Annotated in this window: 192 protein-coding genes; 92 read left to right on the forward strand and 100 right to left on the reverse strand. The window is 70.4% G+C overall.

Annotated features, from left to right (window positions below):
* Nucleotides 1–130 precede the first annotated feature (130 nt).
* The 16 genes from E9232_RS29415 to E9232_RS29495 form a co-directional block, all read right to left on the reverse strand.
* Nucleotides 131–625: a hypothetical protein gene (locus tag E9232_RS29415; RefSeq protein ID WP_309800311.1), complete on the reverse strand. Its 495-nt coding sequence runs from the start codon at nt 623–625 to the stop codon at nt 131–133.
* Nucleotides 622–798 carry a hypothetical protein gene (locus E9232_RS29420; protein ID WP_309800313.1) on the reverse strand — a complete coding sequence of 59 codons (177 nt, stop codon included), beginning with the start codon at nt 796–798 and terminating at the stop codon, nt 622–624. Before E9232_RS29420 ends, E9232_RS29415 begins: the two co-directional genes overlap by 4 nt.
* Nucleotides 799–1,005: 207 nt before the next feature.
* A complete protein-coding gene (locus E9232_RS35870) occupies nt 1,006–9,411 on the reverse strand; it encodes a hypothetical protein (protein ID WP_374710666.1) in 8,406 nt (2,801 codons plus the stop codon).
* Nucleotides 9,412–9,747: 336 nt separating this feature from the next.
* Nucleotides 9,748–11,061 (reverse strand): PQQ-dependent sugar dehydrogenase, encoded by a 1,314-nt coding sequence (locus E9232_RS29435; RefSeq protein WP_309800314.1) that lies wholly within the window; start codon nt 11,059–11,061, stop codon nt 9,748–9,750.
* A 101-nt stretch (nt 11,062–11,162) separates the two neighbouring features.
* Nucleotides 11,163–12,959, reverse strand: coding sequence for a gamma-glutamyltransferase family protein (locus E9232_RS29440; RefSeq protein ID WP_309800316.1), 1,797 nt, complete (start codon nt 12,957–12,959; stop codon nt 11,163–11,165).
* A 10-nt stretch (nt 12,960–12,969) separates the two neighbouring features.
* Nucleotides 12,970–13,842 carry an ABC transporter permease gene (locus tag E9232_RS29445; RefSeq protein ID WP_309800318.1) on the reverse strand — a complete coding sequence of 291 codons (873 nt, stop codon included), beginning with the start codon at nt 13,840–13,842 and terminating at the stop codon, nt 12,970–12,972.
* Nucleotides 13,839–14,786 carry an ABC transporter permease gene (locus tag E9232_RS29450; protein ID WP_309800320.1) on the reverse strand — a complete coding sequence of 316 codons (948 nt, stop codon included), beginning with the start codon at nt 14,784–14,786 and terminating at the stop codon, nt 13,839–13,841. Before E9232_RS29450 ends, E9232_RS29445 begins: the two co-directional genes overlap by 4 nt.
* 205 nt (nt 14,787–14,991) lie before the next feature.
* Entirely contained in the window at nt 14,992–16,494 is a 1,503-nt protein-coding gene (locus E9232_RS29455) for an ABC transporter substrate-binding protein (protein ID WP_309800322.1), read from the reverse strand.
* Nucleotides 16,495–16,518: 24 nt separating this feature from the next.
* Nucleotides 16,519–17,616: an ABC transporter ATP-binding protein gene (locus tag E9232_RS29460; protein WP_309800324.1), complete on the reverse strand. Its 1,098-nt coding sequence runs from the start codon at nt 17,614–17,616 to the stop codon at nt 16,519–16,521.
* Nucleotides 17,613–18,665: an ABC transporter ATP-binding protein gene (locus tag E9232_RS29465; RefSeq protein ID WP_309800326.1), complete on the reverse strand. Its 1,053-nt coding sequence runs from the start codon at nt 18,663–18,665 to the stop codon at nt 17,613–17,615. The genes E9232_RS29460 and E9232_RS29465 overlap by 4 nt, the downstream gene beginning before the upstream one ends.
* Nucleotides 18,655–19,464: a FadR/GntR family transcriptional regulator gene (locus E9232_RS29470; protein ID WP_309800328.1), complete on the reverse strand. Its 810-nt coding sequence runs from the start codon at nt 19,462–19,464 to the stop codon at nt 18,655–18,657. Before E9232_RS29470 ends, E9232_RS29465 begins: the two co-directional genes overlap by 11 nt.
* Nucleotides 19,465–19,818: 354 nt before the next feature.
* Nucleotides 19,819–20,742 carry an aldo/keto reductase gene (locus tag E9232_RS29475; RefSeq protein ID WP_309800330.1) on the reverse strand — a complete coding sequence of 308 codons (924 nt, stop codon included), beginning with the start codon at nt 20,740–20,742 and terminating at the stop codon, nt 19,819–19,821.
* Nucleotides 20,743–20,761: 19 nt separating this feature from the next.
* Nucleotides 20,762–22,702: a beta-galactosidase gene (locus tag E9232_RS29480; RefSeq protein WP_309800332.1), complete on the reverse strand. Its 1,941-nt coding sequence runs from the start codon at nt 22,700–22,702 to the stop codon at nt 20,762–20,764.
* Between the two features lie 33 nt (nt 22,703–22,735).
* Nucleotides 22,736–23,578 (reverse strand): carbohydrate ABC transporter permease, encoded by an 843-nt coding sequence (locus tag E9232_RS29485; protein ID WP_309800333.1) that lies wholly within the window; start codon nt 23,576–23,578, stop codon nt 22,736–22,738.
* Nucleotides 23,579–23,588: 10 nt separating this feature from the next.
* Entirely contained in the window at nt 23,589–24,542 is a 954-nt protein-coding gene (locus E9232_RS29490; RefSeq protein ID WP_309800335.1) for a carbohydrate ABC transporter permease, read from the reverse strand.
* A 4-nt stretch (nt 24,543–24,546) separates the two neighbouring features.
* Nucleotides 24,547–25,854, reverse strand: a complete 1,308-nt coding sequence (locus E9232_RS29495) for an ABC transporter substrate-binding protein (protein WP_309800337.1) — start codon at nt 25,852–25,854, stop codon at nt 24,547–24,549.
* 161 nt (nt 25,855–26,015) lie between these two features.
* Here E9232_RS29495 and E9232_RS29500 point away from each other — a divergent pair, with 161 nt between their 5' ends.
* Nucleotides 26,016–26,876 carry a helix-turn-helix domain-containing protein gene (locus E9232_RS29500; protein ID WP_309800339.1) on the forward strand — a complete coding sequence of 287 codons (861 nt, stop codon included), beginning with the start codon at nt 26,016–26,018 and terminating at the stop codon, nt 26,874–26,876.
* 43 nt (nt 26,877–26,919) lie between these two features.
* Here the strand turns inward: E9232_RS29500 and E9232_RS29505 are convergent, their stop codons facing one another.
* Nucleotides 26,920–27,684, reverse strand: coding sequence for an SDR family oxidoreductase (locus tag E9232_RS29505; RefSeq protein ID WP_309800342.1), 765 nt, complete (start codon nt 27,682–27,684; stop codon nt 26,920–26,922).
* 128 nt (nt 27,685–27,812) lie between these two features.
* Here E9232_RS29505 and E9232_RS29510 point away from each other — a divergent pair, with 128 nt between their 5' ends.
* Nucleotides 27,813–28,721: a LysR family transcriptional regulator gene (locus tag E9232_RS29510; protein WP_309800343.1), complete on the forward strand. Its 909-nt coding sequence runs from the start codon at nt 27,813–27,815 to the stop codon at nt 28,719–28,721.
* On the opposite strand, the gene E9232_RS29515 is transcribed toward E9232_RS29510, so the two are convergent.
* Both E9232_RS29515 and E9232_RS29520 read right to left on the reverse strand, forming a co-directional pair.
* Nucleotides 28,722–29,636 carry a phytanoyl-CoA dioxygenase family protein gene (locus tag E9232_RS29515; protein ID WP_309800346.1) on the reverse strand — a complete coding sequence of 305 codons (915 nt, stop codon included), beginning with the start codon at nt 29,634–29,636 and terminating at the stop codon, nt 28,722–28,724.
* Between the two features lie 108 nt (nt 29,637–29,744).
* Nucleotides 29,745–30,536 carry a 2-keto-4-pentenoate hydratase gene (locus E9232_RS29520; RefSeq protein WP_309800347.1) on the reverse strand — a complete coding sequence of 264 codons (792 nt, stop codon included), beginning with the start codon at nt 30,534–30,536 and terminating at the stop codon, nt 29,745–29,747.
* A gap of 92 nt (nt 30,537–30,628) precedes the next feature.
* Here E9232_RS29520 and E9232_RS29525 point away from each other — a divergent pair, with 92 nt between their 5' ends.
* The 5 genes from E9232_RS29525 (at nt 30,629) to E9232_RS29545 (ending at nt 34,072) form a co-directional block, all read left to right on the forward strand.
* Nucleotides 30,629–31,330: a GntR family transcriptional regulator gene (locus E9232_RS29525; protein ID WP_309800349.1), complete on the forward strand. Its 702-nt coding sequence runs from the start codon at nt 30,629–30,631 to the stop codon at nt 31,328–31,330.
* Between the two features lie 24 nt (nt 31,331–31,354).
* A complete protein-coding gene (gene kduI / locus E9232_RS29530; RefSeq protein WP_309800350.1) occupies nt 31,355–32,209 on the forward strand; it encodes a 5-dehydro-4-deoxy-D-glucuronate isomerase in 855 nt (284 codons plus the stop codon).
* Nucleotides 32,206–32,967, forward strand: a complete 762-nt coding sequence (kduD, locus tag E9232_RS29535) for a 2-dehydro-3-deoxy-D-gluconate 5-dehydrogenase KduD (protein ID WP_309800351.1) — start codon at nt 32,206–32,208, stop codon at nt 32,965–32,967. Before kduI ends, kduD begins: the two co-directional genes overlap by 4 nt.
* Nucleotides 32,968–33,148: 181 nt before the next feature.
* Nucleotides 33,149–33,739 (forward strand): phage tail protein, encoded by a 591-nt coding sequence (locus E9232_RS29540; RefSeq protein ID WP_309800352.1) that lies wholly within the window; start codon nt 33,149–33,151, stop codon nt 33,737–33,739.
* 12 nt (nt 33,740–33,751) lie between these two features.
* Nucleotides 33,752–34,072 (forward strand): DUF6916 family protein, encoded by a 321-nt coding sequence (locus E9232_RS29545; protein ID WP_309800353.1) that lies wholly within the window; start codon nt 33,752–33,754, stop codon nt 34,070–34,072.
* Here the strand turns inward: E9232_RS29545 and E9232_RS29550 are convergent.
* Together E9232_RS29550 and E9232_RS29555 are read right to left on the reverse strand one after the other, a co-directional pair.
* The gene (locus tag E9232_RS29550; RefSeq protein ID WP_309800354.1) at nt 34,069–34,581 is read right to left on the reverse strand and encodes a hypothetical protein; all 513 of its coding nucleotides are present in this window, start codon (nt 34,579–34,581) and stop codon (nt 34,069–34,071) included. The two genes, E9232_RS29545 and E9232_RS29550, sit on opposite strands and share 4 nt — an antisense overlap.
* Nucleotides 34,578–35,384, reverse strand: a complete 807-nt coding sequence (locus E9232_RS29555) for a 6-phosphogluconolactonase (protein WP_309800355.1) — start codon at nt 35,382–35,384, stop codon at nt 34,578–34,580. Before E9232_RS29555 ends, E9232_RS29550 begins: the two co-directional genes overlap by 4 nt.
* Before the next feature lie 230 nt (nt 35,385–35,614).
* Here E9232_RS29555 and E9232_RS29560 point away from each other — a divergent pair, with 230 nt between their 5' ends.
* Nucleotides 35,615–36,664, forward strand: coding sequence for an aldo/keto reductase (locus E9232_RS29560; RefSeq protein WP_309800356.1), 1,050 nt, complete (start codon nt 35,615–35,617; stop codon nt 36,662–36,664).
* A gap of 111 nt (nt 36,665–36,775) precedes the next feature.
* Here E9232_RS29560 and E9232_RS29565 read toward each other — a convergent pair whose 3' ends face one another.
* Nucleotides 36,776–37,987, reverse strand: coding sequence for an MFS transporter (locus E9232_RS29565; protein ID WP_309800357.1), 1,212 nt, complete (start codon nt 37,985–37,987; stop codon nt 36,776–36,778).
* A gap of 112 nt (nt 37,988–38,099) precedes the next feature.
* Between E9232_RS29565 and E9232_RS29570 the strand changes: the two genes are divergently transcribed.
* Both E9232_RS29570 and E9232_RS29575 read left to right on the forward strand, forming a co-directional pair.
* Nucleotides 38,100–38,705: a TetR/AcrR family transcriptional regulator gene (locus tag E9232_RS29570; protein ID WP_309800358.1), complete on the forward strand. Its 606-nt coding sequence runs from the start codon at nt 38,100–38,102 to the stop codon at nt 38,703–38,705.
* Between the two features lie 299 nt (nt 38,706–39,004).
* Nucleotides 39,005–40,714: a calcium-binding protein gene (locus E9232_RS29575; protein ID WP_309800359.1), complete on the forward strand. Its 1,710-nt coding sequence runs from the start codon at nt 39,005–39,007 to the stop codon at nt 40,712–40,714.
* Nucleotides 40,715–40,769: 55 nt separating this feature from the next.
* Here the strand turns inward: E9232_RS29575 and E9232_RS29580 are convergent, their stop codons facing one another.
* From E9232_RS29580 to E9232_RS29590, 3 genes are all read right to left on the reverse strand, one after another.
* A complete protein-coding gene (locus E9232_RS29580) occupies nt 40,770–43,253 on the reverse strand; it encodes a beta strand repeat-containing protein (protein WP_309800360.1) in 2,484 nt (827 codons plus the stop codon).
* A 230-nt stretch (nt 43,254–43,483) separates the two neighbouring features.
* On the reverse strand, nt 43,484–44,449 hold the full coding sequence (locus E9232_RS29585) for a helix-turn-helix transcriptional regulator (RefSeq protein ID WP_309800361.1): 966 nt from the start codon (nt 44,447–44,449) through the stop codon (nt 43,484–43,486).
* A 155-nt stretch (nt 44,450–44,604) separates the two neighbouring features.
* Nucleotides 44,605–44,958 carry a DUF1428 domain-containing protein gene (locus E9232_RS29590; protein WP_309800362.1) on the reverse strand — a complete coding sequence of 118 codons (354 nt, stop codon included), beginning with the start codon at nt 44,956–44,958 and terminating at the stop codon, nt 44,605–44,607.
* Nucleotides 44,959–45,338: 380 nt separating this feature from the next.
* On the opposite strand from E9232_RS29590, the gene E9232_RS29595 reads away from it, so the two are divergent.
* Entirely contained in the window at nt 45,339–46,607 is a 1,269-nt protein-coding gene (locus E9232_RS29595; protein WP_309800363.1) for a VTT domain-containing protein, read from the forward strand.
* Here E9232_RS29595 and E9232_RS29600 read toward each other — a convergent pair.
* Nucleotides 46,576–47,208 carry a TetR/AcrR family transcriptional regulator gene (locus tag E9232_RS29600; RefSeq protein ID WP_309800364.1) on the reverse strand — a complete coding sequence of 211 codons (633 nt, stop codon included), beginning with the start codon at nt 47,206–47,208 and terminating at the stop codon, nt 46,576–46,578. The genes E9232_RS29595 and E9232_RS29600 overlap by 32 nt on opposite strands.
* A 101-nt stretch (nt 47,209–47,309) precedes the next feature.
* Between E9232_RS29600 and E9232_RS29605 the strand changes: the two genes are divergently transcribed.
* Complete coding sequence (locus tag E9232_RS29605) at nt 47,310–48,050, forward strand: SDR family oxidoreductase (RefSeq protein WP_309800365.1); 741 nt, start codon at nt 47,310–47,312, stop codon at nt 48,048–48,050.
* A gap of 168 nt (nt 48,051–48,218) precedes the next feature.
* Complete coding sequence (locus tag E9232_RS29610) at nt 48,219–49,754, forward strand: MFS transporter (RefSeq protein WP_309800366.1); 1,536 nt, start codon at nt 48,219–48,221, stop codon at nt 49,752–49,754.
* Nucleotides 49,755–49,803: 49 nt separating this feature from the next.
* Here E9232_RS29610 and E9232_RS29615 read toward each other — a convergent pair whose 3' ends face one another.
* Entirely contained in the window at nt 49,804–50,364 is a 561-nt protein-coding gene (locus E9232_RS29615; protein ID WP_309800368.1) for a hypothetical protein, read from the reverse strand.
* A 261-nt stretch (nt 50,365–50,625) separates the two neighbouring features.
* Here E9232_RS29615 and E9232_RS29620 point away from each other — a divergent pair, with 261 nt between their 5' ends.
* The 5 genes from E9232_RS29620 to E9232_RS29640 all read left to right on the forward strand — a co-directional run bounded on the left by E9232_RS29620 (nt 50,626) and on the right by E9232_RS29640 (nt 54,363).
* Entirely contained in the window at nt 50,626–51,399 is a 774-nt protein-coding gene (locus E9232_RS29620; RefSeq protein WP_374710668.1) for a GntR family transcriptional regulator, read from the forward strand.
* Nucleotides 51,400–51,450: 51 nt separating this feature from the next.
* A complete protein-coding gene (locus tag E9232_RS29625; protein WP_309800369.1) occupies nt 51,451–52,134 on the forward strand; it encodes an amino acid ABC transporter permease in 684 nt (227 codons plus the stop codon).
* 10 nt (nt 52,135–52,144) lie between these two features.
* Nucleotides 52,145–52,807, forward strand: a complete 663-nt coding sequence (locus tag E9232_RS29630) for an amino acid ABC transporter permease (protein ID WP_309800370.1) — start codon at nt 52,145–52,147, stop codon at nt 52,805–52,807.
* A complete protein-coding gene (locus E9232_RS29635; protein ID WP_309800372.1) occupies nt 52,782–53,510 on the forward strand; it encodes an amino acid ABC transporter ATP-binding protein in 729 nt (242 codons plus the stop codon). The genes E9232_RS29630 and E9232_RS29635 overlap by 26 nt, the downstream gene beginning before the upstream one ends.
* A gap of 61 nt (nt 53,511–53,571) precedes the next feature.
* Complete coding sequence (locus E9232_RS29640) at nt 53,572–54,363, forward strand: transporter substrate-binding domain-containing protein (RefSeq protein WP_309800374.1); 792 nt, start codon at nt 53,572–53,574, stop codon at nt 54,361–54,363.
* 59 nt (nt 54,364–54,422) lie between these two features.
* On the opposite strand, the gene E9232_RS29645 is transcribed toward E9232_RS29640, so the two are convergent.
* Nucleotides 54,423–55,268, reverse strand: coding sequence for a YihY/virulence factor BrkB family protein (locus E9232_RS29645; RefSeq protein ID WP_309800376.1), 846 nt, complete (start codon nt 55,266–55,268; stop codon nt 54,423–54,425).
* A 237-nt stretch (nt 55,269–55,505) separates the two neighbouring features.
* Between E9232_RS29645 and E9232_RS29650 the strand changes: the two genes are divergently transcribed.
* Nucleotides 55,506–57,833, forward strand: a complete 2,328-nt coding sequence (locus tag E9232_RS29650; protein ID WP_309800377.1) for a molybdopterin guanine dinucleotide-containing S/N-oxide reductase — start codon at nt 55,506–55,508, stop codon at nt 57,831–57,833.
* Nucleotides 57,834–58,167: 334 nt separating this feature from the next.
* The gene (locus E9232_RS29655; protein ID WP_309800379.1) at nt 58,168–59,478 is read left to right on the forward strand and encodes an O-acetylhomoserine aminocarboxypropyltransferase/cysteine synthase family protein; all 1,311 of its coding nucleotides are present in this window, start codon (nt 58,168–58,170) and stop codon (nt 59,476–59,478) included.
* 23 nt (nt 59,479–59,501) lie between these two features.
* On the opposite strand, the gene E9232_RS29660 is transcribed toward E9232_RS29655, so the two are convergent.
* From E9232_RS29660 to E9232_RS29685, 6 genes are all read right to left on the reverse strand, one after another.
* Nucleotides 59,502–60,410 carry a lysozyme inhibitor LprI family protein gene (locus E9232_RS29660; RefSeq protein ID WP_309800380.1) on the reverse strand — a complete coding sequence of 303 codons (909 nt, stop codon included), beginning with the start codon at nt 60,408–60,410 and terminating at the stop codon, nt 59,502–59,504.
* Between the two features lie 289 nt (nt 60,411–60,699).
* Entirely contained in the window at nt 60,700–61,674 is a 975-nt protein-coding gene (locus E9232_RS29665) for a substrate-binding domain-containing protein (RefSeq protein ID WP_309800382.1), read from the reverse strand.
* The gene (locus tag E9232_RS29670) at nt 61,671–62,987 is read right to left on the reverse strand and encodes an ABC transporter permease (RefSeq protein ID WP_309800383.1); all 1,317 of its coding nucleotides are present in this window, start codon (nt 62,985–62,987) and stop codon (nt 61,671–61,673) included. The genes E9232_RS29665 and E9232_RS29670 overlap by 4 nt, the downstream gene beginning before the upstream one ends.
* Nucleotides 62,984–64,555 carry a sugar ABC transporter ATP-binding protein gene (locus E9232_RS29675; protein WP_309800385.1) on the reverse strand — a complete coding sequence of 524 codons (1,572 nt, stop codon included), beginning with the start codon at nt 64,553–64,555 and terminating at the stop codon, nt 62,984–62,986. Before E9232_RS29675 ends, E9232_RS29670 begins: the two co-directional genes overlap by 4 nt.
* A 76-nt stretch (nt 64,556–64,631) precedes the next feature.
* Nucleotides 64,632–65,699 carry a LacI family DNA-binding transcriptional regulator gene (locus E9232_RS29680; protein ID WP_309800386.1) on the reverse strand — a complete coding sequence of 356 codons (1,068 nt, stop codon included), beginning with the start codon at nt 65,697–65,699 and terminating at the stop codon, nt 64,632–64,634.
* A 58-nt stretch (nt 65,700–65,757) separates the two neighbouring features.
* Entirely contained in the window at nt 65,758–67,323 is a 1,566-nt protein-coding gene (locus E9232_RS29685) for an MFS transporter (RefSeq protein ID WP_309800388.1), read from the reverse strand.
* Nucleotides 67,324–67,508: 185 nt separating this feature from the next.
* On the opposite strand from E9232_RS29685, the gene E9232_RS29690 reads away from it, so the two are divergent.
* From E9232_RS29690 to E9232_RS29710, 5 genes are all read left to right on the forward strand, one after another.
* Complete coding sequence (locus tag E9232_RS29690; RefSeq protein ID WP_309800390.1) at nt 67,509–68,621, forward strand: MBL fold metallo-hydrolase; 1,113 nt, start codon at nt 67,509–67,511, stop codon at nt 68,619–68,621.
* Between the two features lie 3 nt (nt 68,622–68,624).
* Nucleotides 68,625–69,206 (forward strand): histidine phosphatase family protein, encoded by a 582-nt coding sequence (locus E9232_RS29695; RefSeq protein ID WP_309800392.1) that lies wholly within the window; start codon nt 68,625–68,627, stop codon nt 69,204–69,206.
* A 20-nt stretch (nt 69,207–69,226) separates the two neighbouring features.
* Complete coding sequence (locus tag E9232_RS29700) at nt 69,227–70,219, forward strand: ABC transporter substrate-binding protein (RefSeq protein ID WP_309800394.1); 993 nt, start codon at nt 69,227–69,229, stop codon at nt 70,217–70,219.
* 195 nt (nt 70,220–70,414) lie between these two features.
* On the forward strand, nt 70,415–72,121 hold the full coding sequence (locus tag E9232_RS29705) for an ABC transporter permease (RefSeq protein ID WP_309800396.1): 1,707 nt from the start codon (nt 70,415–70,417) through the stop codon (nt 72,119–72,121).
* Nucleotides 72,109–73,194: an ABC transporter ATP-binding protein gene (locus tag E9232_RS29710; protein ID WP_309800398.1), complete on the forward strand. Its 1,086-nt coding sequence runs from the start codon at nt 72,109–72,111 to the stop codon at nt 73,192–73,194. The genes E9232_RS29705 and E9232_RS29710 overlap by 13 nt, the downstream gene beginning before the upstream one ends.
* Nucleotides 73,195–73,230: 36 nt before the next feature.
* Here the strand turns inward: E9232_RS29710 and E9232_RS29715 are convergent, their stop codons facing one another.
* Complete coding sequence (locus E9232_RS29715) at nt 73,231–73,578, reverse strand: BP74-related protein (protein ID WP_309800399.1); 348 nt, start codon at nt 73,576–73,578, stop codon at nt 73,231–73,233.
* Nucleotides 73,579–73,929: 351 nt separating this feature from the next.
* Here E9232_RS29715 and nhaA point away from each other — a divergent pair, with 351 nt between their 5' ends.
* Nucleotides 73,930–75,150 (forward strand): Na+/H+ antiporter NhaA, encoded by a 1,221-nt coding sequence (gene nhaA / locus E9232_RS29720; protein WP_309800401.1) that lies wholly within the window; start codon nt 73,930–73,932, stop codon nt 75,148–75,150.
* Here nhaA and E9232_RS29725 read toward each other — a convergent pair.
* From E9232_RS29725 to E9232_RS29745, 5 genes are all read right to left on the reverse strand, one after another.
* Nucleotides 75,116–76,027 carry a lipid kinase gene (locus tag E9232_RS29725; RefSeq protein WP_309800405.1) on the reverse strand — a complete coding sequence of 304 codons (912 nt, stop codon included), beginning with the start codon at nt 76,025–76,027 and terminating at the stop codon, nt 75,116–75,118. The genes nhaA and E9232_RS29725 overlap by 35 nt on opposite strands.
* Nucleotides 76,024–76,443 (reverse strand): Cu(I)-responsive transcriptional regulator, encoded by a 420-nt coding sequence (gene cueR / locus E9232_RS29730; RefSeq protein ID WP_309800407.1) that lies wholly within the window; start codon nt 76,441–76,443, stop codon nt 76,024–76,026. Before cueR ends, E9232_RS29725 begins: the two co-directional genes overlap by 4 nt.
* A gap of 76 nt (nt 76,444–76,519) precedes the next feature.
* Nucleotides 76,520–78,691: a heavy metal translocating P-type ATPase gene (locus E9232_RS29735; RefSeq protein WP_309800409.1), complete on the reverse strand. Its 2,172-nt coding sequence runs from the start codon at nt 78,689–78,691 to the stop codon at nt 76,520–76,522.
* 78 nt (nt 78,692–78,769) lie between these two features.
* Nucleotides 78,770–80,275 (reverse strand): amino acid permease, encoded by a 1,506-nt coding sequence (locus tag E9232_RS29740; protein WP_445351995.1) that lies wholly within the window; start codon nt 80,273–80,275, stop codon nt 78,770–78,772.
* Nucleotides 80,276–80,420: 145 nt separating this feature from the next.
* Entirely contained in the window at nt 80,421–81,233 is an 813-nt protein-coding gene (locus E9232_RS29745) for an SDR family NAD(P)-dependent oxidoreductase (RefSeq protein WP_309800411.1), read from the reverse strand.
* Between the two features lie 123 nt (nt 81,234–81,356).
* Between E9232_RS29745 and E9232_RS29750 the strand changes: the two genes are divergently transcribed.
* Nucleotides 81,357–82,295 (forward strand): GlxA family transcriptional regulator, encoded by a 939-nt coding sequence (locus tag E9232_RS29750; protein WP_309800414.1) that lies wholly within the window; start codon nt 81,357–81,359, stop codon nt 82,293–82,295.
* Here the strand turns inward: E9232_RS29750 and E9232_RS29755 are convergent.
* A complete protein-coding gene (locus tag E9232_RS29755) occupies nt 82,292–83,170 on the reverse strand; it encodes a LysR substrate-binding domain-containing protein (protein WP_309800415.1) in 879 nt (292 codons plus the stop codon). The genes E9232_RS29750 and E9232_RS29755 overlap by 4 nt on opposite strands.
* Nucleotides 83,171–83,279: 109 nt before the next feature.
* On the opposite strand from E9232_RS29755, the gene E9232_RS29760 reads away from it, so the two are divergent.
* Nucleotides 83,280–84,176 carry a PhzF family protein gene (locus E9232_RS29760; protein WP_309800417.1) on the forward strand — a complete coding sequence of 299 codons (897 nt, stop codon included), beginning with the start codon at nt 83,280–83,282 and terminating at the stop codon, nt 84,174–84,176.
* Between the two features lie 31 nt (nt 84,177–84,207).
* Complete coding sequence (locus E9232_RS29765; protein ID WP_309800419.1) at nt 84,208–84,603, forward strand: RidA family protein; 396 nt, start codon at nt 84,208–84,210, stop codon at nt 84,601–84,603.
* Nucleotides 84,604–84,625: 22 nt separating this feature from the next.
* Here the strand turns inward: E9232_RS29765 and E9232_RS29770 are convergent, their stop codons facing one another.
* Together E9232_RS29770 and E9232_RS29775 are read right to left on the reverse strand one after the other, a co-directional pair.
* Nucleotides 84,626–85,213: an ActR/PrrA/RegA family redox response regulator transcription factor gene (locus E9232_RS29770; protein WP_309800422.1), complete on the reverse strand. Its 588-nt coding sequence runs from the start codon at nt 85,211–85,213 to the stop codon at nt 84,626–84,628.
* The gene (locus E9232_RS29775) at nt 85,210–86,589 is read right to left on the reverse strand and encodes an ActS/PrrB/RegB family redox-sensitive histidine kinase (protein ID WP_309800424.1); all 1,380 of its coding nucleotides are present in this window, start codon (nt 86,587–86,589) and stop codon (nt 85,210–85,212) included. Before E9232_RS29775 ends, E9232_RS29770 begins: the two co-directional genes overlap by 4 nt.
* Nucleotides 86,590–86,598: 9 nt before the next feature.
* Between E9232_RS29775 and E9232_RS29780 the strand changes: the two genes are divergently transcribed.
* The 3 genes from E9232_RS29780 (at nt 86,599) to E9232_RS29790 (ending at nt 88,712) form a co-directional block, all read left to right on the forward strand.
* Nucleotides 86,599–87,363, forward strand: coding sequence for an ABC transporter ATP-binding protein (locus E9232_RS29780; RefSeq protein ID WP_309800426.1), 765 nt, complete (start codon nt 86,599–86,601; stop codon nt 87,361–87,363).
* On the forward strand, nt 87,360–88,187 hold the full coding sequence (locus tag E9232_RS29785; RefSeq protein ID WP_309800428.1) for an ABC transporter permease: 828 nt from the start codon (nt 87,360–87,362) through the stop codon (nt 88,185–88,187). Before E9232_RS29780 ends, E9232_RS29785 begins: the two co-directional genes overlap by 4 nt.
* 132 nt (nt 88,188–88,319) lie before the next feature.
* Complete coding sequence (locus E9232_RS29790) at nt 88,320–88,712, forward strand: hypothetical protein (protein WP_309800429.1); 393 nt, start codon at nt 88,320–88,322, stop codon at nt 88,710–88,712.
* A 24-nt stretch (nt 88,713–88,736) separates the two neighbouring features.
* Here the strand turns inward: E9232_RS29790 and E9232_RS29795 are convergent, their stop codons facing one another.
* Nucleotides 88,737–89,633 (reverse strand): LysR family transcriptional regulator, encoded by an 897-nt coding sequence (locus E9232_RS29795; protein WP_309800430.1) that lies wholly within the window; start codon nt 89,631–89,633, stop codon nt 88,737–88,739.
* Nucleotides 89,634–89,727: 94 nt separating this feature from the next.
* Here E9232_RS29795 and E9232_RS29800 point away from each other — a divergent pair, with 94 nt between their 5' ends.
* Nucleotides 89,728–91,125, forward strand: a complete 1,398-nt coding sequence (locus E9232_RS29800; protein WP_309800432.1) for a mercuric reductase — start codon at nt 89,728–89,730, stop codon at nt 91,123–91,125.
* Between the two features lie 20 nt (nt 91,126–91,145).
* Here E9232_RS29800 and E9232_RS29805 read toward each other — a convergent pair whose 3' ends face one another.
* A complete protein-coding gene (locus E9232_RS29805; RefSeq protein WP_309800434.1) occupies nt 91,146–92,102 on the reverse strand; it encodes a threonine dehydratase in 957 nt (318 codons plus the stop codon).
* A gap of 107 nt (nt 92,103–92,209) precedes the next feature.
* On the opposite strand from E9232_RS29805, the gene E9232_RS29810 reads away from it, so the two are divergent.
* Nucleotides 92,210–93,559, forward strand: coding sequence for an aminotransferase-like domain-containing protein (locus tag E9232_RS29810; protein ID WP_309800437.1), 1,350 nt, complete (start codon nt 92,210–92,212; stop codon nt 93,557–93,559).
* Here E9232_RS29810 and E9232_RS29815 read toward each other — a convergent pair.
* Nucleotides 93,556–94,038 (reverse strand): LEA/WHy family protein, encoded by a 483-nt coding sequence (locus E9232_RS29815; protein WP_309800439.1) that lies wholly within the window; start codon nt 94,036–94,038, stop codon nt 93,556–93,558. The two genes, E9232_RS29810 and E9232_RS29815, sit on opposite strands and share 4 nt — an antisense overlap.
* Before the next feature lie 96 nt (nt 94,039–94,134).
* On the opposite strand from E9232_RS29815, the gene E9232_RS29820 reads away from it, so the two are divergent.
* Nucleotides 94,135–94,656, forward strand: coding sequence for a cupin domain-containing protein (locus tag E9232_RS29820; RefSeq protein WP_309800441.1), 522 nt, complete (start codon nt 94,135–94,137; stop codon nt 94,654–94,656).
* 170 nt (nt 94,657–94,826) lie between these two features.
* Nucleotides 94,827–95,444, forward strand: coding sequence for a hypothetical protein (locus tag E9232_RS29825; protein WP_309800443.1), 618 nt, complete (start codon nt 94,827–94,829; stop codon nt 95,442–95,444).
* A 36-nt stretch (nt 95,445–95,480) separates the two neighbouring features.
* Here E9232_RS29825 and E9232_RS29830 read toward each other — a convergent pair whose 3' ends face one another.
* The 4 genes from E9232_RS29830 to E9232_RS29845 all read right to left on the reverse strand — a co-directional run bounded on the left by E9232_RS29830 (nt 95,481) and on the right by E9232_RS29845 (nt 99,453).
* Entirely contained in the window at nt 95,481–97,247 is a 1,767-nt protein-coding gene (locus E9232_RS29830) for a tetratricopeptide repeat protein (RefSeq protein ID WP_309800446.1), read from the reverse strand.
* A 68-nt stretch (nt 97,248–97,315) separates the two neighbouring features.
* Nucleotides 97,316–97,771, reverse strand: coding sequence for a PaaI family thioesterase (locus tag E9232_RS29835; RefSeq protein WP_309800448.1), 456 nt, complete (start codon nt 97,769–97,771; stop codon nt 97,316–97,318).
* Nucleotides 97,772–97,775: 4 nt separating this feature from the next.
* Complete coding sequence (cobT, locus tag E9232_RS29840; protein ID WP_309800450.1) at nt 97,776–98,804, reverse strand: nicotinate-nucleotide--dimethylbenzimidazole phosphoribosyltransferase; 1,029 nt, start codon at nt 98,802–98,804, stop codon at nt 97,776–97,778.
* Between the two features lie 196 nt (nt 98,805–99,000).
* Entirely contained in the window at nt 99,001–99,453 is a 453-nt protein-coding gene (locus E9232_RS29845; RefSeq protein WP_309800452.1) for an NUDIX hydrolase, read from the reverse strand.
* A gap of 153 nt (nt 99,454–99,606) precedes the next feature.
* Here E9232_RS29845 and E9232_RS29850 point away from each other — a divergent pair, with 153 nt between their 5' ends.
* The gene (locus E9232_RS29850) at nt 99,607–101,271 is read left to right on the forward strand and encodes a Na/Pi cotransporter family protein (protein WP_309800454.1); all 1,665 of its coding nucleotides are present in this window, start codon (nt 99,607–99,609) and stop codon (nt 101,269–101,271) included.
* Here E9232_RS29850 and E9232_RS29855 read toward each other — a convergent pair.
* Nucleotides 101,268–101,714 carry a response regulator transcription factor gene (locus tag E9232_RS29855; RefSeq protein WP_309800457.1) on the reverse strand — a complete coding sequence of 149 codons (447 nt, stop codon included), beginning with the start codon at nt 101,712–101,714 and terminating at the stop codon, nt 101,268–101,270. The two genes, E9232_RS29850 and E9232_RS29855, sit on opposite strands and share 4 nt — an antisense overlap.
* A 480-nt stretch (nt 101,715–102,194) precedes the next feature.
* A complete protein-coding gene (locus E9232_RS29860; RefSeq protein ID WP_309800461.1) occupies nt 102,195–104,543 on the reverse strand; it encodes a calcium-binding protein in 2,349 nt (782 codons plus the stop codon).
* 615 nt (nt 104,544–105,158) lie between these two features.
* On the opposite strand from E9232_RS29860, the gene E9232_RS29865 reads away from it, so the two are divergent.
* From E9232_RS29865 to E9232_RS29885, 5 genes are all read left to right on the forward strand, one after another.
* On the forward strand, nt 105,159–105,761 hold the full coding sequence (locus E9232_RS29865; protein ID WP_309800462.1) for a DUF2239 family protein: 603 nt from the start codon (nt 105,159–105,161) through the stop codon (nt 105,759–105,761).
* Between the two features lie 15 nt (nt 105,762–105,776).
* On the forward strand, nt 105,777–107,168 hold the full coding sequence (locus E9232_RS29870; protein WP_309800464.1) for an MATE family efflux transporter: 1,392 nt from the start codon (nt 105,777–105,779) through the stop codon (nt 107,166–107,168).
* 229 nt (nt 107,169–107,397) lie between these two features.
* Nucleotides 107,398–108,147 carry an adenosylcobinamide-GDP ribazoletransferase gene (cobS, locus tag E9232_RS29875; protein ID WP_309800466.1) on the forward strand — a complete coding sequence of 250 codons (750 nt, stop codon included), beginning with the start codon at nt 107,398–107,400 and terminating at the stop codon, nt 108,145–108,147.
* Nucleotides 108,144–108,773 carry a histidine phosphatase family protein gene (locus tag E9232_RS29880; RefSeq protein ID WP_309800468.1) on the forward strand — a complete coding sequence of 210 codons (630 nt, stop codon included), beginning with the start codon at nt 108,144–108,146 and terminating at the stop codon, nt 108,771–108,773. The genes cobS and E9232_RS29880 overlap by 4 nt, the downstream gene beginning before the upstream one ends.
* 51 nt (nt 108,774–108,824) lie before the next feature.
* Nucleotides 108,825–109,520, forward strand: a complete 696-nt coding sequence (locus E9232_RS29885; protein WP_309800470.1) for a lipid-binding SYLF domain-containing protein — start codon at nt 108,825–108,827, stop codon at nt 109,518–109,520.
* An 83-nt stretch (nt 109,521–109,603) separates the two neighbouring features.
* Here the strand turns inward: E9232_RS29885 and E9232_RS29890 are convergent, their stop codons facing one another.
* The 3 genes from E9232_RS29890 to E9232_RS29900 form a co-directional block, all read right to left on the reverse strand.
* Nucleotides 109,604–110,422, reverse strand: coding sequence for a MetQ/NlpA family ABC transporter substrate-binding protein (locus tag E9232_RS29890; RefSeq protein WP_309800472.1), 819 nt, complete (start codon nt 110,420–110,422; stop codon nt 109,604–109,606).
* Between the two features lie 32 nt (nt 110,423–110,454).
* Nucleotides 110,455–111,489: an isopenicillin N synthase family dioxygenase gene (locus E9232_RS29895; protein ID WP_309800474.1), complete on the reverse strand. Its 1,035-nt coding sequence runs from the start codon at nt 111,487–111,489 to the stop codon at nt 110,455–110,457.
* A 229-nt stretch (nt 111,490–111,718) separates the two neighbouring features.
* Entirely contained in the window at nt 111,719–112,552 is an 834-nt protein-coding gene (locus tag E9232_RS29900; protein ID WP_309800475.1) for an EcsC family protein, read from the reverse strand.
* Nucleotides 112,553–112,635: 83 nt separating this feature from the next.
* On the opposite strand from E9232_RS29900, the gene E9232_RS29905 reads away from it, so the two are divergent.
* Nucleotides 112,636–113,370, forward strand: coding sequence for an NAD-dependent deacylase (locus tag E9232_RS29905; RefSeq protein WP_309800477.1), 735 nt, complete (start codon nt 112,636–112,638; stop codon nt 113,368–113,370).
* Nucleotides 113,371–113,472: 102 nt separating this feature from the next.
* A complete protein-coding gene (locus E9232_RS29910; RefSeq protein WP_309800479.1) occupies nt 113,473–115,440 on the forward strand; it encodes a PhoX family protein in 1,968 nt (655 codons plus the stop codon).
* A 20-nt stretch (nt 115,441–115,460) separates the two neighbouring features.
* Here the strand turns inward: E9232_RS29910 and E9232_RS29915 are convergent, their stop codons facing one another.
* Nucleotides 115,461–116,057 (reverse strand): TetR/AcrR family transcriptional regulator, encoded by a 597-nt coding sequence (locus tag E9232_RS29915; RefSeq protein ID WP_309800481.1) that lies wholly within the window; start codon nt 116,055–116,057, stop codon nt 115,461–115,463.
* A gap of 180 nt (nt 116,058–116,237) precedes the next feature.
* Between E9232_RS29915 and E9232_RS29920 the strand changes: the two genes are divergently transcribed.
* The gene (locus tag E9232_RS29920; protein WP_309800483.1) at nt 116,238–116,816 is read left to right on the forward strand and encodes a uracil-DNA glycosylase family protein; all 579 of its coding nucleotides are present in this window, start codon (nt 116,238–116,240) and stop codon (nt 116,814–116,816) included.
* Between the two features lie 39 nt (nt 116,817–116,855).
* On the forward strand, nt 116,856–117,971 hold the full coding sequence (locus E9232_RS29925) for an AI-2E family transporter (protein WP_309800485.1): 1,116 nt from the start codon (nt 116,856–116,858) through the stop codon (nt 117,969–117,971).
* A gap of 87 nt (nt 117,972–118,058) precedes the next feature.
* Here E9232_RS29925 and E9232_RS29930 read toward each other — a convergent pair whose 3' ends face one another.
* Together E9232_RS29930 and E9232_RS29935 are read right to left on the reverse strand one after the other, a co-directional pair.
* On the reverse strand, nt 118,059–118,496 hold the full coding sequence (locus tag E9232_RS29930) for a metallopeptidase family protein (RefSeq protein ID WP_309800486.1): 438 nt from the start codon (nt 118,494–118,496) through the stop codon (nt 118,059–118,061).
* Nucleotides 118,493–119,269, reverse strand: a complete 777-nt coding sequence (locus E9232_RS29935; protein ID WP_309800488.1) for an SDR family NAD(P)-dependent oxidoreductase — start codon at nt 119,267–119,269, stop codon at nt 118,493–118,495. Before E9232_RS29935 ends, E9232_RS29930 begins: the two co-directional genes overlap by 4 nt.
* A gap of 104 nt (nt 119,270–119,373) precedes the next feature.
* Between E9232_RS29935 and E9232_RS29940 the strand changes: the two genes are divergently transcribed.
* A complete protein-coding gene (locus tag E9232_RS29940) occupies nt 119,374–119,670 on the forward strand; it encodes a YciI family protein (RefSeq protein ID WP_309800490.1) in 297 nt (98 codons plus the stop codon).
* On the opposite strand, the gene E9232_RS29945 is transcribed toward E9232_RS29940, so the two are convergent.
* Nucleotides 119,633–120,883, reverse strand: coding sequence for a multidrug effflux MFS transporter (locus E9232_RS29945; RefSeq protein ID WP_309800492.1), 1,251 nt, complete (start codon nt 120,881–120,883; stop codon nt 119,633–119,635). The two genes, E9232_RS29940 and E9232_RS29945, sit on opposite strands and share 38 nt — an antisense overlap.
* A complete protein-coding gene (locus tag E9232_RS29950; protein ID WP_309800494.1) occupies nt 120,876–121,592 on the reverse strand; it encodes a M48 family metallopeptidase in 717 nt (238 codons plus the stop codon). Before E9232_RS29950 ends, E9232_RS29945 begins: the two co-directional genes overlap by 8 nt.
* Nucleotides 121,593–122,024: 432 nt before the next feature.
* Between E9232_RS29950 and tauA the strand changes: the two genes are divergently transcribed.
* The 5 genes from tauA to E9232_RS29975 all read left to right on the forward strand — a co-directional run bounded on the left by tauA (nt 122,025) and on the right by E9232_RS29975 (nt 126,468).
* Complete coding sequence (tauA, locus tag E9232_RS29955; protein ID WP_309800496.1) at nt 122,025–123,029, forward strand: taurine ABC transporter substrate-binding protein; 1,005 nt, start codon at nt 122,025–122,027, stop codon at nt 123,027–123,029.
* Between the two features lie 24 nt (nt 123,030–123,053).
* On the forward strand, nt 123,054–123,833 hold the full coding sequence (gene tauB / locus E9232_RS29960) for a taurine ABC transporter ATP-binding subunit (RefSeq protein ID WP_309800498.1): 780 nt from the start codon (nt 123,054–123,056) through the stop codon (nt 123,831–123,833).
* A 12-nt stretch (nt 123,834–123,845) separates the two neighbouring features.
* Nucleotides 123,846–124,676 carry a taurine ABC transporter permease TauC gene (tauC, locus tag E9232_RS29965; protein ID WP_309800649.1) on the forward strand — a complete coding sequence of 277 codons (831 nt, stop codon included), beginning with the start codon at nt 123,846–123,848 and terminating at the stop codon, nt 124,674–124,676.
* Between the two features lie 28 nt (nt 124,677–124,704).
* Nucleotides 124,705–125,553, forward strand: a complete 849-nt coding sequence (gene tauD, locus E9232_RS29970; RefSeq protein ID WP_309800499.1) for a taurine dioxygenase — start codon at nt 124,705–124,707, stop codon at nt 125,551–125,553.
* 111 nt (nt 125,554–125,664) lie between these two features.
* Complete coding sequence (locus E9232_RS29975) at nt 125,665–126,468, forward strand: GNAT family N-acetyltransferase (RefSeq protein ID WP_309800500.1); 804 nt, start codon at nt 125,665–125,667, stop codon at nt 126,466–126,468.
* 20 nt (nt 126,469–126,488) lie between these two features.
* Here the strand turns inward: E9232_RS29975 and E9232_RS29980 are convergent, their stop codons facing one another.
* The 4 genes from E9232_RS29980 to E9232_RS29995 all read right to left on the reverse strand — a co-directional run bounded on the left by E9232_RS29980 (nt 126,489) and on the right by E9232_RS29995 (nt 131,952).
* Nucleotides 126,489–127,322 (reverse strand): carbohydrate ABC transporter permease, encoded by an 834-nt coding sequence (locus tag E9232_RS29980; protein ID WP_309800502.1) that lies wholly within the window; start codon nt 127,320–127,322, stop codon nt 126,489–126,491.
* Between the two features lie 8 nt (nt 127,323–127,330).
* Nucleotides 127,331–128,248, reverse strand: a complete 918-nt coding sequence (locus E9232_RS29985) for a carbohydrate ABC transporter permease (RefSeq protein ID WP_309800503.1) — start codon at nt 128,246–128,248, stop codon at nt 127,331–127,333.
* 388 nt (nt 128,249–128,636) lie between these two features.
* Nucleotides 128,637–129,896 (reverse strand): ABC transporter substrate-binding protein, encoded by a 1,260-nt coding sequence (locus E9232_RS29990; RefSeq protein WP_309800505.1) that lies wholly within the window; start codon nt 129,894–129,896, stop codon nt 128,637–128,639.
* 67 nt (nt 129,897–129,963) lie between these two features.
* Nucleotides 129,964–131,952, reverse strand: a complete 1,989-nt coding sequence (locus tag E9232_RS29995) for an aldo/keto reductase (RefSeq protein WP_309800507.1) — start codon at nt 131,950–131,952, stop codon at nt 129,964–129,966.
* A 455-nt stretch (nt 131,953–132,407) separates the two neighbouring features.
* Between E9232_RS29995 and E9232_RS30000 the strand changes: the two genes are divergently transcribed.
* From E9232_RS30000 to E9232_RS30015, 4 genes are all read left to right on the forward strand, one after another.
* Nucleotides 132,408–133,628, forward strand: a complete 1,221-nt coding sequence (locus tag E9232_RS30000; protein WP_309800510.1) for an ROK family protein — start codon at nt 132,408–132,410, stop codon at nt 133,626–133,628.
* Between the two features lie 16 nt (nt 133,629–133,644).
* The gene (locus tag E9232_RS30005) at nt 133,645–134,763 is read left to right on the forward strand and encodes a Gfo/Idh/MocA family protein (protein WP_309800512.1); all 1,119 of its coding nucleotides are present in this window, start codon (nt 133,645–133,647) and stop codon (nt 134,761–134,763) included.
* Nucleotides 134,764–134,789: 26 nt separating this feature from the next.
* Nucleotides 134,790–135,440 carry a ThuA domain-containing protein gene (locus tag E9232_RS30010; RefSeq protein ID WP_309800514.1) on the forward strand — a complete coding sequence of 217 codons (651 nt, stop codon included), beginning with the start codon at nt 134,790–134,792 and terminating at the stop codon, nt 135,438–135,440.
* 262 nt (nt 135,441–135,702) lie between these two features.
* Nucleotides 135,703–136,368: an exopolysaccharide biosynthesis protein gene (locus E9232_RS30015; RefSeq protein ID WP_309800516.1), complete on the forward strand. Its 666-nt coding sequence runs from the start codon at nt 135,703–135,705 to the stop codon at nt 136,366–136,368.
* A gap of 141 nt (nt 136,369–136,509) precedes the next feature.
* Here E9232_RS30015 and E9232_RS30020 read toward each other — a convergent pair whose 3' ends face one another.
* From E9232_RS30020 to E9232_RS30030, 3 genes are read right to left on the reverse strand one after another with little or no spacing between them, the layout of a single operon-like run.
* Entirely contained in the window at nt 136,510–138,150 is a 1,641-nt protein-coding gene (locus E9232_RS30020) for an adenylate/guanylate cyclase domain-containing protein (RefSeq protein ID WP_309800518.1), read from the reverse strand.
* A 56-nt stretch (nt 138,151–138,206) separates the two neighbouring features.
* Entirely contained in the window at nt 138,207–138,452 is a 246-nt protein-coding gene (locus E9232_RS30025; RefSeq protein WP_309800520.1) for a hypothetical protein, read from the reverse strand.
* Nucleotides 138,430–138,831 (reverse strand): Fur family transcriptional regulator, encoded by a 402-nt coding sequence (locus tag E9232_RS30030; RefSeq protein WP_309800523.1) that lies wholly within the window; start codon nt 138,829–138,831, stop codon nt 138,430–138,432. The genes E9232_RS30025 and E9232_RS30030 overlap by 23 nt, the downstream gene beginning before the upstream one ends.
* Before the next feature lie 110 nt (nt 138,832–138,941).
* Here E9232_RS30030 and E9232_RS30035 point away from each other — a divergent pair, with 110 nt between their 5' ends.
* The gene (locus E9232_RS30035; RefSeq protein ID WP_309800525.1) at nt 138,942–139,094 is read left to right on the forward strand and encodes a hypothetical protein; all 153 of its coding nucleotides are present in this window, start codon (nt 138,942–138,944) and stop codon (nt 139,092–139,094) included.
* Here E9232_RS30035 and E9232_RS30040 read toward each other — a convergent pair.
* Nucleotides 139,076–141,310, reverse strand: coding sequence for a mechanosensitive ion channel domain-containing protein (locus E9232_RS30040; protein WP_309800526.1), 2,235 nt, complete (start codon nt 141,308–141,310; stop codon nt 139,076–139,078). The genes E9232_RS30035 and E9232_RS30040 overlap by 19 nt on opposite strands.
* A gap of 212 nt (nt 141,311–141,522) precedes the next feature.
* Between E9232_RS30040 and E9232_RS30045 the strand changes: the two genes are divergently transcribed.
* Complete coding sequence (locus E9232_RS30045; protein WP_309800528.1) at nt 141,523–142,185, forward strand: sulfite oxidase-like oxidoreductase; 663 nt, start codon at nt 141,523–141,525, stop codon at nt 142,183–142,185.
* Between the two features lie 181 nt (nt 142,186–142,366).
* Here E9232_RS30045 and E9232_RS30050 read toward each other — a convergent pair whose 3' ends face one another.
* Nucleotides 142,367–143,278 carry a LysR family transcriptional regulator gene (locus E9232_RS30050; protein ID WP_309800529.1) on the reverse strand — a complete coding sequence of 304 codons (912 nt, stop codon included), beginning with the start codon at nt 143,276–143,278 and terminating at the stop codon, nt 142,367–142,369.
* 126 nt (nt 143,279–143,404) lie between these two features.
* On the opposite strand from E9232_RS30050, the gene E9232_RS30055 reads away from it, so the two are divergent.
* Nucleotides 143,405–144,394 carry an aldo/keto reductase gene (locus E9232_RS30055; RefSeq protein ID WP_309800531.1) on the forward strand — a complete coding sequence of 330 codons (990 nt, stop codon included), beginning with the start codon at nt 143,405–143,407 and terminating at the stop codon, nt 144,392–144,394.
* A gap of 47 nt (nt 144,395–144,441) precedes the next feature.
* Nucleotides 144,442–144,906: a low molecular weight protein-tyrosine-phosphatase gene (locus tag E9232_RS30060; RefSeq protein WP_309800533.1), complete on the forward strand. Its 465-nt coding sequence runs from the start codon at nt 144,442–144,444 to the stop codon at nt 144,904–144,906.
* On the opposite strand, the gene E9232_RS30065 is transcribed toward E9232_RS30060, so the two are convergent.
* The 5 genes from E9232_RS30065 to E9232_RS30085 all read right to left on the reverse strand — a co-directional run bounded on the left by E9232_RS30065 (nt 144,903) and on the right by E9232_RS30085 (nt 150,543).
* Nucleotides 144,903–145,766, reverse strand: coding sequence for a carbohydrate ABC transporter permease (locus tag E9232_RS30065; RefSeq protein WP_309800534.1), 864 nt, complete (start codon nt 145,764–145,766; stop codon nt 144,903–144,905). The genes E9232_RS30060 and E9232_RS30065 overlap by 4 nt on opposite strands.
* Complete coding sequence (locus E9232_RS30070) at nt 145,763–146,569, reverse strand: carbohydrate ABC transporter permease (RefSeq protein WP_309800536.1); 807 nt, start codon at nt 146,567–146,569, stop codon at nt 145,763–145,765. The genes E9232_RS30065 and E9232_RS30070 overlap by 4 nt, the downstream gene beginning before the upstream one ends.
* A gap of 326 nt (nt 146,570–146,895) precedes the next feature.
* Nucleotides 146,896–148,158 carry an ABC transporter substrate-binding protein gene (locus tag E9232_RS30075; RefSeq protein ID WP_309800538.1) on the reverse strand — a complete coding sequence of 421 codons (1,263 nt, stop codon included), beginning with the start codon at nt 148,156–148,158 and terminating at the stop codon, nt 146,896–146,898.
* 67 nt (nt 148,159–148,225) lie between these two features.
* A complete protein-coding gene (locus E9232_RS30080) occupies nt 148,226–149,161 on the reverse strand; it encodes a carbohydrate kinase family protein (RefSeq protein ID WP_309800540.1) in 936 nt (311 codons plus the stop codon).
* On the reverse strand, nt 149,158–150,543 hold the full coding sequence (locus tag E9232_RS30085; protein WP_309800542.1) for a family 4 glycosyl hydrolase: 1,386 nt from the start codon (nt 150,541–150,543) through the stop codon (nt 149,158–149,160). Before E9232_RS30085 ends, E9232_RS30080 begins: the two co-directional genes overlap by 4 nt.
* Nucleotides 150,544–150,681: 138 nt before the next feature.
* Between E9232_RS30085 and E9232_RS30090 the strand changes: the two genes are divergently transcribed.
* The 11 genes from E9232_RS30090 to E9232_RS30140 all read left to right on the forward strand — a co-directional run bounded on the left by E9232_RS30090 (nt 150,682) and on the right by E9232_RS30140 (nt 163,260).
* On the forward strand, nt 150,682–151,458 hold the full coding sequence (locus E9232_RS30090; protein WP_309800544.1) for a GntR family transcriptional regulator: 777 nt from the start codon (nt 150,682–150,684) through the stop codon (nt 151,456–151,458).
* The gene (locus E9232_RS30095) at nt 151,451–152,314 is read left to right on the forward strand and encodes a fructosamine kinase family protein (RefSeq protein ID WP_309800546.1); all 864 of its coding nucleotides are present in this window, start codon (nt 151,451–151,453) and stop codon (nt 152,312–152,314) included. The genes E9232_RS30090 and E9232_RS30095 overlap by 8 nt, the downstream gene beginning before the upstream one ends.
* 214 nt (nt 152,315–152,528) lie before the next feature.
* On the forward strand, nt 152,529–153,449 hold the full coding sequence (locus E9232_RS30100) for an ABC transporter permease subunit (protein WP_309800548.1): 921 nt from the start codon (nt 152,529–152,531) through the stop codon (nt 153,447–153,449).
* A 4-nt stretch (nt 153,450–153,453) separates the two neighbouring features.
* Nucleotides 153,454–154,995 carry a high-affinity branched-chain amino acid ABC transporter permease LivM gene (livM, locus tag E9232_RS30105; protein WP_309800551.1) on the forward strand — a complete coding sequence of 514 codons (1,542 nt, stop codon included), beginning with the start codon at nt 153,454–153,456 and terminating at the stop codon, nt 154,993–154,995.
* Nucleotides 154,992–155,861: an ABC transporter ATP-binding protein gene (locus E9232_RS30110; protein ID WP_309800553.1), complete on the forward strand. Its 870-nt coding sequence runs from the start codon at nt 154,992–154,994 to the stop codon at nt 155,859–155,861. The genes livM and E9232_RS30110 overlap by 4 nt, the downstream gene beginning before the upstream one ends.
* Entirely contained in the window at nt 155,861–156,571 is a 711-nt protein-coding gene (locus tag E9232_RS30115) for an ABC transporter ATP-binding protein (protein WP_309800651.1), read from the forward strand. The genes E9232_RS30110 and E9232_RS30115 overlap by 1 nt, the downstream gene beginning before the upstream one ends.
* Nucleotides 156,572–156,581: 10 nt before the next feature.
* Nucleotides 156,582–156,935: a DUF6867 family protein gene (locus tag E9232_RS30120; protein WP_309800555.1), complete on the forward strand. Its 354-nt coding sequence runs from the start codon at nt 156,582–156,584 to the stop codon at nt 156,933–156,935.
* 80 nt (nt 156,936–157,015) lie between these two features.
* Entirely contained in the window at nt 157,016–158,152 is a 1,137-nt protein-coding gene (locus E9232_RS30125) for a branched-chain amino acid ABC transporter substrate-binding protein (protein WP_309800557.1), read from the forward strand.
* A 139-nt stretch (nt 158,153–158,291) separates the two neighbouring features.
* Nucleotides 158,292–160,772 (forward strand): glycogen/starch/alpha-glucan phosphorylase, encoded by a 2,481-nt coding sequence (locus E9232_RS30130; protein WP_309800559.1) that lies wholly within the window; start codon nt 158,292–158,294, stop codon nt 160,770–160,772.
* A gap of 210 nt (nt 160,773–160,982) precedes the next feature.
* A complete protein-coding gene (locus E9232_RS30135) occupies nt 160,983–162,812 on the forward strand; it encodes an extracellular solute-binding protein (RefSeq protein ID WP_309800561.1) in 1,830 nt (609 codons plus the stop codon).
* Nucleotides 162,813–162,948: 136 nt separating this feature from the next.
* Nucleotides 162,949–163,260, forward strand: coding sequence for a hypothetical protein (locus E9232_RS30140; RefSeq protein ID WP_309800563.1), 312 nt, complete (start codon nt 162,949–162,951; stop codon nt 163,258–163,260).
* A 54-nt stretch (nt 163,261–163,314) separates the two neighbouring features.
* Here E9232_RS30140 and E9232_RS30145 read toward each other — a convergent pair whose 3' ends face one another.
* On the reverse strand, nt 163,315–163,536 hold the full coding sequence (locus E9232_RS30145; RefSeq protein WP_309800565.1) for a ribbon-helix-helix domain-containing protein: 222 nt from the start codon (nt 163,534–163,536) through the stop codon (nt 163,315–163,317).
* A 16-nt stretch (nt 163,537–163,552) separates the two neighbouring features.
* Nucleotides 163,553–164,956, reverse strand: coding sequence for a class II fumarate hydratase (gene fumC, locus E9232_RS30150; RefSeq protein ID WP_309800567.1), 1,404 nt, complete (start codon nt 164,954–164,956; stop codon nt 163,553–163,555).
* A gap of 144 nt (nt 164,957–165,100) precedes the next feature.
* Between fumC and nthA the strand changes: the two genes are divergently transcribed.
* Genes nthA through E9232_RS30170 form a run of 4 tightly spaced genes read left to right on the forward strand, consistent with a single transcriptional unit; the run spans nt 165,101 to nt 167,170 of the window.
* A complete protein-coding gene (gene nthA, locus E9232_RS30155) occupies nt 165,101–165,730 on the forward strand; it encodes a nitrile hydratase subunit alpha (RefSeq protein WP_309800570.1) in 630 nt (209 codons plus the stop codon).
* Nucleotides 165,727–166,386 carry a nitrile hydratase subunit beta gene (gene nthB, locus E9232_RS30160; RefSeq protein ID WP_309800571.1) on the forward strand — a complete coding sequence of 220 codons (660 nt, stop codon included), beginning with the start codon at nt 165,727–165,729 and terminating at the stop codon, nt 166,384–166,386. Before nthA ends, nthB begins: the two co-directional genes overlap by 4 nt.
* A complete protein-coding gene (locus tag E9232_RS30165) occupies nt 166,373–166,762 on the forward strand; it encodes a nitrile hydratase accessory protein (protein ID WP_309800573.1) in 390 nt (129 codons plus the stop codon). Before nthB ends, E9232_RS30165 begins: the two co-directional genes overlap by 14 nt.
* Before the next feature lie 21 nt (nt 166,763–166,783).
* Nucleotides 166,784–167,170, forward strand: coding sequence for a RidA family protein (locus E9232_RS30170; protein ID WP_309800575.1), 387 nt, complete (start codon nt 166,784–166,786; stop codon nt 167,168–167,170).
* A gap of 152 nt (nt 167,171–167,322) precedes the next feature.
* Here the strand turns inward: E9232_RS30170 and E9232_RS30175 are convergent, their stop codons facing one another.
* Entirely contained in the window at nt 167,323–167,871 is a 549-nt protein-coding gene (locus E9232_RS30175) for an HD domain-containing protein (protein WP_309800576.1), read from the reverse strand.
* Nucleotides 167,868–169,037, reverse strand: a complete 1,170-nt coding sequence (tmpA, locus tag E9232_RS30180; protein ID WP_309800578.1) for a 2-trimethylaminoethylphosphonate dioxygenase — start codon at nt 169,035–169,037, stop codon at nt 167,868–167,870. The genes E9232_RS30175 and tmpA overlap by 4 nt, the downstream gene beginning before the upstream one ends.
* A gap of 109 nt (nt 169,038–169,146) precedes the next feature.
* Here tmpA and E9232_RS30185 point away from each other — a divergent pair, with 109 nt between their 5' ends.
* Nucleotides 169,147–170,031, forward strand: coding sequence for a LysR substrate-binding domain-containing protein (locus E9232_RS30185; protein WP_309800580.1), 885 nt, complete (start codon nt 169,147–169,149; stop codon nt 170,029–170,031).
* Here E9232_RS30185 and E9232_RS30190 read toward each other — a convergent pair.
* The 4 genes from E9232_RS30190 to E9232_RS30205 all read right to left on the reverse strand — a co-directional run bounded on the left by E9232_RS30190 (nt 170,021) and on the right by E9232_RS30205 (nt 172,805).
* Entirely contained in the window at nt 170,021–170,791 is a 771-nt protein-coding gene (locus E9232_RS30190) for a M15 family metallopeptidase domain-containing protein (protein ID WP_309800582.1), read from the reverse strand. The genes E9232_RS30185 and E9232_RS30190 overlap by 11 nt on opposite strands.
* Before the next feature lie 167 nt (nt 170,792–170,958).
* Nucleotides 170,959–172,056, reverse strand: a complete 1,098-nt coding sequence (locus E9232_RS30195) for a 5-(carboxyamino)imidazole ribonucleotide synthase (protein WP_309800584.1) — start codon at nt 172,054–172,056, stop codon at nt 170,959–170,961.
* Entirely contained in the window at nt 172,053–172,547 is a 495-nt protein-coding gene (gene purE / locus E9232_RS30200; RefSeq protein ID WP_309800585.1) for a 5-(carboxyamino)imidazole ribonucleotide mutase, read from the reverse strand. Before purE ends, E9232_RS30195 begins: the two co-directional genes overlap by 4 nt.
* A gap of 57 nt (nt 172,548–172,604) precedes the next feature.
* Nucleotides 172,605–172,805, reverse strand: a complete 201-nt coding sequence (locus tag E9232_RS30205) for a YdcH family protein (RefSeq protein ID WP_309800586.1) — start codon at nt 172,803–172,805, stop codon at nt 172,605–172,607.
* A gap of 190 nt (nt 172,806–172,995) precedes the next feature.
* On the opposite strand from E9232_RS30205, the gene E9232_RS30210 reads away from it, so the two are divergent.
* Nucleotides 172,996–174,078, forward strand: a complete 1,083-nt coding sequence (locus E9232_RS30210) for an ATP-dependent 6-phosphofructokinase (RefSeq protein ID WP_309800588.1) — start codon at nt 172,996–172,998, stop codon at nt 174,076–174,078.
* A gap of 130 nt (nt 174,079–174,208) precedes the next feature.
* Here E9232_RS30210 and E9232_RS30215 read toward each other — a convergent pair whose 3' ends face one another.
* Nucleotides 174,209–174,472, reverse strand: coding sequence for a hypothetical protein (locus tag E9232_RS30215; protein ID WP_309800589.1), 264 nt, complete (start codon nt 174,470–174,472; stop codon nt 174,209–174,211).
* A gap of 263 nt (nt 174,473–174,735) precedes the next feature.
* On the opposite strand from E9232_RS30215, the gene E9232_RS30220 reads away from it, so the two are divergent.
* Together E9232_RS30220 and E9232_RS30225 are read left to right on the forward strand one after the other, a co-directional pair.
* Nucleotides 174,736–175,062, forward strand: coding sequence for a hypothetical protein (locus tag E9232_RS30220; RefSeq protein ID WP_309800590.1), 327 nt, complete (start codon nt 174,736–174,738; stop codon nt 175,060–175,062).
* A 176-nt stretch (nt 175,063–175,238) separates the two neighbouring features.
* The gene (locus tag E9232_RS30225; RefSeq protein WP_309800591.1) at nt 175,239–176,099 is read left to right on the forward strand and encodes a hypothetical protein; all 861 of its coding nucleotides are present in this window, start codon (nt 175,239–175,241) and stop codon (nt 176,097–176,099) included.
* A 269-nt stretch (nt 176,100–176,368) separates the two neighbouring features.
* Here E9232_RS30225 and E9232_RS30230 read toward each other — a convergent pair whose 3' ends face one another.
* The 3 genes from E9232_RS30230 to E9232_RS30240 all read right to left on the reverse strand — a co-directional run bounded on the left by E9232_RS30230 (nt 176,369) and on the right by E9232_RS30240 (nt 179,268).
* Nucleotides 176,369–177,091: an MOSC domain-containing protein gene (locus E9232_RS30230; protein WP_309800592.1), complete on the reverse strand. Its 723-nt coding sequence runs from the start codon at nt 177,089–177,091 to the stop codon at nt 176,369–176,371.
* 191 nt (nt 177,092–177,282) lie between these two features.
* Nucleotides 177,283–178,464, reverse strand: a complete 1,182-nt coding sequence (locus E9232_RS30235; RefSeq protein ID WP_309800594.1) for a DUF3734 domain-containing protein — start codon at nt 178,462–178,464, stop codon at nt 177,283–177,285.
* Nucleotides 178,465–178,530: 66 nt separating this feature from the next.
* The gene (locus tag E9232_RS30240) at nt 178,531–179,268 is read right to left on the reverse strand and encodes an acetoacetate decarboxylase (RefSeq protein WP_309800597.1); all 738 of its coding nucleotides are present in this window, start codon (nt 179,266–179,268) and stop codon (nt 178,531–178,533) included.
* A 269-nt stretch (nt 179,269–179,537) separates the two neighbouring features.
* Here E9232_RS30240 and E9232_RS30245 point away from each other — a divergent pair, with 269 nt between their 5' ends.
* Complete coding sequence (locus tag E9232_RS30245; protein ID WP_309800598.1) at nt 179,538–179,705, forward strand: YdcH family protein; 168 nt, start codon at nt 179,538–179,540, stop codon at nt 179,703–179,705.
* Between the two features lie 144 nt (nt 179,706–179,849).
* Here E9232_RS30245 and E9232_RS30250 read toward each other — a convergent pair whose 3' ends face one another.
* Both E9232_RS30250 and E9232_RS30255 read right to left on the reverse strand, forming a co-directional pair.
* A complete protein-coding gene (locus E9232_RS30250) occupies nt 179,850–180,446 on the reverse strand; it encodes a DUF1013 domain-containing protein (protein ID WP_309800600.1) in 597 nt (198 codons plus the stop codon).
* A gap of 147 nt (nt 180,447–180,593) precedes the next feature.
* Nucleotides 180,594–181,595 carry an NAD(P)H-quinone oxidoreductase gene (locus E9232_RS30255; protein ID WP_309800601.1) on the reverse strand — a complete coding sequence of 334 codons (1,002 nt, stop codon included), beginning with the start codon at nt 181,593–181,595 and terminating at the stop codon, nt 180,594–180,596.
* 241 nt (nt 181,596–181,836) lie between these two features.
* On the opposite strand from E9232_RS30255, the gene E9232_RS30260 reads away from it, so the two are divergent.
* The 3 genes from E9232_RS30260 (at nt 181,837) to E9232_RS30270 (ending at nt 183,513) form a co-directional block, all read left to right on the forward strand.
* On the forward strand, nt 181,837–182,019 hold the full coding sequence (locus E9232_RS30260) for a DUF1192 domain-containing protein (RefSeq protein WP_309800603.1): 183 nt from the start codon (nt 181,837–181,839) through the stop codon (nt 182,017–182,019).
* Between the two features lie 47 nt (nt 182,020–182,066).
* Nucleotides 182,067–182,849 (forward strand): 3-hydroxybutyrate dehydrogenase, encoded by a 783-nt coding sequence (locus tag E9232_RS30265; protein WP_309800605.1) that lies wholly within the window; start codon nt 182,067–182,069, stop codon nt 182,847–182,849.
* Between the two features lie 202 nt (nt 182,850–183,051).
* Nucleotides 183,052–183,513 (forward strand): Hsp20 family protein, encoded by a 462-nt coding sequence (locus E9232_RS30270; RefSeq protein WP_309800606.1) that lies wholly within the window; start codon nt 183,052–183,054, stop codon nt 183,511–183,513.
* A gap of 317 nt (nt 183,514–183,830) precedes the next feature.
* On the opposite strand, the gene E9232_RS30275 is transcribed toward E9232_RS30270, so the two are convergent.
* Nucleotides 183,831–185,726, reverse strand: coding sequence for an AMP-binding protein (locus tag E9232_RS30275; protein WP_309800607.1), 1,896 nt, complete (start codon nt 185,724–185,726; stop codon nt 183,831–183,833).
* 194 nt (nt 185,727–185,920) lie between these two features.
* Here E9232_RS30275 and E9232_RS30280 point away from each other — a divergent pair, with 194 nt between their 5' ends.
* Nucleotides 185,921–187,540 (forward strand): acyl-CoA synthetase, encoded by a 1,620-nt coding sequence (locus E9232_RS30280; RefSeq protein WP_309800609.1) that lies wholly within the window; start codon nt 185,921–185,923, stop codon nt 187,538–187,540.
* Here E9232_RS30280 and E9232_RS30285 read toward each other — a convergent pair whose 3' ends face one another.
* Nucleotides 187,541–188,485, reverse strand: a complete 945-nt coding sequence (locus E9232_RS30285) for an NAD-dependent epimerase/dehydratase family protein (protein ID WP_309800611.1) — start codon at nt 188,483–188,485, stop codon at nt 187,541–187,543. It abuts the gene before it with no gap.
* Nucleotides 188,486–188,595: 110 nt separating this feature from the next.
* Here E9232_RS30285 and E9232_RS30290 point away from each other — a divergent pair, with 110 nt between their 5' ends.
* Entirely contained in the window at nt 188,596–189,180 is a 585-nt protein-coding gene (locus E9232_RS30290) for a TetR/AcrR family transcriptional regulator (RefSeq protein WP_309800613.1), read from the forward strand.
* Between the two features lie 7 nt (nt 189,181–189,187).
* Here E9232_RS30290 and E9232_RS30295 read toward each other — a convergent pair whose 3' ends face one another.
* Nucleotides 189,188–190,522, reverse strand: coding sequence for an MFS transporter (locus E9232_RS30295; RefSeq protein ID WP_309800614.1), 1,335 nt, complete (start codon nt 190,520–190,522; stop codon nt 189,188–189,190).
* A gap of 232 nt (nt 190,523–190,754) precedes the next feature.
* Between E9232_RS30295 and E9232_RS30300 the strand changes: the two genes are divergently transcribed.
* A complete protein-coding gene (locus E9232_RS30300; RefSeq protein ID WP_309800616.1) occupies nt 190,755–191,246 on the forward strand; it encodes a MarR family winged helix-turn-helix transcriptional regulator in 492 nt (163 codons plus the stop codon).
* 391 nt (nt 191,247–191,637) lie between these two features.
* Here E9232_RS30300 and E9232_RS30305 read toward each other — a convergent pair whose 3' ends face one another.
* Complete coding sequence (locus tag E9232_RS30305; protein ID WP_309800617.1) at nt 191,638–193,128, reverse strand: MDR family MFS transporter; 1,491 nt, start codon at nt 193,126–193,128, stop codon at nt 191,638–191,640.
* A 282-nt stretch (nt 193,129–193,410) separates the two neighbouring features.
* Nucleotides 193,411–193,821: a DUF2000 family protein gene (locus E9232_RS30310; RefSeq protein ID WP_309800619.1), complete on the reverse strand. Its 411-nt coding sequence runs from the start codon at nt 193,819–193,821 to the stop codon at nt 193,411–193,413.
* A gap of 101 nt (nt 193,822–193,922) precedes the next feature.
* Between E9232_RS30310 and E9232_RS30315 the strand changes: the two genes are divergently transcribed.
* A complete protein-coding gene (locus tag E9232_RS30315) occupies nt 193,923–194,747 on the forward strand; it encodes an AraC family transcriptional regulator (protein ID WP_309800621.1) in 825 nt (274 codons plus the stop codon).
* Here E9232_RS30315 and E9232_RS30320 read toward each other — a convergent pair.
* The 3 genes from E9232_RS30320 to alkB all read right to left on the reverse strand — a co-directional run bounded on the left by E9232_RS30320 (nt 194,744) and on the right by alkB (nt 197,773).
* On the reverse strand, nt 194,744–195,871 hold the full coding sequence (locus tag E9232_RS30320) for an NAD(P)/FAD-dependent oxidoreductase (protein WP_309800623.1): 1,128 nt from the start codon (nt 195,869–195,871) through the stop codon (nt 194,744–194,746). The genes E9232_RS30315 and E9232_RS30320 overlap by 4 nt on opposite strands.
* Nucleotides 195,868–197,055 carry a mannonate dehydratase gene (gene uxuA / locus E9232_RS30325; protein WP_309800624.1) on the reverse strand — a complete coding sequence of 396 codons (1,188 nt, stop codon included), beginning with the start codon at nt 197,053–197,055 and terminating at the stop codon, nt 195,868–195,870. Before uxuA ends, E9232_RS30320 begins: the two co-directional genes overlap by 4 nt.
* A gap of 67 nt (nt 197,056–197,122) precedes the next feature.
* Complete coding sequence (gene alkB, locus E9232_RS30330; protein ID WP_309800625.1) at nt 197,123–197,773, reverse strand: DNA oxidative demethylase AlkB; 651 nt, start codon at nt 197,771–197,773, stop codon at nt 197,123–197,125.
* 164 nt (nt 197,774–197,937) lie between these two features.
* Here alkB and E9232_RS30335 point away from each other — a divergent pair, with 164 nt between their 5' ends.
* Nucleotides 197,938–198,579 carry a glutathione S-transferase family protein gene (locus tag E9232_RS30335; RefSeq protein ID WP_309800626.1) on the forward strand — a complete coding sequence of 214 codons (642 nt, stop codon included), beginning with the start codon at nt 197,938–197,940 and terminating at the stop codon, nt 198,577–198,579.
* A 150-nt stretch (nt 198,580–198,729) separates the two neighbouring features.
* Here E9232_RS30335 and E9232_RS30340 read toward each other — a convergent pair whose 3' ends face one another.
* Nucleotides 198,730–200,559, reverse strand: a complete 1,830-nt coding sequence (locus tag E9232_RS30340; protein ID WP_309800627.1) for a chloride channel protein — start codon at nt 200,557–200,559, stop codon at nt 198,730–198,732.
* Here E9232_RS30340 and E9232_RS30345 point away from each other — a divergent pair.
* The gene (locus E9232_RS30345) at nt 200,558–200,860 is read left to right on the forward strand and encodes a hypothetical protein (RefSeq protein ID WP_309800628.1); all 303 of its coding nucleotides are present in this window, start codon (nt 200,558–200,560) and stop codon (nt 200,858–200,860) included. The genes E9232_RS30340 and E9232_RS30345 overlap by 2 nt on opposite strands.
* Nucleotides 200,861–200,951: 91 nt before the next feature.
* Entirely contained in the window at nt 200,952–201,110 is a 159-nt protein-coding gene (locus E9232_RS30350) for a DUF3309 family protein (RefSeq protein WP_309800631.1), read from the forward strand.
* 19 nt (nt 201,111–201,129) lie between these two features.
* Here the strand turns inward: E9232_RS30350 and hrpB are convergent, their stop codons facing one another.
* Nucleotides 201,130–203,586: an ATP-dependent helicase HrpB gene (gene hrpB, locus E9232_RS30355; protein WP_309800632.1), complete on the reverse strand. Its 2,457-nt coding sequence runs from the start codon at nt 203,584–203,586 to the stop codon at nt 201,130–201,132.
* Nucleotides 203,587–203,786: 200 nt separating this feature from the next.
* Between hrpB and E9232_RS30360 the strand changes: the two genes are divergently transcribed.
* Nucleotides 203,787–204,392: a PAS domain-containing protein gene (locus E9232_RS30360; RefSeq protein ID WP_309800634.1), complete on the forward strand. Its 606-nt coding sequence runs from the start codon at nt 203,787–203,789 to the stop codon at nt 204,390–204,392.
* Here E9232_RS30360 and E9232_RS30365 read toward each other — a convergent pair.
* Nucleotides 204,386–205,042: a hypothetical protein gene (locus E9232_RS30365; protein ID WP_309800636.1), complete on the reverse strand. Its 657-nt coding sequence runs from the start codon at nt 205,040–205,042 to the stop codon at nt 204,386–204,388. The genes E9232_RS30360 and E9232_RS30365 overlap by 7 nt on opposite strands.
* A gap of 236 nt (nt 205,043–205,278) precedes the next feature.
* Here E9232_RS30365 and lysS point away from each other — a divergent pair, with 236 nt between their 5' ends.
* Nucleotides 205,279–206,790 (forward strand): lysine--tRNA ligase, encoded by a 1,512-nt coding sequence (gene lysS / locus E9232_RS30370; protein WP_309800638.1) that lies wholly within the window; start codon nt 205,279–205,281, stop codon nt 206,788–206,790.
* A gap of 30 nt (nt 206,791–206,820) precedes the next feature.
* Here lysS and E9232_RS30375 read toward each other — a convergent pair.
* On the reverse strand, nt 206,821–207,057 hold a 237-nt coding region (locus tag E9232_RS30375; protein ID WP_309800641.1), incomplete at its 5' end, for a transposase.

The following is a 207,057-nucleotide window of genomic DNA, read 5'->3' on the forward strand; positions in this document are numbered from 1 at the left end:
CTCGTCGCCCTCACTGCCCTCATGCGCAAGCTCGTCATCATCGCCAACGCAAAACTCAGACAAGAACATCAACTGAGTTGATGACGAGGGAGGGTGCGGGTGAGGTAACGCGAACAGAATGCCCGCCCCCTCAACTGCTGTCCGGCGGCTTCCGGGTCGGTCGGCCGGTGCCGTCCCGGCCGGCGGATGGTTCGGGCGCTTCGGGGGGCGGGTCGGTCAGCGCGTCGTCCGGCGACTCCGCCACCTCGTCCTCGGCGATGACGTCGTCCCAGCCTTGCGGCAGCCGGCCCGGCTCGCGGCCGAGGCGGCGGCAGATGCGCCGCACGATCTCATCGATCGGCAGGGTGTCGAGCTCGACATCCGGCACCTCGGTCTCGGTCAGGCTCTCGCGCGGTGCGGCGTCGGCCTTGGCACCGGCCCGGGCCGGCTTCCCGGCTTGAAGCGCCTCGGCCACGGCGCGGACGACCTGGGCCCGCCGCCGCTGCCGGCGCTCCTGCACCTCGGCGGCGGCTTTTTCCGCCGCGTCCTTGCGGGTCCGGTAGGCCTCGCGGATGCGCTCGGTCATGGCGATGGTCAGGCGCACGGCGCGGGCGATGCGGGCCTGCGACAGCGCGAAGTCGATCACCGGCGGCTCGAACCGGTTCCCGGCCACGATGTGCTGGCCCTCGAGCCGGCGGCGGTGCGCATGTCGATGTCGACCAGCTCGCGCAGCGTGCCCAGCGCCCACACCGTCCACTCCCGGTCGGGGTCGACCGGCGGGGTCTCGGCAGGGGCGGCGTCGATCGGCGCGTTATCCATGGAACATATCATGAACATAATCGCGAGTTAAGGCTACCAAAGTTGTGTTCGCCTCCGGTGGAGGCGTTGCCCAGGCGCGTTTCCGGATGGCCGGGCGCACCAGCTGGGCCGATCCGGACAGACGCTCCTGGTGATCTATCCGCCCCGAAAGCGGGCCACCGGCACCTGGGAAGGGCTCGGGCGTAGACGCGCCCGAGCCCGCCTGGGCTACAGCACGAAATCCGCCGCGGTGAGGGCTTGGTCGGCGTGGACGTTGATGGCGAGATCGGCGGTGCGATCGCCATTGGTGTCGGCATAGACCACCTGGACCGCCCCGGCCGTCACGATCCGCAATTCCCCGGCCTGGCCGGTGAAGGCCCCGGTGCCGAAGCTGAAGGCGGTGTCGCCGTTGCCGCTGTTGCCGTCCGCGTCGATCGCCGACAGGTCGATATGGTCGCCGGTCGAGAAGTCGAGGATCACATCCTTACCCGCCGACGCCACCGTGCTGTCGGCGGTGCCGGTGTAGACGAAGATGTCGTTGCCGGCCCCGCCCAGCAGCAGGTCGGCGCCGATGCCTCCCGTCAGCACATCGTCGCCGGCTCTGCCCGACAGGATGTTGGCAGTCTCGTCGCCGGTCAGATGATCTGCCTGGGCCGAGCCGGTCAGGTTCTCGATCCCGGCGAAGGTGTCACCCTGGGCATCGCCGCCCGTGCCGGTGTTCGCGGCCAGGTCGACCGTCACCCCGACCGTCGAACCGGCGTAGCTGGCGGTGTCGAGGCCGTCGCCGCCGGTCAGGCCATCCGCCCCGGCCGCGCCCTCGAGCGTGTCGTTGCCGTCGCCGCCGTCGATCTGGTCGTCGCCGGCGCCGCCATAGAGGCTGTCATCACCGGCATCGCCGAAGACGATGTCGTTGTCGGCTCCGGCATCGATCGAGTCGTTGCCGGTGCCGCCATGGATGGTGTCGATGCCGTCGCCGCCGACGAGGCGGTCGGCGCCGTCGCCGCCATCGAGGATGTCGTTGCCGTTCTCGCCGTTCATGGCATCGTCGCCGCCATTCCCGACCAGGGTGTCGTTGCCGTTCTCGCCGCCGAGGACGTTGGCGCCATTGTCGCCGGTCAGCTGGTCGTCGTTGCTGGATCCGTAAAGGTTCTCGATGCTGGTCAGCACATCGCCCTGGGCGTCGCCGCCCGTGGCGGTGTGGGCCAGCAGGTCGACCGAGACCGCGGCCGTCGAGCCCTGGTAGTTGGCGATGTCCGACCCGTCCCCGCCGTCGAGGGTGTCGGCGCCCGCGCCGCCGCGAAGCTGGTCGTCGCCGCCGCCGCCACTCAGCGCATTGACGCCGCCGTCGCCGTACAGCCGGTCGGCGAAGCTCGACCCGACGATGTCTTCGATGCCGATCAGCGTGTCGCCCTGGGCGTCTCCGCCGGTGCCGGTTCCCGCGATGAGGTCGATGACGATCCCGGCAGACGACCCGGCGTAGTCGGCAATGTCGACGCCGATGCCGCCGTCCAGCGTGTCGGCGCCGCCGCCGCCCTGGAGCGTGTCGTCGCCGTCGCCCCCGGCCAGCACGTTCGCCCCGGCGTCGCCCGTCAGCGTGTCGGCGAAGGTCGAGCCGGTCAGGTTCTCGAAGCCGGACAGGATGTCGCCCGCGGCATCGCCGCCCGAGGCGGCGCCGTTGACCGTGACCACCACCCCGGCCGTGGATTGGGCATAGGTCACCGTGTCGACGCCATTGCCGCCCTGCAGCGCGTCAGCCCCGGCCCCGCCGTTGAGCACGTCGTCGCCGTCCGCGCCGGTGAGGGTGTTGGCCCCGGCGTCGCCGGTCAGCGTGTCGGCGAAGCCCGAGCCGATCACGATCTCGATGGTCGCAAGCGTGTCGCCCGCGGCGTCGCCGCCGGAACCGGTCCCGGTCAGCAGGTTGACCGACACCGCCGCCGCTGAGCCCGTGTAGTCGGCGGTGTCCGTGCCGTTGCCGCCGATGAGGCTGTCGGCCCCGGCCCCGCCGTTGAGCACGTCGTCGCCGTCTCCGCCGTTCAGCACATTGGCCGCGGCGCTGCCGGTCAGCGTGTCGGCGAGGGCGGAGCCGATCAGGTTCTCGATGCTCTGCAGCGTGTCGCCCGCGGCGTCACCGCCCGTGCCGGTCCCGGTCAGCAGGTTGACCGTGACCGCATTTGCCGAGCCCGTGTAGTCGGCGGTGTCCGTACCGTTGCCGCCGATGAGGCTGTCGGCCCCGCCCCCGCCGCGGAGCACGTCGTTGCCGTCGGCGCCGGCGAGGATGTTGGCCCCGGCGTCGCCGGTCAGGGTGTCGGCAAAGTTCGAGCCGGAGAGATTCTCGATGCTGTTGAAGGTGTCGCCCTGGGCATCGCCCCCCGTGGCGGTGTTGGTGGCGAGGTTGACCGTGACGGCCGCGGACGCGATGTAGTCGGCCGTGTCGCTGCCGAGCCCGCCGATCAGGGTGTCCGCGCCGCCGCGGCCCGCCAGCACGTCGTCGCCGGCGCCGCCATCCAGGACATTCGCCCCGGCCTCGCCATTGATCGTGTCGGCGAAGGCCGAGCCGATGATGTTCTCGATGCTGCTGAAGCTGTCGCCCTGGGCATCGCCGCCGGTCGCGGTGTTGGACGAGAGGCTGAGACTGACGCCCGCGGCGGAGGCGGCATAGGAGGCGGTGTCGGTGCCGTTGCCGCCCTGCAGCGTGTCGGCACCGCCGCCACCCTGGAGCGTGTCGTCGCCGTCGCCCCCGGCCAGGACATTGGCCCCGCCGTCGCCGGTTAGGGTGTCGGCGAGGGCCGAGCCGGTCAGGTTCTCGATCCCGGACAGGATGTCGCCCGCGGCATCGCCGCCCGAGGCGGCGCCGTTGACCGTGACCACGACCGCGGCGGCCGAGGCGGCATAGGAGGCGGTGTCGCTGCCGTTGCCGCCCTGCAGCACATCGGCGCCGCCGCGGCCCTGGAGCGTGTCGTTGCCGTCGCCGCCGTCCAGGACATTGACCCCGGCGTCGCCGGTCAGCGTGTCGGCGAAGGCTGAGCCGATCAGGTTCTCGATGCCGGTCAGGGTGTCGCCCGCGGCGTCGCCGCCCGAGCCGGCGCCGTTGACCGTGACCACGACCGCGGCGGCCGAGGCGGCGTAGGAGGCGGTGTCGCTGCCAGCGCCGCCGATCAGCGCGTCGGCCCCGGCGCCGCCCTGGAGCACGTCGTCGCCGTTGCCGCCGTCGAGGGTGTTGGCCCCGGCATTGCCGGTCAGGACGTCGGCGAGGTTCGAGCCGGTGAGGTTCTCGATGCCGGCCAGCGTGTCGCCCTGGGCATCGCCGCCCGCGCCGGTGCCGGTTGCGAGGTTGACCGTGACGCCTGCGGCGGAAGCGACATAGTTGGCCGTATCGACGCCGGCTCCGCCCTGCAGGGAGTCCGCGCCGGCACGGCCCGAGAGCGTGTCGTCGCCGGCGCCGCCGTCCAGGGCATTCGCCCCTGCATCGCCGCTGATCGTGTCGGCGAAGGCTGAGCCGATGACGTTCTCGATGCTGCTGAAGCTGTCGCCCGCGGCATCGCCGCCCGAGGTGGTGCCGGTCGTGAGGCTGAGCGAGACCGCGGCGGCCGAGGCGGCATAGGAGGCGGTGTCGCTGCCGTTGCCGCCCTGCAGCGTGTCGGCGCCGCCGAGGCCCTGGAGGGTGTCGTTGCCGTCGCCGCCGGCCAGGATGTTGGTCGCGGCGCTGCCGCTCAGCGTGTCGGCGAAGGCCGAGCCGATGAGGTTCTCGATGGCCGTCAGCACGTCGCCCTGGGCGTCGCCGCCCGTGCCGGTCCCGTTCAGCAGGTTGACCACGACCGCGGCGGCCGAGGCGGCATAGGAGGCGGTGTCGGTGCCGTTGCCGCCCTGCAGCACGTCGGCGCCGCCGAGGCCCTGGAGCGTGTCGTTGCCGTCGCCGCCGGTCAGGAAGTTGGTCGCGGCGCTGCCGCTCAGCGTGTCGGCGAAGGCCGAGCCGACCAGGGTCTCGATGCCGGTCAGGGTGTCGCCCTGGGCGTCGCCGCCCGCGCCGGTCCCGGTCAGCAGGTTGACCACGACCGCGGCCGCAGAGGCGGCGTAGGAGGCGGTGTCGCTGCCGTTGCCACCCTGCAGCACGTCGGCCCCGGCGCCGCCCTGGAGCGTGTCGTTGCCGTCGCCCCCGGCCAGGACATTCACCCCGGCGTCGCCGGTCAGCGTGTCGTTCAGGGCCGATCCGGTCAGGTTCTCGATGCCGGTCATGGTGTCGCCCGCGGCGTCGCCGCCCGAGGCGGCGCCGTTGACCGTGACCACGACCGCGGCGCTGGACCCGGCGTAGCTGGCCGTGTCGGTGCCGGCGCCACCGGTCAGCGTGTCGGCCCCGGCGCCACCCTGGAGCACGTCGTCGCCGGCTCGGCCGGTCAGCGCATTGGCCGCGGCGCTGCCGATCAGCGTGTCGTTGAGGTCCGAGCCGATGACGTTCTCGATCGCCGTCAGCGTGTCGCCCTGGGCGTCGCCACCCGTGCCGGTCCCGGTCAGCAGGCTGACCGTGACGCCCGCGGCCGAGGCGACGTAGTAGGCCGTGTCGATGCCCGTGCCGCCATCCAGCGCGTCCGCCCCGGCGCCGCCGACGAGCGCGTCGTCCCCGCCGGCGCCGGAGAGGGCGTTGGTCCCGGCAGTGCCGGTCAGGACGTCGGCGAAGTTCGAGCCGGAGAGATTCTCGATGCTGTCGAAGCTGTCGCCTGCCGCATCGCCGCCGCTCACGGCGGTGTTGGCAAGGTTGACCCCGACGCCCGCGGCGGAGGCGGTGTAGTCGGCCGTGTCGCTGCCGGCCCCGCCGATCAGGGTGTCCGCACCGGCGCGGCCCGCCAGCACGTCGTCACCGGCGCCGCCATCCAGGACATTCGCCCCGGCGTTGCCGTCGATCGCGTCGGCGAAGGCCGAGCCGATGACGTTCTCGATGCTGCTGAAGCTGTCGCCCGCGGCGTCGCCGCCGGTCGCGATGTTGGTCGAGAGGCTGAGAGTGACGGCCGCGGCTGATGCGGCATAGGAGGCGGTGTCGGTGCCGTTGCCGCCCTGCAGCGTGTCGGCGCCGCCGCGGCCCTGGAGCGTGTCATTGCCGTCGGACCCGGACAGGACGTTGGCCCCGGCATCCCCGGTCAGCGTGTCGGCGAAGGCCGAGCCGATGAGCCTCTCGATGCCGGCCAGCGTGTCGCCCTGGGCATCGCCGCCCGTGCCGGTGCCGTTGACCGTGACCACGACCGCGGCCGCCGAGTCGAGGTAGGAGACGATGTCGCTGCCGTTGCCGCCCTGCAGCGTGTCGGCGCCGCCGAGGCCGATGAGCGTGTCGTCGCCGTCGCCGCCGTCGAGCACATTGGCCCCGGCATCGCCGGTCAGCGAGTCGGCGAGGGCCGAGCCGGTCAGGTTCTCGATGCCGGACAGGATGTCGCCCGCGGCGTCGCCAAACGAGGCGGCGCCGTTGACCGTGACCACGACCACGGTCGCCGAGGCGGCGTAGCTCGCCGTGTCGGTGCCGGCGCCGCCGGTCAGCGTGTCGGCCCCGGCGCCGCCCTGGAGCACGTCGTTGCCGTTGCCGCCGTTCAGCACATTGGCCGCGGCGCTGCCGGTCAGAGTGTCGTTGAGGGCCGAGCCGATGAGGTTCTCGATGGCCGCCAGCGTGTCGCCCTGGGCATCGCCGCCCGCGCCGGTGCCGGTCAACAGGTTGACGGTGACGCCCGCGGCCGCGGCGGCGTAGGTCGCCGTGTCGGTGCCCGCGCCGCCATTCAGCGCGTCGGCCCCGGCGCCGCCATTGAGCACATCGTCGCCGCCGGCGCCGGAGAGGGCGTTGGCCCCGGCATCGCCGGTCAGGGTGTCGGCGAGGTTCGAGCCGGAGACGTTCTCAATGCTGCTGAAGGTGTCGCCGGTCGCATCGCCCCCCGCGGCGGTGCTGGTCGCGAGGTTGACCGTGACGCCCGCGGCGGACGCGACATAGTCGAGCGTGTCGCTGCCGGTCCCGCCTTGCAGGTCGTCGGCGCCGCCGCGTCCCGACAGCACGTCGTCCCCGGCGCCGCCGATCAGGACATTCACCCCGGCGCTGCCGTTGATCTGGTCGGCGAAGGCCGAGCCGGTGATGTTCTCGATGCCGCTGAAGCTGTCGCCCTGGGCGTCGCCGCCCGTCGCGGTGTTGGTCGAGAGGCTGACCGTGATGCCCGCGGCGGAGGTGGCATAGGTCACCGTGTCGATGCCGTTGCCGCCAATCAGCGTGTCGGCCCCGGCGCCGCCGTTGAGCAGGTCGTTCCCGTCGACGCCGTCGAGGATGTTGGCCCCGGCATTGCCGGTCAGGCTGTCGGCCTGGTTCGAGCCCGAGAGATTCTCGATGCTGTCGAAGGTGTCGCCGGCGGCATCGCCCCCCGCGGCGGTGTTGGTGGCGAGGTTGATCGTGACGCTGCCGGTCGCGATGTAATAGGCCGTGTCGCTGCCGGCCCCGCCGCGCAGGACGTCCGCGCCGCCGCGGCCCGCCAGCTGGTCGTCGCCGTCACCGCCATCCAGGACGTTCACCCCGGCACTGCCATTGATGTTGTCGGCGTGGGCCGAGCCGAGGATGTTCTCGATGCTGTTGAAGCTGTCGCCCTCGGCGTCGCCGCCCGTCGCGGTGTTGGACGAGAGGCTGAGATTGACGCCTGCGGCGGATGCGGAATAGGAGGCGGTGTCGGTGCCGGTTCCGCCTATCAGGGTGTCGGCGCCGCCGCGGCCTGCCAGCAGGTCGTCCCCGGCGCCGCCATTCAGGACATTCGCCCCGGCCTCACCGTTGATCGCGTCGGCGAAGGCCGAGCCGATGACGTTCTCGATGCTGCTGAAGCTGTCGCCCGCAGCGTCGCCGCCCGACGTGGTGCCGGTCGTGAGGCTGAGACTGACGCCTGCGGCCGAGGCGGCGTAGGAGGCGGTGTCGGTGCCGGCACCGCCCTGCAGCGAGTCGGCGCCGCCGAGGCCCTGGAGCGTGTCGTTGCCGTTGCCCCCGGCCAGGGTGTTGGCACCGGCATTGCCGGTCAGCGTGTCATTGAGGGCCGAGCCGGTCAGGTTCTCGATGGCGATCAGGGTGTCGCCCGCGGCATCGCCGCCCGAGGCGGCGCCGTTGACCGTGACCACGACCGCGGCCGCCGAGGCGGCGTAGGAGGCGGTGTCGCTGCCGTTGCCGCCGTCAAGCGTATCGGCGCCGCCGCGGCCCTGGAGCGTGTCGTTGCCGTCGCCGCCGGCCAGCACATTCACCCCGGCATCGCCGGTCAGCGTGTCGTTCTGGGTCGAGCCGGTCAGGTTCTCGATGCCGGTCAGGATGTCGCCCTCGGCATCGCCGCCGGAGCCGGTGCCGGTGGTCAGGTTGACCGTCACCGCGGCGGAGGAGAAGCTGTAGCTCGCCCTGTCGATGCCGGCGCCGCCATCCAGCGTGTCGGCGCCGGCGCCGCCCTGGAACACGTCGTCGCCGTTGCCGCCGGTCAGCACATTGGCCCCGGCGCCGCCCCCCAGCACATCGTTGAAGGCCGAACCGATGACGTTCTCGATCGAGATCAGCGAATCGCCCTGGGCGAAGCCGCCGGTGTTGACGTTGGTCAGCAGGTTGATGTTCACCGCCGCGGTGGACGCGGCATAGGTCACGGTGTCGACGCTGAAGCTGCCGTTCAGCACGTCGGCCCCGGCACCACCGTCGAGCAGGTCGTTGCCGCCGCCGCCATTGAGGTTGTTGGCCCCGGCGTCGCCGGTCAGGATGTCGGCCTGGCCGGAGCCGACGACGTTTTCGATGCTGGTGAAGGTGTCGCCCGTGGCCTCGCCGCCGGACGCGGTCGAGGTGGCCAGGTTGATGGTCACCGCGACGGTGGAGCCGCCATAGGCGATGGTGTCGATGCCGCTGCCGCCGTTCAGCGCGTCGCCGAGCACGCCGCCTTCGAGAACGTCGTTGCCGGCCCCGCCGTTCAGCGTGTCGGTGCCGGTGCCGCCGATGCCGGCGAAATTGTCGCCGTAGAGCGAGTCGTTGCCGTCGAGGCCGTTGAGCGTGTCGTTGCCGTTGCCCCCGGCCAGGATGCTGTTGACGGTCTGGTTGGCGGTCAGGTTGTCGTTGAGGCCCGAGCCGAAGACCCACTCGATGCCGGAGAGGGTGGCCCCCCCGGTCCCGGTCCCGATCACGGTCCCGGCGGCCAGGTTGACGGTGAGGGCGGCGCCCCAGACGCGGCCGTCGAAGATGTCGGCGCTGCCGGCGCCGCCGTCCAGGATGTCGCCGCCGCCGCTGAGCTGGATGTAGTCGTTGCCGGCGCCGCCGCTGATCACGTTGTGGCCGCTGTCGCCGGCCAGCTGGTCGTCGAAGGCGCTGCCGATCAGGTTCTCGAAGCCGCTCATGGTGTCGCCCTGGGCCTCGCCCCCTCCGGCGGCGGCGTTCAGGGCCACCGCGACGCCCGAGGTGGCGTTGGCGTAGGTCAGCGTGTCGATGCCGGCGCCGCCGTTCATGGCGTCGGCGCCCGCGCCGCCCCAGATGATGTCGTTGCCGCCGAGGCCGCTGAGCGTGTCGTTGCCGGCGCCGCCATTGATGATGTCGATGCCGTCGGGGTTGGCCGCGTCGCCCGGATTGGTGCCGGTGAGGGTGTCGTTGCCGGCGGTGCCGTTGAGGGTCTGGGTCACGGTTCGGCCTCCTGCGTCGGGCGCCGCCGATCCTGGGAACCGGCCGAGCCGTGAAATGCGGCCCGTTCGCACGAGGCCTGAAAATAGAAATGATTTATCAGAAGTCCGACATAGCCCGTTAGGTAAAATTCCGCAATCCCGGGATCCGCTCGCCATGTGGAGCGCCGACAGCGTCACCGTCCGCAATTGGGGGGCTGCGCCGCACGCATGCTGTCGCCCGGGCATGAAGCCGCCACAGCGCGAAATCCGCCGCGGTGGGACTCCGGGTGCGATGGCCGTAGGGCGTCCCGGCCGTCCGCCGTCCCGCGGCGTCGGCCAGGGTTCGCCGCTGGGGGCTCAGCCGGGCCCCGGCGCCCCCGTGACCCGCCAGATCACGTCGCCCACGTCGTCCGCCACCAGCACCGAGCCGTCCGGGCCGATGCTCACGCCCACCGGCCGGCCGTAGGAGGCGCGCTCGTCGGGCGACAGGAAGCCGGTCAGGATGTCGCGCACCGGCCCGGCGGGGCGTCCGTTCACGAACGGCACGAAGACCACCTTGTAGCCGGCCAGCGTGCTGCGGTTCCAGGAGCCGTGCTGGCCGATCGCCATGCCCTCGGGGAAGCCCGGCAGGGTGCCGGCCGGAAGCCAGCACAGGCCCAGCGACGCCGTGTGCCCGCCCAGGGCGAAGTCCGGGGTGATGGCCGAGGCGACCAGCGCCGGGTCCTGCGGCACCCGGTCGTCCACGATCCTGTCCCAATAGCAGAAGGGCCAGCCGTAGAAGCCGCCGTCGCGCACCGATGTCAGATAGTCGGGGGGCGTCTCGTCACCCAGCCCGTCGCGCTCGTTGACCACCGTCCAGAGCGCCCCCGTCGTCGGCTCCCACGCCATGCCGACCGGATTGCGCAGGCCGCCGGCGAAGATGCGGGTCTTGCCGGTCTCGAGATCCAGCTCGTGGATGGCGGCCCGGCCTTCTTCCGCCGCCAGCCCGTGGTCTCCGATATTGCTGAGCGAGCCGACACCGATATAGAGCTTCCGCCCGTCGGGGCTCGGCAGCAGGCTGCGCGTCCAGTGCCCGCCGGGCTTCAGCTCGTTCAGCTTCCGTCCCGCGGCCGTGATCCGGGTGGCCCCGGCCGTGTACGGGAAGGCCACCACGCCATCGGTGTTGCCGACATAGAGCGTGTCGCCGAGCTGGGCCATGCCGAAGGGCTGGTTCAGCTTGTCGAGATACACCTCGCGGGTTTCGGCGACGCCGTCGCCATCGGCATCGCGCAGCAGCGTGATGCGGTTCGGGCTGACCCCCACCGCGGCAGCACGCTTCATCGTGCTGTGCATGGCGTAGTCGAAGACGGACTTGATGCCCCCCGGCGTGCTCAGCGCCTCGGCCACCAGAACGTCGCCATTCGGCAGGGCATGGATCCAGCGCGGATGCACCAGGCCGGCGGCGAAGGCGTTGACCTGGAGCCCCGGCGCGGCGACCGGGGTGTGCCCCGCAGCCCAGCCTTTGGCGGTCGGCATCTTCAGCGTCGGAATGCTGCCCTGGGGCTTCGCCGTCGGGATCGCCGGCGCGCTGCCGAAGGCCGGCTTCTGCGGGCCGTCGTGCCGGTGCCGCAAACGGATCGCCACGGCGCCGATCAGCGCGACGACTTGAGCAAAAATGCCGGACAGGCTCATTTCGGTCCTCGAGCTGGAGATCGCCGTATCGAAACTAGGCTGAACCAGGGACGGACGGAAGACGGCTGGTGGCGATCCGCACCAGCCGTCGGCCCGGTCCCTCAGCGCCCCGCGGCGTAGGCCTGCATCAGCCGCGGCGTGGCGGCGGCGTGCAGCAGGCCGTCGGGGTCGCGGGCGGCGGCGACCAGGCGGCCGACCGTCCATTCCGGCGCCGTCTCCAGCGCGTGGCCGCGGCGGCGCAGATCCGCCAGCACCTCGGCGCCGAAGTTCTCCTCGGCCAGCAGGTGCCCGGGCTTGCGCTCCCGTGGGAAGAACGAGCTGGGGAAATGCGCCGTGTGGAACGTCGGCTGCTCGATCGCCTCCTGCAGGTTCAGCCCGTGATGGACATGGCGCAGGAACAGCTGCAGCTGCCACTGCTCCTGCTGGTCGCCGCCGGGCGAGCCGAACGCCATGTAGGGCTTGCCGTCGCGCAGGGCCAGCGAAGGGGTCAGGGTGGTGCGCGGCCGCTTGCCCGGCTCCAGGCTGGCCGGCAGCCCCGGCTCCAGCCAGAACATCTGGGCGCGGCTGTTCAGCATGAAGCCCAGCTCGGGGATCACCGGCGAGGATTGCAGCCAGCCGCCCGACGGCATCGCCGCGACCATGTTGCCCCAGCGGTCGACAGCATCGATGTGGGTGGTGTCGCCGCGCCGGGCCGACAGCATCTCGGCCGTGGTCGGCTCGCTGTTCGCGGCCCCGGCGCCGCTGACCTTGGACAGCCGCTCCAGCGCCGCCATCACCCGGTCGACCTGGCCCTCATAACCGGCCACCCGGCCGGGCCGCAGCTCGCGCGACGCGGTGGCGCCGATCAGGCCGCGGCGGGCGTCGTTGTAGGCGTCGGACAGCAGCGCCTCGACCGGCACGTCGACGAAATCCGGGTCGCCGTAATAGATCTCGCGGTCGGCGAAGGCGAGCTTCATCGCCTCGGTCACGGTGTGGACGAAATCGGCGCTGGCCGGGCCCATCGCGGCCAGGTCGATGTCCCTCAAGAGGGCAAGGGTCTGCAGGAACACCGGCCCCTGGCCCCAGGGCCGGATCTTGGCCACGGTGTGGCCGTGATAGTCGTAGGTCAGCGGCGTGTCGTAGGTCGGACTCCAGCCCGCCATGTCGTCGCCGGTGATGACGCCGCGGTGGCGCCGCCCGCTCTCGTCCATCACCTCGGTGTTGCGCGAGAAGCGGTCGATCGCGTCGGCCACGAAGCCACGGTAGAAGGCGTTGCGGGCCGCTTCGATCTGGCGCTCGCGGTCGCCGCCGACGGCCTCGGCCTCGCGCAGCACCCGCTTCCAGGTTTCGGCCAAAGCCGGGTTGCGGAACAGCCGCTTGGCCTGCGGCGCCACGCCGCCGGGCAGGAACACCGCGGCCGAGGTCGGCCATTCCGTCTCGAAGAAATCCTTCAGCCCGGCGATGGTGTCGGCCACCCGCGGCAGCATCGGGTGGCCGCCCTCGGCGTAGTGGATCGCCGGCTCCAGCACGTCGCGCACGGTCAGGGTGCCATGGTCGCGCAGCAGCACCATCCAGGCGCCGAAGGCGCCGGGGATGACAGTGGCCAGCAGGCCGTTGCCGGGGATCAGGTCCAGCCCCTCGCTCTTGTAATGGGCGATGGTGGCGCCGGCCGGGGCCGGGCCCTGGCCGCACAGCACCTCGGTCTTCCCGGTCTTGGCCGAGTGGAACACGATCGGCACGTCGCCGCCTGGGCCGACCAGATGCGGCTCGACCACCTGCAGCACGAAGGCGGTGGCGACGCAGGAATCGAAGGCGTTGCCGCCGCGCTCCAGCATGGCCATGCCGGCGGCGCTGCCGAGCCAGTGGGTCGAGGTGACCATGCCGAAGGTGCCGAGCAGTTCGGGGCGGGTGGTGAACATGGGATGTCTCTCAGCTTTCGCGGGGGTCGAGGGCGTCGCGCAATCCGTCGCCCAGCAGGTTGAAGCCCAGCACGACCAGGAAGATCGCGCCGCCCGGGAAGATCGACATCCAGGGCGCCTGGCTCATGAAGTTCTTGGCGGTGTTCAGCATCGAGCCCCAGGACGGGCTCGGCGGCTGCTGCCCGAGGCCGAGGAAGGACAGGCTGGCCTCGGCGATGATCGCGGTGGCGATGGTCAGGGTGGCCTGCACGATCAGGGGCGGCAGCACATTGGGCAGGATGTAGCGGATGATGATCCAGCGGTCGGGCAGGCCGATCGACCGCGCACCCTCGACATAGTCCTCGGTCTTGATGCTCAGCACCTGGCCGCGGGTCAGGCGGATGAACAGCGGCATCGCCGACAGGCCGATCGCGATCATCGCGTTGGACAGGCTGGGGCCGAGGAAGGCGGCCAGGGCGATCGCCAGGATCAGGAATGGGATCGCCAGCATCGCCTCGGTGGCGCGCGAGATGGCGCCGTCGACCAGCCCGCCGTAATAGCCGGCCATCAGGCCGAAGGGCACGCCGACCGCCATCGCGATGGCGACCGAGATCACCCCGGCCGACAGCGAGGCGCGGGCGCCGTAGGCCAGGCGGGTGAAGATGTCGCGGCCGAGGTCGTCGGTGCCCAGCCAATGGGCGGCGGACGGCGCCTTGCGGATGGTCAGGAAGCTGGTCTGCAGCGGGTCCTGCCCGCTGACCACCGCGGCGAAGACCGCGAGGAAGACGAAGCCGAGCACCAGCACGGCGCCGACCACCGCGCCCCGGTTGCGCAGGAACTTGGCCAGGCCGCGGTGGCGCCGCTTCGGCGCGGCCGCTTCCGGGGCCAGGGCGGTCGCGGTCATGACGGGTGCCTCAGCCGCGGGTTGATCAGGACGTACAGGATGTCGGCCAGCAGGTTCATGGCGATGAAGCCGATCGCGGTGCACAGCACCACGCCCTGCACCACCGCGTAGTCGCGGTTGAACACGGCGTCGACGATCAGCTTGCCGAAGCCGGGGATGGTGAAGACCTGCTCGGTCAGCACAGCGCCGGCCAGCAGCTCGCCGAACAGCAGCGTCACCAGGGTGACGATCGGCACCAGCGCGTTGCGGAAGGCGTGCTTCAGCACCACCGCCGGGCTCAGCAGCCCTTTGGCCCGCGCGGTGCGGATGTAGTCGGAGCGCAGCACGCCGAGCATGGCCGAGCGGGTGTGCCGCATCAGCGTGGCCGCCAGGGCGTTGCCCAGCACGAAGGCCGGCATCAGCATGGTCTTCAGGCTGAGCCAGAGGTCCTGCGACGGCGACACGTAGCCCGAGGCCGGCAGCAGCTTCCACTCCACCGAGACCAGCAGGATCAGCATGATGCCGAGCCAGAAGTTCGGGATCGACAGGCCGGACAGGGCGAAGACATTGGCGCCGTAGTCGACCGCCGTGCCCTTGTACACCGCCGCCAGGATGCCGGCGGGGATGCCGATCACCAGGGCGAAGACCATGGCCATGGCGGCCAGCTGGATGGTCACCGGCAGCTTCTGGGCGATCAGCTCGGTCACCGGCGCGTCGGTGCGCAGCGAGATGCCGAAATCGCCCTGCACCACCTGGCCGATCCAGGCGAAGTACTGCAGCGGCAGCGGGTCGTCGAGCCGGTACTTGTCGCGCAGGTAGGACAGCACCGCGGGGTCGCGCTCCTCCCCCGCCATGGCCAGCACCGGGTCGCCCGGCAGCATCTTCTGCAGGGTGAAGACCAGCATCGACACCAGCACCAGCGTCGGCAGCGCCACCATGAACCGGCGGAGGATGATGCGGATCATGGGCGGTGGATCCCGGAGGTACGTTCGCGTTGCCTCTCCCGCCGGATGCGGGAGAGGCCGGGCTTGCGCAGCGAGACCGGGTGAGGGCTGGTCCCGGCCTCGACAAACGCCCTCACTCGGAGCCGCCGCGCGTCTCCGACCTCTCCCGCAAGCGGGAGAGGCAATAGGTTGAGCCGATCGGCAGCTTGCTCCGTCGCGAGCATCCTCAGCCCTCGATGCTCATGCCCTTCAGGCGGATCATGCCGTCGGGGTAGGCGGTGAAGCCCTTCACCTTGGTCGACAGCACGAAGGGCCAGGGCTGGTAGTAGGTGTAGATGATCGGCAGCTCGTCCTCGAGGATGGCCTGGGCCTGGTCGTACAGCTCCTTGCGCTTGGCCTGGTCCGGCGACTGGCGGGCGGCGTCCAAGAGCTTGTCGACCTCGGGGTTGCAGTACTTGCCGTCGTTCAGGTTGCCCTTGCAGGTGACGAAGGCGTGGATGTTGCCGTCTGGGTCGACCCGGCCGGACCAGCCGACCTGCTCGGCCTCGAAATTGCCCGACGCCGCTTCCTTCATCATCGCCGCGAATTCGGTGGCGCGCAGCTTGATGTCGAAGCCGGCCTCGGACGCCATCGCCTGGGTCAGCTCGGCGATCTGCTGCGCCGTGGTGCCGGTGCCGAAGGTCAGCTCGAACGACACCCGCTCGTGCCCGGCCTCCTTCAGCAGCTGCTTGGCCTTCTCGACGTCGCGCTGCCGCACCGGGAACTTGTCGCTGAGATAGGGGCTGGCCTCGGGGAAGGGCTGCTGCGCCGGGGCGTACAGGCCGGCGCCGACCACCTGATTGATGACGTTGCGGTCGACCGCCAGCTCCAGCGCCTGGCGCACCCGCTTGTCCTGGCCCAGCGGGTTCTTGGCGCGGTCGCCGTTGCCGGTGTTGATGGTGATGCCCTGGTAGCCGATGCCGGTCACCGGCGCGAACACCAGGTTCGGGTCGGCCTTCACCGCCGCCACGTCGGACGGGGCCAGCCGTTCCAGCATGTCCAGGTCGCCGGCCTGCAGGTTGGCCAGCCGCACCGTGGTGTCCGGGATCGGCTGGAACACCACCTTGTCGATCTTGTAGTTCGCGGCGTCCCAGTAGCCGGCGTATTTCTGCAGCACGATGCGGTCGTTCTGCACCCGCTCGACGAAGCTGTAGGGGCCGGAGCACACCGGCTTCTGCCCGAAATCCCCGGCGGCGAAGGCCTTGGGCGACAGCATCATGCCGGCGCGGTCGGACAGCTGGGCCAGCAGGGTGGCGTCGGGCCGCGACAGCTTGATCGCCACCGTCTTGGGGTCGACCGCGACGACATCGGCGACCGAAGCCAGCTCGCTCTTGCGCAGGCTGTCCGGCAGGGTGCGGGCGCGGTCGAGATTGGCCTTCACCGCGGTGGCGTCGATCGGGTCGCCATCCTGGAAGGTGATGCCGTCGCGCAGGGTGAAGGTCAGGGTCAGGTTGTCGTCGCTCCACGACCACGCCGTCGCCAGCTTGGGCACGAAGCCCAGCTCGGGGTTGATGTCGAGCAGCTTGTCGCAGAGCGAGGCGAAGACGATGCGGCCGACGAAGGTCCGCGCCCGGTGCGGGTCGAGCACGTCGGGGTCCTCGTTCAGCCCGATCCGCAGCGTGGTCTGGCCGTAGGCCGTGCCGCTCAGCAGAATGCCGGCGGCGATGGCCAGGAGAGTGCGTGCGCGCATGAAGTGAGCCTCCTTTCGGGTTTCTTATGGGTGGACCGCCGCGGCATCCTTCTGCCGGGCGCGATAGAGCGACAGCCGGGCCGCCAGGTTGGGCGGCGTCGGCGGCGCGACCAGGGCGCCGGACCCGGCATCCTGGATCTCGCGCCAGAAATGGCAGGCGACGGTGCGGCCGGGCGCGGCCTCCTCCACCGGCGGCCGGGCCTCGGAGCACAGCGGCCTGGCATGCGGGCAGCGGGTGTGGAAGCGGCAGCCGGGCGGTGGCGCGGTCGGGCTGGGCACGTCGCCCTGCAGCAGCGTCTTGGCCTGGCGCCCGGCCGGGCTGGGCACCGGGATCGCCTTCATCAGCGCCTGGGTGTAGGGGTGCAGCGGCGCGTCGAACAGCGCGTCGACCGGCGCCTGCTCGACGATCTCGCCGAGATACATCACCGCCACCCGGTCGCTCATGTGGCGGATCACGGCCAAGTCGTGGGCCACGATCACCAGGGTCAGGCCGAAGCGCTCCTTCAGCTCCTCCAGCAGGTTGATCACCTGGGCCTGGATCGAGACGTCCAGCGCCGACACCGGCTCGTCGCCGACGATCAGCACCGGCTTCCCGGCCAGCGCCCGGGCGATGCCGATGCGCTGGCGCTGGCCGCCGGAGAATTCATGGGGATAGCGCCCGGCATGGTCCGGCAGCAGGCCGACGATGCGCAGCAGCTCCGCCACCCGCTCGCGCCGCTCGGCCCGGCCGGCCAGGCGGTGCAGCCAGATCGGCTCGCCGATGATGTCGCCGACGGTCATGCGCGGGTTGAGCGAGGCGTAGGGGTCCTGGAAGATGATCTGCAGCTCGCGCCGCAGCCCCCGCATCTCCGTCGCCGACAGCGCCATCAGGCTGCGGCCGCGATAGACCACGTCGCCCGCGGTCGGCTCGATCAGCCGCAGCAGCAGCCGGCCCAGGGTGGACTTGCCGCAGCCGGATTCGCCGACCACGGCGAAGGTCTCGCCCGGCCGGATCGCCAGCGACACGCCGTCGACCGCATGCACCAGCGGCGACCCGCCCAGCAGGCTGTGGCCGCCGCCGAAGCGCTTGACCAGGGCCTTTGCTTCCAGGAGGGGCGCGTCGGTCGTGATGGCGTCGCTCATGCCGGGCCTCCGGCGTGCAGTTCCAGCGGGGCGAACCAGCAGGCGGCGCGGTGGTCGGGCCCGACCAGCTGGGCGGGCGGCGCCTCGGCGGTGCAGCGTGGTGCTGCGAAGGGGCAGCGCGGGGCGAAGCGGCAGCCCGCCGGCATGCGGTCGGCCGGCGGCACCGTGCCGGGGATGGTGGCCAGCCGCCCGGCGCGCCGGCCCAGCGAGGGCACCGACCCCATCAGCCCGATGGTGTAGGGGTGCTGCGGGTCCGCGAAGATGGCGTCGACCGGGCCGGATTCGACGATGCGGCCGGCATACATCACCGCCACCTGGTCGGCGACCTCCGCCACCACGCCCAGGTCGTGGGTGATCAGGATCATGGCGGTGCCGGTCTCGTCCTGCAGCCGCCGCACCAGCGCCAGGATCTGCGCCTGGATGGTGACATCAAGGGCGGTGGTCGGCTCGTCGGCGATCAGCAGCTGCGGGTCGTTGGCCAGCGACATCGCGATCATGGCGCGCTGGCGCATGCCGCCCGACAGCTGGTGCGGATAGGCGTCCAGCCGCTTCTCCGGCGCCGGGATGCGCACCCGGCGCAGCATCTCCAGCGCCAGGCTGCGCGCCTCGGCCTTGCCCATCGCCCGGTGGCGGCGGATGCCTTCGGCGATCTGGTTGCCGATGGTGAAGGCCGGGTTCAGGCTGGTCATCGGCTCCTGGAAGATCATCGCCATGCGGCTGCCGCGGATGTCGGCGCGCTGCCGGTCGGTCAGGCGGAACAGGTCGCGCCCCTCGAACATGGCGGTGCCGGAGGTGATCTGCGCCACCGGCGGCAGCAGGCCCATCAGCCCCAGCGCGGTGATGCTCTTGCCGCAGCCGGATTCGCCGACGATGCACAGGGTCTCGCCGCGGGCGACCGAGAGGGAGACGCCGTCGACCAGGTTGCGGCCGCTGGAGACGCCGGACAGGCTCAGACCGAAATTCTCGACCGCCAGGACCACCTCGCGGGCCGGTGCCGCATCGGGGGTGGCGGCCATCGGGGTCGGGGCGATACCGATGTCAGAGGCCATCGCCCGCCTCCACGGCTGTCGCTTCGGCATGAGTGGCGGTGCGGCCTTGGGCCGCGTCGTGCGGCGCCGGTTCGCCATTCATCGCCGCCTCGAGATTGGCATGCAGTGCCAGCAGATGGCGCCGCATCGCCGCCTCGGCGCCGGCGCCGTCATGCCGCGCGATCGCGGCCACGATATCGGCATGCTGGCTGGTGTAGGCGCGCAGCCGGATGCGGTTGCGCGCCGCCTCGCGCAGCCGGCGCCAGGACGGCGACTGGCGGATCCGGTCGATGCAGTCGAACAGGGCCAGCAAGAGGCCGTTGCCGGCGGTCTCGGCGATGTGGCGGTGGAAGGCGCTGTCCCACAGCTCGTGCCCGTCGCCATCCGCCGTGGCCGCGGTCTTGCGCTCGATCCGCTGCAGCGCGGCGACAGCTTCGGGGGTGGACCGCATTGCCGCCATCCGGGCGAGCGCCGGCTCGATCTGCAGCCGCGCCTCCATCACCTCCAGCGGGCTGGTGCGGTCGGCCAGCGACGCGATCAGATGCGGCTGCACCGCGGGGCGACGGCCGGCGAAGGTGCCCTTGCCCTGATGGCGCCAGATGCTGCCCTCGGCCTCCAGCACCTCCAGCGCCCGGCGCACCGCGCGGCGGCCGACCCCGATCTTGGCAGCCAGGTCGCGCTCGGTCGGCAGCTGCCATTCGGCGCGGTCGCCCTCGGCGTCCAGCAGGGCGCGCAGCCGCTCCAGCGCGACGCTGGAGTTCGACACGCCCCGCGGCGCGGGGTTGGGGTCGATCGAGCTGGGTGAAACCAAGTCAGCCATTGGTCTCCCAATGGCTGCATCCGCCGTCCCGATTCCGGGCCATGCGCCGTTCCCCTGTTGATGCTTAAGGCGCCGGCCGGCCGGTCCTGAGGACCGATCCTTGCGCACGGCGCCGCTGGTCGTTGCCGACAGCCAAGCGCAAAGGGAACCAATTTGCAAATGGTTTCCTGGGTGGTCGCGCAGGTGCGTAGGTTGGGTTCGCGTGCCGCGAACCCAACCTACGCATCGCGTATCCCCCCAAATGTCATGCCACGGCTTGACCGTGGCATCCAGGGGCGGCCAGAGCGGCTCTTGGTGGCCCCTGGATTGCCCGGTCAAGCCGGGCAATGACAGATGAGGAAGGTCGGCTTGGCCCTACAGCGTGTCCCGGCGCAAATCCAGCCAGTCGCGCTCGGCCTCGGTCAGATCGGCGGACAGGCCTTCGATGTTGCGCCGGCTCTCCTCGATCGAGCGCGGGCCGGACAGGGCGAAGGTGGCGAAGGGCTGCGACAGCACCCAGGCCATGGCGATCTGCACCGGGTTGGTGCCCTTGGCCGCGGCCAGGGCGATGGCGCGGCGGCGGCGCTCGAAATTGTCCTCGGCGTGCCAGGCCCGCACCATCTCGGCATCGTCGCGCAGGCCGGGGTCGCCGCGCTCGGTGAAGAAGCCGCGCGCGGTCGAGGACCAGGCGAACAGCGCCGTGCCGCTGTCCTCCAGATGGCGCAGCCACTCCGGGTCGCGGGCCGAGACGCAGCCGGCCCAGACCGGTTCGACCATGCGGGCCAGGGCCAGGTTGTTGCTCAGCACCGTGAAGCCGGTCTTGCCGGTGCGCTTCGCATAGTCATTGGCCGCCCGGAAACGCTCCAGGCTCCAGTTCGAGCCGCCGAACACGCCGATCCGTCCCTCGCGGTGCAGCGCGTCGAGCACGTCGACGAACTCGCCGACCGGCACCTCGAGGTTGTCGCGGTGCAGGAAGTAGATGTCGACGCGGTCGGTGCGCAGCGCCTCGAGGCTCTGCTCCAGCTGGCTCCGCGCGGCCTCCGGCGTGCAGTTCGGAGTGTGCGCACCCTTGCCGATCAGGACGATGCGGTCGCGCACACCGCTTTTCGTGAGGTACTCGCCGAACAGCGTCTCGCAGCCGCCGCGCATGTAGACCCGGGCGGTGTCGAAGCAGTTGCCGCCGCGCTCGATGTAGTCGTCGAACAGGGGCGCCGCCCGGGTCAGGTCGTCCTGGTTGTCGACGCCCATCACCATCCGGGCCACCGGCGTCGCGACGCCGGGGATCGTGCCGTAGATCATCCTGTTTCCCCCTGGCCTCTCACTCGGCCCGCCAGCAGGCCACGCCCTGCGGCGGCACCACCGGTCCGCCCAGCAGGTAGCGCCCGGCATCCTGCACCGGCGCCGCCCAGTCGGCATCGCCGTAGTTGAAGCCGAAGGTCAGGCCGCCGCGGCGGCGCAGGCGCACCCCCTCCGGCAGCTCCACCACCTCAAGCCCGGCGCGGTGCAGCAGGTCGGCCATCGCGCCGTGCAGCAGCTCCGCGTCCGGCCAGCCGGCGAGGTAGAAGCGCCTGCCGTCGCCGACCAGGGCCGGTTCGCCGTCGGCGTAGCGGGCCAGCACCGGCAGGTCGGTCTCCAGCCATTCGCGCCAGCGCCGGACATGGCCCGACAGGCCGGCGCCCTCGACCGGCTCGGCCAGGTTCGGGCGCAGCGACGCGACCTGGGTGACCTTCAGCGCCAGCAACTCCTGCAGCGGCCCCGGCGGCAGCTCGTCGGGGATGCGGAAGTCGCGGGTCTTGGCGCCGCTGCGCGGACCGAACAGGGTGACGGCGTCGGTCGCGGCGAAGGCATGGCGCGCCGCCTCCGACACATGCGCCAGCGACGGCACCACCACCGCCTTGTAGCCGGCCAGCGAAGCGCCGGGGCGGACGATGTCGACATCCAGGCCCAGGCGCCGGATCGCCTCGTACCAGCGGAACACCAGGTCGGTGTAGCGGAAGTCGCGGCCCTGCGGCTGGATCCGGGTGATCCAGGCGGTCTCGTAGTCGAACACCAGCGCCACCGGGGCCGCGGCCGAGGCGGGCAGGGCGCCGATGCGGGCCAGCTCCGCCCCGACCTCCGTCGCCTCCTCGCCGCCCGGCGACAGCTTGCGGTCGGGCCGGTTCAGCCCGGCATGCATCTGCTCCTGCGCGTAGGGGCATTGCCGCCAGCGGAAATAGCTGACGACCTCGGCGCCATGGGCCAGCGCCTCCCAGCTCCACAGCCGGACCATGCCGGGCTTGGGCACCGGATTCCAGGCGGCCCAGTTCACCGGGCCGGGCTGCTGCTCCATCACCCACCAGCGGCCGCGGCCGACCGCGCGGTACAGGTCATGGTTGAACGGCGCCAAGTCGGGATGCGAGGTGCGGGCCCAGCGCGCCCGCTCGTCGTCGTCGGCCGCGATCTTCTCCAGCGTGCCCAGCGGGTAGCTGTCCCAGGACGCGACGTCGAGGTCCTCGCCCAGCGGCCAGTGGTCGAAATCCTGGAAGAAGCCCATGAAGTTGTGGGTGACGAAGCGCCCCGGCGAATGCTTGCGGATGATCTCGACCTGCATCCGGTTGTAGGCGGCGACCTGGTCCGAGGCGAAGCGCCAGTAGTCCAGCCGCGCCGCCGGGTTGGTCTCGGTCACCGCCGCCACCGGCGCCTCGATCTCGCCGAAGCCGGCCACCTCCATCGACCAGAACACGTTGCCCCAGGCCTGGTTCAGCGCGTCCGGCGTCTGGTAGCGGCGGCGCAGCCAGTCGCGGAAGGCGGCGACGTCCTCCGGCCCGTAGGACAGCACGGTGTCGTGGCAGCCGAACTCGTTGTCGGTCTGCCAGCCGGCGACCGCGTCATGGCCGCCGTAACGCCGCGCCACCGCCTCGGTGATGCGGGCGCTCTCGCGCAACCAGGTCCGGCTCGAGAAGCTGGTGTGGCGGCGCGAGCCGAAGCCGCGGACCCGGCCGTCCTCGTCCACCGGCAGGATGTCCGGGTGCTTGTCGACCAGCCATTTCGGCGGCGTCGCCGTCGGCGTGCACATCACCACCTTCAGCCCGGCGGCGCCCAGCGTGTCGATCGCCCGGTCCAGCCAGCCCCAGTCGAACCGCCCCGGCTCCGGCTCGATCCGCGACCAGGCGAATTCGGCGATGCGGACGAAGCTGATGCCGACCTCGCGCATGCGGCGGGCGTCGTCCGCCCACCAGTCTTCGGGCCAATGTTCCGGGTAGTAGCAGACGCCGAGCATGACACAGCCTCGTCAGGAGCGAAGGGTGGGGCGCTACTTCACCGCGCCGGCGGTGATGCCGGCGACGAAATAGCGCTGCAGGAAGATGAAGACTACGATCATCGGCAGGGTCAGCAGCGTGGCCCCGACCATCAAGGCGCCCCAGGGCACGACGTTGAGGCCGATCAGGCTGCCCAGCGCCACCGGCGCGGTGCGGGCCCCCGACTCGGTCGCGACCAGCAACGGCCACAGATAGTTGTTCCAGGAGGCCAGGAACAGGATGATCGCCAGCGCCGCCATGCTGGGCCGCACCAGCGGCAGGGCGATGGAGAAGAAGATCCGGCCCTCGCGCGCGCCGTCGATGCGGGCGGCGTCCAGCAGCTCCTGCGGCAGCGACAGGAAGGTCTGGCGCATGAACAGCACGCCGATCGAATGGCACAGCGGCGGCACGATCACCGCGATCCAGGTGTTGGACAGCGCCAGGTCGCGCGCCACCAGCACGTATTGCGGCACGATCAGCACGGCATAGGGCACGGTCAGGGTCGCGACCAGCAGGCTGAAGGCCACCTGCTTGCCGATGAATTTGAACCGGGCGAAGGCGTAGCCGGCCATGCTGGTCAAGAGCAGCGACAGCGCCGCCGAGACGGTGGCGATGCCGATCGAGTTCAGCATCGCCCGGCCGAAATTGGCCGTGTCGTCGAGGAAGGCCCAGTTCTCGAGGAAGTTGCCGCCGGGGGTCAGCGGCAGATCCGGCGAGAAGATGGCGTAGTCCGGCAGGGTGGCGAACACGCCCATCAGGTAGAGCGGCGCCAGCCACAGAAGGGCCACGGGCGCCAGGCCGCCGGTGAGCAGCCAGCTGCCCCAGCGCCGGCGCGATCCGATGGTGCGGAGCATCATCGTTGCCTCCTCAGGCCTGCTTGCCGCGGGTGAGCACCAGGTTGAGCGCCGCCAGCACCGCCGCCATGCCCGCGATGGTGTAGGCGATCGCCGCGGCATAGCCGAAGTTCATGCTGACGAAACCCTGCTTGTACAGGTAGGTGCCGAGGGTCTCGGCGCCGCCGCCCGGCCCGCCGCGGTCGGTGATCAGCCAGGGCTCGGTGAACAGCTGCGTGGTGCCGATCACCGACAGCACCAGGCAGAAGATCAGGATCGGCTTCAGCAGCGGCAGGGTGATGCGGAAGAAGCGGTCGAACGGGGTGGCACCGTCGATCGCCGCCGCCTCGTACAGGTCGCGCGGGATCGACTGCAGCCCGGCCAGCAGGATGATGGCGTTGTAGCCGGTCCAGCGCCAGGTCATCGCCACCATGACGGTGGACAGCATCGCGTTCGGGTCCTGCAGCCATTCGACGGTGGGCAGGCCGAGCGCCGCGAAGGCGTGGTTGACGGCGCCGAACTGGCCGTTGAACAGCACCCGGAACACCGCGGAATAGGCCGCGTCGCTGACCACCACCGGGGCGAAGAAGGCGAAGCGGTAGATCGGCCGCAGCTTCAGCAGCGGCGAGTTCAGGGCCACGGCCAGCAACGTCGCGAGTGTCAGCATCACCGGCACCTGGATCGCCATGATGGTCAGCGTGTTTCCCAGCGCCGCGTGGAAGGCGCGGTCGACCCACAACCGCCGCCAGTTGACCGCGAGGTTCCAGCCCCAGGGATTGACCCGCGTGTTCTGCAGCGACAGCAGTGCCGAATCGATGATCGGCCAGCACCAGAACACGGCGAAGACCAGGAAATAGGGCAACAGGAACCAGTACGGCGCCAGTGCGTGCCGCCGGCGCCGCCACCCGCCCCGGATATCCAATGGAACGGCGGCTGAGGCCCCGGGTGTCCGCGGGGCCTGGATGCCGGCTCGGGTGGCGGTTCCCATCACGTCACTCGGCGACGGGAAGGCCGGTCGCGGCGGAGATCTGCTCGGCCGCCTCGTCCAGGGTCTCCTTGGCCGATTTGCCGTTGCCCTTCATGTAGGCCAGCAGGATGCCGTCGGCGATGCCGTCGGCCTCGGCGAAATATTGGGTGCCGCGCGCCGGCTTGATCTGCGACAGGGTGGCCAGCACCACCTCCCAGACCTTCTGGCCGCCCCAGTAGGGCTGGGGCTGCTGGATGTAGGGATCGTTGATCGCCTCCGGCAGGGTCGGCACCAGGCCCGAGGCCTTGAGCTGGGTGATCTGGCTGTCCGGCCGGCCGAGCGCGAAGTTGATGAAGGCCAGGGCCGCCTGCGGGTTCTTCGAGGAGGCCGGGATGGCGAGGGACGAGCCGCCGATATTGGCGGCGCGGTTGCCGCCGGCGGCGAAGGCGGGCAGTTGGAAGACGCCCCATTTGCCGCTCAGCTCCGGCGCGTTGCCGCGGACCGAGCCCTCGTACCAGGCGCCGTAGACCGAACTGGCCAGCCGGTTGGCCTTGATCGCCTGCAGGCTGCCGTCCCAGCCGGCGTTGAGGAACAGGTCGGCGTCGGAGATCTTCTTCACCGTCTCCAGCGCCTGGACGCAGCCGGCCTGATTGACCGTGACATTCTCGCCGGTCTCGTCGAAATAGGCGCAGCCGGCCTGGTTGGCCAGGATACGGAACCAGGTCGTGCTGATCGAATCGGTGTTGTTCGAGACGAACTTCACGTCGGGGCCGGCCTTGGCCTGCACCGCCTTGCCGGCGGCGATGAAATCGTCCCAGGTCGCGATCTTGGCCGGGTCGACGCCCGCGGCCTCGTACATGTCGCGGCGGTAGAACACCACGGCCGGGCCGGAATCCCAGGGCATGGCGTAGATCTTGTCGCCGACGGTCAGCTCCGTGAGCTTGAACTTGGGGAACTTGGCGAGGAGGTCGGCCTCCTTCGGGTCCAGCGTCTTCAGGTCTGCGAAGCAATCCGGGAAGCGGGCCCAGAACACCGAGGATTCATGGTTCTCGACCGAATAGACGTCCGGCATGTTGACGCCGCCGGCCGAGCAGCCGGCCAGGCCGCGGTCGTAGACCGGCTGGTTGCCCAGATCCTCGACCGTCACCTTGACGTTCGGATAAGCCTTGTTGAAGTCGGGGACCACGGATTTCAGGGCCGTCGCCGCGACATTCCAGCTCCAGACCGTGATCTCGCCCTTCAGGTCCGATTGCGCCAGCGCCGGCCCGGCCGCGGCCAGCCCCAGCGCGACGGTGCCGATGAGAATTCCGGCGATCCTGCCGAAGCCACTCATGATCTCCTCCCTCGTGTCTCGTTGGGACGAACGGGCCCGCGGGCGGAAGGTCGAACCCTCTCCGCGGGGCTTATCGCCATGTTGCGCAGGGAGTATGAATCCGATATTTCCGCATGTCGTCCGGATAAGTGGCAGATTGTTCCTGGATCCTAAGGCATCCGATGAGCCGAACCGCGACCGCACGCATACCCAGGCTTCCGGGCCTGTCGGAACGCATCGTCAGCGCCGACGCGCGGCGGCAGGTCCTGGTCATGCGCCACGCCCACCAGCACAGCCAGATCGAGCTGAACTACATGCTCGAAGGCGCCATGACCTACCTGTTCAACGGCCGCCGGGTGACGATCGGGGCCGGCGATTTCGTGTTCTTCTGGGGCGCCATCCCGCACCAGGCGATCGAGGTCTCGAGCCCGGCCAGCTTCGTCTGCCTGTACCTGCCGATCGAGATGTTCCTGAGCGCGGCCCTGGGGTCGCGGCTGAAGAGCGCCGTGCTCGGCGGCGGCATGATCGGCGACCAGGCGGCGCTGCCCTTCGACGCGGCGCAGTTCCAGCACTGGCACGCGGAGCTGCGCCGGGGCGACGATGCGATCACGGCGCTGGTGCGCCAGGAGATCGAGCAGCGGCTGCGGCGCAGCGACCTGTGCGGCTGGCAGGTGCTGTCCGACACCAGCGACGCCGGCGCCCGGGGTGACGGCCGGCACGAGAAGGTCTGGGCGATGGCGGGCTTCATCGCGGCGCGGGCGACCGAGCCGATCGCGGTGGCCGATGTGGCGGCGTCGGTCTGCCTGCATCCGAACTACGCCATGGCGATCTTCCGCGACAGCCTGGGCATGACCATCGGCGGCTACATCACCCGCCAGCGCCTCTATGTCGCCCAGGCGCTGCTGCTCTCGACCGACACCGACATCGTCTCGATCGCCTTCGAGGCGGGCTTCGGCTCCGCCTCCCGCTTCTACGAGGCCTTCAGCCGGCACTTCGCGATGCCGCCCCGGCAGTTCCGCATCACCCATCGCGGGGCGGGGTGAGGGTCGGGACGCCGGTCCCGCCCCTCACCCCGCCGCCTCCGGCTCAGCCCCGGGCGATCGAGATGCCGCCATCGACCAGCGACGCGGTGCCGGTGACGAAGGACGAATCGTCGGAGGCCAAGTACAGCACCGACCGGGCGATCTCCTCCGGCGTGCCGACGCGCTTCAGGGCATGCAGGCTGCTCAGATGCTCGCGCGCCTCCGGCGTGCCGTTCGCCGTGCGGTACATGTCGGTGTCGACCGCGCCGGGCAGCACCGCGTTGACGCGCACGGCCTGCGGGCCGAATTCGGCGGCCAGCGCCTGGGTCAGGCCGATCAGCCCGGATTTGCTGGCGGCATAGGCGGCGACGCCGGGGAAGGAGAAGGTGTGGCCGACGAAGGTCGAGGTGAAGATCACCGACCCGCCGCCCCGCTTCACCATCTCGGCGATCTGGTGCTTGGCGCCCAGGAAGGCGCCGGTCAGGTTGATGGCGACGGTGTCGCTCCACCCGGCCTCGGACACGCCGGTGCTGGCGCCCATCTCGCCCAGCGTGCCGGCGTTGTTGAAGGCGACGTCGAGTCGGCCGAAGCGCTCCACCGCCAGCGCCACCAGCGCCTTGGCGTAGTCTTCGGAGCGGACGTCGCCGGCCAGCGCCACGGCCTGGCCGCCTGCGGCCGCGATCTCCGCGACCAGGGTCGCCAGCTCGGCGTCGCGGCGGGCGCCGACCACGACCTTGGCGCCTTCGGCGGCGAACAGCCTGGCGGTGGCGCGGCCGATGCCGGCGCTGGCGCCGGTGACGATCGCGACCTTGGTTTCGAGACGATTCATTTCCGGATCTCCTGTGGTCAGGGCGGGCCCGCGGCTCGCTGTCGTCCGAAACATATGCAACAGGAAACCTGGGAGGAAGGCAGGGATCATGCTAGCATCATTCAGCTTTCCTGAATGATGAAACGTGAATGGACCGGCTGCGCGCCTATGAGGTGTTTGTCGCGGTGGTGGCGAAGGGCAGCTTCACCCGTGCCGCCGAAACGCTCGACACCTCGCCGGCCAATGTCACCCGCTACGTCAACGAGCTGGAGGCGCATCTCGCCACCCGCCTGCTCAACCGCAGCTCGCGCCGGCTGTCGCTGACCGAGGCGGGCGAGGCGCTGGTCGAACGGGCCCGGGGGATTCTCGACGAGGTGGCGGAGACGGAGGCGATCGCCTCCTCCGCCGCGCTCAGCCCGCGCGGCCGGCTGCGCCTCAACGCGCCGCTCAGCTTCGGCATGCTGCACCTGGCGCCGCTGTGGCCGCGCTTCCTGGCGCGCTACCCGGAGATCGAGCTGGATGTCGACCTGATCGACCGTGTCGTCGACCTGGTGGGCGAGGGCTACGATTTGGCGGTCCGGATTTCGCGGGTCGGGTCGCAGGCCCTGGTGGGCCGCAAGCTCGCCGCCTCGCGCAACATCGTCTGCGCCTCGCCCGACTACATCGCCCGCCGCGGCGCGCCCGCGGTCCCGGCCGACCTCCTGGGCCACGACTGCGTCGGCTACAGCGGCGCCGCCACGGCCGACGAATGGCACCTGGTCGACGGCTCCGGCCGGCCGCATGCGGTGAAGGTGCCCTGCGTCATGCACAGCAACAACGGCGACACCGTCCGCGCCGCGGCGCTGGCGGGGCTCGGCGTCATCTGGCAGCCGACCTTCCTGATCGGCGACGACCTGCGTCAGGGCCGGCTGATACCGCTGCTGCCGGGCCACCGCATGCCCGACATCGACGTGCTTGCGGTCTATCCCAGCCGCCGGCACCTCAGCGCCAAAGTCCGGGTGATGGTCGACTTCCTGGCCGAGGCCTTCCGCGGCATCCCGCCCTGGGACCGCGCCTGATCACAGCCCGTCATCGGTGGCCCAGTGCCGGCCCCAGCGCGGGTCGGCCTCGTCGCGCACGTCCTGGAAGCGGATGTCGGCCGACAGGCGCATGATTCCGTCCGGGTCGTCGTTGCGGGTCGCGGCGTGGATCATGTAGGGGCTGTGCAGCACCACGTCGCCGGCAGTGTAGTCGGCGGCCAGCCAGCGCGTGGCGAAGCGCTCCGCCATCTCGGGCAGGTTCTTCGAGATCCAGCCGGTCTCGGTCATGTTGCGGTTGTAGGCGCTGATCCGCTCCTCCGGCGACAGCTCCGCATTCTTCAGCGCGAACTCCGCCTCCATGGTGCGGCCCAGCCGGTGCGAGCCTTCGAGGTAGAGCAGCCCGCCCATCCGCACCGGCACGTCGCCGATCGGGATCCAGGCCGTGACCAGCCGATCGGTGCCGGCGCGCAGATAGATCAGGTCGTAATGCGCCCCGGTGGCAGCCGGGTCGCCTGGCCGGGTGAAGCGCAGGATCTTGCGCTTGTGCAGGGTGCTCATGCCGCCGATCAGCCGGTCGATGAAGCGCCACAGCTCCGGCGTCAGGCAGAAGGATTCGAAGGCGGCCGACCGCACCAGCTCCATCATCCGGCTGCGGGAGGCGGCGTCGGATGGGCGGTCGGAGGCGCGGCCTTCCACCGGATCGGAGCCGGCGGCGAGCAGGCCGAACTCGGCGAACTGCGCGAAGACGTGGCGACGGAATTCCAGCACCGCCGGGCGCGGCAGCAGCGATTTGAGCCAGAGATAGCCGTCGGCCTCGTAGCGCGCCCGCAGGGTTGCGAGGTCGTCGCCCGGGTCGCTCGGCGTCAGCCAACCCAGCCGCGCCGGGCCGCAATCCAGGTCATGGCCGTTCGACGTCAGTGCCGTCGGCAGGGGGGCCGCGATATCGGGCAGCATCGCCGATGTCCTCATGGTGGATCATCGGGACGCAGTATGGATCCTGGCGGCCGCGCTGTCTTCGCGTCCCAGCAGGTCGTCTTCCGGGATTCTCGGGTCCCGGCGGCCTCAGCCGCCGACCGCGGTCATCAGCGTCTCGACCACGCCCACGCCGTCGAACTCGGCGTGGGCCCGGGCGCCCGGCACCACGTCGTGCACGCCGGTGGTCATGCCGGTCGACACCCAGCTGCCGACCGGCAGCGACCGGCCACGCCGGGCGAGGTGCTCGACCAGGAAGGCGAGGGCGGCGAAGGGGCCGCCGGCGACGCGGGCGGCGCTGCCCTCGCCGATCACCGCGCCGTCCACCCGCATCCGCACGGTCCAGCCCGAGGGCGGCTTGCTGTCCCAATCCGCGATCTCGGGCCCGATCACCATGCCGGCGTTGTTGCCGAAATCGCTGGCCACGGCGCCGGGCCCCAGGTCGTTCAGGATCGCCAGCGGGCTGCCCGCGATCTCCATCCCGACATGGACCGCGTCGACGAAGGGCCGCAGCTCCTCGGCGCTCCAGGCTCTAGCTTCCGCCGGCAGGTCGCGGCCGATGCGCAGCAGGAATTCGGCTTCGACCGCGCCGAAGCCGCCGGGGATCACCGGGGTCTCGACCGGCCCGTGGCGGGCGTCGCGGACGTTGCGGGCGAAGATCGGCCCGGCCAGGCGCGGCGCGTCGTAGCGCGGCCGCCAGGTCTCGGCGATGCCGGCCACCTTCCAGCCGATGATGGTGTCGGGCCACAGTCCGATCGCCTCCTCCTGCACCGCATAGGCGGTCGGCAGGTCGGGCGGCAGCGTGCCGGGATATTCGGGCAGGGCGCGGCCGGCGCGGCGCGCCTCGGTGAAGGCAATGGCCAGATCGCGGGGCGCACTCATCGACGGCTCCATCCCAGGCAGGTCGTTGGATTCTTGTGTATGGTAGTATGGCTTGCTATGCAAGGCGGACAACCTGAGGTCCTGGAACCCGCGTGAATCTCGACCCCGCCCACAGCTTCGAATCCGCCGCACACCGGCTGGAGCGCGAACTGCGCCGCGCCATCATGGCGCTGGAGCTGGCGCCCGGGGCAAGGCTGTCGGAGCAGGAGATCGCGCAGCGCTACGGCGTGTCGCGCCAGCCGGTGCGCGAGGCGTTGATCGCCCTGGCCCGGTCCCGTCTGGTCGAGATCCAGCCCCAGCGCGGCACCGTGGTGGTGAAGCTGTCGGTGCGCCGGATGATGGAGGCGCGGTTCGTCCGCGAATCGGTCGAGGTCGCGGTGGTGCGGCGCGCCTGCGACGGCTTCGACCGCGCCAGCCGCGAGCGCATCGACGACCTGCTCGACGCCCAGGACCGGGTGGCGGCGCGCGGCAGCCACCACGACTTCCAGCGCTATGACGAGCTGTTCCACATCGCCCTGGCCGAGGGCGCGGGCTGCGGCATGGCCTGGGTGGCGGTCGCCGACCTGAAGTCGCACATGGACCGCATCTGCACCCTGACACTGCCGGGCGGCGACGCCATGGCGCCGCTGGTCGCCCAGCACCGGGACATCATGGCGGCGGTCGACGCCCGAGACGCCGATGGGGCGGAGCGGGCGATGCGGCACCACCTGACCGAGATCCTGCGCGCCCTGCCGCGGATCGAGGCCGACCACCCCGAACTGTTCGATGACCCCGCTGTGGGCCGGACACGCTAGACGAATGCGCGAGAAGGACAGGCGATGACGGCAAGCAACACCCCGACCACCCGACAGGCGGTGCATTACGAACAGGCCGAGATGCTGGACGGCGAGGATCTGCGCCGGCATTTCCTGATCGAGCAGCTGATGGTGCCGGGCCAGTTGACGGCCACTTACACCCACTACGACCGGGTGCTGGTGATGGGCGCCGTGCCGACCGACGCGCCGCTGACGGTCGGCGAGGACCTGGCCAAGCTGGTCGGCAGCGCCACGCTGCTGGAGCGTCGCGAGCTCGGCCTGATCAATGTCGGCGGTCCCGGCCGGGTCACGGCCGACGGCACGGCGTTCGAGGTCGGGTCGCAGGATGCCCTCTATCTCGGCCGCGGCATCGCCTCGGTGGCCTTCGCCAGCGTCGATCCGGCCAATCCGGCGAAGTTCTACATCAACTCGTCGCCGGCCCATGCCGTCCACCCGTCGCGGCTGATCACCAAGGCCCAGGCGATCGTCAAGGAGCTGGGGGCGCCCGAGACCTGCAACCGCCGCACCTTGTACCAGTACCTGCACCCCGAGGTGCTGCCGACCTGCCAGCTGCTGATGGGCCTGACCCGCCTGGCCACCGGCAGCGCCTGGAACACCATGCCGGCGCACACCCATGACCGCCGGATGGAGGCGTATTTCTACTTCGAGCTGCCGGCCGACGCAGTGGTGATGCATTTCATGGGCCGGCCGGAGGCGACCCGCCACCTGGTGATCCGCAACGAGCAGGTGGTGCTGTCACCGCCCTGGTCGATCCATTGCGGCGCCGGCACCTCGGCCTATGCCTTCATCTGGAGCATGGCCGGCGACAACCAGGCCTTCACCGACATGGACTTCGTCGCCATGGGCGACCTGCTGTGACGGCGAAGCCGTTCGACCTCACCGGCCAGGTCGCGCTGGTCACCGGTGCGCGCACCGGCCTCGGCCAGGGCCTCGCTCTGGCCCTGGCAGAGGCCGGGGCCGACATCGCCGGCCTCGGCTCCCGCCCGATGCCGGAGACGGCGGAGCGGGTGGCCGGCGCCGGCCGACGGTTTGTCGAGATCGTTCGCGATCTCGAAGACTCCTCAGGGCTCGACGCCGTGGTCGGCGACATCGTCGCCCGGCTCGGCCGCATCGACATCCTGGTCAACAACGCCGGCATCATCCGCCGCGCCGACCTGCTGGAGTTCAGCGAGGCCGACTGGGACGCGGTGATGACCGTGAACCTGAAGAGCGCCTTCTTCCTGACCCAAGCGGTGGCCCGCCACATGGTCGGGCAGGGGATCCAGGGCCGGATCATCCAGGTCGCCTCGGTGCTGTCCTTCCAGGGCGGCATCCGGGTGCCGTCCTACACCGCGGCCAAGCACGGCCTGGCCGGGCTGACCAAGGCGCTGGCGAACGAGCTGGCGCCCAAGGGCATCACCGTCAACGCCATCGCACCGGGCTACATGGACACCGACAACACCGAGGCGCTGCGCGCCGACCCGGTGCGGACCCGGCAGATCCTCGACCGCATCCCGGTCGGGCGCTGGGGCCTGCCGCAGGATCTGGCGACAGCGGCGCTGTTCTTCGCCTCGCCCCACAGCGGCTACGTCACCGGCACGATCCTGCCGGTCGACGGCGGCTGGCTGGCGCGCTGAACTTTGCTCTTGGCTTGGCGCCGCTTCATGACATAATGCAGCGTTTGTATCTGACTGCTTATTATTATATTTCGCTTTGAGTTGCCTTTGTAATCGCCGATCCGCCGCCCGGTTTCGGGCGGTCGGAGCCGGTCTCAGCACTGTCGTTTTTTCGATCCGCATTTTTCATGGAGCATTTGAAATGGAAGCCTATCTCGCCACCATCATGGGCTGGGCCCCGAACTTCGCGCCGCGCGGCTGGGCGTTCTGCTGGGGCCAGATCCTGTCGATCGCCCAGAACACCGCCCTGTTCAGCCTGCTCGGCACCACCTATGGCGGCAACGGCCAGACCACCTTCCAGCTGCCCAACCTGGCCAGCCGGTTCCCGATCGGCGCTGGCCAGGGCCCAGGCCTCAGCACCTATGTCCTCGGCCAGGTCGGCGGCACCGAGAACACGACGCTGACCAACAACAACCTGCCGTCCCACAACCACCCGGCCGGCACACTTGCTTCACAGCTGACCGCCACGAGCAACGTGGGCGGCACCAGCCAGTCGGCGCCCACCGCCACCTCGATCCTCGGCTCGGCGAACTTCCCCGACCCGAACACCGGCGGCACGACGGACGTCAACAGCTACGCGCCGAGCGGCACCACCCCGACCGTCAGCATCCCGGCTCCGGTCGCAGGTGCGACCGGCCTGGCCGGCAACAACCAGCCGTTCTCGATCCTGCCGCCCTACCTGGCGATCAACTGGATCATCGCGCTCGAAGGCATCTTCCCGCCGCGCAACTGAGGAGCGACCCCGATGCTTGCCGAACTCAGCTTCGACGACTTCAAGGATCATCGCGGCGGCACCTTCGTGGTCGAAGGCACGGGCGGCAGGGTGGAGGCCACGCTGGTCGCCGCCCGGCTGTCGCCCTATGCGTCGCCCGGCCTGCTGCGGCGCCATCCGTTCGCGATCCTGTTCACGGCGCCGGCGGCGTCCGATCTCGGGCCGCAGGTCTACAACATCCGGCATCCCGAGAAGGGGTTGATGGAGGGCGTCTTCATCAACCCGGTGGTGCCGGCGGCCGCCGACATCGCGCAGGCGAAGGACATCCGCTTCTACGAGGCGGTGTTCAACTAGCAGCCTGATCGGTCTATCGCGGCAAGCACACGGTCCTTCAGGGCATCGAGGCCTCGGGCGAGGTCGCGATGCTCCTGGACCAGCGCCGCGATCGACCGCTCACCGTCGACGGTCCCGGCCGTCCCGGTCCGAACCGCATCGGCCAGCCGCGTCTCCGCGGCATAGCGGCGGTGGTCCAGCGTGCCCAGCGCCGCGTCCAGCCGGATCCAATCCTCCAGCAGGGTTTCCAGCGCCGCCGCGTCGGCGCCATCGCGCGCCTGCAGCGCCTCAATGGCCTGGCGCAGCGGCAGCCGCGCGGCACTGTGGCTGCAGGCCAGCTGGGTGCCGCGCCGCATGGCCGAACACAGCGCCGGGCGGGCATAGCCGTCCGGTTCGACCGCATGTGGCAGCGGCTGTCCCGCCGCATCCCGCGGCACCGACTCATGCACCATGCCGCAGGCCACCGCGCGCGACGCCAGGATCAGCGCCCGCAGCCGGGCCAGCTCGGCAGCGTCGGACGCGCCGGTCATGAGGCCTCCTGCGCCGCGGCGGCGTCGAGATGGATCTCGGGGTGGCGGCATCGGTGCAGGATGGTGGCCGGCCAGTCCGGCTCGAAGTCCCGGCTTTCCAGCAGGCGCTGCACCGCCTGCCGCTTGTGGCTGCCATGGAGGATCATCAGCGCTGCGCGCGACAGGCCGGCGATGGTGCCCAGGCCGACGGTCAGGCCCCAGCGCGGCACCTCGGCGATGGCGGCGAAATCGGGGAAGGTCTCCATGTTGTCGCGGCGGGTCTCTTCCGCCAGCCTGACGATGCCGGACCCGCCCTCGGCCGGGCTGCCTGGCGGGTTGAAGGCGACATGCCCGTCGCTGGCGCCGCTGGCCAGCAGGAACAGGTCGATGCCGCCGGCCTCCTGGATGCGCCGGTCATAGGCCTCCGGCCGCCTCGGGTCGGGGAACCAGATGGCGGCGGCGGGCACCTGTCGCGGCCCCGGCAGCTTCGCGTTCAGCACCGCCCGGATGTCCTGCTCGGCGAAGCGGCGGCAGCTGAAATGCGCCCGGGGATCGCAGGGCACCGGGCCGTCGGGCCCGTCGACCATGTATTCGTCCATCATCACCACGACCAGGCGCGACAGGTCGAACCGGGTCATGCCGGCCAGGGCGCCCAGCGCCGCATAGACCGGCTTGGCCGACCGGCCGCTGGGGCAGCCCAGCAGATAGGGCCGGTTCTCCTCGGCCGCACGCTCGATCCCGCCCAGGATTCGCTGGGCGATGGCGCGGCCCAGCGCCTCGGGCGTGGCGTGGACGGTGACCGGGATGGCGATGGTGGAGCGCATGGCGGCGGGTGCTGGGGCGGGACCGATGCCGCCAGTGTGGCCGGCTTGCCCCCGGCGGCGCAATCGCGCCGTCCGGCACCCGGCGGCGCAACCGCGCCGTCCGCACCCGGCGGCGCAACCACACCGGCCTATTCAGCGCCATCGCTGCTGAATGCGATCACATCTTTCCGTTGGAACGCTGAAACCGACGGGTCTAGGACTGGGGCATCCCGACAGCGAGAGGCGTCGCCATGGAATACCGGCAGCTCGGCCGTTCCGGCCTGAAGATCTCCACCATCACCCTCGGCACCATGACCATGGGCGGGAAGGGCAACTTCTCGAAGGTCGGCAATGTCGGCCTGGACGAGGCGCGGCGCCAGATCGACCTGTGCCTCGATGCCGGCGTCAACCTGATCGACACGGCGGACGTCTACTCCACCGGCGCGTCGGAGGAGATCATCGGCGAGGCCCTGGGCGGCAAGCGCAAGGCCGGCGTGCTGATCGCCACCAAGGCGCGCTTCCCGATGGGCGACGGGCCGAACGACCGCGGCCTGTCGCGCCACCACCTGATCGAGGCCTGCGAGGCCAGCCTGAAGCGGCTGAAGACCGACGTGATCGACCTCTACCAGGTCCATCAGTGGGACGGGCTGACCCCGCTGGAGGAGACGATCGACGCGCTCGACAGCCTCGTGCGCCAGGGCAAGGTCCGCTACATCGGCGCCTCGAACTTCTCCGGCTGGCACCTGATGAAGGCGCTGGCCGTCAGCGACCGCACCCTGCGCCAGCGCTTCGTCAGCCAGCAGATCCACTACACGCTGGAGGCGCGCGAGGCGGAGTACGAGCTGGTGCCGGTGTCGATCGACCAGGGCCTCGGCATCCTGGTGTGGAGCCCGCTGGCCGGCGGCCTGCTCTCGGGCAAGCACCGCCGCGGCCAGTCGCCGGAAGGCACCCGCCAGCTCGCCGGCTGGGGCGAGCCGCCGATCCGCGACGAGGACCGGCTGTGGGCCATCGTCGACGTGCTGGTGGCGATCGCCGAGGCGCGCGGCGTCTCCGGCGCCCAGGTGGCGCTGGCCTGGCTGCTCGGCCGCGCGGCGGTGACCTCGGTGATCATCGGCGGGCGCACCGAGGCGCAGCTGAAGGACAATCTCGGCGCCGCCGGGCTGGTGTTGACGGCGGAGGAACGGCAGCGCCTCGACCAGGTCAGCGCACCGCCGGTGCTGTACCCCTACTGGCACCAGCTGCGCACCGCCAAGGACCGGCTGGGCGCAGCCGACCTCTCCCTGCTGGGGCCGCATCTGTAATCTGGAACGGCATTACCGCGTAGGTTGGGTTCGCGGTCTGCGAACCCAACATCGCACCGTCCGGGCCACTGCTGGGTTCGCAAGAGCGAACCCAGCCGACGTCGCCGGCGGTCAGGCGACCGCCTGCCGGGCCGCCGCGGTCCGCGCCTCGCCGCGCAGCCAGCGCTGGCCGAACAGGGCGATGGCCAGGGCCAGCGCGCCCGAGGCCAGCGACACCAGGAAGCCGCTCTGGGCGCCGTAGGTGTCGATCACCCAGCCCGAGACCGAGGATCCGAAGGCCACGCCGATGCCGATGCCGGTCATCGCCCAGGTGATGCCCTCGGTCAGCTGCGATGGCGGCACCAGCCGCTCGATCAGCCCCATCGCGGTGATGATGGTGGGCGACACCGCGGCGCCGGCCAGGAACAGGACCGCGGCCAGCACCGGGATGCTGTCGACCACCAGCAGGGGCAGCGTGGTCAGCGCCGCCAGGCCGATCGCCAGGACGAACTGCCCGGCCAGCGACACCCGCAGCTTCAGCGTGCCGAAGACCAGGCCGGCGATCAGCGACCCGGCGGCATAACTGGCCAGGACCAGGCTGGCCGCGGCCTTCTGGCCCTGCGCCTCGGCAAAGGCGATGGCGGTGACCTCGGCGGTGCCGAAGATCGCGCCGATCGCCGCCAGGGTCAGCACGATGATGCGCAGTGACCCCAGGCGGATGACGGTGGTGCCCCGTCCGGCCTCGGCCGCATGCACCGGCGGTTCGGTCGACCGCTGCGCCGCGAACAGCAGCGCGCCGGCGGCCAGCAGCAGCGCGGCGGCCAGCGGCCCGGCCTCCGGGAACAGGGCGACGCTGAGGCCGATCGCGAGGACCGGCCCGGTCATGTAGATCACCTCGTCGACCACCGATTCGAAGGCGAAGGCGGCGTGCAGCTGCGGCGTGTCGCGGTACAGCTTGGTCCAGCGTGCCCGCACCATCGCCGATATGGCCGGCATCGCCCCGGCCACCATGGCGAACAGGAACAGGGTCCAGTCCGGCGCGCCGGTGCGGGCGGCCAGCATCAGCGCGGCCAGCGCCGCGACGCTGACGGCGCTGGCGGGCAGCAGCACGCGGGCCTGGCCGTAGCGGTCGACCAGCCGCGAGACCCGCGGCGCGATCAGGGCATTGGCCAGGGCGAAGGTGGCGGCCACGCCGCCGGCCAGCCAGTATTCGCCGCGGGTCTGCGACAGCATGGTGACGATGCCGAGCGTGATCATGGCCTGCGGCAGCCGGGCGACGAACCCCGTGGCGGAGAACGCCTTGGCCCCGGGGGCCTGGAAGATCTCGCGGTATGGGTTGGGCATCACGGGCTCCTCGAAGTCCATCATAGCTGACATACGCGGCGTATGTGAGATGACATAGTTGCATACGCAGCGTATGTCAATTAACATACGAAGCGTATGTGAAAGAGGAACCATGGTCCGCAAGCCCCGCAGCGAGATGATCGCCGAAACCCGCGCCAAGCTGGTGCGCGCCGGCCGCCACGCCTTCGGCACGGTCGGCTATGCCGACGCCGCGATGGACGACTTCACCGCCGCGGCCGGCCTGACCCGGGGCGCGCTGTACCATCATTTCGGCGACAAGAAGGGGCTGCTGCAGGCGGTGGTCGCCGAGATCGACGCCGAGATGGGCGCGCGGCTGCACCAGGTCTCGGACCGGGCCGACACCCCGTGGCGCGGCTTCGTGGCGGAATGCACGGCCTATCTCGAGATGGCGCTGGAGCCCGAGATCCAGCGCATCGTGCTGCGCGACGGCCCCTCGGTGCTGGGCGACCCCTCGACCTGGCCCGGCCAGAGCGAATGCATCCGCTCGATGGCGGACACGCTGCGGCGGCTGGCGGCGGACGGGGTGATCGTCGCGGTCGACCCGGAGGCGACGGCGCGCCTGGTCAACGGCGCCATGCTGCACGCCGCTTTGTGGATCGCCAACGCCCCGGACCCGGAGGCCACGGCGCGCAAGGCGGTGGCGGCGTTCGACGCGTTGCTGGAGGGGCTGCTGGTGGCCGGGCGGCGGCCGGAGTGACGATCTGGGATGAGAGGCCATCCAACCGGTGAGCGCTGCAATTCCGGCGAGTTCACGGCATATGAGTCTGAAACGCCATAATTGTTCGGCTTGCCGAGGGTTCGGGAATCGCACTAGCTTCTATCGAGGCACATTAACGATTTAATCTTAGTAAATTCAGAAAACTTGCGCTCGATCATATTCTTGATTGGAAAATTTTCGGTTTCTGAGAAGAGATTATTCGTCCTGGGAGTGTTCTCTGAGACCTATCTTCGATTTTGAAGTAATATTCGTACATAATCGGCAACGAGGGGGCGTCGATGGCTATTGTTTTTTCCAAAAGTAGTGATGGGGGCGGGCTTCCAGATCAGATCAATTCGACTCTAGAGTCTTTCGATCACGCTGGCGCAAGCCTGGTGGATTATATCGGCACGGCAGGGGACGATGTTCTCGCCGGAGACGCAGGAAATAACTACCTTATCGGCCTGGGTGGCAACGATCATCTCTCCGGCAATGGCGGCTCCGACATCCTCAGCGGAGGGTTGGGAAACGATGTCCTCGATGGCGGTGACGGCCTTGATGCCGGTGACTGGAGCGATTCCATCGTCGGGGTGGAAATTGATCTCTCGACTGGGATCTGCCTGGGTGGCACTGCTGCGGGCGATCAATTGACCAGCATCGAGGGCGCCATCGGTTCTAACCATGACGATCAGATATCCGGTGATGGCGGTGGCAACTTCCTGGAAGGCGGGCAGGGTGCCGACAGCCTCTTCGGCCAGGGCAACGATGATGAACTCTTCGGCGACCAGGGCGCCGACCACCTCTACGGCGGCAGCGGGAATGACACGCTCGCGGGTGGCGAAGATGCAGACACGCTCGACGGCGGCGATGGTTTCGACATCGCCGACTACCGCTACTCCGAGATCAGGGTGTATGTCGATCTGGAGGCTGAGAAATACCTCGGCGGAGATGCCGTCGGCGATCGGCTCATTGGCATCGAAGGCGTCACCGGCACGGACTTCAACGACTGGTTGGCCAGTGCCGTGGCGGGCAGCCGTCTCGAAGGCGGCCTGGGTTCCGACTACCTGATCGGCAGAGTCGGCGCCGATGTGCTGCTCGGCGGCAAGGGCGCGGACCATCTCTACGGCAGCAGCGGCAACGACATGCTGGAGGGGGGCGCGGGGGGCGACACGCTCGACGGCGGCGGCAACGTCGACACGGCCTCCTACGCCGGATCAGGCGCGGGCGTGAGGATCACCCTGGCGGATGGCGTCTGCCATTTCGGCGATGCCGAGTACGACACGCTCGTGTCTATCGAGAACCTCGTCGGCTCCGCCTTCGACGACGTGATGGGCGGCAGTGCCGTCGACAACCGGTTCGATGGCGGCGCCGGCAATGACGGCCTCTATGGCAGCTCCGGGAACGATGTGCTGAATGGCGGGGCAGGGGCCGATGTGCTCAACGGGGGCGGCAACATCGACGCGGCCTCCTATGGAGGGTCGGCTGCTTTCGTGACGGTCAGCCTGGCGGATGGCCTCGGCCACCATGGCGACGCCGAGGGCGACATGCTCGTGCTCATCGAAAACCTCGTCGGGTCGGGTCACGACGATGTGCTGGGCGGCAATGCCGGCGCCAACGCATTGTCGGGCGCGGCAGGCAATGACGCGCTGACGGGGGGCGCCGGCGGCGACCGGCTGACCGGTGGCGCCGGCAACGACCGCTTCATCTATCTGGCGATCGGCGACAGCACCGTGGCCGCGTCGACCAAGGACGTGATCGCCGACTTCACCGTAGGCGACAAGATCGACCTGTCGGCGATCGACGCCGACGGCAGTGCCGGCAACGGCAACACCGCCTTCCACTTCAGCACCGCGACCGGGCCGCTGACCGGCCAGGCCGGGGAATTGCGGGTGGTGCTGATCGGCGCGGTGCAGCTGGTCTGTGCCGACACCAATGGCGACCGGCAGCTCGATTTCGCGATCAACGTCATCGCCGGCCACAGCCTGACAGCCGCGGATTTCGTGCTGTAAGGACCGGACCGACGGCCTCTCCGCAGAAGGAGGCGGGCCGTCGGTCCGGCGCCGGCTACAGCTGAAAGTCGGCAGCCGCCAGCGTGATGGCACCGGTCAGGGTGATGCTGAAATCGGCGGCGCCGTCGCCGTTCACGTCGCCGGTGACCACCGTCTGGCTGCCGATGACGACTCCGCGCAGTTCGCCGGCATGGTGGGTGAAGGCCCCGGCGCCGATGAAGCTGAACGCCTGGTCGCCGGCCAGGCCGGCGTTGGCGTCGATCTGCGTCAGGTCGATGCGGTCGGCCTGGGCGTGGCTGAAATCGCTGATCACATCGGCCGCATTGCCGACGGCGCTGTCGGCGGTCGCGGCATAGACGAAGCGGTCCGCGCCGGCGCCGCCGGCCAGGATATCCCTGCCGGCCGCGCCCCGCAGCACGTCGTCGCCGGCGTTGCCGACCAGCGTGTTCACCCCGGCATCGCCGACCAGGGTGTCGCCGGCGCTGCCGCCATAGACGCCCTCGATGGCGGTCAGGGTGTCGCCCTGGGCGTTGCCGCCGAGGCCGGTGCCGAGGGCGAGATTGACCGTGATGCCGACCGCGCTCTCACTGTACATCGCGATGTCGATGCCGTCGCCGCCCTGCAGGCTGTCGGCCCCGGCGCCCCCGCGCAGCACATCGTTGCCGGTGTCGCCGAGCAACGTGTCGGTGCCGTTGCCGCCGCTGAGCGTGTCGTTGCCGTCGCTGCCGACCAGGCCGTTGTTGGCGTCGTTGCCGGTGATGGCGTCGTTGCCGTGGCTGCCATAGACGTTCTCGATGCCGGCCAGGGTGTCGCCCTGGGCGTTGCCGCCGACGCCGGTGCCGGCGAGGAGGTCGACCGTCACGCCGATGCTGCCCTCGCTGTACATCGCCGCATCGGTCCCGATGCCGCCGTCCAGCGCATCGGCCCCGGCGCCTCCGCGCAGCACGTCATTGCCGTCGCCGCCGTTCAGCCTGTCAGTGCCGTCCAGCCCGGACAGGGTGTCGCTGCCGCCGAAGCCGGACAGGGCGTTGTCGGTGGCCGCGCCGGTCAGTGCGTCGTCGACATTGGTGCCCTGGACGTTCTCGATGTCGGCGCCGATCACGTCGCCCTGGGCTTCGCCGCCGGAGGCGGCCAGCGTGGTCAGGTTCACCGTCACCCCGGCCGGGCCGTTGTAGTCGATGGTGTCGATGCCGGCGCCACCGCTGAGCGTGTCCGCCCCGGCCCCGCCCTGCAGGAAGTCGGCCCCGTCGTCGCCGATGAGCGTGTCGTTGCCGGCCTTGCCGTAGAGGCGGTCGTCGCCGCCATAGCCGCGCAGGACATTGTCCCCGGCCGATCCGGTCAGCGTGTCGCCGAAGCCGGACGTGCCCTGGAGGTTCTCGATGTCGGCGCCGATGGTGTCGCCCTCGGCGTCGCCGCCCGACCCGGTGCCGCCGATCGTCACGATCACGCCCGCCGTGCCGTTGTAGTCGACCGTGTCGGTGCCGCTGCCGCCGGTCAGGACATCCGCGCCGGCCCCGCCTTCCATGACATCGTTGCCGCTGCCGCCATCCAGCACGTCGTCGCCATCCATGCCGAAGAGGTGGTCATCGCCACCGAAGCCCGACAGGGCGTTGGCCCCGGCCGAACCGGCCAGGCTGTCGCCGAACCCGTCGGTGCCCCGGAGGTTCTCGATGTCGTTGCCGATCACATCGCCCTGGGCGTCGCCGCCCAGCCCGTTGCCGCCGATCGTCGCCGTCACTCCGGCCGGGCCGTTGTAGTCGATGGTGTCGATGCCGGCGCCGCCGTTCAGCGTGTCCGCCCCGGCCCCGCCATCCAGGAAATCGTCGCCGTTGCCGCCGTTGAGCGTGTCGTTGCCGGCCAGGCCCATGAGGACGTCGTCGCCGGCGAAACCGGCGAGCAGGTTGGCCACGGCCGAGCCGGTCAGGCTGTCATCGCTGTCGGTGCCCTGGACGTTCTCGATATCGGCGCCGATGACGTCGCCCTGGGCCTCGCCGCCGGCCGCCGTCAGTGTCGACAGGTTGATGGTGACGCTGGCGCCGTTGTAGTCGATCGTGTCGATGCCGTTGCCGCCGGACAACATGTCCGCCCCATCCCCGCCGCGCAGGAAGTCGTCGCCTTCATCGCCTTGCAGCGTGTCATCGCCGGCCATGCCGATGAGGAAATCGTCGCCGCCGACGCCGGTCAGGATGTTGTCCGTCGCCGCACCGGTCAGCGTGTCGCCGGCATTCGTGCCGTGGAGCCACTCGATATCGGCGCCGATCACGTCGCCCTGGGCCTCGCCACCGAAGCCGAAGCCGCCGATCGTGACGTTCACCCCGATCACGGTGCTGTCATAGGCGACCACATCGACGCCGGCGCCGCCGTGGAACGTGTCCACCCCGGCATCGCCCTGCAGCAGGTCGTTCCCGTCGCCGCCATTCAGGATGTCATCGCCGCCTGCGCCGAAGAGATAGTCGTTTCCGGCAAGGCCGTTGATCGTCTCGCCGGCCGCGGTGCCGGTGATGGTGTTGTTGCCGGCGTCGCCGTTGATGGTCGGCATGAAAAATCTCTCCGTTCCGAAATCGATGCTGCGGTTGGCGCCGCGACGCGGCACGCCCAACAGCGGGACAAAGGCCGACGGCCGATGTCCCGCTGCCGGGAGACGGGGTGCCTTGCGGCGCGCGTGCCGGTGATGTGGCAGCGCTGAGCGGTTGATCGCATGGCCGGCGGCGGGGTGTCTTGGACTGGACGGCACCGGAATTGACTCGCGGTGCAGTCGGCGTCTGGCGGTCAACGCATGGCGGTCGGGGTGCAGCCGAAGCGCCGGCGGAAGCAGCGGTTGAAATAGGACACGTCGCTGAAGCCGACCGCCAAAGCGAGGTCGGCGATGCGCAGGGCGTCGGACCTCCGGTCGCCCAGCAGGACCGCGCTGCGCTGCAGCCGCAGCTCCAGCACCCGCTCGGCGAAGCCCGTCCCGGTCTCCTGCAGCAGGTCGTGGATGTAGCGGACGGAGAGGCCGAGCTGGCGGGCGAGCGACTTCACCGAGAAGCCGGGATCGGTGTAGCCGTCGCGGATGCCGGCGAGGACGGCGTCGATCCGCGCCGCGCGCAGGCCCCGCGACGCCGCCTGCCGGGCCGCATCCCCCGCGCCCCGGAGGACGAGGGTGAGCAGGTCCATCAGGGTGGTGGAGATGTGGGCGGCCAGCGCGGGGTCGTCGCTGGGCGGCGTGTCGTTCAGCAGCGTCAGATAGCTGCGCAGGAAGGCCAGCGACGCGCCGGACCGGCTGGTGGCGAGCAGATCGTCGACCCCGCCAAGCGCGCCGCGCATCAGCTCGCCCGGCACGACCAAGTTGCGCCAGACATGCCCGCCGCGCGGCGCCGCCCCGCCGGTGATCGAACCGCATTCCTGGGTCGACATCAGCGCCGCCGCGCCGGGCGCCAGCGCCATTTCGCGCCCGACATGCAGGCCGCCGACCGTGTCGGGCCCATCGTTGATCATCAGGAAATAGGCGTCCTGGCTGTCGGCGTGCAGGTCATGCGGGGTCCGTTTGACGGTCTGCACCGTCCCGCTGAAGCTGGCGAGCCCGACCGCGCCGTAGAGCGTCATGTCGAGGTCCGCCCGGAACGGCGCCGCCTCCGAGATCCGGATATCCAGGGACCCGATATTGGCGATGTAGAGATCGCGCCACAGCGAAAACCGCGCCCGCTCGTCGAGGCCATGCGGCAGCGCCTGGGACGAAAACCGGATGCCCTGCATCGTCGACGTCCCCGAAAGCATTCGAATATGCAGCTGCACCGTAACCTTTCGCGCAGCGATCGACAACGTTTGCGCGGCCGTTCGGACCTTATCCTGCGCGGATAGTGTCCCGGCCGGCACCCTTCACGGGCGCCGGCCGGGTCGATCAGCTGAGCTCAAAGCTCCACGAAGGCCTCGAACCCGCCAAAGATCATGCGCTTGCCATCGAAGGGCATCGACGCCGGATCCATCTCGATCCGTGGGTCGGCCATCACCTTGGCCATGATCGAATCGCGCGCCGCGCGCGATTCGTAGACGACCCAGGAGAACACGACGACTTCGTCCTCCTTCGCCTGCACCGCGCGCGGGAAGGATGTCAGCTCGCCATAGGGCACGTCGTCGCCGATGCACTCGGCATAGGCCAGCGCCCCGTGCTCCTTCCACACGGCGCCGGCCTTGCGCGCCAGCGCCTTGTAGGCGTCCAGTTTGGCCTTCGGCACCGCCAGCACGAATCCGTCGACATAGGACATCCCGCCCTCCTCTCGTGGTTGCTGACCCAAGGACGGTCCGGCGGCGCCGGTTCCGACATCGCCGCGAGATTTTTTCAGGCTTTCGCCAGAATCCGCATCGGGTGCGGCCGCAGCGTGTCGTGCGCGAACTGCACGACGGCGGGCAGCTTGGGCAGGGCCTAGGCCCGGCCGGGGTTAGTACAGGAACAGGCCGGGGGTGCCGCCGGAAATCGAACCTGCATAGAGTCCTGTGGATCGCGATGGCGGGGGCTGGCGGTGCCGCGGCGGAACGCCGCTTCCGGACCCGGCCGGTCGCTTCGGTTCTGGTGGAAGCGAAGCGGCGCTATCATCTTCCCGCGATCTCCCTGTATCTCCTTGTTATGATGCATCCGGAGTCGTCCATGGATCCGCTTGGAGACCTCATGCCCTGGATCGCCGCCTGCAGTGTCGCGGGCCTGCTCGGCATCACCCTGTTCGAACGGCTGCTGCCGGTGCTGCCCTCCTATGGCCTGCTGGTGGCGGTCGGGGTAGCGGTGAACGAGGGCTACTGGTCGTGGCCGATGGCCCTGGCGCTGTCCGTGGCCGGCAGCTTCGCCGGCAGCGTGCTGTTCTACGGGCTGGGCTGGGGGTTGGGCGAGGCCCGCGCCGGGGCGCTGCTGCGGCGCTCCGCCGGGTTCTTCGGCATGGCGCCGGCGCGGATCGACGGCTGCATCGCCTGGCTCCGCGACCGCGGGGCAGTGTTCGCGCTGTTCGCCCAGCTGGTGCCGACCGTGCGGCTGGTGGTGCCCGGCATCGCCGGGCTGCTGCGCGCCCGGCCGCTGATGTTCTTCACCGCGACCGCCCTCGGGATCGGCCTGTGGAACGGGCTGTTCATCGGCACCGGCTATGCCGCGGCGACGCTGGTCCAACCCAATCCGAATGCCACCGCGACCGCGCTGAAGGCGCTGGTCGCATTGCTGTTGCTGGAGCTTCTGGGCACCATGATCTGGCGCAACTTCTCCCGGCGGCGTCAGGCCGTCGGCCTCGCCGCCTCGACCGCCGGGGCATCGCCGGCGACCCTGCCGCCGATGGTGGCTTCGCGCCGCCAGGATGCGGCGGATGACTTCGCCTTCTTCCGGGCCTGGCTGAAGGCGCCGCTGCGGGTGGCCGCGGTGGTGCCGTCCGGCCGGGCGCTGGCCGCCGCGATCACCGCCGAGATCGTTCCGGACACCGCCCCGGTGATCGAGCTGGGGCCCGGCACCGGCGCCTTCACCCGGGCGCTGCTGGCCCGCGGCGTGCCGGAATCGCGGCTGGCCCTGGTCGAGGCCGGGCCGGACTTCGCCAAGCTGCTGCAGGAGCGGTTCCCCGAGGCGCAGGTGCTGTGCATGAACGCCACCCGGCTGTCAGCCGCCGATCCGTTCGGCGGCGAGAAGGCCGGCGCGGTGGTCAGCGGCCTGCCGGTGCTGTCGATGCCGCCGCGGGCGGTGATCGCCATCCTCGACGGCGCCTTCCACCACCTGCGCCCGGACGGCGCCTTCTACCAGTTCACCTACGGCCCGCGCTGCCCGATCCCGCGCGCCATCCTCGACCGGCTCGGGCTGAAGGCGGTGCGGATCGGCCGGGCGGTGGCGAATGTGCCGCCGGCCGCGGTCTACCGCATCAGCCGGCGCTGGCAGCGGCCGCCGGCGTAGCCGCCGTCATCGCGTCCCACGCCGCCATGGCGTGGTCGATGATGGCGTGCATCTCGGCGCGGCTGGTGCCGTCGCGGGCCTTGATCGACATCCCCGCCAGCACGGTCGAATAGAAGCCGGCCAGCGGGCCCAGCGCCGTGCCCGGCGGGAACTCGCCGGCCGTCGCCCCCTGTTCCAGCCGGCGCAGCAGCAGGCCGCAGGATTCCTGGTGCAGGTCCAGCAGGTGGGCACGCACGCCCTCGTGCTCGGGCGCCGTGTTGATGGCGCCGAGGATGACGAAGCAGCCATTCGGCAGGGCGGGATCGGTGAAGGCGTCGGCATTGTCGCGCAGCATCGCCTCGATAGCCGCGCGTGCGGTCCGCTGGCAGTCCAGCGCCCGGCGCGTGGCGGCACCGTCGGTGGCGCGGTACAGCGCGATCGCCTCGCGGAACAGCGCCTCCTTGCTGCCGAAGGCGGCGTAGAGGCTCGGCGCCGCGATGCCCATCGCCGCGGTCAGGTCGGCCATCGACACGCCCTCGAAGCCGCGCCGCCAGAACAGCTCCATCGCCCGCCGCAGGGCGGCGTCGCGGTCGAAACCGCGGGGCCGGCCACGTTCCGCCATCTCCGTTCCTTTCTTTAACGCTCCATAAATAATTCGCTTGACCGCCGGATGCAACTGTTCCACCTATTTGTTTATCGATCATTAAAGATATGGAGATCCCCATGGCCGACCTGACCGGAAGGGTGGCGCTGGTCACCGGCGCCAGCCGCGGCATCGGCGCCGCCATCGCCCTTCGCCTGGCGCGGGACGGCGCCGATGTCGCCCTGACCTACAGCGCCTCGCCCGAGAAGGCCCAAGCAGTGGGGCGGGAGATCGAGGCGTTGGGCCGGCGCGCCCTGGTGCTGCAGGCCGACAGCGCCGACCCGGCCGCGGCCGCGGCGGCGGTGGACCTTGCGGCGGAAGGGCTGGGCCGGCTCGACATCCTGGTCGCCAATGCCGGCATCGCCATCCAGAAGCCCTTCGCCGAATTCAGCCTCGAGGATTTCGACCGCACCCTCGCGATCAATGTCCGCGGTGTCTTCGTCGCCGCCCAGGCCGCTTCCCGCCACCTGCCGGAGGGCGGGCGGATCATCATCATCGGCAGCAACCTGGCCGACCGGGTGCCGCGGGCCGGCGCCACGCTCTACACCCTCAGCAAGACCGCGCTGACCGGCCTGGCCAAGGGCGCGGCGCGGGACCTCGGCCCCCAGGGCATTACGGTCAACCTGGTGCAGCCGGGCCCCACCGACACCGACATGAATCCGGCCGACGGGCCCCGCGCCGACACGCTGCGGTCGCTGATGGCGATCCCGCGCTACGGCAGCGGTGCCGACATCGCCGGGCTGGTGGCCTGGGTGGCCTCGGCCGAGAGCCGCTTCGTCACGGGGGCCGCGCTGACCATCGACGGCGGCATGTCCATCTGACAGCCCGGTTCGAAACTCGCCGCGGCGGCCGTCTGACGCGGTTTTCTGTGCTTCCGGTGCTCACGGACCCAAACGTCCGCTGCGCTCCGGTTCTCGCAAACCACGCCAGCCGACTCACCGGACCGAGTTTCGAACCGGGCCCTGATTCCTCAGCACAGGACCGAAGACATGACCGCACGCGCGATCTCCGACGGCGCCGCCAACAGCGCCTGGGTGCTCGGCGCCGTCTGCCTCGCCGGGCTGATGATGCCGCTCAGCTTCACTGGTCCGGCCGTAGCGCTGCCGGCGATCGGCCGCGACCTCGGCGGCAGCCCGCTGGCGCTGGCCTGGGTGGTCAACGCCTTCGTGCTCAGCTTCGGCAGCTTCGTCATGGCGGCCGGTGCGCTGTCCGACCAGCTCGGCCGCAAGCGCATGTTCCGCGCCGGGGTGGCCGGCTTCGCGCTGCTGTCGTTGGTGATCGGCTTCGCCCCTTCGGTGGTGATGCTCGACCTGCTGCGCGGCGCCCAGGGCGTCGCCGCGGCCATCGCCATGGCCGGCGGCGCGGCCTCGCTGGCGCAGGAGTTCGAAGGCCCGGCCCGCACCCGCGCCTTCAGCCTGCTCGGCACCAGCTTCGGCATCGGCCTGGCCTTCGGCCCGATCCTCGCCGGCGTGCTGGTCGAAACGCTGGGCTGGCGCGCCATCTTCCTGACCGGCACGGTGATCGGCTCGGCTGTGCTGGCGTTCGGCGTGCCGCGGATGCGCGAATCGCGCGACCCCGGCGCCACCGGCGTCGACTGGCCGGGGCTGCTCGGCTTCACCGCCGCCCTGGTGCTGCTGACCTTCGGCATCATGCAGGGGCCGCAGAGCGGCTGGGGCAGCCCGGTGGTGCTGGCCCTGCTGCTCGGCGCCGCGGCGATGCTGGCGCTGTTCGTGGCGGTCGAGACCCGGGTGCGGCGGCCGATGCTCGACCTGTCGCTGTTCCGCTATCCCCGCTTCGTCGGGGCGCAGTTCCTGCCGATCGCCACCGCGGTCTGCTTCGTGGTGCCGCTGGTGCTGCTGCCGGTGCGCTTCATCGGCGCGGAGGGGATGAGCGAGATCGAGGCCGGCGGGCTGATGATCGCGCTGTCGGCGCCGATGGCGGTGGTGCCGTTCCTGGCCGGGCTGCTGGCCCGCCGGTTTTCGGCCGCGGCGCTGTCCGGTCTCGGCCTGGTGGTCGCGGCGCTGGGCCTGGCCTGGCTCGCCGCCGTGCCGGTCGGCGCCGGCGCCCTGGCGCTGGCCCTGCCGATGCTGGTGGTCGGAGTCGGCACCGGCCTGCCCTGGGGGCTGATGGACGACCTGTCGGTCAGCGTGGTGCCGCGCGAGCGCGCCGGCATGGCCACCGGCATCTTCTCGACCATGCGGGTGGCGGGCGAGGCGGTGGCGATCGCCGCTGCCGGGGCGGTGGTGGTGGCGCTCGGCCAATCCGGCCTGCACCAGGCCGCTGGAGGCGAGGCGGCGCGGGTGGCCGAGGCGGTCAACGCCATGGCCGGCGGTGACCTCGGCCGGGCGGAGGCGCTGCTGCCCGGGCTCGGCCGGGCAGCGCTGGCCCAGGCCTATGGCGGCGCCTTCCAGGCCATGCTGGCGGTGCTGGTGGCCGCGACCCTGGTTGCCGCCGCCGTGGCCTACGGCCTGCTGCGCCGCCGAGAGCGGGTGACGTTGGAGACGACGGAGGCCTGCGAGGTGTGAAAGCGTTGCCTCTCCCGCCTGGCGGGAGAGGCAACGTGTCTATTTGCCCTTACGACGCGTCCGGGATCAGCTTGGCGCGCAGCGAGCGGCGGGCCTCGCGGTCCAGGCGCTGCAGCGCCTCGCGGATCTGCTGGGTGATGGCGCCGGCATCGCCGTCCGGGGTGCGGAAATAGGCCTGCGCCTCGGCGATCAGCACCGGCAGCGCCGCGGCGGCGGCCTTGGCGGCGGCGGCCTGCGATGTCGCCTTCGCGGCCATGCCACGGATGCTCTGCGCCAGCTCGGCGGCGGAGTCCTTCCAGGCGGCCGGGCCGGGATCGGAGACGTCGGTCGCCGCCTCCTCGACGATCTGGTCGATCAGCACCCCCGAATCGCGGGCGCCGGACCAGGAGGCGGCCAGGCGGCCGTCGCGGTCGCGGATCTCGGTCCAGCGGAAGGTCTGGCGTTCCTCGTCGGTCAGGATGCGCTCGACCCGGGCGAACATGCCGGTCACCGACCGGGCCCAGCCGGCGGGCAGCGTGGCCAGCTGCTCACGCACCTTGGCGTCCGCGCGGGCGCCGCAACTCTTCAGCATCTGCTTCAACCGCTGATGGGCCCGCTGTTTCACGACCATCCTCTTCGCTCTCCCTATCAACACCAGGCCCCGGCGTTCTGCTCCCATCCGGTTCAGGGGGGCGCCACGATCCTTCGACCCTTTAATCAAATGACCTTCCTCCGCGAGAATCAAGTCACACCCTGTCGCGGTGGCTAATTCTTTCGATCGATTCCGCTGGAGGCCGCGGAATCCCTCAATCGTGATCCGTACCATACCAGAGCTTGATCAACTGATATTTTAGTATACGCTGCATATCACAAACGCGGTGGGGAGACGCGGATGCGAGGTGCGGCCATGGCCGAAGAGGGTGACGGGTCGGTGGGACGGCGGCGGATGCCGCGATCGCCGCGGCTGGACGCATGGTCGACCGGCCAGCCCAACACCGCTGCGGCGCTGATTCGCCGGGCGCTGCGCGGCGACATCGTCGCGCTGCGGCTGAAGCCCGGCGCGCCGCTGGTCGAGAAGGAGATCGCCGAGCTCTACGGCGTCAGCCGGACCCCGGTGCGCGAGGCCATGCTGCGGCTGGCCGATGAGGGGCTGGTCGACATCTTCCCGCAATCCGGCACCTTCGTGTCGCGCATTCCGGTCCGGTCCCTGCCCGAGGCGATCATCATCCGCAAATCGCTGGAGGAGACGACGGCGCGGCTGGCGGCCGAGCGCGCCAGCGGCAGCCAGATCGCCGGGCTGCGCGCGGTGATGGAGCGGCAGCGCGAGCGGGCGGCGGCGGACGACCGCGACGGCTTCCACCAGGCCGACGAGGCCTTCCACGCCGGCGTGGCCGATGCGGCGGGCCATCCCGGCATCTGGACCCTGGTGCAGCAGGTCAAGCTGCAGGTCGACCGCTACCGGCGGCTGACCCTGCCCGAGGACGGGCGGCTGCCGCGGGTGATCGCGGAGCACGACGCCATCCTGGCGGGGATCGAGGCGCATGACCCCGATCGCGCCGCGGCGCGGATGGGGGCGCATCTCGGCGCGCTGCTCGGCGAGATCGGCGACATCCAGGGCCACAACCCGGATTACTTCATCGATGCGGCGAGGCCGGTCGGCTTCTAAGCGGCGCAAGCCTGGGACCAGGCTGCAAGACAAGGGAGGATTGGCGGCCCGATGCGGTACGAGTTCGATTTCGACAGCCTGGTCGCGTATTGGCCGTCCTTCCTGCGCGGCGCGCTGATGACGCTGGAGATGACGGCGCTGGCCACGGTGCTGGGCTTGGCCATCGGCGTGGTCCTGGCGATCGGCCGGCGCGGCCGGTCGCGCTGGATCGCCGGGCTGTGCGGCGCCTATGTCGAAATCGTCCGCAACACCCCCTACCTGATCCAGATCTTCTTCCTGTTCTTCGGCCTGTCCAGCATCGGCCTGCGGCTGCCGATCTTCTTCGCCGCGGTGCTGACCATGGTGATCAATGTCGGGGCCTACACCGCCGAGATCGTGCGCGCCGGCATCGACACCGTGCCCCCCGGCCAGGTCGAGGCGGCCCAGGCGCTGGGCCTGTCGACGCCGCAGATCTACTGGGACGTGATCCTGCGCCCAGCGCTGGAGCGGGTGTATCCGGCGCTGACCAGCCAGTTCGTGCTGATGATGCTGGCCTCCTCGATCACCTCGCAAATCTCGGCGGAGGAGCTGACGGCGGTGGCCAACAACATCCAGTCCGACACCTTCCGGCCGTTCGAGACCTACATCGTGGTGGCGGTGCTCTACCTCGCCATGGCGATGCTGCTGAAGTTCGGCTTCCACCTGTTCGGCCAGGCGATCTTCCCGCGCCGCCGCCGGCTCGGCACCCCGTTGTAGGAGAGGCCGGATGGGCGGCGCCTTCACCTTCAACCACCTGGTCTACCTGCTGCAGGGCGTGGTCTGGACCGTGGTGCTCTCGCTGCTGGCCTTCGGCCTCGGCGGGGTCGCCGGCTTCGGCGTCATGATGCTGCGGATCGCCCGCCGCCGTTGGGTGCGGCGCGCGGCCTTCATCTATGTCCAGATCGTCCAGGGCACGCCGCTGCTGATCCTGCTGTTCCTGGTCTATTTCGGGCTCGGCATCGTCGGTATCGAGATCCCGCCGCTGCTCGCCGCCGGGGTGTCGCTGATGGTCTATTGCAGCGCCTTCCTGGGCGAGATCTGGCGCGGCTGCGTCGAGGCGATCCCGAAGACGCAGAGCGAGGCCGCGGAATGCCTGGCCCTGACCCGCTGGCAGGTGCTGGTCGACGTCATCCTGCCGCAGGCGGCGCGCATCGCCACGCCGCCGACCGTCGGCTTCCTGGTCCAGGTGCTGAAGAGCACCTCGCTCGCCTCCGTGGTCGGCTTCGTGGAACTGACGCGCGCCGCCCAGGTCATCAACAACTCGCTGTTCCAGCCGTTTCTCGTCTTCGGCATCGCAGGGCTGTTCTACTTCGCCCTCTGCTATCCGCTGTCGCGTTGGAGCCGTTCGCTCGAAAGGAAGCTGAATGTCGGCCGTCGTCACGCTGCGTGATGTGCATAAGCGTTTCGGGGACCTCGAAGTGCTCAAGGGCGTGTCCTTCGAAGTCGCCAAGGGCGAAGTCGTGGCCGTGATCGGCCGCAGCGGCTCGGGCAAGAGCACCGCGCTGCGCTGCGTCAACCGGCTGGAGACGATCCAGTCCGGCAGCATCGAGGTCTGCGGCCATCGGGTGGACTCACCCGATCTGAACCTGCGCGCGCTGCGCCAGGACGTCGGCATGGTGTTCCAGAGCTACAATCTGTTCCCCCACCTGACGGTGGAGCAGAACATCACTTTGGCACCGCGCCGGGTCCGCAAGATCCGCGGCGCCGAGGCGCGCGACCTGGCCCGCGGCGCGCTGGAGCGGGTCGGCCTGGCCGACAAGATCCAGGCCTATCCGGAGCAGCTGTCCGGCGGCCAGCAGCAACGGGTGGCGATCGCCCGGTCGCTGGCGATGAACCCGCAGGTGATGCTGTTCGACGAGGTCACCTCGGCGCTCGATCCGCATCTGACCGGCGAGGTGCTGAAGGTGATGGAAAGCCTGGCGCGCGGCGGCATGACCATGATCGTGGTCACCCACGAGATGGCCTTCGCCCGGCGCGTCGCCAGCCGGATCGTGTTCATGCATCTCGGGAAGGTCTGGGAGACCGGGCCGGGCGAGATGCTGACAGCCCCCCGGACGGAGGAACTCCGCGACTTCCTGTCCAACGAACTCTAGCCGCGGGACCCGGTGCCGGCCCGATGCCGGACGACAAGACAAATGAGGGTGGAGGAACGTCATGACGCTGACAGGTTTGCTGAAGGTCGCCGCGGCTGCGGCGGCGCTGTGGGTCGCGGCCGCGCCGGTGGCGCAGGCGGATTCGCTGGATGACATCAAGGCGGCGAAGAAGGTGCGCATCGCCGTGGCCATGGGGGTGCCGCTGTTCGCCTTCGTGGACGACAAGCTGCAGCCCACCGGCTCGGATGTCGAGACCGCCAAGATGATCGCCAAGGACCTCGGCGTCGAACTCGAGCTGGTCCAGATCACCAACGCCGCCCGGGTGCCGACCATCCAGACCCGCAAGGCCGACTTCCTGGTCGCCGACCTGGCGATCACTGACGAGCGCAAGAAGGCGGTCGACTTCACCATCCCCTACGCCACGCTGAGCATCGTGGTCGCGGCCCCAGCCGGCGAGGCGATCAAGGATTATCCGGACCTGGCCGGCAAGCGCATCGGCGTCACCCGCGCCACGGTCAACGACACGCTGGTGACCCAGAACGCCAAGGACGCCGACATCGTCCGCTTCGAGGACGACGCGACGCTGATCACCGCGGCGGTGTCGGGCCAGGTCGACATCGTCTCGACCCAGGCGGCGGTGGTCGCGGAGATGAACAAGAACCGCACCGAGAAGCTCGAGACCAAGTTCGTGCAGCGCGAGCTCAACCTCGGCATCGCCCTGCCGAAGGGCGAGACCGCGCTCAAGACCTGGCTCGACGATTGGATCAAGACCCATTTCGCCGATGGCAGCCTGAATGCCACCTTCAAGAAGTTCCACGATCGCGACTTGCCGCCCGATCTCGTCACGCGCTGATCGGATGCGGCGCCGGCGGCGGCGGGTGGGGCCGCCGCCGCGTCAGGAAGGGCGCCGCGTCAGGAGGGTGGCCTGCGTCCAGGTCGGGGGCCGCGTTCGCGCTCGATCTCGGCATTCAACTCGGCGCCGATCAGGAAGATCACGGTCGACAGCCAGATCCAGGTCAGGAAGCCGATGACGGCGCCCAGCGACCCGTAGGTCGCGCCATAATTGCCGAAATTGGCGACGTACCACGAGAACAGCATCGACCCGCCGAGCCAGATGGTGGCGGCGATGATACCGCCCCAGTTCAGCCAGTGCTCGCGCCGCCCGCCGGGGCCGTAGCGGTACACCAGGGTCAGCGCCAGGATGGTCACCAGGTACAGGGCAGGCCAGCGCAGGATCCAGACCAGCGTGCCTGCGGCCGGCCCCAGCCCGACCAGGTTCAGGACGATCGGCACCGCCACCACCACGCCGATCGCCAGGGTGGCGAAGACGATGGCGCAGACCGTGAACAGCAGCGACACCGCATTCAGCCGGATGAAGCCGCGCCGCTCCTCTTCGTCATAGGCCACGTTCAGGGCATCGAACATCGCCTTGACCCCGGCATTGGCGCTCCACAGCGAGATCGCCAGGCCGGCGAAGAAGGCGATGCCCAGGCTTTTCGGCGGCTGGCTGGCAATGCGCTGCAGCTGCCCGCCGATGATCTCCAGCCCGCCGCTGGGCAGGATGAAGGCGAGGTCGTCGATGTTCTGCTGCACGGTGGAGACGTCGGCGATCAGCCCGTACAGCGACACGAACACGCCGATTGCCGGGAACAGCGCCAGCAGGGTGTAGTAGGCGACGCCGGCGGCCAGGGCGAAGACCCGGTCGTCGCCGATCTCGTGCCACACCCGCCACAGGACGATGCCGCAGCGGCGCGCCATGCGCTTCCATGGGCGCCTCCGTGGGTTGGGCGCGCCGGTCGCTGGTTCGGTTGCCTCCTCCGCCTCCATCCCGCTCCCCATTGCGGCCCCTGCCTCCGACTCCGAACGGCGCGGCGGTGGCCGCGTTCCCGGATTCCGACCATAAGTGTTGGCGGCCATGCCGGAAATCCGGTTGACGCGGCGGGCCTGGCTGCGACGATCGGGTTATCCGCCTGCGATCGACCAGGGAGCTTCGCCGTGCGCCGTCTCAGCCCGTCCTCCACCCATTACGGCGCCGTCATGGCTGTCGTCGACGGCGACAAGCTGGTCGGCATCGAACCCTATGCCAGCGACATCGACCCGTCGCCGATCATCAACTCGCTGCCCGGCCTGGTGCACAGCAGGCTGCGCATCTCGCAGCCCATGGTCCGGGCCGGCTGGCTGGCGAAGCGGCACAACAGCGACACCAGCCGCCGCGGCGCCGACGCCTTCGTGCCGGTGTCTTGGGAGACGGCGTTGGCCCTGGCGGCGGAAGAGCTGGCGCGGGTGCGGACCGAACACGGCCCCGAATCCGTCTATGGCGGCAGCTACGGCTGGGGCAGCGCCGGCCGGCTGCACAACGCCCCGACGCTGCTGCGCCGCATGCTCGGCGTCACCGGCGGCTACACCGCCTCGGTCAACAACTACAGCTTCGGCACCGCCCTGCCGCTGATGCCGCACATCATCGGCGACTTCAACCGGGTGCTGACCGACATGACCGACTGGCGCAGCATCGCCAGCGACGCCCGGCTGGTGGTGGCTTTCGGCGGCATGCCGCCGCGCAACAGCCAGATCGCCTCCGGCGGCACCGGGCGGCACCAGCAGCGCGACTGGAACCGCCGCAGCCGCGAGGCCGGGGTGCAGTTCGTCTATATCGGCCCGGTGCGCGACGACATGGCGGCCGAGGCCGGGGCCGAATGGCTGGCGCCGCGGCCCAACACCGACACCGCGATCATGCTGGGCCTGGCTCACACCCTGGTGACGGAGGGGCTGCACGACCGCGCCTTCCTCGACCGCTGCACCACCGGCTTCGACCGCTTCCTGCCCTATCTCATGGGCAAGGCCGACGGCGTGGCCAAGGACGCCGACTGGGCATCCGCGATCTGCGGCCTGCCCGCCGCCACCCTGCGCGACCTGGCCCGGCGCATGGCGTCGCAACGCACGCTGATCAGCCTCAGCTGGTCGCTGCAGCGCTCCGACCATGGCGAGCAGCCCTACTGGATGGGCACGGTGCTGGCGGCGATGCTGGGCCAGATCGGCCTGCCCGGCGGCGGCATCGGCTACGGCTACGGCGCCGAAAGCAATGTCGGCTCGGCCAGCGACGGCCGCGGCCGCGCCCGCATCGGCGCCGGGCCGAACCCGACCGGCCGCTACATCCCGGTGGCCCGCATCTCCGACCTCCTGCTCAACCCGGGGATGGAGGACGACTACAACGGCCAGAAGATCACCTATCCCGACACGCGGCTGGTCTACTGGGCCGGCGGCAACCCGTTCCACCACCATCAGGACCTCAACCGCCTGCTGCTGGCCTGGCGGAAGCCGGAGACGGTGATCGTGCAGGAGCCGTGGTGGACGCCGGTGGCCCGCCGCGCCGACATCGTGCTGCCGGCCACCACCAGCTTCGAGCGCAACGACATCGGCGGCGCCGCGCGCGACCCCTTCATCCTGGCGATGCCGCAGGCGATCCCGCCGGTCGGCCAAGCGCGCAGCGACTTCGACATCCTGGCCGAGCTGTCCGACCGCGGTGGCGTGCGCGAGACCTTCACCGAAGGCCGCGACGAGATGGGCTGGGTGCGCCACTTCTACGACGGCGACCGCCGCGCCGCGGCCGAGGAGGGCGTCGAGCTGCCGGGCTTCCAGGAGTTCTGGGAGCGCGGCCATGTCGAGATGCCGCTGTCGGCCCGGCCGAAGATCCTGCTCGAGGCGTTCCGCGCCGATCCCGGCGCCAACCCGCTGGCCACGCCGAGCGGCCGGATCGAAGTGTTCTCCGACCGCATCGCCGGCTTCGGCTATGACGACTGCCCGGGCCATCCGGTGTGGCTGGCGCCGGCGGAATGGCTCGGCGCGGCGGCCACCGACCGCTTCCCGCTGCACCTGATCTCGAACCAGCCGAAGACCCGGCTGCACAGCCAGCTCGACGCCGGGGTGACCAGCCGGGGCGAGAAGGTGGCGGACCGCGAGCCGGTATGGATCCACCCGACCGACGCCGCGGCGCGCGGCATCCAGGACGGCGACGTGGTGCGGCTGTTCAACGACCGCGGCGCCTGCCTCGCCGGGGCGCTGGTCACCGACCGGGTGATGCCGGGCGTGATCCAGCTGGCCACCGGCGCCTGGTACGACCCGGAGGTGCCGGGCGAGATCGGGGCGATGTGCAAGCACGGCAACCCCAATGTCCTGACCCGCGACAAGGGCACGTCGCGGCTGGGGCAGGGGCCCAGCGCCCACACCTGCCTGGTCGAGATCGCGAAGCACGAAGGCCCGGTGCCGCGGGTGACGGCCTTCGACCCGCCCGAGATTCTCGATCCGCAGGCCGAGGCGGCGGAGTAACGCCGCCCACGGCGTAGGTTGGGTTCGCCTCGGCGAACCCAACATCGGGCCGCAGATCCGGACGGGACATGTTGGGTTCGCGAGCCGCGAACCCAACCTACTCGCACTTTGTCATGCCACGGCTTGACCGTGGCATCCAGGGGCGGCCAGAGCGGCTCTTCGGGGCCCCTGGATTGCCCGGTCAAGCCGGGCAATGACATCTGAGGAGTAGTTATAACATCATGAAATAGTTATATATGTTAATGAACAAACAGAAAATGACTTTGCAAATTGTGCCGCACCAAATCCGTGTTAATCTCTCCATGACGCCATTGCCTTACCTCGGGAGAGAGAGATGTCCGATCCGGCGCTGCGCCCCGAAACCCTCGCCCTCCATGCCGGCTGGCGGGCCGATCCGGCGACCGGCGCCGTGGCGGTGCCGATCTACCAGTCGACCTCCTTCCAGTTCCGCGACACCGACCACGCGCAGAAGCTGTTCGCGCTGGAGGAGCTGGGCAACATCTACAGCCGCATCGGCAACCCGACCAACGACGTGCTGGAACAGCGGATCGCGGCGCTGGAGGGCGGGGCCGCGGCGCTCGCCGTCGGCTCCGGCCAGGCGGCCTCGGCCTTCGCGGTGCAGAACCTGGCCCGGGTCGGCGACAACATCGTCAGCTCGACCGACCTCTATGGCGGCACCTGGAACCTGTTCGCCAACCGGCTCAAGGACCAGGGCATCGAGGTCCGCTTCGTCGACCCGGCCGACCCGGAGAATTTCCGCCGTGCGGTCGACGACCGCACCCGCGCCTTCTACGCCGAAAGCCTGCCCAACCCCAAGCTGACGGTGTTCCCGATCGCGGAAGTGGCCGCCATCGGGCGCGAATTCGGCATCCCGCTGATCGTCGACAACACCGCCGCCCCGGTCCTGCTGCGGCCGTTCGAGCACGGCGCCGCCGTGGTGGTGTATTCCACCACGAAGTATATCGGCGGCCATGGCACCTCGATCGGCGGGCTGATCGTCGATGGCGGCAATTTCGACTGGGCGGCGCATCCCGAGCGGCAGCCGGCGCTGAACACGCCGGACCCCAGCTATCACGGCGCAGTCTGGGTCGAGGCGACGAAGCCGCTCGGCCCGATGGCCTACATCGTCAAGGCGCGGACGACGTTGCTGCGCGACCTCGGCTCGGCGCTGTCACCGTTCAACGCCTTCCAGATCCTGCAGGGGCTGGAGACGCTGCCGCTCAGGATCGAGCGGCATTCCCAGAACGCCAGTGCCGTCGCCGCCTTCCTGGCGCGGCAGCCGGAGGTGACGCGGGTGATCCACCCGTCGCTGCAGACCGGGGTGGCGCGCGACCGGGCCGAGCGCTACCTCAAGGGCGGCTTCGGCGGCCTGGTCGGGTTCGAGCTGGCCGGTGGGGCCGAGGCGGGGCGCCGCTTCATCGACGGGCTGCAGCTGTTGTACCACGTCGCCAACATCGGCGACGCCCGCAGCCTGGCGATCCACCCGGCCTCGACCACCCATTCGCAGCTGACCGCCGAGGAGCAGCAGGCGACCGGCGTCTCCGCCGGCTATGTCCGGCTCTCGGTCGGGATCGAGCATATCGACGACATCCTGGTCGACCTCGAGCGCGGCCTCGGCGCGGCCAGGGTGGCGAAGGCGGCGTAGGCTGGCGGCGCTTCGGAGGTGACTCACGCCCCCGGGATCATGATGTGCGGCGGCAGGGGCTCCAGCCCCGGGGCGCCGAGATAGCTGACCACCGGCTTCTTCGCCTCGGCCTTGCGGTATTCGCCGTAGATTGCGCCGGCCCGGCACTGCCGGTCCAGCGCCGGGGTCCGGCCGTCGCGGTTGATCCAGACCTTGGTGCCGACCCGGGTGAACCGGATCAGGGCGGACGGATTCAGCGGGTCGGCCAGGTACAGCCGGTCGCGGCCGCCGATCGCGCCGTCCCGCAGGTCGGGCAGCGGGAAGCGGTCGTCGAGGTCGAGGCGGACGCCGGTGAGGGCGACCGCGCATTCATGGCCGTTGTGGTCGAGATGGAAGAAGACGTTGACCTCGCCGACATACTGGGCCGGCAGCACATACATGGTCCAATGCGGGCCGTCGTAGCGGCCGCCCCATCCGGCCGGGTCGATCGCCGCGGTCAGGGTGCGCAGCATGCCGAACTGCCGTGTCTGGATGCAGGCGATGTCGGCGCCGCACTGCTCGACCCAGCGGCGCACGGCCAGGCGCATGGCGTCGGTCTTTCCGGGGCCGACCTGCGCCGGCCCGGTCGCCGCGATCTTCCAGCCCTGGATGCCGTCGATCTGGCGGTCCAGCCACAGCGCGGTCGGCGACCCGCAGATGGCGCGCTGCGCCGGGCCCAGCCGGCCCGAGCCGCAGCCGGGCCCGGCGCCGACCTCGGCGATGGCGTCGGGCGATGACGGCTCGGGCAGGGCTGCAACCCGCGGTGGTGCGGTGGGGGGCAGCCCGGGGATGAGGATGCCGGGATAGGGCACATCGGTCACCGGCCCTTCACCGACCAGCGGCGCGTCACCGGTGGTAACGTTGCCACAGGCGGCCAGGAACAGGCACGCGGCGAGGCAGAATCTGAAGGCCATGGTGTCCGTCCCGGTGCGGCGTTGAGGACAAACCCGCGATGCCTCGGGGATCAGGCCGCGCCGAAGTCGAAATGCCGGTCGGGCGCGTCCTGATGTCTCGAAATACATCGTTCGTGAAATAATGATCTGCAAACTGGAAGCTTAAGATAATGTTAATTTCTGAAGATGCCCAGAGGGAACTGCAACCAGAAATCAGATAAAATTTTACAGTTGTTGCGTCGATCCAAGGGGTCCGCAGTCCAGGCGCAGGCCGGGCCCGCCCATCGGCGAGCCCAACCTGCGGCCGGTGCTACAGCAGCCCGTTCCGCTTCAGGATCTCGGGTGCGTTCTCCTTGGTGATGGTCTCGGTCGGCAGGACGATGGTCTTCTCGACCTTTTCGCCCTTCAGCAGCTTCACCGCCTGGCGCAGGCCTTCGGCGCCCGGGGTCGGGTACAGGAAGGTCGCCGCCAGCTCGCCCTTGTTGACCCAGACCACGCCCTCGTTGGGCAGCCCGTCGACGCCGACGAACTTGATCTCCTTCTCGCGCCCAGCATCCTTGGCGGCGAGATAGGCGCCATAGGCCATCGGGTCGTTGTGGCCGTAGACCAGATCGATCTTCTCGAAGTTGCGCAGCGCCGTGGTCATGATGTCGTAGGCCAGGTTCTGCTTCCAATCGGCCGACTGCTTGTCCAGCAGGTATTTCAGCCCGGGCTCCTTGTCCGCCACGGCGTGGAAGCCGTCGGACCGGTCATGCGAGGCCTGGGTGCCGAGGCCGCCCCAGATCTCCACCACATTGCCCGCGGCCTTGCCCGGGCCGCCCAGGGTCTTGACCACGAAGTCGCCCACCGCCTTGCCGATCACCACATTGTCGCCGCCGATGAACTGGGTGTAGCCCTGGGTGTCGACGTTGCGGTCCAGCACGAAGACCGGGATCTTGGCGGCGATCGCCTTCTCCACCACCCCGGTCAGCCCGGCCGATTCCTTGGGCGAGATCAGCAGGGCGTTGACCTCCTGCCGGATGAAGTTCTCGACATCGGCGACCTGCTTCTCGGTCTTGTCCTCGGCGTCGGCGATCAGCAGCTCGACATCGGGCTGCTTCTCGGCCTCGGCCTTGATGTCCTTGTTGAACTGCACCCGCCATGGCTCCAGCGTCGTCGCCTGGGAGAAGCCGATGCGCCATTTCTTGTCGGCGGCGCGGGCCGCGGTCCAGCCCGCGGGCAGGTACAGGGTGACGCCGGCGCCCAGCGCCAGCGCGGTGGTCTTCAGAAGATCGCGACGGTTCATGGTTGCGTTCCTTCCCGATGGATCAGCGACGATCCTTGTTGGCCCGGCGCCTCGGATCGGGCGGCGGGGTCCCGCCGGGCTGCGCGCGCCGTGCGGAACGGCGCCAGCAGATCGGCCAGGTTGCGCTCCTGCAGCAGCACGGTGACGATGATGATCGCCCCCTTGAACACGAGCTGCAGGTTTGAGTTGATGTTGTGGAGCTGCAGGATGTTCGACAGCAGCCCGAAGATCAGGACCCCGACCAGGGTGCCGGCCAGCGCGCCGCGCCCGCCCATCAGGCTGGTGCCGCCGATCACCACCGCGGCGATGGCGTCCAGCTCCAGCCCCGCCCCGGCGTCCGGCTTGCCCTGGCGGTACTGGGCGACATAGAGGATGCCGGCCAGGGTCGACAGCATGCCGGAGAAGGCGTAGGCGGCGATCTTGACCCGGTCGACCGGAATGCCGGACAGCCGTGCCGCCTCCTCATTGCCGCCGATGGCGTAGACGTAGCGGCCGAACACGGTCAGGCGCAGCAGCACCGCGAACACGGCGACGGCGGCCAGGAAGAACAGGCCCGGCACCGGCAGCACGCCCCACAGCATGCTGCGCAGCAGCTCGATGTCCTCGGTGGCGTTGGTGCCGGCATAGACCGGCAGCACCGCGCTGTCCTGCCCCGCGGTCAGCCGCGACAGGCCCAGCATGCCGACCATCATCGCCAGGGTGACGATGAAGGGCTGCAGCCGGCCGGCGACGATGATGGCGCCGCTGACCGCGCCGACCATCAGCCCGGCACAGGGCACCGCCACCAGCAAAGCGGGGACGCCGAATTTGGTGTCGACCTGCGGCACCAGCCAGGCTGCCACCAGCGCCGCCAGCGCCAGGCCGGCGGCGCCCGGCACCCAGCCGTCGCGCAGCGGGTCGGCCGCCGCGCGGTGGCGGGCGCCGACCGGCCCGGCCGTGCGGCGCAATCCCCGTCCGACGAACCGGACCAGCAGGAAGGCGGCGACGAAGGCGACGGCGATCGCGGCCGGCACTCCGACCCCGGCGGCGCTGGTCCAGCCGGCCTGGGTCAGCAGCGTCGCGGTCAGCACCGTGCCGAAGGCCATCACCGACCCGACCGACAGGTCGATGCCGGCGATCAGGATCACCACGGTCATGCCGACCGCGGCGAGGCCGGTGATCGAGACCTGGCGCAGCACGTCGGTCAGGTTGCCGTAGGACAGGAAGATGTTCTTGCCGCTGCCGGTGACCGGCGAGAAGGCGACGCCGATCAGCAGGATGACCAGCAGGCCCCAGTACAGCTTGGTGCGGGACAGCAGGCGCAGCAGGGTCATGACGCAATCTCGGCGGATCGGGTGGGGGTGCGGGCGGTGGCGAGGTGCATGATCGCCTCCTGGCTGGCCTCGGCGCGGGACAGCAGGCCGGTCTGCCGACCCTCGCACATCACCAGGATGCGGTCGGCCAGAAGCAGCAGCTCGGGCAGTTCGGAGGAGACCAGCAGGATGGCGATGCCCTGGCCGGCCAGGGCGAAGACCAGGTCGTAGATCTCCTTCTTGGCGCCGACATCGATGCCGCGGGTCGGCTCGTCCAGCAGCAGCACGCGGGGCGCGGTGGCCAGCCACTTGCCGATCACCACCTTCTGCTGGTTGCCGCCGGACAGGCGGCCGGCCGGCTGCTGCGGCCCGGTGCAGCGCACCCCCAACCGGCCGATGGTGTCGCGCGCCAGCGCCGCCTCGCGCCCGAACAGCCGGATGCCCAGCCGGGACAGCAGCGGCAGCGAAGGCAGGGCCAGGTTGTCGCGGATCGAGGCGCCGAGCAGCAGCCCGGTGACCTTGCGGTCCTCGGTCACCAGCGCCAGCCCGTGCCGCTTGGCGGCGATCGGGCCGTCGATCGCGACCTCGGCGCCGTCGATGCGGACGGTGCCGCCGCGGCGGCCGCGGGCGGAGCCGAAGATGGTCTCCAGGATCTCGGTGCGGCCGGCGCCCAGCAGCCCGCCGATGCCCAGGATCTCGCCGGGATGCAGGTCGAAGCCGACGCCGTCCAGCACCCGGCGCCAGCCGCCGCGCCGTCCCGGCACCTCCAGCGACAGGTCGCGGACGCTCAGCACCGGCGCCCCGGCGGCGTCCCGCCCCGCCGGATGCGCCGCCGCGGCCAGCTCGCGCCCGACCATATGGGCGATGATGCGCTCACGGGTCAGCGCGGCGATCGGCGCGGTGGCGACGGGACGGCCGTCGCGCAGGATGGTGACGCGGTCGGCCAGGTCCATCACCTCGTCCATCCGGTGCGAGATGTAGACCACCGCGACGCCGTCGCGGGCCAGCTGGCGCACCACCGCGAACAGGGTGGTGCACTCCGCCGGCGACAGGGCCGAGGTCGGCTCGTCCATGATCAGGATGCGGGTGTCCAGCGACAGCGCCTTGGCGATCTCGACCAGCTGCTGCTCGCCGACCCGCAGGCTGGCCACCCGGGCGTCCGGGTCGATGGCGATGCCCAGGCGGCGGATCAGCCGGGCGGCCGCCGCGCGCAGGGCCGGCCCGTCGACGAAGATGCCGCCGCGCAGGGGCTCGCGGCCCAGGAAGATGTTCTCGGCCACGGTCATGCCCGGCACCAGGTTCAGCTCCTGGTGGATGATGCCGATGCCGGCCTCCTCGGCGTCGCGCACCCCGGCGAAGCGGCGTGGCACGCCGTCGACCGCGACCGTGCCGTCATAGTCGGTGTGGATCCCGGCCAGGATCTTCATCAGGGTCGACTTGCCGGCGCCGTTCTCGCCCATCAGCGCGTGGATCTCGCCGGGGAACACCGCCAGGTCGACGCCGTGCAGCACCGTGACCCCGGCGAAGGCCTTGCCGATGCCGACGGCCTCCAGCGCCGGGATGCCCGGTGCCGGTCTCTCTGTGCCCACACTCTCTGTGGCAGTGGTCGACACGTCTCCTCCCCCATCGGTCTCGGCGGCTTCGTTGCGTCCGCCCGGTTGGCTGCTACGGCGGTCCGGCCTCCTCCGTCGCCCGCCTCCGTGCCGGGCTGAAAGCTTTCATCGCTGGTGGCGCAGCCGTGGTTTCGCGCGCGATCAGCGGCGCCGGCAGGCGGATGTGCTCCGCCGCCCGGTCCGGCGCCTCGAACCCCGCGGTCAGGATGCGCCAGGCATGCCCGGCCAGCGCCTCGGTCGGCTGGCGGATGGCGCTGACGAAGGGCCGCAGCACGGTCAGCCAGGCGAAATCGTCGAAGGCCAGCAGCGACAGGTCCTGCGGGATCGCCAGCCCGGCATCCTGCACCGCGCGCAGCACGCCCAGCGTGGCGACGTTGCTGCCGGTGAAGATCGCGGTCGGCCGATCCGGCCCGGCCAGCACCGGCAGCACCCCGGCCCGGGTCTCCTCCTCGGTCATGCCCGGCAGCAGCACCCGGGCGCGGTCCTGCAGCCCGGCATCGCGCATCGCCGCCAGGAAGCCGTCGACCCGCGCCGCGCTGTTCCACAGCCGGGTGGAATTGATGACGAAGGCCAGGTCGCGGTGGCCGAGGCCGAGCAGGTAGTCCGTTCCGGCCCGGGTCGCCGCGGCGTTGTCGGACGCGACCGACGGGAAATGGTCTTTCGCCGCGACGCGGTCCAGCACCACCACCGGGATGCGGTGATGCCGCATCTCGCGCTCGGTCGCCGACCAGTCGCGGGTCGGGATGATGATCAGCCCGTCGACCCGGCGCGACAGCAGCGCCCGCACCCGCTCATGCTCGCGCTCCGGGTCCTCGCGCGAGGTGACGATGATGACCTCGTAGGCCTGCGACAGCGCCAGGTTCTCGAGGTGTTCGACCAGCTCGTTGAACACGATGTTGAGCACGTCGGGCACCACCAGCCCGATGGTGCGGGTGCGCTGGCGGCGCAGCCCGGCGGCCAGGCTGTTGGGGCGATAGCCCAGCGCCTCGGCCGCATCCAGCACGCGCTGCCGGCTTTCGGCGGCGACGCTGGTCTTGTCGTTGAACACGTTGGAGGCCGTGCCGAGCGAGACGCCGGCCCGCGACGCGACCTCCCGGATCGTCGTCTTCCGCTGCGACATCCCGCAACTATGAAACGTTTCATGCGGGAGTCAACCGTCCCGAATGGGGCAGGGCGGGCTACTTCTCCGCCGTGGAGCAGGCGGCCAACCCGGCCGCGCCAGCCTCGGCGTTGCGGGGGCCGAAGACCATGAAGCTGGCCACGGCCAGGACCCAGACGCCGATGCCGCCATACAGCATCACCAGGCCGAAGCCGTGGACCAGGGCCGCATGCAGCACGGTGCCGGACGGATCCAGGGCGGACAGCGCGGGGAAGTCCTGCGGCAGCGCCCCCAGATTGCCGGCGGCGGTGCGTTCCGCCAGGGTCCGCAGCTGCGCCGCGTCGAAGGCGCCGGGCAGGGCGCTTCTCAGCGAGGACAGCACCCCTTCCAGCAGGATGAAGCCCATCAGCGCGATGTTGATGGCCAGGGTGATCAGCCGGGCGCTCATGTCGATGCCCGAGGCCATGCCGGCGCGGGTGCTGGGCACCGAGCCGGTGGTGGTGTTGGTCACCGGCGTGTTGGTCAGGCCCAGGCCGGTGCCGGCCACCAGCGACCCCGGCAGCATGGTCAGCCAGCCGGCCTGGTCGGCGCCGCTGCCGATCCGCATCAGGATGAAGCCCAGCCCGATGGTGAACAGGCCGAAGGGGATGACCAGGCGCGGCTGGTAGCGCAGCGACAGCCGCTCCGCCAGCGGCGGGATCACCAGGGTGGGCAGGGTGTAGGCCAGCAGCGACAGCCCGGCGGTGACGACGTCGTAGCCCAGCGCGCTCTGGAAATAGATCGGCAGGTAGATCATGAACGGCCAGAAGCTGAAATTCATGCCCACCGACCCGATCAGTGCGCCCGAGAAGTTGCGGATGCCGAAGACCGAGAAGTCGAACATCGGATAGGGGTTCAGCCGCTCCGCGACGATGAAGGCGATGAAGCTGGCCGCGGCGGCGGCGATGATGCCGAGGGCGGCGGCGCTGCCGAAGCCGAGATCCGACCCCTGGGTGATGAAGTAGGTCAGGCCGAACACCGCCAGCGACAGGGTGACGATGCCCGGCAGGTCCAGCCGCTTGGCCTGCGGGTCTCGGGATTCCTCGACGCTGCCGAACACCAGGGCCACGGTCAGGGCGGTCAGCACGACATGGACCAGGAACACCCATTGCCAGTTCGACACGGCGACGATCATGCCGCCGATGATGGGGCCGAAGCCCAGGCCGGTGCCGAACACGATCCCCCAGGTGGCGAAGGCCCTGCCGCGTTCGCGGCCCGCCTGGAACTGGTGCGATAGGATGGCGATCTGGCAGATCAGCATCGCCCCACCGCCCATGCCCTGCAGGAAGCGGCTGACGATCAGGACCGGCGTGCTCTCCGCCACGCCGCAGATCAGCGAGGTGATGCCGAACACCGCCAGGCTGACCAGGAAGATGCGCTTGCGGCCATAGCGGTCGGCCAGCGTGCCGGCGGCCATCAGCACCGTGGTGCAGGCGATGGTGTAGGCGTTCATGATCCACTGCATGTCCTTGAAATCCGCATGCAGCACATGTTCGAGGGTCGGCAGGATCACCGGCACGCTGGAGATTTCAAGGCCGAACATCAGCGCCGCCAGGCAGATGGCGGCCAGCGCGACGGTGTTTCTGCCGGAGCGGGAAATGGTCATCGGTCGCTCTTTCCAGGGTGAGCCGCGGGGAAGGCCTGCCCTCCAACGTCGTGCTCTCCCGGCCGGGATTGAACCCGGGCGATCCTTGTTTCAGAGATATCGATCCGGCATCGCTGCCCGGCCGGCGAAGGGGTGGCGTCCCGCGGCGATCCCGGCTACGCAGGTCCGACGATCCGGAGGATCAGATGGCGGCGAGCGTGCGGGCGATCTCAGGCGTCGGGGGCAAGGGCCCCGCCTGCTTCCTGGTGGAGGCGGACGGGCTGCGCCTGCTGCTCGATTGCGGCGCCGGGCCGGACGAGGGCATGCGGCCCGACCTGTCCGGGCTCGGCCGCATCGACGCCATCCTGCTCAGCCACGCCCATCCCGATCATGTCGACGCCCTGCCCGAGGCGGTGGAGCGGTTCGGCCCGCTGCCGGTCCATGCCACCCCGCCGGTGCTGGAAGCGCTGCCGCGGGACCTGGCGGTCGACCGCCGGCCGCTCGCCCTCGGCCGCAACACCCTGCCGGGCGGCCTCGTCGTCACCTGCGGCCGGTCCGGCCATGCCCCGGGCGGGGTGTGGCTGCATCTCGCGATCGGCGCCGGGCTGTTCTATGCCGGCGACATGGGCTTCGATTCCGTGGTCTTCGCGGTCGACCGCAGCCCGCCCTCCGCCCGCCTCGCCATCCTCGACGCCTCCTATGGCGACGACGACACACGGCATGAGGACCGGCTGGCCGCCTTCGCCCCGGTCTTCGCCGCCAAGCGGTCGCTGCTGCTGGCCCCGGCCGGCGGGCGCGGGCCGGAGATCGCGCTGGCCGCGGCGATGGCGCATGAGCAGCGGCCGGCGGTGTGCGACGCCAACCGCGACATGATCGACCGGCTGATCGCCGACCCGGCCTGGCTGCGCCCCGGCGCCGCCTCGATGCTGGAATCCCTGCGCCGCCGGATCGACCCGATCGAGAGCTTCGAGCCGCCGCCGCAGCGGCCGATCATCGCCGCCAAGCCGAACGCCACCGGGGGCGCCGCGAAGCCGTTGCTGGAGGGCTGGGGCGCCGCCGACGGCCCGGTGGTCGCCACCGGCTACATCGCCGCCGGCACCCCGGCGCGGCGGGCGGTGGAGGAGGGACGGGCGATCGCGCTGCGCTGGCCGGTGCATCCGCGCCTGTCGCAGAACGCCGAGCTGTCGCGGGCAGTCGGCGCGGAGATCGTGATCCCGGCCTTCGGCGACGCCCGCCACCGCGACGTCTGGGCCAAGGCCTTCGCCCCGGCCCGCATCGCCCCCGCCGATCTCGCGAATCCCGACACGGTGGAAATCTGACCGATGCCGCCCTTCCTGTTCCTCCGCCACGGCCAGAGCGCCGCCAACCATGAGCGGGTGATCGCCGGCGCCCTGGACAGCCCGCTGACCGATCTCGGCGAGGCCCAGGCGCGCGACGCCGCCGCCCTGCTGGCCGGCGCCGGCATCCGCCGCATCGTCGCCAGCCCGCTGCGGCGGGCGCTGCGGACCGCCGAGATCGTGGCCCAGGCGCTGGGCCTGCCGGTCACCACTGATGCCGGCCTGGTCGAGCGCCGCTGGGGCGCCTGGGAGGGCCGGCTGGTGGCCGACCGCCCGGACTATTTCATGGTCCCCGAGGGCGGCGAAAGCTGGGAGGGGTTCCGCGACCGGGCCTGGGTGGCGCTGGAGCCGCTGCTGGCGGCAGGGCCGTCGCCATTGCTGGTGGTGGCGCATGCCGGCATCATGCGGGTGCTGCGCGACCGGCTGGGCCTGGCGTTCGAGGCCAAGGGCGTCGGCAACGGGCTGCCGGTGCGTTTCGTCCCGCCGGACGGCCCGGGCGGGCCCTGGACGGCCGATCCGGTCACGAAACTGCAACCGGAACCTGCTAGCACCCAACCCATTGTCTAAAATACTTGGGATCGACGCACATGCTCCGCCGCCTTCTCCTCGCCGCTGCCGCGTCCGCCGCCCTGACCGTCACCCTCTCGACCGCGGCGTTGGCCGCGCCGGGGTCGCTGATGATCTACACCTCGACCCCGAACGAGGCGATGACGGCGCTGGTCGCCGAATTCAACAAGGCGCATCCGGAGGTGAAGGTCGAATTCTTCCGCTCCGGCACCACCGAGGTGCTGAACAAGCTGCAGGCCGAATTCGCCGCCGGCGCGCCGCAGCCGGACGTGGTGTTCATCGCCGATGCGGTGGCGATGCAGCAGTTGAAGGATGACAACCGGCTGCTGGCCTACACCGACGCGCCGCTGGCCGGCTTCCCCGACGGCTTCGCCGATCCCGACAAGATGTTCTTCGGCACCAAGCTGATCCCGACCGGGATCGCCTGGAACACCAAGTCGGGTGTGCCGGCGCCAACCTCCTGGAAGGACCTGCTGGGCGCGTCCGCCAAGGACCAGGTGATCATGGCCAGCCCGCTCTATTCCGGCGCCGCGGTGATCCATGTCGGCACCGTGGCGGCGCAGTCCGGCCTGGGCTGGGACTATCTCGACAAGCTGGCGGCCAACGGTGCCGTGGCCGGCCAGGGCAACGGCACGGTGATGGACGCGGTCGCCACCGGCCAGAAGTCGTATGGCATCATCGTCGACTTCATGGCGCTGAACGCCAAGGCCAAGGGCTCGCCCGTCGATTTCGTCTACCCGGCCGACGGCGTGTCGGTGGTGACCGAGCCGGTGGCGATCCTGAAGACGGCGGACGAGGTGGCCGACGCCAAGACCTTCGTCAACTGGCTGCTGTCGGATGACGGCCAGGCCTACATGGCCAAGCAGGGCTACATCCCCGGCAAACCGGGCGTCGCCCTGCCGCCGGGCCGTCCGGCGGCGTCGGCGCTGAAGCTGATGCCGGTCTCGAACGAGGTGCTGTCCAAAGGCGTGGACGAGAACAAGCGCAAGTTCTCCGACGCCTTCGGGGGGTGAGGGCGGCCTGACTGGCTCTTTCAGTTGTCATGCCACGGTTTGACCGTGGCATCCAGGGGCGGCCAGAGCGGCTCTTGGTGGCCCCTGGATTGCCCGGTCAAGCCGGGCAATGACAGCAAAGAGGCGTAGGCGTCGTCGCCCTGACGGGTTAAACGCGGAGGTTCCGAGATCGTCGATCGTAGTTCCAGCGCGCCCGTGACCGATTCCCTGGCAGCCACCTCCATAGAGTTCCGCCCCCGCCGCTGGGGCGACCCCGCCCTGGCGGCCGCGGCCGGGGCCTATGTCCTGCTGTTCTGCGCCCTGCCGCTGTTGCGCCTGTTTGCCGAGGGGCTGGCGCAGCCGGAGGCGGCGCTGACCATGCTCGGCGGCCGGGCGACGCTGCGGGCGCTGCAGAACACGCTGGTCGCCAGCCTCGGTTCCACCATCGTCTCGGTGCTGGTCGGCGGCGGCTTGGCGCTGGCGATCGGGCTGACCGATGTGCGCCGCCGCGGGCCGATGGCGCTGTTGTGCCTGCTGCCGATGCTGATCCCGCCGCAGATCGCGGCCCTGGCCTGGATCCGGCTGCTCGACGCCGGCACGCCGGCCCGCGCAATGCTCGACGCCGTCACCGGCCCGTGGCCGAACCATCCGCTCTATTCCGGCGGCGGCGTGATCTGGATCATGGGGCTGGAGCATGCGGCGCTGGTCTTCCTCGCCGTCACCGCCGCCATTCGAAGCCTGCCCTGCGACCTGGTCGAGGCCGCGCGCGCCGCCGGCGCCCGGGGACCCCGCATCCTGACCGGCATCCTGCTGCCGCTGCTGCGCCCGGCCTTCCTGGCCGGCGCCGCCCTGGCCTTCGTCTCGGCGATCGGCAATTTCGGCGTGCCCGCTTTGCTCGGCATCCCCGGCCGCTACAGCGTGCTGACCACCCTGATCTACCAGCGGCTCAGCGGCTTCGGCCCCTCGGTGCTGGGCGAGGTCGCGGCGCTGGCGCTGGTGCTGGCGATCCTGGCGGCGATCGGCCTCGGGCTGCAGCGCTGGGCGGCGCGGCGGGCACCGGTGCTGGTGCGCACCGGCCCGACCGGTCCGGTGCTGCCGCTCGGCCGCGCCCGGCCCTGGGTCGAGGCGGCGCTGTGGCTGATCCTCGCCGTGCTGGCGGTGGCGCCGCTGCTGGCCCTGCTGGCCTCGGCCCTGGTGCCGGCGCTGGGGGTGGATCTGACCTTCGCCACGGCCACCCTGGACCAGTTCGCCTATATCCTGTTCCAGCACGACGCGACCCAGCGCGCCTTCCTGAACAGCGCCATCCTGGCCGGGTCGGCGGCGCTGGCCACGGCGGCGGCCGGGCTGGTGCTGGCCTATTACGCCGAGGCGCGGCGCTGGCGGGCGATGCGCTGGCTCGACGCCGTCGCCGACCTGCCCTATGCGCTGCCCGGCGTCTTGACCGCGATCGCGGTGATCATGCTGCTGCTGCGGCCGCTGCCGTTGATCGGGGTCAGCCTGTACGGCACGCTGGGGATCATCCTGGTCGCCTATCTCGGGCGGTTCCTGGCCCTGGCGCTGCGCCCGATCGCGGCGGCGATCGCCCAGGCCGACCCGGCGCCGGAGGAAGCGGCGCGGATCGCCGGCGCCGGCGGGCCGCGCCGCCTGGCCGGCATCATGCTGCCGATGGTGGCGCCCGCGGTCGCCACCGCCGCCATCCTGGTGTTCCTGACCGCCTTCAACGAGCTGACGGTGTCGGCCCTGCTGTGGTCGCGCGGCAGCGAGACGGTCGGCGTCATCGTGTTCTCGCTGCAGGCCGAGGGGGCGTCGACCGCCGCCTCCGCCGTCGCGGTGCTGACCGTGATCGTCACGCTCGGCCTCGCCGGCCTCGCCAGCCTGTTCGCCCGCCGCCTGCCCAGGGGATCGCTGCCATGGCTGCCGTAGACATCACCGGAATCGGCAAGCGCTTCGGCGCGCGGATGGCGGTCGACGGCGTCGACCTCGCCGTGGCCGAAGGCGAGTTCCTGGCGCTGCTCGGCCCGTCCGGCTGCGGCAAGACCACCCTGCTGCGCCTGCTGGCCGGCTTCGACGCGCCGGACCGCGGCGTGATCCGCATCGGCGGCCGGACGGTGGCCGGGGCTGGGCCGGCGGTGCCGGCGGAGGAGCGCGGCATCGGCATGGTGTTCCAGTCCTACGCGCTGTGGCCGCACATGAATGTGCGGGAGAATGTCGACTATGCCCTGCGCATCCGCCGCCTGGCCGCGGCGGACCGCACCCACCGCACCGACCAGGCGCTGGCAGCGGTCGGCCTGTCCGACCGGGCCGAGGCGCGGCCCGACACCCTGTCTGGCGGCCAGCGCCAGCGCGTCGCTTTGGCCCGCTGCCTGGCGATGGCGCCGTCGCTGGTGCTGATGGACGAGCCGCTGGCCAATCTCGACGTGCATCTCAGGGATTCGCTGCAGGCCGAGTTCCGCCGGCTGCACCGCCAGCTCGGCGCCACCGTGGTCTACGTCACCCATGACCAGGCCGAGGCGATGGCGCTGGCCGACCGCATCGCGGTGATGGATCGCGGAAGGCTGCAGCAGGTGGCTGCGCCAAGGCAGCTCTATGCCGAGCCGGCGACGGCCATGGTGGCGGATTTCGTCGGCCGCGGCATGGTGGTGCCGGTCGAATGGCGCGGCGGCGCCGGGGCCGGCCTGTGCGCCGCCGAGTTGTGGGGCCATGCGGTGCGGCTGCGCAGCGGCCCGGGGGGGCGCACGCCGTCACAAACCGCCTGCCTGCGGGCCGAGGGCCTGGCGCTCGATCCGGCGGCGGGCATCCCGGCCCGGCTCGACCGCGCGGTGTTCGAAGGCGCGATCACCATCCTGCATTGCCGGCCGGATGCCGACCCCGACCGGGTGCTGCGCGTCGCCCATCGCGGCCCGCCGCCGGAGGAGGGGGCGCGGCTGCATCTCCGGGTCGAGGATGGCTGGCTGATGCCGGCGGTGTCAGGCGCCGGGGCGATGGCGGCGGAGTAGACCTCCGCCGCCAAGGTGAAAGTCGCCGAAGGCCGGTTACGGCGTGATCTCGCGCTCCAGCCGGGAGTCCCAGGGACACCAGTGGCAGCCCGGCAGGAAGGCGCCGCAGGCCTCGTCGATATGGTCTTCGACATAGACCATGTTCGCGTCGCAGACCTCGATCGCCTGGGAGAAGAAATCGATCGTGCTGGGATCGAGGTAGAAGCTGAATTTCGGATTGTACGGCGCCGTCCGTTTGACGATCCGCCCGTGAACGTGAATTTGTTCCGTTTCCTTGCCCGACAGGATATCACGGGCTTTCTGTATTTTTGTTTGGTCATCGAGCTGGATGATGAATTCATGCCCGGGGCTTGATGGTTGCACGAACACGAAGTAAGCAGGCATTTTTATCCTCCATTGTTATTTGATTTAAAAGGTAAATTTGACGATGAATCACACTCATAATGAAAGTAATTGTGTAATGATCGCGAGTCAATTGATGATTCTTGAATATAGAATGCAATTTTATGTAATATTTAATGATATTACCGAATGGTGGCGTCGCGATCCGCGAGCTCTTGGTGCGCAGATAGCGGCTTCGGCCGTTTCTTTCCGCTCCGACCGTCATTCCCGCGAAAGCGGGCCGGCGATGCGATCGCCTGCTTGCCTTGCATCCGCAACCCGATTCCGGTTGAGCCCGGCGGTCCGATCGCCCACCCTGGCGGCCTCGACACGCCGCTGCCCGGATAGGAGCCGATGCCGGACCCCGTGAAGACCTGGCTGGTGCACAAGCCGATCTCGGCGATCCGCTCCTTCCTCGAGATCGAGGCGGCGGGCGGCATCGTGCTGATGGTGGTGGCGGCCCTGGCCGTGGCCGCCGCCAACTCGCCGCTCGCCGGCGCCTACCAGCAGCTGCTGGACCTGCCGATCGGCCTGCACTTCGGCAGCCTCGGCCTCGAGAAGACCCTGCTGCACTGGGTCAATGACGGGCTGATGGCGGTGTTCTTCCTGCTGGTCGGGCTGGAGATCAAGCGCGAGATCGTGCAGGGCGAGCTCTCGTCGCGCGAGACGCTGATGCTGCCCGGCATCGCCGCGCTGGGCGGCGTCATCCTCCCGGCCATCATCTACGCCATCATCAACATCGGCGACCCCACGGCGCTGCGCGGCTGGGCGATCCCGGCCGCCACCGACATCGCCTTCGCGCTGGGCGTGCTGTCGCTGCTCGGCAGCCGGGTGCCGGTGTCGCTCAAGGTCTTCCTCACCGCGCTCGCGATCATCGACGACGTCGCCGCGGTGGTGATCATCGCCCTGTTCTACACCGGCGAGATCTCGCTGCCCTACCTGGCCTGGGCGGCCGGCGGCGTGGCCGTGCTGTGCGTCTTCAACTGGCTGCGGGTGCAGGCGGTGTGGGCCTATCTCGTGGTCGGCGCCGTGGTCTGGCTGTTCGTGCTGAAATCCGGCCTGCACGCCACCCTGGCCGGGGTGGTGCTGGCCTTCCTGGTGCCGCTCGACCGCACCGCGGAGGATGAGGACGAGCCGCCGCTGCTGCGGCTGGAGCACAGCCTGCACGACGTCGTCGCCTTCCTGGTGGTGCCGATCTTCGGCTTCGCCAATGCCGGCGTCTCCTTCGCCGGGGCCACCCTGGGCAGCCTGCTGGAGCCGGTGCCGCTGGGCATCGCCGCCGGGCTGGTGGTGGGCAAGTCGCTCGGCGTCGGGGTCACCGCCTGGGCGGCGATCCGGCTGGGCTTCGCCGCGGTGCCGGCGGGGGCGACCACCGCCCATCTCGCCGGCGTCTCGGTGCTGGCCGGCATCGGTTTCACCATGAGTTTGTTCATCGGCGCCCTGGCCTTCGACGACCCGGGGCTGCAGACCGCGACCAAGCTGGGCGTGCTGGCGGGGTCGCTGATCGCGGCGGCGCTGGGCAGCGCCCTGCTGCTCGCGGTCAGCCCGCCGCGGCCGGTTTCGACCCGGGCGTGACCGCGGCGCTGGCCGGCGGGGCGTAGACCCGGATCACCTTCGGCAGCACCCGGAACCGCGCCGGGGTCTGGGTGGTGACCTCGCCGTCGGTGTTGACGTCGCGCGGCCGGCGGGTGCGGACCAGCACCTCGCGGCAGCGGAAGGCCTGGACCTCGTCCCATTTGCCGTGCCGTCCGGCGCGGAACGAGGGGTACATCGCCGCCAGCCACATCCAGTGGTCGACCTCGATCGAATAGACGTCGAGCATGCCGTCATCGGGCGCGGCATCCTCGGAAATGGTCATGCCGCCGCCGTAGTAGCGGCCATTGCCGACCGCGATCTGGATGGTCTTGCCGCGGATGACGCGGCCGTCGACCTCGATCTCGGCGGTGAACCGCTCCAGCCGCCGCGCCAGCCGCAGCGCCGCCAGGGCATAGCCGAAGCGGCCCCAGCGCTTCTTGGTGCCGCCGTCCAGCGACTTGGCCAGGTCCACGCTCATGCCCAGGCTGGCGACGTTGAAGAACGGGCGGCCATTGACCTCGCCCAGGTCGATGCTGCGCAGCCAGCCATCGACGATGACCTGCGCCGCCGCCACCGGGTCGGCCGGCAGGTTCAGGGTCCGGGCCAGGTCGTTGGCGGTTCCCAGCGGCAGCACGCCCAGCGGCAGCCCGGTCTCCATCAGCGCCGCCGCGGCGTGGTTCAGGGTGCCGTCGCCGCCACCGACGATGACGCAGTCGACCGCCGCGGCGTGGCGCCGGATCAGGGTGTCGACATCCTCGTGGATCGGCCGCACCGGCTCGATCCCGCCATCGGTCAGGGTCTTGATCACCGCGTCGAGGCCGGTCCCGGCCCGGCTGGCCTTGGGATTGACCAGGAACAGCGCGCGGCGTGCGATCATCGCATCGCGGCGATGGCCGCGTGCGCCAAGGGGGTGCCGGCCAGCTCGTCAATGATCGGACAGGATGGGTCACGGTCGCCGGGGCATTGATGGACCAGCTTGCCCAGGCTCTCGCGCAGGGCCTCCAGCTCGCGGATCTTGTCGTCGATCTCGACGATGCGGGTCGATGCCAGGTGCTTGACCTCGGACGAGCAGCGCGTGGGGTCCTCGTACAGCGTCAGCAGCGACCGGCACTGTTCGATGGTGAAGCCGAACTCACGCGACCGGCGCAGGAAGCGCAGCACCTCCAGCGCGTGGGCGCCGTAGTCACGGTAGTTGTTGTCGCGCCGGTCCGGGTGGACCAGCCCGATCTCCTCGTAATAGCGGATGGTCTTGGCCGGCAGGCCCGAGCGCCGCGCCGCTTCGCCGATGTTCATGGCCCTCGTCTCCCTCGCCGGTGCAGTGGACCAAATCCGATGCCCGGTGCGCAAGCTCCGATACGGTCCAGGCCCATCACGCCCGCGGCCGCCAGCGCCGCAGCAGCAGCGCGTTGGCGACGACGCTGATGCTGCTCAGCGCCATCGCGGCGCCGGCCAGCGCCGGGTTCAGCAGGCCCAGCGCCGCCAGCGGCAGCCCGACCACGTTGTAGGCGAAGGCCCAGAACAGGTTCTGCCGCACCTTGTTCCAGGTCGCCCGGCTGATCGCCAGGGCGTCGGCCACCAGGCGCGGGTCCGGGCGCATCAGCGTGATCGCCGCCGCCGCCATCGCCACATCGGTGCCGCCGCCCATGGCGATGCCCAGATCGGCCTCGGCCAGGGCCGGGGCGTCGTTGATGCCGTCGCCGACCATCGCCACCCGGGCGCCGCCGCGGTGCAGCCGGGCGATGGTGGCGACCTTGTCCTCCGGCCGCACCGGCGCCTCGACCTCGGTGATGCCGATCCGGGCGGCGACGCTGTCGGCCACGGCGCGGGCGTCGCCGCTCAGCATCCGGGTAGCGATGCCCAGGTCGGTCAGCCGTGCCACCGCCTCGGCCGCGCCGGCACGCACCGGGTCGGCGACGGCGATGGCGCCGCGCACCTCGCCGGCGATCGCCACCAGCATGACGGTGCGGCCGGCGGCCTCGCGCTCGGCCAGCGCCTGCGCCAGGGCCTCGGGCAGGGCGGCGCCGCTCTCCTGCATCAGCGCGGCATTGCCGATGATGACGCTCCGGCCGCCGACGGTGCCGGACACGCCGCGGCCGGGCCGGGCGGTGATGCCGGTCGCGGCCGGGATGGTGACGCCCTGCCGCATGGCCTCGGCCTCCACGGCGCGGGCCAGCGGGTGCTCGCTGCCGGCCTGCACCGCGGCGGCCAGGGCCAGCAACGACTCCTCGTCACCGGCAGGGGCGACGATGTCGGTCACCGCGGGCCGGCCCTCGGTCAGGGTGCCGGTCTTGTCGAACACCACGGTGTCGATGCGCGGCGCCCGCTCGATGGTCTCGATGTCGCGGATCAGGATGCCGGCGCGGGCGGCGGCGCCGGTGCCGGTGACGATAGCGGCCGGCGTGGCCAGGCCCATGGCGCAGGGGCAGGCGATCACCAGCACCGCGACCGCGGCGCCCAGCGCCTGGTCGATGCTGCCGCCCGCCAGCAGCCAGCCGGCGAAGGTGGCGACGGCGAGGACCAGCACGATCGGCACGAACACGGCGCTGACCCGGTCGACCAGCTTCTGGATCGGCGCCTTGCCCGACTGTGCCGCCTCGACCAGCCGGACGATGCGGGCGATGGTCGAATCCTCGCCCACCGCCGTCGCCGCCAGGGTCAGGGCGCCGGTGCCGTTCAGCGCGCCGGCGGCGACCGTGTCGCCGGGGCGCTTGGCCACCGGCAGGCTTTCGCCGGTCACCAGGGATTCGTCGGCCTCGCTGTCTCCGGCCTCGACCGTGGCGTCGACCGGGAAGCGCTCGCCGGGGCGGACCAGGATGCGGTCGCCGGGGCGCAGCTCATCGACCGGCCGCTCGACCGGGCCGTCCGCGGTCAGCACCCGCGCGGTCTCGGGGCGCAGCGCCATCAGCGCGCGCAGGGCGGCGCTGGCGCCGCGCTTGGCCCGCGCCTCCAGCCGCTTGCCCAGCAGCACCAGGGTGATCACCACCGCCGAGGCTTCGAAGTACAGTTGGCCCATCGCCATGTCGCCATGCAGCGCCACCTGCACCGCGCTGAAGCCCCAGGCGGCGCTGGTGCCCAGCGCGACCAGCACGTCCATGCCGGGGCTGCGGTGGCGCAGCGAGGCCCAGGCGCCGCGGTAGAAGCGGGCGCCGGCCCAGAACTGCACCGGGGTCGCCAGCGCCAGCTCGGTCCACGGCGTCAGGTGCCAGGCCAGGCCCAGCGCCATCGCCGCCATGTTCAGGACCAGGGGCAGGGTCAGCAGCACCGCCGCGGCCAGGGTCGCGGTCTCGATCCAGGGCCGGCCCTCGGCCTCCTCGGCGGTGACCATGGGGCGCACGTCGTAACCGGCGTCGCGCACCGCCTCGGCCAGCGCCATGCGGTCCGGCCCGTCCGGGGCCAGGGCGATGTCGGCCCGCTCCAGCGCCAGGTTGACGCTGGCCTTCAGCACGCCGGGCGTGCGGGACAGGGCGCGTTCGACACGGCCGGCGCAGGCCGCGCAAGTCATGCCGGTGATGTCCAGTCGGACGGAGGCTGTGGTGCTCATGGAGGGGAGATGGGGATTCCAGCAACTGGAAGGTCAAGCCCCCATCAGGTCCCTGCCATGCGGCAGGGGCAGCCTCGGCTACGGCAGCTCTTCGCCATCCTCCAGCACCCGCTGGGTCAGGACGACGGACGGGATGGTCGGTGTCATCGCCCTGACCTTGTCGCGGGCCAGCCGCCAGCCGACGGCCAGCACGATGGCGATCACCGGCAGCGACGAGATGGTCAGCGTCCCCACGGGATAGTCGAAGGCCATCAGCACCAGCACGCCGAACAGGAAGGCCAGGGTGACCCAGGTGCTGGCCGGGGCGGCCGGCATGCGGAACGTCGCCCGCTGGGCCTCGCCCCGCGCCACCGCCCGGCGCAGCATCAGCTGGCACACCAGGATGAAGGCCCAGGTGCTGACAATGCCGAGCGAGGCGATGTTCAGCACGATCTCGAACACCTGCGACGGCACCAGGTAGTTCAGCACCACGCCGATGCAGTAGATCGCGACCGTCACCAGGATGCCGCCATAGGGCACCTTGTGGGCGTTCATCTTGCCGACGAATTCGGGGGCCGACCCGCCCATCGCCATCGACCGCAGCACCCGACCGGTGGAGTAGAGGCCGGAGTTCAGGCTGGACAGCGCGGCGGTCAGCACCACGATGTTCATGATGGTGCCGATGCCCGGCACGCCCAGCGCGGTGAAGAAGGTGACGAAGGGGCTCTCGCCGGCCTTGTAGGCGGTCCAGGGCAGCAGCAGCACCAAGAGGGCGACCGAGCCGACATAGAACAGCGCGATGCGCCAGATCACGCTGTTGATCGCCCGCGGCAGGATCTTGCGCGCGTCCTCGGTCTCGCCCGCGGCAGTGCCGATCAGCTCGATCCCGGCATAGGCGAAGACCACGCCCTGGACGATGATGACGGCGGGCAGCAGCCCGTGCGGGAAGATGCCGCCATTGGCGGACACCAGCTGCAGCCCGGTGGCATGGCCGGCGACCTCGGTGCCGCTGCCCAGGATGACGACGCCGATGATCAGGAACAGCGCCAGCGCCGCGACCTTGACCAGCGAGAACCAGAACTCCATCTCGCCGAACCACTTCACCCCGACCAGGTTCATCACCGTGATCAGGCCGATGGCGACCAGCGCGAACAGCCATTGCGGCACGTCGGAGAACATCGACCAGTACTGCATGTACAGGGCCGCGGCGGTGGTATCGACGATGCCGGTCATCGCCCAGTTCAGGAAGAACATCCAGCCGGCGACGAAGGCGGCGCGCTCGCCCAGGAACTCGCGGGTGTAGGACACGAAGCTGCCGGAGGTCGGGCGGTGCATCACCAGCTCGCCCAGCGCCCGCAGAATCAGGAAGGAAAAGAAACCGCAGACCAGGTAGACCAGGGCCAGGGCCGGCCCCGCGATCTGCAGCCGCCCGCCGGCGCCGAGGAACAACCCGGTGCCGATGGCGCCGCCGATGGCGATCATCTGCACCTGCCGGGACTTCAGTCCCTTGTGGTAGCCCTCCTCATGGGATTCGAGCCAGGCCTGCTTGGTGGTCGAGGCCGCGGAATTGACGGCATAGGCCGCCGGGACGGTTGTTTCGGTCACCTTGTCTTCCGCTCCGCTTCTTGCTTGTTCCAGGGTTTGGCCGGGAAGTCTGGAACGCTAGGCCGCCACGGAAGGTATCGTCAACGCATCGCTTAGGATTGTCTGGCAGTCCGAAGACGATAGTCTTCGGACTGCCATGGGGCGCCTACGCCGGACCGCCGCCGACCCGGTAGCGGGCGGCCGGGGCCTGGCGCGACAGGTTCGGCTTCAGCGCCAGGCGGGCGGTGTCGTAGGCCTGCCAGTCGGCCAGCTCCGGCAGGGCCGGGATGGTGACCAGCTCGCCCTGGTCCAGCCCGGCCAGCGCCGCGTCGACCATGGCCTCGGCCGGCATCACGATCTCGCCCGGCAGATGCTCCAGCGGCACCCCGGCGATGCCCCAGAACTCGGTGGCCGTGGCGCCGGGCAGCACCGACTGGACCCGTACCTTCTTGTCGGCCAGCTCGTGGTGCAGCGACTGGCTGAAGGCCAGGACGAAGGCCTTGGTGCCGGAATAGACGCCGTTCAGGATCTCCGGCGAGACCGCGGCGATCGAGGAGATGTTGATGATCGTGCCGCCGCCGCGGGCGACCAGGCCGGGGGCCAGGGCATGGACCAGCCGGGTTGGCGCGGTGACGTTGATGGCGATCATCTCCACCATCCGGCCGATGTCCGACGCCAGCAGCGGCGCGGTCGCGCCGAAGCCGGCATTGTTGACCAGCGTGGTGATGCTGGCGTCCTCGCGCAGCAGCGCCTCGACCCGCGCCAGGCCGGCCTCGTCGCCGAGATCGGCGGCGACGGTGCGGACCGTCCGGCCGGTCTGTTCCCGCAGGCGCTGCGCCAGGGCGTCCAGGCGATCCTGGTTGCGCGCGACCAGGATCAGGTCGTGGCCGCGGCGCGCCAGCCGGTCGGCATAGATCGCGCCGATGCCCGATGATGCGCCGGTGATCAGCGCCGTGCCCTTGTCCGCGATGGTGGTCATGATGTCGGTTCCCTCTCGGTGCCCGCCGCAGCAGGCGAATGCGATGGCCTAGAGGTGTGGCTGATGGCGCCCGACCGGAATGTCATATATACAACGTTTTGGGACATGCCTCCGGAGAGCGTCATGCACAGCGTCGGCTTCGTCGTCTTCCCCGACTTCCAGGTGATGAGCTTCAGCGCCATCACGGTGTTCGAGATGGCGAACCTGTCGTCCGAGGCGCCGGTCTACAGCATCCGCCTGCTGTCGGAGAATGGCGGCCCGGTGCGCGCCTCGGCCGGCTTCAGCGTCGACACCGAGGCCTTCGGCACGGCCGAATTCGACACCGTCATGATCGGCGCCGGCACCATTGTCGAGCCGTCGACGCCGCGGCTGCTGGACTTCGTGCAGCGGGCGCTGGGGACGTCGCGGCGGCTGGCGGCGCCCTGCACCGGCGCCTTCGTGCTGGCCGAGGCCGGCATCCTCGACGGCCGCCGCGCCACCACCCACTGGGCCTTCGCCCGCGACCTCCAGGCCCGCTTCCCCAAGGTGAAGGTCGAGGAGGACCGCATCTTCATCAGCGACGGGTCGGTGTGGACCTCGGCGGGCATGACCGCCGGCGTCGACCTGGCCCTCGCCCTGGTGGAGCGGGATCTGGGGCCGGAGATGGCGCGGTCGATCGCCCGCAAGCTGGTGGTCTACCACCGCCGCGCCGGCGGCCAGTCGCAGTTCTCGGCGCTTTTGGAGCTGGAACCGAAATCGGACCGGGTGCAGCGCGCCCTCGACCATGCCCGGCGCAACCTGCGCAGCGTCCTGTCGGTGAAGGATCTGGCCCAGGCGGCCCATCTCAGCCCGCGCCAGTTCAGCCGCGCCTTCCGGGCGGAGACCGGGCAGTCCCCGGCCAAGGCGATCGAGAACCTGCGGGTCGAGGCCGCGCGGGTGATGATGGAGCAGGGTCGCCATTCGATGGATGTGATCGCGGCCGAGACCGGCTTCGCCGACCGCGAACGGATGCGCCGCGCCTTCCTGCGCGCCTTCGGCCAGCCGCCCCAGGCGGTGCGCCGCGCCGCGCGGGTGGCGGCCTAGGGCCGGGAGGCCTCGACCGAACCCGCGATCCAGCGGCGGAACCGCACCACCTGGGGGCGGCGCCAGCGCGTCGGGGTCGACACCAGCCAGAAGCCCAGCCCGGCGTCGATGGTGCCGGGGAAGGGGCGGACCAGGCGGCCGGCCTGCAGCGCGTCCTCCACCACCAGCGGCCAGCCCAGCCACAGCCCGTGCCCGGCCAAGGCGGCCTCGACCGCCAGCGAGGCGTCGGGGAAGCGCCGGCGGGGATGGTCGGCCAGCGCCGCCGGGCCGCCGGCCGCGAACCAGTCGTCCCAGCCGAACAGGCTCTGCTCATCCTCGATCAGCGGCACCCTGGCCGTGTGGAAGGGGTCGAGCAGGTCGGCGGCGATCGCCGGGGCGCAGACCGGCACCAGCGGCTGCGGCGCCACCGGCTCGGCCCGCAGGCCGGGCCAGCGGCCGCGGCCGAAGCGGATGCCGAGGTCGACATCCTCGCGGTCGAACTCGACCAGCCGGCTGGTGGTGACCAGCCGGACCTCCAGATCCGGATGCTGCGCCGCCAGCCCGACCAGCCGCGGCACCAGCCATTTGGCGGCGAAGGCCAGGCCGCAGGTGACGGTCACGGTGCTGCGGTCCTGCGCCGTGGTCTCCGCCACCGCGGCGGCGATGCGCTGGAAGGCGTCGCCCAGCGCCGGCAGCAGCCGCCGGCCGGCGGCGGTGGGCACCAGGCCGCGCTCGCCGCGGTCGAACAGGGCGACGCCCAGCTGCGCCTCCAGCCCGCGCAGCCGGTGGCTGATCGCGCTCGGCGTCACGCCCAGCGCCTCGGCGGCGCGGGACAGCGAGCCGAGGCGCCCCACGGCCTCGGCCGCCTGCAGCGCGTTGAGCGAGGGCTGGGTCATGGGTGTGAGATTATCTCAATAGCAGTTGAGGAGATCTCCCTAGGGCGATCGGCTGATCCAGGGGATCATGGCTTCGACACCTGAAGCAACCTCAATTCCCCGGGCCACCATGACCGCCTCGCGCCGCACCGTGCCGTTCCATCTGGTCGACGTCTTCGCCGACGAACCGCTGTCCGGCAACCCGCTCGCCTTGGTGCCGGACGCCGATGCGCTGGACGAGGCGGCGATGCGCCGGATCGCCCGCGAGTTCAACCAGTCCGAGACCACCTTCCTGCTGGCGCCGACGGCATCCGACGCGGATTGGCGGCTGCGCTCCTTCACCCCGACGGGCGACGAGGTGGTCGGCGCCGGCCACAATTCGCTCGGCGCGTGGTGGTGGCTGGCGGAATCGGGTCGGCTCGGCCCGCTCGGCGACGGGCTGGCGCTGCACCAGCAGCTCGGCGGTCGGGTGCTGCCGGTCGCGGTGCGGGCGGAAGGCGGGGTGCTCGCCACCATCGGCCTGACCCAGGCGGCGCCCCAGGCGCTGGCGGAGCATCCCGACCTTGCGGCGCTGGCGGCGGCGCTCGGCCTCGGCGACGGCGACCAGCTGCTGGGGGCGCGGGTGGTCTCGACCGGGGCGTCGCATCTGCTGGTGCAGGCCTGCGACCGCGCCGCCGTCGCCGCCGCCCGGCCCGACGCCGCCCGGTTGCTGGCCGCCCTCCGCCTGGTCGTGGCCCAGGGCTGCTACCTCTACAGCCTCGACCCGATCGACCCGGCGGCCGCGGCCCAGGCCCGCTTCTTCAACCCGACCGTCGGCATCACCGAGGACCCCGCGACCGGCAGCGCCGCCGGCCCCCTGGCCTGGCACCTCGCCCAGCGCGGCCTGGCGCCGGCGGTCGGCGAGGTCACCATCGAACAGGGCCACGCGCTCGGCCGTCCCAGCCGGATCACGGTCCGGCTGGGACCCGAGGGCGTGCAAGTGCACGGACGCTGCGTCACCGTCGTCGACGGCACGCTGCGGCTCTGAGACTCCATCACCAGCGAAAAGGATCGAGACCATGATCGGAGAGCGCATCTTCACCGGATCGCCCTATGAGGATAAGGCAGCCTATGCCCGCGCCGTGGTGGTCGACGGCTGGGTCCTGGTGTCCGGCACCACCGGCTTCGACGCGGCGGCCTTCACCTTCCCGGAGGATGTCGAAACCCAGTGCGAGAACTGCTTCCGCAACATCGCCTGGGCGCTCGGCCAGGCCGGGGCGGGGCTGGAGGACCTGGTGCGGGTGGTGATCTACGTCGCCAGCCAGGCGGAGTTCGAGCGCATCCTGCCGATCATCCGCCGCAACTGCGAGGCCGCCCGGCCGGCCAACACCACGATCTTCGCCCAGATGGTGCAGCCGCACATGCGGGTCGAGATCGAGGCGACGGCCCGGCTGCCGAAGCCGGCAGCAGGCTGAGCCCGCAGCCGGCCCCGGGCGGTCAGGCCCTCGGGGCGTGCTTGTTCAGGATGCGCTGCAGGGTGCGGCGGTGCATCTTCAGCCGGCGCGCCGTCTCCGACACGTTGCGGTCGCACTGCTCGAACACGCGCTGGATGTGCTCCCACCGCACGCGGTCGGCCGACATCGGGTTTTCCGGCGGCGGCGGCAGGCTCTCGCCCGGGTTCAGCAACGCCGCCTCGATCTGGTCGGCATCGGTGGGCTTGGCCAGGTAGTCGACCGCGCCGGCCTTCACCGCGGCCACCGCCGTGGCGATGTTGCCGTAGCCGGTCAGCATGATCACCCGGCTCTCCGGCCGCGCCTCATGCAGCACCGGCACGATGTCCAGGCCGTTGCCGTCGCCCAGCCGCAGGTCCAGCACCGCGAAGGCGGGGGCGACGCGGCGGGCCAGGTCGATGCCGGTGGCCAGGCCGTCGGCGGTCACCACCTCGAAGCCGCGCTTCTCCATGGCGCGGGCCAGGCGGGTGCGGAAGGCGATGTCGTCGTCGACGATCAGCAGGCTCCTCGCCGCGTCGCGCGCCGGCAGGGGCGCCGGCTGCTCGGCGGTGAGGGTCGCGGGGGTGGTGGTCATGACCAAGTCCTCTCTTTCCTCTCAAATTTATGCCTCGGCCACGCAACTGCAATAACCGCGCCGCCTTGCGGGCCATTCGAGAAGGACAGGTGTGCCCCGCTGTGTTCGAGCAGCGTGGCGGCGATGAAGATGCCCAGGCCCATGTGGTCGCTGTCCTCGCCGCGGCCGGAAACATAGGGTTCGCCGAGGCGGCCGAGCAGGGCGGGCGGGAAGCCGGGCCCGTCGTCGACGATCTTCAGCACCACCGTCTTCGGCCCGTATTCGGCCGAGATCTCGACCCGGCTGCGGGCGAATTGCAGGGCGTTCTGGATCAGGTTGCCCAGGCCGTGGATCAGCTCCGGCGTCCGCCGCAGCACCAGCGTCTGGCCCGGCGGGCCGTCGCCGGCGGTGATCGCCAGGCGGCGGTTCTCGGCGTGCAGGTAGGTCTCGGCCGCGGCCCCGGCCAGCGCCGGCAGGCTCATCAGCCGGAACGGGTCGCCGTCATCCGGCTCCGGCCGCCGCGCCAGCTCGGTCAGGATGTCCCGGCAGCGGCCGACCTCCTGCTCCAGCAGCGCCAGGTCCTCGGCCATCGGGCTGTCCGCCGGCGCGTCGCGCCGCATTTCCCGCGCGATCAGGGTGATGGTGCCCAGCGGCGTGCCCAGCTGGTGCGCCGCCGCGGCGGCGAGGCCGCCGAGCAGGGAGATCCGCTGCTCGCGCTCCAGCGCCATCTGGGTGGCGCCCAGCGCGTCCGACACCTGGCGGGCATCGGCGGCGACCTGCCAGACGTAATGGGCGATGAAGGTGATGGCGATCGCCATCGCGATCCAGATGGCGAGGTGGTAGGGCGACGCGTTCGGCGCCATGCCGCCGGGCATCGGATAGTGCCAGAAGGCCAAGAGGCTGATGCCGCCCAGCGCCAGGCCGGTCAGCGTCGCGGTGCTGCGGTAGCTCAGCAGCGTGGCCGAGACCGTCAGCGGCGCCAGCATCAGCACCACGAAGGGGTTCATCAGCCCGCCGGTGAGGAACAAGAGCGCCACCAGCTGGGCCAGGTCGTAGCCGAGATACAGCGCGGCATCGCGCTCCATCAGCCGCAGCCGCCACTTGCCCTGGATGAAGGCGGCGGTGTTCAGCGCGACCGAGATCGCGACGATCGCCAGCGCCGGCCACAGCGGCAGGGTGTAGCCCAGGCCGTAATGCACCAGCAGCAGGCTGGCGGCCTGCCCGGCCACCGCGACCCAGCGGATCTTGATCAGGGTGATCTGGCTGATCCGCGCCTGCATCCGCCGCCCGGGCAGGGCGTCCGGCGCCTCCGGCAGCGGGCGGGTCACCGCCCCCTGGCCGTGATCCGCCGCCAGGCCCATCGGGGCCCCCTGGTCATTTTGCGGATGGCCGTCCATGCTCGCTCCATGCTCTCCGACGCCGCCATCATAGCCGACCGCCTGACCAAGCGCTTCAGTCCCGGTGCCGCGCCCGCGGTCGACGGGATTTCCTTCGCCGTGCCGCGCGGCGCCACCGTCGCCCTGCTGGGCGGCAACGGCGCCGGCAAGACCACCACGATCTCGATGCTGCTCGGCCTGCTGCTGCCCAGCGGCGGCAGCATCACCGTGCTGGGCCACGACATGGCACGGGACCGCTATTCCGTCCTGCCCCGGATGAACTTCTCCAGCCCCTATGTCGATCTGCCGCATCGGCTGACGGTGAAGGAGAACCTGGCGGTCTACGCCCGGCTGTACGGCGTGCGCGACCGCCGCGGCCGGATCGCGGAGCTGGCGGAGATGCTGGACCTGACCGGATTCATTGACCGGCCGTCCGGTAAATTGTCGGCCGGGCAGAAGACCCGGGTGGCGTTGGCCAAGGCGCTGGTCAACGCGCCCGAACTTCTGCTGCTGGACGAACCCACCGCGTCGCTCGACCCCGACACCGGCGACTGGGTGCGCGGCATGCTGGAGCGCTACCGGGCGGAGCGGGGGGCGACCATCCTGCTGGCCAGCCACAACATGGGCGAGGTCGAGCGCCTGTGCGACACGGTGCTGATGATGAAGGAGGGCAGGATCGTCGACCACGGGTCGCCCGACGAGCTGATCGCCCGCTACGGCCGCAGCGACCTGGAGGAGGTGTTCCTGGACATCGCCCGCAGCGGCCGCGCACCGCTGGAGGCGGCGGCGCAATGAGCCTGACCGCTGCGTCCGCTCCTCAGCGCGGCTCGGCCGCGGGCCGCATCCTCGCGGTGATGCTGCGCCATCTCTACGTCCTGCGCGGCTCGGTGCCGCGGCTGATCGAGCTGGCCTATTGGCCGACGGTGCAGATGGTGGTGTGGGGGCTGATCACCGAAAGCCTGGCGCCGACCATGAACTGGCAGGCCCAGGCGGCCGGGGTGCTGCTCTCGGCGGTGCTGCTGTGGGACCTGCTGTTCCGGGCCCAGCTCGGCATGTCGATCTCGTTCCTGGAGGAGATGTGGAGCCGCAACCTCGGCCATCTCTTCGTCAGCCCGCTCAGGCCCTGGGAATGGGCGGTGTCGCTGATGGCGATGAGCCTGGTCCGCACCCTGGCCGGGGTGGTGCCGGCGGCGCTGCTGGCGATCCTCCTGTACCATTGGAACATCTTCAGCCTCGGCCTGCCGCTGCTGGCCTTCTTCGTCAACCTGATCGTCACCGGCTGGGCCATCGCCCTGGTGGTGCTGGCCCTGATCCTGCGCTACGGCATGGGGGCGGAAGGGCTGGCCTGGGCCATCGTCTTCGCCATCTCGCCGATCAGCGCGATCTACTATCCGGTGGCGGTGCTGCCCGGCTGGCTGCAATGGGTGGCGCTGGCGACGCCGCCGGCCCATGTCTTCGAAGGCATGCGCGGCCTGCTGCACGGCCAGGGCTTCGACGCCGGCCATTTCCTCGCCGCGGCCGGGCTGAACCTGCTGTGGCTCGCCATCGGCTGCGCCGCCTTCACCTACGGCTTCCACCGCGCCCGCGACCGCGGCTCGCTGCTGCAGCAGGGGGAGTAGGGACGTTCCCTTGCTGCTGTAACCAGATTCCCTGGCCCGGACATCGCGCCGTAACCCGAAGACCCGATCGTCATCGATGCAAGACAGCCGCAAAGGCGGTCTTTCCGGCGAAGGAATGGTGGTCGATCTGCCATGGGCACTGACATCGAAGCGGCCGATCTCACCACCTTCGAGATCGCGCCCGACGGCTCCCGCATCCGCATCCGCGTCGTCGACATCGAGGGGCGGCCCGCCAGCCTCAGCCTGCCGGCGGATTGCGTGCCGAAGCTGGTCATGACCCTGCCCCGCATGGCCGGCCAGGCCCTTCGGGCGCGGCATCGGGATGACTCCCTGCGGATCGTCTACCCTGCCGATGGGCTGCGGCTGGAGCAGGGCGATGTGGCGGGGATCCTGATCCTCACCCTGACGACGCCCGATGGCTTCGAAGTGTCCTTCGGCGTCCGGGCCGGGGATCTCGCCCAGGTGCAGCAGGCGGCCGGGCCGCCGGATCCGGCGGCGGAGCGGCCACGCCTGCTGAAGCACTGAGGCGCCGGGGCCTGCTTCGGCCGTTCAGCGGGTCGCCCCGCCCGACAGCTGTGCCTCGACGAAGTCGGCGAAGGCGCGGGCCTTGGCGCTGGCCTGCCGCCCGCTGGGGAACACCGCCCACAGGTCGAGCGGCGGCAGCGACCAGTCCTGCATCACCGGCACCACGGCGCCGGAGGCCAGCTCCGGCGCGAACATCCATTCCGAGGCGATGGCCAGGCCCAGCCCGCCCAGCACCCCCTCGCGCACGCCCTCCGCCGCGTTGGCGCGAAGCCGGCCGCGCAAGGTGACGGAGCGTTCGACGCTGCCCCGGCGGAAGGTCCAGGCCGCGCCGGCCCCGGGCTGGTCGTGGATGACCGCCTGGTGCGCCGCCAGGTCGACCGGGGCCTGGGGCACGCCGGCCGCTTTGAAATAGGCGGGGGTGCCGATCACGCAGCGCCGGCACTGCCCGATCCGCCGCGCCGTCAGGGTGGAATCATCCAGCCGGCCCATCCGCAGCGCCAAATCCACCCCGGCCTCGATCATGTCGATCTGCCGGTCGTCGAGCACGACGTCGACATCGAGGGCCGGGTGCTCCGCCAGGAACAGTGACAGCCGCGGGATCACATGCAGCCGGGCGAAGGTCACGGCGCCGCAGACGCGCAGGCGGCCCGACAGCGTCGCGGCGGCGCCGCGCGCGGCGTGCTCAGCCTCGTCGGCCTCCTCGATCGCGCGCTTGGCGCGCTGGTAGAAGGTCCGGCCCGCGTCGGTCGGCGTCAGCCGGTGGGTCGAGCGCAGCAGCAGCCGCACGCCCAGCCGGTCCTCGAGCTGCGCGATGGTCTTGGACACGGCCGGCTGGCCGACGCACAGCTGTCGGGCCGCGCCCGAGAACGAGCCGGCGTCGACGACGCGGATGAAGGCTTCCATGGCGGCCAGTCGGTTCATCTTCATTCCTTCCAGGAATAAAGCATATCACCAGACGGGGGCTTCCACAGGCGACGGGGAATGAGCATCAGGCACCCCTACACGGAGGATCGTCATGACGCAGTCGGAACGGTTTGACGCCCTGGTCCTCGGCAGCGGACAGGGCGGCAAGTTGCTGGCCTGGCATCTCGCGCGCTCCGGCCAGCGCGTCGCGGTGGTCGAGCGGCGCTGGGTCGGCGGCTCCTGCCCCGCCGTGGCGTGCCTGCCCAGCAAGAACGAGATGTGGAGCGCGCGGGTGGCGCATCTGGCGCAGCATGCGGGGCAGTTCGGCACCATCACCGGCCCGGTCGCGACCGACATGGCCAAGGTCCGCCAGCGCAAGCGCGACATGGTCGAGCGCGAGATCGCCTTTCACCTGAACGCCTACAAGACCAGCGGCGCCGAGCTGATCATGGGGTCGGGGCGCCTGGTGGCGGCGAAGACGGTCGAGGTGCAGCTGAACGACGGCGGCACGCGCCTGCTGGCGGCCGACCGGGTGTTCCTCAACCTCGGCAGCCATGCGCTGATCCCCGCCGTGCCGGGGCTCGAGGCGGCAGGGCCGCTGACCCATATCGAGGCGCTGGAGCTCGACCGCCTGCCGGCGCATCTGGTCGTACTCGGCGGCGGCTATGTCGGCCTCGAAATGGCCCAGGCCTATCGCCGCTTCGGCAGCCAGGTGACGGTGATCGAATCCGGGCCGCAGCTGATGAGCCGCGAGGACCCCGACGTCGCCCAGGAGATGCACCGGATCCTCAGTGGCGAGGGCATCCGCTTCCTGGTGGGGGCCGAGGCGCTGGCCGTGCGCGGCCGGTCCGGCCAGGAGGTCGCGGTCACCGTGCGCACCGCCGCCGGGGAGGAGACCATCACCGGCAGCGACATCCTGGTCGCGGCGGGGCGGGTGCCCAACACCGCCGGGATCGGGCTGGAGGAGGCCGGCATCCGGCTCGACGGCCGCGGCTTCATCGCCGTCAACGACCGGCTGGAGACCAGCGCGGCCGGCGTCTGGGCGATGGGCGAATGCGCCGGCAGCCCGCAATTCACCCATGTCTCGGTCGACGACTTCCGGATCATCCGGGACAACCTCGCCGGCGGGCGGCGCAGCACCGGCGACCGGCTGGTGCCCTACTGCGTGTTCACCGACCCGCCGCTCGCCCGGGTCGGGCTGAACGAGCGCGAGGCCCAGCGCCAGGGCATCGCCACGCGCGTCGCCCGGCTGCCGATGGCCGCCGTGCTGCGCACCGAGGCGACCGACGAGACCGATGGCTTCATGAAGGTGCTGGTGGCCGGCGACGACGACCGCATCCTTGGCTTCACCGCCATCGGCTCCGAGGCCGGCGAGATCATGGCCGCGGTGCAGACGGCGATGCTGGCGGACCTGCCCTATCCCCGGCTGCGCGACGCCGTCATCGCCCATCTGACCATGGCGGAGGGCCTCGGCCCGCTGCTCGGCAACGTGCCGCCCCGGGCCGCCTGACCGTCCGCCGGGCTGGCGGCTCAAGCCTCGGAGATCACCCGCCGGGCCAAGGCCAGGTCGATGTTGCCGCCGGTCAGGATCAGCCCGACCCGCTTGCCGCGCATCCGCTCGCGCTCCTGCAGCAGCGCGGCCAGCGGCGCGGCGCCGGCGCCCTCGGCCAGGTTGTGGGTGTCGGTCCAATAGGCGCGCAGGGCGGCGGCGATCTCGTCGTCGGTCACCCGCACGATGCGCTCGGCACCGGCCCGGATGATGGCGAAGGCCTCGGGGTCGGGCACCCGGCAGGCCATGCCGTCGGCGAAGGTGTTGGCGGTCTCGGTCGTCACCACCCGCCCGGCCTCGAGGGACAGCGCCATCGCCGGCGCCTCGGTCGAGACCACGCCGACGATCCGGGTCTTCAGGCCCAACAGGTCGCGGGTGCGGATCAGGCCCGAGATCCCCGACCCCATGCCGATCGGCACATAGACGGTATCGAGATCGGCCACCGCCCGGAACAGCTCCAGCGCATAGGTGGCGGCGCCGCGCATCAGGTCGGGGTGGAAGGCCGGCGCCATCTCCAGTCCGCGCTCCCCGGCCAAATGCCTGGCGTGGCCATAGGCTTCGTCGAAGTCGCGGCCATGCTCCACCAGCTCTGCCCCGAAGGCGCGCATGGCGGCGTTCTTCTCGGTCGAGTTGCCCTGCGGCACCACCACGGTGACGGCCAGGCCGGTGCCGCGGGCGGCGAAGGGCAGGCTCTGGCCGTGATTGCCGCGCGTTGCGGTGACGACGCCGCGGATGTCGGGCCGGCGGCGGCGCAGCGCGTCGATGAAGACCAGGCCGTTGCGCGCCTTGTAGGCGCCGATCGGGGTGTGATTCTCGTGCTTGACCCAGACCTCGCAGCCGGTGCGGGCAGCCAGCAGCGGCCAGGCCAGCTGCGGGGTCGGCAGCATGGTCGCGTGCACCAGGCGGGCGGCGTCCTCGAGGGCGGTCAGGTCGAACATGGTCGGCGCTCCGGGTTGAACTCAGGCCGGGTCGAACTCAGGATTGACGCCCAGCATCGGCTGCCGTGATTGTGTGGGTCAACGAAGACATTGTGTGGCAGACAAGAATGTGGAGCCCGAGCCTGGAGGGGCGCAGCCCGGTGCGCTACCTCGCCATCGTCGAGGCGATCGCCGACGCCATCGCCGCCGGCAGCCTGCGGCCGGGCGAGCGGCTGCCGACCCATCGCGACCTGGCCTGGCACCTCAAGCTGAACGTCAGCACCGTGACCCAGGCCTATCGCGAGGCGGCGCGGCGCCACCTGGTGTCGGGCGAGGTCGGGCGCGGCACCTATGTCCTGGCCGCCAGCCGCGAGGCCGCGCTGTTCGGCCTGAAGGCCGGGGCTGGCGGCCGTCCCGATGTGATCGACCTGTCGACCAACGTGCCGGCGATCGACCCCGACGCCACCGACCTGGCGGCGGCGCTGGCCGCCATCGCCGCCGAGGGCCGGATCGACGCGGCGCTGGCCTATCACCCGCCGGCGCTGCTGCAGCGGGCGCGGGTCGCCGGCGCCACCTGGCTCGCCGCCCGCGGCCTGCATCTGCGCCCGGCCGACGTGGTGCCCTGCGCCGGGGCGCAGGCGGCGCTGGCGGCGGCGCTGCTGCAACTGTGCCCGCCCGGCGCCCCGGTGCTGGTCGAGGATCTGGCCTTCCCCGGGCTGAAGGCGGCGGCGCGCTGGCTGCGCCTGCCGCTGCACGGCGTCGCCATGGATGGCGAGGGCATGCTGCCCGACGCGCTCGACCGCGCCGTCCGCGCCACCGGCGCCACGGTCGCGGTGCTGGTGCCGAACCTGCAGAACCCGACCGGCACGGTGATGGGCCCGGCGCGGCAGGCCGAGATCGCCGCTGTCGCCGACCGCCACGGGCTGTGGCTGGTCGAGGACGACGTCTATGGCGCGCTGACCGACCGGCCGCCGCTGGTCGCGCTGCTGCCCGAGCGCGGCGTGCTGGTCACCAGCCTGTCCAAGAGCGTGGCGGCGGGGCTGCGCTTCGGCCTGATCGCCGGCGCCAGTGAGCCGGTGTACGCTTTGGCCGACCAGATCCACGCCACCAGCTGGCCGCTGGCGCCGCTGATGGGCGAGGTCGCCTGCCGCTGGATCGAGGACGGCACCGCCGCCCGCCGCCTGGCCTGGCAGCGGGCCGAGATCGCCGCCCGGCACGCCCAGGCCCGGCGGGCGCTACCCGGCTTCGTCGCGCCCGACGGCCCGCCCAGCCCGCATCTCTGGCTGCCGCTGGCCGACGGGGCGGGCGCGGCCGCGTCCTGCCTGGCGGCGGGGGTGGAGGTGGTGGCGTCCGACCTGTTCGCGGTGACGCGGGAGGCGCCGCAGGGGCTGCGAATCAGCCTCGCCGCCGCGGCCGGCCGGGCCGAGCTGGCCGAGGCGCTGACGCGGTTGCAGGGCGTCGTCGGCGTGGGGCTTTAGAACGGAAGCAAAGAGTCCATCAGCGAATCCCGCAGCGAGAACACCGTGCCGTCGTCGTGGTAGGGGATCTGGCGGCCGGCGCTCAGGATCACGCCCTCGACGCTCCATTTCAGCTCGCCGCGGCGGCCGATGGTGGCCAGCTGGTCGACCAGGCCGAGGGCGGAGCCGCGCAGCGGCAGCGTCACCCGCCGCTCGCCCAGGGCCGGCAGCAGGAAGGGGCGGTCGCTGCGGCCGCTGCCGAACTCGCGCCCGTTCATCTCCACCGTGGCGGTCATGGCGTCGACCTGCAGCCCGGTGCCGGCCTGCTCCTCCAGCCCCAGCTCGATCTCCCAGCGCTGCTCGAACAGGGTGGCGTCCAGCGGTCGCAGGTCGACGATGCGGATCCGGGGCGGCGGCGGCCCGCCGAACGGCCCGGCGCAGGCGGCCAGCAGGCCGGCGGGCAGCAGGGCGAGCAAAGTGCGGCGATGGTGTCGGCTCATGTCCCGAGGCTCGGCTGCGACTGTGTCAGCGACATGGCACCGTCGGCCGGGTTCGGCTAGTCTCGTTCGATGTACGTTCTCTAGGGGGAAACAGCCATGGCATCGACGGACCGTCCGTCCTGCATCACGCATTGGACCGAGATCGAGGGGCCGGACGACCGACATTACAAGGGCGACGACGAACTGATGGCCATCGGCGCGCCCTTCGCCCGGCATTTCGGGCTCGGGCGGCTGGGCATCCACCACGAGCGGCTGCTGCCGGGGCGCCGCACCTCCTATCCGCATGCCGAGAGCCTGGAGGAGGAGTTCGTCTATGTCATCGAGGGTACGCCCGATGTGTGGCTGGACGGGGTGCTGCACCGGCTGAAGCCGGGCGACGCCGTCGGCTTCCCGGCCGGCACCGGCCAGAGCCACAGCTTCCTCAACAACACCGACGCGGAGGTGCGGCTGCTGGTGGTCGGCGAGACCCCGAAGGCCGAGAACCGCATCGTCTATCCGCGCAACCCGGAGCGGAAGCCGATGCGCGACGACTGGTGGGATGACGTGCCGCAGCGCCCGCTGGGCGACCATGACGGCCTGACCGACAAGATCCGCGCCTGGCGGGCCGGCAAGAAATAGACGGCCGGTCCGCGTCCGCCGGGTTCGCGCCCGCGAACTCGGCGGATCCGGATTGATTGCGGCAGTGTTACTGCTGCAACGTGAATGTCCCGCCTCGACATCGAATTGGAACCGAGTCCGCTTAGCATCTCACCCCCATCCGGAGGTCAGATCAGCGAAGCGAGGTTGCTGTGCCGAAAGCCGTCACGAACGAGCCGATGCATCACATCTTGGTGTTGAGCAACGACTTGAGGGAAGGGGTAGAAAATTTTGTTTCTACCAAAAGCCTGGAGCGGAAAAGATATCAAAAAATCACGGCGGCTGGCATACCAAAAATAAAAGAAGGTGATGTTCTCTATATTTCAGCTCACGGTTATAATTCAAAGGACGAGAAGAGCGCAGCAAACGAAATACAGACCAGCCGTTTAGGGGATATGAAGCCAGATCAGTTTCATGAATTTCTGGTAAAAAGCAAATTGCCTAACGTCTTGATGAAACTGAAGATTTTTGCCTGCTTCAGCGCCGGCCTGACGCTGGCCGATGGTGACACCATCAACGTCAATCAAAGTTTTGCCGGCCAGGTCGCCAGCCTGCTGCATAAGACCCACGACAAGGTCACGGTCTATGGCTACCTCGACGAGTTGAAACTCGGCGCCGTCGTGAACGGCCACAAGTCGGGCGGTACGCGGCTCAACGACCCGACCAAAGCAGGGTTCCGGGCCAAGGACAGGCGCTACGAATTTGCCCTGGATGGCACGATCGTCGGGCCGTCAGGTCCGATGAAGCTGAAGGAACAGCGCTGGCAGTGAACTGCCGGTGATCCCGTCCCGCGCCGCGGCCCGGCCCTAGTCCGGCAGCCCCGCGCGGCGCAGGGTGTCGAGGTAGCGCTCCATCACCTCGGGCTGCTTCCACGGCACGCCGGCGCGGGTGTTGGCGATGGTGGCGCCGGGCGCCACCGCCAGCAGCCCGGCCAGCGCTGCCTTGGCCTTGTCGGCCTGGCCCAGCGCCGACAGGCTGGCCGCCAGCAGCCGGTGGGCCACCGGGAAGGCCGGGTACAGGTGGATCGCCTGGCGCGCCCATTCCGCCGCGCCGTCGTCATCGCCCGCGGCGAAGGCGGCGAGGCCGAGGAAGGCGTGGACCCAGTGGTTGGCCGGGTCGCGCGGACTCAGCCGCAGCGCGGTCTGCAGCGTATGCCGGGCCGTCTCGCTGTCGCCCGCCAGGGCGTAGTAGCCGCCGCCCAGCATATGGGCGAAGGCCAGGTTGGGGTTCAGCGCCAGCGCCGTCTCCAGCCGCCGCTGCGATTCGTCGAAGCGGCGCAGGAACAGGGCGACCATGCCCAGCACGGTCTGGGCCTCGGCGTCGCGTGGGTCCAGGTCGACCGCTTGGCGCGCCATCGCATCGGCGTCGCCCAGCGACCGGGCGGGGTCGGCGCTGCGCCCGAACAGCACGTCCCACACGTCGCACATGGCGTGCACCACCCGGGCCCGGGCGATGCCGGGATCCAGCGCGATGGCCTGGGCGGCGAAGGTGCGGGCCTGGGCGCCGTCCGCCGCGGTCAGGCGCCAGGCGTGCCAGCCGGCGCGCATCACGCAGTCCCAGGCGTCCATGCTGGCGGGGTCCTGCCGCCGGGCGCGCTGCATCTCGGCGCCGATCAGCTCCGGCGCCACCACGCCGACGATGCTGTCGGTGATCTCGTCCTGCACCGCGAACAGGTCGTGGATCTCGCGGTCGTAGCGCTCGGCCCAGACATGGGCGCCGGTGGCGGCGTCGATCAGCTGGCCGGTGATGCGCACCCGGCTGCCGCCCTTGCGCACGCTGCCCTCCAGCACGTAGCGGACGCCCAGCTCGGCGGCCACCTGCTTCACATCGACCGGCCGGCCCTTGTAGGTGAAGGACGAGTTGCGGGCGATGACCAAGAAGCCGTTGTGCTTCGACAGGCCGGTGATGATGTCCTCGGCGATGCCGTCGGCGAAGTACTCCTGGTCGCGGTCGGCGCTCATGTCCTGGAACGGCAGCACCGCGATCGACGGCTTGGCGGCGGCCGCGGCGCCGCCGGATGCGCCGCTTCCGGCATCGTCCGCCGCCTCCAGCCGGACGCGGTACACCCGCACCGGTTTGCGGATGTTCTTCAGCTGCTGCTGGCCGAGGTCGTCGAAGGCGAGGTCGAGCTTGCCGATGACCTGGTCGAACACGCTGGCGGTGATCGAGATGCCGCCGGGCTCGGCCATGCCCTCCAGCCGGGCGGCGATGTTGACGCCGTCGCCCAGGATGTCGTCGCCGTCGATCACGATGTCGCCGAGATTGATGCCGGCGCGGTACTGGATGCGGCGCTCGGCGGGCAGCCCGGCCTCGGCCTCCAGGACCGCGCGCTGGATCCGCACGGCGCTGTCCAGCGCGTCGACCACGCTGCCGAACTCGACCAGCAGCCCGTCGCCGGTGGTCTTGACGATGCGGCCGCCATAGGCTTGCAGCACCGGGTCGATCAGGTCGCGGCGATGGGCCCTCTGGCGGGCGATGGTGCCGGCCTCGTCGGCCCCGACATGGCGGGAATAGCCGACCATGTCGATCGCCAGGATGGCGACCAGCCTGCGGGTCACGCGGTCGCTGCTCAAGAGAGGCCCCCGCCTGGTTCGCGCTGCCGGCAGCTTACCGGCCCCGGCGCGCCTGAGTCCATGCGGGGCTAATCCGCCATCCCGTCGCGGCCTTCGATCGCCATCAGGGTGGCGGTCAGGAAGGCGACCAGCTTCTCCTGCCCCGCGGTCTCGGCGAAGACCTCCGCCTGCGCCAGGGTCAGGGTGCGCCCGGCCTTGATGACGCGGCCGCGGGCCAGGATGCGCTCGCCGGCCGCGGGCGCCACCAGGTTGATCTTGAACTCGGTGGTCAGCACCCCGGCCCCCGGCGGCATCAGGGTCAGCGCGGCATAGCCCGCGGCGGTGTCCGCGATGGCCGCCACCGCGCCGGCATGGACGAAGCCATGCTGCTGCGACACGGCGGGGCTCGCCGGCAGCGCGATCCCGACCGCTCCTGGCTCGATGCGCAGGATCGATGCGCCGAGGGTGCGCATCAGCCCCTGCTTGTCGAAGCTGGCCTGGATGCGAGCCCGGAAGGCCGGGTCCTTCGGGATCGGAGGGCTCAAGGGATCAGTCCTTGTTGCTCACCCCGGCCTGGGCGAAGGTGGCCATGCCCTCGTGGCAGGCCAGGGCGCCGCGAACCAGGCCGATCGCCAGGGCGGCGCCGGAGCCCTCGCCCAGCCGCATGCCGAGGTCCAGCAGCGCGGTGCGGCCCAGCTTGTCCAGCAGCCGGCGATGCCCCGGCTCGGCCGAGACATGGGCGATCTGGCAATGGTCGAGCGCATGGCGGTCGGCCGCCCACAGCACCGCCGCGGCGGCGGTGCAGGTGTAGCCGTCCAGCAGCACCGGGATCCGCGCCATCCGCGCCGCCAGCACCGCGCCGACGATCGCCGCCAGCTCCAGCCCGCCGAAATGACGCAGGATCTCGAACGGGTCGGTCAGCGCCGCGCGATGGACGGCCAGGCCCTGGGCCACCACCTCGGCCTTGCGCCTGACTCCCGCGGCGTCGACCCCGGTGCCGGGCCCGACCCAATCGGCCGGGTCGCCGCCGAACAGCGCGGTGGCCAGGGCGGCGCCGGAGGTGGTGTTGCCGATCCCCATCTCGCCCAGGCACAGCAGGTCCAGCCCCGGCTCCACCGCCATCATGCCGTAGGCCATGGCGCGGGCGCAGTCGGCCTCGGTCATCGCCGGGGCGATGGTGAAGTCGGCGGTCGGGCGGTCGAGGTCCAGCTCATAGACCCGGAGGTCGCTGTCCGCGACCTGGCACAGCTGGTTCACCGCGGCGCCGCCGGCGACGAAGTTCTGCACCATCTGGGCGGTGACCGCGACCGGATAGGCCGACACGCCCTGGGCCACGGCGACGCCGTGGTTGCCGGCGAACACCGCCACCCGCGGCCGGCGCAGCTGCGGCGGGGCCTTGCCCTGCCATACCGCCATCCATTCGGTCAGGTCCTCCAGCCGGCCGAGCGACCCCGGCGGCTTGGTCAGCTGCCGGTCGCGCTCGCGCACTGCGGTGCCCGCCTCCAGGTCGGGGCCGGGCAGATGGCGCAGCAAAGCGCGCATTTCGTCGAGCGTGTCGGGCGGCTGAAGCTGGGACATGGCGGGCTTCCGGTTGCGGGAGCGCGGACCCTGCCACCAAAGCGCCGTGGCGTCAAAACCGATGCGGGGCGGGATGGGCGGTGCTCCCTTTCCGTCATTGCGGGGGAGGCGAAGCCGACGAAGCAATCCATGGACCCGCCTGGCATGGATTGCTTCGCTGCGCTTGCAATGACGAGGGAGGGAAGATGCGACGCGCCTATTCCGCCGCCTTCCGCGCCGCCAGTCGGGCGGCGAAGGTGGCGACCACGTCGCGCAGCCCGGGGTCGTCCAGCAGCGCCAGCGCCGCGTCCGGGTCCAGCCAGCGCGTCTCGCGCTGGTCGCGCTCGGGCCAGCTCTTGTGCTGCCGTTCGACCTGCAGCGGGAAGACGCGGACCTCGCAGGGCACGCTGACCCCGTCCTCCAGCCATTTGTCGTAGACGAAGCTGCCGATCGACTTGGCGGCCACGGCGCCGCGCACCCCGGCCTCCTCATAGGCCTCGCGGGCGGCGGACTTGGCCGGCTTCAGCCCCTTGATCGGCCAGCCCTTGGGGATGATCCAGCGCCGCGTCTGGCGCGAGGTGACGAGCAGGATCTCGAGCGATCCGTCCGGCCGGAAGCGGTAGGGCAGGGCCCCTTGCTGGATGCGGATCGCCTTGGATTTGCCCGCCACTGTCCCCCCTGACCCCGAATTCCAGGCGGGCCTTGATCCCCCCGGGTAAATCGGGAACGATCGACTCGTTCGGCAGGCCCGACCGAAGCCTAGGTCAAGACGCGGGAGGTGGCGACCCATCATCATGCCCGACCGTGAAGGACCGTCCCGAGAATGAGCTTTCCCGTCACCTTGATCGATCTCGCCGGGTCCATCGCCCTGCTGCTGTGGGGCACGCACATGGTGCAGACGGGAATCCAGCGCACCTTCGGCCCGAAGCTGCGCGCCATCCTCGGCACCGCGCTCAAGAACCGGTTTCGTGCCTTCTTCGCCGGCATCGGCGTGACTGCGGTGCTGCAGAGCAGCACGGCGACCGGGCTGATGGTCTCCGGCTTCGCCGCCGGCGGGCTGGTCGACCTGGTACCGGCGCTGGCGGTGATGCTCGGCGCCAATGTCGGCACCACGCTGATCGTCCAGGTGCTGTCCTTCGACGTCGCCGCGGCCTCGCCGGCCCTGATCCTGATCGGCTTCCTGCTGTTCCGCCGCGATTCCTCCACCCAGTCGCATGATCTCGGCCGGGTCTTCATCGGCCTCGGCCTGATGCTGCTGGCGCTGCACCAGCTGCTGGCGCTGATGACGCCCTATGAGGACGCGCCCAGCCTGCGCATGCTGCTCGGCGCGGTCTCGACCACGCCGGTGCTGGACGTGCTGCTGGCCGCCGCCTTCACCTGGGCGGCGCATTCCAGCGTCGCCGTGGTGCTGCTGATCATGTCGCTGGCCGCCAACGGCGTGGTGCCGCCCGAGGCCGCCTTCGCCCTGGTGCTGGGCGCCAATCTCGGCACCGCGATCAACCCGGTGATCGAGGGCGTGTCCAGCGAGGACCCGGCGGCCAAGCGGCTGCCGATCGGCAACCTGCTCAACCGCACGCTCGGCGTGCTGCTGGCGCTGGCGGCGCTGGGGCCGCTCGGCGAGCTGATGGTCCGGATCGAGCCCGACAACGCCCGCGCCGTGGCCGATTTCCACACCCTGTTCAACCTGGCTCTGGCGGTGGTGTTCTTCCCGCTGCTGACGCCCTACGCGAAGCTGCTGCAGCGCCTGCTGCCGCGGCGCGTCGACCCCTCTGACCCGTCGCGGCCGCTGTATCTCGACGCCGCCGCGCGGGAGACGCCGATCGTCGCCTTGGGGGGTGCCGCGCGCGAGGCGATGCGCCTGGCCGACGTGCTGGAGGCGATGCTGCACGGCGCCCGCGACGCGCTGCAGAAGGGCGACCGCAAGGTGATCGCCGAGACCAAGCGGATGGACGACGTGCTCGACCATCTCAACACCGCGATCAAGGGCTACCTCACCTCGCTCGACCCCGATGCGCTCAGCCCGGCCGACCACCGCCGGCTGGGCGAGATCCTGCACTTCGCCATGAACATGGAGCAGGCGGGCGACGTGGTGGAGGGCAACCTGCTGCCGCATGCGGCCAAGCGGCTGAAGCGGGGCCTCGAATTCTCCAAGGAGGGCGAGGCCGAACTGCTGTCGATGATGGACCGCCTGGCCACCAATTTGCGCACCGCCGCCTCGCTGTTCATGACCGACGACCGCCGCGCGGCGCGGATGCTGGTCGAGGAGAAGGTGACGTTCCGCGACCTCGAGGCGGCGGCGACCCAGTCGCATTTCGAGCGGCTGCGCACCGGCCGGCGCGACACGGCGGAGACCAGCGCGATGCATCTCGACCTGCTGCGCGACATGAAGCGGGTCAACGGCCACATCGTGTCCGCCGCCGCCTATCCCGTGCTCGAACGCTCGGGCGAATTGCTGGCCAGCCGGGTCACGGACGGCGACGGCTCCTAGCCGGCGAGCAGGCCGAGGCCCAGCGCGGTGGCCACGGCCTCGGTCCGGCTGGAGGCCTGCAGCTTGCGGATCAGGGATTTGACGTGGTCCTCGACCGTGTAGACCGACAGGCCCAGCCGGCGGGCGGCCTCCTTGTTCGAGGCGCCGCGGGCCACCAAGGCCAGGCAGTCCTTCTCCCGGCGGGTCAGGGTCGCCGCCGCCTGCGACAGGCTGGCGGCCACGCGCTGCGCCTCCGCGGCGGCGAGACGCCGCTCGATGTCGAGCGCCCGGCCGAGATGCGGGGCGACATAGCGCAGGAAGCGCGCCTGCTCCTCGCCCCAGCCGAATCCCTGGCGCGGCCGCCAGATCGCGACGGCGACGGCGGGCTCCTGCCGGTCGGCCCTGACCAGGCACAGGCTGCTGTGCAGGCCCTGCGGCTTCAGGAAATCAGTGTGGAAATCCATCCAGGCGCCAGCCGTCTCCGGCATCGGCACGCCATCGATGAAGACCGACCAGGCCGGCAGTTTCGGCCATGCCGACGGTCCGGACCGTCGGTCGTCCCGGGGGCCGGCTTCGGCCGAGGCTGTGCGGAAGAGGTGTTGCGCTGGACAGAACCGATGAACCGCCATTCTCCGGCCATCGAGGACTTGCGAGAGGAGGTCGAGAACGGCCTCCCAGTCGCCATGGCCGACTGCGGCATCATAAGCCCGGCCGATCAAATCATCGAGAATGCCTTCATTCAACATAATGATTCAGCCATATATGAATATGTAAGGCTCGTCCGCTGCCTTAAGCGCAGCGGACGAGCATGAGTTATTATAGTGAAGTTTGTGGTCTTTCAGTGGCGGCAAGGATTGATTTGGATATTCTGCCCTGAGTTCTGCTTTGGATTGAGCATTCCAAGAAGACCCTTGGGATTATTTGCTGTACTGAGGAGCGAACGGCTAGAGCATGAAGTCCGCCGCGACCAGCGCCATGGCGCCGGTCAGGACGATGGCGAAGTCGGCCACCGCGTCTCCATTGACGTCCCCACTGACGACGGTGAAGCCGCCGGACACGGTCGCATGCAACTCGCCGGCATGGTGGGTGAAGGCACCGGCGCCGATGAAGTTGAAGGCCTGGTCGCCGGCGACCGTGGTGTTGGCGTCGATCCCGACCAGGTCGATCCGGTCACCCTGGGCATGGGAGAAGTCAGTGATCCGGTCGGCGCTGGCTACCAGGCTCTGGCCGACGCTGCCGTAGACGAAGCGGTCCGCCCCGGCGCCGCCCGCCAGGATGTCCTGGCCGCCGAGCCCTGCCAGCACGTCGTTGCCGGCGTTGCCGACCAGGGTGTTCGCGCCGCCGTCGCCGAGCAGCGCATCGTTGAAGCTGCTGCCGTAGAGGTTCTCGACCGAGACCAGCACGTCGCCCGTGGCATTGCCACCGGCGGCGGTGCCGGCGGCCAGGTTGATGAGGACGGCGCTGGCGCTCTCGCTGTACATCGCGGTGTCGATGCCGGCGCCGCCGTCGATGTGGTCCGCCCCGACGCCACCGCGCAGGATATCGTTGCCGTCCATGCCATTGAGCGTGTCGTTGCCGGCCTGGCCGTCGAGGGTGTCGCCGCCGCCATAGCCGGAGAGGATGTTGGCATCGGCCGACCCGATCAGGACGTCGTTGTAGCCGGAGGTGCCCTGGACGTTCTCGACGCCCGAGATGACATCGCCCTGGGCCTCGCCGCCGACGCCGACGCCGGTGGTCAGGTTGACGGAGACGCCGGCGGCGCCGTTGTAGTCGATGGTGTCGATGCCGGCCCCGCCATTCAGCGTGTCCGCCCCGTTGCCGCCCTGCAGGAAGTCGTCGCCGTCCATGCCGTTGAGCGTGTCGTTGCCGTCGCCGCCGTAGAGGCCATCGGCGCCGCCGTAGCCGGACAGGACATTGGCGTCGGCCGATCCGATCAGGGTGTCGCCGTAGCCGGTGGTGCCCTGGACGTTCTCGACCCCGCTGATGACGTCGCCCGCGGCCTCGCCGTAGAAGCCTTGGCCGGTGGCTAGGTTGACATAGACCCCGGCGGCGCCGTTGTAGTCGATGGTGTCGATGCCGGTGCCGCCGTTCAGCGTGTCCGCCCCGTTGCCGCCCTGGAGGAAGTCGTTGCCGTCCATGCCGTTGAGCGTGTCGTTGCCGTCGCGGCCGTAGAGATAGTCGTTGCCGCCATAGCCGGAGAGGACGTTGGCGACGGCCGACCCGTAAAGGTAGTCGGCATAGCCGCCGGTGCCCTGGACGTTCTCGATGTCGTAGAGCCGGTCGCCCGCAGCCTCGCCGTAATAGCCGTAGCCGCTGGCCAGGTCGATATAGACCCCGGCCGTGCCGTTGTAGTCGGCGGTGTCGATGCCGGACCCGCCATAGAGCGTGTCCGCCCCGGCCCCACCCTGCAGGAAGTCGTCGCCGCCATATCCGGACAGGACGTTGTTGGCGGCCGACCCGATCAGGGAGTCGCCGTAGCCGCCGGTGCCCTGGACGTTCTCGATGTCGTAGAGCCGGTCGCCCGCGGCCTCGCCGTAGTAGCCGTAGCCGGTGGCCAGGTTCACATACACTCCGGTCGTGCCGTTGTAGTCGGCGGTGTCGGTGCCGGACCCGCCATAGAGCGTGTCCGCCCCGGCCCCACCCTGCAGGAAGTCGTCGCCGCCGTAGCCGGACAGGACGTTGTCGGCGGCCGACCCGATCAGGGTGTCGCCGTAGCCGCCGGTGCCCTGGACGTTCTCGATATTGAACAGCCGGTCGCCCGCGGCCTCGCCGTAGTAGCCGTAGCCGGTGGCCAGGTTCACATACACTCCGGTCGTGCCGTTGTAGTCGACGGTGTCGACGCCGTCGCCGCCGTCCAGCCAGTCGGCGCCGTTGCCGCCTTGCAGGAAGTCGTTGCCGGTCATGCCATAGAGCGTGTCGTTGCCGTCGCGACCGTAGAGATAGTCGTTGCCGCCGTAGCCGGAGAGAACGTTGGCGACGGCGGAGCCGTACAGGGTGTCGCCGTAGCCGCCGGTGCCCTGGACGTTTTCGATGTTGAACAGCCGGTCGCCGGCGGCCTCGCCATAGTAGCCGTAGCCGCTGGCCAGGTCGACATACACGCCGGCCGCACCGTTGTAGTCGACGGTGTCGATGCCATTGCCACCATCCAGCCAGTCGGCGCCGTTGCCACCTTGCAGGAAGTCGTTGCCGTCGAAGCCATACAGCGTATCGTTGCCGTCATAGCCATACATGTTGTCGGCGAACGACGTTCCGAAAAACAGGTTGTTGCCGCTGTTGCCATAGAAATTAGCCACTTGAATCTCCTGTGAGAACGGGCAGCCGCGCCGATGCTTGGTTGGCTTGGCGGCCTCGTCGATTGCGTGAGGCGAATTCGGGCCAAAGTGACGACGTCACCGGAAGCGGGCCGGCTCCGTTGAGAGGCAGGTGCAGCGGCCGGAGTTTCAGCCGTGCGTCGACCGGCCCCTCGATCGTATCGTGGTCAGGATGGTCCCCTGTGGTGGCCGGACCGCGTCCATCGCTCGGGATATGCTTGTCGGTGATGAACCATGTGGTTCCATCGCCCGACAGGCCTGTTTCTTGATCCAGCCGGGCTGTTCCGCCCGCCTGTGCCGCGTCCACGATGACGAGAAATCGCCTCGGGCCGTATGCTGCTGGCCGCGACGTGCCCCTCCGCAAGAGGGCCGCTTCCGGGGGATCGTTGCCCATCGGACAGCAGTGCCGCGTACTCTTACAGTGTCCGGATTTGGGGGAGTCGCCTCAACCCCCCAGGATCGGGGGGATATCGCCGAATTCTGGGCGGGGAGCGATGCTTCTCGAAGTTGGTATGCGTATTTTGCCCGGGTGTAATTGACGCGCCAATTTCACCCGGGTATAAGGCGCGGCTCCAGCCGTGTCGCCAGGAAGGCATCATGACCGCGAACTCCGAGCCATCGACCTGCACCGCCTTCGCCGGGCCGCGCCGCATCGCCTCCGGCCCGCTGGCCGAGGTGGCGCTGGCGGTGAAGCGCGCCGTCGAGGGCGGCGAGGCGGCGCCGGTGCTGGTGTTCGACGACGGCACCAGCCGGCCGGTGGAGATCGACCTGCGCGGCAGCGAGGCCGAGATGCTGGCCCGCCTGGCGCCGGCCGTCCCGGAGGTCCCGGCGCCGGCCGCGCCGCGCGGCCCCGGCCGCCCCCGGCTCGGCGTCGTCGCCCGCGAGGTCACGCTGCTGCCGCGGCATTGGGACTGGCTGTCGCAGCAGCCCGGCGGCGCCTCGGTGACGCTGCGCCGCCTGGTCGAGGAGGCCCGGCGCGGCGGCGAGGGACGGGACCGGCTGCGCCTGGCGCAGGAGGCGGCCTACCGCTTCATGGCGGCGATGGCCGGCGACCTGCCCGGTTTCGAGGAGGCGTCGCGCGCCCTGTTCGCGCATGATCGGGACCGATTCGACGCGCTGAACGGGGCCTGGCCCGCCGACATCCGCGACCATGCGCGGCGGCTGGCGGCGGCCGCCTTCGCCGTGTCGCGGCCGGCCTGAACGAGGGGGAGCATCATGTCCGAAGCGATCCAACGCCCGGTCCCGACCTTGCCCGTCGCGGCCCCGGCGCCGGTGCTGTGGAAGGCGTTCCTGCTGTTCCTCGGGCCGATGATGCTCAGCAACATCCTCCAGGCCCTGTCCGGCACCATCAACGGCATCTATCTCGGCCAGATGATCGGGGTCGGGGCGCTGGCCGCGGTCTCGGCCTTCTTCCCGATCCTGTTCTTCTTCATCTCCTTCATCATCGGCCTCGGCGGCGGTGCCTCGGTGCTGATCGGCCAGGCCTGGGGCGCCCGGGACCCGGAGAAGGTCAAGGCGATCGCCGGCACGACGCTGTCGGTGACCATCCTGGCCGGGCTCGCCGTCGCCCTGTTCGGCGGCGCCTTCACCCGGTCGTTGCTGGCCGTGGTGGGAACGCCGCCCGACATCCTGGCCGATTCCACCGCCTATGCCCGGATCATGCTGATCGCCATGCCGGGGCTGTTCGTCTTCATCCTGATGACGTCGATGATGCGCGGCGTCGGCGACACGGTCACGCCGCTGTTCGTCCTGCTGCTGCAGACCGGGATCGGGCTGCTGCTGACGCCGGCGCTGATCCGCGGCTGGGGCGGGCTGCCGCAGATGGGCGTGCTCAGCGGCGCCTATGCCGCGATCGTCTCCTTCCTGGTCGCCCTGGCCTGGCTGGCGGTCCATCTGCGCCGCCGCGGCCATGCGCTGGCGCCCGATGCCGCCCTGCTGCGCCATCTCTGGATCGATCCGAAGATCCTGCGGGCCGTGCTGCGCATCGGCCTGCCCTCCGGCGTTCAGCTGGTGCTGGTGTCGGTGGCCGAGGTCGCGGTGCTGTCCTTCGTCAACGGCTTCGGCTCCGACGCCACCGCCGCCTATGGCGCGGTCAACCAGGTGGTCAGCTACGTCCAGTTCCCGGCGATCTCGATCGCCATCACCGCCTCGATCTTCGGCGCCCAGGCGATCGGCGCCGGCCGGGTCGACCGGCTTGGCGCCATCACCCGCACCGGCATCCTGCTCAACCTCGCCGTCACCGGCGGGCTGGTGGCGGTCGCCTACCTGTTCTCGCGCACGCTGATGGGCTTCTTCCTGACCAGCGGCCCGGTGATCGAGCTGGCGCAGACCCTGCTGCACATCACGCTGTGGAGCTACATCATGTTCGGCCTTGCCGCCGTGGTGGCCGGGGTGATGCGGGCCAGCGGCACGGTGCTGGCGCCGATGGCGATCTCGCTCTTCGCCATCCTCGGCGTCGAGGTGCCGGTGGCGTGGTGGCTCAGCCACAGCATCGGCATCAACGGCATCTGGATCGCCTATCCCATCGCCTTCGGCGTGATGGCCCTGGGCCAGGCGGCCTACTACCGGCTGGTGTGGCGGAAGCAGGCGATCCGCCGCTTGGTTTGAGACAGGCGGTTGAGCTGCTTTTGCATTGCCTCTTCCACCCCTCAGTCGTCATTGCGAGGAGGCGAAGCCGACGAAGCAATCCATGGCGCCGCCTGGCATGGATTGCTTCGCTGCGCTCGCAATGACGGGGAGGGTGTCGGGAGAGGCGACGCGACGGTTCTCAATCACGCCACGATCGTTCGGGTGAGCGCTCTTGCCCGCCCCGAGACAACCGGTTAACCCGCTCGATATGGACGATCTCCTGCGCGAGCTCCGCGTCGCCACCGGGTTCCTGACCCGGCTGCCGGTGCGCTGGCCGGATGCGGCGCCGGCCGATGCGCTGGCGCGGTCGATGCGGGTGTTCCCGCTGGTCGGCGCCGGCATCGGCCTCGCCGCCGGGCTGGCCTGGGCGCTGGCGCTGGGACTTGGCACCCCCCATCTGGTCGCGGCGCTGCTGGCGCTGGCGGCCCAGGCGCTGCTGACCGGGGCGCTGCACGAGGACGGGCTGGCCGATGTCGCCGACGGCTTCGGCGGCGGGCGCGACCGCGACCGCACCCTCGAGATCATGCGCGACAGCCGGATCGGCAGCTACGGCACCCTGGCCCTGGTGCTGTCGGTCGGGCTGCGCGCGGCGGCCCTGGCGGCCATCGCATCGCCCTGGGCCGGCGTCGCGGCGCTGGCCGCGGCCGGGGCGGTGTCGCGGGCGACCTGTCCGGCGCTGCTGGCCTGGCTGCCGCCGGCCCGGACCGACGGGCTGGGCGCCGGGGCCGGGCGGGCGCCGTCCGAAGCCCTGGCCGTCGCCCTCGGCCTCGCCGCCTGCTTCGCCCTGCTGCTGCTCGGGCTGGGCCATGGCCTGGCCGCCCTGGTCCTGGCGGCCTTGCCGGCCTGGGCGCTGGCCGGGCTGGCGCGGCGGCGCATCGGCGGCCACACCGGCGACGTGCTGGGCGCGGCGCAACAGCTGGCCGAGGTCGCGGTGCTGTGCGCCGCGGCGGCGTCATGAGCACCACCCGCTGGTGGTGGATCCGCCACGCTCCGGCGGTCAACCCGGACAAGCTGCTCTACGGCCGGCTCGACCTCGCGGCCGACACCGGCGACACGGCGGCGATCGCAGCCCTGGCCGCCCGGCTGCCGCGCCGCGCGGTGTGGCTGCACTCGCCGCTGCGCCGCACGGCCGAAACCGCCGCGGCCCTGCTGGGGGCGATGGGGGAGACGATCGTGCCGGTCACGGTGCCGGAGCTGATCGAGCAGAGCTTCGGCGACTGGCAGGGCCGGCCCAGCCGCGAGGTCTATGCCGGGCTGCCCCGCCACGACCCGTTCTGGTCGCATCCGGCCGCCCACGCCCCGCCGGGCGGCGAAAGCTTCGACGCGGTGATGGCCCGGGTGCAGCCGGCGATCCGCGGCCTCGGCGCCGCCCATCCCGGCCGCGACATCGTGGCCGTCGCCCATGCCGGCACCATCCGCGCCGCGGTGGCGCTGGCGCTCGATCTCGACGGCGAACGCGCGCTGCGCCTGGCGGTCGACACGCTGTCGCTGACCCGGCTCGACCTGATCCGGTCATCCTCAAGGGGTAAATCTTGGCGAATCGTCACCCAAAATCTGCCATCCGGAACAGAAAAGATGTATTGATTGTTTAGTGCTGGGCCATGATTCTTCATCTGGAATCTGAGGGGAGCCTCCATGATCGACCGCCGCATGTTTTTCCGCCTGACCGGCGCATCGGCGGCCGGGTTGGCCCTATCCGGCACCCTGTCCGCCTGCGGCTCGAGCACCTCGACCCAGAGCGACGCCCAGCTGCTGGTGGATGAAAGCCGGGGCGCGCTGCAGGACCTGCTGTCGGCGCAGGAGCTGTCGGCGATGCCGCGCTACATCCGCGGCGCCAAGGCGGTGCTGATCTCCCCGTCGCTGCTGCGTGGCGGCTTCATCTTCGGCGGCCGCGGCGGCAATGCCCTGATGCTGGTCCGCCTGGCGGACGGCAACTGGAGCTATCCGGCCTTCTACGGCATCGGCGGCGGCAGCTTCGGGCTGCAGATCGGCGGGCAGGTGTCGCAGCTGGTGCTGACGATCATGACCGAAAAGGGCCTGAAGGCGGTGGAGCAGAGCAACTTCACCGTCGGCGCCGACCTGACGGGGGCGCTGTTCACCCTGGGTGCCGGCGTCGGGGCCTCCACCGGCCTCAACACCAACGCCGACATGTACGCCTTCTCGCAGAACAAGGGCCTGTTCGCCGGCGGCACGCTGGACGGCACCGTCATCAGCGAGGACCAGGGCCGGAACGACGCCTATTACGGCTTCGGCACCGCGGCCCGCACCATCTTCCTCGGCCAGAAGAGCAATCCGGGGGCCGACCAGCTGCGCAATTTGATGCCGAGATAGGGCGGATTGCGGATTCCCCACTTCGCCATCCCCGCTTTCGCATCGCGAAAGCGGGGATGGCGTTTGGAAAGAGGGGCCGCTCTTCAGTCATTCACCGGAATCACCGACCCGTGGTAGCGGTCGCGGATGAACTTCGCCACCGCGGGCGAGGTCAGCACCGCGGCTAGGCGCTTGATACGCGGGTCGTCCGCCAGCTTCGGCGTGGTCACCAGGATGTTGCCGTAGGGGTTGCCCTCGGCCTTCTCCAGCCCCAGCGCGTCCTTGGCCGGGGTCAGCCCGGCCTCGAGCGCGTAGTTGCCGTTGATCACCGCCAGGTCGACGTCGTCGAGCGCGCGCGGCAGCAGCGCCGATTCGACCTCCAGCACCTTGAGGTGCTTGGGGTTGCCGGCTATGTCGTTCGGCGTCGCCAGCTGCTTGTCGGGCTCGGCGAAGCCGTCCTTCAGCGTGATCAGCTTCTGGTCCTGCAGCAGGTAGAGGGCGCGGCTGAGGTTGGTGACGTTGTTCGGCACCGCCACCGTGCCGCTGTCCGGCACCTCGGCGAAGCTCTCGTGCCGGCGGGAATAGACGCCCAGCGGCTCGACATGCACGGTGGCGGCCACCGCGAAGCTCTGGCCCAGCGCCTGTTCCTGCGAGCGCAGATAGGGCACGTGCTGGAAGTAGTTGGCGTCGATGTCGCCATGCGCCAGCAGCTCGTTCGGGTTGACCGCGGTGCTGAGCTCGATGATCTCCAGCTTCAGGTCGGGCGCCTGTTGCTGGACGAAGGCCAGGATCTCGGCATGGGGCACGGCGTCGGCGGCGACGCGCAGCGGCGCGTCCTGGGCCAGGGCGGCGCCGGCCAGGAGAACAGGCAAGGCGGCAGCGGCGGCCGCCCGCGCGAGGCGGGCGGTCATGAGGCGAAGCATGGGGTTTCTCTAAGTTTGGGGGGCGCGGCGTGTCAGGCGGTGGTCGCGGCTTGGGCGGCCAGGATGTCGGCATAGTGGCGCTTGGCCACGTCGGGGTGCGAGCGCAGGCGGCCCTTCAGGTAGTTCGGCCCGACATCGTGGAACAGCGGGTTCTGCGGGTCGCTGGCCGGGCCCCGCGCCTCGGCCGCGAGGGCCGGCGGCAAGTCGAGCAGCGGCACCGTCGCGTCCAGCCGGGCGCCGAGGAAGAAGGCGACCGACAGCCGGTCGGCCCCGGCCGGCGGCGTGATCACCCGGTGCACCGTGGCGCGGAGGTAGCCGTTGGTCGCCAGCTCCAACAGCTCGCCGATATTGACCACGAAGGTGCCCGGCACCGGCTCGGCGTCGATCCAGCGCCCGTCCTCGCCCTCGACCTGCAGGCCGCGCTGCTGGTCCTGCAGCAGCAGGGTCAGGAACCCCGAATCCTTGTGGGCGCCGACGCCCTGGTCGCTGCCGGTGGCGTCGCGGCCGGGGTAGCGGATGATCTTGATGTGCTGGTTCGGGGTGTCGCCATAGATCGGCTCCAGCGCGTCCGCCGGCTGGTCCAGCGCCTCGGCGAAGGCGCCGAGCAGGCGGATGGCGATGCGGGTCAGCTCGGCCTGCCAGCGCAGCAGCACGGTCTTCAGCTCCGGCTGCGCCGCCGGCCACTGGTTCGGGCCCTGCAGCCGCAGCCAGGCCGGCACGCCGGGGCCCTGCGGGATCACCGGCCGTTCGGCGCCGATGTCAAGCTGCTCGCGCCAGTCCGGCTGGCCGCGCGTCAGCTCCCAGGCGGCGCGGGTGAAGCCGCGGAAATGCGGCGAGTTCACCATCTCGATCGCCAGCTTGTCGGCCTCGGGCAGGGCGAAGAAGTGGCGCGATTCCGCCCGCACCTGGTCGACCAGCGATTCGGGCACGCCATGGCCGCCGAGATAGAAGAAGCCGACGTCGCGGGCCGCGGTGCGCAGTCGGTCGAGGAAGGCGCGGCGTGCCGCCGGCCCGGCATCGAGCTGGGCGAGGTCGAGCAGCGGAAGGGCGAGGGTGGCGGTGGTCATGGGATCCTCGGGCCGGCTGAATCAACGGCGGGGAAGCGCGCAATCCATAAATTTACATACCGAATTTCAGGTGTGGATTATATAACAAATGTGAATTGCTATTCACGCTCCCCAATCTTGTCATTGCCCGGCGTGACAGTGACGAGGCGGTTGCTCCAGTGCGAGCGCCGGCCAACCCTGGGCTCTCTCCTCAACCAGACGGCCTATCCTTGCCTGGTCCGCGACCGCGTCACACCGGCTCGATCTTGTCCGGCAGCGCCGGGGGCGGCGTGGGGCGCGGCGGCAGCCCCAGGCTGTCATAGGCCAGCCGCACCGCGGCGAGGCCGTGGGTGCGCTCCAGCCGCCGCACCGTGAAATGGGCTCGCGCCAGCCGCCGGAAATGCTCGAGGAAGGCGAGGTTGACCGTGGCGCCGGCCGCGGCGCCCAGCACCGGGGCGGCCTGGGCCGACAGCTTCAGTAGCACCGGGCCGCTGAACCGCGCGGCGATGGCCGAGACCAGGCGCGGCATCACCGCCGCGGTGGCGTTGGGCACCACCCGGGCCAGGGCGATCCGGGTGGCGAGATAGCCGGTCTCGACCGCATCGTCGGCCGGGTCGGGCCGGCCCAAGGCGAAGACCTTGAGGCATTCGACCGCCGTTTCCGGGCTGGCCGGATCCTCCCCCGCCGCCGCGGCCTCGGCCGCGATCTGACGCAGCAGCAGGGTGGTGGAGACCGGCAGTTCCAGCAGCGTGCCGGGCAGGCCGAAGGCGCCGCCGGCGGCGCCGCTGGCCGCCGCCAGACCGCGATGCAGCCACGCCTCCGGCCCGCGCGGCACGCCGCGGCCGGGGCCGCTGCGCAGGGCCGCCTTCAGCGCGGTCGTCAGGGCGCGGCGGACGGCGCCGTCGAGTGCGGACTGGATGTGGGCCGGCAGGTTGCGCTTCAGCGCCTCGACCGGCGTGCCGGCCAGGGCGGACAGCCGCGCGGTCAGCGTGTCCTGGTCGAGCACCGCCTTGGCCGCGGCCAGCTCGGCCATGGCGTCGGGCGGCAGGGGCAGCGGGACGGGCAGCGCGGCGGTCGTGGTCATACCCGAAAGATTGGGGGCCGCGGCGGGATGGCAAGGGCGTGATCGCGGTTGAGCCCCGGCGCCGCCATCGCCATGATCGCGCCATGCAGCGCATCCAGCCCGGCGATCCCATCGTGATCCTGACCGGGGCCGGCATCTCGAAGGAGAGCGGCCTCGACACCTTCCGCGACACCGGCGGGGTCTGGACCCGCGTGCGGCTGGAGGATGTGGCGACGCCCGATGCCTTCGACCGCGATCCCGACCTGGTGCACGGCTTCTACAACGCCCGCCGCCGCACCCTGGCCGACCCGGCCATCCAGCCCAACCCGGCGCATGCGGCGCTGGTGCGGCTGGAGCGCGACTGGCCGGGCCCGGTGCTGCTGGTCACCCAGAATGTCGACGATTTGCACGAGCGGGCGGGCAGCCGCGGCCTGATCCACATGCATGGCCAGCTGGCGCGGGCCCGCTGCCTGGCCTGCGGCGCCGGCCGGGACTGGGCCGGCGACCTGTCGGTCGACACCCCCTGCCCCGCCTGCGGCGCCACCGGCGGGATGCGGCCCGACGTGGTGTGGTTCGGCGAGATGCCGCTGGCGATGGCGAAGATCGAGGCGGCGCTGGCGGCCTGCCGGCTGTTCGTGTCGATCGGCACCTCGGGCACCGTCTATCCCGCCGCCGCCTTCGTCCACCAGGCGCTGGACGCCGGCGCCCTGACGGTCGAGCTGAACCTGGAGCCGGGCCAGGCCTCCGGCCTGTTCGCGATCCGCCGCCGCGGCCCGGCGACGCAGCTGGTGCCGAAGTTCGTGGAGAGGCTGCTGGCGGGCGAGTTCCCCGGCCGCTGAGGCCGACACCGCACCGTCATCGAAACTTCATCGCGCCGTCACCCGGCCATCGCCGACGCCGTGGAGGATCCGGCGTCCGCCTCCAGCCAGGATCTCCCCGCCATGACCAAGCGCCTCCGCGCCCGGCGCCGGCTCGCCGGCCTGCCCGCCGACCGCTACGCCACCACCGACAAGGGCCGGATCATCCGGCGGACCGCCGCGGTGGAGGCGCCGGCCCTGTCCGGCCTGGTGCGGGCGACCCTGTCGCGCCGCGGCCTGCTGCTGGGGTCCGCGGCCGCCGCGGTGGCCCTGTCCCTGCCCGGCGAGCGCGCCGCGGCGGCCGAAACCAGCGTCGGCTTCCCCGAGCTGAAGCGGGTGATGGACGACCACGACCGCATCGCCGCCGGCTACGACCGCAAGGTGCTGATCCGCTGGGGCGACAAGGTGCTGCCCGACGCACCGGAATTCGACCCCGCCAACCTGACGGCGGCCGCGGCGGCGCGCCAGTTCGGCACCAACAACGACCTGCTGGTCTACCTGCCGCTGCCGATCGGCTCCGGCCGCTCCGACCACGGGCTGCTGTTCGTCAACCATGAGTATCCCAACCCGCAGCTGATGTGGCCCGGCCTGACCGAGGACGATGCCGGGGCGAAGATGACCGAGGCCCAGGTCGCGGTCACCATGGCCGCGATCGGCTGCTCGGTGATCGAGGTGAAGGACGACGGCGCCGGCTGGCAGGTGGTGGCCGGCAGCCGCTACGCCCGCCGCATCAGCCCGGCGACGCCGATGCGGATTTCCGGCCCGGCCGCGGGCCATCCGCTGATGCGCACCGCGGCGGATCCGGAGGGGCGCACCGTCCTGGGCACCTTCGACAACTGCAACGGCGGGGTGACGCCCTGGGGCACCGTGCTGTCCTGCGAGGAGGGGTTCGACGGCTGGTTCGGCGGCGACCCGGCCAAGACCGAGCATGCGGCGCTGCTGGCCCGCTACGGCGCCGACAAGGAGGAGGACGGCTATGGCTGGGGCCGCTTCCACGACCGGTTCCACTACGAGCGCGAGCCGAACGAGGCGCACCGCTTCGACTGGGTGGTGGAGATCGACCCCTACGACCCCGAGGCGCAGCCGGTGAAGCGCACCGCGCTGGGCCGCTTCACCCATGAGAATGCCAGCTGCGTCGTGGCGCCGGACGGCCGCGTGGTGGTGTACATGGCCGACGACCACGACTTCGACTACCTCTACAAATTCGTCAGCGCCAGGCCCTGGAACCCGCAGGACCGCGCCGCCAACCGCGACCTGCTGGACGAGGGCACGCTGCATGTCGCCCGGTTCAATGCCGACCTGACCCTGGACTGGCTGCCGCTGGTGCAGGGCGAGGGCAAGCTGACCGCCGAGAACGGCTTCGCCAACCCGGGCGATCTCGCGATCAAGACGCGGCTCGCCGCCGACCTGGTCGGCGCGACCCCAATGGATGCGCCGGAGGGCTTCTCGGTCAACCCGGTCACCGGCCGCCTTTATGTCGCCCTGACCGAGAACGAGGATATCGCGCCGGACCAGGTGAACGCCGCCAACCCCCGGGCGCCGAACCCCGAGGGCCATCTGCTGGAGCTGACGCCCCCGGCTGCAGACGGCCGGATCGACCATGCCGCCGCCCGCTATGGCTGGGACATCTTCATCCTGTGCGGCGATCCGGCGAAGCCCGAGGCCCGGGCGCGGTATCACCCCGCCACCTCGGCCGATGGCTGGTTCACCGACCCCGACAACATCGCCTTCGACCCGGACGGCCGGATGTATGTCTGCACCGACGGGCCGCCGGATGCCGGCTTCAACGACGCGCTCTATGTCCTCGACACCGACGGGCCGGGCCGCGCCCTGCCGAAGCTGTTCTATTCGCCGCCGCGCGGTTCGGAATGCAGCGGCCCCTGCTTCACTCCGGACGGGCGGACGCTGTTCCTGTCGGTGCAGCACCCCGGCGAGGATTCCGAAACGCTGGACGCGGTGACCACGCGCTGGCCGGATTTCCGTGACGGCGTGCCGCCGCGGCCGGCGGTGATCGTGATCCGCAAGGCCGATGGCGGGCCGATCGGCACCTGACAGGGAGCCGCGGCCCAGGCTCAGTCGGACAGGCGCCGCCGGCCGACCGCCAGGATCTCGTCCGACAGCGCCGGGTTTGCCCGGGCCACCGCCCGCGACAGGACCAGGGCGCCGATGATGCCGCTGAGAACGGAAACGGCGCGCTCCCGTGCCGCGGTCCTCACGGCCGCATCCGGGCTGCCGGCGGCGAAGGTCCCGGCCAGCAGCGCCAGGTAGCCCTCGATGCCGTCGGCGAAGGCGGCCTGGACCGGTTCGCCCTGGCGCGCCGCATCCGACACCATCGCCGCGGTGGGGCAGCCGCCGTCGCCGGCGTCGCGATGCGCCGGCGACAGGTAGCCCTGCAGGGTATCGGCCAGAAGCCGCCCGGCCTCCGGCCCCGCCGCCTCAAGCACCGCCCGCAGGCCGCCGACCGCGCGGGCGAAGGCGGCACCGCACGCCTCGGCCGCCAGCGCCTCCTTCGATTCGAAATGGTTGTAGAAGCCGCCATGGGTGAAGCCGGCCTCCTTCATCAGATCGGCCAGCCCGACGCCGTCGATGCCGCGGGCGCGGAACACCCGCGCCGCCGTCTCGACGATCGCCTCGCGGTTCCGTGCCGCCTGCTCCCTGGTCAGCCGCATCTGCTGTCACACCCCGGCAAATCCCGCCCCGATCCTATAAAGACGATGATCATCATTCGGAAGGCAACGCCATTATCGGACACCGCCGGCCGGCGGGATCGGGACCTGACGCCGCAGCCGCTTGGCGCCGCCGGCCGGGCGGGGTAGACCGCAACCATGATGGAAACGGGATTGCAGGGCATGGACGCGGTGCTGGCGGCGGCGCGGGCCTGCCGGATCTGCGCCGGCACGCTGCCGCACGAGCCGCACCCGGTGCTGCATGCCAGCGCGACCGCGCGGCTGCTGGTGGTCGGCCAGGCGCCGGGCGCGCGGGTGCATGCCAGCGGCCGGTCCTGGACCGACGCCAGCGGCGACCGGCTGCGGCACTGGCTGGGCTTCGACGGCGACACCTTCTACGACGACAGCCGGGTGGCGCTGGTGTCGATGGGGCTGTGCTTCCCGGGCACCGATCCCAAGGGCGGCGACTATCCGGCGCCGAAGATCTGCGCCGAGACCTGGCATCCCCGGCTGCGACCGCTGATGCCCGGCATCCGGCTGACGCTGCTGATCGGCGCCCAGGCCCAGGCCTTCTACCTCGGCGCCCGCCGGCAGCCGACCATGACCGGGACCGTGGCCGCCTGGCGCGATTACCTGCCGGAATTCCTGCCGCTGCCGCATCCCAGCTGGCGCAACACCGGCTGGCTGAAGCGCCACCCATGGTTCGATGACGAACTTCTGCCGGTGCTGCGGGTTAGGGCCGCGGCGGCCCTGGCGGGCTAGCCAGTATCGCCGCCGCCGGTTTCGCCGCAGGATCGCCCGATGAGCATTGACCTCGCCGCCCCGTCCGAGCCCAAGGGCTCCGAGCACCACAACGGCAATGGCAACGGCCACCTGCCGGAAATGCCGCTGCCGGACGACCCGAAGACCGTCTTCCTCGGCATCCTGTGCCTGCTGGCGGTGCTGGCCTGCCTGTCGATCGCCCGCGACATCGTGCTGCCGGTGGTGCTGGCCCTGGTGCTGAAGCTGCTGCTGCAGCCGCTGGTCCGGCTGCTGGAGCGGGTGCGGGTGCCGAAGGCGATCGGCGCGCTGGCGGCCATCCTGCTGCTGCTGCTGATCTTCGTCGGCCTCGGCACGCTGCTGACCAGCCCGGCCGCGACCTGGGCCGGCAACCTGTCGACCGAATGGCCGGCGATCCAGGCGAAATTCGCCTTCCTGGCCGACCCGCTGCACGACCTGCAGCAGCGGCTGGAGCAGATGGGCGTGCGGTTCGGCAATGCCGGGTCGCTGCTGGAGAACCCGACCGCCATCGTCAGCACGATCTTCGCCGGCACCAGCACCATCGCCTCGCATCTGTTCGAGACGCTGCTGATCCTGTTCTACCTTCTGGTGTTCGGCGAAACCTTCCTGCGCCGCTTCGTCGAGATCCTGCCGAACTTCCTGGAAAAGCGGGAGGCGGTGTCGATCTCGCAGCAGATCGAGCGCGACCTGTCGGCCTATCTGCTGACCGTGACCGTGATCAACGCCCTGGTCGGCGCCGCCACCGCGCTGGTGTTGTGGGCCTGCGGCGTGCCGGCGCCGGTGCTGTGGGGCGTGGTCGCCTTCTGCCTGAACTTCGTGCCGATCCTGGGGCCGCTGTTCGGCGTGCTGCTGTTCCTGGCGGTCGGGCTGATCGCCGAAGGGCCGGCCTGGCTGGCGGTGCTGCCGGCGGCGCTGTACCTCGCCATCCATGTCGCCGAGGGCGAATGGTTCACGCCGATGGTGCTGGCCCGGCGCTTCACCATCAACCCGGTGGCGGTGATCCTGGCCCTGATCTTCTGGTACTGGATGTGGGGCGTGCCCGGCGCCATCCTGGCGGTGCCGATGCTGGCCATCACCAAGATCATCTGCGACCGCCTGCGGCCGCTACGCGCGCTGGGACACCTCTTGGAGGGGTGAGCCGTGTAGGTTGGGTTCGCTCTTGCGAACCCACACTGGCTCCGGCTCGGCGATGTTGGGTTCGCCGACGCGAACCCAACCTACGTCCTATCGCTCCTCGGCCTCGCCCTCGTCCGCTTCCTGCTCCAGCGCCTCCATGTCGGCGTCGGAGAAGCCGAAATGGTGGCCGATCTCGTGGATCAGCACGTGGCGGACGACATGGCCGAGGTCCTCGCCGGTGTCGCACCAATAGTCGAGGATCGGGCGGCGGTAGAGGAAGATCATGTCCGGCCGCGTCGCCACCGCCAGGGTCTTCTGCCCGAACGGCGTGCCGGTGTAGAGGCCGAGCAGGTCGTACGGGCTTTCGATCTCCATCTCGTCCAGCGTGTCATCGTCCGGGAAGTCGACGACCTGGATGGCGACGCCGCGGACCATGGCGCGCAGCCGCGCCGGGACCCGCTCGAAGCCCTCCTCCGCCAGCACGATCAGGTCCTCGATCGACGGCGGGGCGCCGAAGGCCGGGATGTCGTCGTCAGCCGGGCTCATCGCGGCGCCAGGCGGACGGCGCCGTCGAGGCGGATGACCGACCCGTTCAGCATCTCGTTGGCGGCGATGTGCAGCACCAGCTGGGCGAACTCGTCCGGCCGGCCCAGGCGGTGCGGGAACAGCGTGGTGGCGACCAGGCTGTCCTGCACCTGCTGCGGCATCGCCGCGATCATCGGCGTGCCGATCAGCCCCGGCGCCACGGTCATCACCCGGATGCCGCTCTTGGCCAGCTCGCGCGCCGCCGGCAGGGTCAGCCCGACCACCCCGCCCTTGGAGGCGGAATAGGCGACCTGGCCGACCTGGCCCTCATAGGCCGCGACCGAGGCGGTGGCGATGATCAGGCCGCGCTCGCCCGAGGCGCTGGCCGCCTCCGGCAGCGGCTCCTCCGCCGCCATCGCCGCCGCCGACAGGCGCAGCAGGTGGAAGGTGCCGAGCAGGTTGACCCGGATCACCTTTTCGAACAGGGCGGGGTCGTGCGGCCCGTCGCGGCCCAGCAGCCGGGCGCCCGGGGCGATGCCGGCGCAGGCCACCGCGATCCGCGCTGTGCCGTGCGCCGCGCGGGCCTGGTCCAGCGCCGCCGCGACCGATTCGCCGTCGCCGACATCGCAGCCGATGGCGAGGCCGCCGATCTCGGCCGCCACCGCCGCCGCCGCGTCGCGGTTGAGGTCGAGCAGCGCCACCTTCGCGCCCGCCGCGGCCAGGGCGCGGGCGGTCTCCGCCCCCATGCCCGACCCCGCCCCGGTGACCACCGCCGCCAGACCTTCGACCTTCATGGAATCCTCCACCCGAATTGCTGTCCCTGCCTAGCAGATCGCCGGTCCGGTTGCGACCGGGCCGAACGCCGCTATACTCGCGGGCTCGACATGGGAGGAGAGCCATGCAGTTCCTGGTGACCGCGAAGGACGGCAGCGACGCCGAGGCGCCGGCCCGGCGGCTGGCGGTGCGCGAGGCCCATATGGCCGGCGCCCGCCGGTACACGGAGGAGGGCGTGGTCGTCGTCGGCGGCGCGATCCTGGACGACGACGGCCGGATGATCGGCTCCAGCATCATCTACGAGGTGCCGGACCGGGCCGCTCTCGACGCCATCATCGCCGCCGATCCCTATGTCACCGGCGGGGTGTGGCGGGAGATCGACATCAGGCCGTTCCGGCTGGCCGTCCGCTCGAAGGCCTGACCAGCAGCCGGAACGCCGCCAGGGCGCCCAGCGACGTCAGCAGCACCGCCAGCGCCATCGGCAGGCCGCCGGTCGCCGGGCTGGTGGCTTGGCCGATGGCGATGCCGACCAGCGCCGCCAGCGTCATCTGGATGAAGCCCATCAGCGCCGAGGCGGTGCCGGCCATGGTCGGGAACGGCCCGATCGCCCCGGCGATGGCGTTGGGGAAGGTCAGGCCGATGCCGGCCATGACCAGGACGAACGGCCCGACCACCGCCCAGACGGTGAACACCCCGGCGGCGGCCAGGCCGGTCATCAGCGCGGCGCCGGCCAGCATCACCAGCGTCCCGGCCGCGATCATGCGGTCGATGCCGAGGCGCAGCGTCAGCCGGCCGGCGCCGAAGGTGCCGCAGATGTAGCCGACGCAGACGATGCCGAAGCAAGCGCCGTAGACCGGCGGCGACAGGCCGAGCATGCCGGACAGCACGAAGGACGAGCCAGAGATAAAGGTGAAGATCGCGCTGTAGCTGCAGGCGACGATCAGGACATAGCCGACATAGCGGCGGTGGCGCAGCAGGGCACCGTAGTTGCGCACCAGCCGGGCCGGGCTGGTGGCCAGCGGGTCGCGGTGGCGGTTGCTTTCGCCCAGCAGGGCCAGCACCGAGACCAGCATCACGGCGCCGAAGCCGACCAGCAGCCAGAACGTCGCCGGCCAGCCGAAGGCCTGCTGCAGCACGCCGCCGATCATCGGCCCGATCGCCGGCGCCAGCGCCATCGCCATCGACATGTAGGCCAGGATCCGGGCCGACCGCCCGGGACCGTACAGGTCGCGCACCACGGCGCGGCCCAGCACCGGGCCGCTGCAGGCGCCGAGCGCCTGCAGGAAGCGGCACAGGATCAGCATCTCGATCGAGGTCGCCAGCGCGCAGGCGATGCTGGCGCCGGTGAAGATGGTGATGCCCGCCAGGATCGCCGGCCGCCGGCCGATGCGGTCGGACAGCGGGCCGTAGATGAGCTGCGCCGCGGCGAAGCCGACCAGGAAGACGCTGAGCGTCAGCTGCACCGTGGCGATGTCGCTGCCGAAGGCGGTGACCAGCGCCGGCAGCGACGGCAAATACAGGTCGGTCGACATCGGCCCGAAGCCGGTCAAGAGCGTCAGCACCACGGCGATGGCGGCCGAGGGCTGGGCGCCCCCGGTCTGCCGGATGCGGTTCTCCGCGGCCTGCTCACCCATAGAGGTGCAGGTCCTGCCCCTTGGCCTTCAGCCAGGCGCGGCAGCGGTCGGAGTCGGGGTGCAGCCGGTCGACCACCGCCCAGAACCGGGCCGAATGGTTCATCTCGACGAGATGCGCGACCTCATGCGCCACGACGTAGTCGAGCACCGGCTCGGGTGCCAGCAGCAGGCGCCAGGAATAGCTGATGCGGCCGCTGGAGGCGCAGCTGCCCCAGCGGCTGCGGGTGTCGCGCACGGTCACGGCGGTGACGTTGACGCCCAGCTGCAGCGCCGTCGCCCGGCTGCGGGCCAGCAGCTGGCGCCGCGCCTCCGCCTTCAGCCAGGCCAGCACGCGCGGGCCGACATGTTCGGCCGGGCCGCCGACCCGCAGCTCACCGTTCACGACTCGGGCTGAGCGGCCGGCCGCCGGATCATGGATGATCCGATGCGGGGTGCCGAGAATCGGGATCTCGGTGCCGGGCAGGAACGGGGTGCGGACCGGCATGGCGGCGCGGCGGCGGCGCACCCAGTCGACATGGCGGGTGACGAAATCGGTGATCAGCTGGGTCGACACCCGCAGCGGGGCGACCACCACCACCTCGCCCAGCGCCGGGTCGAGCCGCAGCGACAGCCGGCGCGCCCGCGCGTTGCGGCGCAGCGCCACCGGGCGGTCGAGGCCGGAGACGGCGAGCAGGGCGAGCGGCGCCGGAGGGCGGAGGGATTTCGGCATGGCCGGACCATAGCCGTACCGGCGGGAAAGGGGAATCGGGACGGGTAAATACTAATTTATTATGTGCTTAAATTCACCAACAGCGCGTGTTGATGTTAATCTTGTTGACTTGATCCGCTCAGCTGTGAAAACCTCTGTCCTGTCGAGCCCGTCTTGGGGACCGTCCGCGGCAAGTTTCCGTGCAGCTTGCGCCGCGTCATCAAACGCTAAGCGACACCACCGGGTTCGTGGTCTCGAGGAGTCGACGTCCATGTCTCTGTCCATCGATCCCGGCAGCCGGCCCGTCGCCCGGTGCGCCCGTCGGCCCCGCTGTCGCAGCGCGGCCTGACCCGGACGTCCGCCTTCCCCATCCCGGCGCCCCGGCCGTCTGAACCGCGCATTGCGCGACCGGCCCCGAGCGTGCGCCTTCCGCCTCGCCCCAGGACATTCCCCATGCTGATCCAGATCCTGCGATGGTCCCTTCTGGCCGGTGCCGCCACCATCGTCATCAGCGGCTACGCCCGAGCCGACGAGACCCTGACCATCGCCTACCAGACCACGGTCGAGCCGTCGAAGGTGGCCCAGGCCGACGGGCTGTATGAGAAGGCCGCCGGCCGCACCATCGCCTGGCGCAAATTCGACAGCGGCGCCGACGTCATCGCCGCCGTCGCCTCGGGCTCGGTCCAGATCGGCTATGTCGGGTCCAGCCCGCTGGCCGCGGCCGCCAGCCAGCAGCTGCCGATCCGCACCATCCTGATCGCATCCGAGATCGGCGCCGCCGAGGCGCTGGTGGTGCGCAACGGCGCCGGCATCGACAAGCCGGCGGACTTGGCCGGCAAGACCATCGCCGTGCCCTTCGTCTCGACCACCCATTACAGCCTGCTGGCGGCGCTGAAGCACTGGGGCATCGACCCGGCGTCGGTCAAGATCCTGAACCTGCGCCCGCCGGAGATCGCCGCGGCCTGGCAGCGCGGCGACATCGACGCCGCCTATGTCTGGGATCCGGCGCTGGGCAAGCTGAAGGAAAACGGCAAGGTCCTGGTCACCTCGACCGAGGTGGCCGGCTGGGGCGCCCCGACCTTCGACGCCTGGATCGCCCGCAACGACCTGATCGACGCGCATCCCGAGGTCGTGCAGGCCTTCGCCGACGTCACGCTGAAGGAATACGCGGCCTACCGCGCCAACCCCAAGGCGTGGACCGCGAATTCGGACGAGGTCGTCAAGATCGCGCGGCTGACCGGGGCGAAGCCCGAGGAGATCCCGGCGTTGCTGGAGGGCAGCGTCTTCCCGGTGGCGGCCGAGCAGGCCGGCCCCAACCTCCTGGGTGGCGGCACGGCCAAGGCGATCACGGCCACCGCGACGTTTCTGCAGGAACAGGGTAAAATCGACCAGGCGTTGACCGACTACGCGCCCTATGTCGATGCCCGTTTCGTCGCCGCGGCTGCGACGACGAACTGAACACAGGGCGCAGAGAGGCCCGCAATGTCGGTTCTGGCAGTGAATGCCGTTTCGGTGACCTATCCCGCGGCGGATGGCGACATCCGTGCGCTGGACCGGATCTCCCTCGCGATCGAGCCGGGCGAATTCGTCGTCGCCCTCGGCCAGTCGGGATGCGGCAAGACCACACTGCTGAACCTGATGGCGGGCTTCCTGGCCCCCGAGGCAGGGACGGTCACACTCGGCGGCGTTCGTGTGACCGGACCTGGGGTGGAGCGGGGCGTCGTCTTTCAGGACGACGCCCTGTTCCCCTGGCTTGACGTGCTGGGCAATGTCGGCTTTGCGCTGCGGCTGCGCGGGATTGCCCCGGCCGAGCGCGACGACCGGGCCCGGCGCATCCTGAGGCTGGTCGGGCTGGAAGGCTTCGAACGGCAGCGGCTGTGGGAGCTGTCGGGCGGCATGCGCCAGCGCGTCGGCCTGGCCCGGGCGCTGGCGGCGGATCCGCAGGTGCTGCTGCTGGACGAACCGCTGGGCGCGCTCGACGCCCTGACGCGGGAACGGATGCAGGAGCTGCTGCTGGATTTGTGGCACCGCACCGGCAAGAGCCTGTTCCTGATCACCCACAGCATCGAGGAAGCGCTGTTCCTGGCGACCCGGCTGATCGTGATGTCGCCGCGGCCCGGTCGCATCATCGACGAGCTGAAACTCGATTTCGGCCGCCGCTACTGTGCCGGCGAGCCGGCCCGCCGGATCAAGTCCGACCCGGATTTCATCGCCCTGCGCGAGCGGGTGATGGATGAGATCTTCGAGCGCGAGGCGGCCTGATTGACTGATTTCGTGCTCCAGCCATCGACGTCCCAGCCGGTTCGCGAGGGAACGATCCCGCGGGCCAGCAACAAAAGAGGCCGCGGGACGCGGCTGATCAGCCTCGCCACCGTGGTGGGCCTCCTGCTCCTGTGGGGAATCGTCTCCAATCTCGGCCTCGTCCCGCCCCTGTTCCTGCCGACGCCGCAGGCGGTGCTGCACAAGCTGGTCACCGTCACCACCAACGGCTTCGCCGACGCCACTCTGGCCCAGCACCTGGCGGCCAGCCTGGGCCGCGTCTTCGCCGCCCTGGCCCTGGCCCTGGTGGTCGCGGTGCCGGTCGGCCTGGCCATCGGCACCAGCCGGGTGGCGCGCGGCATCCTGGACCCGCTGATCGAGTTCTACCGGCCGATCCCGCCCTTGGCCTATCTGCCGCTGGTCATCATCTGGTGCGGCATCGGCGAGGCCTCGAAGATCCTGGTGATCTTCCTCGCCATCTTCGCCCCGATCGCGATCTCGACCGCATCGGGGGTGCGCGCGGTGCCGCCAGACCGGCTGCGCGCCGCCCGCGCCCTGGGCGCCACCAAGGCCCAGCTGCTGCGCCACGTCATCCTGCCCAACGCGCTGCCGGAGATCCTGACCGGGGTGCGCATCGGCCTGGGCGTCGGCTGGTCGACCCTGGTCGCGGCCGAGCTGGTGGCGGCCACCAGCGGCTTGGGCTTCATGATCCAGAGCGCGGCCCAGTTCCTGGTCACCGACGTGGTGGTGCTGGGCATCCTGGTGATCGCCGTCGTCGCCTTCGTGCTGGAATACGCCCTGCGCCTGCTGCAGCGTCGCCTGACGCCCTGGCACGGGCGCGTCTGACACACCCTCGCGAACCGGGAGGTCCGCCATGCCCGACAGCCTGTCGACCATCCTTTCCGTCCAGCCGCTGAACCCGACCATCGGCGCCGTGGTCCGCGGCGTCGACCTGGCCCAGCCCCAGGGTGAGGCCCATGTCGCCGCCATCAACCGCGCCCTGCTGCAGCACCATGTGCTGTTCTTCGAGGACCAGGACCTGACCCCGGCGTCGCATCGCGACTTCGCCGCCCGCTTCGGCGCCCTGCACGTCCACCCGGTCTATCCGCATGTGGCGGAGGTGCCGGAGATCATCATCCTCGACACCCATCCGGACAACCAGCCGGACAACGACAACTGGCACACCGACGTCACCTTCATCGAGACCCCGCCGATGGGCGCGGTGCTGGCGGCGCAGCAGCTGCCGCCGTCGGGCGGCGACACCAGCTGGTCCAGCAGCGTCGCCGCCTTCGACGCGCTGGCCCCGGCCTGGCAGGGCTTCCTGACCGGGCTGGCCGCGCTGCACGATTTCGCGCGGTCCTTCCCGCCCGAGCGCTTCACCGCGCCGGAGGAGCGCGAGCGCTGGCAGGCGGCGCGCGACAAGAACCCGCCGGTCACCCACCCAGTGGTGCGCACCCATCCGGTGACCGGCCGCAAGGGGCTGTTCGTCAACGAGGGCTTCACCACCCGCATCACCGGCTTCTCGGCCAAGGAGAGCGACGCGGTGCTGCGCTTCCTGTTCGACCATGTCGCCAAGCCGGAATTCACCGTGCGCTGGCGCTGGAAGCCGGGCGACGTCGCCTTCTGGGACAACCGCTGCACCCAGCACTACGCCCTGGCCGACTACCTGCCGAACCGGCGGGTGATGCACCGCGCCACCATCCTGGGCGACCGGCCCGTATAGCCAGCTGTTACTGGCGTAACCCATCATCGCCGGACCTGACATCGCAGCGTAGTACGGGATTCCCAGGCTCACGAGACGCCGTCCATCGCGGCGAAATCTCGGGAGCCCAGCATGCCAAAAACGACAGACGCCGAAACCGTCGAATCCGTGGAGCAGTACGCCTCGGTCTGGAAGGCGCTGGTGGCCGACCGGCCGGGCGTCGACCTGACCAACCGGCCGGGCCTGTCGGTCAGCTGGGCCGACAGCCCCTTCCCGTTCTGGAACGCGGTGTTCCTGACCGAGCAGCTGGCGGATGCCAGGCTGCTGCGGGCCCGTCTGGTCGAGGCGGCGGCCTATGTCCGGGGCAAGCGCCAGTCGGGGCTGATCTATGTCTGCGACGAGTTCCTGAGCGGCGCGGCCAAAGAGGGCCTGCCGGAGGCCCTGGTGCAGGCCGGGCTGGACTTCGCCATGCCGATCACCGGCATGGCCGGCAACATCCTGCCGCTGGAGGCGCCGCCCCATCCCGGGCTGCGGATCGAACGCGTGACCGACGCGACCGCGCTCGAGGCCTATGCCGACATCAACTGCGAGGGCTATGGCTTCCCGCTGGAATGGGGCCGGGCCGGGCTGGCCGGGTCGACGCTGTGGACCAAGACGGCCCATTCCTATCTCGGCTATGAGGGCGACCGCGCCGTCTCCGCCGCCTCGGCGGTGGCGCATGGCGGGCGCCTGTATCTTGCGCTGGTCGCCACCCGGCCGGATGCCCAGCGCAAGGGCTATGGCGAGGCAGTGGTGCGGCGGGCGCTGCAGGCCGGGCACAAGGCAACGGGGCTGACCCGGACGGTCCTGCACGCCACCGACGCCGGCGCCCCGGTCTATGGCCGCGTCGGCTATCGCCGCGCCGCCAGCTTCCTGACCTACATGCCGGCAACGTGAGCCAGGGACGGAGGCCGGCCCTACCCCTTGACCGCGCCGCCGGCCAGGCCGGCGACGATGTGGCGCTGGGCCAGCAGGAAGAAGGCGATCGCCGGTGCCAGGGTCAGGGTGACGAAGGCCAGGATCTTGTTCCATTCGGTCGAGAATTCGCCCTGGTAGTTCATGATCCCCAGTGGCCAGGGATACATCTCCGGCGCGTTGAACATGATCAGCGGCAGCATGTAGTTGTTCCAGCTGGCGACCAGGGCGAACACCGCGACCGTGGCCAGGATCGGGCGCGACAGCGGCAGGGTCACGCGCAGGTAGAACTGGAAGTAGCCGCAGCCATCGACCCGCGCCGCCTCCCACAGCTCGTGCGGCAGCTGGCGGAAGAAGCCGCGCAGCATCAGGATCGCCATGCCCAGGCCGAAGGCGACCTGCGGCAGCACCACGCCCCAATAGGTGTCGAGTAGGCCGAGGTCGCGGACCCGAATGAACAGCGGCAGCATCGCCGTTGCCGCCGGGAACATCAGCCCCAGCAGCAAGTAGCTGAGCAGCATGCGGCTGCCGAAGAACACGACATGGGCGAAGACGAAGGCCGCCATCGACCCGGCGATCAGGGTCAGGCCGACGGTGAGCACGGCGATGACCAGCGAGTTGAACAGCATGCGCCACAACAGCGGCGAACTCAGGATCTCCCAGTAGACGCCGCCGTCCCAGCTACCTGGCAGCCCGACCGGGTTGACCCTGAGCTCGCCCAGCGTCTTGAAGCCGCCGAGCGCGGTGGCGACCAGCGGCACCAGCACCATCCCGGCGACGGCGAGCAGCACCAGGTATTGCGGCAGGGTGGAGGGGCGAAACGTGCGCGCGGCCATGGGCGGTCCTAATCCCCCCGCATCAGGGTGCGGCGGTAGACGATCGAGAAGGTGACGCAGATCAGGAACAGCACCACGCCGACGGCGCTGCCGAAGCCGACCTCCATCCGCATGATGCCGAAGCTGAAGAGATAGGTGACCAGCGAATGGGTGGCGTTGGACGGGCCGCCGCGGGTCAGCGCCATCACCATGTCGAACAGCTGCAGCGCGCCGACCACCGAGAAGAACACCGACAGTCGGATCGTCGGGAACAGCATCGGGATCTTGATCCGGCGCACGATCTGCCAGCGCGAGGCGCCGTCGATCCGGGCGGCGTCGATGATCTCGTGCGGGATGTTCTGCAGGCCTGCGATGTAGAGCATCATGTGGAAGCCGAAATACTTCCACACCACCAGCAGCAGCACCGCCGCCATCGCCCAGCCGCGGTCGGCCAGGACGAAGGGCGCCTGGGCCCCGAACCAGCCCCAGATCAGGGCGACGGCGCCGTATTGGCCGTCATACAGGAATTTCCAGATCAGCCCGGTCGCCACCTCGGCCAGAATGTAGGGCAGGAAGAATACCATGCGGAACGCCACCCGGCCGCGCAGCTTCTCGGCCAGCAGCAGCGCCATCGCCAGGGCCAGGGGCAGCTGGATCGCCAGCGACACCGCGATGATCAGCCCGGTGTTGGTCAGCGCCGACCAGAAGGTGCGGTTCTGCAGCAGGAGCCCGAAGTTCTTCAGCCCGACGAAATCCTCCGGGCTGCCGTAGCCGTTCCATTTGAACAGGCTGTAGAAGCCGGCCTCGCCCATCGGCAGGATGACGAAGATGGTGAACACGGCCAGCGCCGGCACCAGCATCAGCACGATCGGCGCCACCCGCGACCGCAGGGCGGTGCGGCGGCGCCGGGCGGCGGCATGGTCGTGCGACAGGGCGACGGCGGTCATCGGGGCGCACCCGCGAAGGCCGGCTCGCTTTGAGTCCCCCCTCCCCTTGCGGGAGGGGGGTAGGGGGAGGGGGTTCCCTCCGCTCCGAGCCGGCGACAGGCCAAGGCACCGAGGTGCGGCCCGACGCATTCGCGCGCAGACGCGCGCAGACCCCTCCCCCTAGCCCCCTCCCGCAAGGGGAGGGGGGACAAGGAAGGAAGCCGATCGTCTCGGAAATGGGACATCTCCAACACCCCTTCCCTCTCGGAGACCGTTTGGAAACGTGTTGGCGTGAGTCGGCTGATGGTGGTTTTGAGAACCGGCGCGCAGCGGACATGGTCGTCCGTGAGCACCGGAAGCGGAAAAACCGCCGTCAGACGGCCGCGCCGGCGCGTTTCCAAATGGGCTCTCAATGCATCGCCCAGGCGTCCTGCACCTGGGAAGCGGCGTCGGCGGGGTCGGTGGCGCCGGAGGCCAGGTCGGCCGAGACGTCGTTGACCACGCGGCCGACATTGGCGCCCAGCATCTGGTCGTAGAACACCTGGAAATAGCCTGCCTTGGCGATGTTCTCGGCCATCTGGCGGAAGAACGGGTTCTTGAGCTTCTCCGCCGTGCCCTTGACCACCGGGATGTAGAGGCCGAGTTCCGCCGCCTTGGCCTGGTTCTCCTGCGTGGTCAGGAACTTCAGGAAATCGACCGCCTCCGGCGGCGACCCCTTGGTCACCAGCCAGCCATTGACCCCGCCCAGCACGTCGGTCGGCTCGCCCGTGCCGCCCGCCACCGTCGGGAACGGGAACCAGCCGAGATCGGCGTCGGCCAGGCCCTTGCCGCTGGCGCTGTTCTTCTTGCTGGTGTTGTAGTCCCAGTTGCCCATCAGGTGCATGGCGGCGTTGCCGTCGCCGAAATAGCCGGAGGCCTGCGGGTTGGTCAGGCCGAGATAGCCGGGCTCGAACGGCTCCAGCGCCGCCAGTTCCTTCAGATGCTCGCCGGCCTTGACGAAGACCGGGCCGTCGAAGCCGTCGCCCGACTGGTTGTAGGCCGACTGGAACGCCGCCTTGCCGCCGAGCCGGATCGCCAGGTGGGTCCAGTAGAAATGGATCGGCCATTTGTCGGCGCCGCCGGTCGCGAGCGGCACGATGCCGGCGGCCTTGATCGTCTTCACCGCGGCCAGGAGGTCGTCCCAGGTCTTGATGTCCTCGGCCTTGACCCCGGCCTTGGCCAGGAGCGGCTTGTTGAACCAGAAGCCGACCTGGGAGGCGAGCACCGGCACGCCCCAGACATGGCCGTCGATGGTGAAGGCGTCGAGCGCCGCCGGGCCGAAGCGGTCGGCCCATTCGCCCTTCATCGCGTCGGTCAGGTCCGTGATGACCCCGGCCTTGACCTGGTCGCGCAGCACGCCGCCGCCCCAGCTGTAGATGATGTTCGGCCGGTCGGGCGACTGCAGCGTGGTCGGCAGCTTGGCCTTGTAGGCCTCGTTCTCGAGATACTGCATCTGGATGGTCACGCCGGGATGCGCCGCCTCATAGGCCTTGGCGACGCCCTGCATCCAGGCCACCGTCTCCGGCGTGTTCTCGATGTGCAGCCATTTGACCGTGACGTCGGCCGTGGCGGAGCCGGAGACCAGCCCGGCCATGGCGAGGGCCGCGAGGCCCGACAGAAGTCTGTTCATGTCTCTCTTCGTCCTCCCTGGTCCCGCCGCCATTGCCGGCGACGGGTTTGGTTTCGATCCGGTTCGTTCAACCCTCCAGCCAGCGCACCTCCTCGGGCGTCAGCACGATGTCGAGCGCCTGCAGCGAATCCTCCAGCTCCTCCAGCGTCAGCGGGCCGATCAGCGGCAGGATCGGGAAGTCCTGGTGCAGGCAGTAGGCCAGGGCGACCTGGTTCGCCGACTTGCCCTGCCGGGCGCCGAGCTCCGCGGCGCGGTCGCGGCGGCGGAAATTCGTCTCGCCGTACCAGCAGCGCTCCAGCTCCGGATCCTCGTGCCGGTCGCGGCCGCCGCGGTCGGTAAAGAAGCCGCGGGCTTGGCTGGACCAGGCCAGCAGCGGCATCTGCCGCTGCCGCAGCCAGGCCTTCCACTCCGCATCCGCGGCGGCGATGCAGCCGGCCCAGACCGGCTGGATCATCTCGGCCAGGCTGAAATTGTTGCTGACCGTGGCCGGCCCGTGCCTGCCGCGGGCCTTGGCATAGGCGGCCGCCTCGTCCAGCCGCTCCCGCGTCCAGTTCGACCCGCCCCAGGACCCGATGCGCCCGGCCCGGATCTCGGCATCCAGCACGTCGACGAACTCGCCGACCGGGATGTCGGGGTTGTCGCGGTGCATCAGATAGAGGTCGAGCCGGCCGGTCTGCAGCCGGTCGAGCGTTTCGGTCAGCTGGCGCGGAATCACGTCGGGGTAGCACAGCGGCGCGTGCGCGCCCTTGCCGATCAGCACGATCTCGTCGCGCACGCCGCGGCTGGCCAGCCAATGGCCGAGCAGCCGGTCGGAGTCGCCGTTGCGGTAGATCCAGGCGGTGTCGAAGGTGTTGCCGCCGCGTTCGAAGAAGCGGTCGAACAGCAGCCCGGCCTGGCTGATGCTCTGCACCCCGACCGCGCCGAGGGCCAGGGCCGAGGCCGGGCGCTGGGCGCCGGGCAGGTCGATCCGGCGCATCGCCCCGGCCTTGAGCGGCCGGCCGTCGACCGGCGCGGTGCGGCGGGCGGGGGTCTCCAGCGCATATTCCAGGCCGATCGCGGCGCGCCAGGCATCCATCGCCTTCAGGTTGCCCAGGCTGTCGGCCAGGCCCATCGCCGCGGATTCGCGCCGGCCGGCGGCGACCGCGTCGCCCACCGCATCGGCCTCGAAGGCGTAGAGCCAGCCCGGCTCGTCGATCGCCACGGTCTCGGCCGTGCCGTCCGGGCGGGTGATGACGATCGTGCTGCTGCCGCCCTCCTTGCCGCTGCAGAACCAGGGCGAGGCGACCTCGATCCGGCCCTTGGTGCCGAACACTCGCACCGTGTTGTCGAGGGCGAGCGACACGCCGGTCGCGACCTGGGCGACGATGCCGCCGGGGAACTGCAGCACCGCCGCTGTCCATTCGTCGACCCCGGTGCGGCCGAGATGCCCGGCCCCGGTCACCTTCACCGGGTCGAGGAACGGCTTGCCCGAGGCGGCGCCGGCGATCAGCCGCGCCATCGACACGGGATAGCCGCCGACATCGAGGATGCCGCCGCCGGCGAGGTCGTTGGCGAACAGGCGGTGGTCGGGGTTGAAGCCGGCGGCGAAGCCGAAGCTGGCCTGGATCATCCGCACCTCGCCGATGGCGCCGCCGGCCACCAGATCCGCCAGCCGCTTGGTCTGCGGATGGGTGCGGTACATGTAGCCCTCGGCCAGGAACACGCCGGCGCGGCGGGCGGCGTCGACCAGGGCCATGGCGTCGTAGGCGTTCACGCCCATCGGCTTCTCGCACAGCACATGCTTGCCGGCCTCGACCGCGCGGATGCCCCAATGCACGTGGCTGGGATGCGGCGTGGCGATGTAGACCGCGTCGATCTCGGGGTCGGCCAGCAGCGCGTCATAGCCGGCATGGATGCGGGCGCCGGGGAAGGCCTCGGCCAGGCCGGGCCTGGCCGGATCCCTGGTGCCGATCGCCACCAGCCGCCCGGTGCGCGACCGCGCCACGCCCCCGGCAAAGGCCTGGGCGATCTTGCCCGGCCCGATGATGCCCCAGCGCAGCTTCGCGTCCGTTGCCATATCCGCCTTTCCGTGTGTCGAGGGTGTCATCGGCCCTTTACCGCCCCAGGGTCGGGCCGGCGGCCCGCGTGCCGGCCCCCGCAGCCTTGGTCTTCGGGATGGTTCGACGGTCACTGCGGATGATGGAATGCGCCTTGTCCATGCGTCCTTCCTCCTCGTCACCGATCCGTTGCGGGCGGTTGCGGCACCGTCCCGAAGGAGACTTTGCCCGACCGGCTATTTTTTTCGTTTTACGAATTTATCAGACCGGCTAGGGTGGGCCCTGTCAAGATCGAAAAACCAGACAATTGTCGACAAATCGAAACGATATGGCGCAAAGATTGGGCAATCTGGGCATCGGCTTGGCTTCGCATCGTCGTCGCCATCCGGAAAACCGCATGGTGCACCGCACCATAAAATTCGGATCATGATGGAATGAGGACCGTCCTCCAGCACCGCCCCGGGGCGGGCCGGCCATGAAGACCGCCGACCCGGAGCTGATGCGGGCGATCAACCGCTTCCATGTGCTGGATGTGGTGCGGCGCCGCGGCCCGATCTCGCGAGTTGAAATCGTGCAGCACACCGAGCTGGCGCCGGCCACCATCTCGGCCATCACCGGCGGGCTGATCGAGGAGAACCTGATTCTGGCCCGGGCGGTCGAAGGCGTCGGCACCGCGGCGCGCGGCCGCCCGCGGGTGATGCTGGAGCTGAACCGCGAGGCCGCCTTCGTCTGCGGCGTCAAGCTGGCGCCGCACCAGATCAGCATCGCCGTCACCGACTACACCGCCGATGTGGTGCAGACCCTGTCGCTGCCGATCCGCGTCGCCCGCCAGGCGCCCGGCGTGGTGGCCGACATCCTGGAGGACGGCATCCGCCGCTGCGTCGGCGACGCCGATCTCGGCCTGGACCGGCTGGGCGGTATCGGCATCGGCCTGCCCGGCTTCATCGACGGCCGCAGCGGCACCTGCGTCTGGACCCCGATCCTGGGCACGCCCGACGTGCCCCTGGCGGCGATGATCCAGGACCGGCTGGGCATCCGCACCATCGTCGAGAACGACGTCCATCTCGTCACCCTGGCCGAGCATTGGTTCGGCCAGGGCCGCGACAGCGACACCTTCGCCGTGGTGACGGTCGAGGATTCGGTCGGCCTCGGCCTGTTCCTGAACGGCGAGGTGCATCGCGGCGCCGCCGGGATGGGCACCGAATTCGGCCACACCAAGATGGCGCTGGACGGGCTGCCCTGCCGCTGCGGCCAGCGCGGCTGCATCGACGCCTATGTCTCGGACCACGGCATCGTCACCCGCGCCCGCGCCCTGCTGGGCGCCGAGGCCGGGACGATCGCGCCGGAGGATCCGCGCGCCATCGGCCGGCTGCGCGACATGGCCCGGGCCGGGCGGGCCGACATCCGCGCCCTGTTCGAGGAGGCCGGCGCCATCCTGGGCTTCGCCGTCGGCAACCTGATCACGCTGCACAGCCCGCCCAAGGTGATCGTGGCCGGCAGCGCGATCCAGGCCCGAGACCTGATGGAGCCGGCGCTGCTGGCCACCATCGACCGCATCGTGCCGGCGCCGATCCGGCGCGGCACCGAGATCATCCTGCATGAGTGGAGCGACGACGCCTGGGCCCGCGGCGCGGCCAGCCTGGTGCTGCGGCAGCTCTACGAATCGCCCTGGAACGGACAGGGCAGAGCGCGATAGCGGAGAGGAACACCGGATGAGCGAGAAACCCGTCGGCATCGGCATCATCGGCTGCGGCAACATCAGCGGCGCCTATCTCAAGGCCGCACCCCATTTCCCGATCCTGGCCGTCAGGGCCTGCGCCGACCTGAACCTGGAGGTGGCGCAGGCCAAGGCCGCCGAATTCGGCGTCGCGGCCCGGACCATCGACCAGCTGCTGGCCGACCCCGACATCGAGATCGTGGTCAACCTGACCACGCCGCAGGCGCATGTCCCGGTCGGGCTGCAGGCGATCGCCGCCGGCAAGCATGTGCATTCGGAAAAGCCGCTGGCGATCAGCGTCGCCGAGGGCCGCAAACTGCTGGACGCCGCGACGGCCAAGGGGCTGCGCGTCGGCTGCGCCCCCGACACCTTCCTGGGCGCCGGGCAGCAGACCGCCCGCGCCCTGATCGATGCCGGGCGGATCGGCCGGCCGGTCGCCGGCACCGCCTTCATGATGGTGCCGGGGCATGAGCGCTGGCACCCGAACCCGGATTTCTACTACGCCAAGGGCGGCGGCCCGCTGTTCGACATGGGCCCCTACTACCTGACCACCCTGGTCAACATGCTGGGCCCGGTGGCGCGGGTGACCGGCACGGTCGCCGCCGCCTACGCCGAGCGCCGCATCGCCAGCGGCCCGCGCGCCGGCCAGGTCGTGCCGGTCGGCACCCCGACCCACATCACCGGCACGCTGGCCTTCGCCTCCGGCGCCGTGGTGACGCTGGTGATGAGCTTCGACATCCCGGCCCACCGCCACGCCCCGATCGAGATCTATGGCGAGACCGCGTCGCTGAGCGTGCCCGACCCGAACATCTTCGGCGGCGAGCTGCAGATCTCGGTGCCCCTGCCCGAACGGAAGGTGGAGTGGCAGACCGAGACGACCGGCCACGCCTATGGCGACGGCAACTACCGCATCATCGGCGTCGCCGACATGGCCCATGCCATCCGCGCCGGCCGGCCGCACCGCGCCAGCGCCGAGCTGGCCTTCCACGTGCTGGAGGTGATGGAGGCGGTGGAGCGGTCGGGCCAAGAGGGCCGGCCGATCGAGATCGAGAGCCGCTGCGCGCGGCCGGAACCGATGCCGGTGGAGCCTGCCTTCGGCCGGGCCGCCGCCTGAAACACGAGACGTTAGGGAGACGAACGATGACGAGGCAGGCGCTGATCGTCTGGGGCGGCTGGAACGGCCATACCCCCCAGGAATGCGCGGATGTGGTGGCCGGGATGCTGCGCGACGACGGCTTCGAGGTGTTCATCGAGGACACCACCGAGGCCTTCGCCGACCCGGGCCTGAAGGACATGCACCTGATCGTGCCGATCTACACCATGTCGACGATGGAGAAGGAGGAGGTCACCAACCTGACCAGCGCGGTCGAGAGCGGGGTCGGCCTGGCCGGCTTCCATGGCGGCATGTGCGACGCCTTCCGCAACGAGGTGGCGTACCAGTTCATGACCGGCGGCCAGTGGGTGTCGCACCCCGGCAACATCATCGACTACCGCGTGCGGGTGACCCGGCGGGACGACCCGGTGATGCAGGGGCTGGAGGATTTCGACTACCGGTCCGAGCAGTACTACATGCATGTCGACCCGAACAACGAGGTGCTGGCCGAGACCACCTTCACCGGCGACCACGCCGCCTGGATCGCCGGCCACACCATGCCGGTGGTGTGGAAGCGCAAGCACGGCGCCGGCCGGGTGTTCTACAGCGCGCTGGGCCACCGGGTGGAGGAGTTCGAGAACCAGGCGATGCGCACCATCCTGCACCGCGGCCTGCTGTGGGCGGCGCGGGAGGCTTGACCACCGATTGCCTCTCCCGTTTACGAGACCTTTTCGAAATCCCCCAATCCGTCATCCCCGCGAAAGCGGGGATCTCGCGGCATTTTGACCGGAAAGAGATTCCCGCTTTCGCGGGAATGACGGCGAAGGGATGGGATGGTGTTCTGAAAAGGTCGCGCTTGCGGAAGAGGTGACGCGCGGGCTCCGACCCACCCTCGCGCTTGCGCCGGCCCTGGCCGCCCCGCTATCACCGGGGCGGACGCCACCACGCCGGACGACCCGCTTGCCCGACGCGCCGCCGACCGAGACCCGAGACGATCCCGCCAGCGGGGAGAGGCGCCGACGCCGCTTCTCCGAGGTGCTGCGCGACCTGGCCGCGGCCGACCGCGAGCGCATCGCCATCGCCGACATCCTGGCCGCCTTCGGCGACCGGGCCTTCGGCGCGCTGATGCTGGTCTTCGCCGCGCCGAACGCCCTGCCGACGCCGCCCGGCACCTCATCGGTGCTGGGCGCGCCGCTCTTGTTCATCACCTTCCAGCTGATGATCGGCCGGTCGGTGCTGTGGCTGCCGCGGCTGATCACCAACCGGTCGGTCGCGCGGGCGGATTTCGCCCGGCTGGTCGACCGCATGGCACCCTGGCTGGAGAAGGCGGAGCGGCTGCTGCGGCCACGGCTGACCCTGCTGATCGGGCCGGTGGCGGACCGCTTCATCGGCGCCGCCTGCCTGCTGCTGGCCGTGATCCTATTCCTGCCGATCCCGCTGGGCAACATGGTGCCGGCGCTGGCCATCGCAGCCTTCGCCGTCGGCCTGATCGAGCGCGACGGCGTCGCGGTCTCGGTCGGCTGGGCGGCCACCGCGGCGGCGGCCGGCATCCTGGTGGCGATCTCCGCCGCCCTGTGGGCCGCCCTCCGCGCCTTCCTGCAGACGCTGCTGGGCGTCACGATCTGAGGGCTCTCCATTTCCACTGTCATTGCCCGGCTTGACCGGGCAATCCAGGGGCCACCAAGAGCTGCTCTGGCCGCCCTGGATGCCACGGTCAAGCCGTGGCATGACAAGGAAAAGAGAGGCCCTTCCCCTGCGTCTTCAGCCTCAGACGGGCAACTCGGCGATCTCCGGCACGATGCGGATCGACAGGTCGTTGCCGCGGCCGCGGATCGCCACCCGCTCGATGCGGAAGGCCGAGAGGTCGGCGCCAGCGTGGTCGATCAGGTCCTGCGACACCACCAGCTCCGCCGTGTAGGTCTTGCACAGGCCTTCCAGCCGGCTGGCGGTGTTGACGGTGTCGCCGACCGCGGTCAGGCCCTTGACCCCGCCATAGCCCATCTCGCCGACGATGGCCGGGCCGACATGCAGGCCGATGCCCATGCGCAGCGGTTCCTTCAGGTCCGACGCCAGGGCCTGGTTCAGCTCGGCCAGCCGCGCCGCCATCCGCCGGGCGGCGTCGAGCGCCTGGCGGCTGCCGGCGTCGCGCCCGCTCTCGACCCCGAACAGCGCCATCACCCCGTCGCCGATGAACTTGTCGACCTGGCCGCCCGCCTCCTCGATCGACTGGCCCATGGCGGCGAAATAGCGGTTCAGCAGGAACACCACGTCGTAGGGCAGCCGGTGCTCCGACAGCTGGGTGAAGCCGCGCAAATCGGCGAACATCACCGCCACCTCGCGCTCCTGGCCGTGGCGGTGGCCGGGGCCGTGGAAGCCCTCGCGCGCGGTCGCGGTCGGCGGCAGCAGCGGCGTGACCTCGAGGTCCCGCACCGGCCGGATCTGGCAGGCCAGCCGCACCCCTTCGGGCGCGCCGATGCGCTGCAGCACCCGGGCCTCCTCGGGGCTGGGCGGCGGCAGGTGCTCGCCGCCCGTGCCGATCCGCACCCGGCAGGTCGAGCAGCGGCCGCGGCCGCCGCAGACCATGGCCTGCGGGATGCCGGCGGCGCGGATGATCTCCAGCGCGGTGGCGCCCGGGATGATGTCGAGCACCCGGCTGTCGCGGTAGTACAGCTTCGGCCCGCCGCGCCGGGCCAGCAGCATGCGCGCCACCGGCCCGGCGAAGGCGGCGAGGACCACGGCCAGGATCGCCAGCCGGGTCCACAGCGCCCCGTTCTCGGCGAAGGCCCGGGCCTCGGGCGTCAGCTTGTTGGCGCGGTACAGCGCCTCCATCCATCCCGGCTGCGCCGCCAGCGCCGAGACCTGCATCCCGGCCGAGACGAAGCCGGCGAGGGCGAGCGCCGGCAGCAGCAGCGCCGCGGCGTAGAGATAGGGCAGCGCCCTGCCATACCAGGGCTTGAGCCGCAGCCAGTAGTGCAGGCCGATGCAGCCATGGCCCCAGGCGACCAGCACCAGCAAGGCCTGCGCCCAGGCGCCGGTGCCGCCGCCCTCGACCCACAGCCGCGCCAGCACATAGCGGTAGGGCGTGCCGACGCCGAACACCTCATAGGCGATCACAGTGCCGAAGACATGGGCCGCCAGCAGGATCGGCACGGCCAGGCCGAGCCCCAGCTGCGCCGCCTGCCAGCCCTTCAGCCGGAAGCTGCGGCGCTGCCAGATCGAGGCCAGGGCGTTGGCGATGTGGACCGCGAAGGCGGCGGACAGCAGGATCAGCCCCGGTTGCTTCTCCCACACCAGGATGAACAGGCCGAGGCCGCGCTCCATCACGTCGAGCGAGATCAGCCCGGCGGCGTGGTTGAGCAGGTGGCTGGCGAGGAAGACGAAGAGGACCAGCCCGCTGGGCAGCCGCAATCGCTGCAGCAGGGACGGACGCCGCGCACCGGAAGGACCGGTGTCAGGGGGGAGGGTCAGTTCAGCGGACCGGTGTAGACCCAGGTCTCCACGGTGTCATGGGCGCGGAACGCCGGGACCTCGGGGTGATGGTAGACGAAGACGCGGATCGCCGCCTCCAGCGCCACCGAGCCGGGGGCGCCGCGAGCCACCATCTCGGCATAGGCGCGGGTCACCGCCTGGTGGCAGCGGCAATCGGCAGTGCCGTCCGCGAAGGGCGGCCCGCCGGAGCCGCAGCTTTCAGGACTTCTTCTTGCGGCCATAGAGTTCAAGCCTGTGATCGACGAGTTCGAAGCCGAGCCGCCGGGCGATCTTCTCCTTCAACACCTCGAGCTCCTGGTCCTTGAACTCGATGACCTCGCCGGTCTCAAGATCGATCAGGTGGTGGTGATGCTCGAGATTGACCTCGAAGCGGGAGTAGTTCTCGTTGAAGTCATGCCGCTGCACCAGGTTCAGCTCGTCGAGCAGATGCAGGGTGCGGTATACGGTCGCGATGCTGATCGACGCGTCGATCTCGCGGGCACGGTGATACACGGTCTCGACCGACGGGTGGTCGGCCGATTCGGTCAAGACCTGGAGAATGACACGACGCTGATCGGTCATCTTCAGGCCGGCGGAGATGCACCTCTCCTCGAGCGTCATGGCTCTAGCCCTCTCTAGCCACGGAACCATTGGCGGATGGGCGCAGACTACAGATCGGCGCGGCGCTTGGCACCCGAAAACGCGTCGCACCGCAACAAGAGGGAAACGCGATGAGCGATCTCTTCAATCTGGAGATGAGCATCCATGGCTGGATCGCGCTCGGGATCGCGGTGGTCGGCATCATCGCGCTGAACCTGGGGCTGATGCATCTGGCCCGCAAGAAGCACGATTCCAGCTTCGATCCTCACGACGACGCGCCCTGAGCCGCGGAGCTGGAGGTGGCGGCGTCGCCGTCCGGCTTGTCCAGGCTGCGGGTCAGCACCATCCGGTGCGGGAACGGCAGGTCGATGCCGAGCTCGTCGAAGCGCCGCTTCATCCGGCGGTTGAACTCCCGCATCACCCCCCATTGCTTGATCGGTGGCGTCTTGATCCGCGCCTTGATGGTCACGGTGCTCTCGCCGAACTTGTCGAGGCCGATGACCTCGATCGGCGCCAGGATGTTCGGCGCCCATTCCGGGTCGAGCTGCAGCTCGCGGCCGAGGTCGCGCAGCACCTCGATGACGTTGTCGACATCCTGGTCGTAGCCGATGCCGATGTTGAACACGGCGAAGGAGAAATCCTTGGTCATGTTGATGATCGAGGTCACCGAGCTGAACGGGATGGTGTGCACCGCCCCGGTCTCGTCGCGCAGCCGGATGGTGCGGATGGTGATGGTCTCGACCGACCCGCTGTCGCTGCCGAGCTGGACCACGTCGCCGATCGCCAGCGTGTCCTCGAACAGGATGAAGACGCCGGTGATGACATCCTTGACCAGGGTCTGGGCGCCGAAGCCGATGGCCAGGCCCACCACCCCGGCGCCGGCCAAGAGCGGCGCGATGTTCAGCCCGACCTCGGACAGGATCATCAGCACCGCGACCGTGATCAGCAGGATGAGGAAGGCGTTGCGCAGCAGCGGCAGCAGGGTGCGCACCCGGGCGCTGCGCTGCACCAGCCGGCCTGTGGAATCGTGCCGGTTGAGATGGAATTCGATCAGCTGGCTGACCACCTCCCACGCCACCAGCGAGGCCACCAGCATGAACAGGATCGCCCCGCCGCTCTGCAGCACGGCACGGCCGGTCTCGGTCTCCATCCAGGCGATGCCGCCGAGCTGCCAGACCTCGAGCAGCACCAGGATGGTGGCGATGGTGACGATGATCTTCAGCGCGTTGTCCAGCACCGGCAGGTAGCGGTTGGCGCGCTGTTCCAGCCCGGGGTAGCGGCCCTTCAGCTCCGGCCCGATCGAGAAGGCGCGGTGGATCAGCCGCGGCCCGTAGAGCGACACCAGCCGCGCCAGCACCAGGGCCAGCACGGTCAGGACGGTGGCGCGGAGGATGAAGGCGAAGCCGCCATTGATGCCGAGCGCCCAGATCACGAAGGTGGCGCCGACATAGGCGATGGCGACGAGGTGCCAGACATCGGCGAAGCGCCGCCGGGCGGTGCCGACGGCCCGGGTCACCGCCGCATCGTCCCCTGCCGCGCCGTGGCGGCGGCCGCGCAGCCAGTCGGCCACCGGGTGCCGGTTCTGCAGGATCAGCACCACCAGCATGGCCACGATCACCAGCCCGACCAGGTAGGTCAGCGCGGTCAGCCCGCCATAGGGCAGTTCCAGCACCGAGGCGGTGACCACCGTGAGGTAGCCGAACACGGTCAGCCGGATCAGCCGCTTCGACCAGATGTAGAGGTAGCCCGCGGTCTCGTCGCCGATGTGCAGCAGCCGCAGCCGTGGGTGCTCCGGCGTCAGCACGATGCGGATCAGCATCAGCGCTACGCCGCTGATCAGCGCGGCATAGACCAGCGCGGTGACCACGATGGTGACGAATTGCGGCGGCGCCAGCACGCTGGTCACGCCATAGGCGGCGAAGACGAAGGCGAGCAGCGGCAGGAAGTCGAGCACCGCCTGGCCCAGGATCAGTGGCAGCTTGCCCCACAGCGTGGCAGGGGGGTGGCGGTCGAGCGCCCGCCGCGCGCCGCGCAGCAGCCGCACCACCAGCAGGCCGGCGGCGAGGCCGGCGACGAAGACGCCGAGCACGTTGAGGAAGATCGCGATCCAGCGCGCCCGGGCGTCCGGATCGCCCAGCTGGTCGCGGGCCCAGACCAGCAGCTGGGGCGACTGCGCCAGGGTGCTGCCGATGACGGCGACCCCGCCGGTGACGTCGCGCATCTTGTCCGACACCGCGACCAGGGCCTGGCTGCCCACCGCCTCCAGCGTGGTCTGCTTGTCCGCCGGCGGCTCCTGCGCCTGCAGCATCAGCTGCAGCCGGGCGATCAGCTCGGCCCGCGCCTTGTCGTCCTGCAGCGTGCCGATCAGCGCCCTGACCCGCTCCGGGTCGGCCTCCGCCGGCTTGGCCGCCGGCGCCGGGGCGGCGGGGACCTGGGCGGCGGCGAGGCCCGGGGCCAGCAGGATGAAAGCGAGGCAGAGGAGATGGAGAAGACGGGTCATCGGCTCGGACGGGTTGCGGGTGGGCAAGGCGTTTCCGGGCGGGGCACCGCCGGGCGGCGGGATGCGGATGCCGATCTTAACCGAGGGACCATGCGATCGTTCCCCTCTCCGGCCCCTGGATCGGCCGGCCCGAAGATGCCATCTGTGGGGCGACGCTATCTGTTTGAGCAGGCCGCGGCCACAGTCTCGTGGGCCGGCCGGGGAGCATGGCCATGGCGGAAGACGGTGATCTCGGCTCGGTCCGGCCGAAGCTGGTGGAGAGCAAGCAGCGCTGGGCGCGCGAGGGCCGGCTGCTGACCGGTGTCACCGCAGACCCCGACCGGGTACGGCTGCCGCCCGGCCAGCGCGAAGTCAAGACTTGGCCGGTGCTCGACCTCGGGGTGCAGCCGGAGATCCCGCTCGACAAGTGGCGGCTGACCATCGACGGGCTGGTCGACACCCCGACGGTGTGGCGCTGGGATGACATCCTGGCCCAGCCGGCGTTCGAGGACGTCTCGGACATGCATTGCGTCACCGCGTGGTCGCGCTTTGACAACCGCTGGCGCGGCGTCTCGGCCCTGCACCTGCTGTCGGCGGTGCAGCCCAAGGCGGAGGCGAACCATGTCATCTTCCACAGCTACGACACCTACACCACCAATGTCGCGCTCGACGCCTTCGCCGATGACGACGTGCTGCTGGCGACCCATCATGACGGCCAGCCGATCACAGTCGAGCATGGCGGCCCGCTGCGGGTGATCCTGCCGAAATGGTATCTGTGGAAGAGCGCGAAATGGGTGAAGCGGATCGAGTTCGTGGCCGCCGACCGCCCCGGCTTCTGGGAGGAGCGCGGCTACCACAACGAAGCCGACCCCTGGCAGGAACAGCGCTACGGGTGAGGGCTACCGGGAACGGATCGGAGACTGGTTCAGCGCTCTCGCGTTCCTTCGGACGTCATCCCCCGCTTCCGCGTCGCTTTCGCGGAGATGACGAAGGGGATGGGTGCGGGCAGGGCGGCCGTCATCGCCGCTGTTTCACCGTCCATCGTGCCACCCTCCGTTGCGAATCGCGCCGGCCCGGTCAGGGCCGGCCGGCGGCCAGGGTGTCGGCGCGGATGAAATCGATGAAGGCGCGCAGCGCGGCCGGCATCTGGCGCTGGCGCGGATAGTACAGAAAGAAGCCCGGGAAGGGCGGCGACCAGTCCTCCAGCAGCGGCAGCAGCCGGCCATCCGCCAGCTCCGCCGTGACCATGCCTTCGAACACGAAGCCCAGGCCGGCGCCGTCCAGCACCGTCCGGATCAGCAGCCGCTGGTCGTTGTTGACGATCAGCGGTCCGTTCGGGCTGACCGTCAGCTCCCGGCCGTCCTTCTCGAACTCCCACGCATAGACCACGCCGCTCGGGAAGCGGTAGCCGAGGCAGGCATGCTCGGTCAGGTCGCGCGGCGTCTGCGGCCGCGGCCGCCGCGCGAGATAGGCGGGGGCGGCGATCACGATCATCCGCTGTTCGCCGCCGAAGCGCACCGCGACCATGTCGCGCTCCAGCTGCTCGCCCAGGCGCACGCCGGCATCGAATCCGCCGGCGACGATGTCGATCAGGGCGCTGGTGACCGCGATTTCCAGCCGGATCTCCGGATAGGCCTCCAGGAACCGCGCCACCATCGGCGCCAGGATCAGCTCCGCCGCCGGGATCGATGTGGTGATTCGCAGCGACCCGGCCGGCTGGCGGCGGAACTGGTCGATCTCCCCGACGGCGCCCTCGATGTCGCGGAAGGCGGGCTCCAGCCGGGCCAGCAGCCGGTCGCCGGCCTCGGTCGGCGTGACGCTGCGGGTGGTGCGGTTCAAGAGCCGCACCCCCAGCCGCTCCTCCAGCCCGCGGATCGCGTGGCTGACGGCGGAGGCGGACAGGGCCAGCTCGATCGCTGCGCGGCGGAAGCTGCGGTGCCGCGCCACCGCCGCGAACGCAGCCAGATCGGGAAGGTCGGGACGCAGCATTGCTGAATTCCATTCATCAGCTCATGCCCATATCTACGGGTTATCGCATGATCGCCCAACCCCCATTCTCCTGGCGTGCCGCAGCGGTCGACGCGACCGGCGGCCTCGAAATCCAGGAGAAGAACCATGGACAGACGCTCTCTCGGCCAGGACGGCACCACCGTCTCCGCCATCGGCCTCGGCTGCATGGGCATGTCCGAATTCTACGGCCCCCGCGACGACGCCCAGTCGCTCGACACCCTCGCCGCGGCGCTGGAGCACGGCATCGATTTCCTCGACACCGCCGACTTGTACGGGTCGGGGCACAATGAGGAGCTGATCGGCCGCTTCCTCAAGGGCCGCCGCGGCCAGGTGGTGCTGGCCACCAAATTCGGCATCGTGCGCGAGCCTGGCGTCGCCGGGCGGCGGATCGACAACTCGCCGGCCTATATCCGGGCCGCGGTCGAGGCCTCGCTGCAGCGCCTGGGCACCGATGTCATCGACCTCTACTACATGCATCGCCGCAACATCGACGTGCCGGTCGAGGAGTCGGTCGGCGCCATGGCCGAGCTGGTGAAGGCGGGCAAGGTGCGGCAGATCGGCCTGTCCGAGGTGTCGGCCGAGACGCTGCGCCGGGCTCATGCGGTGCACCCGATCGCGGCGGTGCAGAGCGAATATTCGTTGTGGACCCGCGACCAGGAACGCAGCGGGGTGCTGGCGGCCTGCCGCGAACTGGGCACCACCCTCGTCGCCTATTCGCCGCTCGGCCGCGCCTTCCTCACCGGCGCGGTGACCGACACCTCGTCGCTGGCGGCGGATGATTTCCGCCGCGTCAATCCGCGCTTCGCCGAAGACGCGATGGCGCAGAACCGGCGCCTGGCCGAGGCCTTCGGCGACTTCGCCGCCGATCTCGGGGCCAGGCCGGCCCAGGTGGCGCTGGCCTGGCTGCTGTCGAAGCACGACCACGTCGTGCCGATCCCGGGCACCAAGCGCCGCAGCTACCTCGCCGAGAACGCGGCCGCCGCCTCGCTCCGGCTGACGGCGGAGCAGGTGGCGGCGCTGGACGCCCTGTTCGCGCCGGAGGCCGTCGCCGGCACCCGCTACAACGAGGCGGGGATGAAGGACGTGGGACTGTAACCATTGATGCCTTGCCGCCTGGGGCCGGTCCCGACTATCCAGGCGGCATGCGCATCCTGTTCGTCTGCACCGGCAACATCTGCCGCTCGCCGACCGCCGAGGCGGTGATGCGGGCCAGGCTGGCCGCCGCCGGGTTGGACCATGAGGTCGACGGCGCCGGCCTGCAGGGCTTCCATGCCGGCGAGCCGCCGCATCCCCCGGCGATCCGGGCGGCGGCGTCGCGCGGCTACGACCTGCGCCCGCTGCGCGCCCGCAAGCTGGAGCGGGCGGATTTCCGCCGTTTCGACCTGCTGCTGGCGATGGATCACGGCCATCTCGCCCGGATGCGCCGCCTGTCCGCCGCCGGCAGCGGCCGGGTCGGCCTGTTCCTGGATTTCGCGCCGGGGCTGGAGGGCCAGGACGTGCCCGACCCCTATTACGGCGACAGCGCCGGCTTCGAGCATGTGCTGGACCTGATCGAGGCCGGCTGCGACGGCCTGCTCACCGCGCTGCGCGACGGGCGGCTGGGCTAACCCTTGATCGCCCCCGCCGTCAGCCCGGCGACGATCTTGCGCTGGAACACCAGCACCAGGACGATCAGCGGCAGGGTCACCACCACCGAGGCCGCCATGATCGGGCCGAACGGGTATTCGTAGCGGCTGCCGCCGGAGATGGTGGCGATCGCCACCGGCACCGTGCGGTTCTCGTCCGACAGGATGAAGGTCAGGGCGAACAGGAACTCGTTCCAGGCCTGGATGAAGGCCAGCAGGCCGGTCGAGGCCAGGGCCGGGCCCATCAGCGGCAGCAGCACGCTGACCAGCACCCGCCAGTGCGAGGCGCCGTCGATCAGCGCCGCCTCCTCCAGCTCGCGCGGGATGTCCTGGATGAAGCCGGTCAGCACCCAGACGGTGAAGGGCAGGGTGAAGATCAGATAGGCGAAGGTCAGCGACCCCACCCGGTTGTACAGGCCGAACCAGCGCACCAGCTCGAACATCCCCGACAGCACCACGATCTGCGGGAAGATCGAGATCATCAGGATCACCAGCAGCACCGTCCGCCGCAGCGGGAAGTCCAGCCGCCCGAGCGCATAGGCGGCGCCGAGAGCGAGCAGCAGCGAGATCGCGGTGGTCGATCCGGCGACGATCAGCGAGTTGACGATCGACCCCAGGAACACCGGGTCGTGCAGCAGCGCCTTGTAGTAGATCAGGTCGAAGGCCGGCAGCAGCGTCGCCTCGAACAGCGATGCCCCGGTCTTCAGCGAGGACACGATCGCCCAGTAGTAGGGGAACAAGGTGTAGATCAGCACCAGCACCACGGCGACGCCGAGGCCGATGCTCTTCAGCAGCCGGCGGCGGCGGTAGCGGGCCAGGATGGAGGCGGCCGCGACGGTCATCGCATGCTCGTCCGGTCCAGCCGGATCGCGCCGATGATGACGATGGCGATCAGGGCGATCAGCAGGAACACCCAGGTCGAGGCGGCGGAGCCGTAACCGAGCTCCTGGAAGCTGACCAGCTGGTTGCGGGCGTAGATCGAGATGGTCATGGTCGGGTCGCCGTTGCCGCCGAGGACGTAGCTGAGGTCGAACATGCGCAGCGCGTCGAGGGTGCGGAACAGCACCGCGACGCCCAGCGGCACCCGCAGCATCGGCAGGGTGATCGAGGTCAGGCGCTTCCACGCCGAGATGCCGTCGACCCGCGCCGCCTCGTGGATCTCGGCCGGAATCAGCTGCAGTCCGGCCAGGATCAGCAGCACCATGAACGGCGTGGTGATCCAGACGTCGACGAAGATGACGACGCCCAGCGCCAGCGCCGGGTCGGCGGTCCAGGCCACGCCCTTGTCGATCAAATGCAGGTCGATCAGCAGCCGGTTGATGATGCCGAACTGGTCGTGCAGCAGCCATTCCCAGATCTTGGCCGAAACCACCACCGGGATCGACCACGGCACCAGGATGGCGGCGCGCAGCACCCCGCGGCCGGGGATCGCCTGGTTCAGCAGCAGGGCGATGGCGAGGCCCAGCACCGTCTCCAGCGCCACCGAGGCGATGGTGAAGACCAGGGTGTTCTCGACCGCCCGCCACCATTGCGGGTCCTGGGCGACGTCGATGAAGTTGTCGAGCCAGACGAAGCCGTAATTGGCGGGGTCGTCGAGTGTGGCGTCGGTGGTGGAGAAGAACAGGGTGCGCGCAGCAGCGGCCACAGCGCCACCAGCGCCAGCGCCGCCAGGGTCGGCGCCAGGAACAGCCACGCGGCCCGTCGGTGCGATCGGGCGATGCGGCCGGTCATGGGGTGGGCCCCATGATTGAGTCCCCCCTCCCCCTGCGGGAGGGGGGTAGGGGGAGGGGGGTCGCGCCGCAAGGGCCGCCGGTCCCGGCCATAGCGTCGCCGTTTCCCCAAGGCTTGGGATGCATGGATGCGGAGCCCTGCCTCGGCAACCCCCTCCCCCTAGCCCCCTCCCGCAAGGGGAGGGGGGACAAGGAAGGGAGCGGTTGGGCGAGCAGCACCGGCGCTATCCCTGGCGAGCCATCACCACTTCGCCCGCTTCTTCAGCTGCTCCAGCTGCTGGGCCAGCTCGGCCACGGCGGCTTCGGGCTTCTCGTCGCCGGTCAGCACCGCATGCACCGACTTCGAGAAGGCTTGCGACACCCGGTTGTAGCTGGCGCCGGTGGCGGAGGAGGGGCGGGCGATGCTGTCGGCGAAGGCGGCCTGGGTGTCCTTCAGGAAGGGCAGCTTGGCCAGCACCTCGGGGTCGTCGTACAGCGCCGCCACCGTCGGGTTGTAGGCGCCCTGGATCGCCCGGCGCTTCTGGTCGGCGGCGCCGGTCATGTAGCGGATCAGGCTGACCGCCGCCTCCTTGTTCTCGGAATATTTCGACACGCCGAGATAGGCCGGACCCAGGCAGCCGCTCGACTTCTCCCCCGCCGCGCCGACCGGCAGCGCCGCCACCCCGACCTTGCCGACCAGGGCGCCGCCCGCGGCCTGCGAGGTGCCCCAGACATAGGGCCAGTTGCGCAGGAACACGGCCTTGCCGCTCTCGAACACGGCGCGGGAGCTTTCCTCGTCATAGCCCAGCACGCCCTGCGGGCTGATGGTGTCGATCCAGCCATGGGCCAGGGCCAGCGCCGCGGCCGCCTTGGGGTTGTCGATGGTGACCGCGCCCTTGTCGTCGATCACGGTGCCGCCGCCGGCGCTGGCCACCCATTCGATGGCGTCGCAGGTCAGCCCCTCATAGGATTTGCCCTGCCAGACGAAGCCCCACATGTCGGCATCGCCGGCCTTGCGCTCGCCATCCTGCACCGCCTTGGCCGTCTCGGTCAGCTCGGCCCAGGTCTTGGGCGCCGTCTTGCCATACTTCTCCAGCAGGTCCTTGCGGTAGAACATCAGCCCGGTGTCCATGTACCAGGGCAGTGCCAGCAGGTGGCCGTCGATGGTCGCGGCGTCGATCGTGGTCGGGAAATGCGCGGCCACCTCCTCCTTCGGCACCAGGGTGCCGAGGTCGAGCAGGTGGTTCTTCAGCATGCCCATCCAGATCACGTCGATCACCAGCACGTCGACATCGGTCGACTGCGCCGCCAGCATCTGCTGGTACAGCGGCACCGCGTCGTCCCAGGACGCCGGCATCTTGTTGATCGAGACGGCGTTGCCGGACTGCTTCGCCCAGGCTTCGGCGGCGCTGCTGCACAGATCGTAGTCGGTGGCGCCGCAGAACAGCTTCACCGTCGCGGCCTGGGCGCCGGTCGCGGCGAAGCCGGCCAGCATGGCGGCCAGGGATAGGGTTGCAATCTTCACGGGTCCCTCCGTTCAAGCCCCTGTTTGCGTTCTCTTCCGTCGGTCCGGGCGGGTTGGTCCCGCCGCGTCAGCTGGAGGCCGCGGCCTCGTGTCGAACCATCGCCAGCAGCCCGTCCTCGTCCGGCAGCGTGCTGCCGCCATGGCCGGTGGTGGCCAGCGTGCCGCAGGCCACGGCCAGGGCGACGCTGTCGCGGAAGTCGCAGCCGCGCAGCCGGCCGTAGAGGAATCCGGCGTTGAAGCTGTCGCCGGCGCCTGTCGTGTCGACCACCGCGACCGCGGGCGCCGCCACGCTGCAGCGCCGGCCGCGGCTGAGGCCGATTGCCCCGGCGGCGCCGCGCTTGACCAGCACGGTCGGCACCATCGTCGCCAGCCGCTCCAACGCCGCCTCGGCCGTGGCCTCGCCGGTGAAGCCGATGGCCTCGGATTCATTGGGCAGGAAGACGTCGACCTCGCGGAACAGCTCAGCCACGCCAGGCGTGTCGATGCGGTGCGCCACATGCTGGCAGTCGAGGCAGACCAGGATCCCCCGCTGCCGCGCCGCCCGGGCCAGGGCCAGCAGCTCCGGCTCCAGCCGGAAGCTCTGCAGCAGCAGCGCGCGCGGCGCCACGGCGTCCAGCACCTCCGGCGCCGGCGGCAGGTCGTCGCGCACGGCGTAGCTGACGAAGCCGCGGTCATGGGCGAAGGAGAAGGACGCGCTGACCCGCTCCAGCGGGTGGTCGAGGCGCCGGAACAGCCGGTCGTCCAGCCCCTCCGCCTGCGCCGCCTCCAGCGCCAGGCGGCTGAACAGGTCGGTGCCGAAATCGGCCGCCCACACCGTCCTCAGCCCCAGCCGGTGCAGCGCCATGGCGGTGGTGAAGCTGGCGCCGGGCAGCATGCCGAAGCCGCGGGCGAACAGGTCGGCGCCCAGCCGCGGCACCTCCGGCAGCCCGGTGAAGATCAGGTCCCAGTAGTATTCGCCGACCACGACGACGTCGCAGCCCTCGGCATGGGGGCCGCCGGTCATTGCCAGTTGCCGACGTAAGGCGCGTGGGCGGTCAGGTATTCGTCGACCAGCGCCTCGGCCCGGGAATAGGACAGCACCAGCGGGTGCGCCACCAGGGCCTCCACCGCCAGGTCGCGGTCGCGGTCGCGGATCGCCTGCACCGCCAGCCGCTCATAGCGCTTGATGGCGTGCACCAGCTGGGCCTGCGCCTCCGGCATCGGGCCGATCGGCAGCGGCCGCACCCCGTCGCGGTCGACCACGCAGCTGACCTCGACCACATCCTCGTCGCGCAGCCCCTCGATCGCGCCCCGGTTCGGCACGTTCAGCCCGCTGTACAGCGGCTTGCCGGTCTCCAGCGCATCGACCAGGTCCAGCGCGACCCCGGCATAGCCCTCGCCCTCGTCGCCCTTGGGCACGGCGGCATCGGCCGCCAAAGCGCGGTCGGCCTCCTCCATGCTCGGCGCCCCGTCCTGGGCGTAGTGCATGTAGGTGGCGTTGCGGCGGTGGGCGTAGGCGTGGTAGGCGCGCAGCGCCAGGTCCGGGTTGCGGCGCCAGTCCAGGGCGGTCAGCTGGTCGATCAGCCCGTGGTTCAGGTCCAGGATCTCCTCGCCGCGGGTGCGCGAATCCGACCGGATCGCGTCGACCGCCTTCTCGGCATAGTAGAAGTAATAGAGGTACTCGTTGATCCACATCCCATGGCGGCGGACCACGCGCGGGCTGAACACCTTCTGGGCCGAGGCGGCCAGGAAGGCGTCGTCGGCCAAGAGGCGCGGCAGCACGTCCTCGCCGCCGATCTCGGCGCGGCGGGTGAAGGACAGGTGGTTCAGGCCGAACACCTCGGTGCGGACCGCCTTCTCCGGCACGCCGTACCAGCGCGCCACCGCCGACTGGGCGGCGTTGGCGCCGTCGCAGATGCCGATGCTGCGGTCGTGGCCGGCGTCGCGCAGGGCCTGGGTGACCAGGCCGGCCGGGTTGGTGAAGTTGAACAGCCAGGCATCGGGGCTGACCCGCTTCAGCAGGTCGGCATAGCCCAGGATGGTCGGGATGCTGCGCAGCGCCATGGCGAAGCCGCCCGGCCCTGTGGTCTCCTGCCCCAGCACGCCATGCGCCAGGGCGATGCGCTCGTCCTTGATGCGGCCTTCCTCCAGCCCCGGCCGGACCGTGGTCACGACATAGGCGGCGCCGTCCAGCGCCCGCTCGGGATCCAGGCTGGTGGTGATCTTCACCGGCGACTTCATCTGCCGGGCGATCAGCGTGCCCAGGCCGCCGAACAGCTCCAGCCGCGGCCCGTCGATGTCGAGCAGGCACAGCTCGGTCAGGTTGCTCCATTCCGCCCGGCGCAGCGCCGATTCGATGAACAGGGGGGCGCGGACTCCGCCGCCGCCGACCAGGGTCAGTTTCATGGGGCCTCCCGGGAACCGGCCCAAGTTATGACTGGTTATAACCAGTCATGTCAACGGTGGCCGGACGCCGGATTTGCGTGTATGCAGCAGTCATGGATTCGCCCTCGCCGCGCCGGAGATTCCGTGCCGCATGATGCCATGAACGACGATCCGATCACCGCCGGGGTGCGGCGCGACGACCCGCAGCCGCTGTACCGCCAGATCAAGCAGCGGATCCGCGAGCAGATCGACCGCGGCGAGCTCGGCACCGATGCCAAGCTGGCGTCGGAGCGCGAGCTGGAGAAGCAATACGGCGTCAGCCGCATCACCGTGCGCCAGGCGGTGCGCGAGCTGGTGGCGGAAGGCTGGCTGCACAGCCATCCCGGCCGCGGCTTCTTCGTGGCGCGGCGCGAGGAGGCCTATGAGCTGCACCTGCTGCGCAGCTTCACCGCCATCGCCGAGGCGCATGGACGGGTGCCGGCCAGCCGGCTGATCGACGGCCGGGTCTGCCCGGCGCCGGCGGAGATCGCGCGGCCGCTGTTCCTGCCGGTCGGCGCCGATGTGGTGATGCTGAAGCGGCTGCGCTGCCTCGACGGCCAGCCGATGGTGCTGACCCAGGACTGGTTCGCCGCCGGGTTGGTGCCGGGGATACTCGACCTCGACTGGTCGACCGGCAACCGCTCGCTCTACGCCGAGATCCGCGACCGCTACCGGCTGCGCCCGGACAGCGGCCGCACCACGCTGAGCGCCCGCCTGGCCAATGAGGAGGAGGCGCGGCTGCTGGAGCTGGCGCCGCCGGCGGCGGTGCTGACGGTCGAGCAGATCGCCTATGACCCGCAGGGAAGGCCGGTGAACATGACCTTCTCCAGCCACCACCCGCTGCGCTATCCCCTCAGCCTCGACCAGCGCGGCCAGAAGGATGCGGCGGGTGGCTGACGGCCTCGATCCCGGCCTCGCCGACCGGATCGAGGCGGCGCTCGGGGTGCGGCCGGCGGCGGCCGAGCCGCTGCCCGGCGGGTCGACCGTCGCGGTGCTGCGGGTCGATCTCGCCGATGGCGGCCGCATCGTCGCCAAGGCGGGGCAGGGGGCGCTGGCCCTCGAGGCCTGGATGCTGGGCGAGCTGGCACAGCACTCCGCCCTGCCGCTGCCGGCGGTGCTGCATGCGGCCGAGGACCTGCTGCTGCTCGAGCATGTCGACCACGAGCCCGGGCCGCCGCCCCATGCGGCGCAGCTGCACGCCGCCGAGCTGCTGGCGGCGCTGCACGCCGTGCCGTGGCCGACCTTCGGCTATGCCAGGGACACCTCGATCGGCAGGCTGCCCCAGCCGAACCCGCCCGGCGACCGCTGGGTGCCGTTCTTCCGCGACCACCGCCTGCTGCACATGGCCCGCGCCGGCCACGCCGAGGGCACGGTCGATGCCGAGCTGCTGCGCCGCCTGGAAATCCTGGCCGGCCGGCTGGAGGATCTGCTGTCCGAACCGCGCCATCCCGCTTTGCTGCATGGCGACATCTGGACCGGCAACCTGCTGCACCGCGACGGCCGAATCGCCGCTGTCATCGACCCCGCCATCTCCTGCGGCCATCCGGAGATGGAGCTGGCCTACCCGACCCTGTTCGGCACCTTCGACGAGGCCTTCTTCCGCCGCTATGACGAGGCCGCGCCGCTGGATCCCGGCTTCTGGGACGGCCGCCGGCCGATCTATTTGCTGTATCCCTTGCTGGTCCATGTCCGGTACTGGGACCCGGCCTATGCCGAGCCGATCCGCCGGATTCTCGACCGCTACGGCGCCTGATCGCGGCCGCTAACCCCCCGAAACGTCTTACGATTCATTGAGATTGTAACGGTGCATTTTCTTCTCCATAGTCGCGCCAATCCGGCGTGTGACGCGGAGCTTGAACAGAGAAACGCCCTCGGTCTAAACGGCGAAGCGAACAGATGAGGTCGACCATCCCCGGGTGGTCTGTTGACCGTCGCGGGATGGTCTGTGGAGGCAAATCGGCGCGAGCATGGAATATTTCCTGCAGCAGCTCATCAATGGGCTGACGCTGGGCGCGATCTACGGTCTGATCGCGATCGGCTATACGATGGTGTACGGCATCATCGGCATGATCAATTTCGCCCATGGCGAGATCTATATGATCGGCGCATTCATCGCGGTGATCGGCTTCGTCGTGCTGGGCGCCTTCGGCGTGCCCGGCGTGTCGGTGGCCCTGGCCCTGGCGATCGTGCTGATCATCTCGGTGGTGGTCACGGCGGCCTATGGCTGGACGATCGAGCGGCTGGCCTACCGGCCGCTGCGCGGCTCGACCCGGCTGGCGCCGCTGATCTCGGCGATCGGCATGTCGATCTTCCTTCAGAACTACGTCCAGCTGCTGCAGGGCGCGCGGCGCAAGCCGGTGCCGCCACAGATCCCGGGCGGGTTCCAGCTGACCTCCGGCGGCGGCTTCGACGTCAGCTTGTCCTATCTCCAGATCATCATCGTCGTCCTGACCCTGGTGCTGATGCTGGGCCTGACCTGGGTGATCAACCGCACCTCGCTCGGCCGGCAGCAGCGCGCCTGCGCCCAGGACCGCACCATGGCGGCGCTGATCGGGGTCGATGTCGGCCGCACCATCTCGACCACCTTCGTCATCGGCGCGGCGCTGGCCGCCGTGGCCGGCGTGATGGTGACGCTGTACTACGGCGTGATCGACTTCTACATCGGCTTCCTCGCCGGCATCAAAGCCTTCACCGCCGCGGTGCTGGGCGGCATCGGGTCGCTGCCGGGCGCGATGCTCGGCGGCATCCTGATCGGCCTGATCGAGGCCTTCTGGTCGGGCTACTTCTCGTCGGAATACAAGGATGTCGCCGCCTTCACCATCCTGGTGCTGGTGCTGATCTTCCGACCGTCCGGCCTGCTCGGCCGCCCCGACATCGAGAAGGTCTGACATCATGGCCACGCTTGTCCAGGCCGAGGCGGCCGCCCCCCGCGGCCTCGACCTCGTCGCCATGGCGAAGGAGGCGGGGGTCACCGCCCTGATCGCCCTGGTGCTGACCGCCCCCCTGATCGGCATCCGCACCGTGGAGCAGAGCGGGTCGCTCGGCTTCGAGACCGACTTCACCGCCGTGGCCATCGCCGTGGCGCTGGTCTTCGTCGGCCGCATCGGCATCATCCTGAACCGCGAAGGCATCGCCCGGCCGGTGCTGTGGCTCAGCCTGCTGTTCCTGGTGGTGTTCCCGCTGCCGGTGATCTACGAGCTGCTGCGCTCCGGCTTCACCCTGTTCGGAGTGCAGGTGCCGCTCGACCTGCCGCCGCTGCCGGTGCTGGACTTCCACTCCATCCCGCTGCTGGTGATCGGCACGCTCGGCTCGATGTGGCTGGCGCTGCAGGCGCTGCTGGTGCAGCGGCGCCACCGCTCCAGCCTGTCGCGGCAGGAACGCGACCGGGCGATGGACAAGATCGGGGCGAAGGTGCAGCGCGCCACCGTCTTCGTCGGCCCCATCCTGGTGCTGCTGGCGGTGGTCTTCCCGTTCACCGACCTTGCCACCCGCGCGACGCTCGGCGTCGCCACCATCGTGCTGATCTACATCATGCTGGGCTGGGGGCTGAACATCATCGTCGGCCTCGCCGGGCTGCTCGACCTCGGCTATGTCGCCTTCTACGCCGTCGGCGCCTATTCCTACGCCCTGCTGTCGACCACCTTCGGCCTCAGCTTCTGGATCTGCCTGCCGCTGGCCGGGGTGTTCGCCGCCTGCTTCGGCCTGATCCTCGGCTATCCCGTGCTGCGGCTGCGCGGCGACTATTTCGCGATCGTCACGCTGGGCTTCGGCGAGATCATCCGCATCATCCTGATCAACTGGGCGCCGGTGACCGGCGGGCCGAACGGGATCAACAACATCCCGCGGCCCAGCTTCTTCGGCTTCCCCTTCGACCGCAGCCCGCCGGAGGGCCAGACCGCCTTCCACCAGCTGTTCGGCCTCGAGTACAGCCCAACCCACCGGATCGTCTTCCTGTACCTGCTGATCCTGGCCCTGGCGCTCCTGGTCAACTTCATCAGCACCCGGCTGCGGCGCCTGCCGCTGGGCCGGGCGTGGGAGGCGATCCGCGAGGACGACATCGCCTGCCAGTCGCTCGGCATCAACCGCACCAACCTGAAGCTGGCGGCCTTCGCCACCTCGGCGATGTGCGGCGGCTTCGCCGGCAGCTTCTTCGCGACCTACCAGGGCTTCATCAGCCCGGAGAGCTTCTCCTTCATCGAATCCGCCATCATCCTGGCCATCGTCGTGCTCGGCGGCATGGGCAGCCAGCTCGGCATCGTCGTCGCCGCCTGCCTGATCATCGGCCTGCCCGAGGCGTTCCGCGGCCTCGACCTGTACCGCATGCTGGTGTTCGGCCTGTGCATGGTCGGCATCATGGTGTGGCGGCCGCGCGGCCTCCTGGCCCATCGCGACCCGACCATCCTGCTGAACCGCAAGAAGGGAGCCTCGTCATGACCCTTCTGACCATCGAGCGCATCTCGATGCGCTTCGGCGGCCTGGTCGCCATCGACAACGTGTCCTTCGACATCCGCGCCGGCGACATCACCGCGGTGATCGGGCCGAACGGCGCCGGCAAGACCACGCTGTTCAACTGCATCACCGGCTTCTACAAGCCGACCGCCGGGCGGATGACCCTGCGCGCCGAGGACGGCCGCGAGTTCCTGCTCGAGCAGATCCCCGGCTACCGCATCGCCAAGGAGGCGCGGGTCGCCCGCACCTTCCAGAACATCCGGCTGTTCGCCGGCATGAGCGTGCTGGAGAATCTGATGGTGGCCCAGCACAACCGGCTGATGAAGGCCTCGGCCTTCTCCTTCGCCGGGCTGTTCGGCCTGCCGGGCTTCCGCCGGGCGGAGCGCGAGGCGGTGGACAAGGCGAAGTTCTGGCTCGACAAGCTCGGCCTGACCGCCCAGGCCGACGATTCCGCCGGCAGCCTGCCCTATGGCGGCCAGCGCCGGCTGGAGATCGCGCGGGCAATGTGCATCGACCCGGTGATCCTGTGCCTGGACGAACCGGCCGCCGGCCTCAACCCGCGGGAATCGCAGGAGCTGAACGGCCTCCTGCGCGCCATCCGCGACGAGCACAACACCAGCGTGCTGCTGATCGAGCACGACATGAGCGTCGTCATGCAGATTTCCGACCACATCGTGGTGCTCGACCACGGCAAGAAGATCGCCGACGGCACGCCGGACCAGATCCGCAGCGACGAGACGGTGATCCGCGCCTATCTCGGCGAGCCGGAGGAGGAAGACCTGCCGCCGGAGATCGCCGCCGATGTGGCTGCCGTGACCGGGGCCGCCGCCACCGGGGAGGTGCGGCGATGATGCTGTCGCTGCAGGGCGTGCACACCTTCTACGGCGCCATCGAGGCGCTGCGCGGCGTCGACGTCGAGGTCAAGGAAGGCGAGATCGTCACCCTGATCGGCGCCAACGGCGCCGGCAAGTCGACCCTCCTGATGACGATCTGCGGCAATCCGCAGGCGCGGCAGGGGGCGGTGCTGTTCGACGGGCGGGAGATCACCCGGCTGCCGACCTTCGAGATCGTGCGCCGCGGCGTCGCCATCTCGCCGGAAGGGCGGCGGATCTTCCCGCGCATGACGGTGATGGAGAACCTCAGGATGGGCGGCCTCACCGCCGACCCGTCGACCTTCGACCGCGACCTGGAGCAGATCTTCACCCTGTTCCCGCGGCTGAAGGAGCGGCAGGCCCAGCGCGGCGGCACGCTGTCGGGCGGCGAGCAGCAGATGCTGGCGATCGGCCGGGCGCTGATGAGCCAGCCGCGGCTGCTGCTGCTGGACGAGCCGTCGCTCGGCCTGGCGCCGATGGTGGTGAAGCAGATCTTCGAAGCGATCCGCGCCATCAACCGGGAGAAGGGCATGACCGTCTTCCTGGTCGAGCAGAACGCCTTCCACGCGCTGCGGCTGGCGCATCGCGGCTACGTCATGGTCAACGGCCGGGTGACGATGAGCGGCACCGGCCGGGACCTGCTGGCCAACCCGGAAGTCCGGGCCGCCTATCTCGAAGGCGGGCATTGAGGAGATCGCCATGGAACAGATCCTCGGCAGCTCCATCGGCGACTTCATCTTCGTCAGCCTGATCCTCGGCGGCGGGGCCGGGTTCCTGACCGGCCAGGGCCAGGCCCAGGGCTGGGCAAAGGGGCGCAAGGTCATCCCCTTCGTGATCCTGATCGCCTGCGCCACCCGGTTCCTGCACTACGCCCTGTTCGGCGGAACGCTCTTGTCGCCGACCGGCTTCATCATCGATCTTGTGTGGATCGGGGTGTGCGCGACGGTCGCCTTCCGGATGACCCGGGCGGCGAAGATGGTCCGGCAGTATCCGTGGCTCTACGAGCGTGCCGGGCTGTTCGGCTGGCGCGACCGGCCGTCGGCCACACGGTAAGACGCCGGTCCCTCGGGGCCGGTGGAAAGCAAGGTCCGGCGGGAGCGTCCCGCCGGGCGAAGAACTGGGAGAGCGATCTGATGACGAGATTGAACCGAGTCCTCCTGGTCGGCGCGGCCCTGGCCGCTCTGGCGACGACTCCGGCCCTGGCCGATGTGAAGATCGGCCTCGGCGCGCCGCTGACCGGGCCGAACGCGTCCTTCGGCGAACAGATGAAGCGCGGCACCGATGCGGCGGTGAAGGCGCTGAACGACGCCGGCGGCGTCAACGGCCAGAAGATCACCGTGGTCTATGGCGACGATGCCTCCGACCCGCGCCAGGGCGTGGCCGCGGCGAACGAGCTGGTGGGCGAGGGCGTCGTGGCCGTGATCGGCCACTTCAACTCGTCGGTCTCGATCCCGGCCTCGGCGATCTATGCCGAGGAAGGCGTGGTCCAGATCACCCCGGCCTCGACCAACCCGCAGCTGACCGAACAGGGGCAGAAGACCACCTTCCGCACCTGCGGCCGCGACGACCAGCAGGGCGACGTCGCCGGCGCCTTCATCGCCGACAAGTACAAGGGCCGCAACGTCGCGATCCTCCAGGACCAGACCACCTACGGCAAGGGCCTGGCCGACGCCACCAAGGCGGCGATGAACAAGGCCGGCCTGACCGAGAAGCTGTACGAGGGCATCACCGTCGGCGAGCGCGACTTCTCGGCCGTGGTGTCGAAGATGAAGCAGGCGAACATCGATGTGATCTATTTCGGCGGCCTGCACAACGAGGCCGGCCTGATCCTGCGCCAGGCGCGCGAGCAGGGGATGAACGCCCAGTTCATCTCGGGTGACGGCATCGTCACCCAGGAGTTCTGGGGCATCACCGGTGACGCCGGCAAGGGCGTGCTGATGACCTTCGGCGCCGACCAGCGCACCTCCCCGGCGGCCAAGGACGTGGTCGCCAAGTTCAAGGCCGACAACTACGAGCCCGAGGGCTACACCCTGTACAGCTACGCCGCGGTCCAGGCCTGGGCCGAGGCCGCGACCAAGGCGAAGAGCTTCGAGGGGCCGAAGGTCGCCCAGGCCCTGCATGACGGCACCGCGTACAAGACCGTGCTGGGCGAGCTGGCCTTCGACGCCAAGGGCGACCGCGTCAAGACCGACTACGTCTTCTACATCTGGAACAGCGGCAAATACGCCGAAGCCACCCCGGGCGAACTGGCCAAGATCGGCGCGAAGTAAGACTTAAGTCGAGTTTTCTGCCCTTCTGCGGCCCGGCGGAGCGATCCGCCGGGCCGTTTCTATGTCATATGATTGATCGGCGCGCCGTTCCGTGCTGTAACGGATTTGAGATATCGCAGTGCAGCAAAGAGGCCAGCCGATGCAGCCGCCCGCCTCTCCGATCGCCATCGAGCCCCGTGGGCTCGACCGGGAGTCACTGAAGCGCGACATTCTGGAGTGGCTGGTCTACGCCGTGGGCCGCGAGATCCACCGCGCCACCCGCCACGACTGGTTCGCCGCCACCGCCCTGGCCGTACGCGACCGCCTGGTCGACCGCTGGATGGAATCGCAGCACCAGGAAGAGGCGACCGACGGCAAGCGGGTCTACTACCTCAGCCTGGAATTCCTGATCGGCCGGCTGATGGCCAATGCGCTGACCAATCTCGGCCTGTACGAGACCTGCCGCGACGCGCTGTCGGATTTCGGCGTCGACCTCGGCGCGGTGCTGGAGGTCGAGCCTGACGCAGCCCTGGGCAATGGCGGTCTCGGCCGCCTCGCCGCCTGCTTCCTCGACAGCATGGCAACGCTGGGCATCGCCGGTACCGGCTACGGCATCCGCTACGAATACGGGCTGTTCGAGCAGCAGTTCGACCGCGGCTGGCAGGTCGAATACCCCGAGGACTGGCTGAAGTTCGGCAACCCCTGGGAGTTCGAGCGGCCGGAGATCGCCTACCCTATCGATTTCTACGGCAAGGTCGAACCCGGCGAGCCGGGGCCCGACGGCAAGCCGACGGCGCGCTGGCAGGGCAGCCAGCGGGTGCTGGCCGTGGCCTACGACACGCCGGTGGTCGGCTGGGGCGGCGCCACGGTCAACACGCTGCGGCTGTGGTCGGCCAAGCCGGTGCGCGAGTTCGACCTCGTCAAGTTCAACTCCGGCGACTACATGAAATCGGTCGAGGACAAGATCCTGTCGGAGATCCTGTCGCGCGTGCTGTACCCCAACGACAACACCCCGGCGGGGCAGGAGCTGCGGCTCAAGCAGGAATACTTCTTCACCTCGGCCTCGCTGCAGGACGTGCTGCGCCGCCATCGCATGCACCATGACGGCTATGACGACCTGCCCGAAAAGGCGGCGATGCAGCTGAACGACACCCATCCGGCGATCGCGGTGCCGGAGCTGATGCGCCTGCTGATCGACCGGCACCGGCTGGACTGGGACCGGGCGTGGAAGATCACCACCGGCTGCATCAGCTACACCAACCACACGCTGATGCCCGAGGCGCTGGAGACCTGGCCGGTCGCGCTGCTGGAACGCGTGCTGCCGCGGCACCTGCAGATCATCTACGAGATCAATGACCGCTTCCTGAAATCCTCGCGCGTGATCGCCAAGGACCCGAGCCGGCTGGGCAGCCTGTCGCTGATCCAGGAGGGCTGGGACCGGCGGGTGCGGATGGGGCCGCTGGCCTTCCTCGGCAGCCATCGGGTCAACGGCGTCTCGGCGCTGCACACCCAGCTGATGCGCGAGACGGTGTTCCGCGACCTCAACGAGGAATTCCCCGGCCGCATCACCAACAAGACCAACGGCATCACCCCGCGGCGCTGGCTGGTGCAGGCCAACCCGAACCTGGCCCAGCTGATCCACAACATGATCGGCACCGGCTGGGAGGACGACCTCGAGCGGCTGTCGGCGCTGCGCGGCAAGACCGAGGACACCGCCTTCCGCGAGGCGTTCTGGGCGGTGAAGCGCCGCAACAAGGCGCTGCTGGCCCACCACATCGCCGAGATCGCCGATGTCCGGGTGTCGGGCGACGCGCTGTTCGACGTCCAGGTCAAGCGCATCCACGAGTACAAGCGCCAGCTGCTGAACATCCTGCACGCGGTGGCGCTGTGGCAGGAGATGGGCGACGACCCCGACGCCACCTGGACGCCGCGGGTCAAGATCTTCGCCGGCAAGGCCGCCCCGGGCTACGCCATGGCCAAGCTGATCATCAAGCTGGCCAACGACGTCAGCCGGGTGGTCAACAACGACCGCACCATCCGCGACCAGCTGAAGATGGTGTTCCTGCCGAACTACAACGTCACCCTGGCCGAACGCATCATCCCCGCCGCCGATTTGTCGGAGCAGATCTCGACCGCCGGGATGGAGGCGTCGGGCACCGGCAACATGAAGTTTGCGCTGAACGGCGCGGTCACCATCGGCACGCTGGACGGAGCCAATGTCGAGATCGCCGAACGCGTCGGTGCCGACAACATCCTGATCTTCGGCATGACCGCGGCCGAGGTGGCGGCGAAGCGGACCCAGGGCTACGACCCCTCGGCGGTGATCGCGGCCGATCCCCGCCTGGCCCGCGCCGTGGCGGCGATCGAGGACGGCACCTTCTCCCCGGACGATCCCGGCCGGTTCCGGCCGATCACTGACGCGCTGCGGCACAGCGACTGGTTCCTGGTGGCGGCCGACTTCGCCGCCTATTGGGAGGCCCAGGCCCGCGCCGCCACCATCTACCGCGACCGCGCCGGCTGGACCCGCATGGCCATCCTCAACACCGCCCAGGTCGGCTGGTTCTCCTCCGACCGCACCGTGCGCGACTATGCCGAGGAGATCTGGGGCGTCTGGCCGCCACTGGCCCGCGCCGCGGAGTAGGCGACGCGTTACTGATGGGACTTTTTCAGAATTCCCAACCTCGTCATTGCGAGCGTAGCGAAGCAATCCATCGGGCAGCTTGTGCAGGCCGATGGATTGCTTCGTCGGCTTCGCCTCCTCGCAATGACGGCTGGGGATATCGCCCTTGCGTGGTGGGCGTCGGGCGCTGAGACTGCGGCCGTCCCCGAATCCGGCCATGGATCCGTCCGCATGCGCGCTGCCCGACCACTGCTCCGCCTCGCCGTCGCCGCCCTCCTGCTGGCCGGTTTCCTGCCGGCGACCGCCCGGGCGCAGGCCGGGGCGCCGGCGCAGGGCCCGGGCCTGGCTGCGCATGGCGATCCGAAATACCCGGCGGATTTCACCCATTTCGCCTATGCCAACCCCGATGCGCCCAAGGGTGGGGAGCTGCGCCAGGCGGTGGTCGGCAGCTTCGACACGCTGAACGCCTTCATCATCGGCGGCCAGACCGACCAGGTCCGGCTGATCGTGCCGCCCTACAACTTCGCCAGTCTGATGACGCGCGGCTGGGACGAGCCCTTCACCCTCTACCCCTATGTCGCGGACCGGGTGGAGGTGTCGGACGACCGGCTCACGGTCATCTTCCACCTCAACCCCAAGGCGGTGTTCCATGACGGCACGCCGCTGACCGCCGACGACGTGATCTTCAGCTGGCAGACCCAGGGCACCAAGGGCCGGCCCAACACCCGCAGCCTCTACGAGGAGATGGCGGGGATCGACCGGGTCGACGACCGCACCGTGCGGTTCCGCTTCAAGCCGGGCATCGCGCGCGAGGACCCGCTGGTCGTCGCCCTGCAGCCGATCCTCAGCAAGGCCTGGTACACGGCGCATGCGTTCGACCAGCCCAGCCTCGACCCGCCGCTCGGCGCCGGCCCCTACACCATCGGCGCGGTCGATGCCGGGCGCAGCATCACCCTGAACCGGGTGAAGGACTGGTGGGGCGAAAACCTGCCGGCGATGAAGGGCCTCTACAATTTCGACCGGATGCGCTTCGACTTCTACCTCGACGCCGACACCGCGCTGGAGGCGTTCAAGGCCGGGGCTTACAACTGGCGGCGCGAGCTCAGCGCCGAGAAATGGACCGACGGCAACTACGACTTCCCGGCGGTCCAGGACGGACGGGTGACGCTGCTGACCCTGCCGCAATACCGGTCGGTCGGCATGATGGGCTTCGCCATGAACACCCGCCGGCCGATCTTCGCCGATCCGCGGGTGCGGCGGGCGCTGGTCCTGGCCTTCGATTTCGACTGGGTGAACAAGACCCTGCTGGGCGGCCAGTACAAGCGCGACGACAGCTTCTTCGCCAATTCGGCGCTGGCGGCCACCGACACCCCGAAGGGGGCGGAGCTGAAGCTGCTGGACCCGTTCCGCGCCCAGCTGCCGCCGCAGCTGTTCAGCGAGGCCTACACCCTTCCGGTCAGCGACGGCAGCGGCCGCAACCGGGAGAACCTGCGCGCCGCCCAGGCGCTGCTGGCCGAGGCCGGCTGGACCATCAAGGACAATGCGCTGGTCGATGCCGGCGGCGCGCCGTTCCGCTTCGAGATCCTGCTGCAGAACAAGAGCTACCAGCGCGTCGCCCTGGCCTATGCCGACCAGCTGCGCCGCCTCGGCATCCCGGCGTCGATCCGCCTGGTCGAGAGCGCGCAATACGCCAACCGGGTCGGAAGCTATGATTTCGACATGATCCTCAACACCTGGATCACCACCCTGTCCCCCGGCGTGGAGCAGTCGGGCTACTGGGGCAGCGGCTCGGCCGACGTGCCGGGCACGCGCAACTATCCCGGGGTGAAGAGCCCGGTGGTCGACGCCATGATCAAGGCGGTCACCAGCGCGGACAGCCAGGAGGACCTGCAGACCGCGGTGCATGCGCTGGACCGCGTGCTGCTGTGGGGCAACTACGTGGTGCCGCTCTACTATCTCGACCGCGACTACATCGCCTATTGGGGCGATCTCGGCCGCGTCACCACCGTCAACCCGACCTACGGCACCGTGCTCGAATCCTGGTGGTCGAACGCGAAGTAGGGGCTCGCGACCACCGTATGGCCCGTGCAATTAATGGCAATTGCTGGGAACCCAGTCCGCAACTATGGGTTTCCCAAGCGCCTGCAACCGGTGCTCGCCGATGCGGGATCGTCCGAAAAAGCCCAAGGAGCATTCCGTGAAGCGTATTTTCCTCGCCGCCGCCGTGGCCTCGCTGCTGGCATCGCCTGCTTTTGCCGCCTGCACCGATGACGCCCAGGCCCAGGCGCAGAAGGTCATGACCCTGAGCCAGGCCCTTCAGGGCAAGACGACGGCCTCGAAGGACGAGCAGTGCTCGGCGATGAAGGACGTCATGGCCGAGACCAAGAAGCTGACCGACATCTACAAGGGCTGTCAGGCCGATCTGAAGCTGACGGACGACCAGCTGAAGCAGCTCGACCAGCAGGTCTCGACCGGCGACCAGGCCTACACCGCCCAGTGCGGCGGCTGATCCCCGCGACCCGGTGATGAAAAGCCCCGGCCGTTCGGCCGGGGCTTTTTCATGTCAGATCTCGCGCGCCAGGGCCGCCTCCAGGACGGCGGTCCGCAGTGCGCTGGACAGGTTGCCGTCCGGGTCGCGCGCCGCGTCGATCGCCTCGACCAGCCGGTTGACCGGCAGGCCGCGCCGGGTGGCGAGGCGGCCGAGGGCATCCCAGAACCCCGGCTCCAGCGAGACGCTGGTGGCATGGCCGGCGATATTGACCGACCGCTTGCGGACGCCGCTCACCGTCGGCCGGACCGAGTCAGGCGTTGGGGCCGACCATGGTCTCGGGCCGCACCCACTCGTCGAACTGCTCGGCGGTCAGCAGGCCGAGCGAGATCGCCGCCTGCTTCAGCGTGGTGTTCTCGGCATGCGCCTTCTTCGCCACCTTGGCGGCGTTGTCGTAGCCGATATGTGGGTTCAACGCGGTCACCAGCATCAGCGATTCGTGCAGCAGCTGCTCGATCCGGTCGGTGCGGGCCTCGATGCCGACGACGCAATTGTCGGTGAAGCTGCGGCAGGCATCGGCCAGCAGGCGGATCGACTGCAGCAGGTTGTAGATGATCACCGGCTTGAACACGTTCAGCTCGAAATGGCCGGTGGCGCCGGCAAAGGTGACGGTGACGTTGTTGCCCATCACCTGGGCGCAGACCATGGTCATCGCCTCGGACTGAGTCGGGTTGACCTTGCCCGGCATGATCGACGAGCCGGGCTCGTTCTCCGGCAGGTGGATCTCGCCGATGCCGCAGCGCGGGCCGGAGCCGAGCAGGCGGATGTCGTTGGCGATCTTCATCAGCGACGTCGCCAGGGTGTTCATCACGCCGGAGGCCTCGACGCAGGCGTCATGCGCGGCCAGCGCCTCGAACTTGTTCGGCGCGGTCTTGAACGGGAAGCCGGTGATGCTGGCGGCGTGCGCGGCGAAGGCCTCGGCGAAGCCTTCCTTGGCGTTCAGCCCGGTGCCGACGGCGGTGCCGCCCTGGGCCAGGTCCAGCAGATGCGGCAGGCAGCCTTTGACCCGGGCGATGCCCAGCTCGATCTGGCGGGCATAGCCGGAGAATTCCTGGCCCAGGGTCAGGGGCGTCGCATCCTGCAGATGGGTGCGGCCGATCTTGACCAGGTCCTTGAACTCCGACGCCTTGGCGGCCAGGGCGCCGTGCAGGTGCTCCAGGCTCGGCAGCAGCTCATGGCCGATCTGCTCGACCGCGGCGATGTGCATCACCGTCGGGAAGCTGTCGTTCGAAGACTGGCCGCGGTTGACGTGGTCGTTCGGGTGCACCGGCTTCTTCGAGCCGATCTCGCCGCCCAGGATCTCGATGGCGCGGTTCGAGATCACCTCGTTGGCGTTCATGTTGGTCTGGGTGCCGGACCCGGTCTGCCACACCACCAGCGGGAAATGGTCGGCCAGGGTGCCGTCGATCACCTCTTCCGCCGCGGCGACGATGGCGTTGCCGATCGCCGGGTCCAGCTCGCCCAGCGCCATGTTGGCCTGGGCCGAGGCCTTCTTCTGGATGCCCAAGGCCCGCACCAGCGGGGCCGGCATGCGCTCGCCGCCGATCTTGAAATTCTGCAGGCTGCGCTGGGTCTGCGCGCCCCAGTAGCGGTCGGTCGGGACGTCGACGGCGCCCAGGCTGTCGGTTTCTTTGCGGAAGGCGGTTTCGGCGGCCATCGGACGGCTCCGGTTTTCATCAGGGTGTCGGTTGGCCGGTTTGCTAGCACGAAAGCGCATGGGACGGTAGCGCCCGGCGGCTGGCCGCCGCCGTCCTGCGGCGCTAGGCTCCGATGCGGGATCCGATGCAGCGGAGCGAGGCCCATGTCCGACCACCACGATCACGATCACGATCACGAGGGCAGCGAGCTGTCCGACACGGCGCTCCGCGTCCGGGCGCTGGAATCGGTGCTGGTCGAGAAGGGCTATGTCGACCCGGCGGCGCTGGACGTCCTGGTCGAGACCTACGAGACCCGGATCGGCCCGCGCAACGGCGCCCGGGTGGTGGCCAAGGCCTGGGCCGACCCGGCCTATCGCGAGCGGCTGCGCACCGACGCCACCGCCGCGGTCGCCGAGTTCGGCTTCAGCGGCCGCGGCGGCGAGCACATGATCGCGGTCGAGAACACGCCCGACACCCACAACCTGATCGTCTGCACCCTGTGCTCCTGTTATCCCTGGCCGGTGCTGGGACTGCCGCCGGTCTGGTACAAATCGGCGCCCTACCGCTCGCGCGCCGTGATCGACCCGCGCGGCGTGCTGGCCGATTTCGGCGTGACCCTGCCGGCCGAGACCCGGATCCGGGTGTGGGATTCGACCGCCGAGACCCGCTACCTCGTGATCCCGATGCGCCCCGCCGGCACCGAAGGCTGGGACGAGGCGGCGCTGGCCGACCTGGTCAGCCGCGACAGCATGATCGGCGCCGGGATCGCGCGCGAACCGGGGACCGTGTCGTGAACGGCGGCCAGGATCTCGGCGGCATGATGGGCTTCGGCCCGGTGGTGCCGGAGCCGGAGCATGTCCGCTTCCACGCCGATTGGGAAAAGCGCGTCCTGGCCATGAACCTCGCCGCCGGCGCGCTGCGGCGCTGGTCGATCGACGCCAGCCGGCATGCGCGAGAAACCCTGCATCCGGTCGAATACCTGTCCTCCAGCTACTACCAGATCTGGCTGAAGGGGCTGGAGAAGCTGCTGCTGGCGGACGGGCTGGTGTCGGCGGCGGAGCTGGCGGCCGGGCACGCCATCGACCCCGCCGTGGCGGTGCCGCCGGCGCTGCAGGCCGACCAGGTGGCGGGCGTGCTGGCGCGCGGCACCAACTACCAGCGGCCGGAGGCGGCGCCGGCCCGCTTCGCCCTGGGCCAGGCGGTCCGCACCCGCAACATCCACCCGACCGGCCACACCAGGCTGCCGCGCTACGCCCGCGGCAAGGTCGGGGTGGTCGACCGGGTGCATGGCGTGTTCGTGCTGCCCGACGCCCGGGCCCATGGCACGGATGAGGATCCGCAATGGCTCTACACCCTCCGCTTCACCGGGCCGGAGCTGTGGGGCGAGGGCGCCGACCCCACCCTCGAGGTCTCGATCGATGCCTGGGAGGGCTATCTTGAGCCGGCATGACGCGGTGATCAGTGTGCTGGACGGCACGGCGCCGCTGCCGCGCGACCGGGACGGCCCGGTCTTCGCCGAGCCCTGGCAGGCCCAGGCCTTCGCCATGGCGGTGGCTCTGCGCGACCGCGGCGTCTTCACCTGGGACGAATGGGCGGCGGCGCTGGGGGCGGAGATCGCCCGGGCCCAGGCGGCCGGCGACCCGGATGACGGCAGCCGCTACTACGACCACTGGCTGGCCGCGCTGGAGCAGCTGGTGGTGGCGAAGGGCGCCGCCGACAGCGAGACTCTGCGGCACCGCAAGGCGGCCTGGGACCGGGCGGCGCAGGCCACGCCGCATGGCGCGCCGATCCTGCTGGAAAACGACCCGCTCTCCGGCCGCACCTGAACCGACACCAGGGGAAGACCCATGACGATCACGCTGCACAACCCGGCCGGCGTCGCCGCGCCGTTCTCGCGCTACAGCCAGGGCGCCTCGGCCCCGGCCGGTGCGCGCTGGCTGCACATCTCTGGCCAGGTCGGCGCCACGCCCGACGGCACCGTGCCGGAGGACCCCGAGCGGCAGATGGAGCTGGCCTGGGACAACCTGCTGGCGGTGCTGACCGATGCCGGCATGGCGGTCACCGACCTGGTCAAGGTCGACGGCTTCATCATCCGGCCCGACCTGCTGCCGCTGTACCGCAGCGTGCGCGAACGCCGGCTGGCCGGGCACGCCACCGCCTCGACGCTGGTGATCGTCGCCGGCCTGGTGGTGCCCAGCCTGCTGGTCGAGATCCAGGCGGTGGCGGCGGCCTAACCGACCTAAGCCCTTGTTTTGTCATGCCACGGCTTGACCGTGGCATCCAGGGGCGGCCAGAGCAGCTCTTGGTGGCCCCTGGATTGCCCGGTCAAGCCGGGCAATGACAAAGAAGGGAAGGCCGGAGAACAGGGCGTCGGCCGAGCCCCGGCCTAACCGGCCTTCGCCGCCTTCAAAATCCGGTCGCGGTAGTCGGCGACGGTGCTGACCTTCAGCCCCTCGATCTTGCCGCCATCGTCCCAGCGCCGCAGCCGCACCGCGGCGTCGACCTGTGGATGCCGGGCGAATTCGGCGACCTCCGCGGGGCTCATCGGCCCGCCCTGCTTGCCCAGGGAATGGACCGAGGCGGCGGAGAGGACGTCGAGATAGCTCGGCTCGACGGCGCAGAGGTAGCGCTTGGCGGCGACGTGCAGCCGGGCGGGCTCGCTGATCTCCGGGCCGAAGCGGGCGGCCAGCCAGTCACCGCCGGCGCCGTCATGCTTGTGATAGCCATAGGCGTCGTCGGCCAGCTCCAGGAAATGGCCGATGTCGTGCAGCAGGGCGGCGACCACCAGCTCGTCCGGCGCGCCCTCGTGCTCGGCCAGGGCCGCGGCCTGCAGCCCATGCTCCTGCATGGTGACGCCCTCGCCATAGGTGTTGTGGCCATGGGCGGCGAACAGGCCTTCGATCTCGGCCAGCAGCGGGTGCAGGGTGTCGCTCATCGGGACGCCTCCAGGCTGAACAGGGTGCTGGTCAGCCCGTCCGTGTCGGTGTAGCAGCCCTGCAGCCAGCGGCGCCCGGCGGAGAAGCCGCGGCGGCCGTGCAGCACCCGGCGGTTCTCGACGATGAACAGGTCGCCAGGCGCCAGGCGGAAGCCGACGGTCAGGGCGGGGTCGTGCAGCAGCCGGCCGAAGCGGCGATAGGCGTCGTAGAAGGCCTCGACCTCGTCGGGGTCGAGGTCAAAGGGCGCGATCGAGCGGTTGTTGTAGCGCACCGCCTTCACGTCGCCGTCGGCGTCCAGCTCGATCAGCGGCGCCTTGGCGCGCAGGTCGACCTTGCCGGCTTCGACATAGCGGAACGGCACCGCCCGCCGGGTCAGCAGGTCGAAGGCGTCCGGCGCCTCGCGCCGCAGCCGGTCGGCGGCGGCGAAGCCGTCGACCACCACCGATTCGCCGCCCTCGGACGCCGCCTCCAGGCAATGCAGCAGCTGCATCTGCGGCACCGGATCGCGATAGGGGTTGTCGGTGTGGTTGCCCAGCGACAGGGCGGTGAAGGCCAGGTTCTGCGCCTTCTCCACCGCCACCACGTCGAACAGCCGGCCGTAATTGGTCTCGCGGACATGGCCGAAGATCTCGACCACCCTGCACACCATGCCCGGCTCGGTCGGCACGCCGCGCAGCAGGGCGAAGCCGTGGTCGTGGACCTGGCGCAGCCAGGCGGCGCGGGCGCCGTCATCGGCCAGCACCGCGGCGTAGTCGCCAGACGGCGGCGCCGCGGCCAGGCCCGCATCCCACAGCACCGGCTTGCGGCGGCGCCCGGCGCGCGAGGCCGGGTCCAGCGCATGGGCCCGCAGCCAGGCGGCGGTGAAGCGCGCCGGGGTGTCGAAGCCGGCGAGATGGGTCTCGACCGATCCGTCGGCGGCCAGCGCCGCGGCGCGGAGGACGATGCCCTCGGGCAGGTCGATGGCGTCGAACAGGCGCTGCCCGTCCGGCCGGTCGCGGCGGTCCGGCCGGTTGTCGGCCAGCCAGATCGCGGGATAGGGGCTCTCGCGCCCGTCCGACCAGCGGATGGTCAGGCGGCTGGGCGTGTGGTGCAGCGTCGCGATCCCGATGTCGTCGGTGGTGATCGGGTGGGCACTGGCAATGGGGCGGGCGGCGGCAGTGAGCATGGCGGCCTTGATCCAGAGCTGGGGGGGCTGGGGTGGCTGAGACCAAAATTGCGACTCTCCAATGCATAAGTCCAATTCGGGTTTCCCATGCTATCTATAGGCCATGCCGATGAACCTGATGCAGCTGCGCGCCTTCCATGCGGTGGCCACCCAGTCCAGCTTCACCCTGGCGGCGCGGACGCTGGGCCTGACCCAGCCGACCCTGTCGCAATCGGTGAAGGCGCTGGAGGAACGCTACGGCGTGCTGCTGTTCGAACGCAGCTCGCGCAAGGTGCAGCCGACCGAGATGGGCCGCCGGCTGTTCCAGCTCACCACCCGGCTGTTCGACACCGAGCAGGAGGCGGCGACGTTGCTGGAGGGGTCGGCCCAGCTGGCGCAGGGGCTGCTGCAGCTGGGCGCCGACAGCCCCTACTACGTCATGCCGCTGATCGCGGAATTCGACCGCCGCCATCCCCAGGTCGAGATCCGGCTGTCGATCGGCAATGCCGGCGCGGTGCTGGAGGATTTGTCCGAGGCCCGGCTGGACGTGGCGCTGCTGTCGAACCCGCCGGTCGATCCGCGCTTCCACATCGTGCCGCTGTACCGCGACCCGGTGCGGCTGATGCTGCCGGCTGGCGACGCCCTGGCCGCGCTGGATGCGGTGCCGGCCGCTGCGCTGGCGGGCCGACGGCTGGTGATGCGCGAGACCGGGTCGATGACCCGGCGCACGGTGGAGCGGGGGCTGGCCGAGGCGGAGGTCGCGCCCACCGCGGTGTTCGAGGTCACCGGCCGCGAGGCGGTGCAGGAGGCGGTGGGCCACGGCCTCGGCATCGGCTTCATCTCCGAGGGCGAAATCCGGCCCGACCCCAGGATCGCGATCCGGCCGCTGGGCGACCGGGGGTGGCAGACCGACGAATACGTGCTGTGCCACCGCGACCGCCGCCGCTTCCCGGCGATCCGCGCCTTTATCGAGCTGGCGGTGGCCGCCGCTGCCGATGTTCAGGTCATAGGGTGATCGCGCCCTGATTGACCGACCGGACCAGGAAGTCGGCGCTGATCTCGAAGCGGCTCGGCTCCGTCGGCCCGCCCCAGATCCAGCCATCCTCCATGAAGTACCCAGCCAGGGCGGAATAGTCGGCATAGAGCGGATTGCCGGGGTTGGCGGGGTCCATATAGGGCAGGACCTTGTGGTCGATCATCAGGTCGATGGTGCCACCCCAGGCCTGCGACGAGATCCGGTTGGTGCCGCGGATCAGCTTGGCGCAGATCATCCCGGCGGTGTCGAGCCGGCCGTACAGGTCGGGGTTGTCGGCCTTGATCTTGTCGAGGATGTCCTTGAGCGAGGCGACGGCCGGCTTCAGCCCCTGCACCTGGAACGGCCCGACATCGGCGTCCTCGACATTGCTCAGCAGCCGCTTGTTGGTCGGCGCCTGGCAGGTCTCGCTCAGGCTGGCGGCCGGCTGCCCGAACAGCGCCAGGTACAGCTTCTCCGGCACCGGGCTGCCGCCGACGAAGCCGCGGGCCGGCGGCGTGGCCGGCGCGGCGGGGGGCAGCAGCCGGTCGACATCGATGCCGGCGGCCGTGGCCATCTGCAGGATGTTGTCCTTGTAGCGGTCGAGCACCCCGACCTTGGCGTAGAAGGCCAGGTGGGCGAGGTTGTCCTTGGGGTCGTTGGCGGTCAGGGATCGGTCGATGATCTCGAAGGCGAAGCGCTGCTGTTCAAGACCGATGGCGCCGTCGACCCGCCGGCTTTCAATGCTCAGACCCCGAACCAAAGAAAAGCTCTGGGTCACCAGGACCACGGCGATGGCGCAAAGGGCACCGACGCAAGCGGCCAAGGCTTCGGGACGGCGGAGCGTCCGAAGCATTGCCGCGCCAAGGTCCCGCATTCCTTGCCTCCGGCCAATTCCCGCAAATATGCAGGAATGATGCCGGAGAATATCTATTTATGCAACTTTGGCCCCGGGACCAGCCGGTTGACATGCCCCATCTTGCGGCCGGGGCGCGGCGCGCCCTTGCCGTAGAGGTGCAGCCGCGCCCCCGGCTCGGCCAGGAACTCCGGCCAGCGCAGCACGTCGTCGCCGATCAGGTTCTGCATCACGGCATCGGAATGGCGCGCGGTCGACCCCAGCGGCAGGCCGCAGACGGCGCGGACCAGCTGCTCGAACTGGTCGCAGGCGCAGGCATCCTGGGTCCAGTGGCCGGAATTGTGCGGCCGCGGCGCCAGTTCGTTGACCAGCAGGCTGCCGTCGCGCGCCTCGAACAGCTCGACCGCCAGCAGCCCGACCATGTCGAGCGCGGTGACCAGGGTGCGGGCGATCCGCTCGGCCTCCTCGGCGCGCTCGGGCGACAGGTCCGGGGCCGGGGCGATCGTCTCGGACAGGATGTGGTCGCGGTGCCGGTTCTCGACAGCGGGGTAGCACACCACCGACCCGTCGACGCCGCGGGCCGCGATCACCGACAGCTCGCGGGCGAAGTCGACGAAGCCCTCCAGCACCGACGGGCGCCCGCCCAGCTGCTGCCAGGCCGCGGCCGCGTCCTTGGGATCGCGGATCACCGCCTGGCCCTTGCCGTCATAGCCCTCGCGCCGGGTCTTCAGCACCGCCGGGGTGCCGATCGCGGCGACGGCCGCCGCCAGCTCCTCGGCCGAGCCGACCGCCCGCCAGGGCGCGGTGCCGATGCCGTGGCGGTTGGCGAAGTCCTTCTCCGCCACCCGGTCCTGGCACACCGCCAGCCCGTCGGGGCCCGGCCGCACCGGCACCCGCGCCGCCAGGTGCCGCACGGTCTCGTAGGGGATGTTCTCGAATTCGTAGGTGACGACGTCGACCTGGGTGGCGAAGGCGTCCAGCGCCGCATGGTCGGTGTAGGCGGCCAGGGTCGACCGGTCGGTGACCTGGGCGCAGGGGCTGTCCAGGTCCGGGCACAGCACATGGGTGCGGTAGCCCAGGCGGGCGGCGGCCAGCGCGGTCATGCGGCCCAGCTGGCCGCCGCCGAGCATGCCGATGACGCTGCCGGGCGGAAGGGGAGGGATGGCGGTCATTCGTCCTTCGGGTGTTCGGCCACGGCGGCGGTCTGGCGGCGGCGCCAATCGTCCAGCGCATCGGCCACCGCGGGGTCGCCCAGCGCCAGGATGGCGGCGGCCAGCAGCGCGGCGTTGATCGCGCCGGCGCGGCCGATCGCCAGGGTGCCGACCGGGATGCCGCCGGGCATCTGCACGATCGACAGCAGGCTGTCCATGCCCTTCAGCGCCTTGCTCTCGACCGGCACGCCCAGGACAGGCAGCGGCGTCAGCGCCGCCGCCATGCCCGGCAGATGCGCGGCGCCGCCGGCCCCGGCGATCACCACCTTGACCCCGCGGTCGCGGGCGCTGCCGGCGAAATCATACAGCCGCTGCGGCGTGCGGTGGGCGGAGACGATGTGCGCCTCATGGGCGATGCCCAGCAGCGCCAGGGTCTCGGCGGCGTGGCGCATGGTCTCCCAGTCGGACTGGCTGCCCATGATGATCGCCACGGGGGCGACGGGTTCGGCCATGGGTCGGATGATCCTCGGTCTGGCGGGCGAAGGGGGCGGGTCAGGCGATGGCGGCAGTCAGGCGATGATATCGGGCAGGATCCGGCTCTCGATCATGGTGATCTGATCCTTGAGCAGCAATTTGCGCTTCTTCAGGCGCTGGATCTGCAGCTGGTTCATGGGCCCGTCCGCGGTCAGCCGGTCGATGATCTCGTCAAGATCGCGGTGCTCGATCCGCAATGCGGCGAGCTTTTCCTGCATCGACTCGATGTCGATCATTCCCTCCGTCGACCTTTCATGCGGATCCCGGTTCAGCGGCCGGGATCATAGCGCAGCCAGCCCCCGGACCGGAACGCGTTTGATGCGGGGGAGGCGCCCGGCCTTCGCAACGTTAGCTCAGAGAGCTTACCGTGCCCGGCGCATCCCGGTACAAGGGACGTCCGGAGTGTGGGGGAGTGGGAACAGGGTCATGGCAGGCGAGAAGCGCATCGGCATCCTGACCAGCGGCGGCGACTGCGCCGGGCTCAACGCGGTGATCCGCGCGGCGGTGTGCCGGGCCGACGGGCTGGGCTGGACCGTGATCGGCATCAAGGAGGGCACCTCGGGCCTCTTGTCCCGGCCGCTGCGCTACGAGGCGCTGACGCCGGACAAGATGACCACCGCGGTGATGCGCCAGGGCGGCACCATCCTCGGCACCACCAACAAGGGCGACCCCTTCGCCTTCCCGATGGCCGACGGCACGCTGAAGGACCGGTCGGTCGAGATCATCGGCGGCTATCACGAGCTCGGCCTCGACGCGCTGATCGGGGTCGGCGGCGACGGCAGCCATCAGATCCTGCGGCGCCTGGCGCAGCAGGGCGGCTTCAACTATGTCGGCATCCCCAAGACTATCGACAACGATGTCGGCCTGACCGAGGTCTCGGTCGGCTTCGACACCGCGGTGGCGGTGGCGACGGAGGCGCTGGACCGGCTGCAGCCCACCGCGGCCAGCCACGCCCGGGTGATGGTGCTGGAGGTGATGGGCCGCGACGCCGGCCACATCGCGCTGGCGGCCGGCATCGCCGGCGGCGCCGACGTGATCCTGATCCCGGAGATCCCGTTCTCGATCGACTCCGTCGCCGACAAGATCCGCGAGGTGCGCAAGACCGGCCGCAACTTCGCGCTGGTGGTGGTGTCCGAGGCGGTGAAGACGATCGACGGCACCAAGGTGCACAAGGATTATCACGGCGGCGAGAAGCGCTTCGGCGGCATCGGCGACTATGTCGCCTTCAAGATCGCCGACACCACGGGGGCGGAAACGCGGGTGACGGTGCTGGGCCATGTCCAGCGCGGCTCGATGCCCAGCTGGCGCGACCGGCTGATCGCCTCGGCCTTCGGCGCCCATGCGGTCGACCTGATCGCCGAGGGCAAGTTCGACCGCCTGGTCGCCTGGTCCGACCGCCGGGTGATCGACGTGCCGCTGCAGGACGCGATCGCCGAATACCAGGACATCAAGCACGACGACGCGCTGCTCAAGACCGCGAGGGCGCTGGGGATCTGCCTGGGGGATTGAGGTGAGGGCTGATAAAGGCGTTCTGTAGGTTGGGTTCGCGTCGCGAACCCAACCTCCGACCGTCGATACGGCTGCTGGGGCGTTGGCGGGGATCCGATCGATCCCAGTCGGTCTTCGAACGCCCCTACGGTTATTGAAGCGGTTCAACCTCGTCATTGGCGATCCGTTGCCGGGCCGCCGTGATCGTGTCCAGGATGCCCGCATCACACCTCATGGCCTTCCGGGCCGCAGAAACCTCGCTCTCGAGTTGAGCGGTGATCCTCTCGAGTTCGGCCAGATAGTAGGGGGTGGCATCGTCGCGGAGCCGCTGCTGATCGAGGGCGACCTTCACGGCCTGATGCGCGAAGATGCGGGCAAAGAGTATTCCCCACGCTTCCTTGATCTGATCAGGCATAGGGGATCCTGCAAAGAATTGAGGCTGTCGATATGGCAGCGCACCGCCTGCCCGATGCGAACCGTGCAGGCGCCGCCGATTTCGTAAGCATAATGTTCATTATGTTCATTGCGCTCATCTGTTTCATTTGTTCATGATATGTTCCATGAAAGAGCTGCCCGTCGATTTCGACCCCAGGCCGCTGTCTGGGGGATGGAGGCGAGGGCATGTCGGATCGCGCCGTTCCCGTTCGTCCTCCGGGGAGATCATGGATGGAGGCAGTCATGGACGAACGACCGGTGATCAAGACGCGGCGCAAGGGCAGGAGCCAGACGCAGAGCATGCTGATTCCGAGCGAGGCGATGGTCGCCGACGCTCTCCGGGCGGCCCGGCCCGGCCTGGTGTCTGATCCGGCGGAGCTGAGACGCGCACTCGCCAGGGCATACGGGGCGGATGCCTGCTGCCCGGTGACCGTGCAGCGGCACCTGGTGCGTATCAGCCAGGACGGCGGCGCTCCCTTCTGGCGCGTGGTGGATCCTGACCGGCCCTTCGCCCGACGCATGGCCGGCGGACCGGAGCGGATTCGCGAAAGACTGGCCGCCGAACGCTGACCCGGCCGAATTACGGGTGAGAGTGCGCAATTTTGGCGTGGCTCTGGCGAGCTGAGTACTCAGCGGGCTGGTCTAATATCCGCCGGTCGGCCCCGATGGGCCCGCGCGGGCTCCGCCGGATCCGTAAACATAATGTTCATTGCGCTCATCTGCTTCATTCGTTCATGATATGTTCCATGAAAGAGATGCCCGCCGATTTCGACCCCCAGGCCTATGGCCGCAACTGCGCGCTGCAACAGGCCGAGATGCTCACGCGGCTGGCCGAGATGGGCATGCAACTGGCCGAGTCGGCCGGTGCCCGCATCCTCGGCGGCCAAGCGCCGGAGGCCCAGCCTGCCGCCGCGGCCGCACCGGCCGAGGCCCTGGCGGGCCTGGCGGCCCCGGCCGGAGATCCGGGTCTCGCCTTCGTCCGCTATGCCCATCTGGTGCGCCACACCCTGGCCCAGCGCGCCCGCGCCGTGCGGGACATGTGCGCCCGCGACGGCGGCCGCGAGGCCCGCCGCACCCGCCACCGCGAACAGGTCGAGACCATGATCGACGGCCTGGTGTGGGGCGATGTCGAGGACCGCGACCGCGCCGCCGCCCTCGACATGCAGGTCAACCAGGCGTTTGCCGACCTGTATGGCGACCGCGAGGACCCGGTCGAGGACCGCCCGGTCGGCTCGGTCGTGACCGGGCTGGTCTGCGGCCTCGGCCTCGCCAGGAAATGGAGCCGCCGGGCGCGGCATCGTGTGAGCCGGCCGCGTCCGGGCCGGCCGGGCGGCAGCGCGGAGGAGATCGCGGCCGAGCGCGCCCGCCGCCGGGCCGCCGTCACCGCCAGGGTCGAACTGGCCATCGACGAACTCGCCGAGCCCGCCCTGGCCGCCGACATCCGGGCCGGGCTGGCGGTGCGGCTGCAGGAGCCCGATGTCGAGAGGCTGATCGACACCGAGAGCACCGCCACCGCCGTGGTCCGCCTCTGCCGCTCCCTCGGTTTCGACATCGAGGGCAACCTCGACATCCCGCTCGACCCCGCCGTGCCGCCCGACAGCAGCTGAGGGGCGAGTCGGCCGTCTGGGGCGGAGTTGCGGCCTGCGGGACCTTTTCAGAATATGCCGAGCCCGCTCCTTTCCTGTCCCCCCTCCCCTTGCGGGAGGGGGGTAGGGGGAGGGGTCTGCGCGCGTCCGCGCGCGAATGCGCAGAGGACAGGCTTCGGCGTCGGAGCCGGATTGCCGGAGTCCGGGCCGGTTCTGGGCATTGAAAACCCCCTCCCCCTACCCCCTCCCGCGAGGGGAGGGGGGACTCAATAAGGCTCGATCGCCTCCCTTTACCCCAGCACCCGCACTGCATCACCCACCCGGATCTCGCCCGGCGCCTCGACCGTGCACAGCACGCCGAGATGGGTGGCGTTGCGCCTGGCGATCGCCATCAGCACCGCCGGGTCCTGCGGCAGGCTGCCCTGGGCCAGGGTGGTGAAGGCGCAGCGCACGCAGGGGTCGGCGATGCGGATCCGCGCGTCGCCGATCGCCACCGCGCGGCCGATCCAGCCGGTCTCGGCGAAGCCCTCCGCCCCCGGCAGGTCGAGCACCAGGTTCGGCCGGAACCGGCGCACATCGATCGCGCTGTCCGGCAGGATGGCCTGCAGCGCCGCCAGCGAGGCGGTGGTCAGCAGGTGGATCGGGTGGCGCTCATAGCGCGGCTTCAGCGGCCCGGCCGTTGCGGTCTCGGCCGCGTCGGGTCGGTGCGGCCGCAGCAGCACGGGAAAGCCGAAATGGTCGGCCAGGGCGTCCCCGGCGGCGTCGGGCGGCAGGCTGCGCCCGTCCGGGAAGTCGAGGCGGAGGCCATCCTCGCCGAGCCGGGCCCGGATCTGCGGCGCCGGCCGCCAGCGGCGCTTCGATTCGGGACAGGCGGTCTCGCCGCTGTCGCGGTCCGCCAGGCCCCAGGCCCGGTCGCCGGCCAGGCCGGTGACGTCGACGGCGCAGGCCGCCAGCGCCTCGCCGCCGAGCGAGCTGACCGGATAGCGCCACAGCGCCGTGACCCGCCCTTCCATCACATCCCCGCTTCTGTCCTCGCTGCATCATGGAGGAAGAAAACGCAGGGGCAACCCGACGATCGATGAGGTGGTTGGGGTTCGCCTTGGCGCGTCCAACCCTGCCCAGGCTGCCTTCCACTGTCATTGCCCGGCTTGACCGGGCAATGACAGTGGAAATTGTGGCGTGCCAGACGGTTGCCACTCACTGGCTAACGGTCCAGCCGGTGCACGTCGTGGGTGACGACGCCGACCTCGGGCGACGGCCGGTCCAGCCGGCGCGGGTCGGCCAGGGTGCGGCGGATGTCGTCCAGGCCGCTCTGCCAATGCTCGCGCATCGCGTCGAGCCCGAACTCGTAGTCCTTGGAATGGCCCTCATAGGCCTTGGTCTGGTAGATCAGGTGGACGATGTTGTAGGCGCGATGGCAGGCCAGGTCGGCGATGGCCTTGATCTCCGGGTCCTGCTTCGCCTCCTCCGGCAGCTTCTCCATCACCCGCTGCAGCGCCTGGCGCATCTTCTGCATCTGCATCATGTAGGTGGTGATGGCGCGGGTGCGGCTGGAATACTGGATGTCCTTCTGCCGGCTCGACACCTCCATGAGGTCGTCGGGCAACCGGCCCTTGGCCGACCACAGGTCGACCTGGAAGGTCAGGGTGTCGCGCCGCGGCTCAGTCGACAGCACATAGGACAGGGGGGTGTTGGAGACCACGCCGCCGTCCCAATAGTGCTCGCCGTCGATCTCGATGGCGGGGAAGCCGGGCGGCAGGGCGCCCGACGCCATGAAGTGCTCCGGCCCCAGCCGCCGCTCGCTCGTGTCGAAATAGGTGAAGTTGCCGCTGCGGACATTGACCGCGCCGACGCTGACCCGCATCTCGCCGGAGTTCAGCCGGTCGAAATCGATCAGCCGCTCCAGCGTGTCGCGCAGTGGCGTGGTGTCGTAGAAGCTGGTGGCGGCGTCGCCGGCGAAGGGCGAGAGGTAGGGCGGCGGGAAGCGCGGCTTGAAGAAGCCGGGCTGGCCCTGGAACAGCGCCCTCATCGCCGCGACGGTGTTGTGGGCCGACCGCAGGTCGAAGGCGAAGGGCAGGTTTTCGGCCAGGCCCCCGGTGGCCGGCCATTCCACCGGCACGGCGCAGATCGTCTCCCAGAACTCGCGCAGGCGGTCCACCCGCTCGGATTCGGGCGACCCGGCGATGACCGCGGTGTTCAGTGCGCCGATCGAGATGCCGGCCAGCCAGGTCGGGCGGATGCCGGCCTCGTGCAGCCCCTCATAGACCCCGGCCTGGTAGGCGCCCAGGGCACCGCCGCCCTGCAGCACCAGCGCCACCACGTCATAGGCCGGCAGGCCGACCTGTCCCGGTGCGCTCCGGGCCTGCTTCTGCTTCACGCCTCGCATCCAGACAGTCTCCTCGGGGTCGGAGGGGCTCGATCCCCCGGGCCCCATCCTAAAGAATCGGCCGTGTCAGGCCAGGTAGTCGTGCACCACGGTGCCGAGGCCGAGGGTCAAATCGGCGACCAGGTGCTTGGCCGACAGCACCTCCAGCACCGGCAGCTCGGCGATCGGCGCCAGCGCGTGCGGGTACAGGTCCAGCGCCGCCGGGCCGGTCCAGGCGCCCTTCACGGTGATGTCCTCGAGATAATATTTCACCAGCTCGCAGATCCGCGCGGTGCCGTCGACATGCGGGATGATCTTGAGCAGGAAGTTCGGCGCCCCCAGCCCCTTGGTCTCCGCCGCGAGGTCCAGGGTGCGGTGCTTGTAGCCCATGGTGCCGGTGGCGATGCGGATCGACCCGTAGTTCAGGGTGCCGACCAGCGTGTCGGTCTCCACCGCCAGGGTCGGCTGCGCCAGCTTCTTGGGGAAGCCCCACAGCTCGCGCCCGCCGGCGATCGGGGGGTGGTCGTTCAGGAACATCTGGTGGGTGTAGCCGCCGAGCTGGCCCTCGAACCGCACCGGGATGACCTGACCGCTCTCGGTGTAGTCGCCGAAGCCGGTCGAATCCGGCATGCGGATGAACTCGTAGTTCACCACCGGCTCGACGATCTCCAGCGGCTCCGGCACCACCCGGCGCAGCGCCTCGGGGTCGGTGCGGTAGCGGATGATGAAGTACTGGCGGTCGACGAAGCGGTACGGCCCGGGCGGGAAGGCCGGGCTGGTCAGCGGCATGGCGAAGGCGGTCTTCCGCACGGTCTCACGATCCATCCTGGTCGGTCCTCGGTTCGTTGTGCGCCGCACAAAATGAGCCGGGCGGACCGGTGCGGGAAGCCGGAAAGCGTGGCGTTAAGGAAATTTCACGCGGCAGGTCATGGTCAACGGCCCCGGCCTGCGACCACTGATCCCCCAGCGACCGAATGCCTCTCCCCGACATGAGGAATAGAAGCCTCGTTGACTTGCATACGCCATCGCGGCGTAACATATCGGAAATAGGAGGGGCCTGAACCACCGTCCAGCTTTTAACAGAGGAGCGAGATATGGCTGTTGCAGAGCGTATGGAAGCGCTTCGGACAAAGCATGCCGCCCTGGATCGTAACCTGGAAGACGCGATCCATCGACCGCTACCCGACGAGATCGAGGTTCTGCGGCTGAAGAAGGAAAAGCTGAGACTGAAGGATGAGATGGCGCGGTTGCACCACGCCTGACGAAGAGATCCCGGGGATCTCCGGATTTTCAAAGGCGGCGCTGGGGGGCGCCGCCTTTGTCATTTCAGGGCCCCGAGTCGGCCCCCGGGGCAGATCCCGTTCCGGCGGACCCGGCGGAACGGTGACTCTGCCCGCCAGATCAGGCTAGTCTTCGCGGCCGTCCTCGGACTCGTCGTCGCCGTAGGACACGGTCGGCGTCGGGACCGCGCCCGGCGGCAGGTGGGCGCGAGCCTTGGTCAGGGCGGCATCCAGCTCCAGATAGGTGCACAGTCCCACCATCACCGGGCTGCGCGGCTTCAGGTTCGGCGAATTCCAATGCGACTTGTCGCGGATCGCCTGGATGGTCGGCTTGGTGGTGCCGATCAGCTTGCAGATCTGGGCATCCGACAGCTCGGGATGCTCCTTCAGCAGATAGGCGATGGCGTCCGGCTTGTCGCCGCGCTTGGTCACCGGGGTGTAGCGCGGGCCCTTGGAGCGGGCGACCGGCATCGGGATGTCGGCGATGGCCATGCGCAGCCGGGCGTTCGGGTCGGCCTGGCAGCGCTCGATCTCGGCCTGGGTCAGCTGGCCGCTGGTCAGCGGGTCCAGCCCGACCATGCCGATCGCGACCTCGCCGTCGGCGATGGCCCGGATCTCCAGCTCGTGCAGGCCGCAGAAGGCGGCGATCTGGTCGAAGCTCAGCGACGTGTTCTCAACGAGCCAGACGGCGGTCGCCTTCGGCATCAGGGGTTGTTTGTTCATCGCCCGTGTTCTCCTCTGCGCAAAGCGATCCCGCCGCGACCGGCCGAGGCGGCCGACCTGTCCTCTCGCACTCGGACGTAAGGGAGGGGAGCGGGGTCGGCGCGGCGCCGCCCACTGTGCTCGACCTAGGGATGATGCGCCGCCGAGTCAAGCAAGGAGTACGATCTTGCCGACATGCGTGCTGCTTTCCATCAGCACATGGGCCTCCGCGGCCCGGGCCAGCGGGAAGGTGGCGTGCACCAGCGGGCGGATCCGCCCGGCCTCGATCAGCGGCCAGACCTCGGCCTGCAGGGCCGCCGCGATGGCGCCCTTCTCGGCGACGCTGCGCGGCCGCAGGGTCGATCCGGTCAGGGTCAGGCGCTTGACCATCACCTTCTGCAGGTCGATCTCGACCTTCCCGCCCTTCTGGAAGGCGATGCTGACCTGCCGGCCGTCGACCGCCAGCACGTCGATGTTGCGGGCGATGTAGTCGCCGCCGACCATGTCCAGGATCAGGTCGACGCCGCGGCCGCCGGTGGCCTGCTTGATCTCGGCGACGAAGTCCTGGGTGCGATAGTCGATGGCGACATCGGCGCCGAGGTCAAGGCAGGCCTGGCACTTCTCGGCGCTGCCGGCGGTGACGAAGACGATGGCGCCCCAGGCCTTGGCCAGCTGGATCGCGGTGGTGCCGATGCCGCTCGACCCGCCATGCACCAGGAAGCGCTCGCCGGTCTGCAGCCGGCCGCGCTCGAACACGTTGGTCCAGACGGTGAAGAAGGTCTCGGGCAGCGCCGCCGCCTCGGTCATCGTCAGGCCCTTGGGCACCGGCAGGCATTGCGGCGCCGGGGCGACGCAGTATTCGGCATAGCCGCCGCCCGCGACCAGGGCGCAGACCGCGTCGCCGACCGACCAGCCGGCCACGCCGGACCCGATCGCGGCGAAGGTGCCGGCGACCTCCAGCCCGGGCAGCGGGCTGGCGCCCGGCGGCGGGTTGTAATGGCCGCGGCGCTGCAGCACGTCGGGCCGGTTCACCCCGGCGGCGGCGACCTTGATCAGGATCTCGCCGGCGCCCGGCAGCGGCAGCGGCATCGTCACCGGCTTCAGCACCTCCGGCGCGCCGGGGGTCTCGATCGCGATCGCGGTCATGGTCTGGGGCAGGGCGCTGGTCATCGGCTTGGCTTCCGGCTGCGGGAGGTTGGTGCGGATCATGGCCAGGACGGGCCATGACCGCGCGAGTCATGACCGAAATGTCACGCGGTCGTAATCCGGTCGTCGTATCGCGCGGCCTAAGGTCGCCCGTCGACTCTGGTGCGAAGGCCGGGGCGCGACTGCGCTCCAGGCTTGCCGATCCTCGCGCCGCCCGCGAGGATTGTCCATCCGCTGCCTGAGAGCGTGGCCGAAGGAGATGGCGATGGACCCGGAAGATCTCGAACCCCGCAACCGCAAGGCGCCGCTGAAGCCGCTCGACGCGCTGTCGGTCGCCGATCTCGAAGCCTATGTTGCCGAGCTGGAGGCCGAGATCGCCCGCGCCCGCGGCGTGATCGCCGGCAAGCAGAGCCACAAATCGGTGGCGGACTCGCTGTTCAAGCGCTGAACCGCCCCACCCCCCATGACACCCCCGCAAGCGTAAGGAACGGACCCATGTTGAAGGGCAAGGTTGCGATCGTCACCGGATCGACCAGCGGCATCGGCCTGGGCATCGCCAAGGTGCTGTCGGGCCAGGGCGCGGACATCGTGCTGAACGGTTTCGGCGACGCCGGCGAGATCGAGGCGATCCGCGCCGGGATCGAGCGCGAGCATGGCGTGCGCGCGGTCTATGACGGCGCCGACATGTCGAAGGGCGACGCGGTGCGCGGCCTGGTCGCCGCGACGGTCAAGAAGCTCGGCCGGGTCGACATCCTGGTGAACAACGCCGGCATCCAGTTCACCGCCCCGGTCGAGGAGTTCCCGGCCGAGAAGTGGGACGCGATCCTGGCGATCAACCTGTCGGCGGCGTTCCACGGCATCGCCGCGGCGATCCCTGAGATGAAGCGGCAGGGCTGGGGCCGGATCATCAACATCGCCTCGGCGCACGGCCTGGTGGCCTCGACCCACAAGGCGGCCTATGTCGCGGCCAAGCACGGGCTGGTCGGGCTGACCAAGGTGGTGGGGCTGGAGAATGCCGGCAACGGCATCACCTGCAACGCGGTCTGCCCCGGCTGGGTGCTGACGCCGCTGGTCGAGAAGCAGATCGCCGCGATCGCCGCGGACAAGAAGATCAGCCAGGACGACGCGACCAAGCAGCTGCTGGGCGAGAAGCAGCCCTCGATGACCTTCGTGACGCCGGAGCAGCTGGGCGCCACCGTCGCCTTCCTGTGCTCGCCGGCGGCCGACCAGATCACCGGCACCGCCATCTCGGTCGATGGCGGCTGGACCGCCCAGTAAGGCAAGCAACAGCTTGCAGCGTAGGTTGGGTTCGCTTCGCGAGCCCAACCTACGTCCGGGGAGCGACCGCTCCCTCTTGAACCTGGAATTCATCCTCCCCAAATCGATGGTCGTGGCGGCGCCCGGACGGGGTCGCCACGATCGCAAACCGCGGCGCGACCATTCCGGTGCGCCGCTCGGTATCGCTCAACGGAGGATATCCATGCGTACTCTCGACCTTTCCCCGCTTTTCCGGTCCACCATCGGCATCGACCGCATGTCGCGGCTGCTCGATTCCGCGCTGCAGTCCGACACCGCGGCGCCGTCCTATCCCCCCTACAACATCGAGAAGCTCGGCGACGACGCCTACCGCATCAGCATGGCGGTGGCCGGCTTCGGTGAGGACGACATCGAGGTGGTGACCTCGGAGAACACGCTTACCGTGCGCGCCAAGACGGCCTCCGAGGAGGAGGAGAAGGCCCGCAGCTTCCTGCATCGCGGGATTGCCGGCCGCGCCTTCGAGCGCCGCTTCCAGCTCGCCGACTACATCAAGGTGACCGGCGCGACCCTGGTGAACGGGCTGCTCAACATCGATCTGGTCCGTGAGGTGCCGGAGGCGCAGAAGCCCCGCACCGTGAAGATCGCCGTCGGCCCGGCCGCGGCGCCGAAGCAGCTCGCCGCCTGATCCCTTCGCGGACGGGGGCCGTCACTGACAGCCCCCGTTCCGGAGACGCGCTAGAAGAAAGAGGGCCGCTTTTTTGCGGCCCTCGTTTTTTTGAAGCCTCGCCTGCTCAACTCGAGCATTGCCGCGACGATAGGTTTGCTGCGGACGTGACGTCAAGTCCCCGTTTGGGTCAGAAAAACCCTTTGTTTTGAATGATTTTCACCTGTTCACGGGCGACGTGGCCGCGCGGTGCGTCGCAAGCACGCCAAATGATTCTAAAAATGTAATATTCCCGGACGCTTGCCATTCCCGGCTCAGACCGGGCCACAACGGGAACGTTACCCCCGACTATATCCCGATCGCTGCAAAGTCACGCGAATTTCATCGAGAATCGCGGGATCGTCGATCGTGGCGGGCGTCGTGTAGGGCACCGAATCGGCGATTCGAACCATCGTGGCCCGCAGGATCTTGCCCGACCGCGTCTTCGGCAGGCGGTCGACGATCATCGCGGTCTTGAACACGGCGATCGGGCCGATCTGGTCGCGCACCCGCTGCACCGCCTCGGCCGCGATCGTCTCGTGCGGCCGGGTCACCCCCGCCTTCAGCACCAGGAAGCCCAGCGGCACCTGGCCCTTCACCTCGTCCGCCGCCCCGATCACCGCGCATTCCGCGACATCGGGGTGGCCGGCCAGCACCTCCTCGATCTGCCCGGTCGACAGGCGGTGGCCGGCGACGTTGATGACGTCGTCGACCCGGCTCATGACGAAGACATAGCCGTCCTCGTCGATCATCCCGGCGTCGCCGGTGGTGTAGAAGCCGGGATAGGCCTCGAGATAGGCGCTGCGGAACCGGGCCTCGGCCTGCCACAGCGTCGGCGCGGCGCCGGGCGGCATCGGCAGGCGGCAGACCAGCACGCCGATCTCCCCGGGCGGCATCTCCGCCCCGTCCGGCCCCAGCACCCGCACGTCCCAGCCCGGCATCGGCCTGGTCGGCGACCCCGGCTTGACCGGCATCGCCTCCAGCCCCAGCGGGTCGGCGCAGATCGCCCAGCCGGTCTCGGTCTGCCACCAATGGTCGATCACCGGCCGATGCAGCAGCCCTTCGGCCCAGGCCAGGGTGTCGGGGTCGCAGCGCTCGCCGGCCAGGAACAGGGCGCGGAAGCGCGACAGGTCGTGCTGCGCCAGGTGCCGGCCCTCGAAATCCTCGCGCTTGATGGCGCGGAAGGCGGTGGGGGCGGTGAACAGCACGCTGACGCCGTGCTGCGCGACCACCCGCCAGAAGGCGCCGGCATCGGGGGTGCCGACCGGCTTGCCCTCGTACAGCACGGTGGTGCAGCCGGCCAGCAGCGGGGCGTAGACGATGTAGGAATGGCCGACCGCCCAGCCGATGTCGGAGGCGGCCCAGTACACCTCGCCGGGCTTGACGCCGTAGACCGCGCCCATGGTCCAGGCCAGGGCCACGGCATGGCCGCCATTGTCGCGCACGATGCCCTTGGGCTGGCCGGTGGTGCCGGAGGTGTAGAGGATGTAGAGCGGGTCGGTCGCCGCCACCGGCACGCAGGCCGCCGGGGCGGCCGCTTTCTCGACCTCCGTCCAGTCATGGTCGCGGCCCAGCTGCATCGCTGCGGCGCATTGCGGCCGCTGCAGGATCACCGTCGCCGGAACCTTGTGCCGGGCCAGGTCCAGCGCGGCGTCGAGCAGCGGCTTGTAGGCGATAACGCGCGCGACCTCGATGCCGCAGGAGGCGGAGACGACCAGCTTCGGCGTGCAGTCGTCGATCCGCGACGCCAGCTCCGGCGCCGCGAAGCCGCCGAACACCACGGAATGCACCGCGCCCAGCCGGGCGCAGGCCAGCATGGCGACCACCGCCTCGGGCACCATCGGCATGTAGATCACGACCCGGTCGCCGGGGCCGACGCCCAGGGCGCGCATGGCGCCGGCGAAGCGGGCGACGCGGTCGGTCAGCGCGGCATAGGTGAAGCGCTGCACGGTGCCGGTGACCGGGCTGTCATAGATCAGCGCCACCCGGTCGCCATGGCCGGCGGCGACGTGGCGGTCCAGCGCGTTGTGGCAGGTGTTCAGCCGGCCGCCGGCGAACCAGCGATAGAGGGGCGCGTTGCTGTCGTCCAGCACCCGGTCCCAGGGCCGGTCCCAGTCGATCGCGGCGGCGGCGTCGCCCCAGAATCCCTCGGGGTCGGCGAGCGCGCGGCGACAGGCCTCGGCATAGGCTCCCATGGACGTTCCTCCCGGACACGCGATTTTCCGAACCCTAGCGCCGTGCGGCCACTGGGGCGAGTGGGGAAGATGACCCCCCAAGAGGCCGGTGTCGCGATCCGGCCAGCGTCAGCCGCGGCGGGCGGACCGCGATCCAGCCATTTCGTCTCAAACTGCGCGGTGCCACAGTGTCTCCAACGAACGGGGGGCCGTCGATGCCGCATGCCTATGACACCGATCTCGACCGCAACGCGGCGAACCATGTGGCGCTGACGCCGCTGTCCTTCCTCGGCCGCGCCGCGCTGGCGCATCCGGACCGGCCGGCCGTGGTCTATGGCGAGGTGACGCGAAGCTGGCGCGAGACCGCGGAACGCTGCCGCCGCCTGGGCTCCGCCCTGTCGCGCCGCGGCATCGGCAAGAACGACACCGTGGCGGTGATGGCGCCGAACATCCCGGAGGCGTTCGAGGCCACCTTCGGCGTGCCGATGACCGGCGGCGTGCTGTGCGCCCTCAACATCCGGCTCGACGCCGCGGCGATCGCCTTCCAGCTGCAGCATTCCGAGACCAGGATCCTGCTGGCCGACCGCGAATACGCCGCGGTGGTCCGCGCGGCCGTGGCCCAGATGGCGGCGCCACCCCTGGTGGTCGACATCGTCGACCCGGCCTGCGGCGGCGACCCGGTGGGCGGCCTGACCTATGACGACCTGCTGGCCGAAGGCGACCCGGCCTATGACGGGGTGCGCCCGGACGACGAGTGGGACGCGATCGCGCTGAACTACACCTCGGGCACCACTGGTGACCCCAAGGGCGTGGTGACCCATCATCGCGGAGCCTATCTCAACGCCCTCGGCAACGTGGTCACCTGGGCGATGCCGCACCACCCGGCCTATCTCTGGACCCTGCCGATGTTCCATTGCAACGGCTGGTGCTTCCCCTGGACCATCACGGCGCTGGCCGGCACCCATGTCTGCCTGCGCCGGGTCGCCGCCCGCGACATCTACGCTGCCATCGCCGACCACGGCGTCACCCATCTCTGCGGCGCGCCGATCGTCATGGGCATGCTGCTGAACGCGGCGCCCGAGGACCGGCGGGAGTTTCCCCAGTCGATCCAGATGATGACCGCGGCCTCGCCGCCGCCGGCCGCGGTGCTGGAGGGCATGGCCCGGCTGGGCGTCCAGGTCACCCATGTCTATGGCCTGACCGAGGTCTACGGCCCGGCCGTGGTGTGCGACTGGAAGACGGAATGGGACGCGCTGCCGGCGGGGGAGCAGGCGCGGCTGAAGTCGCGCCAGGGCCTGCCCTATGTGGTGCAGGAAGGGCTGATGGTGGCCGATCCCGACACGCTGGCCCCGGTGCCGGCCGACGGCGAGACCATGGGCGAGGTGTTCATGCGTGGCAACATCACCATGAAGGGCTATCTCAAGAACCCTGCCGCGACCGCGAAGGCCTTCGCCGGCGGCTGGTTCCACACCGGCGACCTCGGGGTGATGCATGCCGACGGCTATGTCGAGCTGAAGGACCGGTCGAAGGACATCATCATCTCCGGCGGCGAGAACATCTCGACCATCGAGGTCGAGGGCGTGCTGTACCGCCACCCCGCGGTGCTTGAGGCGGCGGTGGTGGCGCGGCCGGATGCGACCTGGGGCGAGACCCCCTGCGCCTTCGTCACGCTGCGGCCGGGGGCGAGCGCGACGCAGGCGGAGATCATCGCCTTTTGCCGGCAGCACCTGGCGCATTTCAAATGCCCGAAGACGGTGGTGTTCGGCGACCTGCCCAAGACCTCGACCGGCAAGATCCAGAAATTCGTGCTGCGCGACCAGGCCCGGGCGCTCTGATCACGCCTCCGCCGCGGCCATGACGCTGCGGCGGAGGCCCTCGGCGTAGGAGGTCTTGGCGATCGGGCCAAGCAGGGCCTGCAGGGCGGAATCGTCCATCACCACCGGGTCGGTCCACAGATAGTGCATCTCGACCAGCTCGCGCAGCAGCGGGCTGAACAGGCCGCCCAGGCGCAGGCCCAGCTTGCCGACCACCATCAGCTTCGGCTTGCGGCCGGCGGCGGCGAAGGCCAGGCCGGCCGCCTCGCGCGCCGTGATGGTGCCCGGTCCCGCCAGGTGCCACACCCGGCCCCAGGCCTCGTCCCGCGACACCAGCGCCGCGACCACCGGGCCGGCGTCGGGCACGTAGAGGAATTCGTGCGGCCGGTCGATCGGGCCGAGCATCTGCGCCCGGCCGCCCTTCGCCGCGGCGTCGATCGCGCTGCGCAGCACGCTGCGCTCGACCCCTGGGCCGTAGAAATCGGGCAGGCGCAGCACCGCGCCGCGGATCCGGCCGGCGGCATCGGCCTCCAGCACCAGATCCTCCTGCGCCTTGCGCATCCGGCCCTTGAAGGTGTGCGGCCGGCGCGGATGGTCCTCGCGCACCGGCATGGTCTGCGCCCTGCCATAGGGATAGACCGTGCCGATCAGCAGCAGCTTCGCCACGCCCTCGGCCACGGCGCCGTCCAGCACCTGGCGCATCAGGACAGGATGCTGCTGGAACTGGTGATACTCGACCCCGACCAGATGGATGATGGTGTCCATGCCCCGCGCCGCGGCACGGACCGACTCCGGGTCGTCCGGCGTCCAGGTCACGATCTCGGCCAGCGGGTCGGCGCCGAAATCCCGCTCCAGCGACGCCCGCGACCGCCCGACCACACGGTAGGGTCGGCCCTCCGCCCGCAGCGCCGCGGCGATGCTGCGGCCGATGGCGCCGGCGGCGCCGAACAACGCGATCCCAGCCATGCCTGTATCTCCATGAACAATGATCTGTTAGTGAACCATGTTCACTGAACGATGTTCATAATCGCGTTGACCCCGGGCTGTCAATCGGCAACCATCGCGGCATGGGAACGATGGAACGACGGGCACGGGACAAGGCGGCGCTGCGCGAGCGCATCCTCGACGCGGCGCGGGCGATCGCGCTGAACGACGGGTTCGCGGGGCTGACCATGCGCAAGCTGGCAGCGGCGATCGAATACGCCCCGGGCACGATCTACCTGCATTTCGACGGCCGCGACGCGATCGCGCGCGAGCTGTGCCTGGAAGGCTACCGGGCCTTGCTGGCGGCGTTGGAGCCGGCGGCCGGCATCGCCGATCCGCGGCAGCGGCTGGCCGCCCTGGCGCGGGCCTTTGTTGGCTTCGGGCTGCAGCAGCGGGAGATGTACCGGCTGATCCTGATGGAGGATCCGAAGCTGCTCGACGCGCTGTACCGCGACCGCCCGATCGACGACCCGGATGGCCCCGGCACCCGCGCCTTCCTGCTGCTGGTGCAGGTTTTCGCCGATCTCGGCGCGGCGGCGCCCGACCGCCGGGCCGAGGTGCTGCTGGCGACGCTGCACGGCATCGTCAGCCTGAAGCTGACCTGCGAGCGCTTCCTGCGCACCCCGGCCGAAGACCTGGTCACGGCAGCGCTGGAGCGGGAGCTGGCGACGGCTTAGCGACGGGTCATCGCGACCGCTGCGGCAGGCCGACCGGGGCCGGTTCGGCCGCCTCCACCGCGGCCAGGTCGGTGCCGCGGGTCTCACGCGACAGCAGCACGCAGATGATGCCCGGCACCGCCATCAGCCCGGCATAGATCGCCACCGCCTGCGGCGTGCCGGTCCAGCCCAGCAGCAGCGTGCCGATCAGCGGTGCCACCGAGCCGCCGACCACCGACGCGACCTGGTAGCTGACCGACATCGCGGTGTAGCGCACCCGGGTCGGGAACAGCTCGGTGAAGAAGGCCGACATGCTGCCGACGATGATGCCGTGGCAGGTCAGGGTCAGCAGGGTGACGTGCAGCACCGTCTCCGGCGCGGCCCCCGGCGGCAGGGTGAACAGCAGCACGCTGGCGCCGATGCCGCCGGCCAGGCCCAGCAGCATCACCGGCCGCCGGCCGATGACGTCCGAGGCATAGGCCGCGGCCATGATCACCACGACCTCGAGGATCGAGCCCCAGAACAGCGCATCGACGCCGACGCCGCGGGCCAGGCCGATGAACTTGACCACCAGCACCAGGAAGAAGGTGGTGAACAGGTAGAACAGCGTGTTCTCCGCCGCCTTCACCAGGAACACCTGGCCCATCGGCCGCCAGAAGCCGCGGAAGGTTTCCGCCAGCGGCGCCGGCGGCACCTCGCGGCGCTTGGCCGCCAGTTCGGCGAAGACCGGCGATTCCTCGATCCGGCTGCGCATCCACAGGCCCAGCGCGACCAGCACGATCGAGAACAGGAAGGGCAGGCGCCAGGCCCAGTCGACGAAGGCGGCCTCGCCCAGCCGGGCGGTGATCAGGGCCACGGTCGCGGCGGCCAGCACATTGGCGGCGGGCCCGCCGATCATCGGGAAGCTGGTCCAGAAGCCGCGCCGCTTCCCCGGCATGGATTCGGCCACGATCAACAGCGCGCCGGTGGCCTCGCCGCCGACGGCGATGCCCTGCAGGATGCGCAAGGCGACCAGCAGCACCGGGGCCAGGCCGCCGACCGAGGCGTAGGTCGGCAGCAGGCCCATGCAGAAGGTGGCGGCGCCCATCAGCAGCAGGCTGACCACCAGCGCGTTCTTGCGGCCGATGCGGTCGCCCAGCGCGCCGAACACCAGGCCGCCCAGCGGCCGGGCGACGAAGCCGATGGCGAAGGTGCTCAGGCTCAGCACCACCCCGACCAGGGGATCCTCGGTCGGGAAGAACGCCTTGTCGAACACCAGCACGGCGCAGGTGGCGAAGATGAAGAAATCGTACCACTCGATGATGGTGCCGACGGCGCTGGCGAACAGCAGGCGCACCCGCTCCGCGATCCTGCCCTGACCCATGATCCTGCCTCCCTTCGCCCTGCGGCATGGGCTGCGCTTGCCAGCCGCGCCGGGCCGAGTATTGTCCGACAATTCTGGCGGATAGGCCCTTCCGCATCGGCCGGGCCGATGCGATGGTTCCGGGTGGTCCTCCGCCAGCCGCTCCGGCATGCCGGAACGGGTCGGTGTTGAAGAAGACCGAATTTCGTTTCATATGAAACGAATGTCAAGGCGCGGCTGGGGAGGCCGGGAGATGCGTGAACGGGGCGGGCAGGCGGCGGCGGAGTTCGATCTCGAGGCGTTCCTGCCCTATGAGCTGTCGGTGGTCAGCAACCGGGTCAGCCGCACCTTCGCCCGGCGCTACGCCGACGCCTTCGGCCTCAGCATCCCGGAATGGCGGGTGATGGCGATGGTGGGGCGCCACGCGCCGCTGTCGTCGAACCAGATCTGCGAGCGCACGGCGATGGACAAGGCCAAGGTCAGCCGCGCGGTCAGCCGGCTGATCGAGGCGGGGCATCTCGCCCGCGGCACCAACCCGCAGGACCAGCGGCTGATCCAGCTGACCTTCACCGCCGCCGGGCGCCGGGTCTATGACGCGATCGTGCCCCTGGCGCAGGAGATCGAGGCCGAGCTGATGGCCGCCTTCGAGCCGGGCGAGCGCGAGACGCTGCGCCGGCTGCTGCGCACCCTCGACGCCCGCGTCTCCCATCTCGGCACCCCCGCCGCCGCGGATGGGGAGGATTAGGGTCGAGACTGGATCAGGCTTGGGGGGCTTTCGACCCTTTCCGGCCGAACATCTAAGATCCGGATTCGACCTTTTCGGGAGTCGGCGTTTCCGTCGCGTCGCCCCACTCCGCGGGATCGAGACTGGGTTGGGGGCCCTCCCCAGCACCTTCCCACCCAAACACATACTCGTACGGCTGATCACAGTCCGGGGCTCGGAACTCGTGTTTCAATTTCCAGCCGAGCCGAATGTATTCACGAGCCATCGAAGCCGAATGTGCCTTACCCATTCGTGACATCACGAACTCCGAAGAAGGTCGGTCCTATTCAAGATAGTCCGGGTGGTGAATGGCAGCAAACCGCCCAAAGACGCCGATTTCAGCTGTAGGATTTTGACCTGAAAACCCGCCCAGTCAGTGCGGCACGGCCTCGCTGGGTTCCAGCTTCCGCGGCGCGCCGGACTTCGCGGCGATCGGGATCAGCCAGATGGTGACGAAGGTCAGCACCGCCATCGCCACCACGCCCAGGAAGGTCCAGTGCAGCGCCTTGTCGAAGACGTCGCGGACGGAGGGGTCGGAGGCGAGCTGGGCCAGGCCCTCCGGCTGGTTCAGCACGTCATGCACGCCGGCCGCCAGCGCGCCGCTGCCGAAATGGGCGATGCCGATGTTCAGGATGGCGCCCAGCGCGGTGGCGCCGATGGTGCTGCCCAGGTTGCGGGCGAAGATGATCGACGCCGTGGCGCTGCCGCGCATCGACCATTCGACGCTGTCCTGCACCACGGCGATGGTGGTCAGGCTGATCAGCCCCATGCCGAAGCCCATGATGAAGGCGCCGACGCCGGCCACCACCGGGTGGGTCTGCGGCGTCAGGAACAGCAGGAAGGTGGCGCCGACCGGAAACAGCAGGCTGCCGACCCGCAGGGTGCGGCGGACCCCGAAGGCGCGGTACAGCCGCTGGGACAGCATCACCGCCAGGGGCCAGCCGAACACCAGCATGCTCAAGGTGAAGCCGGCGGTGATCGGCGACCGGCCCAGCACGCCCTGGACATAGACCGGCAGGATGGTGGTCAGGCCGATCAGCGCCATGCCGGCCAAGAGGGTGGCGATGTTGCTGGTGGCGACCAGCCGGCGGCCCCACAGCTCGAGCGAGATGATCGGCTCCGGCGCCCGCCGCTCCTGCCACAGGAACAGCCAGCCGGCGACCAGGAACAGCAGCGCCAGCCCGCCGAGGACCCAGCCATTGCCGTCGGTCTCGGTCAGGATCACCAGCAGCGACACGATGGCGACCGAGAACAGCCCGGCGCCGGTGTAGTCGATGCGGACCTGGCGCGGCTGGATCGATTCCCGCAGGAACAGCACGAAGCCCAGGATGGTCAGCACGCCGAAGGGCAGGTTGAGCCAGAAGATCCAGGCCCAGGACAGGTGGTCGACGATGATGCCGCCGGCCAGCGGCCCGATCACGGCGGAGGTGGCCCAGACGCTGGCCATCATGCCCTGGGCGCGGCCGCGCTCCTCCAGCTTGTACAGGTCGCCGATGACGGTCATGGTCACCGGGGTGATGGCGCCGGCGCCCAGGCCCTGCAGCAGCCGGAACAGGATCAGCGACCCCATCGACCAGGCGAAGCCGCACAGCACCGACCCGACCAGGAACAGCGCGGTGCCGCCGACCAGCACGGGCTTGCGGCCGAACACATCCGACATCTTGCCGTAGATGACGGTGGTGGTGGATTGGGCCAGCAGGAAGGCCGAGAACACCCAGCTGTAATAGGTGAAGCCGCCGAGCTCGCCGACGATGCGGGGCATGGCGGTGGCGACGATGGTGGCCTCGATCGCGACCATGAAGGTGGCCAGCATGATCGAGGCGATGATCAGCGGACGCCGGGTGACCTTGGCGGCGTTGGACATGGCGTTCCTTTCGCGGGCGGGGTCCGGGCCCTCGCCCATTTCCGGATCGGGCCAGCCGCGACCGCGATGCACCCTTCGCGGATCCCTGGCTGTCGTGAAGTGCAGACGAACGCAGCCCGTGCCGGAGATCAGGCACAGGCGGGCAGGTTGCCAACAGCGTCGGGGAAAGTGTCGCATCGCGACGCGCCGCGGACCAAATGCCTTTCCGGCACGTCGCCCCTGACCGGAAATCATGAAGCCGGCCCTGGCCGACTCGGGGCCGGCGCGCCATGGATCAACGATCTAGGGGTGCAGGGTCAGGCCCTTCAGCACCTTGTCGACATCCTTGCGGTCCTCATGCATCGCGAAGCCGACCAGGTCCAGCGCCTCGGCCGTCACGGCCTGGACCGCGGCGCGGTTGGCCTCGTCATGGCCGGTGGCGAACAGGGCCTCGGTGTAGATCGCGATCCGCAAGTTGCGGGCCATCGCGCGGGCATGCGCCGCCTTCAGCGCCTCGGCCGATCCGGCGAAGACCAGCACCGGCTGGCGGAACATCGGCAGGTACAGGTTGCCCGACCCGTCCCGGTAGGGTTCGCCGACCAGCTCCGGCCGGGTCGCGCCAAGCCCGCTGACGGTGAAGGCGGTGACGTTCAGCTTCTGCCAGACCGGCAGGTCCTCGCGCAGGGCGACGGCGATCTTGGTGTCAAAGCGCATGCATCCTCCTTGGAACGTGGCGATGCTAGGGACCGGCCGGTCCCTCCGGCTTGTACGATCGTGCTGTGGCGGCGGCCGCCGCGGCGCCGTATCATCCGATCATGGACACAGGCGAGTGGATCACGGTCGGGATGGACCGCCGCTTCGGCGTCGAGCGCCTGCGCGCGCATTTCACCGCGCACAGCTATGAGCGCCATGCCCATGAGACCTATGCCGTCGGCCTGACCGAGGCGGGGTCGCAGAGCTTCCATTGCCGCGGCGCCGTGCACCGCACCCGGCCGGGGTCGATCATCACCTTCAACCCGACCGAACTCCATGACGGCCACGCCACCGGCGCCGAGGGCTTCCTGTACCGCATGCTCTATATCGAGCCGCAGACGGTGGTGTCGGTGCTGGATGATGCCGGCATCCGCTTGCCCTGGGACATGGCGCTGCCGGCGACGCTGTCCGAGGATCCGGCCCTGGCCCGGCTGATCGCCGATGCCGCGCGGGCCTTCGCCGAGCCGGGGGCGACCCTGGCGCGGTCGGAGACGCTGGCGGCGATGGTGGTCGGGCTGGCCCGGCGCCAGGCCGGAGCGCCCGCGCCGCGCACCGGCCACCCCGGCGATGCCGCCCTGGCCCGGGCGCGCGACCATCTGCATGCCCATCTCGGCGACGACATCACGGCGGAAGACCTCGCTGACGTGGCGGGCTTAAGCCGGTTCCACCTTTCGCGGTCCTTCGCCCGGCGCTATGGCGCGGCGCCGGCCACCTATCTCCGCTGGATCCGGCTGGAACGGGCCAAGCGGCTGCTGGCGGCGGGGGAGCCGGCGGCCCAGGTGGCCGCCGCCACCGGCTTCACCGACCAGGCGCATCTCACCCGGCGCTTCAAGGGCGCCTATGGCGTGACGCCGGCGAGGTTCCAGCGGGCCGCTCGGGCGGCTTAGGCAGCCACCCCCAGCCTCGCCACCACCTCGTCGGCGATCGACAGGCTCGAGGTCAGGCCCGGGCTCTCGATGCCGAACAGGTTGACCAGCCCGGCCACGCCATGCCCCTCCGGCCCCTGGATCACGAAATCCGCCGCGGTGGCGCCGGGCGGGGTGATCTTCGGGCGGATGCCGGAATAGTCCGGCAGCAGCGCCCCGTCCGGCAGCGCCGGCCAGTAGCGGCGGATCGCGGCGTAGAAGCTGTCGGCCCGCGCCGGGTCGACGCGATAGTCCAGGCTGTCGACCCATTCGACATCGGGGCCGAAGCGCACCCGCCCGCCGAGGTCGATGGTGGCATGGGTGCCCAAGCCGCCGGGCACCGGCACCGGATAGATCAGGTGGCGGAAGGGCGGCCGGCCGGACAGGGCGAAGTAGTTGCCCTTGGCCAGGTAGGGCTGCGGCACCGCCGCCTCCGGCACCCCGGCGATGCGGCGGGCGACGGCGGGGGCGGACAGACCGGCGGCGTTGACCACCCGCCGGGCCAGCAGCTCCATGCCGCCCTCCTCGGTGGCGATCTCCAGATGCAGCCCTTCGGGCGTGGCCACCGCCGATTCCAGCCGGCTGAGATAGGCGATCATCGCGCCTTGCGCCTCGGCATCGCCCAGCAGCGCCAGCATGAAGCCGTGGCTGTCGACGATGCCGGTGGAGGGCGAGAACAGCGCCGCGGTGCAGGCGATCTCCGGCTCCAGCGCATGCGCCTCGTCGGCGGTCAGCGGCCGCAGCGCATCGTCCGCGCCAGTCAGGCCGTTGGCCTGCGCCCCGGCCGCGATCCGGGCGAGGGTCGCCGCCTCGGCCGCGTCGGTCGCGACGATCAGCTTGCCGCAGCGCTGGGCGGTGACGCCGTGATCGGCGCAGAAGCGGTACAGCGCCCGCCGCCCGGCGACGCAGTGCCGGGCCTTCAGGCTGCCGGCGGGATAGTAGATGCCGGCGTGGATGACCTCGCTGTTGCGGGCCGAGGTCTCGGTGCCGAAGGCGTCGGCCGCCTCCAGGATGATCACCTCCTGCCCGGCCAGGGCCAGCGCCCGGGCGACGGCCAGGCCGACCACCCCGGCGCCGACCACCACTGCGTCGACGGTGTCGGTCATGCCGCCCCGCGCAGTTGGGTGATCGCCCGGGCCACGCCGCGCAGCTCGGCCAAGCCCTTCAGCCGGCCGATCAGGGAATAGCCGGGGTTGGTCTTCTTGCCGACGTCGTCGGCCAGCAGATGGCCGTGGTCCGGCCGCATCGGGATCTCCCAGTCGCTGCGTCCCGCCGCCCTGCGCGCCTTCTCCTCGGCCAGCAGCGCGTCGATCACCGCCACCATGTCGGCGCCGCCCTCCAGGTGCTCGTCCTCGAAGAAGGATCCGTCATCCTCGATGGTGACGTTGCGCAGATGGGCGAAATGGATGTGCGACGCGAACTCCCGCGCCATCGCCGCCAGGTCGTTGCCGCGGCGCGAGCCGTAGGAGCCGACGCACAGCGTCAGCCCGTTCGCCGGGCTGGGGGCCATGGCCAGCACGGCGCGGGCGTCGGAGGCGGTGGAGACGATGCGCGGCAGGCCGAACAGGGGGAAGGGCGGATCGTCGGGGTGGACGGCCAGCCGGGCGCCAACCTCTTCCGCCACCGGCACCACGGCCGACAGGAAGGCCTTGTAGTTCGACCGGAAGTCGTCCGCCGAGATCCCGGCATAGAGGGCCAGCCGGCGCTCGAACCCGGCCCGGTCGTTGACCGCGCCGGCCACGCCGGGCAGGCCGGCGATGATGGTCTTCTCCAGCTCGGCGCGCTCGCTCTCGCTCATCGCCGCGGCACGGTCGCGGGCGCGGGCCAGCACCTCGGGCCGGTGGTCGGCCTCGGCGCCGGGGCGCTTGAGGATGAAGGCGTCATAGGCGGCCATGTCGACCGCGTCGAAGCGCAGGGCGTAGCCGGTGGTGGGCAGGCGCCACAGCAGGTTGGTGCGGGTCCAGTCGACCACCGGCATGAAGTTGTAGCAGACGGTGGTGACCCCGGCCGCGGCGACATTGCGCAGCGATTGGGCGAAGCGGGCGATGGCTTCGGCCGCGCCGGCGCCGCCGGTCTTGATCACATCGGGGATCGGGATGCTCTCGACCACCGACCATGCCAGCCCGGCGCCCTCGATCACCGCCTTGCGCTCGGCGATCTCCTCGGCCGGCCAGGCGCTGCCGTCCTGGCGGTGGTGCAGGGCGGTGACGATGCCGCTCGCGCCCGCCTGCTTGACATGGTCCAGCGTCACCGGGTCGTTCGGGCCGAACCAGCGCCAGGTCTCCTTCATCGTCTCCGGTCCCTCATCGCGTGTTGATCTTGTTGCGGCCGCAAGCCGACCCGCCTTCTTACCGGGATCAAAGCGCCTTGCGAAAGGTCAGGTTTATCCGCTGCCGGCCGACCCGCGCATGGCTGCCCTCGGCCAGCGGTGCGACGCCGTGGAAGGCCAGCCGGGCCGGGCCACCCCAGACCGCGACGTCGCCATGCTCGACCCGCACCTTGCGCGTCGGGTCGCTGCGCTGCAGCCCGCCGAACAGGAAGGTCGCGGGCAGGCCCAGCGAGACCGAGACGATCGGCGCGCCGGTGTCGCGCTCGTCGCGGTCCTGGTGCAGCGACAGCCGGGTGCCGGGCTCGTAGCGGTTGATCAGGCAGGCGTCGGGGGCGAAGCCGGGAAAGCCGGCGCGGGCGGCCGCACCTGCCGCCAGGGCGAGGAAGGCGGCGGGCAGCGGCGGCCAGGGCTCGCCGGTGGTCGGGTCATGGGTGTCGTAGCGATAGCCGCTGCGGTCGCTGACCCAGCCGACCACGCCGCAATTGGTCATCGCCACCGACATCAGATAGCCGCCGGGGGTGACCAGGTGCCGGAACGGCGCGGCGGCGGCGACGGCGTCCACCGCCGCCAGCAGGGTCTCGGCCACGTCGCCGGCGAAGCCGCGCAGCAGCACCGCGCCCTCCGCCAGAGTCTCCTCGCGCGGCCCGGGGCTGGGCAGGTTGTCGAACAGGTCGGCCATCACGGTTCGGCCCTCATCACAGAATGACGAGGGAGACTCTACCGGAACCCGCGGCCGGCGGCATTCCATCCCTTGCGGTCGAATCCGGCGCAAGAACCGGAGTGCCCGCGGCGCCGCACGGCGCGATGATCCTGGGACCGCCATCGAAGCCCGGGGACTGCGTGATGCTCACCCTCTACGACTACCTGCCCTCGCAGAACGCCTACAAGGTCCGGCTGCTGCTGGCCCAGCTGCAGCTTCCCTACCGGACCGAGATCGTCAGCATCTTCGAAGGCGAGGGCCAGCGGCCGGAGTACCTGGCGGTCAACCCGACCGGCGCGGTGCCGGCGATCCGGCTCGACGACGGCCGCGTCATCGCCGAGTCCAACGCCATCCTGTTCTTCCTGGCAGAGGGCACGCCGTACCTGCCGGAGGACCGCTTCACCCAGGCCAAGGTGCTGCAATGGCTGTCCTTCGAGGGCGACTATGTCCAGTCGACGGTGGCGACGCTGCGTCACTGGACCATGACCGGCAAGCTGGCCCGCCGCCCGGCGGCGCTGGTCGAGGCCAAGCGCGAGGGATCACTTCGGACCCTGGCGATCCTCGACCGCGAGCTGTCCGGCCGCGCCTGGCTGGCGGGGCTGGGCTACAGCATCGCCGACATCGCGGTGTTCGCCTATGTCCACCGGGCGGAGGAGGCAGCCCTGCCGCTGGCCGACTATCCCCATGTGATGCGGTGGATCGACCGGGTGCGGTCGCAGCCGCGCTTCCTGGCCGAGACCTTTCCCTATTCGATCGACCCGCATTCCGGCGGTGAGTTGCCGTAAGTCCTCAGAGCCCGTTTGGAAATGCGCTGGTGTGAGTCGGCTGGCGGTGGCTTCGAGAACCGGCGCGCAGCGGACGTTAAAGTCCGTGAGCACCGGAAGCGCAGAAGCCGCCGTCAGACGGCCGCACCAGTAGCGTTTCCGAACGGGCTCTCACTCGGTCGAGCGGAACCAGCGCTCTCCGGCATCCTCGGCCCGGCGCCGCTCCAGCTCCTCGCTGTAGCGGCGCAGCGAATAGGCCTCGCTGAGATAGCCGATGATCCGCCGCTCCTGCGCGTCGCTGACCACCGGCAGGCTTTCGGTCTCGGCCGCGTGGAACAGCTCCAGCGCGGTGCGGATGCTCTGGCCCGGTAGCAGCATATAGGCGGCGGCGTGGCGCAGCGTGCCGATCTCGATGGTGTCGGCGTCGGTGTCGTGGTCGGAGTTGTGGACGTCCGAGACCAGCGCCAGCCCGGCGGCGCGGCCGTCGCCATCGGTCAGGAACACGCGCTGGGTCGACCCGACCGGGAACTGCCTGCGGAAATCGGCGATCGTCGTGGTCTCCGGCACGCTGCGCGCGTCGCGCCGCATCAGCCGGGCCACGGTCAGGTCACGGATCCAGCCGACATCCTGGGCGCCGCGGATGGCCTCGCCGCGCAGGTGGAAGCGCCAGGTGGCGAAGGAATAGCCGAACAGGTGCCGCACCACGGCAGCGGCGACCACCACCCCGACCATCACGCCGACCGCGACCGAGAAGTCGTCGGTCAGCTCCAGCGCCAGGAAGGTCATGGTCAGCGGCCCGCCGATCACCGCCGCGGCCATCGACGCCATGCCGACCAGGGAATAGGCGAGGTGCTCGACCGGATGGCCGGGCAGGGCCAACGCCGTCAGCTGGGCCATGATGCCGCCGAACAGGGCGCCGGTCAGCAGCGAGGTGAAGAACAGGCCGCCGCGGAACCCGGCGCCCAGCGAGATCGCCGCCGCCGCGGTCTTGGCGATCAGCAGCAGGGCCAGCGCGGCGAGGGGCGGCGCCATGGTCAGGTCGGCATGCAGCGCCCCGTGGCCGGAGCTCAGCACCTCCGGGAAGCGCAGGGCCATCAGCCCGACGATCAGCCCGCCCACGGCGGGCCGCAGCAGCTGCGGCAGGGCCAGCTTGCGCATCGCCGCCTCGGTCCAGGTCACGCCCTGCATCATCAGGATGCCCAGCCCGGCGCAGGCCAGGCCGATCACGACGAAGATCGCGTAGTCGGGCGCGTGCAGGCCGGCGTCCCAGGTCACCTCGAGGAACGGGCCCTCGTTCAGCAGCAGGCGCTCGACCACCGTCGCGGTCAGCGCCGCCGCCACCACCGGCGCCAGCGTCGCCGCGGTGTAGGCGCCCATGATCAGCTCGAAGGCATAGAAGGTGCCGGCCAGCGGCGCGTCGAAGGCGGCGGCGATCGCGGCCGCGGTGCCGCAGCCGACCAGGATGCGCAGGTCGGCGCGGCGCAGCCGGAAGATCTGGCCGATGCGCGAGGCGATGCCGCCGCCGAGCTGGGTGTAGCCCGCCTCCATCCCGACCGAGGCGCCGACGCCGCTGGACATCAGGGTGGCGCCGGCGACGACGAAGCCGTCGCGCAGCGACATCCGGCCGCCATACAGGGCATTGGCCTCGATCGGGTCGACCGGCGGCCGCGGCCGCCAGCGGCCGATCAGCCACATCACCGCGCCGAAGCCCAGGCCCCCCAGCACCGGCACCAGCACGGTCAGCAGCGGGCTGGTGTCGATGCTGGCGCTCAGGCGCTGGCCGCTCGGCAGGTCGAACAGCAGCTCATGGAGAAGCTGCAGCCCCTCGCGCAGGGCCACGACGCCGAGGCCGACGACCACGCCGATCGCCGCGGCCAGCAGCGGCAGGGCGATCTCGTTGGCGCGCACGGCGCTGCGCAGCCGCGTCCACAGGTGCAGACGCAGCCAGCGGCCGCGCCGGGGCGGCGAGGGGGTCGCGTCTTCGGCGTCTGGCGGGGCCATGGTCGTCGCCGTCTCGGGAGTTCCCGTCCTTGTGGCCGACCCCGGCGGCCGGCGCAAGGGATCGGGGCTCGACGAATGGTCGCAACTCCGCTTTAACGGCGCGGGGCATCCACGGAGATGTTGCGTCATGGTTGCGATCGGCTGCTTCCTGCCTTTCCTGCTCGCCATTGCCGGGGCCGTGCTCGGCCATCTGCTCGGCAGCGGCACCATCGGCCTGTGGGGCATGGGCATCGGCTTCGCCGCCGGCCTCGCGATGGCGGCGGTGATCGGTGTCGTGGCGATGCGGGCGAAGAGCGAATAGGCGATCGCGCGACGAGCCGAAGCCCGGCGGGAACCGATATTTCCCAAGCCCTGTTGAGAAAAGACCAAGAACAACGGCGAGGAGCGCCGCCATGGGCATCGGTACCATTCTGCTGATCATCCTGATTCTCATGCTGATCGGCGCTTTCCCCTCCTGGCCGTACAGCAGCGGCTGGGGCTACGGCCCCAGCGGCCTGCTCGGCGTGGTGGTGGTCGTCCTGCTGATCCTCGTTCTGATGGGACGAATCTAAGCCGGGACCCGCGGCTGCCTCAGGTGCCGCGCGGCTTGGCCCGCGCGGTGGCCGGGGCGGCCAGCGGGTCGTCGGGCCAGGGGTGGCGCGGATAGCGGCCCCGCATGTCCTTGCGCACCTCGGCATAGCTGCCGGCCCAGAAGCCGGCGAGGTCGCGGGTCACCTGCAGCGGCCGGCCGGCCGGCGACAGCAGGTGGATCGCGATCGGCACCCGGCCGCCGCCGACCCGCGGCGTCTGGGCTTGGCCGAACATCTCCTGCAGCTTCACCGCCAGCACCGGCTGGGCCGGGTCGGTATAGTCCAGCGCAGCGCGGCGACCACTGGGGATTGGCACCGTCGCCGGCGCCAGGGCGTCCAGCGCCCGCTGCCGCTCCCAGCCCAGACCCGTCGCCAGGATCTGGGCCAGGTCCAGCCGGTCGAGGTCGCTGCGGCGCCGCATCCCGGTGAGGTGCGGCCCCAGCCATTCCGCCAGCGTCTCCGCCAGCACCGCATCCGACCAGTCGGGCCAGACCTCGCCCTCCAGCACCCTGGCAAAGCCGACCCGCTGGCGCAGGGCGACGGCGCCGTCGCGCCAGGGCAGGGCGTCGACGCCCAACCGCCGCACCCCCTCCATCAGCGCCGCGGCCACCGCCTCCGGCGCCGGCTTCGGCAGGGCGGCATCGGCCAGCACCAGGGCGCCGAGCCGGCGCTGGCGGCGGGCGGCCACCGCCTGCTCCGTCGCATCCCAGGTGACGCTCTCGACCCAGGCGATGCGGTCGCCCAGCACCGCCTCCAAGGCCGCGGTGTCCAGCGGCGCGGCGGCCAGGATGCGGGCCTCGCGCCCGGCATCGTCGGTCTCGGCGACGGCGAGAGTGTCGGCGCCGGCCAGCGGGTCGGTCTCGCGCACCGAGGCGCCGCGGCCATTGGCCAGCAGGAAGCTGCCGCGCACGCCCGGTCGGCGCCGCGCCACCCGGTCGGGATAGGCCAGGGCCAGCAGGGCGCCGGCATCCTCCGGCCCGCCGCCGGGGCCGAGGTCGAAGCGCCTGGCGATGTCGCGCGCGGCCTCGCGCAGCCTGGAGATCGCAGGATCGTCGCGGCCGCCACGGCGCAGCGCCTCGACCGAGGCGCGCAGGTCGGTCTCGGCCACCGGCTTACGGCCCTCCAGGATCGCCGCGAGGTCCGCCGCCACGCCGCCGATCCGTTCGGCCTTGGCGCGCAGCACCATGTGGGCCAGCCGCGGATGCAGCGGCAGCCGGGCCATCGCCTTACCGTGCGGTGTCGGCCGCCCGGCGGCATCGAGGGCGCCGAGATCGGCCAGCAGCTCCCGCGCCTGGGCCAGGGCGGCGGCGGGGGGCGGGTCCAGCCAGGCCAGGTCGCCGCCGCCCCACAAGGCGAGCTCCAACGCCAGCGGCGCCAGGTCCGCCACCAGGATCTCCGGCGGTGCGAACGGCGCCATGGCGCCCTCGCCGGCCTTGGCCCACAGCCGCCAGCACACCCCCGGCTCGGTGCGCCCGGCGCGGCCGCGGCGCTGGTCGGCGGCGGCGCGGGCGATGGTCACCGTCTCCAGCCGGCTCATGCCGGTGCGCGGGTCGAAGCGCGGCGCCCGGGCCAGGCCGCTGTCGATCACCACCCGCACGCCCTCGATGGTCAGGCTGGTCTCGGCGATGTTGGTGGCCAGCACGACCTTGCGCATCCCCGCGGGCGCCGGGCGGATGGCCTGGTCCTGCGCCGCGCCGGTCAGGTCGCCGTAGAGCGGCGCCACGATCACGCCGTCGCCCAGCCCCGACAGCTTGGCTTGGACCCGGCGGATCTCGCGGGCGCCGGGCAGGAACATCAGCAGGCTGCCGCTCTCCTCGGCCAGGGCGTCGCGCGCGGCCCGCGCCACCGCGTCCTCGATCGCCTCGCCGGCGTGGGGCGGGCGGTGCAGGGTCTCCACCGGGAAGGCGCGGCCCTCCGAGGTCACCACCGGGGCGTCGCCCAGCAGCCGCGCCACCGGGCCGCCATCCAGCGTCGCCGACATCACCAGCAGGCGCAGGTCGTCGCGCAGCGCGCCCCGGGTCTCCAGCGCCAAGGCGAGGCCGAGATCGGCGTTCAGGCTGCGCTCGTGGAACTCGTCGAAGATCAAGGCGCCGATGCCTTCGAGCGCCTGGTCGTCCTGCAGCATCCGGGTCAGGATGCCCTCGGTCACCACCTCGATCCGGGTGGTCGGCCCGACCTTGCGGTCCATGCGGATGCGGTAGCCGACGGTGTCGCCGACCCGTTCGCCCAGCAGCGACGCCATGTGGCCGGCGGCGGCGCGCGCCGCGATCCGCCGCGGCTCCAGCATCACGATCTTGCCGTCACCCAGCCAGGATTCGCCCAGCAGCGCCAGCGGTACCCGGGTGGTCTTGCCGGCGCCGGGCGGCGCCTGCAGCACGGCGCAGCCGCGCGCTGCCAGCGCCTCGCGCAGCGCCGGCAGGGCCGTGTCGATCGGCAGGGGGGGCAGCGGACGGGTCATCAAAGCACAAGGCCTCGGCAAGAAGCGGACCGCATCCACCAACGATGCCGCCGCCATGTCAACCCGGGGCTCGCGGGCCTATGCGGGGCCGGGGAGGCTGGGCTATTCCGGGGCGAAGACATGCATTGCTCAAAGGGCGAATTGGTTCTGCGCCCGCTCGACTCCATATTCATCGTTGTCGTGAACAATTTTCCCACCCGATGCAGCGACTGCTGACGTCCTTCGTCACCCATCTCATCTTCGCCCGTCGCGTGCGGGAGGAGGAGAGCGAGACCACCGACCATCCCGATCTGGCGGCGTTGCTGCTGCTGTGGCACCGGCTGTGCGGCGCGGCGCCGCTGCCGTCGGAGCAGGAGCTGGTGCCGGCCAGCTTCAGCCCGTGGATCGCCAACCTCGCCATCGTCGACATCGAGCCGCGGCCGTTGCGCGCGCGGTATCGCGTGGTCGGCAGCCGCCTCAGCCACCTCGCCGGGCGCGACCTCGCGGGACGCTATGTCGACGAGCTCTATGCCGATGAGATCCGGGCCGAGGCGATGGCCGCCTATCGCCAGGTGGTCGCCGAGCGGGCGCCGCATTACAGCCATCGCCGCTTCCGCTTCCCGTTCCGGGGCTTCGGCTACCACCGGCTGATGCTGCCCTTCGCCGGGTCGCAAGGCATGGTCGACCGCGTCCTGGTGGCGATCTATCCCGACACGCCGTTCGAGACCGCCGCCGACTGGCAGCGCTATGTCGATCCCGAGGATCTGAACCGCTGGCTGGGCTACGGCCCGCCGCGGCCTAACCGTCGCGGCCCCGGGCGTCAGTAGGCGTAGGGCGCCAGGGTGACCAGCGAATAGATGTCGGTGCCCATCTCGACCGCGTTCAGCACCTGGGCCTTGCGGCGGTTGCCGCCCCAATTGCCGCGCACCACGATCGGCCGGCCTGGCGCCAGGCGGCTGCCGTCCGGGTCCATCGCCGCGGCGAAGTCGGGCGAGAAGCGGATCACCGTGTCGTCCTTCAGGATCACGCCATCGGTCCGGCCCTTGTTGTCGGACAGCACGACGTCGATCAGCCCGCTCTTCTCGACCAGCACAGGGCCCGCCGGGACCACCACGGTGGCCGGGGCTGTCACAACGCGCTGCACCGGGGCCATCGGCTGCACCCCCACCGGGGCCGGCGCCACCGTCACCACGCGCGGGGTGGAATAGGTGATGGGGGCTTGGGCCTGCACCGCCCGGGCTGCCGGCGGAGGGGCCACCGGCTGCGGTTCGACGTAGGTAGCCGCGGGCGGCGCGGCCCCGATGATCCGAGGGGCGGGGGCGATGGCCACCGGGGCGCTCTCGACCGTCACGCTGCGTTGCGCCACCGCGCTCGGCTCGGTCGGATAGGCCCAGGGGGTGGTGTCGGTGCAGGCGCCCAGACCGATGGCGGCGACGGTCAGCGCCAGCGTGGTCACGCGGGAAACGCTCTGGATCATCTCGAACGGCCCTCACTGCTCTCGGTCGCCGGTCGGTTTCGCTGCCGGCTTTTCATATGGATATATGACTTCAATTCTCATAAACGACTGTGAAACATTCTAACATCGAAAACCGATGGCCCGCGATCCCGGGGATAGGCCATGCGCGCGAAGCGGCTTGCACCCCCGTATGGTGACGGGTAGAGGACGCGATCCCCGTTTGTCCGTCATACCTTCTTGTCCGTGGAGTCCCCGATATGTCCGACAGCGTCGAGAGCGTCCGCGCCCCGCACGACGATGCCGACAACCCGCTGAAGACGCCGCGGCTGGACAAACTGCGCGCGCTGCGGGCCCAGGGGATCGAGCCCTACCCCTACCATTACGAGAAGACCGCCGACGCCGCCGGTTTGCAGGCGCGCCACACCGATCTCCCGGCCGAGGCCGAGAAGCCGGAGGAGGTGGTCCGCATCGCCGGCCGCATCCGCGCCTACCGCAACAGCGGCATGTTCATCGACCTGCACGACGTCACCGGCAAGATCCAGGTGTTCTGCCACAAGGACTATGCCGACTCGGCGACCCAGGCGATGGTCGGGCTGCTCGACATCGGCGACCTGATCGGGGTCGAGGGCTTCATCCGCCGCACCAAGCGCGGCGAGCTGACGATCAACGCCCAGCACGTCACGCTGCTGGCCAAGACGCTGCTGCCGTTGCCCGAGAAGTATCACGGCCTGACCGATGTCGAGGCGCGCTACCGCCAGCGCTATCTCGACCTGATCATGAGCGAGGAGAGCCGCGAGACCTTCCGCGCCCGCAGCCGGATCGTCGCAGACATCCGCCGCCTGATGCAGGACCGCGGCTTCCTCGAGGTCGAGACCCCGATGCTGCACCCGATCCTGGGCGGCGCCTCGGCCAAGCCGTTCGTGACGCATCACAACACGCTCGACATGGAGCTGTACCTGCGCATCGCGCCGGAATTGTACCTGAAGCGGCTGATCGTCGGCGGCGTGTCGGAACGGGTGTTCGAGATCAACCGCAACTTCCGCAACGAGGGCATCTCGACCCGGCACAATCCGGAATTCACCATGCTCGAGCTGTACCAGGCCTATGCCGACTACACCGACATGATGGCGCTGGCCGAGGACATCTTCGCCGCCGCGGCCAAGGCCGCGACCGGCGGCACCACGGTCACCTATGGCGAGCACCAGATCGAGTTCGGCGGCCAGTACCGCCGCGCCCCGATGACCGAGCTGGTGAAGGAGGCGACCGGGGTCGACTTCCTCGCGATCGAGGGCGCCGAGGCCGCGCGGGAAGCCGCTCGCGGCCTGCAATTGAAGGTCAGCGGCCGCGAGAACTGGGGCCAGGTGGTCGAGCTGGTGTTCGGCGAGACGGTCGAGCACACGCTGATCCAGCCGACGCATGTCACCGACATGCCGAAGGAGATCTCGCCGCTGGCCAAGGCGCACCGCACCGACCCGCGCCTGACCGAACGGTTCGAGACCTATGCCAATGGCTGGGAGCTGGGCAACGCCTTCTCCGAGCTGACCGACCCGCAGGACCAGTATGAGCGGTTCGCGGCCCAGGTCGCGGCCCGCGACGCCGGCGACGACGAGGCCCAGATGATGGACCGCGACTATGTCACCGCGCTGGAATACGGCCTGCCGCCGACCGGCGGCATGGGCATCGGCATCGACCGGCTGGTGATGCTGGTGACCAACTCCGCCTCGATCCGCGACGTCATCCTGTTCCCGACACTGCGGGCAAGGAAGTAGGGCGCCGGACTCACAATCCCGATTTCGTCATCAACTCAGTTGATGTTGCTGTCTGAGCTTGGCGTTGGCGATGATGATGAGCTTGCGCATGACGGCAGTGAGGGCGACGAGCTTCTTTTTGCCGTTGGCGACGAGTTTGAGGAAGAAGGGCCTGAGTGTGGGGTGGTGGTTTCTGGCGGCCATTGCGGCCATGAAGAGGGCGCGTTTGATCTCGGGCCTGCCGCCTTTGGTGCGTCGGTAGGCGTTGACGTTTCCGCTTTGCCGAGG

This window comes from Inquilinus ginsengisoli (genome assembly GCF_031453975.1).
GTDB lineage: Bacteria > Pseudomonadota > Alphaproteobacteria > DSM-16000 > Inquilinaceae > Inquilinus > Inquilinus ginsengisoli_A.

What these genes read in the sequence shown, in the direction of transcription:
- E9232_RS29420 (WP_309800313.1), bottom strand. Translation starts at nt 798, where the DNA reads ATGGATAACGCGCCGATCGACGCCGCCCCTGCCGAGACCCCGCCGGTC.
- E9232_RS29435 (WP_309800314.1), bottom strand. Translation starts at nt 11,061, where the DNA reads ATGAGCCTGTCCGGCATTTTTGCTCAAGTCGTCGCGCTGATCGGCGCC.
- E9232_RS29440 (WP_309800316.1), bottom strand. Translation starts at nt 12,959, where the DNA reads ATGTTCACCACCCGCCCCGAACTGCTCGGCACCTTCGGCATGGTCACC.
- E9232_RS29445 (WP_309800318.1), bottom strand. Translation starts at nt 13,842, where the DNA reads ATGACCGCGACCGCCCTGGCCCCGGAAGCGGCCGCGCCGAAGCGGCGC.
- E9232_RS29450 (WP_309800320.1), bottom strand. Translation starts at nt 14,786, where the DNA reads ATGATCCGCATCATCCTCCGCCGGTTCATGGTGGCGCTGCCGACGCTG.
- E9232_RS29455 (WP_309800322.1), bottom strand. Translation starts at nt 16,494, where the DNA reads ATGCGCGCACGCACTCTCCTGGCCATCGCCGCCGGCATTCTGCTGAGC.
- E9232_RS29460 (WP_309800324.1), bottom strand. Translation starts at nt 17,616, where the DNA reads ATGAGCGACGCCATCACGACCGACGCGCCCCTCCTGGAAGCAAAGGCC.
- E9232_RS29465 (WP_309800326.1), bottom strand. Translation starts at nt 18,665, where the DNA reads ATGGCCTCTGACATCGGTATCGCCCCGACCCCGATGGCCGCCACCCCC.
- E9232_RS29470 (WP_309800328.1), bottom strand. Translation starts at nt 19,464, where the DNA reads ATGGCTGACTTGGTTTCACCCAGCTCGATCGACCCCAACCCCGCGCCG.
- E9232_RS29475 (WP_309800330.1), bottom strand. Translation starts at nt 20,742, where the DNA reads ATGATCTACGGCACGATCCCCGGCGTCGCGACGCCGGTGGCCCGGATG.
- E9232_RS29480 (WP_309800332.1), bottom strand. Translation starts at nt 22,702, where the DNA reads ATGCTCGGCGTCTGCTACTACCCGGAACATTGGCCCGAAGACTGGTGG.
- E9232_RS29485 (WP_309800333.1), bottom strand. Translation starts at nt 23,578, where the DNA reads ATGATGCTCCGCACCATCGGATCGCGCCGGCGCTGGGGCAGCTGGCTG.
- E9232_RS29490 (WP_309800335.1), bottom strand. Translation starts at nt 24,542, where the DNA reads ATGGGAACCGCCACCCGAGCCGGCATCCAGGCCCCGCGGACACCCGGG.
- E9232_RS29495 (WP_309800337.1), bottom strand. Translation starts at nt 25,854, where the DNA reads ATGAGTGGCTTCGGCAGGATCGCCGGAATTCTCATCGGCACCGTCGCG.
- E9232_RS29500 (WP_309800339.1), top strand. Translation starts at nt 26,016, where the DNA reads ATGAGCCGAACCGCGACCGCACGCATACCCAGGCTTCCGGGCCTGTCG.
- E9232_RS29505 (WP_309800342.1), bottom strand. Translation starts at nt 27,684, where the DNA reads ATGAATCGTCTCGAAACCAAGGTCGCGATCGTCACCGGCGCCAGCGCC.
- E9232_RS29510 (WP_309800343.1), top strand. Translation starts at nt 27,813, where the DNA reads ATGGACCGGCTGCGCGCCTATGAGGTGTTTGTCGCGGTGGTGGCGAAG.
- E9232_RS29515 (WP_309800346.1), bottom strand. Translation starts at nt 29,636, where the DNA reads ATGCTGCCCGATATCGCGGCCCCCCTGCCGACGGCACTGACGTCGAAC.
- E9232_RS29520 (WP_309800347.1), bottom strand. Translation starts at nt 30,536, where the DNA reads ATGAGTGCGCCCCGCGATCTGGCCATTGCCTTCACCGAGGCGCGCCGC.
- kduI (WP_309800350.1), top strand. Translation starts at nt 31,355, where the DNA reads ATGACGGCAAGCAACACCCCGACCACCCGACAGGCGGTGCATTACGAA.
- E9232_RS29540 (WP_309800352.1), top strand. Translation starts at nt 33,149, where the DNA reads ATGGAAGCCTATCTCGCCACCATCATGGGCTGGGCCCCGAACTTCGCG.
- E9232_RS29545 (WP_309800353.1), top strand. Translation starts at nt 33,752, where the DNA reads ATGCTTGCCGAACTCAGCTTCGACGACTTCAAGGATCATCGCGGCGGC.
- E9232_RS29550 (WP_309800354.1), bottom strand. Translation starts at nt 34,581, where the DNA reads ATGACCGGCGCGTCCGACGCTGCCGAGCTGGCCCGGCTGCGGGCGCTG.
- E9232_RS29555 (WP_309800355.1), bottom strand. Translation starts at nt 35,384, where the DNA reads ATGCGCTCCACCATCGCCATCCCGGTCACCGTCCACGCCACGCCCGAG.
- E9232_RS29560 (WP_309800356.1), top strand. Translation starts at nt 35,615, where the DNA reads ATGGAATACCGGCAGCTCGGCCGTTCCGGCCTGAAGATCTCCACCATC.
- E9232_RS29565 (WP_309800357.1), bottom strand. Translation starts at nt 37,987, where the DNA reads ATGCCCAACCCATACCGCGAGATCTTCCAGGCCCCCGGGGCCAAGGCG.
- E9232_RS29570 (WP_309800358.1), top strand. Translation starts at nt 38,100, where the DNA reads ATGGTCCGCAAGCCCCGCAGCGAGATGATCGCCGAAACCCGCGCCAAG.
- E9232_RS29575 (WP_309800359.1), top strand. Translation starts at nt 39,005, where the DNA reads ATGGCTATTGTTTTTTCCAAAAGTAGTGATGGGGGCGGGCTTCCAGAT.
- E9232_RS29580 (WP_309800360.1), bottom strand. Translation starts at nt 43,253, where the DNA reads ATGCCGACCATCAACGGCGACGCCGGCAACAACACCATCACCGGCACC.
- E9232_RS29585 (WP_309800361.1), bottom strand. Translation starts at nt 44,449, where the DNA reads ATGCAGGGCATCCGGTTTTCGTCCCAGGCGCTGCCGCATGGCCTCGAC.
- E9232_RS29590 (WP_309800362.1), bottom strand. Translation starts at nt 44,958, where the DNA reads ATGTCCTATGTCGACGGATTCGTGCTGGCGGTGCCGAAGGCCAAACTG.
- E9232_RS29595 (WP_309800363.1), top strand. Translation starts at nt 45,339, where the DNA reads ATGGATCCGCTTGGAGACCTCATGCCCTGGATCGCCGCCTGCAGTGTC.
- E9232_RS29600 (WP_309800364.1), bottom strand. Translation starts at nt 47,208, where the DNA reads ATGGCGGAACGTGGCCGGCCCCGCGGTTTCGACCGCGACGCCGCCCTG.
- E9232_RS29605 (WP_309800365.1), top strand. Translation starts at nt 47,310, where the DNA reads ATGGCCGACCTGACCGGAAGGGTGGCGCTGGTCACCGGCGCCAGCCGC.
- E9232_RS29610 (WP_309800366.1), top strand. Translation starts at nt 48,219, where the DNA reads ATGACCGCACGCGCGATCTCCGACGGCGCCGCCAACAGCGCCTGGGTG.
- E9232_RS29615 (WP_309800368.1), bottom strand. Translation starts at nt 50,364, where the DNA reads ATGGTCGTGAAACAGCGGGCCCATCAGCGGTTGAAGCAGATGCTGAAG.
- E9232_RS29620 (WP_374710668.1), top strand. Translation starts at nt 50,626, where the DNA reads ATGCGAGGTGCGGCCATGGCCGAAGAGGGTGACGGGTCGGTGGGACGG.
- E9232_RS29625 (WP_309800369.1), top strand. Translation starts at nt 51,451, where the DNA reads ATGCGGTACGAGTTCGATTTCGACAGCCTGGTCGCGTATTGGCCGTCC.
- E9232_RS29630 (WP_309800370.1), top strand. Translation starts at nt 52,145, where the DNA reads ATGGGCGGCGCCTTCACCTTCAACCACCTGGTCTACCTGCTGCAGGGC.
- E9232_RS29635 (WP_309800372.1), top strand. Translation starts at nt 52,782, where the DNA reads ATGTCGGCCGTCGTCACGCTGCGTGATGTGCATAAGCGTTTCGGGGAC.
- E9232_RS29640 (WP_309800374.1), top strand. Translation starts at nt 53,572, where the DNA reads ATGACGCTGACAGGTTTGCTGAAGGTCGCCGCGGCTGCGGCGGCGCTG.
- E9232_RS29645 (WP_309800376.1), bottom strand. Translation starts at nt 55,268, where the DNA reads ATGGCGCGCCGCTGCGGCATCGTCCTGTGGCGGGTGTGGCACGAGATC.
- E9232_RS29655 (WP_309800379.1), top strand. Translation starts at nt 58,168, where the DNA reads ATGTCCGATCCGGCGCTGCGCCCCGAAACCCTCGCCCTCCATGCCGGC.
- E9232_RS29660 (WP_309800380.1), bottom strand. Translation starts at nt 60,410, where the DNA reads ATGGCCTTCAGATTCTGCCTCGCCGCGTGCCTGTTCCTGGCCGCCTGT.
- E9232_RS29665 (WP_309800382.1), bottom strand. Translation starts at nt 61,674, where the DNA reads ATGAACCGTCGCGATCTTCTGAAGACCACCGCGCTGGCGCTGGGCGCC.
- E9232_RS29670 (WP_309800383.1), bottom strand. Translation starts at nt 62,987, where the DNA reads ATGACCCTGCTGCGCCTGCTGTCCCGCACCAAGCTGTACTGGGGCCTG.
- E9232_RS29680 (WP_309800386.1), bottom strand. Translation starts at nt 65,699, where the DNA reads ATGTCGCAGCGGAAGACGACGATCCGGGAGGTCGCGTCGCGGGCCGGC.
- E9232_RS29685 (WP_309800388.1), bottom strand. Translation starts at nt 67,323, where the DNA reads ATGACCATTTCCCGCTCCGGCAGAAACACCGTCGCGCTGGCCGCCATC.
- E9232_RS29690 (WP_309800390.1), top strand. Translation starts at nt 67,509, where the DNA reads ATGGCGGCGAGCGTGCGGGCGATCTCAGGCGTCGGGGGCAAGGGCCCC.
- E9232_RS29695 (WP_309800392.1), top strand. Translation starts at nt 68,625, where the DNA reads ATGCCGCCCTTCCTGTTCCTCCGCCACGGCCAGAGCGCCGCCAACCAT.
- E9232_RS29700 (WP_309800394.1), top strand. Translation starts at nt 69,227, where the DNA reads ATGCTCCGCCGCCTTCTCCTCGCCGCTGCCGCGTCCGCCGCCCTGACC.
- E9232_RS29710 (WP_309800398.1), top strand. Translation starts at nt 72,109, where the DNA reads ATGGCTGCCGTAGACATCACCGGAATCGGCAAGCGCTTCGGCGCGCGG.
- E9232_RS29715 (WP_309800399.1), bottom strand. Translation starts at nt 73,578, where the DNA reads ATGCCTGCTTACTTCGTGTTCGTGCAACCATCAAGCCCCGGGCATGAA.
- nhaA (WP_309800401.1), top strand. Translation starts at nt 73,930, where the DNA reads ATGCCGGACCCCGTGAAGACCTGGCTGGTGCACAAGCCGATCTCGGCG.
- E9232_RS29725 (WP_309800405.1), bottom strand. Translation starts at nt 76,027, where the DNA reads ATGATCGCACGCCGCGCGCTGTTCCTGGTCAATCCCAAGGCCAGCCGG.
- cueR (WP_309800407.1), bottom strand. Translation starts at nt 76,443, where the DNA reads ATGAACATCGGCGAAGCGGCGCGGCGCTCGGGCCTGCCGGCCAAGACC.
- E9232_RS29735 (WP_309800409.1), bottom strand. Translation starts at nt 78,691, where the DNA reads ATGAGCACCACAGCCTCCGTCCGACTGGACATCACCGGCATGACTTGC.
- E9232_RS29745 (WP_309800411.1), bottom strand. Translation starts at nt 81,233, where the DNA reads ATGACCACCATCGCGGACAAGGGCACGGCGCTGATCACCGGCGCATCA.
- E9232_RS29750 (WP_309800414.1), top strand. Translation starts at nt 81,357, where the DNA reads ATGCACAGCGTCGGCTTCGTCGTCTTCCCCGACTTCCAGGTGATGAGC.
- E9232_RS29755 (WP_309800415.1), bottom strand. Translation starts at nt 83,170, where the DNA reads ATGACCCAGCCCTCGCTCAACGCGCTGCAGGCGGCCGAGGCCGTGGGG.
- E9232_RS29760 (WP_309800417.1), top strand. Translation starts at nt 83,280, where the DNA reads ATGACCGCCTCGCGCCGCACCGTGCCGTTCCATCTGGTCGACGTCTTC.
- E9232_RS29765 (WP_309800419.1), top strand. Translation starts at nt 84,208, where the DNA reads ATGATCGGAGAGCGCATCTTCACCGGATCGCCCTATGAGGATAAGGCA.
- E9232_RS29770 (WP_309800422.1), bottom strand. Translation starts at nt 85,213, where the DNA reads ATGACCACCACCCCCGCGACCCTCACCGCCGAGCAGCCGGCGCCCCTG.
- E9232_RS29775 (WP_309800424.1), bottom strand. Translation starts at nt 86,589, where the DNA reads ATGGACGGCCATCCGCAAAATGACCAGGGGGCCCCGATGGGCCTGGCG.
- E9232_RS29780 (WP_309800426.1), top strand. Translation starts at nt 86,599, where the DNA reads ATGCTCTCCGACGCCGCCATCATAGCCGACCGCCTGACCAAGCGCTTC.
- E9232_RS29785 (WP_309800428.1), top strand. Translation starts at nt 87,360, where the DNA reads ATGAGCCTGACCGCTGCGTCCGCTCCTCAGCGCGGCTCGGCCGCGGGC.
- E9232_RS29790 (WP_309800429.1), top strand. Translation starts at nt 88,320, where the DNA reads ATGGGCACTGACATCGAAGCGGCCGATCTCACCACCTTCGAGATCGCG.
- E9232_RS29795 (WP_309800430.1), bottom strand. Translation starts at nt 89,633, where the DNA reads ATGAACCGACTGGCCGCCATGGAAGCCTTCATCCGCGTCGTCGACGCC.
- E9232_RS29800 (WP_309800432.1), top strand. Translation starts at nt 89,728, where the DNA reads ATGACGCAGTCGGAACGGTTTGACGCCCTGGTCCTCGGCAGCGGACAG.
- E9232_RS29805 (WP_309800434.1), bottom strand. Translation starts at nt 92,102, where the DNA reads ATGTTCGACCTGACCGCCCTCGAGGACGCCGCCCGCCTGGTGCACGCG.
- E9232_RS29810 (WP_309800437.1), top strand. Translation starts at nt 92,210, where the DNA reads ATGTGGAGCCCGAGCCTGGAGGGGCGCAGCCCGGTGCGCTACCTCGCC.
- E9232_RS29815 (WP_309800439.1), bottom strand. Translation starts at nt 94,038, where the DNA reads ATGAGCCGACACCATCGCCGCACTTTGCTCGCCCTGCTGCCCGCCGGC.
- E9232_RS29820 (WP_309800441.1), top strand. Translation starts at nt 94,135, where the DNA reads ATGGCATCGACGGACCGTCCGTCCTGCATCACGCATTGGACCGAGATC.
- cobT (WP_309800450.1), bottom strand. Translation starts at nt 98,804, where the DNA reads ATGTCCCAGCTTCAGCCGCCCGACACGCTCGACGAAATGCGCGCTTTG.
- E9232_RS29850 (WP_309800454.1), top strand. Translation starts at nt 99,607, where the DNA reads ATGAGCTTTCCCGTCACCTTGATCGATCTCGCCGGGTCCATCGCCCTG.
- E9232_RS29855 (WP_309800457.1), bottom strand. Translation starts at nt 101,714, where the DNA reads ATGGATTTCCACACTGATTTCCTGAAGCCGCAGGGCCTGCACAGCAGC.
- E9232_RS29865 (WP_309800462.1), top strand. Translation starts at nt 105,159, where the DNA reads ATGACCGCGAACTCCGAGCCATCGACCTGCACCGCCTTCGCCGGGCCG.
- E9232_RS29870 (WP_309800464.1), top strand. Translation starts at nt 105,777, where the DNA reads ATGTCCGAAGCGATCCAACGCCCGGTCCCGACCTTGCCCGTCGCGGCC.
- cobS (WP_309800466.1), top strand. Translation starts at nt 107,398, where the DNA reads ATGGACGATCTCCTGCGCGAGCTCCGCGTCGCCACCGGGTTCCTGACC.
- E9232_RS29880 (WP_309800468.1), top strand. Translation starts at nt 108,144, where the DNA reads ATGAGCACCACCCGCTGGTGGTGGATCCGCCACGCTCCGGCGGTCAAC.
- E9232_RS29885 (WP_309800470.1), top strand. Translation starts at nt 108,825, where the DNA reads ATGATCGACCGCCGCATGTTTTTCCGCCTGACCGGCGCATCGGCGGCC.
- E9232_RS29890 (WP_309800472.1), bottom strand. Translation starts at nt 110,422, where the DNA reads ATGCTTCGCCTCATGACCGCCCGCCTCGCGCGGGCGGCCGCCGCTGCC.
- E9232_RS29895 (WP_309800474.1), bottom strand. Translation starts at nt 111,489, where the DNA reads ATGACCACCGCCACCCTCGCCCTTCCGCTGCTCGACCTCGCCCAGCTC.
- E9232_RS29900 (WP_309800475.1), bottom strand. Translation starts at nt 112,552, where the DNA reads ATGACCACGACCGCCGCGCTGCCCGTCCCGCTGCCCCTGCCGCCCGAC.
- E9232_RS29905 (WP_309800477.1), top strand. Translation starts at nt 112,636, where the DNA reads ATGCAGCGCATCCAGCCCGGCGATCCCATCGTGATCCTGACCGGGGCC.
- E9232_RS29910 (WP_309800479.1), top strand. Translation starts at nt 113,473, where the DNA reads ATGACCAAGCGCCTCCGCGCCCGGCGCCGGCTCGCCGGCCTGCCCGCC.
- E9232_RS29915 (WP_309800481.1), bottom strand. Translation starts at nt 116,057, where the DNA reads ATGCGGCTGACCAGGGAGCAGGCGGCACGGAACCGCGAGGCGATCGTC.
- E9232_RS29920 (WP_309800483.1), top strand. Translation starts at nt 116,238, where the DNA reads ATGGACGCGGTGCTGGCGGCGGCGCGGGCCTGCCGGATCTGCGCCGGC.
- E9232_RS29925 (WP_309800485.1), top strand. Translation starts at nt 116,856, where the DNA reads ATGAGCATTGACCTCGCCGCCCCGTCCGAGCCCAAGGGCTCCGAGCAC.
- E9232_RS29930 (WP_309800486.1), bottom strand. Translation starts at nt 118,496, where the DNA reads ATGAGCCCGGCTGACGACGACATCCCGGCCTTCGGCGCCCCGCCGTCG.
- E9232_RS29935 (WP_309800488.1), bottom strand. Translation starts at nt 119,269, where the DNA reads ATGAAGGTCGAAGGTCTGGCGGCGGTGGTCACCGGGGCGGGGTCGGGC.
- E9232_RS29940 (WP_309800490.1), top strand. Translation starts at nt 119,374, where the DNA reads ATGCAGTTCCTGGTGACCGCGAAGGACGGCAGCGACGCCGAGGCGCCG.
- E9232_RS29945 (WP_309800492.1), bottom strand. Translation starts at nt 120,883, where the DNA reads ATGGGTGAGCAGGCCGCGGAGAACCGCATCCGGCAGACCGGGGGCGCC.
- E9232_RS29950 (WP_309800494.1), bottom strand. Translation starts at nt 121,592, where the DNA reads ATGCCGAAATCCCTCCGCCCTCCGGCGCCGCTCGCCCTGCTCGCCGTC.
- tauA (WP_309800496.1), top strand. Translation starts at nt 122,025, where the DNA reads ATGCTGATCCAGATCCTGCGATGGTCCCTTCTGGCCGGTGCCGCCACC.
- tauB (WP_309800498.1), top strand. Translation starts at nt 123,054, where the DNA reads ATGTCGGTTCTGGCAGTGAATGCCGTTTCGGTGACCTATCCCGCGGCG.
- tauD (WP_309800499.1), top strand. Translation starts at nt 124,705, where the DNA reads ATGCCCGACAGCCTGTCGACCATCCTTTCCGTCCAGCCGCTGAACCCG.
- E9232_RS29975 (WP_309800500.1), top strand. Translation starts at nt 125,665, where the DNA reads ATGCCAAAAACGACAGACGCCGAAACCGTCGAATCCGTGGAGCAGTAC.
- E9232_RS29980 (WP_309800502.1), bottom strand. Translation starts at nt 127,322, where the DNA reads ATGGCCGCGCGCACGTTTCGCCCCTCCACCCTGCCGCAATACCTGGTG.
- E9232_RS29985 (WP_309800503.1), bottom strand. Translation starts at nt 128,248, where the DNA reads ATGACCGCCGTCGCCCTGTCGCACGACCATGCCGCCGCCCGGCGCCGC.
- E9232_RS29990 (WP_309800505.1), bottom strand. Translation starts at nt 129,896, where the DNA reads ATGAACAGACTTCTGTCGGGCCTCGCGGCCCTCGCCATGGCCGGGCTG.
- E9232_RS29995 (WP_309800507.1), bottom strand. Translation starts at nt 131,952, where the DNA reads ATGGCAACGGACGCGAAGCTGCGCTGGGGCATCATCGGGCCGGGCAAG.
- E9232_RS30000 (WP_309800510.1), top strand. Translation starts at nt 132,408, where the DNA reads ATGAAGACCGCCGACCCGGAGCTGATGCGGGCGATCAACCGCTTCCAT.
- E9232_RS30005 (WP_309800512.1), top strand. Translation starts at nt 133,645, where the DNA reads ATGAGCGAGAAACCCGTCGGCATCGGCATCATCGGCTGCGGCAACATC.
- E9232_RS30010 (WP_309800514.1), top strand. Translation starts at nt 134,790, where the DNA reads ATGACGAGGCAGGCGCTGATCGTCTGGGGCGGCTGGAACGGCCATACC.
- E9232_RS30025 (WP_309800520.1), bottom strand. Translation starts at nt 138,452, where the DNA reads ATGGCCGCAAGAAGAAGTCCTGAAAGCTGCGGCTCCGGCGGGCCGCCC.
- E9232_RS30030 (WP_309800523.1), bottom strand. Translation starts at nt 138,831, where the DNA reads ATGACGCTCGAGGAGAGGTGCATCTCCGCCGGCCTGAAGATGACCGAT.
- E9232_RS30035 (WP_309800525.1), top strand. Translation starts at nt 138,942, where the DNA reads ATGAGCGATCTCTTCAATCTGGAGATGAGCATCCATGGCTGGATCGCG.
- E9232_RS30040 (WP_309800526.1), bottom strand. Translation starts at nt 141,310, where the DNA reads ATGACCCGTCTTCTCCATCTCCTCTGCCTCGCTTTCATCCTGCTGGCC.
- E9232_RS30045 (WP_309800528.1), top strand. Translation starts at nt 141,523, where the DNA reads ATGGCGGAAGACGGTGATCTCGGCTCGGTCCGGCCGAAGCTGGTGGAG.
- E9232_RS30050 (WP_309800529.1), bottom strand. Translation starts at nt 143,278, where the DNA reads ATGCTGCGTCCCGACCTTCCCGATCTGGCTGCGTTCGCGGCGGTGGCG.
- E9232_RS30055 (WP_309800531.1), top strand. Translation starts at nt 143,405, where the DNA reads ATGGACAGACGCTCTCTCGGCCAGGACGGCACCACCGTCTCCGCCATC.
- E9232_RS30060 (WP_309800533.1), top strand. Translation starts at nt 144,442, where the DNA reads ATGCGCATCCTGTTCGTCTGCACCGGCAACATCTGCCGCTCGCCGACC.
- E9232_RS30065 (WP_309800534.1), bottom strand. Translation starts at nt 145,766, where the DNA reads ATGACCGTCGCGGCCGCCTCCATCCTGGCCCGCTACCGCCGCCGCCGG.
- E9232_RS30080 (WP_309800540.1), bottom strand. Translation starts at nt 149,161, where the DNA reads ATGACCGGCGGCCCCCATGCCGAGGGCTGCGACGTCGTCGTGGTCGGC.
- E9232_RS30085 (WP_309800542.1), bottom strand. Translation starts at nt 150,543, where the DNA reads ATGAAACTGACCCTGGTCGGCGGCGGCGGAGTCCGCGCCCCCCTGTTC.
- E9232_RS30090 (WP_309800544.1), top strand. Translation starts at nt 150,682, where the DNA reads ATGAACGACGATCCGATCACCGCCGGGGTGCGGCGCGACGACCCGCAG.
- E9232_RS30100 (WP_309800548.1), top strand. Translation starts at nt 152,529, where the DNA reads ATGGAATATTTCCTGCAGCAGCTCATCAATGGGCTGACGCTGGGCGCG.
- livM (WP_309800551.1), top strand. Translation starts at nt 153,454, where the DNA reads ATGGCCACGCTTGTCCAGGCCGAGGCGGCCGCCCCCCGCGGCCTCGAC.
- E9232_RS30110 (WP_309800553.1), top strand. Translation starts at nt 154,992, where the DNA reads ATGACCCTTCTGACCATCGAGCGCATCTCGATGCGCTTCGGCGGCCTG.
- E9232_RS30115 (WP_309800651.1), top strand. Translation starts at nt 155,861, where the DNA reads ATGCTGTCGCTGCAGGGCGTGCACACCTTCTACGGCGCCATCGAGGCG.
- E9232_RS30120 (WP_309800555.1), top strand. Translation starts at nt 156,582, where the DNA reads ATGGAACAGATCCTCGGCAGCTCCATCGGCGACTTCATCTTCGTCAGC.
- E9232_RS30125 (WP_309800557.1), top strand. Translation starts at nt 157,016, where the DNA reads ATGACGAGATTGAACCGAGTCCTCCTGGTCGGCGCGGCCCTGGCCGCT.
- E9232_RS30130 (WP_309800559.1), top strand. Translation starts at nt 158,292, where the DNA reads ATGCAGCCGCCCGCCTCTCCGATCGCCATCGAGCCCCGTGGGCTCGAC.
- E9232_RS30135 (WP_309800561.1), top strand. Translation starts at nt 160,983, where the DNA reads ATGCGCGCTGCCCGACCACTGCTCCGCCTCGCCGTCGCCGCCCTCCTG.
- fumC (WP_309800567.1), bottom strand. Translation starts at nt 164,956, where the DNA reads ATGGCCGCCGAAACCGCCTTCCGCAAAGAAACCGACAGCCTGGGCGCC.
- nthA (WP_309800570.1), top strand. Translation starts at nt 165,101, where the DNA reads ATGTCCGACCACCACGATCACGATCACGATCACGAGGGCAGCGAGCTG.
- E9232_RS30170 (WP_309800575.1), top strand. Translation starts at nt 166,784, where the DNA reads ATGACGATCACGCTGCACAACCCGGCCGGCGTCGCCGCGCCGTTCTCG.
- E9232_RS30175 (WP_309800576.1), bottom strand. Translation starts at nt 167,871, where the DNA reads ATGAGCGACACCCTGCACCCGCTGCTGGCCGAGATCGAAGGCCTGTTC.
- tmpA (WP_309800578.1), bottom strand. Translation starts at nt 169,037, where the DNA reads ATGCTCACTGCCGCCGCCCGCCCCATTGCCAGTGCCCACCCGATCACC.
- E9232_RS30185 (WP_309800580.1), top strand. Translation starts at nt 169,147, where the DNA reads ATGAACCTGATGCAGCTGCGCGCCTTCCATGCGGTGGCCACCCAGTCC.
- E9232_RS30195 (WP_309800584.1), bottom strand. Translation starts at nt 172,056, where the DNA reads ATGACCGCCATCCCTCCCCTTCCGCCCGGCAGCGTCATCGGCATGCTC.
- purE (WP_309800585.1), bottom strand. Translation starts at nt 172,547, where the DNA reads ATGGCCGAACCCGTCGCCCCCGTGGCGATCATCATGGGCAGCCAGTCC.
- E9232_RS30205 (WP_309800586.1), bottom strand. Translation starts at nt 172,805, where the DNA reads ATGATCGACATCGAGTCGATGCAGGAAAAGCTCGCCGCATTGCGGATC.
- E9232_RS30210 (WP_309800588.1), top strand. Translation starts at nt 172,996, where the DNA reads ATGGCAGGCGAGAAGCGCATCGGCATCCTGACCAGCGGCGGCGACTGC.
- E9232_RS30215 (WP_309800589.1), bottom strand. Translation starts at nt 174,472, where the DNA reads ATGCCTGATCAGATCAAGGAAGCGTGGGGAATACTCTTTGCCCGCATC.
- E9232_RS30220 (WP_309800590.1), top strand. Translation starts at nt 174,736, where the DNA reads ATGGACGAACGACCGGTGATCAAGACGCGGCGCAAGGGCAGGAGCCAG.
- E9232_RS30225 (WP_309800591.1), top strand. Translation starts at nt 175,239, where the DNA reads ATGAAAGAGATGCCCGCCGATTTCGACCCCCAGGCCTATGGCCGCAAC.
- E9232_RS30230 (WP_309800592.1), bottom strand. Translation starts at nt 177,091, where the DNA reads ATGGAAGGGCGGGTCACGGCGCTGTGGCGCTATCCGGTCAGCTCGCTC.
- E9232_RS30235 (WP_309800594.1), bottom strand. Translation starts at nt 178,464, where the DNA reads ATGCGAGGCGTGAAGCAGAAGCAGGCCCGGAGCGCACCGGGACAGGTC.
- E9232_RS30240 (WP_309800597.1), bottom strand. Translation starts at nt 179,268, where the DNA reads ATGGATCGTGAGACCGTGCGGAAGACCGCCTTCGCCATGCCGCTGACC.
- E9232_RS30245 (WP_309800598.1), top strand. Translation starts at nt 179,538, where the DNA reads ATGGCTGTTGCAGAGCGTATGGAAGCGCTTCGGACAAAGCATGCCGCC.
- E9232_RS30250 (WP_309800600.1), bottom strand. Translation starts at nt 180,446, where the DNA reads ATGAACAAACAACCCCTGATGCCGAAGGCGACCGCCGTCTGGCTCGTT.
- E9232_RS30255 (WP_309800601.1), bottom strand. Translation starts at nt 181,595, where the DNA reads ATGACCAGCGCCCTGCCCCAGACCATGACCGCGATCGCGATCGAGACC.
- E9232_RS30260 (WP_309800603.1), top strand. Translation starts at nt 181,837, where the DNA reads ATGGACCCGGAAGATCTCGAACCCCGCAACCGCAAGGCGCCGCTGAAG.
- E9232_RS30265 (WP_309800605.1), top strand. Translation starts at nt 182,067, where the DNA reads ATGTTGAAGGGCAAGGTTGCGATCGTCACCGGATCGACCAGCGGCATC.
- E9232_RS30270 (WP_309800606.1), top strand. Translation starts at nt 183,052, where the DNA reads ATGCGTACTCTCGACCTTTCCCCGCTTTTCCGGTCCACCATCGGCATC.
- E9232_RS30275 (WP_309800607.1), bottom strand. Translation starts at nt 185,726, where the DNA reads ATGGGAGCCTATGCCGAGGCCTGTCGCCGCGCGCTCGCCGACCCCGAG.
- E9232_RS30280 (WP_309800609.1), top strand. Translation starts at nt 185,921, where the DNA reads ATGCCGCATGCCTATGACACCGATCTCGACCGCAACGCGGCGAACCAT.
- E9232_RS30285 (WP_309800611.1), bottom strand. Translation starts at nt 188,485, where the DNA reads ATGGCTGGGATCGCGTTGTTCGGCGCCGCCGGCGCCATCGGCCGCAGC.
- E9232_RS30290 (WP_309800613.1), top strand. Translation starts at nt 188,596, where the DNA reads ATGGAACGACGGGCACGGGACAAGGCGGCGCTGCGCGAGCGCATCCTC.
- E9232_RS30295 (WP_309800614.1), bottom strand. Translation starts at nt 190,522, where the DNA reads ATGGGTCAGGGCAGGATCGCGGAGCGGGTGCGCCTGCTGTTCGCCAGC.
- E9232_RS30300 (WP_309800616.1), top strand. Translation starts at nt 190,755, where the DNA reads ATGCGTGAACGGGGCGGGCAGGCGGCGGCGGAGTTCGATCTCGAGGCG.
- E9232_RS30305 (WP_309800617.1), bottom strand. Translation starts at nt 193,128, where the DNA reads ATGTCCAACGCCGCCAAGGTCACCCGGCGTCCGCTGATCATCGCCTCG.
- E9232_RS30310 (WP_309800619.1), bottom strand. Translation starts at nt 193,821, where the DNA reads ATGCGCTTTGACACCAAGATCGCCGTCGCCCTGCGCGAGGACCTGCCG.
- E9232_RS30315 (WP_309800621.1), top strand. Translation starts at nt 193,923, where the DNA reads ATGGACACAGGCGAGTGGATCACGGTCGGGATGGACCGCCGCTTCGGC.
- E9232_RS30320 (WP_309800623.1), bottom strand. Translation starts at nt 195,871, where the DNA reads ATGACCGACACCGTCGACGCAGTGGTGGTCGGCGCCGGGGTGGTCGGC.
- uxuA (WP_309800624.1), bottom strand. Translation starts at nt 197,055, where the DNA reads ATGAAGGAGACCTGGCGCTGGTTCGGCCCGAACGACCCGGTGACGCTG.
- alkB (WP_309800625.1), bottom strand. Translation starts at nt 197,773, where the DNA reads ATGGCCGACCTGTTCGACAACCTGCCCAGCCCCGGGCCGCGCGAGGAG.
- E9232_RS30335 (WP_309800626.1), top strand. Translation starts at nt 197,938, where the DNA reads ATGCTCACCCTCTACGACTACCTGCCCTCGCAGAACGCCTACAAGGTC.
- E9232_RS30345 (WP_309800628.1), top strand. Translation starts at nt 200,558, where the DNA reads ATGGTCGTCGCCGTCTCGGGAGTTCCCGTCCTTGTGGCCGACCCCGGC.
- E9232_RS30340 (WP_309800627.1), bottom strand. Translation starts at nt 200,559, where the DNA reads ATGGCCCCGCCAGACGCCGAAGACGCGACCCCCTCGCCGCCCCGGCGC.
- E9232_RS30350 (WP_309800631.1), top strand. Translation starts at nt 200,952, where the DNA reads ATGGGCATCGGTACCATTCTGCTGATCATCCTGATTCTCATGCTGATC.
- hrpB (WP_309800632.1), bottom strand. Translation starts at nt 203,586, where the DNA reads ATGACCCGTCCGCTGCCCCCCCTGCCGATCGACACGGCCCTGCCGGCG.
- E9232_RS30360 (WP_309800634.1), top strand. Translation starts at nt 203,787, where the DNA reads ATGCAGCGACTGCTGACGTCCTTCGTCACCCATCTCATCTTCGCCCGT.
- E9232_RS30365 (WP_309800636.1), bottom strand. Translation starts at nt 205,042, where the DNA reads ATGATCCAGAGCGTTTCCCGCGTGACCACGCTGGCGCTGACCGTCGCC.
- lysS (WP_309800638.1), top strand. Translation starts at nt 205,279, where the DNA reads ATGTCCGACAGCGTCGAGAGCGTCCGCGCCCCGCACGACGATGCCGAC.